General features: G+C 63.8%; 216 protein-coding genes and 1 tRNA gene (2 of these 217 running past the window's edge). 125 read left to right on the forward strand and 92 right to left on the reverse strand.

Features of this window, described 5'->3' with window-relative positions; all coding sequences use genetic code 11:
- The 3 genes from LZC95_19500 to LZC95_19510 all read right to left on the reverse strand — a co-directional run.
- On the reverse strand, nucleotides 1–493 hold the start of the coding sequence (locus LZC95_19500; protein ID WXA98993.1) for a DNA polymerase Y family protein. 1,007 nt of this gene lie to the left of the window's left edge; the window shows 493 of its 1,500 coding nt (coding positions 1–493); its start codon is at nucleotides 491–493; its stop codon lies beyond the left edge, outside the window.
- Nucleotides 494–495: 2 nt separating this feature from the next.
- Nucleotides 496–1,194: a recombinase A gene (locus LZC95_19505; protein ID WXA98994.1), complete on the reverse strand. Its 699-nt coding sequence runs from the start codon at nucleotides 1,192–1,194 to the stop codon at nucleotides 496–498.
- 727 nt (nucleotides 1,195–1,921) lie between these two features.
- Nucleotides 1,922–2,656, reverse strand: coding sequence for an SMI1/KNR4 family protein (locus tag LZC95_19510; GenBank protein ID WXA98995.1), 735 nt, complete (start codon nucleotides 2,654–2,656; stop codon nucleotides 1,922–1,924).
- Nucleotides 2,657–3,933: 1,277 nt separating this feature from the next.
- On the opposite strand from LZC95_19510, the gene LZC95_19515 reads away from it, so the two are divergent.
- Together LZC95_19515 and LZC95_19520 are read left to right on the forward strand one after the other, a co-directional pair.
- Nucleotides 3,934–5,313 (forward strand): hypothetical protein, encoded by a 1,380-nt coding sequence (locus tag LZC95_19515; protein WXA98996.1) that lies wholly within the window; start codon nucleotides 3,934–3,936, stop codon nucleotides 5,311–5,313.
- 200 nt (nucleotides 5,314–5,513) lie between these two features.
- The gene (locus tag LZC95_19520) at nucleotides 5,514–5,909 is read left to right on the forward strand and encodes a hypothetical protein (protein ID WXA98997.1); all 396 of its coding nucleotides are present in this window, start codon (nucleotides 5,514–5,516) and stop codon (nucleotides 5,907–5,909) included.
- Between the two features lie 107 nt (nucleotides 5,910–6,016).
- On the opposite strand, the gene LZC95_19525 is transcribed toward LZC95_19520, so the two are convergent.
- The 3 genes from LZC95_19525 to LZC95_19535 all read right to left on the reverse strand — a co-directional run bounded on the left by LZC95_19525 (nucleotide 6,017) and on the right by LZC95_19535 (nucleotide 8,836).
- On the reverse strand, nucleotides 6,017–6,490 hold the full coding sequence (locus LZC95_19525) for a hypothetical protein (GenBank protein WXA98998.1): 474 nt from the start codon (nucleotides 6,488–6,490) through the stop codon (nucleotides 6,017–6,019).
- 149 nt (nucleotides 6,491–6,639) lie between these two features.
- On the reverse strand, nucleotides 6,640–7,065 hold the full coding sequence (locus LZC95_19530) for a hypothetical protein (protein ID WXA98999.1): 426 nt from the start codon (nucleotides 7,063–7,065) through the stop codon (nucleotides 6,640–6,642).
- A gap of 400 nt (nucleotides 7,066–7,465) precedes the next feature.
- Nucleotides 7,466–8,836, reverse strand: coding sequence for a PIN-like domain-containing protein (locus tag LZC95_19535; protein ID WXA99000.1), 1,371 nt, complete (start codon nucleotides 8,834–8,836; stop codon nucleotides 7,466–7,468).
- 191 nt (nucleotides 8,837–9,027) lie between these two features.
- On the opposite strand from LZC95_19535, the gene LZC95_19540 reads away from it, so the two are divergent.
- Nucleotides 9,028–9,720, forward strand: a complete 693-nt coding sequence (locus LZC95_19540; GenBank protein ID WXA99001.1) for an SOS response-associated peptidase — start codon at nucleotides 9,028–9,030, stop codon at nucleotides 9,718–9,720.
- A gap of 341 nt (nucleotides 9,721–10,061) precedes the next feature.
- Nucleotides 10,062–11,099, forward strand: coding sequence for a hypothetical protein (locus LZC95_19545; protein WXA99002.1), 1,038 nt, complete (start codon nucleotides 10,062–10,064; stop codon nucleotides 11,097–11,099).
- 1,227 nt (nucleotides 11,100–12,326) lie between these two features.
- Here the strand turns inward: LZC95_19545 and LZC95_19550 are convergent.
- From LZC95_19550 to LZC95_19580, 7 genes are all read right to left on the reverse strand, one after another.
- Complete coding sequence (locus LZC95_19550) at nucleotides 12,327–13,103, reverse strand: hypothetical protein (protein ID WXA99003.1); 777 nt, start codon at nucleotides 13,101–13,103, stop codon at nucleotides 12,327–12,329.
- Nucleotides 13,104–13,105: 2 nt separating this feature from the next.
- Entirely contained in the window at nucleotides 13,106–13,588 is a 483-nt protein-coding gene (locus LZC95_19555) for a hypothetical protein (protein WXA99004.1), read from the reverse strand.
- Nucleotides 13,589–13,641: 53 nt separating this feature from the next.
- A complete protein-coding gene (locus tag LZC95_19560) occupies nucleotides 13,642–14,655 on the reverse strand; it encodes a hypothetical protein (protein ID WXA99005.1) in 1,014 nt (337 codons plus the stop codon).
- A gap of 10 nt (nucleotides 14,656–14,665) precedes the next feature.
- Nucleotides 14,666–15,691, reverse strand: coding sequence for a hypothetical protein (locus LZC95_19565; GenBank protein ID WXA99006.1), 1,026 nt, complete (start codon nucleotides 15,689–15,691; stop codon nucleotides 14,666–14,668).
- A gap of 1,743 nt (nucleotides 15,692–17,434) precedes the next feature.
- The gene (locus LZC95_19570; protein WXA99007.1) at nucleotides 17,435–18,763 is read right to left on the reverse strand and encodes a M28 family peptidase; all 1,329 of its coding nucleotides are present in this window, start codon (nucleotides 18,761–18,763) and stop codon (nucleotides 17,435–17,437) included.
- Nucleotides 18,764–19,857: 1,094 nt separating this feature from the next.
- Nucleotides 19,858–20,619 carry a hypothetical protein gene (locus LZC95_19575; protein WXA99008.1) on the reverse strand — a complete coding sequence of 254 codons (762 nt, stop codon included), beginning with the start codon at nucleotides 20,617–20,619 and terminating at the stop codon, nucleotides 19,858–19,860.
- On the reverse strand, nucleotides 20,616–21,197 hold the full coding sequence (locus tag LZC95_19580; protein ID WXA99009.1) for a hypothetical protein: 582 nt from the start codon (nucleotides 21,195–21,197) through the stop codon (nucleotides 20,616–20,618). Before LZC95_19580 ends, LZC95_19575 begins: the two co-directional genes overlap by 4 nt.
- A gap of 451 nt (nucleotides 21,198–21,648) precedes the next feature.
- Here LZC95_19580 and LZC95_19585 point away from each other — a divergent pair, with 451 nt between their 5' ends.
- The gene (locus tag LZC95_19585; protein WXA99010.1) at nucleotides 21,649–22,050 is read left to right on the forward strand and encodes a hypothetical protein; all 402 of its coding nucleotides are present in this window, start codon (nucleotides 21,649–21,651) and stop codon (nucleotides 22,048–22,050) included.
- Nucleotides 22,051–22,251: 201 nt separating this feature from the next.
- Here LZC95_19585 and LZC95_19590 read toward each other — a convergent pair whose 3' ends face one another.
- Entirely contained in the window at nucleotides 22,252–22,830 is a 579-nt protein-coding gene (locus tag LZC95_19590) for a hypothetical protein (protein WXA99011.1), read from the reverse strand.
- A 139-nt stretch (nucleotides 22,831–22,969) separates the two neighbouring features.
- Complete coding sequence (locus LZC95_19595; protein WXA99012.1) at nucleotides 22,970–23,374, reverse strand: hypothetical protein; 405 nt, start codon at nucleotides 23,372–23,374, stop codon at nucleotides 22,970–22,972.
- Between the two features lie 543 nt (nucleotides 23,375–23,917).
- On the opposite strand from LZC95_19595, the gene LZC95_19600 reads away from it, so the two are divergent.
- A complete protein-coding gene (locus tag LZC95_19600) occupies nucleotides 23,918–24,871 on the forward strand; it encodes a hypothetical protein (protein ID WXA99013.1) in 954 nt (317 codons plus the stop codon).
- Nucleotides 24,872–24,893: 22 nt separating this feature from the next.
- Nucleotides 24,894–25,358: a hypothetical protein gene (locus LZC95_19605; GenBank protein ID WXA99014.1), complete on the forward strand. Its 465-nt coding sequence runs from the start codon at nucleotides 24,894–24,896 to the stop codon at nucleotides 25,356–25,358.
- Here LZC95_19605 and LZC95_19610 read toward each other — a convergent pair.
- Complete coding sequence (locus LZC95_19610; protein WXA99015.1) at nucleotides 25,355–26,092, reverse strand: hypothetical protein; 738 nt, start codon at nucleotides 26,090–26,092, stop codon at nucleotides 25,355–25,357. The two genes, LZC95_19605 and LZC95_19610, sit on opposite strands and share 4 nt — an antisense overlap.
- A 125-nt stretch (nucleotides 26,093–26,217) precedes the next feature.
- Between LZC95_19610 and LZC95_19615 the strand changes: the two genes are divergently transcribed.
- The 4 genes from LZC95_19615 to LZC95_19630 all read left to right on the forward strand — a co-directional run bounded on the left by LZC95_19615 (nucleotide 26,218) and on the right by LZC95_19630 (nucleotide 29,813).
- Nucleotides 26,218–26,574, forward strand: coding sequence for a hypothetical protein (locus LZC95_19615; protein ID WXA99016.1), 357 nt, complete (start codon nucleotides 26,218–26,220; stop codon nucleotides 26,572–26,574).
- Nucleotides 26,575–26,932: 358 nt separating this feature from the next.
- Nucleotides 26,933–27,754 carry a phage antirepressor N-terminal domain-containing protein gene (locus tag LZC95_19620; protein ID WXA99017.1) on the forward strand — a complete coding sequence of 274 codons (822 nt, stop codon included), beginning with the start codon at nucleotides 26,933–26,935 and terminating at the stop codon, nucleotides 27,752–27,754.
- An 83-nt stretch (nucleotides 27,755–27,837) separates the two neighbouring features.
- Nucleotides 27,838–28,710, forward strand: a complete 873-nt coding sequence (locus LZC95_19625; GenBank protein ID WXA99018.1) for a DUF6345 domain-containing protein — start codon at nucleotides 27,838–27,840, stop codon at nucleotides 28,708–28,710.
- Nucleotides 28,711–28,712: 2 nt separating this feature from the next.
- Nucleotides 28,713–29,813 (forward strand): hypothetical protein, encoded by a 1,101-nt coding sequence (locus tag LZC95_19630; protein ID WXA99019.1) that lies wholly within the window; start codon nucleotides 28,713–28,715, stop codon nucleotides 29,811–29,813.
- A gap of 21 nt (nucleotides 29,814–29,834) precedes the next feature.
- Here LZC95_19630 and LZC95_19635 read toward each other — a convergent pair whose 3' ends face one another.
- From LZC95_19635 to LZC95_19790, 32 genes are all read right to left on the reverse strand, one after another.
- On the reverse strand, nucleotides 29,835–31,133 hold the full coding sequence (locus tag LZC95_19635) for a hypothetical protein (GenBank protein WXA99020.1): 1,299 nt from the start codon (nucleotides 31,131–31,133) through the stop codon (nucleotides 29,835–29,837).
- On the reverse strand, nucleotides 31,121–31,486 hold the full coding sequence (locus LZC95_19640) for a hypothetical protein (protein ID WXA99021.1): 366 nt from the start codon (nucleotides 31,484–31,486) through the stop codon (nucleotides 31,121–31,123). The genes LZC95_19635 and LZC95_19640 overlap by 13 nt, the downstream gene beginning before the upstream one ends.
- A 288-nt stretch (nucleotides 31,487–31,774) precedes the next feature.
- Nucleotides 31,775–32,125 carry a hypothetical protein gene (locus tag LZC95_19645; GenBank protein WXA99022.1) on the reverse strand — a complete coding sequence of 117 codons (351 nt, stop codon included), beginning with the start codon at nucleotides 32,123–32,125 and terminating at the stop codon, nucleotides 31,775–31,777.
- Nucleotides 32,126–32,203: 78 nt separating this feature from the next.
- On the reverse strand, nucleotides 32,204–32,557 hold the full coding sequence (locus LZC95_19650) for a hypothetical protein (GenBank protein ID WXA99023.1): 354 nt from the start codon (nucleotides 32,555–32,557) through the stop codon (nucleotides 32,204–32,206).
- 223 nt (nucleotides 32,558–32,780) lie between these two features.
- Entirely contained in the window at nucleotides 32,781–32,984 is a 204-nt protein-coding gene (locus LZC95_19655; GenBank protein WXA99024.1) for a hypothetical protein, read from the reverse strand.
- 287 nt (nucleotides 32,985–33,271) lie between these two features.
- On the reverse strand, nucleotides 33,272–33,478 hold the full coding sequence (locus LZC95_19660) for a hypothetical protein (protein WXA99025.1): 207 nt from the start codon (nucleotides 33,476–33,478) through the stop codon (nucleotides 33,272–33,274).
- A 62-nt stretch (nucleotides 33,479–33,540) separates the two neighbouring features.
- Entirely contained in the window at nucleotides 33,541–33,819 is a 279-nt protein-coding gene (locus tag LZC95_19665) for a hypothetical protein (GenBank protein ID WXA99026.1), read from the reverse strand.
- 164 nt (nucleotides 33,820–33,983) lie between these two features.
- On the reverse strand, nucleotides 33,984–34,316 hold the full coding sequence (locus LZC95_19670) for a hypothetical protein (protein ID WXA99027.1): 333 nt from the start codon (nucleotides 34,314–34,316) through the stop codon (nucleotides 33,984–33,986).
- Nucleotides 34,304–34,552: a hypothetical protein gene (locus LZC95_19675; protein ID WXA99028.1), complete on the reverse strand. Its 249-nt coding sequence runs from the start codon at nucleotides 34,550–34,552 to the stop codon at nucleotides 34,304–34,306. Before LZC95_19675 ends, LZC95_19670 begins: the two co-directional genes overlap by 13 nt.
- A 371-nt stretch (nucleotides 34,553–34,923) precedes the next feature.
- Complete coding sequence (locus LZC95_19680) at nucleotides 34,924–35,493, reverse strand: hypothetical protein (GenBank protein ID WXA99029.1); 570 nt, start codon at nucleotides 35,491–35,493, stop codon at nucleotides 34,924–34,926.
- A 66-nt stretch (nucleotides 35,494–35,559) separates the two neighbouring features.
- A complete protein-coding gene (locus LZC95_19685) occupies nucleotides 35,560–36,186 on the reverse strand; it encodes a hypothetical protein (protein WXA99030.1) in 627 nt (208 codons plus the stop codon).
- Between the two features lie 92 nt (nucleotides 36,187–36,278).
- On the reverse strand, nucleotides 36,279–36,821 hold the full coding sequence (locus tag LZC95_19690; GenBank protein ID WXA99031.1) for a hypothetical protein: 543 nt from the start codon (nucleotides 36,819–36,821) through the stop codon (nucleotides 36,279–36,281).
- A 231-nt stretch (nucleotides 36,822–37,052) separates the two neighbouring features.
- Nucleotides 37,053–37,292 carry a hypothetical protein gene (locus tag LZC95_19695; GenBank protein ID WXA99032.1) on the reverse strand — a complete coding sequence of 80 codons (240 nt, stop codon included), beginning with the start codon at nucleotides 37,290–37,292 and terminating at the stop codon, nucleotides 37,053–37,055.
- 13 nt (nucleotides 37,293–37,305) lie between these two features.
- Complete coding sequence (locus LZC95_19700) at nucleotides 37,306–37,560, reverse strand: hypothetical protein (protein ID WXA99033.1); 255 nt, start codon at nucleotides 37,558–37,560, stop codon at nucleotides 37,306–37,308.
- A 289-nt stretch (nucleotides 37,561–37,849) separates the two neighbouring features.
- Nucleotides 37,850–38,137 carry a hypothetical protein gene (locus LZC95_19705; GenBank protein WXA99034.1) on the reverse strand — a complete coding sequence of 96 codons (288 nt, stop codon included), beginning with the start codon at nucleotides 38,135–38,137 and terminating at the stop codon, nucleotides 37,850–37,852.
- Nucleotides 38,138–38,190: 53 nt separating this feature from the next.
- Entirely contained in the window at nucleotides 38,191–38,400 is a 210-nt protein-coding gene (locus tag LZC95_19710; GenBank protein WXA99035.1) for a hypothetical protein, read from the reverse strand.
- Between the two features lie 9 nt (nucleotides 38,401–38,409).
- On the reverse strand, nucleotides 38,410–38,730 hold the full coding sequence (locus LZC95_19715) for a hypothetical protein (protein WXA99036.1): 321 nt from the start codon (nucleotides 38,728–38,730) through the stop codon (nucleotides 38,410–38,412).
- A gap of 53 nt (nucleotides 38,731–38,783) precedes the next feature.
- On the reverse strand, nucleotides 38,784–39,332 hold the full coding sequence (locus tag LZC95_19720) for a hypothetical protein (protein ID WXA99037.1): 549 nt from the start codon (nucleotides 39,330–39,332) through the stop codon (nucleotides 38,784–38,786).
- Between the two features lie 333 nt (nucleotides 39,333–39,665).
- Nucleotides 39,666–40,151 carry a hypothetical protein gene (locus tag LZC95_19725; protein WXA99038.1) on the reverse strand — a complete coding sequence of 162 codons (486 nt, stop codon included), beginning with the start codon at nucleotides 40,149–40,151 and terminating at the stop codon, nucleotides 39,666–39,668.
- Between the two features lie 430 nt (nucleotides 40,152–40,581).
- The gene (locus tag LZC95_19730; GenBank protein WXA99039.1) at nucleotides 40,582–40,884 is read right to left on the reverse strand and encodes a hypothetical protein; all 303 of its coding nucleotides are present in this window, start codon (nucleotides 40,882–40,884) and stop codon (nucleotides 40,582–40,584) included.
- A gap of 325 nt (nucleotides 40,885–41,209) precedes the next feature.
- Nucleotides 41,210–41,536, reverse strand: coding sequence for a hypothetical protein (locus tag LZC95_19735; GenBank protein WXA99040.1), 327 nt, complete (start codon nucleotides 41,534–41,536; stop codon nucleotides 41,210–41,212).
- A 199-nt stretch (nucleotides 41,537–41,735) separates the two neighbouring features.
- Nucleotides 41,736–42,785, reverse strand: coding sequence for a DUF3560 domain-containing protein (locus tag LZC95_19740; protein WXA99041.1), 1,050 nt, complete (start codon nucleotides 42,783–42,785; stop codon nucleotides 41,736–41,738).
- A gap of 273 nt (nucleotides 42,786–43,058) precedes the next feature.
- Entirely contained in the window at nucleotides 43,059–43,793 is a 735-nt protein-coding gene (locus LZC95_19745; GenBank protein ID WXA99042.1) for a hypothetical protein, read from the reverse strand.
- Nucleotides 43,790–44,026 (reverse strand): hypothetical protein, encoded by a 237-nt coding sequence (locus tag LZC95_19750; protein WXA99043.1) that lies wholly within the window; start codon nucleotides 44,024–44,026, stop codon nucleotides 43,790–43,792. Before LZC95_19750 ends, LZC95_19745 begins: the two co-directional genes overlap by 4 nt.
- Before the next feature lie 19 nt (nucleotides 44,027–44,045).
- Nucleotides 44,046–44,453, reverse strand: a complete 408-nt coding sequence (locus LZC95_19755; protein ID WXA99044.1) for a hypothetical protein — start codon at nucleotides 44,451–44,453, stop codon at nucleotides 44,046–44,048.
- A 111-nt stretch (nucleotides 44,454–44,564) separates the two neighbouring features.
- Nucleotides 44,565–45,281, reverse strand: a complete 717-nt coding sequence (locus LZC95_19760; protein WXA99045.1) for a hypothetical protein — start codon at nucleotides 45,279–45,281, stop codon at nucleotides 44,565–44,567.
- 80 nt (nucleotides 45,282–45,361) lie between these two features.
- On the reverse strand, nucleotides 45,362–46,423 hold the full coding sequence (locus tag LZC95_19765; GenBank protein WXA99046.1) for a DUF932 domain-containing protein: 1,062 nt from the start codon (nucleotides 46,421–46,423) through the stop codon (nucleotides 45,362–45,364).
- Nucleotides 46,424–46,809: 386 nt separating this feature from the next.
- The gene (locus tag LZC95_19770; protein ID WXA99047.1) at nucleotides 46,810–47,229 is read right to left on the reverse strand and encodes a DUF488 domain-containing protein; all 420 of its coding nucleotides are present in this window, start codon (nucleotides 47,227–47,229) and stop codon (nucleotides 46,810–46,812) included.
- A gap of 29 nt (nucleotides 47,230–47,258) precedes the next feature.
- Entirely contained in the window at nucleotides 47,259–47,714 is a 456-nt protein-coding gene (locus tag LZC95_19775; protein WXA99048.1) for a hypothetical protein, read from the reverse strand.
- Nucleotides 47,711–48,697 (reverse strand): DNA recombination/repair protein RecA, encoded by a 987-nt coding sequence (locus LZC95_19780; protein ID WXA99049.1) that lies wholly within the window; start codon nucleotides 48,695–48,697, stop codon nucleotides 47,711–47,713. The genes LZC95_19775 and LZC95_19780 overlap by 4 nt, the downstream gene beginning before the upstream one ends.
- Nucleotides 48,694–49,263 carry a hypothetical protein gene (locus tag LZC95_19785; protein WXA99050.1) on the reverse strand — a complete coding sequence of 190 codons (570 nt, stop codon included), beginning with the start codon at nucleotides 49,261–49,263 and terminating at the stop codon, nucleotides 48,694–48,696. Before LZC95_19785 ends, LZC95_19780 begins: the two co-directional genes overlap by 4 nt.
- Nucleotides 49,260–49,682, reverse strand: coding sequence for a hypothetical protein (locus LZC95_19790; protein WXA99051.1), 423 nt, complete (start codon nucleotides 49,680–49,682; stop codon nucleotides 49,260–49,262). Before LZC95_19790 ends, LZC95_19785 begins: the two co-directional genes overlap by 4 nt.
- Before the next feature lie 275 nt (nucleotides 49,683–49,957).
- Between LZC95_19790 and LZC95_19795 the strand changes: the two genes are divergently transcribed.
- The 10 genes from LZC95_19795 to LZC95_19840 all read left to right on the forward strand — a co-directional run bounded on the left by LZC95_19795 (nucleotide 49,958) and on the right by LZC95_19840 (nucleotide 59,608).
- On the forward strand, nucleotides 49,958–51,322 hold the full coding sequence (locus tag LZC95_19795) for a hypothetical protein (GenBank protein ID WXA99052.1): 1,365 nt from the start codon (nucleotides 49,958–49,960) through the stop codon (nucleotides 51,320–51,322).
- Between the two features lie 16 nt (nucleotides 51,323–51,338).
- Nucleotides 51,339–52,013, forward strand: coding sequence for a hypothetical protein (locus LZC95_19800; GenBank protein WXA99053.1), 675 nt, complete (start codon nucleotides 51,339–51,341; stop codon nucleotides 52,011–52,013).
- Complete coding sequence (locus LZC95_19805) at nucleotides 51,970–52,392, forward strand: hypothetical protein (GenBank protein WXA99054.1); 423 nt, start codon at nucleotides 51,970–51,972, stop codon at nucleotides 52,390–52,392. The genes LZC95_19800 and LZC95_19805 overlap by 44 nt, the downstream gene beginning before the upstream one ends.
- Nucleotides 52,382–52,804 carry a hypothetical protein gene (locus LZC95_19810; protein ID WXA99055.1) on the forward strand — a complete coding sequence of 141 codons (423 nt, stop codon included), beginning with the start codon at nucleotides 52,382–52,384 and terminating at the stop codon, nucleotides 52,802–52,804. The genes LZC95_19805 and LZC95_19810 overlap by 11 nt, the downstream gene beginning before the upstream one ends.
- The gene (gene terL / locus LZC95_19815; protein WXA99056.1) at nucleotides 52,737–54,146 is read left to right on the forward strand and encodes a phage terminase large subunit; all 1,410 of its coding nucleotides are present in this window, start codon (nucleotides 52,737–52,739) and stop codon (nucleotides 54,144–54,146) included. Before LZC95_19810 ends, terL begins: the two co-directional genes overlap by 68 nt.
- Before the next feature lie 29 nt (nucleotides 54,147–54,175).
- Nucleotides 54,176–55,693 (forward strand): DUF935 domain-containing protein, encoded by a 1,518-nt coding sequence (locus LZC95_19820; GenBank protein ID WXA99057.1) that lies wholly within the window; start codon nucleotides 54,176–54,178, stop codon nucleotides 55,691–55,693.
- 58 nt (nucleotides 55,694–55,751) lie between these two features.
- Nucleotides 55,752–57,470, forward strand: coding sequence for a hypothetical protein (locus LZC95_19825; protein WXA99058.1), 1,719 nt, complete (start codon nucleotides 55,752–55,754; stop codon nucleotides 57,468–57,470).
- 78 nt (nucleotides 57,471–57,548) lie between these two features.
- On the forward strand, nucleotides 57,549–57,956 hold the full coding sequence (locus LZC95_19830) for a hypothetical protein (protein ID WXA99059.1): 408 nt from the start codon (nucleotides 57,549–57,551) through the stop codon (nucleotides 57,954–57,956).
- A 157-nt stretch (nucleotides 57,957–58,113) separates the two neighbouring features.
- A complete protein-coding gene (locus tag LZC95_19835; protein ID WXA99060.1) occupies nucleotides 58,114–59,322 on the forward strand; it encodes a hypothetical protein in 1,209 nt (402 codons plus the stop codon).
- Between the two features lie 7 nt (nucleotides 59,323–59,329).
- The gene (locus LZC95_19840; protein ID WXA99061.1) at nucleotides 59,330–59,608 is read left to right on the forward strand and encodes a hypothetical protein; all 279 of its coding nucleotides are present in this window, start codon (nucleotides 59,330–59,332) and stop codon (nucleotides 59,606–59,608) included.
- 32 nt (nucleotides 59,609–59,640) lie between these two features.
- Here the strand turns inward: LZC95_19840 and LZC95_19845 are convergent, their stop codons facing one another.
- Entirely contained in the window at nucleotides 59,641–60,789 is a 1,149-nt protein-coding gene (locus LZC95_19845; protein WXA99062.1) for an ATP-binding protein, read from the reverse strand.
- Between the two features lie 335 nt (nucleotides 60,790–61,124).
- Entirely contained in the window at nucleotides 61,125–61,829 is a 705-nt protein-coding gene (locus LZC95_19850; protein WXA99063.1) for a Uma2 family endonuclease, read from the reverse strand.
- A gap of 216 nt (nucleotides 61,830–62,045) precedes the next feature.
- Here LZC95_19850 and LZC95_19855 point away from each other — a divergent pair, with 216 nt between their 5' ends.
- From LZC95_19855 to LZC95_19980, 26 genes are all read left to right on the forward strand, one after another.
- Nucleotides 62,046–62,531 (forward strand): DUF1320 domain-containing protein, encoded by a 486-nt coding sequence (locus LZC95_19855; GenBank protein ID WXA99064.1) that lies wholly within the window; start codon nucleotides 62,046–62,048, stop codon nucleotides 62,529–62,531.
- A gap of 47 nt (nucleotides 62,532–62,578) precedes the next feature.
- Nucleotides 62,579–64,321 (forward strand): hypothetical protein, encoded by a 1,743-nt coding sequence (locus tag LZC95_19860; GenBank protein ID WXA99065.1) that lies wholly within the window; start codon nucleotides 62,579–62,581, stop codon nucleotides 64,319–64,321.
- Between the two features lie 25 nt (nucleotides 64,322–64,346).
- Nucleotides 64,347–64,721, forward strand: coding sequence for a hypothetical protein (locus LZC95_19865; protein ID WXA99066.1), 375 nt, complete (start codon nucleotides 64,347–64,349; stop codon nucleotides 64,719–64,721).
- A gap of 3 nt (nucleotides 64,722–64,724) precedes the next feature.
- Complete coding sequence (locus LZC95_19870) at nucleotides 64,725–65,420, forward strand: hypothetical protein (protein ID WXA99067.1); 696 nt, start codon at nucleotides 64,725–64,727, stop codon at nucleotides 65,418–65,420.
- A gap of 49 nt (nucleotides 65,421–65,469) precedes the next feature.
- Entirely contained in the window at nucleotides 65,470–66,003 is a 534-nt protein-coding gene (locus LZC95_19875; protein WXA99068.1) for a hypothetical protein, read from the forward strand.
- The gene (locus tag LZC95_19880; GenBank protein WXA99069.1) at nucleotides 66,000–67,517 is read left to right on the forward strand and encodes a hypothetical protein; all 1,518 of its coding nucleotides are present in this window, start codon (nucleotides 66,000–66,002) and stop codon (nucleotides 67,515–67,517) included. The genes LZC95_19875 and LZC95_19880 overlap by 4 nt, the downstream gene beginning before the upstream one ends.
- Before the next feature lie 42 nt (nucleotides 67,518–67,559).
- Nucleotides 67,560–67,937, forward strand: a complete 378-nt coding sequence (locus tag LZC95_19885; GenBank protein WXA99070.1) for a hypothetical protein — start codon at nucleotides 67,560–67,562, stop codon at nucleotides 67,935–67,937.
- 3 nt (nucleotides 67,938–67,940) lie between these two features.
- Nucleotides 67,941–68,555, forward strand: coding sequence for a hypothetical protein (locus tag LZC95_19890; protein ID WXA99071.1), 615 nt, complete (start codon nucleotides 67,941–67,943; stop codon nucleotides 68,553–68,555).
- Between the two features lie 22 nt (nucleotides 68,556–68,577).
- Nucleotides 68,578–69,243 carry a hypothetical protein gene (locus LZC95_19895; protein ID WXA99072.1) on the forward strand — a complete coding sequence of 222 codons (666 nt, stop codon included), beginning with the start codon at nucleotides 68,578–68,580 and terminating at the stop codon, nucleotides 69,241–69,243.
- A gap of 6 nt (nucleotides 69,244–69,249) precedes the next feature.
- A complete protein-coding gene (locus LZC95_19900; GenBank protein ID WXA99073.1) occupies nucleotides 69,250–71,382 on the forward strand; it encodes a phage tail tape measure protein in 2,133 nt (710 codons plus the stop codon).
- Nucleotides 71,383–71,433: 51 nt separating this feature from the next.
- Nucleotides 71,434–72,363, forward strand: a complete 930-nt coding sequence (locus LZC95_19905; protein WXA99074.1) for a DNA circularization N-terminal domain-containing protein — start codon at nucleotides 71,434–71,436, stop codon at nucleotides 72,361–72,363.
- Between the two features lie 87 nt (nucleotides 72,364–72,450).
- Nucleotides 72,451–72,885 carry a hypothetical protein gene (locus LZC95_19910; GenBank protein ID WXA99075.1) on the forward strand — a complete coding sequence of 145 codons (435 nt, stop codon included), beginning with the start codon at nucleotides 72,451–72,453 and terminating at the stop codon, nucleotides 72,883–72,885.
- A gap of 9 nt (nucleotides 72,886–72,894) precedes the next feature.
- Nucleotides 72,895–73,077: a hypothetical protein gene (locus LZC95_19915; protein WXA99076.1), complete on the forward strand. Its 183-nt coding sequence runs from the start codon at nucleotides 72,895–72,897 to the stop codon at nucleotides 73,075–73,077.
- Nucleotides 73,078–73,215: 138 nt separating this feature from the next.
- A complete protein-coding gene (locus LZC95_19920; GenBank protein ID WXA99077.1) occupies nucleotides 73,216–74,463 on the forward strand; it encodes a hypothetical protein in 1,248 nt (415 codons plus the stop codon).
- 339 nt (nucleotides 74,464–74,802) lie between these two features.
- Nucleotides 74,803–75,549, forward strand: coding sequence for an E3 ubiquitin ligase family protein (locus LZC95_19925; GenBank protein ID WXA99078.1), 747 nt, complete (start codon nucleotides 74,803–74,805; stop codon nucleotides 75,547–75,549).
- Between the two features lie 369 nt (nucleotides 75,550–75,918).
- Nucleotides 75,919–76,239, forward strand: a complete 321-nt coding sequence (locus tag LZC95_19930) for a hypothetical protein (protein WXA99079.1) — start codon at nucleotides 75,919–75,921, stop codon at nucleotides 76,237–76,239.
- Nucleotides 76,239–76,640, forward strand: coding sequence for a hypothetical protein (locus LZC95_19935; GenBank protein ID WXA99080.1), 402 nt, complete (start codon nucleotides 76,239–76,241; stop codon nucleotides 76,638–76,640). Before LZC95_19930 ends, LZC95_19935 begins: the two co-directional genes overlap by 1 nt.
- The gene (locus tag LZC95_19940; protein WXA99081.1) at nucleotides 76,637–76,957 is read left to right on the forward strand and encodes a hypothetical protein; all 321 of its coding nucleotides are present in this window, start codon (nucleotides 76,637–76,639) and stop codon (nucleotides 76,955–76,957) included. The genes LZC95_19935 and LZC95_19940 overlap by 4 nt, the downstream gene beginning before the upstream one ends.
- An 8-nt stretch (nucleotides 76,958–76,965) precedes the next feature.
- Complete coding sequence (locus LZC95_19945) at nucleotides 76,966–77,418, forward strand: hypothetical protein (protein ID WXA99082.1); 453 nt, start codon at nucleotides 76,966–76,968, stop codon at nucleotides 77,416–77,418.
- A gap of 2 nt (nucleotides 77,419–77,420) precedes the next feature.
- On the forward strand, nucleotides 77,421–78,926 hold the full coding sequence (locus LZC95_19950; protein ID WXA99083.1) for a baseplate J/gp47 family protein: 1,506 nt from the start codon (nucleotides 77,421–77,423) through the stop codon (nucleotides 78,924–78,926).
- Complete coding sequence (locus LZC95_19955; protein WXA99084.1) at nucleotides 78,926–79,417, forward strand: hypothetical protein; 492 nt, start codon at nucleotides 78,926–78,928, stop codon at nucleotides 79,415–79,417. The genes LZC95_19950 and LZC95_19955 overlap by 1 nt, the downstream gene beginning before the upstream one ends.
- Nucleotides 79,418–79,420: 3 nt before the next feature.
- Nucleotides 79,421–80,386 carry a hypothetical protein gene (locus tag LZC95_19960; GenBank protein ID WXA99085.1) on the forward strand — a complete coding sequence of 322 codons (966 nt, stop codon included), beginning with the start codon at nucleotides 79,421–79,423 and terminating at the stop codon, nucleotides 80,384–80,386.
- Nucleotides 80,387–80,434: 48 nt separating this feature from the next.
- On the forward strand, nucleotides 80,435–80,830 hold the full coding sequence (locus LZC95_19965; GenBank protein WXA99086.1) for a hypothetical protein: 396 nt from the start codon (nucleotides 80,435–80,437) through the stop codon (nucleotides 80,828–80,830).
- Nucleotides 80,831–80,901: 71 nt separating this feature from the next.
- Nucleotides 80,902–82,089, forward strand: coding sequence for a hypothetical protein (locus LZC95_19970; protein WXA99087.1), 1,188 nt, complete (start codon nucleotides 80,902–80,904; stop codon nucleotides 82,087–82,089).
- Nucleotides 82,086–82,904 (forward strand): hypothetical protein, encoded by an 819-nt coding sequence (locus LZC95_19975; protein WXA99088.1) that lies wholly within the window; start codon nucleotides 82,086–82,088, stop codon nucleotides 82,902–82,904. The genes LZC95_19970 and LZC95_19975 overlap by 4 nt, the downstream gene beginning before the upstream one ends.
- Nucleotides 82,905–82,909: 5 nt before the next feature.
- Nucleotides 82,910–83,695 carry a hypothetical protein gene (locus tag LZC95_19980; GenBank protein ID WXA99089.1) on the forward strand — a complete coding sequence of 262 codons (786 nt, stop codon included), beginning with the start codon at nucleotides 82,910–82,912 and terminating at the stop codon, nucleotides 83,693–83,695.
- On the opposite strand, the gene LZC95_19985 is transcribed toward LZC95_19980, so the two are convergent.
- Together LZC95_19985 and LZC95_19990 are read right to left on the reverse strand one after the other, a co-directional pair.
- Complete coding sequence (locus LZC95_19985; protein WXA99090.1) at nucleotides 83,667–84,113, reverse strand: hypothetical protein; 447 nt, start codon at nucleotides 84,111–84,113, stop codon at nucleotides 83,667–83,669. The two genes, LZC95_19980 and LZC95_19985, sit on opposite strands and share 29 nt — an antisense overlap.
- Before the next feature lie 168 nt (nucleotides 84,114–84,281).
- A complete protein-coding gene (locus LZC95_19990) occupies nucleotides 84,282–84,506 on the reverse strand; it encodes a hypothetical protein (protein WXA99091.1) in 225 nt (74 codons plus the stop codon).
- A gap of 131 nt (nucleotides 84,507–84,637) precedes the next feature.
- Here LZC95_19990 and LZC95_19995 point away from each other — a divergent pair, with 131 nt between their 5' ends.
- The 8 genes from LZC95_19995 to LZC95_20030 all read left to right on the forward strand — a co-directional run bounded on the left by LZC95_19995 (nucleotide 84,638) and on the right by LZC95_20030 (nucleotide 89,811).
- On the forward strand, nucleotides 84,638–86,152 hold the full coding sequence (locus LZC95_19995; GenBank protein ID WXA99092.1) for a hypothetical protein: 1,515 nt from the start codon (nucleotides 84,638–84,640) through the stop codon (nucleotides 86,150–86,152).
- 120 nt (nucleotides 86,153–86,272) lie between these two features.
- Nucleotides 86,273–86,638 carry a hypothetical protein gene (locus LZC95_20000; protein ID WXA99093.1) on the forward strand — a complete coding sequence of 122 codons (366 nt, stop codon included), beginning with the start codon at nucleotides 86,273–86,275 and terminating at the stop codon, nucleotides 86,636–86,638.
- Entirely contained in the window at nucleotides 86,635–87,081 is a 447-nt protein-coding gene (locus tag LZC95_20005) for a hypothetical protein (protein ID WXA99094.1), read from the forward strand. The genes LZC95_20000 and LZC95_20005 overlap by 4 nt, the downstream gene beginning before the upstream one ends.
- Entirely contained in the window at nucleotides 87,074–87,256 is a 183-nt protein-coding gene (locus tag LZC95_20010) for a hypothetical protein (GenBank protein ID WXA99095.1), read from the forward strand. The genes LZC95_20005 and LZC95_20010 overlap by 8 nt, the downstream gene beginning before the upstream one ends.
- Before the next feature lie 15 nt (nucleotides 87,257–87,271).
- The gene (locus LZC95_20015; GenBank protein WXA99096.1) at nucleotides 87,272–88,051 is read left to right on the forward strand and encodes a hypothetical protein; all 780 of its coding nucleotides are present in this window, start codon (nucleotides 87,272–87,274) and stop codon (nucleotides 88,049–88,051) included.
- Nucleotides 88,052–88,249: 198 nt separating this feature from the next.
- Complete coding sequence (locus LZC95_20020) at nucleotides 88,250–88,771, forward strand: hypothetical protein (GenBank protein WXA99097.1); 522 nt, start codon at nucleotides 88,250–88,252, stop codon at nucleotides 88,769–88,771.
- A gap of 194 nt (nucleotides 88,772–88,965) precedes the next feature.
- Nucleotides 88,966–89,313 (forward strand): hypothetical protein, encoded by a 348-nt coding sequence (locus LZC95_20025; protein WXA99098.1) that lies wholly within the window; start codon nucleotides 88,966–88,968, stop codon nucleotides 89,311–89,313.
- A 96-nt stretch (nucleotides 89,314–89,409) separates the two neighbouring features.
- Entirely contained in the window at nucleotides 89,410–89,811 is a 402-nt protein-coding gene (locus tag LZC95_20030; GenBank protein ID WXA99099.1) for a hypothetical protein, read from the forward strand.
- A 3-nt stretch (nucleotides 89,812–89,814) separates the two neighbouring features.
- Here LZC95_20030 and LZC95_20035 read toward each other — a convergent pair whose 3' ends face one another.
- Nucleotides 89,815–90,882, reverse strand: coding sequence for a tetratricopeptide repeat protein (locus LZC95_20035; protein ID WXA99100.1), 1,068 nt, complete (start codon nucleotides 90,880–90,882; stop codon nucleotides 89,815–89,817).
- 104 nt (nucleotides 90,883–90,986) lie between these two features.
- Between LZC95_20035 and LZC95_20040 the strand changes: the two genes are divergently transcribed.
- On the forward strand, nucleotides 90,987–91,304 hold the full coding sequence (locus LZC95_20040) for a hypothetical protein (protein ID WXA99101.1): 318 nt from the start codon (nucleotides 90,987–90,989) through the stop codon (nucleotides 91,302–91,304).
- Between the two features lie 801 nt (nucleotides 91,305–92,105).
- Here LZC95_20040 and LZC95_20045 read toward each other — a convergent pair.
- Genes LZC95_20045 through LZC95_20055 form a run of 3 tightly spaced genes read right to left on the reverse strand, consistent with a single transcriptional unit; the run spans nucleotide 92,106 to nucleotide 97,218 of the window.
- Complete coding sequence (locus tag LZC95_20045; protein WXA99102.1) at nucleotides 92,106–93,293, reverse strand: FHA domain-containing protein; 1,188 nt, start codon at nucleotides 93,291–93,293, stop codon at nucleotides 92,106–92,108.
- The gene (locus LZC95_20050; protein WXA99103.1) at nucleotides 93,257–95,074 is read right to left on the reverse strand and encodes a protein kinase; all 1,818 of its coding nucleotides are present in this window, start codon (nucleotides 95,072–95,074) and stop codon (nucleotides 93,257–93,259) included. The genes LZC95_20045 and LZC95_20050 overlap by 37 nt, the downstream gene beginning before the upstream one ends.
- Nucleotides 95,071–97,218, reverse strand: coding sequence for a protein kinase (locus tag LZC95_20055; GenBank protein ID WXA99104.1), 2,148 nt, complete (start codon nucleotides 97,216–97,218; stop codon nucleotides 95,071–95,073). The genes LZC95_20050 and LZC95_20055 overlap by 4 nt, the downstream gene beginning before the upstream one ends.
- Nucleotides 97,219–97,611: 393 nt before the next feature.
- On the opposite strand from LZC95_20055, the gene LZC95_20060 reads away from it, so the two are divergent.
- From LZC95_20060 to LZC95_20115, 12 genes are all read left to right on the forward strand, one after another.
- Nucleotides 97,612–98,574 (forward strand): hypothetical protein, encoded by a 963-nt coding sequence (locus LZC95_20060; protein ID WXA99105.1) that lies wholly within the window; start codon nucleotides 97,612–97,614, stop codon nucleotides 98,572–98,574.
- The gene (locus tag LZC95_20065; protein WXA99106.1) at nucleotides 98,571–99,362 is read left to right on the forward strand and encodes a hypothetical protein; all 792 of its coding nucleotides are present in this window, start codon (nucleotides 98,571–98,573) and stop codon (nucleotides 99,360–99,362) included. Before LZC95_20060 ends, LZC95_20065 begins: the two co-directional genes overlap by 4 nt.
- A 149-nt stretch (nucleotides 99,363–99,511) precedes the next feature.
- Entirely contained in the window at nucleotides 99,512–100,714 is a 1,203-nt protein-coding gene (locus tag LZC95_20070; protein WXA99107.1) for a hypothetical protein, read from the forward strand.
- A gap of 48 nt (nucleotides 100,715–100,762) precedes the next feature.
- Nucleotides 100,763–102,394 carry a hypothetical protein gene (locus LZC95_20075; protein WXB00375.1) on the forward strand — a complete coding sequence of 544 codons (1,632 nt, stop codon included), beginning with the start codon at nucleotides 100,763–100,765 and terminating at the stop codon, nucleotides 102,392–102,394.
- Nucleotides 102,395–102,846: 452 nt separating this feature from the next.
- A complete protein-coding gene (locus LZC95_20080) occupies nucleotides 102,847–103,923 on the forward strand; it encodes a hypothetical protein (protein WXB00376.1) in 1,077 nt (358 codons plus the stop codon).
- Between the two features lie 2,067 nt (nucleotides 103,924–105,990).
- Nucleotides 105,991–107,511 carry a right-handed parallel beta-helix repeat-containing protein gene (locus LZC95_20085; protein WXA99108.1) on the forward strand — a complete coding sequence of 507 codons (1,521 nt, stop codon included), beginning with the start codon at nucleotides 105,991–105,993 and terminating at the stop codon, nucleotides 107,509–107,511.
- Nucleotides 107,512–107,930: 419 nt separating this feature from the next.
- On the forward strand, nucleotides 107,931–108,890 hold the full coding sequence (locus LZC95_20090; protein ID WXA99109.1) for a hypothetical protein: 960 nt from the start codon (nucleotides 107,931–107,933) through the stop codon (nucleotides 108,888–108,890).
- A 53-nt stretch (nucleotides 108,891–108,943) separates the two neighbouring features.
- Complete coding sequence (locus LZC95_20095) at nucleotides 108,944–110,494, forward strand: hypothetical protein (protein ID WXA99110.1); 1,551 nt, start codon at nucleotides 108,944–108,946, stop codon at nucleotides 110,492–110,494.
- Between the two features lie 124 nt (nucleotides 110,495–110,618).
- Nucleotides 110,619–112,145 carry a LysM peptidoglycan-binding domain-containing protein gene (locus LZC95_20100; protein WXA99111.1) on the forward strand — a complete coding sequence of 509 codons (1,527 nt, stop codon included), beginning with the start codon at nucleotides 110,619–110,621 and terminating at the stop codon, nucleotides 112,143–112,145.
- Nucleotides 112,142–113,344, forward strand: a complete 1,203-nt coding sequence (locus LZC95_20105) for a hypothetical protein (GenBank protein WXA99112.1) — start codon at nucleotides 112,142–112,144, stop codon at nucleotides 113,342–113,344. Before LZC95_20100 ends, LZC95_20105 begins: the two co-directional genes overlap by 4 nt.
- A 202-nt stretch (nucleotides 113,345–113,546) precedes the next feature.
- Nucleotides 113,547–114,155, forward strand: coding sequence for an SUMF1/EgtB/PvdO family nonheme iron enzyme (locus tag LZC95_20110; GenBank protein ID WXA99113.1), 609 nt, complete (start codon nucleotides 113,547–113,549; stop codon nucleotides 114,153–114,155).
- Nucleotides 114,156–114,430: 275 nt separating this feature from the next.
- Entirely contained in the window at nucleotides 114,431–115,261 is an 831-nt protein-coding gene (locus tag LZC95_20115) for a VCBS repeat-containing protein (GenBank protein WXA99114.1), read from the forward strand.
- A gap of 174 nt (nucleotides 115,262–115,435) precedes the next feature.
- On the opposite strand, the gene LZC95_20120 is transcribed toward LZC95_20115, so the two are convergent.
- Nucleotides 115,436–116,038, reverse strand: a complete 603-nt coding sequence (locus LZC95_20120) for a hypothetical protein (GenBank protein WXA99115.1) — start codon at nucleotides 116,036–116,038, stop codon at nucleotides 115,436–115,438.
- Nucleotides 116,039–116,997: 959 nt separating this feature from the next.
- Here LZC95_20120 and LZC95_20125 point away from each other — a divergent pair.
- Nucleotides 116,998–117,708 carry a hypothetical protein gene (locus LZC95_20125; GenBank protein ID WXA99116.1) on the forward strand — a complete coding sequence of 237 codons (711 nt, stop codon included), beginning with the start codon at nucleotides 116,998–117,000 and terminating at the stop codon, nucleotides 117,706–117,708.
- Nucleotides 117,709–118,604: 896 nt separating this feature from the next.
- Here the strand turns inward: LZC95_20125 and LZC95_20130 are convergent.
- Both LZC95_20130 and LZC95_20135 read right to left on the reverse strand, forming a co-directional pair.
- The gene (locus tag LZC95_20130; GenBank protein WXA99117.1) at nucleotides 118,605–118,928 is read right to left on the reverse strand and encodes a hypothetical protein; all 324 of its coding nucleotides are present in this window, start codon (nucleotides 118,926–118,928) and stop codon (nucleotides 118,605–118,607) included.
- Nucleotides 118,929–121,322: 2,394 nt separating this feature from the next.
- A complete protein-coding gene (locus LZC95_20135; protein WXA99118.1) occupies nucleotides 121,323–123,929 on the reverse strand; it encodes a hypothetical protein in 2,607 nt (868 codons plus the stop codon).
- Nucleotides 123,930–124,399: 470 nt separating this feature from the next.
- On the opposite strand from LZC95_20135, the gene LZC95_20140 reads away from it, so the two are divergent.
- The 4 genes from LZC95_20140 to LZC95_20155 all read left to right on the forward strand — a co-directional run bounded on the left by LZC95_20140 (nucleotide 124,400) and on the right by LZC95_20155 (nucleotide 126,278).
- Nucleotides 124,400–125,023 (forward strand): SMI1/KNR4 family protein, encoded by a 624-nt coding sequence (locus LZC95_20140; protein ID WXA99119.1) that lies wholly within the window; start codon nucleotides 124,400–124,402, stop codon nucleotides 125,021–125,023.
- A gap of 106 nt (nucleotides 125,024–125,129) precedes the next feature.
- Nucleotides 125,130–125,456: a hypothetical protein gene (locus LZC95_20145; protein WXA99120.1), complete on the forward strand. Its 327-nt coding sequence runs from the start codon at nucleotides 125,130–125,132 to the stop codon at nucleotides 125,454–125,456.
- Between the two features lie 29 nt (nucleotides 125,457–125,485).
- Nucleotides 125,486–125,866, forward strand: coding sequence for a hypothetical protein (locus LZC95_20150; protein ID WXA99121.1), 381 nt, complete (start codon nucleotides 125,486–125,488; stop codon nucleotides 125,864–125,866).
- 37 nt (nucleotides 125,867–125,903) lie between these two features.
- Entirely contained in the window at nucleotides 125,904–126,278 is a 375-nt protein-coding gene (locus tag LZC95_20155; GenBank protein WXA99122.1) for a hypothetical protein, read from the forward strand.
- On the opposite strand, the gene LZC95_20160 is transcribed toward LZC95_20155, so the two are convergent.
- The 6 genes from LZC95_20160 to LZC95_20185 all read right to left on the reverse strand — a co-directional run bounded on the left by LZC95_20160 (nucleotide 126,253) and on the right by LZC95_20185 (nucleotide 136,562).
- Nucleotides 126,253–129,549 (reverse strand): DUF6531 domain-containing protein, encoded by a 3,297-nt coding sequence (locus LZC95_20160; GenBank protein ID WXA99123.1) that lies wholly within the window; start codon nucleotides 129,547–129,549, stop codon nucleotides 126,253–126,255. The two genes, LZC95_20155 and LZC95_20160, sit on opposite strands and share 26 nt — an antisense overlap.
- Entirely contained in the window at nucleotides 129,546–131,399 is a 1,854-nt protein-coding gene (locus LZC95_20165) for a PAAR domain-containing protein (GenBank protein WXA99124.1), read from the reverse strand. Before LZC95_20165 ends, LZC95_20160 begins: the two co-directional genes overlap by 4 nt.
- Nucleotides 131,396–132,643, reverse strand: coding sequence for a hypothetical protein (locus tag LZC95_20170; protein ID WXA99125.1), 1,248 nt, complete (start codon nucleotides 132,641–132,643; stop codon nucleotides 131,396–131,398). Before LZC95_20170 ends, LZC95_20165 begins: the two co-directional genes overlap by 4 nt.
- Nucleotide 132,644: 1 nt before the next feature.
- Complete coding sequence (gene vgrG / locus LZC95_20175; GenBank protein WXA99126.1) at nucleotides 132,645–134,903, reverse strand: type VI secretion system tip protein VgrG; 2,259 nt, start codon at nucleotides 134,901–134,903, stop codon at nucleotides 132,645–132,647.
- A gap of 113 nt (nucleotides 134,904–135,016) precedes the next feature.
- Nucleotides 135,017–136,051, reverse strand: coding sequence for a hypothetical protein (locus tag LZC95_20180; GenBank protein ID WXA99127.1), 1,035 nt, complete (start codon nucleotides 136,049–136,051; stop codon nucleotides 135,017–135,019).
- A 142-nt stretch (nucleotides 136,052–136,193) separates the two neighbouring features.
- The gene (locus LZC95_20185) at nucleotides 136,194–136,562 is read right to left on the reverse strand and encodes a hypothetical protein (protein WXA99128.1); all 369 of its coding nucleotides are present in this window, start codon (nucleotides 136,560–136,562) and stop codon (nucleotides 136,194–136,196) included.
- Nucleotides 136,563–139,782: 3,220 nt separating this feature from the next.
- Between LZC95_20185 and LZC95_20190 the strand changes: the two genes are divergently transcribed.
- The 29 genes from LZC95_20190 to LZC95_20330 all read left to right on the forward strand — a co-directional run bounded on the left by LZC95_20190 (nucleotide 139,783) and on the right by LZC95_20330 (nucleotide 173,640).
- Nucleotides 139,783–140,790 carry a hypothetical protein gene (locus LZC95_20190; protein ID WXA99129.1) on the forward strand — a complete coding sequence of 336 codons (1,008 nt, stop codon included), beginning with the start codon at nucleotides 139,783–139,785 and terminating at the stop codon, nucleotides 140,788–140,790.
- Between the two features lie 66 nt (nucleotides 140,791–140,856).
- Complete coding sequence (locus tag LZC95_20195) at nucleotides 140,857–141,261, forward strand: hypothetical protein (GenBank protein WXA99130.1); 405 nt, start codon at nucleotides 140,857–140,859, stop codon at nucleotides 141,259–141,261.
- 86 nt (nucleotides 141,262–141,347) lie between these two features.
- Nucleotides 141,348–142,118: a hypothetical protein gene (locus LZC95_20200; GenBank protein ID WXA99131.1), complete on the forward strand. Its 771-nt coding sequence runs from the start codon at nucleotides 141,348–141,350 to the stop codon at nucleotides 142,116–142,118.
- Between the two features lie 7 nt (nucleotides 142,119–142,125).
- A complete protein-coding gene (locus LZC95_20205; GenBank protein ID WXA99132.1) occupies nucleotides 142,126–144,078 on the forward strand; it encodes an ankyrin repeat domain-containing protein in 1,953 nt (650 codons plus the stop codon).
- Between the two features lie 251 nt (nucleotides 144,079–144,329).
- A complete protein-coding gene (locus LZC95_20210) occupies nucleotides 144,330–145,220 on the forward strand; it encodes an SDR family oxidoreductase (GenBank protein ID WXA99133.1) in 891 nt (296 codons plus the stop codon).
- On the forward strand, nucleotides 145,217–145,729 hold the full coding sequence (locus LZC95_20215; GenBank protein ID WXA99134.1) for a LuxR C-terminal-related transcriptional regulator: 513 nt from the start codon (nucleotides 145,217–145,219) through the stop codon (nucleotides 145,727–145,729). Before LZC95_20210 ends, LZC95_20215 begins: the two co-directional genes overlap by 4 nt.
- Nucleotides 145,730–145,962: 233 nt before the next feature.
- On the forward strand, nucleotides 145,963–146,937 hold the full coding sequence (locus LZC95_20220; protein ID WXA99135.1) for an alpha/beta hydrolase: 975 nt from the start codon (nucleotides 145,963–145,965) through the stop codon (nucleotides 146,935–146,937).
- 11 nt (nucleotides 146,938–146,948) lie between these two features.
- A complete protein-coding gene (locus LZC95_20225) occupies nucleotides 146,949–147,815 on the forward strand; it encodes a lysophospholipase (protein WXA99136.1) in 867 nt (288 codons plus the stop codon).
- Nucleotides 147,794–148,222 carry a hypothetical protein gene (locus LZC95_20230; GenBank protein ID WXA99137.1) on the forward strand — a complete coding sequence of 143 codons (429 nt, stop codon included), beginning with the start codon at nucleotides 147,794–147,796 and terminating at the stop codon, nucleotides 148,220–148,222. Before LZC95_20225 ends, LZC95_20230 begins: the two co-directional genes overlap by 22 nt.
- 157 nt (nucleotides 148,223–148,379) lie before the next feature.
- A complete protein-coding gene (locus LZC95_20235; GenBank protein ID WXA99138.1) occupies nucleotides 148,380–148,910 on the forward strand; it encodes a hypothetical protein in 531 nt (176 codons plus the stop codon).
- Nucleotides 148,907–149,323 (forward strand): hypothetical protein, encoded by a 417-nt coding sequence (locus LZC95_20240; GenBank protein WXA99139.1) that lies wholly within the window; start codon nucleotides 148,907–148,909, stop codon nucleotides 149,321–149,323. Before LZC95_20235 ends, LZC95_20240 begins: the two co-directional genes overlap by 4 nt.
- A gap of 65 nt (nucleotides 149,324–149,388) precedes the next feature.
- Nucleotides 149,389–149,853 carry a hypothetical protein gene (locus LZC95_20245; protein ID WXA99140.1) on the forward strand — a complete coding sequence of 155 codons (465 nt, stop codon included), beginning with the start codon at nucleotides 149,389–149,391 and terminating at the stop codon, nucleotides 149,851–149,853.
- 481 nt (nucleotides 149,854–150,334) lie between these two features.
- The gene (locus LZC95_20250) at nucleotides 150,335–150,706 is read left to right on the forward strand and encodes a hypothetical protein (GenBank protein WXA99141.1); all 372 of its coding nucleotides are present in this window, start codon (nucleotides 150,335–150,337) and stop codon (nucleotides 150,704–150,706) included.
- Nucleotides 150,707–150,903: 197 nt separating this feature from the next.
- A complete protein-coding gene (locus tag LZC95_20255; protein WXA99142.1) occupies nucleotides 150,904–151,830 on the forward strand; it encodes an AraC family transcriptional regulator in 927 nt (308 codons plus the stop codon).
- Nucleotides 151,827–153,089 (forward strand): sigma 54-interacting transcriptional regulator, encoded by a 1,263-nt coding sequence (locus LZC95_20260; GenBank protein ID WXA99143.1) that lies wholly within the window; start codon nucleotides 151,827–151,829, stop codon nucleotides 153,087–153,089. Before LZC95_20255 ends, LZC95_20260 begins: the two co-directional genes overlap by 4 nt.
- A 54-nt stretch (nucleotides 153,090–153,143) precedes the next feature.
- Nucleotides 153,144–155,144 (forward strand): pyrroloquinoline quinone-dependent dehydrogenase, encoded by a 2,001-nt coding sequence (locus LZC95_20265; protein ID WXA99144.1) that lies wholly within the window; start codon nucleotides 153,144–153,146, stop codon nucleotides 155,142–155,144.
- Between the two features lie 14 nt (nucleotides 155,145–155,158).
- Nucleotides 155,159–155,911 carry a hypothetical protein gene (locus tag LZC95_20270; protein WXA99145.1) on the forward strand — a complete coding sequence of 251 codons (753 nt, stop codon included), beginning with the start codon at nucleotides 155,159–155,161 and terminating at the stop codon, nucleotides 155,909–155,911.
- A gap of 71 nt (nucleotides 155,912–155,982) precedes the next feature.
- On the forward strand, nucleotides 155,983–157,146 hold the full coding sequence (locus tag LZC95_20275; protein WXA99146.1) for a DUF418 domain-containing protein: 1,164 nt from the start codon (nucleotides 155,983–155,985) through the stop codon (nucleotides 157,144–157,146).
- A complete protein-coding gene (locus tag LZC95_20280) occupies nucleotides 157,143–158,225 on the forward strand; it encodes a hypothetical protein (protein ID WXA99147.1) in 1,083 nt (360 codons plus the stop codon). The genes LZC95_20275 and LZC95_20280 overlap by 4 nt, the downstream gene beginning before the upstream one ends.
- A 106-nt stretch (nucleotides 158,226–158,331) precedes the next feature.
- Nucleotides 158,332–159,390 (forward strand): sigma 54-interacting transcriptional regulator, encoded by a 1,059-nt coding sequence (locus tag LZC95_20285; protein WXA99148.1) that lies wholly within the window; start codon nucleotides 158,332–158,334, stop codon nucleotides 159,388–159,390.
- 6 nt (nucleotides 159,391–159,396) lie between these two features.
- On the forward strand, nucleotides 159,397–160,611 hold the full coding sequence (locus tag LZC95_20290; GenBank protein ID WXA99149.1) for an HlyD family efflux transporter periplasmic adaptor subunit: 1,215 nt from the start codon (nucleotides 159,397–159,399) through the stop codon (nucleotides 160,609–160,611).
- A complete protein-coding gene (locus tag LZC95_20295) occupies nucleotides 160,608–163,373 on the forward strand; it encodes an ATP-binding cassette domain-containing protein (GenBank protein ID WXA99150.1) in 2,766 nt (921 codons plus the stop codon). The genes LZC95_20290 and LZC95_20295 overlap by 4 nt, the downstream gene beginning before the upstream one ends.
- On the forward strand, nucleotides 163,373–165,496 hold the full coding sequence (locus LZC95_20300) for an ATP-binding cassette domain-containing protein (protein WXA99151.1): 2,124 nt from the start codon (nucleotides 163,373–163,375) through the stop codon (nucleotides 165,494–165,496). The genes LZC95_20295 and LZC95_20300 overlap by 1 nt, the downstream gene beginning before the upstream one ends.
- 270 nt (nucleotides 165,497–165,766) lie before the next feature.
- A complete protein-coding gene (locus LZC95_20305; protein WXA99152.1) occupies nucleotides 165,767–166,717 on the forward strand; it encodes a hypothetical protein in 951 nt (316 codons plus the stop codon).
- 13 nt (nucleotides 166,718–166,730) lie between these two features.
- The gene (locus tag LZC95_20310; GenBank protein WXA99153.1) at nucleotides 166,731–167,444 is read left to right on the forward strand and encodes a hypothetical protein; all 714 of its coding nucleotides are present in this window, start codon (nucleotides 166,731–166,733) and stop codon (nucleotides 167,442–167,444) included.
- Nucleotides 167,445–167,542: 98 nt separating this feature from the next.
- Nucleotides 167,543–168,391: a prolyl oligopeptidase family serine peptidase gene (locus LZC95_20315; GenBank protein WXA99154.1), complete on the forward strand. Its 849-nt coding sequence runs from the start codon at nucleotides 167,543–167,545 to the stop codon at nucleotides 168,389–168,391.
- Nucleotides 168,392–169,613: 1,222 nt separating this feature from the next.
- A complete protein-coding gene (locus tag LZC95_20320) occupies nucleotides 169,614–170,405 on the forward strand; it encodes a 2OG-Fe(II) oxygenase (GenBank protein ID WXA99155.1) in 792 nt (263 codons plus the stop codon).
- Between the two features lie 89 nt (nucleotides 170,406–170,494).
- Nucleotides 170,495–171,316, forward strand: coding sequence for an alpha/beta fold hydrolase (locus LZC95_20325; GenBank protein WXA99156.1), 822 nt, complete (start codon nucleotides 170,495–170,497; stop codon nucleotides 171,314–171,316).
- Between the two features lie 1,439 nt (nucleotides 171,317–172,755).
- The gene (locus tag LZC95_20330) at nucleotides 172,756–173,640 is read left to right on the forward strand and encodes a tetratricopeptide repeat protein (protein WXA99157.1); all 885 of its coding nucleotides are present in this window, start codon (nucleotides 172,756–172,758) and stop codon (nucleotides 173,638–173,640) included.
- A gap of 1,224 nt (nucleotides 173,641–174,864) precedes the next feature.
- Here LZC95_20330 and LZC95_20335 read toward each other — a convergent pair.
- Entirely contained in the window at nucleotides 174,865–175,158 is a 294-nt protein-coding gene (locus tag LZC95_20335) for a hypothetical protein (protein ID WXA99158.1), read from the reverse strand.
- A 1,038-nt stretch (nucleotides 175,159–176,196) separates the two neighbouring features.
- Between LZC95_20335 and LZC95_20340 the strand changes: the two genes are divergently transcribed.
- Complete coding sequence (locus tag LZC95_20340) at nucleotides 176,197–176,514, forward strand: hypothetical protein (GenBank protein ID WXA99159.1); 318 nt, start codon at nucleotides 176,197–176,199, stop codon at nucleotides 176,512–176,514.
- A gap of 210 nt (nucleotides 176,515–176,724) precedes the next feature.
- Complete coding sequence (gene ligD, locus LZC95_20345; protein WXA99160.1) at nucleotides 176,725–177,876, forward strand: non-homologous end-joining DNA ligase; 1,152 nt, start codon at nucleotides 176,725–176,727, stop codon at nucleotides 177,874–177,876.
- Nucleotides 177,877–177,998: 122 nt separating this feature from the next.
- Here the strand turns inward: ligD and LZC95_20350 are convergent, their stop codons facing one another.
- From LZC95_20350 to LZC95_20365, 4 genes are all read right to left on the reverse strand, one after another.
- Nucleotides 177,999–178,775 (reverse strand): hypothetical protein, encoded by a 777-nt coding sequence (locus LZC95_20350; GenBank protein WXA99161.1) that lies wholly within the window; start codon nucleotides 178,773–178,775, stop codon nucleotides 177,999–178,001.
- 125 nt (nucleotides 178,776–178,900) lie between these two features.
- Entirely contained in the window at nucleotides 178,901–180,196 is a 1,296-nt protein-coding gene (locus LZC95_20355) for a hypothetical protein (protein ID WXA99162.1), read from the reverse strand.
- A gap of 15 nt (nucleotides 180,197–180,211) precedes the next feature.
- Nucleotides 180,212–180,844, reverse strand: a complete 633-nt coding sequence (locus LZC95_20360; protein ID WXA99163.1) for a peptidoglycan-binding protein — start codon at nucleotides 180,842–180,844, stop codon at nucleotides 180,212–180,214.
- A gap of 8 nt (nucleotides 180,845–180,852) precedes the next feature.
- Nucleotides 180,853–181,470, reverse strand: coding sequence for a carboxypeptidase-like regulatory domain-containing protein (locus LZC95_20365; GenBank protein WXA99164.1), 618 nt, complete (start codon nucleotides 181,468–181,470; stop codon nucleotides 180,853–180,855).
- Nucleotides 181,471–181,572: 102 nt separating this feature from the next.
- Here LZC95_20365 and vgrG (LZC95_20370) point away from each other — a divergent pair, with 102 nt between their 5' ends.
- From vgrG (LZC95_20370) to LZC95_20395, 6 genes are all read left to right on the forward strand, one after another.
- Nucleotides 181,573–183,819, forward strand: coding sequence for a type VI secretion system tip protein VgrG (gene vgrG / locus LZC95_20370; GenBank protein ID WXA99165.1), 2,247 nt, complete (start codon nucleotides 181,573–181,575; stop codon nucleotides 183,817–183,819).
- A gap of 4 nt (nucleotides 183,820–183,823) precedes the next feature.
- Nucleotides 183,824–185,110, forward strand: coding sequence for a tetratricopeptide repeat protein (locus tag LZC95_20375; protein WXA99166.1), 1,287 nt, complete (start codon nucleotides 183,824–183,826; stop codon nucleotides 185,108–185,110).
- Nucleotides 185,107–186,168, forward strand: coding sequence for a PAAR domain-containing protein (locus LZC95_20380; GenBank protein ID WXA99167.1), 1,062 nt, complete (start codon nucleotides 185,107–185,109; stop codon nucleotides 186,166–186,168). The genes LZC95_20375 and LZC95_20380 overlap by 4 nt, the downstream gene beginning before the upstream one ends.
- Nucleotides 186,147–189,854 (forward strand): DUF6531 domain-containing protein, encoded by a 3,708-nt coding sequence (locus LZC95_20385; protein ID WXA99168.1) that lies wholly within the window; start codon nucleotides 186,147–186,149, stop codon nucleotides 189,852–189,854. The genes LZC95_20380 and LZC95_20385 overlap by 22 nt, the downstream gene beginning before the upstream one ends.
- A 30-nt stretch (nucleotides 189,855–189,884) precedes the next feature.
- Nucleotides 189,885–190,466 carry a hypothetical protein gene (locus LZC95_20390; protein WXA99169.1) on the forward strand — a complete coding sequence of 194 codons (582 nt, stop codon included), beginning with the start codon at nucleotides 189,885–189,887 and terminating at the stop codon, nucleotides 190,464–190,466.
- A gap of 118 nt (nucleotides 190,467–190,584) precedes the next feature.
- The gene (locus tag LZC95_20395) at nucleotides 190,585–191,214 is read left to right on the forward strand and encodes a hypothetical protein (protein WXA99170.1); all 630 of its coding nucleotides are present in this window, start codon (nucleotides 190,585–190,587) and stop codon (nucleotides 191,212–191,214) included.
- Between the two features lie 284 nt (nucleotides 191,215–191,498).
- On the opposite strand, the gene LZC95_20400 is transcribed toward LZC95_20395, so the two are convergent.
- Nucleotides 191,499–193,076 carry a HEAT repeat domain-containing protein gene (locus tag LZC95_20400; GenBank protein ID WXA99171.1) on the reverse strand — a complete coding sequence of 526 codons (1,578 nt, stop codon included), beginning with the start codon at nucleotides 193,074–193,076 and terminating at the stop codon, nucleotides 191,499–191,501.
- Between the two features lie 290 nt (nucleotides 193,077–193,366).
- On the opposite strand from LZC95_20400, the gene LZC95_20405 reads away from it, so the two are divergent.
- The gene (locus LZC95_20405) at nucleotides 193,367–193,924 is read left to right on the forward strand and encodes a peptidoglycan recognition protein family protein (GenBank protein WXA99172.1); all 558 of its coding nucleotides are present in this window, start codon (nucleotides 193,367–193,369) and stop codon (nucleotides 193,922–193,924) included.
- 115 nt (nucleotides 193,925–194,039) lie between these two features.
- Here LZC95_20405 and LZC95_20410 read toward each other — a convergent pair whose 3' ends face one another.
- Together LZC95_20410 and nadE are read right to left on the reverse strand one after the other, a co-directional pair.
- Nucleotides 194,040–195,548 (reverse strand): hypothetical protein, encoded by a 1,509-nt coding sequence (locus tag LZC95_20410; GenBank protein ID WXA99173.1) that lies wholly within the window; start codon nucleotides 195,546–195,548, stop codon nucleotides 194,040–194,042.
- Nucleotides 195,548–197,239 (reverse strand): NAD(+) synthase, encoded by a 1,692-nt coding sequence (gene nadE, locus LZC95_20415; protein WXA99174.1) that lies wholly within the window; start codon nucleotides 197,237–197,239, stop codon nucleotides 195,548–195,550. The genes LZC95_20410 and nadE overlap by 1 nt, the downstream gene beginning before the upstream one ends.
- A gap of 430 nt (nucleotides 197,240–197,669) precedes the next feature.
- On the opposite strand from nadE, the gene LZC95_20420 reads away from it, so the two are divergent.
- Nucleotides 197,670–198,791, forward strand: coding sequence for a serine/threonine protein kinase (locus LZC95_20420; protein ID WXA99175.1), 1,122 nt, complete (start codon nucleotides 197,670–197,672; stop codon nucleotides 198,789–198,791).
- 47 nt (nucleotides 198,792–198,838) lie between these two features.
- Here LZC95_20420 and LZC95_20425 read toward each other — a convergent pair whose 3' ends face one another.
- The 8 genes from LZC95_20425 to LZC95_20460 all read right to left on the reverse strand — a co-directional run bounded on the left by LZC95_20425 (nucleotide 198,839) and on the right by LZC95_20460 (nucleotide 206,770).
- Nucleotides 198,839–199,357: a hypothetical protein gene (locus LZC95_20425; GenBank protein ID WXA99176.1), complete on the reverse strand. Its 519-nt coding sequence runs from the start codon at nucleotides 199,355–199,357 to the stop codon at nucleotides 198,839–198,841.
- Nucleotides 199,358–199,495: 138 nt separating this feature from the next.
- Nucleotides 199,496–201,247: a hypothetical protein gene (locus LZC95_20430; protein WXA99177.1), complete on the reverse strand. Its 1,752-nt coding sequence runs from the start codon at nucleotides 201,245–201,247 to the stop codon at nucleotides 199,496–199,498.
- 622 nt (nucleotides 201,248–201,869) lie between these two features.
- Nucleotides 201,870–203,192, reverse strand: a complete 1,323-nt coding sequence (locus tag LZC95_20435) for a metallophosphoesterase family protein (GenBank protein WXA99178.1) — start codon at nucleotides 203,190–203,192, stop codon at nucleotides 201,870–201,872.
- A complete protein-coding gene (locus tag LZC95_20440; protein WXA99179.1) occupies nucleotides 203,170–204,294 on the reverse strand; it encodes a hypothetical protein in 1,125 nt (374 codons plus the stop codon). Before LZC95_20440 ends, LZC95_20435 begins: the two co-directional genes overlap by 23 nt.
- A gap of 128 nt (nucleotides 204,295–204,422) precedes the next feature.
- Nucleotides 204,423–204,611, reverse strand: a complete 189-nt coding sequence (locus LZC95_20445; GenBank protein WXA99180.1) for a hypothetical protein — start codon at nucleotides 204,609–204,611, stop codon at nucleotides 204,423–204,425.
- 129 nt (nucleotides 204,612–204,740) lie between these two features.
- Complete coding sequence (locus tag LZC95_20450; GenBank protein ID WXA99181.1) at nucleotides 204,741–205,115, reverse strand: hypothetical protein; 375 nt, start codon at nucleotides 205,113–205,115, stop codon at nucleotides 204,741–204,743.
- Nucleotides 205,116–205,347: 232 nt separating this feature from the next.
- Nucleotides 205,348–205,620 carry a hypothetical protein gene (locus tag LZC95_20455; GenBank protein ID WXA99182.1) on the reverse strand — a complete coding sequence of 91 codons (273 nt, stop codon included), beginning with the start codon at nucleotides 205,618–205,620 and terminating at the stop codon, nucleotides 205,348–205,350.
- Between the two features lie 448 nt (nucleotides 205,621–206,068).
- On the reverse strand, nucleotides 206,069–206,770 hold the full coding sequence (locus LZC95_20460; protein WXA99183.1) for a hypothetical protein: 702 nt from the start codon (nucleotides 206,768–206,770) through the stop codon (nucleotides 206,069–206,071).
- A 109-nt stretch (nucleotides 206,771–206,879) separates the two neighbouring features.
- On the opposite strand from LZC95_20460, the gene LZC95_20465 reads away from it, so the two are divergent.
- From LZC95_20465 to LZC95_20490, 6 genes are all read left to right on the forward strand, one after another.
- Nucleotides 206,880–207,167 carry a helix-turn-helix domain-containing protein gene (locus LZC95_20465; protein ID WXA99184.1) on the forward strand — a complete coding sequence of 96 codons (288 nt, stop codon included), beginning with the start codon at nucleotides 206,880–206,882 and terminating at the stop codon, nucleotides 207,165–207,167.
- Between the two features lie 170 nt (nucleotides 207,168–207,337).
- Complete coding sequence (locus tag LZC95_20470) at nucleotides 207,338–207,811, forward strand: hypothetical protein (GenBank protein WXA99185.1); 474 nt, start codon at nucleotides 207,338–207,340, stop codon at nucleotides 207,809–207,811.
- 63 nt (nucleotides 207,812–207,874) lie between these two features.
- Nucleotides 207,875–208,807 (forward strand): hypothetical protein, encoded by a 933-nt coding sequence (locus LZC95_20475; protein WXA99186.1) that lies wholly within the window; start codon nucleotides 207,875–207,877, stop codon nucleotides 208,805–208,807.
- A 521-nt stretch (nucleotides 208,808–209,328) separates the two neighbouring features.
- Complete coding sequence (locus LZC95_20480) at nucleotides 209,329–209,886, forward strand: hypothetical protein (protein ID WXA99187.1); 558 nt, start codon at nucleotides 209,329–209,331, stop codon at nucleotides 209,884–209,886.
- Nucleotides 209,883–210,287 (forward strand): hypothetical protein, encoded by a 405-nt coding sequence (locus tag LZC95_20485; protein WXA99188.1) that lies wholly within the window; start codon nucleotides 209,883–209,885, stop codon nucleotides 210,285–210,287. Before LZC95_20480 ends, LZC95_20485 begins: the two co-directional genes overlap by 4 nt.
- A 109-nt stretch (nucleotides 210,288–210,396) precedes the next feature.
- Nucleotides 210,397–210,756 carry a hypothetical protein gene (locus LZC95_20490; protein ID WXA99189.1) on the forward strand — a complete coding sequence of 120 codons (360 nt, stop codon included), beginning with the start codon at nucleotides 210,397–210,399 and terminating at the stop codon, nucleotides 210,754–210,756.
- Between the two features lie 1,373 nt (nucleotides 210,757–212,129).
- On the opposite strand, the gene LZC95_20495 is transcribed toward LZC95_20490, so the two are convergent.
- Nucleotides 212,130–212,201 (reverse strand) — tRNA-Val (locus LZC95_20495).
- A gap of 68 nt (nucleotides 212,202–212,269) precedes the next feature.
- The gene (locus LZC95_20500; GenBank protein ID WXA99190.1) at nucleotides 212,270–212,494 is read right to left on the reverse strand and encodes a hypothetical protein; all 225 of its coding nucleotides are present in this window, start codon (nucleotides 212,492–212,494) and stop codon (nucleotides 212,270–212,272) included.
- A 402-nt stretch (nucleotides 212,495–212,896) separates the two neighbouring features.
- Between LZC95_20500 and LZC95_20505 the strand changes: the two genes are divergently transcribed.
- Genes LZC95_20505 through LZC95_20520 form a run of 4 tightly spaced genes read left to right on the forward strand, consistent with a single transcriptional unit; the run spans nucleotide 212,897 to nucleotide 215,623 of the window.
- Complete coding sequence (locus LZC95_20505) at nucleotides 212,897–213,379, forward strand: hypothetical protein (protein WXA99191.1); 483 nt, start codon at nucleotides 212,897–212,899, stop codon at nucleotides 213,377–213,379.
- Nucleotides 213,376–214,176 carry a hypothetical protein gene (locus LZC95_20510; protein ID WXA99192.1) on the forward strand — a complete coding sequence of 267 codons (801 nt, stop codon included), beginning with the start codon at nucleotides 213,376–213,378 and terminating at the stop codon, nucleotides 214,174–214,176. The genes LZC95_20505 and LZC95_20510 overlap by 4 nt, the downstream gene beginning before the upstream one ends.
- 2 nt (nucleotides 214,177–214,178) lie before the next feature.
- Nucleotides 214,179–214,391, forward strand: a complete 213-nt coding sequence (locus LZC95_20515; protein ID WXA99193.1) for a DUF4266 domain-containing protein — start codon at nucleotides 214,179–214,181, stop codon at nucleotides 214,389–214,391.
- Nucleotides 214,382–215,623 (forward strand): DUF3570 domain-containing protein, encoded by a 1,242-nt coding sequence (locus LZC95_20520; GenBank protein ID WXA99194.1) that lies wholly within the window; start codon nucleotides 214,382–214,384, stop codon nucleotides 215,621–215,623. The genes LZC95_20515 and LZC95_20520 overlap by 10 nt, the downstream gene beginning before the upstream one ends.
- A gap of 146 nt (nucleotides 215,624–215,769) precedes the next feature.
- On the opposite strand, the gene LZC95_20525 is transcribed toward LZC95_20520, so the two are convergent.
- The 3 genes from LZC95_20525 to LZC95_20535 form a co-directional block, all read right to left on the reverse strand.
- Complete coding sequence (locus LZC95_20525) at nucleotides 215,770–217,107, reverse strand: sigma 54-interacting transcriptional regulator (GenBank protein ID WXA99195.1); 1,338 nt, start codon at nucleotides 217,105–217,107, stop codon at nucleotides 215,770–215,772.
- Nucleotides 217,104–217,517: a hypothetical protein gene (locus LZC95_20530; protein ID WXA99196.1), complete on the reverse strand. Its 414-nt coding sequence runs from the start codon at nucleotides 217,515–217,517 to the stop codon at nucleotides 217,104–217,106. Before LZC95_20530 ends, LZC95_20525 begins: the two co-directional genes overlap by 4 nt.
- A gap of 67 nt (nucleotides 217,518–217,584) precedes the next feature.
- Nucleotides 217,585–218,094, reverse strand: coding sequence for a cytochrome c (locus LZC95_20535; protein ID WXA99197.1), 510 nt, complete (start codon nucleotides 218,092–218,094; stop codon nucleotides 217,585–217,587).
- Between the two features lie 148 nt (nucleotides 218,095–218,242).
- Here LZC95_20535 and panB point away from each other — a divergent pair, with 148 nt between their 5' ends.
- The gene (gene panB, locus LZC95_20540) at nucleotides 218,243–219,184 is read left to right on the forward strand and encodes a 3-methyl-2-oxobutanoate hydroxymethyltransferase (protein ID WXA99198.1); all 942 of its coding nucleotides are present in this window, start codon (nucleotides 218,243–218,245) and stop codon (nucleotides 219,182–219,184) included.
- 199 nt (nucleotides 219,185–219,383) lie between these two features.
- Here panB and preA read toward each other — a convergent pair whose 3' ends face one another.
- Together preA and LZC95_20550 are read right to left on the reverse strand one after the other, a co-directional pair.
- Nucleotides 219,384–220,730: an NAD-dependent dihydropyrimidine dehydrogenase subunit PreA gene (gene preA, locus LZC95_20545; GenBank protein WXA99199.1), complete on the reverse strand. Its 1,347-nt coding sequence runs from the start codon at nucleotides 220,728–220,730 to the stop codon at nucleotides 219,384–219,386.
- A 22-nt stretch (nucleotides 220,731–220,752) separates the two neighbouring features.
- On the reverse strand, nucleotides 220,753–222,039 hold the full coding sequence (locus LZC95_20550) for an NAD(P)-dependent oxidoreductase (protein WXA99200.1): 1,287 nt from the start codon (nucleotides 222,037–222,039) through the stop codon (nucleotides 220,753–220,755).
- Nucleotides 222,040–222,123: 84 nt separating this feature from the next.
- Between LZC95_20550 and hydA the strand changes: the two genes are divergently transcribed.
- Together hydA and LZC95_20560 are read left to right on the forward strand one after the other, a co-directional pair.
- Nucleotides 222,124–223,530: a dihydropyrimidinase gene (gene hydA, locus LZC95_20555; GenBank protein WXA99201.1), complete on the forward strand. Its 1,407-nt coding sequence runs from the start codon at nucleotides 222,124–222,126 to the stop codon at nucleotides 223,528–223,530.
- Between the two features lie 166 nt (nucleotides 223,531–223,696).
- Nucleotides 223,697–224,995, forward strand: coding sequence for a hypothetical protein (locus LZC95_20560; GenBank protein WXA99202.1), 1,299 nt, complete (start codon nucleotides 223,697–223,699; stop codon nucleotides 224,993–224,995).
- Nucleotides 224,996–225,282: 287 nt separating this feature from the next.
- Here the strand turns inward: LZC95_20560 and LZC95_20565 are convergent, their stop codons facing one another.
- The 4 genes from LZC95_20565 to LZC95_20580 form a co-directional block, all read right to left on the reverse strand.
- Nucleotides 225,283–226,146: an acyltransferase gene (locus LZC95_20565; protein ID WXA99203.1), complete on the reverse strand. Its 864-nt coding sequence runs from the start codon at nucleotides 226,144–226,146 to the stop codon at nucleotides 225,283–225,285.
- A gap of 141 nt (nucleotides 226,147–226,287) precedes the next feature.
- On the reverse strand, nucleotides 226,288–228,384 hold the full coding sequence (locus tag LZC95_20570; GenBank protein ID WXA99204.1) for a protein kinase: 2,097 nt from the start codon (nucleotides 228,382–228,384) through the stop codon (nucleotides 226,288–226,290).
- A gap of 13 nt (nucleotides 228,385–228,397) precedes the next feature.
- Nucleotides 228,398–229,861 carry a serine/threonine protein kinase gene (locus tag LZC95_20575; protein ID WXA99205.1) on the reverse strand — a complete coding sequence of 488 codons (1,464 nt, stop codon included), beginning with the start codon at nucleotides 229,859–229,861 and terminating at the stop codon, nucleotides 228,398–228,400.
- Between the two features lie 285 nt (nucleotides 229,862–230,146).
- Nucleotides 230,147–230,686, reverse strand: partial view of a DUF2786 domain-containing protein gene (locus LZC95_20580; GenBank protein ID WXA99206.1) — the 3' portion only. 615 nt of this gene lie beyond the right edge of the window; the window shows 540 of its 1,155 coding nt (coding positions 616–1,155); its start codon lies beyond the right edge, outside the window; its stop codon occupies nucleotides 230,147–230,149.

A 230,686-nucleotide genomic window follows, 5' to 3' on the forward strand; every position in this document is an offset into this window, starting at 1 on the left:
GCGCCACGGCGGCGGCCACGCGGGGGCCGTCGGCGATCGCCACGCGCGCGGCATGGTGCACGTCCCGGACGCGATCGCGCAGGGCGGTGCCAAGGGCGACCTCGCCCCCAAACAAGTGGGCCGCACCCGTCACATCGACGTAAACGACGTCGTACCTCTCGTCGATCGAGGCCGGGCGACCGTACGCCAGCGCCGCCTCGGCCACCGTTTCGAGGACGCTGCGTACCTCGTGCTCCGCCACGACACGCACGAGGAGCGACGCGTTCCGGGCGCGTGCGGAGGCGATTGTGTCACCCGGGCGAATGCCGCACGCTCGAACTTCGCGCGCGACATGATCGAGCCGCGTGTTGCCGAGAAGGGAACTCTCGTCCGTAATCGTCCCGCCGGGTCGTGCGATGACGACAGCGAGGGGGCCGGTGGCCTGCTCGGGAGCGAGGCGCCCGCGAGCGAGCTCGAGCCGCACCTCCGGAAGGTGAATCGCGGCGACGCGCATGGCTAGCCGGCGCTCCGACGCTGTGGCCGCGATCGCAGGGGGATCGTTTTCGCCATTCCGACGCGGCCGCGGGCGTCCTTGCCGACGCGCAGGACCATCGCATCCACCGTCCGCGCGAGCTCGAGCCGGAGGGCGACGGGCCAAGGCTGCGCGCGCGGGGCGGCGGCGTCCGTGAGAAGCAGGGCCGAGGTTCCGGCCTCCGCCGCGGCAAGGGCCAGCTTGCGGATGAACACGACCTCTGGCCACGCACGCTTCTTGGGCGCCGAACGAGCAGGCCCGTTCGCCTCGATAGCGCCAGGAACCGCGTGGTAGTCAACGACGAGGACCTCGAAGGCCTTCGCCGACGCCGTGGTCACGGCCACGCGGGCGAGTTCCGAGCGGGGAGGGCGTACGACCAAAAGGCGCGCCAGGTCGACCCCGGCTTGGACGACGCCGGGCGCGTGAAGGGTGCCTTCGGGGTCGACCCACGCGCACCAGGCGCGCGTATCGCGGGCGTGTGCGGCGCGCACCGCGGCCAAGGCGAGCGCGGTGGTCCCGCCGAGCCCCTGTGGGGCGGTGAGTTCAACGACGCCGTGTGGGAGGCCGCCGTCAGGCAAGAGCGCATCAAGTTCCGGCCAATCGAGGGGCAGGGACGGAACGTCCCGAACGAGGTTCTCGGCCGCCTCCACGCGGGAGCCGAGACGGGCAAGGAGATCAACCACCGCGGCGCGCATGCGTACTGAACGTTCTAGCAGTAACGCGTCGGCGCCGGCGAGGGGCACGCGCGCCCGAGCTCCGTAAGTCATGGACACTCGACATTAAATTCGGCGGACAAGATTACCGGGCCCGGCGGCGGCACGCCCGCGGACGACCGGCTGCTAAGTCTTCCGCGATCCCCATCTCCGCTATATCCGACGTGGCATCTTGCGGCCCCGCGCGACCGTCCTTAAGTCGCACCTTGGAGCTGTTTTCCCCCTTTCGGGGGCAGCCCGAAGGAGGAGGACGCCCACCCAAGGAGTCCAATGTGCGAAAAGATTCTCGTGGGCCTCCAGAACGCGGCCGTGAAGGCCGTAATCACGTTCGCGAACGAACTGGCCAAGGAGCTACCAAAACGAGCCGCTAAGAAATTGGCTTCCGTCTTGATCCCCTCGTAAACGACCTCTTTCGGACCTCTCTTCGAAGAGCGTCTGCTGGAAGGGCGTCGTGCAGTCAAGTCGCTGCAGAATGGGCCGCAGCGCATCGCTCCCTCCCCCCGGTCGAGCGTACGATTTTAAGACGGCAACCCCCCGGAAGGTTCGAGCCGTCGCGGCAGGTGCCGCGTAACCTATGGAGCCCGCGTGGAGTGCACCCACGCGGGCTTTTTTCCGATTTACCTTGCGATGCCCCCAGCGGGACGTTCCCGAACCGAAGCAGGCCTATTGTGAGAAGACGTGCCATCGGGTTTCTCTCTCATGGCCCGCTCGACATCTCCTTTTCGGTGCCGAAGACAAAGCGGAAGGTATCGTCCTGGATCGAGCGAATGAACGCTTCGATGGAACGGCACTGCACGATGGAGTCCTCCCAGCTCACTTCCACGTTGTTCGTCAACGTCACGGAAGTTCGGGGATCGCGCTCGTCGAGCGTGAGGTGCTCGCTAGCCCCGTCTCCACCGATCACGACCATGCCAGGAGGGGCAATCTCTAGGTCCTTCCACACCAGCACGATGTCCGCGCTCTCGGCCGGGGTGTAGAGCCAAACAAAAGCGCCCCCATCGAACGAGCCCCTGGGCAGCCAACCCTTGCAGAACCAGACGGGGCTCTGAATGTACGCGCGCCATGCCGCCGGGAAGCGGCGCCCCATCGCTGCCTCTGCGCGCGCGATCTCATCGTCCTCTACGCGCCCCCGATACTTGGTCTCCTCCATGATGGCCGTCGCGAGGGCGCGGTCGCGCGATAGCGAGTCGATGTCCAGCGCGTCGAGTGCTCGCTCGTCGGGATCTATCTTCAGGTCGAAACGGACGACGTATCCAACGCCGAACTCTTGTCCGTACGCCATCGCCGCGGCCACCGCATCTTCGCGCCGTTTCGTCGCGTGTAGGTTCACCCCCGGGGGCCACGAGCGCCATCCAGCCTTCGCGATGGCGCTGTGGCCGTCACCCGTAACCGCCGTCCATAACGTACACACCCGCTCCGCCTCGTCGCTCATCCGCCCAGGCTACCGCATGGAGAGGGGAGCGCGGTTAGGAGCAGGAGCGAGCAAGGAGGGATCGTTCCTCGGCTACGCTCCCGATGCCAGCATGGTTCGACGATCGGACGGGATCTACGCAGGGTCACATGAGGAGTACCTCTCCTCCGACGTTGAACGTCCGCTGGCTCGCTGGCGGTTGGAACTTCTCGGTTCGCGCCGCCGTCGGTGCAGCGAGCCATCGAGAGGAAAGTCGCCGACGGTGGGATTCGGCCTGGTCGGATTGTGACCAATTGGAAGTCCCTCTTTTTTGCATTTTCGATCGCAATTGGTCACTTTTAAGTCAATTGGACAATCTATTTAGGCACTTTCGGACCAATTAGGACGATCAGTGCCGGCGATCGTCCTAAGGGGGCGACCGTCGTTCGCGCGCCCGCTCTGAAGGCGCGGTTCGCCTCTCCGTCTCTTCGCATGGAGCGATGGCTTGCGTGACCGTGACGGTCGAAGGCGCTATTGCCGGGCGTGCGGCGAGAAGCATCGAGCTGCATGTTGCGGCGATGACGTAGCCGACGAGGTGGTTGGTCGAGCGCGGGCGCGGGATCTGTTTCATGAGGCTTTCACCTATTTGGCGCGGGTTCGCACGGCCGTCATTCGTTTACGGGCCGCATGCAAAGCTTCTCAGCAAGCCAGATGCCATTCAGCAAGTCCGCCGAAAATACCCAAATCGAGCAGTCCCCCGTCTCCGTAAGTGGATCCTAGGGGTACAGCCCTTGAGCCCTGAGGGTACAGGCCCTCGCAAAGTGGTGAAAATCGCTAGATAAATTCGTTTAGCTAAGTGAGTTCCGCGAGGACACTTACGGCGGGCTCCAATGCAGGACCGAAATTGCGAATTGGCATCGCCGTTTCCATGTGGCGGTCAGTAATGGTCACGCCGTTTCCATTGACGCGACGCTCTGCAGAAATACGCCATGGTCCGGCGTTGGCGTGGGTGGAAAGGGCGTTACCAGCCTTGACCTCCGAAAGCTTTGACGCCTCGTCCGCGCGAGGACGTGCACGCGACACCCAGCGGCGCGCCGCGATTGGCTCACGCACGTCATCTGCGGCGTTCTCCTCGGCCCCCGCTCCCTCGCCAAGGCGTGCCGCGCCTGTCCGCCGAACGGCGTGGTCGACTCCATCCACGCGCGCCCTCTCGTGCAGGCGAGAATGAGCGTTGAGTTGGCAAGCGGACGTTTCTTGGTCACGATGCGCCGATGGCAAAGTACTCCGTGGACCTCTCCAAGGTACCCAAAGGTCATAAGGTGCCCGCGTTACTTTCCGAGCTCGGCGCGTGGGTCCGCACGCAGAAGCATGGCTCGGTCGGCTGGTTCGATGGGCTCTTCATCCGGCCGGCCCCCGAAGAATGGAGCAAGGAGGCCGCAAAGCGCCTTCGCCGCGATGCCTTTTGCTTTTTGACCCTGCCGGAGGGCTCGGAAGTCGTGCTGGTGAAAACGGGAGATGCCTCGCCGCCCGCCGTCGGGGTGCTCGGCTCCGAGGGCGGCGCGGGCACCGTCGCAAACAGCTTCGAAGAGTTCCTCGTGCGATGGTCGTGCGGCGATACGGGGATCGAAGAGCTCGATGACGAGGAATGCAAAAAGGGGCGGCGGGCTCTCGCCGCATGGCTGAAGGAGAGGAAGGTCACGGCCCCGAAGGCCGAGGACTTCGACTTCGAGGCGTGGCTTGACTGCGGCGACGGAAAAGCCAAAGCGCTACCCGCCATGTCGGCTTCACCCGTTCGGAAGCCGACGGCGTTGATGAAGAAGCTGGGCCCCAAGGTACGCGCGCTGGCCTCCATCATAGGCATGCGTGCGGACGCCCCCGAGGTCATCGACTACGTCACAAAGGTGCTGGGCAAGAAGCCCATCTTATCGACGAGCGACGCGGACGAATCGGACGGCTTCGACGTGGCCAAGGCGGGCATCGAATTGATGTTCTCCCACCACATTCTCAATGAGGCCTATCCACCGATTCGCAAAAATGTGAGCTCGTTCCTCCCGTATCTTTCGCATGCGTGGGTACGCCCCAAGATCGGGGAAACCGTGCTGGGCATTCCTTGGAAGAAGCCAACCGAGGCCGACGTCGTCAAGGTGCTGGGTGCTCCAGACGGAGCACCGGTGGTTGCGAAGACTCGCACAATTCAGAAGCGAGTCCCATTGTCGAATAAGGTGCTCGACGAGGGCGCAAGCGTCGAGCTCCACGTCTCCTTGGACGAATCGCTCACGATCGTGCTGTCCGTAATGGAAGCGTTGGGGCTGGACGAATACCCCGACGCGGCCACGGGATTGTTCGTCGCCTGGGCCGCCATCCACGGGCTCCTCGATGAATCGCGGTTTGCGGACCATGCCTCCCTTCTGGCCGCCGTAAAAAAACGGAAAGCCAAAGGTACCGAGCTGGTCAAAGCGGCCATGCCGCGCGGCTTGTGGTCCGACCATTTGATCGACGACGATGAGCTCCGAAAGTTCGCCTTCGGGTGGTTCCGAAATATGGGCGGCAAGTGGATCACGGCGGACCTCAAGAAGCTCTTTGGCAAACGCAAGGGCCCCCATGGCCACGACGAACCGAAACTCGACGACGATACGTGGGACGCGGTCGAGAAGGCCGCCCCCATCTTTACCAAGCGGTTCGCACCCTGGCTGAAGTGATTCGACGAACGAGGCTCGGCACGGTGCTCTCGCGACGTCACGACGTGCCTCTCCCTCGTCATCCTGCAACCTCCAGGACGAGAACGCAGGGAACTCCCTTTCGAAACTCGAGACCCTCGGACCGCTACGACGCCGAGGACGAAGGCCTTTGCGACCGCCGCGATTCTCACCGGGGCACGTCCATGCTGAACTTCGCTCCCATGCCGACACGGGACGAAATCTTAGCCAGAAGGAACGAGCTCCTGGATCGGTCCATTGCCAGCGAGATCGCAGCATACGACTTTCTGCGGCCGCCCTGGGTCCTCTATCCCGGCGAGCATCCTTTCAGCATCGCGTGGCGCATGGGGAACGGAGAGCATCAAATCATGTGCTGGACGCGCTGGTTGGAGGGCCGCGACGCCGGCGAGGTCGTTGCGGCACTGCAGCACTTCGGCGCAATCCCCGCCGACTGGGCGTGGTGGGCGGCCGAGGTGCTACGCCTCATGGCGCCCGGTGACGGCTACGTCGAGGACGCCTACGAAGTCCCCTTCCAACAGGTTCGCGAGAAGCTTGCGGCCATGGGCCTTGCCGTCAATGGCGAGCCGTCATCGGAGTAGCGAGAGCTTGCTCGAGCGCAGGGGGCGGCGCGATCACGACGTCCACGCGCCCTCGTCGAATCGTCCTCGGCGCCGGCTTCGGCGCTGCCGCTCGGGCGCGGTCCTCCTCAGGCCGTTCCATTCGACCGTGCATTGATGCGCACGTTCTCCGGCGCACCCGACTCCGGTCTGAGGGTTGCCGGATCAATGCTGAAGCCTTCGCCCTCGGGCTCGAAGTTCACGAGGACAGGGCCCCGACTTGTGGCCACGATGATCTGGGCCACCCCGTCGCGCTGGCGGTCCGCCCATGCGGCCTGCATGTCGTGGACGGCACCGAGCGCGGCGCGCGCTCGAGCGCGATCGACGCCAAACACACGCGTCGTCCCATCCCACCCCATCTCGGTGAGGGGTTCGCGCAGGTCCCCCGACACGGCGCCCATGTCGTAGACCATGACGGCAATGTCGTTGCGCCCCCAGATCCGAACCGCGGCTTCGCCGTTGTTGAGAATCACTTCGGGGATGCGGCCCAAGTCAATGAACGCGTCCATTCCTGCGACGTTGTTTGCATCTTGTCGCGTCGACGAAGCTGTCTTGTTCGCCATGGTACCCCTCCCGTGGAAACGCGCCGGCGCGCGCAGCCAGGTATCGTTGGCACAATCGCGACTCCCGGCAAGCTGGGCCTGTCCATCGCGGGCGGCCGCACTCGACCCGGTCGCGCATGGCCGTGTTCTTCGCGCGAAGGCGCCCCCGGTTACTCCCCCCGCAAAGCGCGCGCCCGCTCAAGCAGGTCCGCCTCATCCGCGGCGTCCCACGAGCACCCCACGGCTCTGGACATCACGGCATCCCATGCGGCTCTCGGCACTCGGTAACCTGCGGTCCAGACGCGATGATCATCGAGCATTTCGGCGGTCGCCTCCGCGAAAATGTCGACCTGGTCCGGGTACTCGCGCACGAGTTGCTGGACCGCCGCAGCGGCCTCCTGATCGGTACCGGGATACAAGTCGCGCCAGCGTATCGGGATCTCAATATGGCCGGCGGAGACCCGAAAATTTGGAGCGAGCCGCCGAAGTAGCAAATCCTCAACACGTGGCTCCGGGGTGCCATCGATCCACTGCCACGCGTTGGGGCCAACTCGAACGAGCGTACCGTTTAGCGCCGTGATGCTGCTCTCCGTCATGATTCACTCCGTCTCCATTTTGAGGTAGCGCGTATGCTACCTCGCGTCGGTTCCGTCGACCATGGTCGAGCCTCGCTCTGCGCTCGGCACGGTGGCCGTCGGCATCGCGAGGCTCACTTGAAATACAACGCCCGCGTTGATCTCGTCTTGACCGGCCGTCCGGGGCGACACAACGCGCTCAAGCGAAATCAAGCCGGGTGTGGGGGCAGCCAGCGATCATCCGCGCGTGCACAGTATCCCTCAAGGTGCAGTATGGTAGTCCCTTCGGTCCAATTCCGCGAGAACAACATCAGCCCGAGGCCGTAGACGAAAATGGCATGCTCCATGGTCACCAATCGGCCGAGCGACGTATATTCGCATTGCGGAGAAGCATCATGGGACGCGCGGTCCTGATCTGATTTCAGGAGCCGCTTCTTTCCAACGGCGCAATTGGAAACGCTTGCTTGAGAATGGGGTGTGATGCCTGATTCAACGCGGTTCGGAGTCCCGCCGGTGTTGATTCAAGCACGACGGCCGACGCGCCGGGGCCAAGGTAGCCTTCCTCAGCGAACTTACTCTCAACCTTACTGGCGGTCCTACTGTCGAGAGCGACAATTACTATCGCTACTTCGGCAAACTGGCCCGAACGAAAAGCTGCCAATGCTCGCTCAATACCCAAGATTACGCTCCGAGAAGAGTACTCGACATCAGGGGCGACGATGATGTCCACGCCGATGCGCTGACTCGGCAGCTCAACGATAATGTCCGGAGTACCAACCTGGGTCGCTACGATAGCAATCGAACCAGCGACTTCCCGCAGTCGTGCAACAATCATCGATTCGACAAGGCGTGCGAGCTCGTTCGGTGGAACGTAATGCTGCGGCGTCAAGATACGTTCAGACGAGAAGAGCCAAGCTTCCGACTCAGTATGCTTGACCTCTTGAATGACGGATTCCTTTGCTCCAAAGTAAGCAAGAAGCCCGGATAACGTTAGGTGGGAGACGATCTTGCCCGACGTCGCGGAGCGGTACTCCTGCATCAACTCATAACGGAGGAATACGGGTTCATTATCCGCTCGATGGAACCAGTCTGCTTTTGTCTCCTCGCTCACAAATATAGTATCGAGTTTGGCGGTGGTGGCTGCTTCAAGGATCGTTAGCCAGATCACAAGATCGCCACCGCCACCATCGTCCTTGGATTTGTCCTTATATCCTGGGGGGATTCTGGTCTCGTATCGGGACCGGCGAATCTCTTCCACGGTCTTCGCGTCGAGAGAAACCTCACGCACTACCGTCGAATCAAAGAGCCGGTTGTATACCTCGAGGACGGGGTCGGAGTGATGCCAGCTAGCAATTTGCTTTGCCAGCGCATCGAGGGCTCGGCGGTGCGATTTCAGTGCCGCATGGATCTTGTCCAGTTCGTCGGCAGCTATCCTGTGCTCGGGCATCCCACGAACGGCGGGAGGAAGCTCATAGCTGCCATTCAACCCGACTGCGCGAGCGTCGCGCACCCGCTTGTACAAGGCGGTGATCAGATTGGGCCGATTCCTTGCGAACTCTCGCGCTGCTTGCGCGGGAACGATTAGTCGTCCATCCGCACGCAATTTACCGTAGATGCGCTCGATCTCATCAAGCGTCGCGGAGCTTGTCTGATACGGGGCCAGGAGAACGTTCGCGTCGAGGACGACGAGGGCGGTTTCTCGGTCCACTCTTCCGATGACGGGGACAAACGCCTCCTCAGCACGCTCGGCAAACGGATGGAATGAGGAAAATGGGTGCCTTGTCTGGCTCACGAGCGAGAAGGTATCAGAGTCCTTCCAGGCCGTCCCTGATCGAGAGAGAGAAAGCCGCTTCCGCCGGAAACGCCGGTTCTGTGCACCGAGGTACCGCGTCGTATCTACAATCCCATGGTGTTGTTGGCAGGCGCGTCGCAGCTTCGTGCGTCGACGTTGCGCTCGAAGGCGTCCGTGTCACAACATCTTCAATGTGCGGACGCGGCGAGGTCGACTACACGGCGGCGAAGATTGTGAATGCCTTTCGGCAAGCCTTCGGCGCGGAGCTCGACGTGCAACTTGATCTTTCGGTGCCGAGGCGCAACGTCGTGCCGTCCGCAAAGGTGCCGGTGCTCCAGCGCGTCGACGGGCGGTTCGTGCTGGCCGATCAGCGCTGGGGCGCGGGCATGTACAATGGAGAGCCGATCGTCCTCACGCGCTCGGAACGCTTGCTGAACGGCCAGTACGAGCGCCTCGCGCGCGGTCTGGTGGCCTTCACGAAATTTTACGAATGGCAGGGTGAAAAGCCGAACAAGATTCCCTACGCGGTGAGGGACAAGGAAGGCGCGGTGCTGATGCTCGCAGCGCTCTGCATGCGCGAGGTGACAGCCAATGGTGAAGTGCGTGAAGGCTGTCGTGTGGTGACGCAGCCCGCGCTCGGCCCCCTCACAGCCATTCACGAGCGTATGCCGGTGCTCGTCTCACCCGACCACCTCGCACGTTGGTTCGATGCGGCGAGCACGCGCTCGGCGATGGCCGCGGTGCTGCCCGACCAATTCCGAATCTCGGCGGCGCTCGAGGTGTACGTCGAGGATCCGCTGGTCGCAGCGGGGCTGAAGGCATCGGCGCCGGCGCGGACCAGGCGCAACCCCAGTACGCCGGGTTCGCAGGGGACCCTATTCTGATGGGGCATGGATGGCCGACGATGTCCATTCCCGTGGCCGGGGTGACGAGGTCTCCTCAGGAGTCGCGTCCATCGCGCTGAACTTTCGAGCGTGGTGTGCGCCGTGGCCGAGGAGTTTGGCCGGCGTCCACGATGGGCTTCCAATCGAGATGAGCCCTTTGGCCATTGTCCACGGCGCGCTGAAGGCGCCGACGGGACCCCTTCGCGTTCTGCAGCATCGCACGCGCTGCATCCAATAGCTCTCGAACCAGAAAGGCCTGTTGGATGGTCATGCTCCTACTTCGAACCAAAGGCCCGAGATGTTGCCCACTTTCGTTCGTTGGCGTCCCGCGGGGACCCGCGATGGTGACCATGTTCCGAAAGAGCAAGAAGACACCTGCTCGAAACTCATGGGTGAATGGTCTGGCGGCGCCGAGCGTCCATCACGACGCTGGAGGTACTTTCTTGAATAACGTGCACGAGAAGGAGCCGCGTCAAAACAACAACAAAGCCGGGAATCCGACGATATCCGCCCTGCAGGGCCCTGACCTCCTTTGCGAGGAGGCGCACGGAGACCTCGAACGACTTCACGATGCCCTGGCACGATGGCAGGACATGCGCGCACAACATCAGGCGAAGCCTTGGACCTGGCTGCCGGCCACGGTCGCCTCGGAGCGCGAACAGAGGACGTTCGTACTGGGCAATGTAGAGCGTGCGAAGGACCTTGTTCGCGCGGCCGGACTCGCGGTCGAGATGGACCTCGATGGCCAGGCCACGCCGATTTTCGACACCCTGTTCGATCCAGGCATAGGACACAAAACACGGCCGTTGGCACTCGCGCAGATCCAGCGTGCCATGGTCGAATTCAAGAGGTCGGAGGTCCGGGCCGAGGGGTTGGAGTCGAAGATACGGCGACCGCGGAAAAGCGCCCCTTCGGCAGCCGAGGACACCGCGCTTGAACAGGTGCTCCGCATGCTTCGGCGCTTTCCTGAAGTGGCTCGTCGGCTTGGCCGCCAGCACCGTACGCGCGACGGGTTCCCGATGAATGACGAATACGACGTGCAGCATCTCCTCCACGGCCTCCTGAGCGTCTTCTTCGACGACGTTCGCCCTGAGGAATGGACGCCGAGCCATGCCGGAGGCTCCGCTCGAATGGACTTTCTACTAAAGCCGCAGCGTATTGTCCTCGAAGCAAAGATGCCGCACGAAGGACAGGCGGACCGCGATGTGGCGAACGGCCTCCTTCTCGACATGGCGAGATATGGAGCGCACCCGGACTGCGGAACGCTCATCTGTTTTGTGTACGACCCTGAGCATCGCATTCGCAACCCGGTGGCACTCGAGCGCGACCTAGCGAGGGCCACTGGTCCCCGCGTGGTGGTTGTCGTCGAGTCAAGATAACGATGGCAAACGATGGCGACCCGCGTGGCGCGGCCAGCGGCGCTCAGGTCGCGAAAGGAAGCCCGACTGCAATTGCGCGACGTTTTCCGTCCGAAGGTAGCATGTTGAGCCGTAAGCCCGCTCCCGAGCCCCAACCCGTGTATGTGTGAAGGTCCACACCGGCCAATCCGAATGCTGCGGGGATAGCGGTGGGGCCGCTCTTCCCGTCCGGACGAAACCCCTTTGCCATCCTGATGGAACTCGGCCTCGTCCTTTCCAAGGCCCCACGTTGCGAGCAACCCATGCGCAGCATGGCTTCATCGGTCCCGATCGAGCGGCCTTTCCCTCTTCGATCGGCTTAGTTTCGGAAAGAGGACCCTCCAACGCCCAAGGCCGAGGGTGAATTAGCGGGTGGCGCGAAAGCCCGACACGTCCTCTGCTGCCACGGTGAAGATGTCTGTACGATACTGCCCAGTCCAAGCGAGAAAGAACACGACCCCCTCGCGCATATCTTGCTCAATCGTGCGGAGCGCATCGTCCTTGTCCCCCCTTCCTATGGGAGAACTCGATAACTCCGTTCCTAATGCGTCCGAGCGTGACGCTAGGGTCCCAGAACGGACATTCCTTCGGAATTGACCTCGCGGGTTCTAAAGCCATGCCGCCAGAATGCTCTGCATCGCGGGGGAACGCCACGGTCATGAGGGGGCCGAGCCGGATAAGGCCAGCCACCGCGTAGGCGCGTTTGACCGTGTGGGGAGCGTCCAGGCCGAGGCGTCCCTGTGCGCCTCATCCGGACAACTACATCGTCAACTCCAAGAAAAACGTCGATGGCGATGTACACCGGACCTATGTGCGGTCGCCAAGGGGCTGCTCGCCGCGTCGTGAACGAGGGGAGAAACCCTCGGGCACAACATGGGTGGTGACTCTGGTGAGTCCGTTCCAGGATCGCCACTGGCCTGATCGCCCCATGGCCTCCAAAGCAAGCTTCCGTCGCGACGAGTTGGATCTGCCTCATTGAGTCCCATGCCCGACAGGAAATCGCCAGGAGCATCCCCGAAGCGTGCAATGGTGGTAGGACGCATCGCGTTCTGCGCGCACTAATAAAGCTCGTACTCCCCCTCGACCGCAGCCGCAAATGACCCGGGAAGCGTGGATTAAGGGCAGTCGTGCACCCACCACGCAATGAGTTCATCGTCGTCTTGATTCGTCGAGACGACGAGCTTGCACGACCTTCACTCCTTGGGCAACTCAATGCACCCCGGGCGCCAACTCGTACCTCCCGTCATCGAGTCGTTCGACCTTCTTTTCCTGAAAGAGCCGCGACAGAAACACGCGAACTTTGGTTTCTGGATCGGGAGAATTCGCCTTCCAGCCAGCTTTCTGGATCGCGATGGCGACCTCCTTCACGGTCAATGGCCCCGAGCGACTCAGGGCCTGGATGATAAAGTCCGTCGGAAAGATGGCTCTCGTTGTCACCGCGGCCTGCGCCATGACCGGCTGCGCTCGAGGAATTTCCTTGCTGTTCGGTGTCACCGGTCGAGCCGGGCGCCGGGCTTGGCGGCGCGCCGACGGGACGAGGAAGTCCCCATCGCGACGAACGCGCTGGGCGAGAACCGCCTCGGCCACTGCGCGGCCAAACAGCGCGACGTCCATGCCGAAATACTTCCGCACTTCGTCGGCGGCCATGCCCGTCGGGAATTTTTCGACGAACGCGCCGATACGGTCCCCGGCCAACTGCGCCTCTCGGGTGGTGCTTCTCGGCGGCTGGCCTCGCATCTTTTCGAAGGTTTTGAGGACGCTGGCCTCCGCCTTCCAGCGACTAAGCTGGTGTGGCGGCCGCTTGGACTTACGCTGGATAGGGACTCTTGCCCCCTCGCGCGACGGCTGCGCGGGCGTGCCATGGACGCCTTCCAATTCCTGGAGTGCTTCTTTGCTTCGTTCGATCTGGAGCTCGAGGCGTGCAAAGAGTTCCTGCCACAATTCGTGGTCTGAGAAGGACTCCAGTGATTTGCCCTTTCGCGGCATGGTCAGCCTACGAGGTGGTAACGCCCGTCATCGTCGAGGGTCACCTTGTTGTCCCTCTTCAAGAGATAGAGCGTTGTGTTCAATAAGGCCCGTGGGTTCTTTGCTCTCGTCGTCCAACCTCGCTTCTCGAGCGCCACGTGCAGCTCCGCGACACGAAGACCATCCGATCCCCGCAATACGTCACAGACCAATTCATTGGTGGTCATTTCGGTCGGCAACGGCTTTGGGCGCTCTTCCTTTCCGCGTGGGGAGACTACGGGTTTGCGCTTAGGTTCGGCCGAGACGGCGGTGGCGCGAACGCTCCCTTGCCCGTTTAGGGCACCTGTCGCTGTGGGACCGTCCGTCTCAGCATCCATCAACCCTTGAAGGACCTCGACCTCCTTCTCCCACTTCGCAATGGCGGCACGTCGCCGAGCGATTAGCTCGTCACGGATCTCGTCGAACGAGAAGTCCTTCAGCGCGGGGTTCAGGTGGACGGGAGCCATAACCCGAGCGTACCGGGGGGCGCTTCGGGCTGCATCCCTTTCCGGAGCGTAGGCTATTTCCGAGAGCGTTCGTCGACGTTGAGGATGGTGGGCGAGTCGGGCATCTCCATGTTCACCGGGATCGGCGGCATCCACCGAAGGTCGAGCCTGCGCGACTCACCGGAGCCGATCCAGAAGTTGTGGTAATGCATCTTCCGAATGTGGGGACGAAGCGTACGCCCCGTCTCTCCGGCCGCATATGTGTCGCGTGCGCGAACCATGGCGGCCCCCAGCCGGAACCCCGTCTCCCACACCTCCGGGATGCCGGGCGGTTGAACCGGCCCTTTCTTATCGCGCTTGATGCCGGGGTGTCCGTGAACGCTTCTTCGGTTGCGCGTGGGGCGGGTTTCGGCATCGCCTACGCACAGATAAAGCAACACGGCGATAAGGGGTTGCACCACCTGGCTTCCGAACGAAATCATTTCCCCCTGCGGAGGAGGCGAGGTGAGGGAGCTCGGAACGTCTGGAAGGAGGTTTTCGCGAACCCGGTTGGCTTCCTCGAAAAAACCTGCAATGGATTCCTCCAACGTCCCACCCAAATGAACCGGTATGGCGGCGAGTCCGGCGTCGGTATCGAGGAGCAATCGGAGCTCCGAGCGACCGTCGTTCGCGTCATGCTCCAAGTGAGCAAAGAAGCCATGAAGATGCCCGACAAGCGAAGGCATATCGAGCTCGATGTAAACGCACCACTCGGGCAGTCGGTGCAAATGCGAGGCTGGAAGGTCGCCAGTGAGCTCCGTCTGGCGCAACGCGGAAAGCATCTCCGGGTGAAATCGATAGATACCTTGCGTGGGCCGCCCTGCAGCCAGAGCGGCCACCCTGGCGATTTCGCCCGACTCACCGAGCCCAACGCGATTGCTCCCTCCGCCCGATACGCAGGCATAGGCCGCCGCCATGGGGCAGTAACACCAGGACGGCCAGTCGCCGAGCTGACGTCGCTGGGCGATGAGCTCCGCATACTGTCGCCAAACACCCGGGTAATCGCGCGACACGGACTCAAGGTGGGTTACGGGTCGAAGAACGGGCATGGCGATCTCCTTATTTGCGAGAGCGTTCGTCCACCTTCAACACGGTGGGCGCATTCGGCAATTCCATGTTCACGGGGATTGGGGGCATCCATCGAAGGTCGAGTCTCCGCGACTCCCCGGATCCCACCCAAAAGCTGTGGTAGTGCATCTTTCGGATGTGCGGCCGCATCGTCCGGAGGGGCGGCCCGTCGTAGTCGGAGCGTGCGCGCTCAAGCGCCGTTCCAAGGCGGAAGCCGGTCTCCCATACTTCGGTTCCGAGAACGGGCTGGTATCGGCCGACACCGTGTTTTCGTTTTTGAAGGCCCGGCTTCGAGTGAACGCGTTTCGCATTCAACGTCGGCCGCGTCTCTTTGTCGCCCGCACAGAGGTAGAGGAGAACGGCCACCGCGGGAGCGAAGACATCCTTCAGCATGCGATGGACGTCTGGCGCGTACTCTTCCTCGCTCATCCCGTCGGGTCGACCGGGCATGGCATACGCCGAAAAGGATTCCTCGAGTGTCCCCCTGAGCGAGAGGCCGACAGGAATCAGTCCCTCGTATCGATGGTCCATGAGCAGACGCAGCTTGGGAGCCTCCTCGCGCGGGTAGTCAAGATGGGCGAAGAAGCCGTGCGTGCGTTCGTCCTCGTTTTCGATGTACACGCACCACTCGGGCAACCGATAGAGGTGTTCGACGGGGATCTGGCCCGACAGGTCGGTGTCTTTGAGGGCGGACAGCAATTCCGGGTGGAAGCGATAGTACCCCTGCGTAGGACGCCACGCGGCCAACGCGGCCAACGCTGCCGCGTGGAGTGATAGCTGCTCGACCGCGGCCGCGTGCCTCGGGTCGTGCGTAACCATGGGTTGCTCCCGCGGCAACTCGTAGCCGCTGGCTTCCTCCACGATCGTGGTCGCGCCCACCCCCATCGGGCAATAGCACCATGAGGGCCAGTCCCCGTGGAGGTGTCGCTGGACGAGGATCTGGTCGAATCGGCGCCAGGCGTTCGGATACGCGCGGATGATGTTCTCGAGGTGGGTCACGGGGCGGAGCGTGGCCATGGCGTCACCTAGCCTACAACCGCTCGATGCCGAGGGCGACGGCCGAGCGGCGCCCACCGCACGGCCGCGTGGACGCTGCGCATCCGGGTGCGCTCGTCCTACCGAGGGAGGCCCAACGGCCGTCTGGGCGACGGGGGCGTGACGGTTCGCGGACTTGGTGGCCCGAGAGCGCTTGCGGGCTTCGTGCGGCGTGCGGGCGCCTCGGCGGGGAGTCGTCGTCCTACCTGCGGCGGCCGGGCCGACGATACCGCGTTGGGACGGAGTCGACTAGCCGTGGGAGTCCACGTGGAGAAGGCTTCGCATGGCCTCGAGGTCGTTCTGCCGCTTGACGATCACCGATTGCCAACGAGTGATCAATTCCTGGCGAAGTTCTTCGAACGAGAAGTCCTTCAGCGAAACCTTTCGCGGTCGAGCGTCAAGGGGACGGCGGGCGGAGCCTCGGGGTGGCTCGCACGACCTACCCCATGAAGATGCCAAAGGGCCGCGCCATCCTGGACCCGCACCGACGAGACCCGTGGTGGCCGAGACGGCCATACGCCGTGGGCAACGCGAGCCAGCGCGAGCCAAGCCTCCGGCGGTGCGGTGGATGGTGCCGTGACCGGACGGACGACCGGCTTGCGGCTCCCGCATGAAGCGCGTCGGAGGCGTTCCCTCACGCCGTCGGCGAGACGCCGAAGCTCCGTAGTGTACGCATCGCCGGTCGCCCCCGCATTCCATCGGGCGAGCCACATCGGCGCGCGCGATGAGCGATGGGCGCATGCGAGACACTCTCGCATGTCGTGGTAGGAAATCACGCGCGGATCTTTGGTCGGATCCATGACAGCTCGTGCCGCATACGCAATGTGCTCGTCATGAATCGCGTCGTCTGCGTCGCGCAGCGCGCGCACGAGCGCCGCGAGTTTCGCCGAATCGTGTCGTGCCGTCGCCAACTGTTGTCGGACAAGGTTCCGCCGCCGTATTCACCTACTGCCTCCCTTCGCCATGTACGCGGCTTTCCCGCGCTCCGACTACTACGAAGGCTCTGCCCCTCCGACGAGACGTCACCGGACTTGGCGGCTTGCCGGGCGTTTCGGTCCCGGCGCTCGGCTGGAGGTTCCCGTGTTCACGAGAGGTCCCCTTGATGCTGTAGGTGTTCAGCTTTTCCCCTGGCAGACCCGGTCGTCGTCGTTTCAGGACAAGACGAACGACGTGTCGACAAAACATCGAACACTCCAGACCAACGGGCAAATGAAGGTCCAGATCTCTCTGCGAATTCCGCCTACGGCGGTTTGCCTTGCGTACAGAGGGTTCCAACGCTGACTTCAACCTGCGTGTCTGGTGTCGAGCACGCGTGTTTCACCATGGCATCTTTGGTAGCCCGTCAACGAGCAGCGCGAGCGTTGTTCGTTACGAGCAGTTTACGCCACTCGGCTTTTGCAGCCCGCCTTTCCAATCTAGGCGAGGTTCGTGGCGCCCTTACCGGCTCGGCCTGACCCGAGTTGGTGATGAATCTTTAGTTCATCGGGACCTCCCGTGCTTTGCACGGCGCACTCGCCCGAAGGCATCGCATCGATTCCGGTAGGGTGCTCAGTGCAGCGCGCCCGAAGGCGATAGAGAAAAGGCCGGAGTCCTGTTCCCAGAAGGGAGGCGAGACCTGGCAACTATCGTGCGGGGGTCATCAGGTGTCGACCAGGGCCGAGCGACCCGCACGCTGGTGCACAGGCACGCGGGCAGCCGATGAACCGTCACGAAGGCGCATTCGCTTTATTTTACGCGGAAGTCTCCCTCGGCGTTGGCGAGCACCCACACAGCCACCGCGAACGCCAGCGTGGCCGTTTCGAGGTCGGCGCGCTCAACGACCTCCAGCACGTCGCCCTCGGTGTGACGCAGCTGGAGGTAGAGACTCGTGTCTTGCAGTACATCCACGATGGGCACGCCGAGTTGCCGAAGCGGTGCGATGTCGTCGGCGCCGCGAGACGTGCCCGAATCAAGGGCAATGCCGAGCGGCGCAATGTTCTCGCAGAGGGCCTTGGTCAAGGCGTGCTCACCCGCGAGCGCCGGGACCCGCAGCGTCAAGGGCACACCGCCTCCTTGATCGGCTTCCAGGGCCACCACATGGCGTGGCGCCTCCGCGGTGTGCGCTGACGCATAGGCCAGGCCTCCGCTGGTGCCCATCTCCTTGTTGGCAAAGAGCACTGTGCGCACGGTGCGTCGCGGGCGATGCGGCAGCGCCGCGATGAGGCGCGCGACCTCGATGGCAATGGCGCAGCCTGCGCCATCGAACGCACCCTGGCCTAGATCCCAGGAATCAAGGTGGGCCCCGAGGAGCACTATCTCCTCGGCGAGGTCGCTGCCTACGACCTCGCCGATCACATTCGCCGACTCGCCCGGGGGCAGGTTGAAGCAGCTCAGTGTGAGCCTGATACGCACGCGCGCGCCTTTACGGAGGAAGTTGTCGAGCGCAGCGAAGCTCTTCACGGCCAGTGCCGCGACCGGGATATGGCGGGCCCGCCCGTACGTGAGCGCACCCGCCTGCGCGGCCGCTGAAAGATTGGCTGAGCGCATGAGCAAGCCCATGGCGTCCTTGTTGGCAGCGCGGGAGGGGCCAGAAATACGCACCTCCGACGACGCAGCGTCGTAGCCAGTGCCGTCGGGTAGATACTGAATAGGGTGATTCAGATAGACGATCTTTCCCTTGACCTCATCGATGGGGGCTGCGTCGAGCGCTTCGAGAGAGCTGAACGCGATCACCTCTTCGAAAATCCCCTCCGCAGGCGTGCCGGCGCTGCCGCCAAGCGCGGCAATCTCCAGGTCCAAAGTGCGTGGTTCCACTATCATGCACCGCTCCTCTTTTTCCCCGCGCGTCCACACGGGGGCAGTCACGGTCTCCGCGTGCACGTTCGCGAGGCCAGCGTCGAGCATGGTCGCCTTTGCCCAGGCGATGGCGGCCACGTCTCCAGGTGTGCATGGCATGCGGGGGCCTTCGTCGGCGCAGAGCTCGCAGAGTTTCTCGAGGTGCTCAAACGCGCGGCACTCTTTGCGCGCCAGATCAATGAGACGGTCGAGGTGCGGAATCGAGGGGACGGTGTCCATGGGCAGCAACTATACGGACCTCGATTCACCCTCGCACAAGGATCGTGGAACACCGGCGCCCCGCGCGGCCGTCAGCTTCTCAGCCGACGGATGTCGTTTGGACCTGGAATCCTATGCTGTCGGCCGTGGCCTCGATGGCGTGACATCGCCGTGCGAACGCCCCGCGCCGAGATCTTAAAGCTCTTCGCCGAGGAAGGAGCTCCGCTTTGCCCTCAAGCCCACAACCGCCTCGACGCGTGCACCGATTCGAAAGTCCTTGAGCGCGGGGACGAACGCGCCCTGGTGGCCGCTCATGCCCGCCCCTCATTCGAGAACTGTTTCGAGGACCGCGAGCAGTCCTCGTTGATCCGTGAGTGCTCGTTCGAGGGCCGCAGCTTCCTCGTCGCACTGAGCAGCCAGATTCCCACTAAGCCGTTCCTTCCGTTCGAACATGCTTTGGCGAAACGAAACCAAGTCCAGGGTCAATCAACGCCGATTTCGAACCACATGCTCTCGCTAGTGCATACAGAGCAGAGCCTCGTCGGGTCCAGCCAGCCTCGATGACGCATCAAAGAGTCTCTCCCTGTCGCCGTTTGCCATCTTATCGTTCAGTCTCTCCGGACCGCCACCAAGGCGTCGAGACCGTTTGGCACGGCGTCTTCGCCGATCCACTCCTCCGTGAGCCGATCCACGTTGATCGTCATAGGTTCCGTCCTTCGCAATGCGATGTCACCCCGCCTTCGACGGCGAGAAGAAAGTGAGTGACCTAGCGTGATTGGGCCCGACGCTTAAATGGTGTACAAGCTCGAAGGGCTGCTATCGAGTGCTGTCAATGGGAGTGTGCGTTCGCCGGAACTCGTCCAAACGCGGCCGACGCCGGTCTCGACGTGTATAGCGCCGGAGCCATTCCGATTGGATGGGATGAACAAGGACGGTCGATACTCTACGACCCACCGATCCGAACGTGAGTGGGATGTCCCCATGGTGACGGCTCATTCCGGCGTCGATCGTGCGATCGAGCATCCCCCCGTCCGCGTACGAGGACGGCTTCTCGAGTTGAAGCGTTTGAAAGGCCGAACGATGGACGGGAGCTTGGTGCGCTCGGCGGCGGCCCTTCACACGCACCGAGGCACGACGGGGCGAAGGTTCGGCGGCGCGCCGCCGCGCACGACGTAATGCCGCACGGCCTCGCGGACATCGACGAGGACCGGGCGCTCGACGCGATAGAGCCAGATCCGCAGGTCCCGGGGTTTCTTTGGCTTCGCCCGCTCCGCGACGCCCGCTTCGATGACGCTTCGGTGCCCCGGCGAGTTGAGCTCGAGGCAGGTCCCGACGAGCAGCCGGTCGAGAAGGGCGAGCATGCGCTCGTCCATGCTCTCGAGCGTGGAGGTCCGCGCGCCGCCCGATACGTCGTCGATGGACTCGCCGAGGCTTGCGAGCCGGCGGAAGGCCGTAGCCCACACCACGCCTTCACCGCTCGACCCAAAGAGTTGGACGTTTCCGTCACGGACGAGCACATGGGCCGTTGTCACCGATGCGGCGGCGCCCCGAGGGTCGCGGGCGAGAAGCATCCCTTCGGGCACCTCGATGGCGAACGCGTGCCATGGTGCGACAAGGCTCTGGAGCTTGGGCCTGGCCGGTGTCGCCATCAAGCGGGCGGCATGAAGATCCGAGAGACGCACGAGAGGAAAGTTCGCCCTGGACCATTCGGTGGCCCATTCGGCGGTCGCCGTGATGGGGTCGATGTCCGCCTGGAGACGATCCGCGGACACGCCGTCCGCGGGGATGCTCGCTCCTCGGGCATTCGGCCCGGTCCCTTGGCGTCGAAGCTGGTCTCCGACCAGCATGAGCGACTCGCGGTAGTGCCAGGTACTCATGGCACTACCTCGGCCCGAGGGGCCCCCTCGCGCCAGCCCGCCCCGGTCGGCCGCGCCGCGAGGAAGCGCTCTGCCGCGTCGCGGGCAGCGCGTTCGTTTTGGCAGACCATCACGTCGTACGCCCGTGGCGGGTCGGGGTCTCGGAACACCAGCACGTAAAGCTCGCCGTCGCCCTGATCTCCCAACTGCACGTGGGCGCGCGCCGCCTTGCCGCCGTGCCTCCAGATCTCGGACGCGGGCCCATCCACGAGGGCCGGCGCGGTGGGGCCGTTCTCCGTCACGCGCGCCAAGAGTTCGTAGCCGCCCTCCACCCTCGCCGATCGCGCCTGGATTGCGAGCATGAACCAGCGTCGCGCCGCAGCGCTCAGGGACTGAGGCGGAGCACCATTGAGCCGAATGCATCGCGCGTTCGTGACGACGCCATCGCTCCAATATGCGAAGGTTCGGCCCTCCACGTGGAGCAAGTGAGCGTCCTCGATCTCCACTGCCAACTTCGGGACGAATCCCAGAGCCTTCGCGCGATAGGCCGCAATCGCCCACGAGTTCGTGATGATGTCGTCGATTCGATATCGTTTCACTGAACATTCTCCTTCCCGTTTCGTCGCCGTGCCCGCAACGGCCATTTATGGCGACCATTCGTTGGTCCGAGGCGAGGTGTCCTCGGCTCGAGGGGCCCTCGGTAGGTCGATGCTGCTCGACCAGCCCATTCCGGCCGCATACCAATCCGCCCAGGGTCTGCGCGCGAGAAAACACCCTCGCGCTTCCGTGCGCAGGATCTTTCTCGCGACGTGGAGAAATTTCGCACGTGTCGTTCGCGTTGCCATGGCTACCTCACCAGGTTTTATTACATGTAGTCGCGAATTGAATATAATCTAACTAGAGAAAGTTTAGCTGCAATATCAAAATAACAACTTCGCGCGCCGTTGATGGGTTGATCGGGCGGACGGCCGCTGGACGATCCAGAAATCCCTGGAACGGGGTCTCAGGACAGTCCAAGCCCACCGCAAGCAATGCTCGACAGATCCAACGATGTTGCGTGCGGCCGCCGTGCTGCCCTACCGTGGAGAGGTGCCGACGACCCATCCGTTTTATACCCTCTACAACGACATCAATCAGCGGCTTGACGAGACCGGTGCAAATGAAGAGGGGCGCGACGTGATCATGCGAAAGCGAGCCTTGCTCGCCAAAGAGATGCGCGAGGAATGGACGAAACTTTGGGGGGAGTTGTGGAAGAGCAACCCCGAGGCGGTACGGGACGATCCGTGCTTGTTGGCGTGCGGCGACTTGCTATGGGTCCTGAGCCTTGTAGGTGGGAATGAAAGACCCAAACGGCTTCTTCAACTGGACATATCCGCGGAACGGCGGTCGGAATACGACGCCGAATGCGCTCGACTCACCGGCCTAGCGCGGGCTGCACTCGACGTCGCATAGGGCGCAAAGGGAGAGCCAAACGAACATTTTCAGAGGGATATGCCCGCGCGTCTGAGGCCAGGGTATCCGTCGGTCGATCGAAGAGGGCACCGAGGGCGGTGTAGCGCGTCGCGGGGCTCTGTACGAGGCACGTGTGATGCGGGCCAAAGTGATCCCCCCGTCGCCGCGACCTTCGATAGCGCTCGATTAGTCCCGTGGCGCTCAGTGGGAGGAAGGCGCCACCTCGCGAAAGACCTCGGCCAGAACCGGCCTCCGAACGCTCACCACGACGCGGTAGAGGTCCGTGGTTCGCCCGTCTGAATCGCACTCGGTGGTGAACCAGTCCGAATCGCCCGTGTTTTCGCTGGTTAGCACCAGAGAAGTGCCCGCGAAGGGGACGACGTCTTCCGCGAAGCCGTAGCCCAATCGCTCCACGGTTTCGAATGCCGGATCGCCTTCCTCACCTTCCTCGAGAAAGGAAAGATCGTCGGCGCGAAGGAGTTGCTTGAGAATGCGGACCGCCATCGGTTTGAGCCGCGTCTCGCCATCGGGGCCCATGGTGTTTCGCGCGACCGAGGAGAGTGCGCGGGCCGCCCGCGGTCCACTGTACTGTAGAACGCCCTTCTGAACCTCGCCCAAGATCGCCGCTGCACCCCAGGGTCCCTCGTCCGCCGCGTAACCGAAACACATCTGGTATGCCTCGGCGTTGGCCTTGGAGACGCCCTCGAGGAACCCGGCCATGGCACGGCGGTAGGGGAGAGGTGTGCCCAATACGATCTGCGCAAGGGACGCAATGTCCATCGGCTCGACGCGGGTTTCGGATTCTGTTTGCGTTGTTTCAGTGAGGTGGGATTGCATAGAGATATCCTAATCCACAGATACCTAATTGCCATTGTCGGTGGCTTTATTTGCCAATTGATATTCTCGTGTCGCTTGGCCACTAATCATCGCGATGGTCGTCCATGAGCTCCTCACGCTTGGCGAGCCACTTCTCGGCCGAGGCGCTTTGGAAGCAGGTACGGCATAGGTAGTCCGGCCGAAGGCCACCGACGCCAAACGCTTCTTGCACGTCGGAGAAAGGCCGCTCGTTCCCGCAGAGCGCGCAATCGAAGCGCGCGTGCCCGAGCTCTGCGCATCGATCGCAGATCGCCCTTCCATCGGCATTGTGCGCGTGGGTTCGAGCCGCCGGCCAGCCCGCGCGTCTGGCCTGGTCCCCAAATGCCGCCTCGCGTACGAGGGGGAGTCTGCACGCCGCGCACCTCGGCACGCAAAGCGCGACGGTGACGATCGCATAGCCTGTGTGCTCGCCCACGGCCTGGGGGACGAAATCGTCGATGTGCTTCATCTCGATGACGATAGGCGCCGGCGCGCCGCGGGCAAGCCGAGTGGGCTCGCGAGGCAATGGCCACCGGCGTCGTGAGGCACGGATCTGCGCTCAATCCACGGCGTGTTGGCGTGGAGGCGGCCTTGCGCATCGAAAGCACTCCGCGCGCGAGATGCCCTGAACTGCCCCGAGCCGCCCTCAGGCGGATTTTCTCGCCTATGGGTGAGAGGGCACGACGAGGCGACGCTCCCCCCTCGTAGCCTCGTCGTGTCCCGCTCACCTTGAGCTCACGGCACGGAAGTACGAACGGCAGCCCCAAAAGGGGGGCTTCTCGTTCTCCTATCGCCACGGCCGTGCGCTGAATCGCGGGCGGCACGGGCTTCCTAGCCCGCCCGCGCGGCGGTGGTTGATGGGTTTACCGCGAGAGGGAGCAGTTGGGGCTCCCCCTTGTTCTTCAAGAACCCGAGTCACGGCAACGCCCGTGTACTAATTGTTTATCGCAACTTCCGTGCGGCTCAGAATCCTCAATGCCACATTGGCCTCGGCGTCGGTGCGCTTCATTCGGTGCGCGTCCTGCGCCGCAACGGGGTCGATGCCCGCGCCTACGGCGTCTGGACCTTCGAACATGTCCGCGAGCGCCTTTGGGAAAACAACGGCGTTACCCACTGCATCATCGAGGCGCCCTGGCTTTCGGCCGCCGAGACGGCGACCCTCTGCCACGAGTTCCCCGACACGCACTTCCTGGTCCGGACGCACTCGAACCTCGGATTTCTCCAGGTCGAGTCGGGTGCGATCACGATCATCAAGGAACTCCTGCTTTTGCAGGAAGGCGTCCTTAACCTCACGGTCAGCGCCAACAGCCAGCGGCTGACGCATTTCATCGAACGAACCTATCAAGGTAAATGCCTCTACCTTCCCAATCTCTACGACACGGAGCGCGTTTCGCGAAAACGCGACTTCCCAAGCCAACATCGCCTGATTCGAATTGGCTCGTGGGGTGCGCAGCGCCTCATGAAGAATCACACGACCGCGGCGGCAGCCGCGATGCTCGTGGCGAAATCCCGCGCGTCGGACCTCGAGTTCTGGGTCTCGACGGATCGCGAGGAATTTGGCCGCGGCATCATGGCGTCCCTACGGGCGATGTTCAAAGGTTTGCACTGGGCGAAGCTCGTCGAGCACCCTTGGGAGGACTGGGCGGCATTCCGAAGGACCGTCGGATACATGGATCTGAATATCCAAGTATCGATGTCCGAAACATTCAATATTGTGAGCGCGGACTCTGTCGCGGAGGGCGTTCCGTGCGTCGTTTCTCCGATGATCGAATGGGCACCTCCGCATTGGATGTGCCACCCCGACGCGGTCGAGGAGATGGCTCGCATCGGGACGGAGCTCTTGGCGAGCGTGGACGGCGCCGCCGATGGCCTCGCGGCCCTTTTGCGGCACGTTCGGCACGCCGTGCGCCGGTGGCTTCGATACCTCGACAGCCAGCCCGACGCCATCCAGTCCGACGACGATTGACGCTCTGCGGGAGGAATTCGCTTTGGAATGGATATTGGTTTTGATGCTTCTCGTGCAGCCGACGGCGCCGTGGGCGAACACCTACGAAGAGACAGCACGCGCCATTGCGCACGTCGTTGCGGAGGAAGAGCCGTTGTTCGATGGGCCCGATGGCCGAGCCCAGACGGCGGCAACTTTGGTGTCACTCGCATTTTTCGAAAGTCGATTTGACCAGCGAGCTCAAGGTGACGCAGGTCATTCTACGGGCTTGTTTCAGTCATGGGGTGGGGGAGCAGCCTTGTTCGATCCGACCCGCGCGACGCGCGCGGCCCTCGCAGCCATGCGCGAATCGCTGCATCGCTGCCGCCATCGGCCCTCGGCCGAGCGCCTGGCGAGCTACGCGTCTGGCTCGTGCGACCGAGGCAGGGCGGCGTCGCGCGTGCGCATGGCGCTTGCGGCGAGGCTGCTCCGCCTTGCCCCACCACCCCCCGAGCCACCCATGCTCTAATCGTGCTGTGCTCCGCGGGGCGTTCCAATGTTGGCCCGCATCGCCGAAACAATTTGGTCCGGCCGAAGGAGCCCGATGTCGAGGACGGCTTCGAGGAGCCCGGCGCGCGCGGTCTTCACCCCGTCCGTGGTGGGAGGGAGCGCGAGCGCCGCCTCGACAAAGGCGACGACCGCCGCACCGAGGTGGCTCGGTGAAAGACCGGCCGCGGGCTGGCCCTTGGCCAACACGAATTCCGCGGCCTTATCCAATTGCGCGATCGCCTTGGCGGGGACCGTCGCCAGAGCCTTTGACGCGCCATTGGACTTCTTGGCCTTCGGAGCGGTGCGGGCGCCCTTCTTCTTCTTCGCGTCCCCACCACGGGTCGCATAGACGGTCTGCAGCGTGAGGGGGATACCTTGGTCCAATGCCGCCTTGACGACGTCCGGTGGCGACGCGTTCGGCATCGTTCGGACGAAGGCCGCCTTGTCTCCTCGTTTGAGACGCCGCTTGCGTGGCGCCGCCTTGGTGGTTTTCGCCTGCGCCGCAGGACTCTTTTCCTTCTTGGGTGCGGCGTTTACGTGCGCTGCCGATTTCCTGGCCTTCGCCCGCGCGCCATAGACGTAGCTCTTCGAGAACGCATAGCCCTCGTCTTTCCCCTTCTGGATAACCTCCGACGCGCCCAACTCGAGGGGCAGGCTTTGGATGAATGCGATCTTCTCTTCCGGAGTCTTTTGCGTCTCGACGTCGGCCATCATAACCCCTCCTCGTGAACGGGCGTGGGCGGTGAGCATACCGGAACGGAATGCGTAAGCGTCAATAGTCGTGCGCGCCGGTTCAATCGCATTCAATCGCCTACACCTCCTTTCCGCGGAGCATTTGCATGGAGTCCTCCAGCACCCATCACTCACCCGCTTGTTCAGAGGGCAAAGCGCGCCGCGCGCGCGCCCTCGAGTTTCGACGCGCGGGCGTCTCGTACGAAGCGATTGCCACGCAGCTCAACTACACGGATCCGCTGGCAGCCCGATGGGACGTTGCGCAGGGCCTCCGCGGCGCCGTGCAGGACGAGCCCGATGACTGCGCTCGGCTCGAGCTCGAGCGCCTCGATGCCATGCTCCTCGGTCTTTGGCAGCGTGCTCGCCAAGGGGATGAAGCGGCCATTGATCGCATCCTACGAATCATGGAGTCGCGCGTTCGGCACCTCGCCGAGCTCCGCGCGATGTCTGGGCAGCGCGTTTGAAGGGCCGCCAAGGAGGTCGCGCCCCGGTTGGGACTCCACCGGATCCCGCACGCGACGCGGTTCAAGCAAAGCCTCGACAATGGGCTGCCGGTTAGAGCATGAGCAACCGGACCGCATAGAGGTCCGGTTGAAGAGGACGCGCTTTTTATGGGCGCCACGCACGTGGTGCATCGCGTTCCCCCGTCGCCGGAAGCTGACAAAGAATGAATCTACCGTGTACGCCGGGAGCAACCGGACCGCATAGAGGTCCGGTTGAAGAGGACGCGCTCGTTCGCGTCGTTCGCCGATGGGGAAATGACGCCTGGAGGCAAGCCATGAGCAACCGGACCGCATAGAGGTCCGGTTGGAGAGGACGCGGATGGATATCGTCAAGTTCAAGTTTCATGGCGATGAGCTCGAAGGGGTGCGCGAAGTGAGCGGCGTCTGGTTCCCACTCCGCCCGATGTGCAGGGCGCTCGGCCTCCAGCCGAACCCCCAGAGCACCAAGCTCAAAAGCCAGCCATGGGCGACCGCACCGCTGCTCCGTGCCGTCGGAGAAGATGGGAAGAAGCGCCAGATGCTCTGTCTGGACCGGCGGACCCTACTCATGTGGCTGGCGACCATCGATGCGAATCGGGTCGCAGAAGCCGTGCGACCGAAGCTCATTGTCTACCAGCTGGAGATCTCCGACGTGATCGAGCGGGTCTTCGGCGGGGGCACGCGCAGCACGCCGGCGCCGAGCCCTGAGAGCTCGCCGGCAACCCTGGCTGTCGCGTTCTCGACAGCGCTCACAGAGGTTCTGCCGGCTCTCTTCGAGCAACTGGATCGCCGGATTCAAGCGGCCATCGAGCGCATGGACCAGCGCATCGAGACGGCGCTCGACGCGCGCGCGCGGAGCCTCACGTTCACCATCGGGCGGCAGCGCGCCCGTACGCAAATCTTGTCGCGTTTGCGTCTCATTTCGGAGCGTCGTGCTGTGGCGTGCCACGAGAGCGTGCGGCGGCACCGCGGGATTGTGGACGCGGAGCTTCGAGCGCATTTGGAATTCTTCGGCTCGGGGCCCGCGTGGGCCAACCTGCCCGAGTCGCGACTCCCGAAAGCCATTCAAGAGCTCGACCGGATGGCCGTCGAATCGGAGCGACTGCTGTGCGCGGTCGACCGTGCGCGCGCCACGCCCCAGCAGCCATTGTTCAAGCATTGACCGGGGATGCGGAGGCACTCCGCCCGGGAGCCCACCAAAGGTGCGGTCCAAATCCAACGCTCTATTCCCGAAAGGCAAACGGCATGTTGAGCAGTGCGACGTGCGCGCAAATTCTCTTTCTGCCGGGACTCCTGGCGATCGGCGCGTGCTGGGCCGGCCCCCCGCCGGATAGCACCCACGAAGACGCCCGAGCGAGCCGCAAAGCCCTCGAGGCACCACGCGCCGCGAGCGCCGTGCAGGTCGGGACCCGATGCCAAGAGGACTATCCCGCCGAATGGGAACCGACGGTTCCCGACACGTGGAGGCAATGCGAGAGCTTCAACAGTGGGATCGCGCCGGCCAGCCCCGTGAAGTTCTATTACAATCTGCACGGCGCCCAGCCCGCTTTCCAGGATGAAGACACCTGCGGTTGGTCGTGCGGCTACGTCGATTCGGTCGACTTATTTTACACCCTAACCCACGGCGGAATCGACAACGGCGACCAACGCCTCGAAGCGCGGTGGGCGATGTGGGACAAACGAACCTACGCCCGGTCGCAATACATGCGCCTTGGCGCCAGCGGTCGCCAAAACATGGTGTTCGTCACGGGCGCCTGCGACACGCACCGCGTGGATGCCTACGTCCTCGAGCGGTGGAAAACCATTTTCGCCGGTGGGCTCATCCTGACGCTCGGGGGCCATCACCTCATTTGGAGTGGGCACCCCGGGCAAGGCGCCGACTTCGCGAACCGCATGCGTAATGGGGAGCCTATTGGCCAGGCGTGGCTCGAGGCGACGTTTTACGCCGACAACGCCAACACGCCGGCCGTTCTGTCCACGGGCGGATGGAACCGTTCACCGGGCGACCCCCTCGAATGCTTCACGCGCCAGGACACCACCGTTCTCGACAACCTGATTACGCGAAGCCCGATTCGCGATGGCGACGTCGGCGCTCTCTGCTGGACCACCTGGAATTGACAATGATGAAACCGCGAGGCTTCGTTGTTCCCGTCGCAATCACGACGTTGTTCGGCGCGATCGCCATGGCGAGTCCCTCGCCGCACTCCGATGCGTTGGCGGCGCGATCACTCACCTCGGGCATGGCCGTCAGCTCGGTGCCCGTCCTTGTACGCGACGGCGGGCCTGGCCCGGACGCTGCCCTTCGGGGGCTGCTCACTCGGCTCGGCGTGTCCGCGAGCACCCAAGCCGCACAACCCGGTCGCACGCGCGCCGCGGGCCAGGGGTGGCACCTCGACGTGTTCGCGGATGGATCGGCGGCGGAGTTCGTCGACGAGGGCGCCACGACCCGCCTACGCGCGCAAGGCACCGACCCTGCGGTGGCCATGGCCCCGCTCGACCTCGAGGCGCGGGCGCGGGCGTTCATCGCGGCGCATTTGGCGGACGTCATCACCCTCGGGTCGGGCGAGAGCCTCCTCGTCGACGCCACGTCCACCCAACAGCAGGGCGGCATGCGCGCTGACGGTACGGCGCTGCCGACGACGATCCTGGCGAACCGGATTGTCTTCCGCCGGGAGATCGACGGCATTCCCGTGGTCGGAGCCGGCTCCAAAGTGATCGTCACGTTCTTGAACGACGGGACCGTGCAGTCATTTCGGTACGACTGGCCCCGCTATGCAAAGACGGGCAGTACGCAAGACGCGGTCCCACCCGGCGACATTCTTCAGCGCGTGCGGCACGTCGTTGGCGCGCGGACGGGCAGCAAGACGCTTGCGCAGGTGGAGGTGCCCTCGGTCGCGACGGGGACGACGACCATGGACCTCGGCAGCGATGTGATGCTCCAGCGCCTCGAATGTGGCTACTACGACCCAGGTGTGCTCGTTCGCGATGCCCGCGCTCCCATTCAGGCCGGCTGCTACTACCGAGCTCTCCACGTCGTCGCACCGCAGGGCGCGCCGATGCGGGCCGGCGTGGCTGGCGCGGTTCCCGCCGGCGCGATCCCGGAGCCCGACCCGAGGTGGCCCGAGGAGGCCCTGCTTCGTGGGGTTCGCTCGAGTGGCCCAGTGCCCGCGCCGACGGCGACAAGGGCATCTGCCGCCTCCCCGGCGTCCCGCTCCAAGTAGCGACGCCGCACGGCACGGCGTTCACGCGGTCGCGGTGGGCTCGTCCTGATCGATCGGGCCATCCTCCAGGGGCTCGGCCTCTGCCCTCGCTTGCGCGACCTTCGCCGCCGTGAAGGTGGCCCACGCCGTGGCATTCTCCTCGACCGTTACGGACCATGAGAACCGCGCGTTGTGACCGTCCGATTCCAAATCGGACGAGTCCCAGTGGTAGCCGTCCACGATGGCGTTGAGCTTGTTGAGCACGAGCAGCGCCTGCGTCGTGTACTTCGTGACGTAGTTCCTTCGGTCGAACGTAAGGTCCGCGTCCCCCTCGCGCACCACGAAGGCCTCGCGCAAGAGCACGTCGAAGGGGAGGTTCGTCGCCGTCACGGTGATGGCCGCGTGGGTCGTGTTCACACGGGCTCGGACAGAGTACCGGGCGCGGGGCAGCTTCCCGGAGGCCACCGCCTCGCCGATCTCCCGACGGATCTCGCGGGCCACCTGGGGGGTATCGAGCCCGATCCCCTTCGTCTGCAGCCGCTCCTCCACCGACCGGCTCCGTGCTGCCTCGCGCACCAGGGCGATGGCGACGGACGCTGCGTCGTATTCGGGCTCGCCGGGGGGCAGGTACGCTCCCAGGGGCAGCTTCGCGCCGTTCTCGCTTTGGACGAGAAGGTCGCGAATTTCTCCGAGCGTGTCCGATGTGAAGGCGGCCCCCACGCGTCGATGGCTTCGGCCGAGGGTGTTGCGGCCGAGCAACCAAGCGACCCATTCGGCGAGCACCGGATCCGCGGGCAGCCCTTCCGCCGCGGCCAGGATCTCCGGGGACGTGCAGAGGCGCTGCTCCTCGTCGGTGCGGACCCCACGCGCCTGGATTTGCTCGGTCCGTGCCTCCATGTTGATGAACGAGATTCGCTGAAGCCGGTCGGCCGCATACCCCCGGACCTCGGGGGGAACGACGGCCACGATGCTCGCCAGGTCGGCTGCCCCGAGCCGTACGACGGTGTCCGTTGCGAGCCCGACCGCCAGCCGGAGAAGCCGAAGGCCTCGTGCCGATTCGGGATGTAGAAACCGCCTACCGTCCTCCAGCCTCGTATTTCCCTCAAGCCGCTCGACATCCCCGACGGCTCCCTCCGGGTGAAGGACAACGAAGCGCGTTGCTTCGAGGATGCTCTCGGTCCCATGCGGCATCTTCGTGCGGTCCCGCCGCTCATGCCGGACCGCGAGGGCATTGGCGAGTGAGCAACGGGCCAAAACGCCCGCGGCTGGAAGATGCGCCTCAGAGGGAAGGGCCATCACGACATTGGCGAGAAACCCTCGGCTGACCATCACGACGCCCATGACACCGCCTCCTCGATGCGGATGCCGAGCCAAGTCCGCTCGTCCTCGTCGGTGAGGGAGACGACCTTCTGCCCGGGGGCCAGGCGCACCAAGAGAAGGGGACCGATGAGCAACGCGTCCTGGAACTCGAGGAACTCCTCGGGGGTATGCCCGTTCCAGTCTCGCCGCTGCCTCACCGCATGGGGATTGCGCCAGATCTCCAGGCCGGACCCAATCCGGCCAAGCCGCTCGAGGTGGCCCCCCATGAGCACCATGAGGCGGAGAAGGTCCGAGCGCTCACGGAGCTCCTCGATGCGCACCGCGCCGTCGACGGGAAGGAGGAGGACCCGAATGCAGATGCCTTGTGCGGCCATTCCTGTTTCTCCTGTCTGCAAGGGCACGGCGCCGCCTCCGTGGTGGCGACCGGCCAGCAGTTCTTATGCGTCCGGCGAGAGGCACGCCGGCGCGCAGCGGGGCTCTACGAAGCCTGGACGGTCATCGAGGCCCGCCGGTTGGCGGGGCGAGAGGTCTTCCTAGTCTCCCAGCGGCCCGGATGGGGGCCTCGGATGGTGCCGCGAAGGAAGGCTCGCGGCGGGGCCTGTTCGATGGCAACGTCGGCAACTACGCGACCGACGCGCTAAAACACTCGGTGCGCGAGTCTCTCAGCGAGCTCGCTGGGCACGCCCTTCACGATGCCGTTCACCCACGAACCAGGCGGTGCGGGTTTCCGCCGCGGCCATTTCGATGGGATCGGGGACATAGCCGCGGCCCAAAACGCGGCACATCGTGAACTCGATGATCCGAATGCCGTTCTCGAAAAGCACGGAGACCTGAGGTGCGTGGGCTCGTTTCGCGGCCTGGCTCAATCCGGCGCCGCGGTCGGGAGCCTGGAACGTAAAACAACCCGATAGAAACTCCGCCAAGCTCATATCCGGGTCGTCATCGAGGGCGAGCTCGATCTCGTACCCGTTGGCGACGTGGTATTGATTGAGCTCATTCACCGTCTTGTTCATAGAGATAACCTAATACGTATACCGGCCCGTGCCATATCAATAGCCCCGCTGAAGCCTTATTTTGCCGCGTCCAGCGCGTCAAACCGAATTGGACGCGACGCCGCTTGATGCGGCATCCTGCCGAATGCCACCCCGCCCGAGCCGAGCGCGAAAGCGCTTTAGGACCTCGCGGGTGACGTCGTAATCGGGGTCTCCTGCGACGACCGAAAGCCGTCGTTCCGGCCCGAGTCTCGAGTGCCAGAGCGAATACACGGCAAAGATGCGGCCCTCGAAGCCCACGGCCACATGACAGGCGCGGGCGTACTTCGTCTCGCACCACGGGCTTGCCGCGACTTGAAACCGCTCTCCGTTCACCGTCTCGAGCGTCTCTTCGCGCAGATGCGCGGCTTCCGCTTGCCGGCGATGAAGCTCAAAGGCGAGGGCAGCGCTCATCTGATCACCAGTCCTTTGCTGATATGGCCGAATACCTATTGCTGATGAGTACGTCAGCGGCGCCTTTCGCATTCATTGCGAATGTTGCGACTTAAAAAAGGGGCGCTCTGAGCAGCTCAAGCCGCCATGGGCTGGGCGATGCCTGCTCGACCGAGCCAATTTCGAACGAAGGGGATGGGGCGTCGACGCCCGATCCGGCCTTCTCTCACGCTTTCCGAACGCGCTAGGCGAAGACGGGGATCTCGTTGTGGGAACGCTGCCAACTGGAGAGCATCACGCGCTCGAGGCGCTCCAACGGTTCCGCAAGAGGCGAAAGACCGAGGCCCCGCCAAACCGCAAGGGCGGCCGCCACCGCGACCATTGTCGGGTTGGTATCCGTGCTGAAACCCGATATCCGACGAACCGTCACGCGAGAGGTGGCACCCACGGCCCCGAGGGCGAACACGATTCCGGCACGGGCACCATTGCGCCAGTCATCGTATCCCGTGGCGGGAACATCCTCGATGTACCCTTGAGGCGAAGGCCTTTGCCAGAGCACTCGAACACGATGTCCTGCCGCGCGTCGGCGGTGTCGACGTCGAGGACCACTTCCGCGAAGTAGCCGATGCAATTCCGGAATCTTCCAACGCTGGCGTCGGCCATACCCAGTGGTACTATGCGCAACGACGGCGGCCCGTGCGCGGGGCGCGCAGGGCGAAACCCGCCGACCCTCGGCTACGGGACCTTCTGAATGGTGACGTGGAACTCGGCGCCTCCGACCTTGATCACAAGTCCCCTTGCTCCTTGGCCCACGCCCATCCAACCGAACGTCTCGACGAGATCGAGGGTTTCCCCACGAGCGGTCTCGGCTTTCCCGAGGGCTTCGGCCATGAACGCTTCAAGGTCCGTTTCGGTCACCGGATCAAGTAGTTCGCTGTGCATATCGATATCCTAATAGCGACACTGGGAAGTGCCATGGCGATAGGTTCAAATCGCGGATTCGGTCAGCCGCTCGTCGCGCGCCGGACGAGCCCGAGATGGCGACGCGCGTCCATGAAGCGCGCACACGCGACGTCAATCGCCGCCCCGCGGCCCTGCACGATCCCATCGGGATTGACGTCGGCGTCTACGCCTTTGTCCTCGAGACGGTCCGCCGTTTCCGAGATGAGTTTGGCGAACTCGCGGAGGTCGCCCACGAGCACCGCGTGCTTCTGTTCGACGTCGTACACGGCGCGCTTGAGAAGGACGTTGGTGGATTCGTTGTTGGTGAGTTCGTTGTTCATGAATAGAACCTGACTTATATACCGGCATATGCTAGTTCAATAACCCCGATAACGCTCAATTGATATTCGTCGGGTTCTCGGCTTTGCGTGGTGACCGCCCCCGCTGGTCCGCGCTCTCGGGGCCTCATGTCCTCATTTCCCTGCATGGGCTGCCCGCGCGAGGGCTATCCCAGACGGGCGCGAAGATGCTCGAGGACGGCCTGGGTGACCGCCCAGTCTGGGACACCGGCGATGAGGGCAAGTTTCCTTCGGGCGCCGTGCCAGTACTCCCAAAGCGTGAAGGCAGCGAAGATGCGGCCGTCGCGTCCCGCGGCCACGAGGCACCCCGATGCGCTGCCCTGGCGCGTCCAGGGCGACATCGCCAGTTGGAACGTGTCGCCCTGGGCGGTGGACAGGGTCCTCTCCCGAAGGTGCTCGCGCTCGCGCATCCGAAGCCGGCGCTCGAATGTGCGGCCACGCGGAGTGGGAGGCGGCGGGCTGGCCGTCAGCGGCGCCATGAAGCTCCCGTTGCGCGCGCAAGGAAGCCGGCGGCTTCCGCCGTGGTTTGATCGAATTCGGCGGCGATGGCGAAGAGCTCCTCGGGGATCGTTCCGTCGTCATCCTCGTAGAGCTCGAGCTTCTCGGCCGCGACCTCGGCCAGCCGCGTGTGATCGATTTCACTCGTCCTGCGGTCGATGCACCGGGCGAGACTGCGCCGCATCACCCTCATGACGGCCTCGCGGTCGATGTCCATTGGAAACCTCCTGCCGCGCGCAGGGCGCGGTCACGTTGACGTATAGGCGTCCAGAACGCCGAGTTCTTCGAACGCGCGGGATCCTCGTTGCCCCCGGCGCTCAGTACCCCGCTCGACGGCGGCCGCTGGCCTGCATCGCTTGCGGGACGCGGATCATCCAGGCCCCATGATGGAAAGCGGAAACAAGCCAAGTGGATCAAACGATCCGGCCATTCGCACGCATTCTATATTGCTGGCCTAGGGCAGGGTGCGGGTGAGGCTGCTTTCTTGAATAAAACCTAACCGATATACCGACCGATACCAGTCAATTAACCTCATATCGGTCAATTGATATTCGTGGCCACCCCTCCCTCAACCTGCGAATGGTGCCCTCAAGAGAGCAGCGCCTTGAGCCAGTCGCTGAAGACCCTCCGTGCCGGGACCGGCTCCGATGCCCGGCGCGGACGCCCGCGCCCACTCTGCGCCGCCCACCACATTTGCGGCCGCGCGCAGACCGGCTCAGACGAATCCCAGATGATCCCGTCGTCGTCCGGCAAATTCTCGAGCTGAAGGTCCACGATGATGGTGTGCTGCCGCCGCGCAAGGTGGCAGGCGCACCGATGGGCCATGCGGAGGTTGGGCAAGGCAAGCTTGCCGCGCCCGGTGCGAACTTCGAAGTCCTTTTGCACTTCCTCCTCCTTTGAATCCACGCGGCTTTCGGGTCGCACGTGCTGCTCGACGCACCCGCCGCCTGCCTTGGGTGTGCCGCGCCACAGGACGCCGTGGTCGCTTTCGTCTCCCTCGCGGCGGCCGGCGAGCAGGTCGACGATCTCCACGCGCTTTTCGCACTCGCGGACGAGCGAGCGGGCGAACGCGAGCGCCTCCGACCAAATTTGAAAGAGGCCTTGCTGGCGCATGACGCCCTGCAGGGTCCGCATGCGGACCTCGAACGGATGAATCATTACTTTCTCCCCTTGGTGATGCCGTGATGCTGGGCGGGCCCGAAGCTCGCCGAAGTTGCCGATAAATTACTGGCGCGCGACCGCTCGCAGGACCGACATCGCGCGCGCGGCCTCGGCGCCATCGCCGCGACGGCGAAGCTCGAGGTAGACCACGGCGCGGCCCTCGCAGAGTTCGCGGGTGAAGACGCGCCAGCCTTCCTGCCTTGGCGTCGCACGCTCGACCTCGAGGGCGACGAGGTGGGCGGCGGCGAGCACCTCGCGGCGCCCCATCTCGTGCGCCGAGAGCAGCAGCTCGGGCTCGAGGACCCCGCTCTCGGAGTGCCCGAGGTTCGCGCAGAGCGCCTTGGAGGGGGCTTTCGGCACGTCCTTGGGGGAAGCCCCGAGGAGCGCATCAAAAATCGCGCACGCCTCCTCGTAATCGTCCGTGTTGCCGAGGTGAATCGTCACCCGCGCGACGTCCGCATGGGGCACGTCGACATCGACCACCCAATCCTTGCCGTCGGGCACCGCCAGCTCGGCCTGGGCCGCGAGGGTTCGCGCCACCGCCGCGATGCTGCGAATGTCGTCCTGGTGCTCACACGCCCCGATGCGAAAGAGCGGCCCCCAGAACCCCTGCCACTTTGCGAAGCGCTCGAAGACGATGAACGTCTGTGCCGCATGGGCCGGGTTGGTGGAGATTATCGCCTTATCCATGAATATATCCTAACCAATGTACCGATCTGGACCATATCAAAGCACCCAAATCCAAATTAATTTGAGGTGCCGCGGCTGCCGCGCCAATCCAATTATTTATCATTCCTCTTATTGGAACGACCCTTCGGCTCTGCGCCTCCGCCGAATGCCTCTTTCGCCGCCGCCTCGCTGACACCCAAGGCCGCGGCAATCGCCGGCCACTCGACGCGGGCTTCACGCAGCTTGTGTACGTGCCCGTCGATCCAGCCTTCGAGCTCCTGAACCGCCGTCGAGAGTGCCACCAGGCCGACGAGGTACTCCGCGTCGGGGATCCCGGCCGGAAACCGACGAACCTCGCCGCGGAGGAGGCTCTGCGCGATGGGCGGGTTCCGGAACGTGGCTTGGCGACGGGCGAGGGGTAGGAGAAGGGGCCGAACGTGCTCGTCGCACCATTCGGCCTGCGCGTCGGACTGGCCTTTGGCGTTCGGAGGGGCCTCCTTCACGCTCTGCCAACCGCAGCTGCAGGAGCCCACGATCGCCGCGAAGCGCTCCGGCACCTCTCCCGGCTGCCCGTTGTACTCCCAATACCGGCCATCGTTGAGCAGGCGGACCTCGCGCCATTCATGCACGGCGCCCGCGTATTGAAGTTGCGTCATAGGTTTTCTTCTCCTTCCTTCGGCGCGAACCCTATTGGCTCCGGCCCTTTGCTGCCGTGCGTCCGTTTGCGGGCGCGCGATGCGCGGGGCGCACGACGTCCGCGTCGAGGGTCTATGGACCAAGGCGAGCGCCCCAGGGCGCCCCGCGGCTCGGTCGGAAAGGTAGGGGCTCGCGGCGACACCGGCCGCGCATGCCGGAGGGCGGTGGACCTCGCGCGCAGCCTCGATGTCTCAGGCTCCAGCCGGCGGATGCGCACGACCGTGGCCGCCGCACGTGGCGCATGCCCATGTCCAGTACCGCTTGGCCGTGACCTTCATCCCCACGCCCGCCAGGCTGCACGTCGTAGGGTCCGCCGCGGCAAACCGCTCCACCACATCGAGCCCCTTCGCGCCGCACTTTGGGCATGGTGCAGCCACCGCAAACCGGCTACCGACGGGACTCTCGTCCATGCCAAGGACCGTCCTCGTCATCAGATCTCCACGTTCACCGTCCATGAGGCCTACGTTCGTCCACCTCGCTGGCACAACGGATGCAGTTGATCTCAGCTCGCGTACCTCGAAGGTGTTGTTCGACGATTGCGCGTGCATGGTCCATGTCGCTGGCGCATACCCAAAGGGTCTGAGGCTCAGATTCGTCCACGGTGAGCAGGCCGGAGAGCACCGGACGTTTCATGAATGCCGCGACGTCGTTCACGTTGGCGAGGTCGATTTCAACTTCGAAGTTCAGCGTCTTGTTCATGAAGAGAACCTAATCCCCATGCCGACCCGTGCCATATCAAAGTACCGATATTCGAATTAAAGCGCGACGCGCTCGCGACCCAAGGTCGGCGCCTGCACGAGGCGCCGCCGCCCGTGCGGTGTTGCTCTCGAGAGGCCAATCCGCGGGACTCGAACCCGCACCTTCTCGTCAGGCGTGCTCCCATTACATCAGAATTGGCTCGGCACCGTTTGAGGCCGAGTTCCGCAGAGGATTCGACCTTCTCGGTGGGTGCCATACCGGCCCCGCGGCCCACGTCCGGCCAAGGGGCTCACGCATCGGGCTGGAGGAAGGCGGGCTTCTCCGGCGCGCCCTGACCCCGGTAGTGGAGGACCACTTGAAAGTGGGCGCGCTCTTTGAGCTGGGCCCGCCGAAGTTCGGCCAGCTGGATGGCCGTGGCCTCATCGGCTTTGGCTTTGCGGATTTCCGCCGTCTTGCCCTCGGCCGCCTCGATGGCCTCGCGGTACGCGAGCGTGTGGGCGAGCTCGAGCTCGATGGCCTGCAGACCGGCTTCCTCGTAGTGCTGAAGCGCTTCGAAAAAGTTGAGCGCAATGAACATGGTTTTCTCCTGGTGGATGATGGCGATGACGGGGCTTCCGTTCGGCCCCAGGGCTAGCGACGCGTCACGATGGTGACCTGACACTCCTGCGAGCCGACGCGGGCCACGCGGCCCTTGTTCAATGTGAGAAGCCCGGCTTGCTCGAAGGTGCGGACACGCGGGCGCTCTCCCTCCTCCGTCTCGCTCTCGGAAAGGGCGAAGCCCACGAATGCCGCAAACTCGGACTCGCTTACGGCTCCGCAGCTCTCGATAGCCTTGTGCATGATTCCCTCCTACGCGTCGATGACGTCGTCTTTGAAGTGGGAGAGCGCCTCGCGGGCCGCGACGAACGTGGCGCACGAAAGGTCGACCGAGACCCCCTGGCCTTGCACTTCGCCCAAGCGGTTCACGACGGCCTCCAGCCCGAACTCTTCCAGGTCCGCAGCAAGCTTCGTCATCTGCCGCGCGAGCGTCCGGACCCGGGCGTAGAGCACTTCGTGGTTGGATTCGACCGCCAGCTTGAGGCGGCGCAGGTGCTTTTGTTCGGGCGTGAGCTGGCTTGCCTTCGCGGACGGATTGGCGAATTGGGATTGAGCGGGAAGTTCATTGTTCATGCGATATAACCTAATCCACATACCGGCCTGGGCCATATCAAAGTACCCATAATTCAAATGAAATTCGAGCGCGGACCCTCCGGTTCGTTTCGGCGGTCCGCCGCGGCATTGTCCTCGCGGCGGGTAGGCTCGAACCTCGCACGCGCTGCTTCCTCGTCCACCTCCAGGGCGGCCGCCACGGTCCGCCACGGCAACCCCGCTTCGAGCAGCTCCTTAATCCGCCCCTCAAGCGTCCGCTCGATGGCGGCGGAGAGGGCCGCGAGCGCGACCGCGTCCACGAAGGCGCGCGCGCCGTCCGCATCGCCGGGGAGCGCGAGCTTCAGCGCCACCGACAAGGCGGCCGGCTCGAGGGCCGCCGCGTGCGCGGCGAACGGCTGGACGAGCGGTCGCAGATGCCCTTCGCACCATTCGGCAAAAACCGACGCGGCGTCGGCGTGCGTCCCCGTGCGCTCCACCGGACTTTGCCAGCCGCACCGGCACGCCGCCGCGAAGGCGACAACGGCGTGCGGCGGCTCGGACGCCGAGTGCCAATACCAACCATTGACCAGCCTGCGCACCGCGCGCGGCTCGTGGTCCGTGCCCGCGCACCGAAGAAAGCTCATTTCGACTCGTTCCTGTTCTCGGAAGAGACCCTGCGCCCCCGAGGACTGCGCCGCGCACCAATGCGCACGCCGACCGAAGTGGGCCCGGCCTCAACGCCGTCTTGCGGCCGAGGCGAGCGCTCTACGCGCCCTGCGTCTCGACCGGGGAGGGGGCAGGGAGATGGGGGACCCGCGGCCCGCGTTCGCCCGTACGCCCCGCATACGCCCTCAGCTCGCGCGTCCGTTCATGCCTTTCGGCCTGCCCTCCGACGGAAGGGATTCGCGGGCAACCGCCTGCGCGCCCTCCATGGGCCGCGCCAGCGCCAAGGCTCATGCGCGCCTCGTGCGCCGCACTCAGGCCTGGCTCGCCTCGAGGTGCGCGACCACCGCCTCGTTCACCACGCTCTCGATGCGCTCCAGGTTCCCGCCGGTAACCCGCACGCGACCGATTTCCGCACCGAATACATCCTGCTCGATGTTCCACGTCTCGCCGGCGGGCCGCGCGCGCTCGAGCACGTCCGCGTACTCCTTCACGGCTTCGGCCATGGTTTGGCCCTTCAGGCCGCCCTTTGCGAAGAAGATGAGCTCGTAGCTCGGGACATCCCCGCTCGGGTACACCCACGGGACAATGACTAAGTTGTGCGCCTCGGCGCTCTCCAGGTACCCCTCGTCCTCGAGGTTCTTCCGGATTTCGTTCAACTGGAATTCCTGCCATTCCCCGCGCTCCGCGGCCTCTTCCTCCGCGCCCTTCTCGGGGGCCGCCCCCGCTTCCTCCTCCAACATGTAATCCCAGGTGCCGGGTGCAAACATGGGGGCCTCTTCACCGAATTCATTCTTCACGGGATTCATCCTCTTGTTGATGAATTGAACCTAATTCACCTACCTACCCAGGCCAGTGAAATAGCCCCATTCGACATTTAATTTGGATTCCCCACGGACCCAGTATCTTCCATTGGGAAGAAGCTCACCGATACTCGACGAGGTAGGGCGCTGCTCGCTCCGCGGCCCCTTCGAAGAGGGGGCAGGGACCGGGCCGCCTCATGACCCGTTGCACGCCGCCTACGGTGGAGAGTTCAATTCGTGGCGAGGCCGCAGCCGCGCGATGCGCGTGATGCACGACTTCCGCGTAGAGGGTCTTTGGACCAAGGCGAGCGCCCCAGGGCGCCCCGCGGCTCGGTCGGACGGAGGTGCCCGCCCCAGGTGGCAAAACGTCCATCGTTGGCTACGCCGCCGATACGGCGATAACGAAATCGGAGCTCCAGCTCGCCCCTCACGCCGCTACGATGCGGGGGCTTTGGCGGTCCGCCAGTGGCCCCTTACGCAGAATGGACACGGTGCCGTCGGGGGCAACCGTCGCGACCGGGGGGCCATAGCCGTTGACATAGACGTAGTCAACTTCGCTGCAGCCGCTCGCCTCGAGTGTCACGGAGTAATCCTCCCGGAGCGACACAAGACCGTTGTAGAAATCGTGTTTGAGCTGAAAACAAACCAATCGGTGCGTGGTCGGCACTTGGTCCGTATCTTCCTGGTTAATGCCATTTACAAGTTTGGTGTCGCTCATGGGCTTATTCATGAATAGAACTTAACCCATATACCCACCTAAACCACAAAATAAGCTCTTCGCCCGCCCAAATAAAATGCGAAAGGTTCGCCCCGCAAACCGCGATATCCCATCACGCACGGCGCGCGATTTCTGTTCCAGGGTTCGAACGTGCCGAAGCTCGAATCTTCATTCCGCCGCACTCGGGCGCTTGGTTCAATAAAGGGCCTTATGGCCCCGATCTCGAGCGGCTTGGGCCACCCCTGGGGCCAGTGGCAGCTGGGAATGCGCGCGCTGTGAGCTCGGCCCCCGCCGGGCTCCTCCCGCTCGCAGCCCGTAGCGGAGCGGAGCCAAGGCACTAGCCCTCGTCGATGAACTCCGCTCGGAAACTTGCGAGCGCGTCAAGAGAGGCCGAAAAGCGGGCGCACGCGAGGTCGATGTCCAGGCCTTGCCCGCGCACGGCGCCGTCGCTGGCGACGCGCCATTGCACACCATGCGTTTGGAGGCTCGCCGCCAGCCGGGAGAGCTGCCGCGCGAGCCCCTCCACGCGGATGAGGAGCGTCTCGTACTCTCGATGGACCTGCTTCTCCAGGTGGCGAAGGTGCCGTTGCTCGGCCGAGAGCGGGCTCGGGCTCGCCAATGGGGGAGCAGCCGCTGCGGTGAGTGCATGAATCTCATTGTTCATGAGATAAAACCTAATCCACCTACCGGCCTAAGCCATGAAATAGCCCTTCGCCTCCGAAATTTAATGCGAAAGGTCCGCCCCTCGAACCGCGGAATCCCCGCGTGAACGGCGCGTAATTTCTATTCCAATGTTGATAACGCTCGGCTGATATCGAGCGAGGTGCGGCGCGCTGTTCATCGGGACAATCTCTAGTTCCGCACTATTCGGATGTACCGCGGTCATCGGCGGAATCGGACGCGGCACCTGCGTCGACGTTCGGATTCGAGGCATCGGTCGATGGGCCGGCGGATGCCCCGTCCACCCGTTGGCAGGCGATGGAATACGGGTCCAGCCCGACGAGGCGCAGGGCCTTGTCCCAGGCGAGCGCGGAGGCATGGCGCTGCCACGCGCCGACCGTGGGCGAGTAGATGAATCCTTCGCGGCGAAGCCGCTTGCGCATGGCCTCGTCGGGTTTTGCGTCGAAGTAGATCCGCACCCGATTGTCGTCTTCCTCGACCTGCGCGCCATCGCCTCTCACCGGCGGACGCGGTCCTCGTTCGGCCTGCGCCTCGAGCTCGGCGATGCGCTTGCGGAGCCTGCGAATATTCGCGCTCGAGTGACTCAAGGAGAATCCCTTGTTCCCCATAGGGTCCGGAGCGATGGCGCGTGCAATCTCGTGGACCGAAAAGCCGAGGGCGCGAAGGTCGGCGACCGGCGAGGTGCTGCATCGGATGATGCGGTTTCCCTTGACCATGAGGGCGTGGGCTCGCTCAAGCTCGAGCACACGTTCCCGGAGTTTGGGTAACGCGTCGGGATCGTCCGAAAAGATCGCCCGATTGTCCTCGGCGCTGTCCGCTCGCCGTCGGAGGTGCTTCGCCTGCTTGTCCAATTCGTAGGCTTTTCGCAGTCCGTTGTCGGCGCGTGCAAGGTCGCGTCGGTGGCGTTTCTCCGAGTGGTGTCCTACAAGAATTGGCTGCCCAGCCGGGATTCCATCGAGGATGGTGTGCGCCCGCGCGTGGGCGACTTGAGCTTCTGCCTCGCGTCGGTCGGCCCGCTGCCGCAGGCGCTCGATGCGGACCGCCCGCTTGCGCTCGTAGGCATTGAGGATGGCCGCCCCCGAGGTCTCGCGGGACACACATTCCGCGACTGTGCTCTCCGCGGGCACGTCGACGCCGACTGCGGGGGAAGTCTCCTCGGCGCTCACACGATCATCGTGTGGGCTGGTCGCCACCGGCGACTGTGTCTCTTGCGGAAGTTCGTTGTTGCTCATGAAGGTACCTCCTCGCGGACGCGCTGTTCAATTTCATGTTGGGGAGCTGGTTGCTATCGAATGAACGCGTCGTGCCCGACTGAAAAAATGCAGAAGGTCCGCCCCTCGATCCCAAAAATCCCCTCGCGAACGGGGGCGGCGACCGAATCGCCCGTTTGACCGTTCTCGGTTCCTGCGAGGGGAAGGGGGTGCTTCGTGCTCGTGTCCGAATCAGACGGAGCTCGGGGCGATCGGGGCGGAACTCGAGGCGCCTCCAACCGTTTCGAGGCCTCTCTAAGCGGGGTTGCTCTCTTCGCTCGAGGCCATGGTCATCGGGGTAGCCTCGAACTCCGGCGGCGCCGGCGTGTGGACCGACTCGCGCGGAGGAAGCAGCGCGCGGAAAGCTTCGACGGCGTCCACGTCGACCTCGCACACGTTGGCGCGGAAGACGTCGAGCAGGAAGTGGGCGAACAAGGCGTCCGCCTCGACGTGCCGCAAAGCCGCGAAGATCGCCTCGGGCGCGGCGTGCGCGGCGGCATCCCACCGCACGCCCCGGATGCGCGCCTTCTGCAAGGCCGCGACGTTGGCCCGGGATAGGGCCGCAAGTCTGTCCATGAGCCCTGGGCTATCGGACGTGGCGGCGCGCGCGATCCACGCGAGTTCGCGCGCGCTGAGGCGGACCTTCGTGCGCTGCATGCGCGCAAACGCCCACCGCAGCATGGAGACCTCGCGCGCGCGCCGCGCGTGCAAGAAGGGGTGGCCGTCGCTCGTCGTGGTCCATTCCTCGACCCCATCCAAAGTGCGGTTGCCCTGCTCTAGCACCAGCGGCCGGCAGCGCCCGACGGCGGCCTCGAGCTCGGCCACCGTGACCGGGAGCGCCTTCCGATCGTTGCGCTCGAAGCGGTAGGCGAAGACGTTGGCCGTGGAGAGCGCAGCGAGTACGTTGAAGGCCCGGTCCCACCGGGCCCTGGGCACGCCAACCACGACATTGGCGAGCTGCATGGCATGGAGGACACGCACGGCGCTCACCGGTTACCCGGCCCCATCCAGGACCAGCCGCCGGGCGCCTCGACGTCGACCTCGAATTCGAGCGTGAGCCCGAAGACATCCTCCGGGATGACGTAGCGCAGGTGGTCCTCGCAGAGGTCGAGCTCGGACGTCGCGTCTTCGGCGAGTTTGGTGTGGTTGATTTCACTGCCCTCGATGCAGCCCGAGACGAGGTGGCGCATCATCTGGCGGGCGGTGTTGCAATCGATCTCCATAACGGTCCTCGTGATTCTCCTAACGGCTGATCGCGTTTGCGCGAGCCAGCAACGCAGAACGGGTGATGGTCCAAAGCTCTGGAGAGTTCCCCACGGTGAAGCCGGCCGCGCGCAAGGCCTCTCGCCCGGTGGCACTCGGCGGGTCGGCGAGGTGAAGGAGAGCCCGACCCCGGCCGCTGCCCGCCAGGCATGCGCAGGCGCGGCCGTCGGCGAAGATCATGAGCAGGGACGCGTCGGGATCCCACGCGGCCGTGATTTCGGAGGCGAGGGACTGCACCTCGGCGGGGTCCACGACGTTGAGAGACCAGGGGCCCCCAAGCGCCCGACCGCTGGCGATGAGTGCATCGAGGGTGAGGTCCCAGTGACAGGCCGTCGCGAGTGTCGTTCGGACAATGTGGAATTGGGGTTCTCGCGTGGTTGAATTCATGATTAGAGCCTAATTCGAAATAACGGCTATGCCATATTGCGATTCCGTTATTTGCCAGTAATTGCCAGTGCGTCGAGGTTTAGCGTGGACGCGTTTCCCTATCCGCGGCGATCACCCAAGCGGCGTAGCATCGGGGTCGGCCCATTCGAGTTGCGTGCGCAGAAGCTCGACGTTGGCCCAAAGCTCGTCTGCCGGGTCGTCGTCCGGATCGCCGAGCGCGCTTGCGAGTCCCTCGAGCAGTTGCCGCGCGTGCGGTACGTGGGGCACGGTGAACTCGATCGCGGCGGAGATCTCGTCTTCGGAAAAGCGGCCGAGCCCCAAGATGCGGGTCGGATGGCGACGCTCTACGCATTCGAAGTTGGCTTTCGAGAGCGTTGCGAGGGCGGGCAGGGCGACCCACCGGCCGTCTTTGTCCACGGCGGCGGCGATGGCAGCGAGGTGCTCGTCGCGGAAGAGCGGCGTGGTCTTCGTGTGCGCCGCGAGGGTCACCCGCAGCGCCTGCAGCTCGCGGCGGTCGGAAACGTCGAGAAAGTCCTTGCCCTCGGCGCGTGTAAAGGTCTCGAGTTCGTCGAGCGCCGCGTAAGCCTCCTCCACGTTCAGCCTCCGAACGGCCCAGGCCTCGGCGTCGATGCGTTGCCAGGTGCACGACGGCGGGGGCTTCGTGGCCTCTACGACCACGGGCCTTTGGCTCGGCGTGAGCAAGGTGAATCCGTAGGCGTAGCCATTGGCGGTCGACGCGCGCTCGAGCACGTGGGCGAGGTTCATGCGGTCGTCGGGCGGCAGGGATGCGAGGAGGTTCGCCAGTGCCTCCAGGGTCACGAGTTTCATGCAAGTCTCCTTCTCGGGCGGCTCACGGCCCGGCGCCTGCCCTCGACCGGTCCGAGGGCAGCGCGTCGGCTCGCGAACCGTCAGTTCGAAGCCGACGGCGCGTTCTTCGCGAACCGCAGCGCAATGCGCACGAGACGCTGGTTGATGCGCGCCCCACGGGCGAACCAGAACGAGTCGAGTCGCCTCTCCTGGTTCTTGCCCATCTCGTAGCCGAGATACTCGTTGGCGCCGTTCACGAGCGCCCACCATGTCCCGCGCACGCCGGGCCGGTCATTGCCGCGCCCCGTCTCAAACAGGCGCCGAATCTGCTCGCCCAACCAATATCGCTTGGCCTCCGCCGAAGGGATGAGGGGCGCGGGCGGTGCGCCGGGGGGAGCATCCCCACCGGGTGCCGCACCACCTTCTCCGCCGAGCCCGCCGCCTTCGTCCGATCCGTCGTCTGGGTCCCCTCCCGCAAAGGCGGCGCGGACGTACTTCAGCAGGTCTTTCTCCCGAACGCCCTTGCTCGCAAGGAACCGATACTGCTCGGCGGAGACCTCGAACGTCTGATCGGCAAGGTTCATGATCTCGGGCATGCGTTTGAGCGCGCCCACGACATCGCCCTTGTGCGGAATGCGCAGAAGGCGACTCGCCTCGGCCGAAAGGGCAGCACCAAGGGTATTGGCGCACACGACCCGAATGGGGACGAATCCCCATTTGACCGAGCGGCCTTGCTGGTGCCCGTGCGCAAGGAGTATGAACTTTCGAACGATGTCATCCGCCTTGGGCACGATCGTGAGCGGATCACCGAGAAGGCGCGCGAGCACCCAGATGAGGCTTCCTCCGCGCAGGCTGCCCGCGGTCTCCAAAACCGCCTTGCCCGTGTCGAGAAAGGGCTGGAACGCCTCGAATGCCTCACGGTTCTGGAGCGGCTTGTATTTCGGCCCTACCTCGCCAAGCTTCGCGCCGTCGCTCGTGCGGTAGATGCCGCGATGCCGCGCCTTTTCACCCGTGTGCGTGATCAGGTGCCTGGCTTCGACCTCCCAATCCAGCCCTGACTTCTTGATAGCCTCCTCGACCGTGGGGGCGGACTCGCATGAGACGCCGAGGCCATGCCAAGGGGTCTCGCCAACGTACATCATGCTTTCGACTTCGTCGGACATGGTTGCTCTCCTTTGTCTTGCTGAAATTGAATGGTTGCTGGTTCAGAACTGCCTATGCGGCGAGTGTCAGTCACACGCGCGAACTTCCCGTCGCGTGGCGGGTGCGAAGCCCGTAGCCGCTCCAATGCTTCGTTCGCCGGTTCTCGATCGTCGCGGACGACCTACACGCCGGAAGTGGTGCGCTCGAAGGCACGCGAAGACCCAGCGTGCTGGCGGCCATGACGGGAGCCTGGCGATTCCCAAGATCCGGTGAAGACCTGAAAACCGTTTGGGCCGTGTTTAGAAGATAAATCTTAGCCGATTACCACGAATAAACCAGTTGATTAGCGCGCTAGTTTGATATTTGCGCCGACGGGCGCTGGGCCGTTGCGGGCTTGGATTCCGAACTAGGTCCGGCGTTGAGGCGCGCTGTCGCCGAATGGCAGCGTGAGCGACTCGCCCACGGCCACGCCCTGGGGCTCGCTCCCGAGCTCCGGCACCTTGACGCCCAGGTGCTTCTCGAACCACTCCGCGACGATGCGACGGTGGCACCAATTCTCGGTGGTGAGGGGCGGCTTTTCCCAGCAGAGGAGAATGGGCTCGTGCGGCGCCACGAGGGCGTGCAGAGCATCCCACGTGGCTTGGGGATCCAGCCGCCCGAGCATGTCGCGGTCGAAGAGCGCACGGTATTCCTGCTCGCTGACCTCGTTGAACCACGGACCCGGGGCAAGGCGGTGAAAGTGGCGGAAGCCCTTCGGCACGCCGCGGGTCGATCGCGCGATGCTGATCCGTCCCGGTCCTTCGTATTTGAAACATGCCGTTTTCATATGCGGTTACCTCTTTCGTCGAAGACGGGTCAACCCTCGAAAGGTTCTAGGGCTGGGCGAGGCGCCCCAACAGGTTCGCGCGCTTTGAAAAAGACGCTTTGCTCGCGCTCGACAGCTCGGAGTAAGGAGGCGGCGGCGAGGTGATGGCCGCGATGGACATCCTCGGCGGATTGCACGCCCGGTGCGTCCTCGGTTGACCGCGGAAGGATGTCCCCGTTGGGCCCGAACACGACGTGGTCGACGGGAAACAATTCCCCGTGCGCGTTCCTGCAGAACACAAGCTTCTCGATGGGCTTCGAACCCGTCGGGGTCGTGATCGACCGCGCGAGGACGAAGATCGACTCCCGAATCCGCTCGACGAAGACCGTGACATTGCCGTTTAGGTTGGCGATCAGTTGCGCGGACCCCACCTCGCGAAGATCGCGCGTGAGCGTCCCGAGGATCCGCGCGTCGTCCCCGGCAAACGGCTGGAGTCGGAGCGTCATAGGCAACCTCCGTGTTCCCGTGCCGCCGTGACGATCGCTTCTCGGATTTCCGCCTCGAGGGTAGGCGAGGCACCGAGGGTTTCGCGCACATGGACGCGGCTGTGCCCCAAGGGGACCTCGCCGAACGAGAGGTGCTTACCGGCGCAACGTAGAACGTCGAGCCGTGCGCCGAGGTCGAAGAGCTCTCCTAGGCGGTCGACACCCTCGCCCCACCGGATCTCGAACTCCGCTGTGGCGAAGGGGGCTGCGTGCTTGTTCTTCACCACGGTGGCGTGCACCTGCGCCCCGAGCAGCTGATCGCCGCGGCGCACGTCGCCGACGCGCCGGAGCCAGACACGCATGGACGTGTAAAACTTGAGGGCATTGACGCCCACGGCCGGCGCGAACGGCGCGCGGGCGGGACGCTCGGGCTGCATGGGGTTCAGAAAGAGCAGCGTGGTGCGGGTCCGGTGGGCCACGGCCGTGAGCTTTCGGAGGGCCTTGGCGAACACGCGGCCGCGAGCACGGTCGTCGTCGCCTCCATCGAGTTCGTCCGTGGATACGAGCCCGCCGACCGAATCCACCACGATGAGTGGGACGCGCCCCGAGCGCGCCAGCAACTCGATGATCTCGAACGCGCTCTCGGCCGTGTCCGGTTGCGCAATGAGCGCTTCACCCGGTGCGACGCCGATGCCGCGCGCGTAATCCAGATTGAGGGTATGGTCTGCGTCGATGAACGCGCATGTACCGCCGCTCCTTTGCACCTCGGCCATGGCGTGCAATGCGAGCGTCGTCTTGCCACTTCCTTCAGGCCCAAAGAGCTCGATGACTCTTCCAACCGGGTAGCCATCGATGCCGGTCGCCAGGTCGAGCGCCAGCGAGCCGGTGCGTAGGGCTTCGGTCGCGAGGGCGGACCCTCGACCCATGGGCCGAATGGTGCCGGGCCCGCAGTGTCCTTCGACGGCGGCCATGATCTGCGTCAGCGTTTGGGATGTGATGTTCACGGTTCGGTTCCTTTCTTGAGATGGGGCACGCGGCCCGCATTCGATCGAATGGCGCGCGCCTCGGCCTGCGCCGTCGGGGACCACGTCACCACAATGCGCGAAACGGACGGGCGCTGAGGGGGATGCACCCATGGCACCGTGATGCCCGATGGCCCCCTGGGGTCGGGCGATGGGGCCGTCTCAAGGGAGGCTGCGGCCGGACGCGGGGCCGGGGTCGAGAGAGCTCCTTGGACCAGCAAGAGCAGATCGCCGGCGCACGCGATCTCGGTCGCGGAGCGCTCGATTTCCGGAAGCCAGCGTTCGGCGAGCTGCCAGTCGGTGAGTGCACAGCCCCACGAGCCTGTTCGTTCGATGGCGTCGGCCAACTGCGTGGCGGCCGCGGCGATCTTGCGCGCGGCATCCGCGAGGGAGCGTTGATTGCGTCGGATGCGCCTTTGAAGCATGCGCACCATCAGGTCGGCGCCCGGCGCATCGAGCGCGAGGGTCCGGCCCGACTTCGAGGTGCCCGGCCGTGTAGTCGCGGGCGCACTGACGCCGCTGCGCACTTCGTATTTGCCGGATTTCATGCTCTCACCGGCGAGGCGTGAACGGCGCCCAGCGGGTGCCGACGGGCAATCCTCGCGAGCCACCGGCCCGCGAGCACGCGACGTCCCTCCTGTTCTTCCGCAACCCTCGCGGGCGTCCAAGGTCGCAGAGCCTCCAGCTTTTGGCGAAGCTCGGATTCGTAGCCGTGAGGCTCGATATCGATGGGGAAGAAGTGGCCTCGTCGGTCGACGAGCACGGTTAGCGTATCCAACTTTCGTCGACCAACCCACACCCCGTGTCGGAACGTGAGGATCGTAAAGACACTCGCCGTAGGCCGTGCGATGACGACCGAGTATCGGGCGGGGAGATCCGTCCATGTTCGTCGTGAGCCGACGTGAAGACCTTGGGTGAGCGTGCGCAGAATGGCCTGCTCTTTGTGCGCGAAGCGACGCGAAGGCATCGTTTCGATTCCTTTCGTGGGTGGCGACGATGGTGTCGCAGATGCCTAGAGGTCTTGCAGCCAATGTGCCTGTACTGGCACGTATCTGGCTCTGAATTGATAAGTACGATGATGCATTTACGCGCCTCGCGCGATTGCGTCGGCGTCGGAGTAGGATCCTACCGTCATGGTTTTGCGCGAGATCGTTGCGTGAATATTCCTAAGTCGATATGTGCATTGTCGAAATAGCTATACCGTTGGGTATGCCATCACCGTCATAGCGATGCAGGATTTGCATGTTGTTCGTCGGCGCCATTCCACGCCCGTTTGCCGAGCAGGCCCTGCGCGTCTTCGATCTCCAGGGATCGACCGAGGTCTTTGTCTGCTGCTCCGGCAGCTTTCGGTTCGAGCAGGGGCTGATGGCGCGAAGCCCCGACGCGGTGGTCCATTCGAACGACGTCAGCCTTCTTTCGTGCGCCATCGGCAGCCTCGCAACGGGCGAGCCCCTTGCGTACCACTTCAAGAATGACCTCGAGTTCCTCGAGGAAGCCGTCTGCGGTGGCAGCCCGCTCGAGCGCCTCGCGGCCCTCAGCTTGGCCGTACGGATGTCGCATTTCCACGGTGCAAGCGACCATGCGCGGCGGCATCGCGAGCATTTCCGCGTCAACGTCGGCTACTACCTCGGGCTCTCGAAGGACCGCGTCGCCAAGTACATGGAGACCATCCGTGTCCGGCACTTCTTTGCGGGGGACTTTCGGGATCACGCCGCCCAGGCGGTGCAGAAGGGGGCAACCCTTTTCGCCTGGCCGCCGACGTACCGCGGCGGCTACGAGCGCCTCTACAAGTTCGTGGACCAGAACACCGAGTGGTCGCCGCCCTCGTACCGGGTCTTCGATCCGAAGGATCTGGAGGGCTGGGTCTCTACCTTGCGCGAGCTCGGCGCGCGCTTCGCAGTGTGCGCCGACCAGCGGCTCGAAGGGCTGCGCCCGGTCGGCATGTATTCCGCCGGCCGGAGCAAGCCCCTCTACCTCTACGCATCGAGCGGGAGAAACCCTTCGTTGCGCAAGCGGCCGGAGACGTCCGACGCCATCCGCTACGAGCCCTGCGATCCGTGCAAGCTGACGGAGACCTCGCGGGTGACGGTCGCCCTGGCCGACAACCGGGTAATGAATGCCCTGAAGGACAAGTACTTGCTCGCGGGGCTCGTGCACGTGACCGGGCAGATGGGTTTCGTCGTCTTTCTCGATGGGGCCCTCGCCGGCGGATACCTCTACTCGGACCTTCGCAGCCTTTCCGGGTTTCGCGACCCACGCCTGCAGCGCAACACGGGCATCTACCTTCTTTCGGACTTCGCCGTTTCCCGGAAGCGCCGTCTCTCCAAGCTCGTGTGCATGCTGGCATCGGGCCAGGAGTCCGTCGACGTCTACGACCGCCGACGCCTGCAGCGCACGGTGGCGCTGGTCACGACGGCGTTCACGGAAAGGCCCGTGAGCATGAAGTACCGCGGCGTGTTCGACCTTTTGACCCGCCGCCCTGGGGTTCTCAACTACATCTCCGAGGTGCGCCGTGCCGACAACCAAGCCATCTACCGCGAGTGGTGGCGACGATACGCTCTCCACCCGGATCGTCCGGCGACCGGTTCGCTCGCTGCGGAAAGCTGAGGTCAACGCGCGGTACATGACCGCGGCCCAGTTCCAGCTGCTCGTCGACAACGTGCGGCGCGATGGTGGGCTCACGAGCCTGCCTCTGGTCCACGGTGACGAGATCCTCAGCGGCAACCACCGCGTGGCCGCGGCGGAGAAGGCGGGACTCGAGGAAATCGACGTCCTGGAGGTGCTCGGCCCGCTCGATGAGGCGCGGCGCACGGCCATTCAGCTGTCGCACAACGCCATCGTGGGGCAGGACGATCTGTCCATCCTGGTCCAGCAGTACAAGTCCCTCGACTTCGACAACAAGCTCTACTCGGGCCTCAACGACGATGTCCTGAAGCAATTCGATGACTTGAAGGTTGCGTCGCTGGCCACAGGGCAGACGGCCTATCAAGACATTGTCCTGACGTTTCTTCCCGAGGACGCCGCGCAGTTTCTCGCCATGCTCGAGCGGCTCGGCAAGCACGCGAAGAAGAACACCGTCCTGGTCAATGCGCTCTCGTCGTTCGACGCGGTGTTCGACGCCGTGGTGCGCGTGAAGAAAGATCTCAACATCGTGAACACGGCCCTCGCCGTCCGCGCGATGGCCGAACTTGCGCTCGAGCGCCTAGGTCAGCTCGAGAAGCAGCATCAGCAAGAGCAACCGGAAGGGGCGGCCCATGAATCCGAGTCTCAAGGTGACGGTGGCCGAGGAAGTCCTTGATGAGTTTGGGGTCATTGGCCACGAGCTCCGACTCGCCATCGCGCGATGGAAGGACGTCTGCCGCGAACTCTGGTCTTGGGCCCCCACAGAGCGACGCACCCGGTTGATCGAGGAGCGCGAGCGGCTCGTTTTCCGAATCAGCAGGATGGTCGAGTGCTACCGCAGGTGCGCCGTCGACATCAGGCGCGATCTCCGCGGCCACATCGCGAACGACGTGTGGAATCGAACCGACGAGGCCTTCGCCGTACCCAACAAGGACTACTTCCTGGCCACGGTCATCCGCATGCGCGGAGACGATACGGGCGAAGGGACGCCGGCGCTGCACGAGTGGCGCATGTTCATGTACGGGCCGGCGCGCCGGGTGGCGGATGGCGGCTAGACGGGGCGGGCCCGAACGCTTTCGCGTCGAGCAGGTCGCGGAGGCACTGCGCATGTCCGCCGGTATCTTCACGGCCGCCGCCAACAAGCTCGGATGCGCCCCCAACACCATCAAGAACTATGTGCAGCGCCACCCGTCCCTGCAGGCCGTGTGCGACGAGGCGCAGTTCAAGACGCTGGACCTCGCCGAGTCGAAGCTGCTCGCCGCGATCGGGGAGGGGAACCTCACAGCGGTGATCTTCTATCTGAAGTGCCGAGGCAAGGCGCGAGGCTACGTTGAGCGTGCGGAGATCTCGGGTCCCGATGGAGGCGCCGTGCCGGTGCTCGATGTGACGCGCCTGACCGATGAGCAGCTCGAGAGACTCGCAGCGGGGGAAGACCCCGCTCGCGTTGTCGGCGGAGGCGGAACTTGAACGACGAAGCCGGGCACGTGCCCAGCTCCCGCTGCTCGAATTCGTCCCCGCACTCACCCCGCGTTGGTCATCGCCCGCGCATCTCGGGCCGATCTGCGAGTTCTTCGAGCGCATCGAGCATGAGCCTGTCCGCGCGCTCTTCAGCGTACCGCCGCAGCACGGAAAGACCGAGGCGCTTCTCCATGGTGCGGCCCGATACCTTCGCCGTCACGGCGCGAACACCGTGGCGTATGCGAGTTACGCGGCAAGGTTCGCGCACTCGAAGAGCCGCCTGGCGCGTGACTACGCGCGCCAGGCCGGCGTGCGGCTTCGGACGGACACGCAGGCCGTCGACGAATGGCGAACCACCGAGGGCGGCGGCTTTCTGGCCGCCGGCATCGACGGGCCGCTCACGGGCTACGGCGCGCAGCTCATCATCGTCGACGATCCGCACAAAAACCGTGCGGAGGCCGAGAGTGAGGTCCTTCGAGACGGCGTTCAGAGCTGGTTCCGATCGACGGCGCTGTCCCGGTTGCATCCCGGCGGCTCCGTCATCATCGTGCACACGCGGTGGGTGGAGGACGACCTTATTGGTCGCCTGTCGGCGGAGGCGCGTGCCGATGGCGGGCCTGCGTGGGAGTACACGAATCTCCCCGCGATCTCCGACGCGGGGGCCCTTTGGCCCAGCCACAGGCCTCTCGACTGGCTCGAGACCCAGCGGCTCTCGCTCGGCGAGTACGACTGGTGGTCGCTCTACCAGGGCTCGCCCCGGCCGCGAGGCCTCGGGCTCTTCCGCGGAAGCTTTCTCTTCGACCCCGCGAGCCGGCCCACCGAGGGCTTTCGGGTCTCGATCGGGGCCGACTTCGCGTACAGCACGAAAAAGCGCTCGGACTACTCCGTGGCGCTGGTGCTCGCGCGGCTTGGGCGTCCACCGCGGGCACGCTACTACGTGCTGGATGTGGTGCGCGTGCAGGTGCCCGCACCCGAGTTCCGCGACATCGTCGCGAAGCTGTGCGCCACCTACGCCGCGCAGGCCTTCGCCTTCATCGCGGGCATCGAGCTCGGTATTGTCGACTTCTTCCGCGTCTCGGACGTCGACATCCAAACCAACACGGCGAACAGCGACAAGTACGTGCGTGCCCAGCCCGTCGCGGCCGCATGGAACGACGGCCGGGTGCTCATTCCGCAAGGAGCCCCATGGGCGAGTGAGCTCGTTCGCGAGCTCATTCAATTTCCCACGGCGCGGCACGATGACCAAGTCGATGCCCTCGCCGCGGCGTTCACCGTGCTCGAAGCGGACGTGGGCTCCGTCCAGTCTCCAGTCGTCCTCACCGATCTCGAAAGCGCTGGAATTTTTGGCTAAGGGCCACCTCTTCGTCGTGCTCATCCCGCATGAATCGCCGTCAGCGCCGGGCATCCGCCCGCGCGCGCAAGGGGGATCCCCCGAGGCCCGAGGAGGCACCGGTTGCACCGTGGCCGCTCGTCGACCGCTTCCCGGCGATTCTCGGCTCGTCGATCAGCCTGCAGACGATCTCGTCCCTGTTCCGGCTGTCGCAGACAGGGCATCGACAAGAATACGTCGATCTGCTCGACGAGCTGCTCGAGCGTGAGCCCCACGGCTATTCGATTGTCGCCCAGCGCGTCCTCAACGTGGCCGGAGGTCGGCTCGAGATCGTTCCCGCGCCGTGCCCTCCGGGCAGCGCCGATCTGGCGCGCGCCAAGGAGATTGCCGAGGAGGTCTCCACCGACGTCAAGGCGATCGGCAACTTGCGCGAGGCGCTCTCGTCGCTCCTTTGGGGAATCTACTACGGCGTCTGCGGTGCCGAGATCGGTTGGTCGCGCGAGGAGCGATGGCGCCCGGCGTGGCTCCACTTCATCCACTCCCGCCGCCTCTCGTATCCCGATCCCGCGACCTGGAAGGTGCACGTCTGGGACCAGGGGATGGTGCGCGCGTGGAGGCACGGGGCACCGTCCGAGTCCGAAGGAAGTTTCGGGCTGTGCGTCGAGGACTGGCCCGGCAAGTTCATCGTCCATGCGCCGCAACTTCGTGCCGATTACCCGACGCGCGAGGGACTCGGCCGGCAGCTCGCGTTCTACATCGCCCTGAAGGCGCTGGGGGCGCGGGGAGGCGCCCAGTACATCGAGCGGTTCGCCAAGCCGTGGACGTTGGCCTACGCAGCGACCCAGGCCGACGGCAAGCCTCGCGCGGCGAACGACGACGACCTCAAACAAGCCGACGCCACGGTCCGCGCGCTCGGGCTGGGGAGTCTCGCCGGCGCGGTCCTCCCGAATTCCATCTCGCTCCAAATGCTCGGCCCCGCGCTCACCGCCGGCCGATCGGGCATTACCCACTTGGAATGGGTGGAGCTCTGCAACAACGAGATGACGAAGTGCGTACGCGGCCAAACCTTCACCACCAGCCCTGGGGCGTACGGCTCGCGCTCGACGGCGACGGTGGGTCAGTCCGGTGAGCTGCGCATCGCGGCGTTTGATGCGGACTGTTTGGCGCAGACGCTGCGGCGCGACCTCATCGCGTGGATGGTTCGTCTGAACCACCCGAACGCCACGCACCTCACGCCCCGCGTGGTGATTCATGTCGAGGAGCAACCCGACGCGAGCGAGCGCCTCGACATCGCCAAGAAAGGGTCCGAGGCCAATCTTCCGATCGACGCCGATTGGCTCGCCGAAGAATTGGGGCTGCGTTTGGTGCCCAAACCCGCGGGAGAGGAGCACAAGCCGCGGCGCATGGTGCCGATCGCCCCGCTCCACCCGGTGGATGTCCAGGCCCTCGCGGATCCCGACGAGCTTCTGCGTCAACAGCAGGAGGAGGGGGAGCGAAGCCGGTCGGAGGCGAGAAACCGTTGGCGCCCCTACGACAACGACAAGGCGCGGGGAAAGCCTGGCCAGTGATGCCCGGGATACCGCGGCGAACCGGCGCGCGAGCCCCATCAGCGAAGGTGAATGATCCATGGCCAACTTGACATCCGCACCCGCGGCCGCGGCGGGGAAAGCGAACCGGCGCGCAGGCCCGGCGCGTCCCACGGCGGATCCGGGCGCACATGCGCGTCCGAAAAAGAAGCGCCTCCACGTCCGCGTGGATCTCGCGGAAGGCGGCGCCCTCCACGTGCGCCACTTGCGCGGCACGGATCCGGAGGTCTTCCTCTGCGGCGGCGTTCCGCTCCCCGCAGGGACGCCGGCGGAAGGCGAGCCGGTTTGGATCGAGATCGCAAAGCCGGGCCGGTTTCTCGGACACCCCGCGGGCCCCTTCGAGCTGGATGACCGGGTCTTTCGCGAGATCATCGCGAATTTCGAGTCGACCGAGAACCGAAGCGTCCCGATCGACTTCGAACACGCCAGCGAGTCGGATCCGACCAGCGGCTCGATCCCGAGCGAGGGTGCTCCGGCGCAAGGTTGGATCCGAGGGCTCAGGATCCAGCACGGCAGCCTCTGGGGGCTCGTCGAATGGCTTGCAAGAGCCCGCGAATACATTCGCTCCGGCCAGTACAAATACTTCTCGCCCGCGATTCGCTTCCGCTCGAAGGATCGCGTGACGGGTAAGCCTGTGGGAGCGCGCCTCACCTCCGGTGCGCTCACCAACGTGCCCTTCCTGGATGGGATGGCGCCCCTCGTGGCGCGCGACCGCGGCGGCGCGGGCGACTCGTCGCGACCGGGCAGCGCGCCATTCGCGTACTCGGCCGACGAATACATGCCGGTGCTCCGAGCGGCGCTCCGGCTTCCCGAGCTGTCCACTGCCCAGGATTGCGGCGAAGCGCTCGAGCGTCTGGCCCTTCTGCACGAGGCGCGCGGAGGACGCGATCTCCATGGTGTTCCGGTGACGGCCTACGTCACCAGTTTGCGCGACGCCGTCCGATGGCCCCTGAGCGGCACCGCCTCCGAGCTGTTCCATGCGGTACGGGCCATGATCTGTGCAGCTGCCGGCGAGGGGGCCGCTGATCTGGGCGACGAAGAGGCCGACGAAGAGCGCGGCCGCGCCGAGGAGGACGACGCCGGCACGGACGACGAGGCCGTGGGGGACGGCAGGGACGACAGCGCCGGTCAGGGCGGCGAGCTCAATGCCGGCGAGCAGGTCGCGAGGGAAGGGGGCGACGAAAGAGAGGAGATCATGACAGCCGAGCGAGTCAAAGAGCTCGAGGGAGAAAACACACGCCTGCAAGCCGACAAGGCGAAGCTCGTGGAGGAGAAGGCCGCCCTCCTGAGCGACAAGCAAACGCTCTCCACGGAAAGCGCCAGCTTGACCTTGCATTTGAAGGAAGCACAGAGCCAGGTGACGAAGCTCGAAGGCGACGTGGCCCGGCTGGAGGGCGAGGTGAAAACGTTGAGCGACGCTCAACGCGAGCGCGAGGAGCGCGACATCCAAGAGCGGGTCAATCTGGCCTACTTTACGTACAAGGACGCGAAGAAGCTGAGCGAGGCCGACCGTGAGGCCATGCACACGGTGTGCACCACGAGCCCGGCAGCGTTCGAAAAGCTCTATCCCCGGATTGAACATCCGCACCTGCTGCGCGAGCTCACGACGCAGCGTGAGCCCGGCGGCCGTGGGGCACCCCCGACTCCGCGCACCGAGACGATTTCGTCGCTCACGCAGAAACTCATGAGCGAGCGCCGGCTCTCGTATCCCGACGCGCAGTGCGAGGCCGAGCGTCTTATCCGCCAGCAAGGCGCCTGAAAGCTCGCGCCCGCGGCAAGGGGCCGGAGGCCGTTCTCCTCGGCGGGCCCGAACTAACCCGAATCCTCGGAGCAACGCATGGCAAATTCGGATTTTGACTGGGGCCGCGTCCCTACTGGACCGGACCTGCCCGTCACCAACACGGGCGACGTCGACATGGTCGCACGACAGATCGTCGTGCTTGATACCGCGCAGACCGCGCCCGGCACGCACGCCGTCAAGCTGCCCACGGCCGATGGCGGTGGTATCGCGATTTTGGTGGAAGACATCCCCCGCGGGCGCACAGGGCGTGCCCAAATCTACGGTATCGCGGTAGGCATCGCCGATGGTGCCGTCGGCAGGGGGGCACGCGTGCGGGGCAGCAACACGCGGCCCGGCGGCGCCAAGGCATGCACGCCCGGCCAAGCTCAATTTGGTTACGCACTGCAGGCTGCCGCGGACGGCGAGCCCGTGCAGATCCTCATCGATCGCGCGAACAACGCATAAGGATTCCATTCCAAGGCGCCTCCTTGAAAAGGAGGGCATCGAGGCGCTTTCCAACAGAAATATCGAAATAACAGCACCGGCTTGACGAAAGCCCCGCGTGTCTTCGGAAGCATGGAGACTCACGAGGCTTTCGCCTGCCCGGCGCACGGAGTCATCCATGCAGGGCAGCATTGTGCAGCTGCGCGACGAGCACGATCGCGCGACGGGCAGGCGCTTGGAACTCGCCACGGGCCGGGTTCTCGACCCCAACGGAAGCGTAGTCGCCGAATACGAGTACCAGAACGACGTTGCGCTCTCCGAATACGCGGCATTCCAATACCACCAGGGGCTCGCGCGTACCGTGCGGCACCCTGTCCGCATGCGGGCCGCCGATGGCAACTCGATGCTCGTCACGATGGACCTCGCGGTCACGGACGTGCACCAAGACGCGCCGCTGCCCAATTACGCGGCGGGCTATCGGCAGGAGGACGGGGTTGCCGACATCGCGTGCCCCGTCGTCTTGGTCCCCAAGCCCTCGGACAAGTATTACACCTGGAACGCCTCGAATGCGTTCGCGCGCGTGATGCCGAACGTGCAGTCCGCTGGCACCGGCATCCCCGAGGTCAGTCCGACGCTCTCTCTGGGATCGTTCACGACGATCGAGTACGCGCTCGCATCGTTCGTGCCGACGGAGCTCGAGGCAGCGGCCGATGCCCCGCTGCGGCCGTTCCAGGCCGCCGTCAATCGCGTGATGGCGGCGATGAAAATCGAGCGCGAGTTCCGGGTGGCGTCGTTGATGTCGAACCCGGCGAACTTCGTGACCCCTAACGTGATCACGCTTGCGCCGGGCGCACAATGGAATGGCGGGCCGAACTCGGATCCCATCGGGAACCTGCAAACCATCATCGAGAACTCGTTTGCCCCCATCACGGGAATCGTGATGTCGCGGCGGTTGCGCAATGCCTTCGCGAGGAACCCGCAAGTACAAAAATACTTCTCCTACAAGGACTCGGCGGCAGCGATTCCGTCGAACCAACAGCTCTCGGCGATCCTGGACTTGCCGCCGATTTACACGGCCGAGATGAAGTACGCCCCGCCAACGGGAAACCCCATCTACGTGTGGGGACCCGACGTGGTGCTCTTCCACCACCCGCCAGCGAACCCGCCGGCGGACGGCCAGGACGTCAGCACGGCGTATACGTTCCGCTGGACCGGGGCCAACGGCGTCATCACCGACGGGCAGTACGTCTCCGGCTGGATGGTGCGGACCTACTGGGATGCACGGCGCGGTGCGCGCGGCGGTAAATCGGTCGTCGTGGTTGTTCAGGATGCGGAAGTCGCGACGTCCAGCCTGGTCGGGGGCGTGATCAAGAACGCATACCAATGAGGTTTCCATGGATTCGAAGAACGAAGGGCAACCCGAGAACAAGGCCGCGTCGGCGACCGACGCGAAGGCCGCCGCCGAACCCAAGGGACAGCCGCGGTCCGGAAAGGCCGAAAATGCGACCGCTGCGGTGAGCGAAGTTCCGACGCCGGCGCACAAGACGTACCGCGTGAAGCATGGGCAGCTTTTCGCAGCCCCCGATCGCATTCACCATGTCGGGCAGGCGGTCGTGATGGCGCCCGAGCAGGCCGAGCTCCTGGTTCGGGCGGGTCTGCTCGAAGAGGTGTAATGGTTGCCACGGGAGCCGTGGATCGTTGCTTCCTAGTCGGAGTCATCGACCTCTATGGTTAAAGACTCCTCATTCACGTAGATCTCGAACTGCAAAGTGACCTCGGTTCGTGTGGAGATGTTGTCACCGAGGACCTGGGCGGTAACGGATAGGTCGCACGGGGAGGTACTCCCCAACCAAAATGGAGCACTCCACGAGGTTGCGTTTGGTTGAATCTTGCCGATATCCGCGGTGACTTCCCACGACTGCAGGGTCTCACGCACGGTGGTAGTCGGGGCGTTTCGTGATCGCGCGAGTACAGAGGATATTTGGTGAATTCCACCGCGCGGCTCCGCTGGAATCTCGTCGACGATGGAGAGGCCAGGGGATTGCGCGAACGCCATGATAATTCGGGCGTCGGAAACTAGGACACGTCCAGCGTTATGTACGCGGAACACCAATCCACTCAGGAGCGCCGTCTTCTTACGATACTCCGCGACTTGTTTTGGGTCCGGCGGCGGCCAGGGATCCCTCCGGGCCGACCGCTCTAGCTTTTCACGACTTGCTCGCAAGACCCTTGCGTGCTGTGGCATGCTGTCGAGCAGCCGTTGCCTGTCGGGATGAACAGCGCGAGACCGAGGGGACGGGATGGTCTGAATTGACGTGACCGTTGACGTGAGCCTCGCGACCTTCCCATGGATCTGTTGCTCCGGATAGCGAGCGAGATCAATTTCGAGGATTGGTTCCTGGGTGGTTGATAAGGCCGCGGCGCCCATCCGGGCGATCTCGTCCGGGGCGGCCGTGGCGGTGCTGCTTCCCCGTCTCAGATAGACAGCGTTGGGTTCCAATCGTCCAAATTTCTTTCTTAGAAAGATTGGCCTTTGCTGAGTCCTCCTAATACGAATGATCGCGATCGATACTCCCTCGAACGTCAGGGCTACGTATTCGAAAGCGACGGGGTGATTGGTTTTCGAGTTGACGAGCTCCTGAATCCTGGCATCGTCGAGATGGCTGGAGACGCCTGTCAGTGTCGCCCGTCCTCCGGGATTCTCCTTTGCCCCAATGACGATATACGCGTCATCCGTTTTCCACGCATTTGCAAATGCAAGAATATCTTTCACCAGCTCGGACTTCTGGTCTTCGGTTGCTCCCGAAAATAGATATTGTGCCGATTTGAAGTCCAAGACGTCGCTCTCGGACATGTTTAGAAGTGTTTCAATCAGCATTGGGTCTATTTGTGTCACGCGTCTGAGTGTAGCCCGAGCAGTTCTTCGTTCGCGGACGAAGGGCCTATGTGTCGCACGTGCCAGCAGAACCGTTTTTGACACGTCCCGCGAGGCCTTCGACGACGATCGGGGTCGCGTGGACACGGACGAAGATTCCGCCGTCGACGATGTTGCTTGAGCGCGCACCGGGCGAGGTGCGGTCGTACCCCTGGAAGGGTTCACGGGACGAGCATGGGCGTCGGCCGGAGTTCGGCGGCTCCTGAAGAACGCCCCGTGCCCGAGCGTCGAGGCGCTAGCGCGTGGGCATCGACTCAGTGCAGAGCGTCTAGGCCGGTCAAGAAGTCGTTTACCGCGGCGCCGCGGGAAAATAGCACCGTTGCCTGGATACGGTCCCCCCGCTCGTACCGGACAACGTCCGTGTAGCGCCGGAATTCAGGGTACCTGTTGGCCCAGGGGCGACGATGGACCTCGATCGCCTCGCCTTGAAGGTCCACGATCCAATACTCGCGAACGCCCGCGGCGGCGTACAGCACCGCCTTGATGTGGCGGTCCTTGTCGAGCGAGGCATCCGCGACCTCGATGAGTGCGAGCGGGTTGTCCTGCTCGATTTGCGGGTCGGGCGGAAGCACGATCTTTATGTCCACGAGCGGCATGGAATCGACGGTAAGCGGCACGTGTCCATAGCTGCACCAGGAGGCGGCCTCCGGGATCGCCGCGTCAAGTCGATCGCAAACGCGCTCGACAACCGTATGGTGCCGCTCGCTGGCATCGCCCATCTCGATAAGGACGCCCGAGAGAAGCTCGACGCGGTAGTCCTCCCCGCGCTCTGCGCGTCCCGGCCTCTCCTTTTGCATCAGCTTCTCGAACTCCTCCCGATACAGCGGGCGCACAACCGAATCCAGGTCCTCGGTAAATCGATGGATGGGCGGCGACTCCCGCAGGGGCGGAGTCGACATGTGCATCCAGCCGTAGAGAAGCTGGATCCCGGGCCGATCCCCCCCCGATCTCGAGCGCATGAAATTCCGCTCGATCGAGGGTGCGAACGCGCTCGGGAGCCACGATGTGCGGAACCTCGATGTACGGATGGGCCATGCCTCGAGCATAGCCTGATTCTAGGGTGGCTGGCTCGTGGCCGCGGATAGGGCCCGAGCCAAGGAGGGTTTCCGCACCGGGGGATGAGCTCAGCGCGCGCGACGTGCTCGTCACGTCGCACGCCGTCTGCGGGTTCGCCCATGGCGCCGTCGGCCTTCTACATCACACCCTCCGACCTCCGGCTCGCGCTGACGCCCGACACGTTCCTCGAGATCTTCGACGACGATAGGGATCGCGTGGTTACGGACGAGGACCCTGCCGTCGAGCAGGTGCTCGAGCGGGCGCAGGGTGACGTCGAGTCGTACCTCTTGAGGATCTACGGGACGCTTCCGCCGCCGGCTGCCGGAGTTCCGCGGCTCTTGAAGAGTGCTGCGCTGGACTACGCGATCGCTTACTCGTTCGAGCGACATCCCGAGTACGTGCGCTCCTTCGGTGAGGAAAAGCGCGCGGAACGATGGCTGCGCGCCGAGCGACGCATGGAGCGCATCGCACAGGCCGTGCAGATCTTGGCCGACCATGCGCCCGAGCCGAAGCCGCGCATCCTGCTGCCGCATATCTACGACAACGCTCGGCGCGTGGTGACCGACGATCCCGATGGCTCGTCGAACGGCGGTGACTTCGGGTGACCCCCGTCTAAACCTTTCACGCGCCGATTGAGCGCCCATTCGCAAGTATGAACACCAACGAAGCGGCCGCGATCCTTCCCGTCGGTCCCAATGTCTCCAATGTACGAAGGTTCGGCGCCATCGGCGATGGCGTCGCCAATGACACGCTTGCTGTCCAAGCGGCGATCGAGGCCGTGCCGCGGGCCGGGGGCGTCGTCTATTTTCCCCCGGGGATGTACCGCCTCACATCGCCGCTGCGCATCGCCCGCGGGAGCATCCGGTTATGTGGGGCCGGGCGACACCTCTCCACGTTGCGGCAGAGCGGGTTCTTTGGCCCATTGATGCTCGGTGGGCCCGTGCTCGAGCCGCTCCCAACGGCACCTTCCTTGGTGAACGGCCCCGGCGCGGCCCTCGATTTCCGTGGATCGAAATTCGATCACTACTTGAATCTTCGGGATTGCCCCTCCCTCGAGGTGGATGGCCTTTCGCAATTCTGCGCCGAGTGCTTTTTCAAGCCTTCCGATGTCAGTACGGTCGGGCAGCTCTTCGGTTCATACGGCCGGCTGTTCTCGACGGCGCCGTTCACCAGCGCCTTCTCGCTCTTCAAGGTGGGAGATCGCATCGTGGCGCACGTCACGGTCAATGGGGTGATGCACTCCCTCCTGTCGCCACCGGGAACCCTGGTGATGGGAAAGGTCTACCACGTTGCTGTGACGTTCGATGGTGAGGGCGCCGATACCACCCTTCGCTTGTACGTGAACGATCCTGGCACGGGCCCGAACGAGCCGATTGCGTCGCTCACGTTGTCCGGAAAGGGCGTCTTGACACAGAGCGACTACGAGAACGTGGTGGTCGGGTTCTCGTTTTTCGGCTGGCCATGCACCGGTGGTGCCTACTTCAACATGTGCGGCGGCGACCTCGATTCGATTCGGATCAGCCATAGGGCCGTATATGAGCGAACCATCAAGGCGCCGGACGCGAAGCTCCCGTTTGTTTCCGGCCAAACGCTCGTTGTGGTCAACGGCGACCGCGTGAACGACTCCTTCGTCGTCCTGGCCACGAGCAGCGGACCGTTCTACTGCGCCCTTCGCCGCATCTCGATGAAGTCGATCATCACGAACGTCGAGGTCTCGGACCTTGGCTTCTCGGGCGGCGGCCTGGACTTCTTTCTCACGCCGGACGGCCGCTATCGAAACTTGTATATCGCCTCAGCGCGGTACGGGATGCGCCTGAAGAATAATTGCTTCTTTTCGGCGGGTCACAACATCGACATGCTCATCACGTCCGGCAAGGGCGGTGAATTCGGTATCGAGAACAGCGATGCGTCGGGCGTGAATCATTGGTCCCAATTGAAGATTCTCGCCAAGCTCGGATTCGTCTCCTATAGCTCTTCTGTCAGTCTGGTGGACGCCAATTTTCAGGTCTGGAAGGACTACGCCGCCGTCTTCTCCGGTGCAGGTGGATCGAACGCGACGATCGATATTCGCAATCCGATCATCAACGATGAAGGTTGCACCACTCCACCGAAGAACGCCATTCTTGCGTTCGACAGCGTTCTAGGGGCGCATATCTCGGGCGGCCTCCTTCAATACATCTGGTCCAAGGCGCCTCTTCTCTCCGTGACCGGCCCGAGCCACGTCGGAATCGTTGGTACCACCCTCTCTCCCGCGCTGGACGCGGAGGAAGTCGTCCACGGCCATCCCGATGGCGCGCCGAAGAATATCTCGCTCCTCGCGGCCAGGATGGTGCAACCGATCAGGCCCGTCCCCGTCACCAAGTCGGGCCAAATGTCCATCAACATGCTTCCCTAGGGCGGCGAGTTCGGGTGATCTCACCATGAACCTTCACGTGCGCATCGAGGGCGTCGAGGAGCTTCAGCGGGATTGGCGGCGCGCGCTCTCGGAGGTCGCCTCGAGCATGGCCACCGCGGTCCAGAAAGGGACCGAGGAGGCGGCGAGGGACGCGCGCGGCCACCATCGTTACAAGGACCGCACGTACAACCTGACCAAATCGGTCGCCGGGCGCCTGACGGACCGAGCCCTTGGCGCGGGCGGCGCGGCCCTCGGAGAGCTGGTCGCCGATGCGCCCTACGCCGGGTACGTCGATGCGTGGTCCGGCTTCATGGGTCTCGCATATCTGCAATGCGAGCGGGTGATGGTGCGTGAAATTGAGCACGGCATCGCCCGGGCACGCGTTATCGTTGAGGAGTAATTCGTGGGAGACCGATACGGGCTCGTCACGGCGCCCGTCGCGCCGGCGGGCGCCGACGAAGCGGCCGGCGATCCCGCGCTGACCCATCTCGCCGAATTTCTGCGAGCGTGGCTCAACGCCAACGCGATGGAGGCGTTCGGTCACCTCATGCCGCGCCTGCCCCCCTGCCGCGAGGCCTTCTGCCATGACCCTGAGGAGGTTTCGTTCAACGAGCGCGACCTCCCCGCGATCTTCGTTTGGCGCGAGGGGGGGAACTCCGAGCGCATTGCGGACGACTACCACGTCGAGACCAGTGAGCTCGCGCTGCTCTGGGTCGTTCCGCCGTCCCCGCAGGCAAAGCAGCGAATTCGCCAGCCCTTCGCCAATGCGATTTGGAAGCTCGTGGACATGGGCATCGAGCGGGGAAGGGCGCCGGGCTTTGTTGTTGCCGGCGACAGCGATCCGCGCGCGGCCTCCGAGGGCTCGCTCATCTATGGCTACCTCGGCGCCTGGTCGATCGACTTGCGGCGGCGGCGGCGGCGCACGTTTGTCGAAGCGATGTCCGATTCCCCAGCGCGTCGCTACCCCGCCGTGGAGATGACCCTCGAGCTCCGCGAGCTTCAAGAGTACGACCTCGGCCGCTACGCGCCGATGCCGATCACGAACCAGACCACCGCGTTCGACCCGAATGGCGAGCCGCTCGTGAAGGTTCGGTACTGACCGCGTCGCCGGAACGGCGCGTGAGTCCATTGCCCGTTTGGAGGCGCGCATGGCGCACCCCGACACGCTCCTCGTGTTTGTAAATCCCTATGCCGCGCCCCTCGATCAAGAAGGTCGGCCGACCGCCGTCTACCCCTGGGACCCGTCGCACAATCCCGGTCGCGGGTGGGTGGGGGCGCGGCTCGAGGCCCGCGGGGATGCCATCGTTCCCGTCTACGACGAAGGGCCCGTCGCCATCCCGTTCCTCATGGCGTCGAACCACTATCGACGCGGCATCGCGCACGGCGATCTCATCGCCGCAGACGCCGAGACGCTGCGCCGGTGCGGGTTTCCCGACGACCAGTTCCAAAACCCCCAAGCCGTCCTCGCTAACGCCCGTGCGCGCGCTCTCGCTGAGTGGAAAGCCCACCATCCCGGTGAGGTTCCCGCCATCGAGTCGGCACAGGCCGTGGCCTCGTCCCCGCCGACGCCGCCGGCGGCGGCGGCAGCCGCGAAGCCGCCGGGTGATGCTCCGCCTGCGGTGCAGGCGAAGCCCGAGGCGCCCGCAGCGGACGCTCCCGCGCCGAAGAAGGCCGCGCCGTGAACGTTGTTATCGCCGGGTTCTCCCCGAACGACCGCGTCCCCGGCGCCTACGGCGAGGTCCTCTATGGCCAGGGCGCCATCTCCGTTGGGTCGATTCCGCTGCTCCTCTTGCTCGTCGGGCAGATGACGGACGATGGAACCGCGCGCACCAACCGCGACGTCAAGACGGTGTTCTCCGCGCAGCAGGCCCGCCAGTACTTCGGTGGAGGTTCGCAGCTCGCCCGCATGTGCCTCGCGGCCCTTTCCGTTTCCGGCGTGAACATTCGGGCCATCGCGGTCGCGCAGCCCGACGGCGCCGTGCCGGCGGCGGCGAAGATCACGATCGGCGGAACGTGGGACACCAACTGGAACTTCGAATACCGCGTTGGCGGTGAGACGTATGCCGGCATCATCTCCTCGACCGATACTCCGGCCACCGCCGCGGCGCGCATCGCAAGCGTGTTCAACTCGGAAGCCGATTGTCCTGTCATCGCCGCGCCAGCAAACGGCGTCGTCACGCTCACGTGCAAGTGCAAGGGCGCAATCGGCAACCGTTTTATTCTGATGGATGCTTCGGTGCTCGCCCCGGGGGCGACTTCGGTCGTGGCGGGGGGCGTCGCAGCCTCCGGTGGCGGCGTCTTCTTTGGCGGCGGGGTGGGCGCGGAGGACGTCACGCAGGTCCTCAGCACCATCGAGCCGATGGCCTTCGATCGAATTGCGATTGGACAGGGCGACGCCACGAATCTCCGCCGCTGGCGTGCGCAGATCAATTCCCAAGCCGACGTGCTCGTCGGCATTCTGCAGCACGCCGTGTGCGCCACGAACGACACGTTCGCGACGGCGGTATCGCTCGCCCAAACCACGCTCAATGCCGAGCGATTTCAGGTTTGCTGGCAATACCTCGGCGAGACGCATCCGTCCGAGCTCGCCGCCAACATGGCGGCGCTGAGGACGCAGAAGGAGCAGGTCGACCCGGCCGCAGCCTACGACGGCGCCATCCTCGCCGGCGTCGCGCCACACAGCCAACCCGGCGACATTCCGTCGCACATGACCCAGGTGGCCGCCTTGAACAGCGGCGTGACGCCCATTTCGACAACGGGCGACGGATACGCCGTGGTCGTGCGCGCGATCACCTCGCACAGCTTGCGCGGGTCGATTCCCGACTACTCCATCCTCGACACCTCCGACGCGGTCGTGCCCGACTACGTGTTGAAGGACCTGAAGCTCACGTGGGTCACGAAGGTTGCCCCCGCCAACCCGCGCATCGGCCCCGATCCGGCTCCCAACGAACGCAACCCGCCGTCCGGCGTGCTCACGCCGAACGTGTGGAACTCGATCGTATACGGACGCTTGAAGGGATTTGAAGCCGGGAAGGACCTGCCGGCGCCGATCTTGATGCGCGTCGACGACAACCTTCCGGTCTCGAGTTTTGACGCGCAAGCCCTGCGGATCATGACGTCGCTCCGGATGATTTCCGCGGCCAATAATCATCAGATTGGCATTTCGGTGCGGCCATCCAGCCTGGCGGCCGCCTAATCGAAGCACGACCACGACCAAGGGGGTGGAAGCAGAAATGCCTTGGCCAACGTTAAGGTCCGCTCGGCCTCGATCTATGTGTCCGGGCGAAAATTCGGCGAGTGTTTCGAGAACACCTACGACGTCGAGTCCGGCGACGAGCCGCAGTTTGGTGACGGCGTGGTGCTCGGATTCTCCGACGGCATCATCCAAACGACGCTGAGCTGCAAGAGCGTCATGCCGGTCGGCGGATCGAGCGTGAACATGCTGGTGCTGATGAAGAACAAGACGGACCTCGATGTCGCGCTCGCGACCATCGATGGGAAGATTCATCAGGTGAGCATGAGGGTCACAAAAGCCAGCGTGCAATCCACCCACAAAAACGGAACCCAAGAGGGAACGTTCACCCTCTCGGGGGGTGAGCCGGACATTATCGGGTGAACATTGAACCTGTCCATCTTGCGCGCGCGCCTTGGAAAGAAGGCGGAGCGCAAAATCACCGTTCCTCTACCCCCACTGTTCCATGAGGGCGACGAAGGTGATGGGGCCGAGGAGCCCCCGTGCATCGTCGTGCCGCTCAGCGCCGCCGAGGACAGCGAGGTGCTCGCCTTCGCGGCGGAGTATGCACGGTCGAACAAGGCCGAGCCCAAGGAGGGCGATCCACTCTACGACCTCGGCATCATGGCGAAGACAATCGCGCTGGCCGTCCGCGACATCGACTCTCCGCCCGAGGCGCGCACGCCGTTCTTCGACGGTGGCACGGACCAGATCTTCGAGCTGTTGCCCCGCGAGACCATCGTCTACCTCTTCGAGCTTTGCCAGATCTGGCAGGACGCGTGCTCGCCATCCGTGCGGCGCCTGTCCGTGGAGCAGCTCGTCGGCCACATCACCGAGCTTGCGGAGGCCGAGGACGACGGCCCTTTCGTGCGATTGTCGCCCGCTACGCGGTCGATTTGCATGCGTATTTTGGCGCGCCTGCAAGTTCTCTCACTCGGGGACAAGTCGCTTCCTACTTCGTTGACCGAGCGGGTTGGGAGCGTTTGGTCACCGAGGAGCTGAAACGGCGCGCCAAGGAAAGCCCGTGAACGCATCGACCGCGCGCGAACAAGCGGCGAAGAGACCTCGCCGGTGCATCGTCCTGTCACCAGCGGCCTTCGCGGACACCTGGTCGGAGCGCCCCAGCGAGGACGTCGCGGTGGGACTACGTCTGCTCGCGGAGCGAGACCTACAAGCGGCGAAGCTCGAGGCGTCGCGTTGGGTCGAGCGGCTCTATTCCCGTGATGATGGGACGCTGCGCGATCCGGAGACGGCCACCGAGGCGTGGAACGACGCGCTCATCCGGTGGGCGTGTGCGCTCGCCATGTGCGATCCGAACGATGTCACTCGGCCGTACTTCCGCGCAGCGGAGGACACGATCGCCATCGCGCTCACTCCGGACGCGATCCGGCGCGTGTGGGACGCGTTGGAGGCCTTCCACGCCGAGGAAAGTCCGGTGGCCCCCGAGGCGACGGACGACGAGATCGAGGAACTCGGCTGGTCGCTCTTGCCTCTCGAGGGCGTGGTTGCACGCGTGCTCGATCGAGCCCGGGCCATGGGTCCCGAGGCGACGGTCGAGAGCATCGCGCGTGCCCTGCAGCAAGAATTGCAAGCCGATGGTCGGCGATCTTTCCCGATGCCCCCCGGGCGAAACGAGCGGCGCGTACGCCGGCTTCTGGCCCGGGTGAAGGAGCTCGCATGCGCGGGCTGACCGCGCATGCCCCGGCAGAACGCGAACATTCGCATCGTCGTTGGCGCGTCGCTCGATCGCGACGCCCAGTCGGTGCTGACGCCACTCGTCGCCTCGGTTCAGAGCGCCCGCGCGAAGATCGAGTCCGAGTTCCGGCGTGCAGGACGGACCCTGCTCGTCGAAAATCGCAAGGCCACGAAGGCCGCGGCCGCGCACTACCAGGAACTCGCCAAAGGCGTTGGCATCCAGGCCTCGGGCATGGCGCGGCCCATGCGCGAAGCGTCCGCGCAGATGGTCAAGGATGCGCGCGAGCACACCGGGGCCATTCGACGCGAGTACTCGAAGCTCACGCATGCCATTCAGGAGGAGCTCGAGCGCGTCCACAAGGCCGAGCAGAAGACGTTCGGGGGCGCGGTCGGAGCGCCCGGTGGCCGCGGCGGGGACGGTGGTGGGTTCTCGCTTGCGAGACGCCGGAACGGGCGAGGCGGTGGAGGCGGCCTTGGGCCGGCGCTCAACCTGGCGGGTGCCGCGTATGCGACGCGCGCAGCGGTGCGGTTTGCGACGCGGACCGCGGCGGACATTGCCGAGGGGGCAGGGGTCGACTTCGGGCTCTCCTCGCACGTTCAAAAGAACGTCGAGCTCCAAAGCCATACGGTCAACCTTTCGAATCAGGCCTACATCGAGGGGGCCGACGGAGCTGCCGGCACCCGCCAAGACCCGCGCGACATCGAGGCTGAGGTACGCAGCGTTGCCGCCGCGACGGCCTCCGACACGACCAAGGCGGTCGAGGGACTCGAAAAGTTCGTCGCGAAGACCGGGGATCTCGAGACGGGGCGCAAGATCTTCCGTGAAATGGCCGTTCTTGCGAAAGCGATGGGGGCCGACCTCTCCGACATGGAGGATGCCGCTGGCGACGTCGCCAACCAATTGGGCAATATCCCCAATAAGGCCGCGATGATCTCGTGGGTCATGAAGGGAGTCGCCGCCCAGGGGAAGATCGGTGCCGTCGAGATGCGCGACCTCGCATCGCAAATGGCAAAGGTCGCGTCGAGTGCGGGCCAAATCGAGGGCGACCCTGCCCGCAACATCAAGACTTTGTCCGCCCTCGCCCAAATCGCACGTGCAGAAGGCGGCGCCGCGAACGCGTGGCAAGCCACAACCAGCGTCCAGGCGTTCGTGAACACGCTCAAAACGCCCGCCCGCGCGAAGGCGTTCCAGGCCGCGACCGGAAAGAGCATCTACAACGAGCAAGGGCTCATTCGAGACCCCGAGGAGATCATCATCGAGGCCTTGCGCGCAAGTGGCAAGAATCCCCTCGCGTTCAAGCAGATCTTTGCGAACGTGCAAGGCGCCAAGCCCGCGGAGGCCCTCGCCACCATCTACCGCCGTGCGGGCGGCGGTGACGAAGGCGAGAGGCAGGTTCGCGAGGCCTTCCGACGTTTTGCGCAGGCCGCTCTGGACGACCGGGAAATCCTCGAGTCGTTCCACCGCGCGATGGGGACGAGCGAGTCGCAAGCGCAGACGTTCAACTTGCAGCTGCAAGCCGTCGTGGCGGAGATGCAGGCCCATCTGCTGCCTGCGCTCGTCGAACTTGGCCCCACCGTCATCGCGGGCACGCGCGCCATCGCGCAGCTGGCGGCGCTCATTTTTGGAATCACGCCGAACGAAACGACGGATCCGGCGTATGCGGGGGCCGACCGAGCCACGCGCGATGTTCGCCTTACGCACAGCCAAAGGGAGCGGGGATTCATCGATCCGCGGCAGCTCACCAAGAACAAGCACGACGAGGACGAGCTGCGCAAAGCCATCGATGTCGAACGGGCTTCGCTCGACGTCGATACACGAGAAGCCATCGCGAAGGGGCAGAATCCGTACCACATTCTCAAGGACTTCGCGATCGGCACCGTAGGCGGGATGATGGAGGGGAGGCTCGATGGGGGAACGCGCTACACGGAGAATAAGGCGCAATCCCTCGTGGACCGAAAGAAATTGCTCGAGGGCGACGAGAAGCGGCTTCAAAACCTGGTCAACGAGAACGCGGAGGTTGCGGACCTTCTGCGCACCGGTGTGATCCGCGTGAAGGTCGTCTCGAGCGATCGCCCTCCGCCGGGCGCGGACCGGAGTGGGACGGCGAAACCCGAAGCCCACGTTGGCCCATGAAGCCAGGAACATGCAGCCCGCGCCCCGCCATTCGGCCCCGAGAACCACCCCGTGTCGGCCTCCGACAAGCTGCCCCCGGCGTCGTTCGCGGGGATCCGCTATCCCCTCGAGAGCCAAAAGATCCGAGGTGGCGTTCGGCACCATGTCCACGAATACCCGCACGCGGCAGGTGGGGCACCGGAGAAGCTTGGGCGATCGCTCTACCGCGTCAGTCAGACGGCGGTCTTTCTGGACACGTTCCGCCGCTACCCAAAACTCTATCCGTATGATCTCGACCGGCTCCGCGTCCTCTTCGAAGCCCAGAAGACGGACGTGCTCGTGGTGCCGGGACTCGGACCGGTCGATGCATTTTGTATCTCGTGGGAGCGGGATCTTTCCGCGCACAATCGCTCGGGTGAGCGTGTCACCTTCGAGTACATCGAGGACCAGAGCGCCGATTTTGTCGTCGAGGCCTTCACCGATCTTTCGCCGCGGAGCATGGACACGCACGCGGCGAAGCTCGCGCGCGAGTTGGCCATGGTGAAGGCAGACCTCGCCGCGCGCGATGCGCGAAACAACACGGGGTTTCTGGCGAAGCTCCAGAACACCCTCAACCGCATCCAGGACACAGTCGGTCGCATCGCAGCGGTCGGCGACCAAGTGGGGATGTACGGCAACCTTCTTGAAGCCGAGCTGGCGCGCCTCACCAACCTTTGCCACACGTTCGACCGCGTCGAGGTGTTGCACGCTCCGATCTATTTTCGTCTGCTCGACGCGCTGCACGACCTCTGGGCCGCATCCATCGGCCGCACCCGTGACCTGCTGAACACCCGCGGGAGACTTCAGACCTGGACGGTTCCTGTGACCATGGCGATCCAGCAGGCGAGCGTCGGCATCTTCGGGGATGCCACCCACACGGGAGACCTGATGACGCTCAACGTAATCTCCGATCCATTCCGCATCGCCGCGGGGACCAAGCTTCGCTACTACCCGGCGACGTAGGCCGCACGAGCCGCTCGTCCTCCGGCCGTTCAACCGTGCTCCGGCTGGACGCCCACAATAAAAAAGAAGGCCCCGATGGGTTATCGAATGCGACGAGAGGACGCTGAAGGGCGGCCCGTGACGGTGACCGTGCGTGTGCACGAACGCGTGCTGCAAGAGTTTCGCACGCTCGGGGCCGAGCTCCGAATGGCGCTGACACGGTGGAAAGAGGTATGCCTCGAGCTTTTCGCCACGGTCCGGCCCAGCCCCGAGCGAGCACGGCTTCTCACCTTGGAGCGGCGACGACTCGAGTACCGGATTGCGATGCTCGAGTGCGCGTCGACAGACCGATCCATCCAGGTGGGCCTCCATTACGATCGGGACACGGAGCACGAAATCTGGAGGCAGGTACGCGAAGCCGAGGGCCTGTCCCTCGACGAACGGGGGTTGGCAACGACCATTCGGATCAACGGGCTCCCGGGCACCGCGGTCAGCCGCAAGGAGCTCTACGACGAGTACGCGAAGGAGCCGCTCCCGCTGTAAAAGCAGCGTGTGCTGCTTTGGAACGACGACCCAGCTGGAGCACGCGCGCGCCTTCCTGCGACGGTCGACGTGGTCCGAGACGACATGGGGTTCTGGCTCGTTGGAACCGCGTACATGCTCGATTGGGTGGTCGCGCGGGGGCACGTGAGGCCGCGCCTCGGGCCTTCCCAGGACTTCGGCAGCACGGTGTAATTCAGTGCCCCACCGCGATGGGAAGGCTCCATGCCCCGGACCAAGGCTGGTGGCGCTTGGGACTCGGGGAGCGAGTCACTGGACGTCGACCGCCGTCGACATAGCAACCGCAACTGACCAAACGAAGACGACGCGCGCATGGGCGATGTCGCCGCCCACGAGCGTGGCGGCCTTGATGATCGTGTACGCCTCGAGCTCGGCGGACAAGAAGTTGTTGTCGCCGAGAGCTACGAGGTTCGCGCGGGCATTCTCTCGCAGCCCGCCGCCTTTGGCGTACGCCTTGGCCACGGTGACGTTGCCGCGAAGCTGTTCAAAAAGTACCCGCCGAAGACGCCCTTTCGGCTGTACATCGGCGATGTTCTCCAGCAATGCGGGGAGACCGACGGGTACCGCGCGGAAAGCTCGGTCGGCGCGACGGAGGTCACCCTCCGTGGCCGCGATTCGCTGGCGCCCCTCTACGACGGCTACGTCGAGCGCGAGCGCAGCTACCTCGATTCGACATTTAGCGAGCTGGTTCGCTCGGCGCTACGCGAGGTCGGGCTCGACCCCGCCAAGCTTCGGACCTCAGGACGCGCCGACCGCAGCATCCGCGCGGGAGTGCCGATTACGGAGCTCGGCCCTCCACGCACGGTCGACGAGATCGCGCTTTCTTCCGGTGGACGAGCTCCGAATCCCTCCGGGGAAACCAACTACGCCGCCAGCATCCAGACCAAACTGGGCGAGCGGTGGTTCGAGTTCCTGCGCCGCTACCTCGACCGTGGGGGCCTATTTCTATGGTCGAGCACCGATGGCGGGTTTGTTCTTTCGCAGCCGAACGCGAATCTCAAACCCACTTACCGCATTGTTCGCCAGCGCGGCAAACATGACAACTCCGTCAACGTTCTCCACGCGGAACTCGTCCATGAAACGACCCATCGTCATTCGGAAGTCGTCATATATGGGCGCGGTGGTGGGCGCAAATTTGGGCGCACCAAATCTCGAGGATCCTTTGTCGACAACGAGATGTGGCAGGGCTTCCGGCAAGGGCCGGAGGCCGCCGGCGGCCCGGACGCCCAGGGCTACCGGCGTCCCCTCGTTCTGCGCGACGCGAACGTCAGCACGCCCGGCCAGGCCGAATTTCTTGCCCTACGCCGTTTGGCCGAGGAGCGCCGCGCCGGATGGTCGCTTGTCTACCGGCTCGCGGGGCATACCACGCCCGCGATCCAAGGCGGCGGTCGGGCGGTCTGGACGTTCGACACGCTGGTCGAGGTCTCGGACGACGAATTCGACCTTCACGAGACATTTTACATTGAGAACGTTGAATACGTTCGCGGTAGCGACGGCACAACGACGACGATCCGATTGATGCGTCTTCGCGACCTTGTGTTTGGCGGGATCGACGAATGAAATTCGGGAAACATGATGATGTGAAACGGACCTCGATCCGAGATTGCCGCACGGGCGATGGCGGCTTTCATGAACGCCGCCACCACCTTTCGACGGCACTTCGCTTCACGCATTGAGGTCCTCTCGTCCGGGGCCACCCGACGGGCGCATATTCGCTTCATCGCGAATTTCCGCGCTGTCCCTCGGACTCCCGTGGGGCCGCACCGCAGTACGAATGCGTGTCCGCGGAGGACGAAAAGGCGGCGTTGCGGCGCTGTCCGTGTTGCGCCCCCTCACTCGCACCCATTCCTCACCCGTGATACGTGACGAGCTCGAGCCGTTTGCGGGAGGTGCACAGTCATGTTGCTCATCGTCGGTGTGGTGGTGCTCATCGCTGGAGTCGTGGCGATCGGAATTGGGGTGTATCAAAAGATCAGGGCGGGACGCGTTGCTGACGCCCCATTGGTACGCACGGGCGATGCTGCACAACGCGGTGCCCAGGTTGCGGCCCCGAACGGTGCCATCAGCGTGCAAGGAAGCGTCTATTGCCAACAGCCCCTGTACTCGCCGGTTACGCGCCAAGCCTGCCTCCACTACAGCGTCAGCACGCAGGTGCGGTGGAAGGATGGGGACCAAGATCGGAGCGAGAGCCTTCCCAATATCGAGCAGACGGCCAGCTTTGCCATCGACGATGGCAGCGGGGCCGTGTGGATTGATGCGACCCGAGGCGGCGACTTCGATACGCAGATTTACAGCGAGATTAAGGAGCCGGGCACGTTCGGATCGAGTCTTGTATTTGGCGATCACCGCGTTTCGACCGGTTCGTATCCAAGCGGAGCCCGAGTCGAGGTCAGCGAGCACGTATTGCCGCTCGTACCGCAACTCTATGCGTGCGGGGCGGCGGCTCCTCAAGCCATTGCATCACCGTCCTGGCGCAGCCTCATCCTTTCCACGAAGTCGCGCGATGAGCTACTCAGCTCCGCGACCCAGATGGCGAAGGTCTGCCTCGTGGCCGGAATCGTTGGGGTGGCGGTGGGAGCAGGCCTGGGTATCGCGGGTGCATTCCGGGACGGCCTCGTGATGCGTGCGATGCGCAAGCCATCGTGATCGAAACGACGGTAGGCGCGCTCGGGCGCGCCAGGGTTGCACCGCGACGCGCCGTTCGTGATGGCCGCATCCGGCGAGGAAACGGCGGTGGGGGTCGTCGGCTGAGCCGACATCGTGCGTCGTCGTGTCGGCTGGCCGGATCCCACCCCTGGTTAGACGAGGCGCGCGCCGAAACCGCCGGTCCGACTTCACCTCGGCGACGTTGTACAGAACATCCCGCGGTGCGGAGAGACGGCTAACCGTCGATCCCAGCACCGTGGCTGCGGCCATTTGTTCATTGTCAAGGTTCGGTTCGACGAACTCGTGCCTTGTGAGATTGACCATTGAATGCACTGCAGTTCGACATCGGTATTGCCGTTCTTTCGGAATATGATCGGGACGGTTTCCTTGGCCTTCAGATCGATGGGTATGGAGAAGGTGAGGCGGGCCTTCATCCGTATGAAGCCCACACGCTTGGTGGATTTCTGTATCGCCCTGACGATCCCGAGCTGGATGCAGCGGGCGAGCCTGTTGCTGGAAAGGGGTGCCAAGTCCTCTATGCGACGGAAGGCGGGCGAGCGCACGCCTTTTGCCTTGCGGATCCTCGAAGCGTGGGCCGCCTGCCACCATTGCGAAAAGGCGGATCCATTCAATTTGGAAATCGAGGGTTCTCGTTCCACGTCATTGACGGTCAGACTGGGTCCCATCTGATGTACATTCCCTATGGATTCGATGGGAAGGGCGAGAATCCGACCAAATCATGTTCCATATCGGTGAACGTCGACAATCCTGAGACCCCTTTCATCTCGATTGTGCTCGGAGATGGCGCCGCGGTGCAGATCCAAGGTGGGGAGGTGACGCTGCGGGGGGCGGGCGGAACGTCGCACGTCACGATAGGCCGCGATGCCACGCAGATCGTCGGCGAGCTTCGCGTGACGGGAGGCGTTTCGCTGGGATCGGAAGCGGCGATGCCGCTCGTTCTCTACGAGGCCTTCGCGGCATGGGCCATGGCGCTGGAGGCCAAGATTTCGGCGAGCGTCGTGGGGCCGCCGGCCGTGCCCTTTGCGAGCCTCTCCGCCTTGATGAAGACGAAGTTCACGAAGGCGGCGTGAGCTGCGCCTTCCCGGACCTCACCTACGAGGTCCTTGCGGTGAGCGTGCCCGTGCCGCGGCGGCCGAAGCTCCCGACGGTCGTCGAGCCTCGACTTCCAGGGTTTCGGGTGAACGCCCCATCGCTGGCGTGCACGGTCGGCCCACCGGCCGTCCCCATACCGATCCCTCCAGCGCTCCGTCGCCTCGGTCAGCCAATGCTTCCGGGTTTTGCGCTGAAGGTACCGCCGTTGGGCACCGGCGTAAGGGTACCGGCGATTCCGTTTCCCCGTGGGCCGAAGATGCCGATGGCTCCCGACATTCCGTGCCCCTTCGACTGAGGTATCCCATGAGAGGACTCGGCGCATTTCCCGCCGGAAAAGGGCCCGCGGGCTCGGCGCCCGTCGCGTCGCCGAGCGAGGCCGTCGTGTACGGCGAGCCTCCATCCGCCGCCTACTTCGACCTGACGCTCCGACGAACACGCCAACTCGAGGACGGATCCCTCGCGGGCATGGATCCAATTGACCAGCGCGCGATCGTTTTGGTCGGCCTCGCCGCCGGGGACATCAAGAGCACGCCCACGCTGGGCCACCCGTTCCGTACCACGCTGCGCAATCCGTTCGATCCGGGCCTTCAGGCAAAGGCCGAGGCGGGCGTGGCGCACGCGCTCTCGGCCCTCACCGGTGAAGGCCACGTGCGCATCCTCGGCGTCGTCGCCCGCGGCGCGCGGGAAGGCCGCGTGGAGGTGGCCGTGAACTACCTGAATCTGCGCACCGGCCGCGCGAAGACGCTCGGGTTCTGACCATGCCGCTCGACGATTTACCTGGGGAGATCGTGACCTTCGGTCGCGACGAGGTCCGCGATCGGTATTTGCGCGACTACCTGCTGCGCAACCCCTCCGCCGATACGGGCCCGGGCTCGCTGCCGTATGCGCGAGCGTCGGTCATGGCCGACACGCTCGCGCCCATCTATGCGAATGCCATCATCATCGGGCGCAACGTCGCGGGCTCGACCAAGACGGGCAGGGCCCTCCTTGAGGAAGCCGCCCGCCTTGGCACCGCGCCGCTGCCGGCAGCGGGGGCGAGCGGCGCGGTTGAGATCACGGCCAGCCAGGGAGGGACGAAGATCTTCGCGGGCGACGAGCTGCGGGTAAGCGGTCGGCGTTACCAAGCGATTGCCACGGGCGTCTACGCCTCGGGGGCGCAGGTGCCCGTCCAGGGGATCGACACCGGTCCATCGACGAACGTCGCGGCGGGCATGGCCCTTTCGTGGACGTGGCCGCGGCCCGGATGCAGCCCGACGGCCATCGTGATTCGGCAGTTCGACGGCAGCGGTCTTTCGGGCGGACGCGACGCGGAGACAGAGAGCGAACTCCAAGACCGCCTTCGGTCGCTGCGCAGCAATCCGCCCGCGGCGGGCAATGAAGCCGACTACATCCAGGCGGTCACGAGGACCCCCGGGTTGTCGGTCGAAGCCGCGTTTGCGTTCCCGGCAATCAAGGGCCCCGGTACCAAGGGCGTGATCTTCACGATGCGCCCGGGGACTGCGGGCGCGAACCGCAGTCCCAATACAGCCCAAATTGCCCGCGTGCTGCAGCACCTTCGGGGCAGGTTTCCCGCCGACGACGGTATCTTCGTCGGGGCCATCGTGCCGAAGCCCGTCACGATCGCGCTGCGGGTCGACTGGAGGTCCCAGGTCCCCGGCTGGGTGGATAGCTACCCGTGGCCGGAGCCTGGTGGCGCGATGGTCAAAGCCGTCACGTCGGCCGTCGACTTCGTCGTCTCGGTTCAAGGGCGGCCGCCGGAAAGGGGCCTGAGCTTTGGGCTCTTCGATCGGACCGCGGCGCAATTTCGTCCAAAGCGAGTCCTGACGGCCGCGCCCATCGCTGCGGGCTCCACCGACTACCGCATCGTGGCCGATACGTCGAATGCGACGAGTGATGTGAACTACACGCCCGAGCCCGGTCAGGCACTCTGTCCGTGGTCGGACTCCCTCGATAGCCTTGTCGCATCCGTCATCGCGCTGTTCGACCGGCTCGGGCCTGGCGAGCAGTGCGCGACGTTTTTCGATCCTGGCTTGCGTCAGCGACGCATTCCCATCGACCCCGAAGCATGGCCGAGCGCGATCACGAACCGCATGCTTTCGACCCGTCGGGATCTTCCAGCGGGAGAGCCCGTCGGCGTGTTTGATGTTCCGACCGTGCGCGATGCGGCCCTCATTTCGCCCCAGGTGCCGTACGGGCCACCACCCGGCGCGCCGGGCATGTTCTCGCACCTGCTCGTTCTCCAGGATCTCGTGGCGTACGCGTAATGGCCGGCCAATCCACGTTTGACGAGGCACCGCCGCGCCGGCCGGGCCTGTCCACGTTCAACGGCGCGGCAAAGGCGGACGACGCGGAGTTTCCCCCCGACCCGAAGACGATGCCGAGCGCCGCGGAATACAACGCTCTCTGCCGCCTGGTGATCGCGTACGGAAAGGTCGTGCCGGTGGCGATCGTGGACGTGGCCTTCACCGGGGGCGCCGCGTCGGTCCAGCGCTTCGTTGCAGCAGGGAGCCACGTGACGACGGCGTCCTTCACTGTGCAACGGACCGGGCCCGGCGACACCGACGTGCTCTGGCCCGAGGATGCTTTTCCGGCGCCCGTCGTCGATGCCGACGCCACGATCACGGAAGACGTCGACGTGGATCGCGTGCGCGTCTTTCCACGCGTTTCACCGCCGGCCGGCACACGCGGCGTCACGGTGCGCACGCGGCTGGGGGCCGCGGGGGTCGATGCACGCTTTCAGCTGCGGATCTACTGACCCATGCCTCGGTTTAGCTGTTTTGCACCGTTCGGCATGCTGGACTTCTCGTCGAGGGCTACGCATACCGAGAGCATCTACCGCTCGATGGTGGCATCCCTGCGCGACGGAATCGACCAGTCTCCGGGATCCCCGGACGAGGCTGAGACCTACGCCGATGCGATGTCCATCGCCCGCGCCCTTTACACGCTGAATCGCGCGGAGAACTCGACCGATCCGCAGCGGGCCACCGAGCTCCTCCCCGAACTCGAGCGCGACTACGACGTCCGCCCGGGCCCCTACGACGACCTCCACGCGCGTCGCACGCGTCTTGCGGCGCTAGGACGCCTGCCGCGTGGCCCGACCTACGTCAACGTCCGCGCGGCACTCGCGGAACTCCTTGGGGACGACTTTCGCGCCTACTTGCTCGTTGCAGACGGCGTGACGGTTCCCGCTCTCGATGAGCTACCCGCGGTCACCCGCTTCCAAAGGGGCGATGCGCCGCCCAAGTTCGCCCAATTGATCGATCCGGTGACCGATCTCGGGATTCCCCTTCGTGTGGCCTACGCGCCGCTCGAGGGGCTCGGCGGCGACACGAACTTCGCCACCGGCGAATCGATCCTGGTCTCCGCCGAGGGTACGAGCCAGGTGGAGCGCGTGACGGTGAGCGAGCCCGCAACTGGGTCCTTCATGGCGACGTTTCGGCGCGCGCACGATCGCGGCTCGCTCCTGACTACCATGGACTTCCCCGCATGGTGCTCCACGCAGCGCACGGCCCTGGTGGTGCTCGCGCCGCGCTCCGCGTACGACCCCGAGCGGCGCCGACAGGTGCACGAGCTCTTGAGACGCATGGTCCGCGGCGTCTCGACGTGGGCGATCGTCGCCCCCTCGTCGGTCACCGAGACGGAGGCCGTGGTCGGGCCCTGGCGCCTTCCGGCGATGCTCGGCGCCACGGTCCTAGGGGTCCGGCAGGTGAGCCTCTTCCCGTAGGCGTGTTCGCCATAACCGTGTCAACGGAAGCAGCTAAAGTCGTGCGTCATGAAGAAGGCGCGCGCGGTGGTCGACCTCAAGAAGCTTCCGACCGAAGTCGAGGAAATGGCCAAGCTCGACGTGGACTTTCCGCGGCTGCCGGAGGACTCGCCGAAGGGGTGCCCTTGGTCGATGGCCGACATCCGGCGCTACCTGCGCGCCGAGTGCTGCGGTGGAACGCACGACTTGTTCTTTGGTCGCACCGCCGTCATCGGAAACGTACGATTCTGGCTTTGGGGCTATGTCGAAGGCGGTCGGACGTACTTCGTCGAGGTTGCCGATAGAGGCGGCGGTGATGCCGTGCTCGGCATGGGAGGGGAGCAAGGCCTCACCCCCGAGCAATACATGGCCCTGTATTACGCTCGCTGGTGCCGCAAACCCCAATGGCGCCCGCGCGTGCTCTGATCTGAGCTGTTTCCCGCGCCCTGAACTCCTGGCGGGACCGCCATCACCGAGATTCCTTCAAGCGCGTCGCCGTGGGCAATTTTCAGCGGACCTTTTCCGATGCCGTGTGGAACGGCGCGGGGTTCATTGTCCCGGCGACCGCGTTCGAGGACTTTGAACGAAAGCTGGCGGCAGGCGTGAGCGGTGAGGGAGGCGCATACGCGCCGACCGCGCCGATCACCATCGCGGGCGCGGGCATGACCGTGCGTCCGGTGGTCGTGCGCGGCGCGCGTGGGCGCGTGCGGGTGGCGAGCAATGGGGCATTCGTGATCGCGAGTGGGCTGCCGGAGCTCGGCCCCGACCACGTTGGGCGGACGCGCATTTGCACCACGCCGTGCCTCCTCGGCTGGACCGACCCGCTGGGCATGGCCTTCTTGCGCCGCGAGATGTGCTCCGTGCAGTTCTTCGCGACGCAATTTCTCAACCCCCAAGGGCGCGTCGTACGCGCGCAAATGTTCGTGCCGCTTCGCGTGTGCGATGGTGGCCTCATCACCAAGGCTGTCCTGACGTTTCGCGTCTCCACGCCCCACGCGACGCCCCCCTCGACCACGGTGTCCGTGCGCATCCTGCGAGCGGATGCCGGCGGGTACACAGTGCCCCTCACGAGCACGCGTGCGGGCGCCGATGCCGACGGCTTCGTGGCGTACGTGCCCGCGCCGTCAAGTGGCTCCGCCTGGTTTGACGGCGGCGCCGTGAAGGAGCTGGTCGCTCCGTGTGATCAGAACCATCGGGTGGATCTCGGGCGCTACCACTACCTGGCCCACATTGTCGACGAGCAGGGATCAGTGGACTCTCCCTTGATGGCCAACCTGTTTGCGCCCGTTGGATCGGTCTCGCGCTTCGGGAACTTCAACACGGGGCCTTACTATTCGAGCGACGTCCCGAAGGGGCAGCGAATCCTGCTAACGGCGCAAACCGATCCGCGCGAGAACGGCGTCTGGTACTTCGTGCCCAAGGAACCACCAACCGGCAACCAAGACGCGTTCTACCAGCCCGCCAACGATGGTGCCGGCGATCCACGTCCGGCGGTGGCGACGGTCGGGGATGTCGATAGCCATCATGGCCTCTACACCCGCTGGTACCTTCCCGCGCCGGGCGTTCCGCAGGAGCCCAAGAGCGCGCCCCAGCGATGGACCTCCGAGCCCGACGCAGCCGGTGGCAACATTTTTCACGCGGTGACGCTCGAGCACACCGACGTCGGCCACTTGGGTTTCACATGACATTTGCACGCGTGCGCCGCGATGAAGCATGGGTGGATGCCGTGCCGATCGCAGGCTCCGAACTCGCCGCACTCGATGGCAACCTCACCGGGGCCATCAACGGCAACGATGGCAGCACGCATGCTCCCACGGCGCCCATCCAAGTCGCAGGGAGTGGAGGCATGGCGGCAGGCCTCTGGGTGCTGAGCGGCGGCGCCAGCGTTCAGCTCGACGAGCTGGGAAGCACGCCCAGCCGCGTCGTCCTTGCCGACGGCGACTTCCCCGTTCTCGGACCACAGCATCCGGGGCGCGCACGCAAGCTCGCGACGCAGCTTGCCCCGGGTTGGTCGAATGGGGACTTCCAGGACGCCGGCTTTGCTGAGTTTCCCGGCGCCCGCGGCACGTTCGGGCCACTCGCCGTGCACGATCAAGCGCGGGTTACCGACATCGTCGTCACCTTCCAGGTCGTCGACTTCCACGCCGCTGTCCCGGACATGCCGCGCTTCCGGCTGTTCTCGATGGACGCTGGGGGGCGCCTCACCCAGCTCCTCGCCAATGCATCGGTGGGCGGCTGGCTGCCCTACAGCCCGAAGCCGACGGACCCGACTCTTTGGGGGCCGGACGGCTACACGCAGGACGCTCTCAAAATGCACTACTTCCGAGGCACGGCGGTCGATGGTGCGGTGATCGATGCGCAACGCTGTTCGTACTGGCTCGAGATCATCGATGAATCGGGGCCCAATGCCAAGTCCGGGTATCCGGCGGTGGCGGGTGGCAACTTCTACATGTTCGCTACGCTGAGCTTCGTCGATATCCTGGACCTTCGCCCGGGCTAATCGTTGTGCGGCACGATCACGTGCGCCCCTACGGGCGGTGGCCCGATTCGTTCGTTCCGACGGCGCGCGACTTGAGGGAGTTCGATGCCCGTGCATCCCGCTCGATCGACCCGGCGCGTGGTGGCGCCTATGCGCCGACCACACCCCTGGTCGTGGGCGGAGCAGGGGGCCTCCTTCTACCGTCGGCCGGAAGCGCGTTGCGTGACGTCGAGACCCGCGCCGGGGGGCGGATCGAATTGGACTCGGGGTACCCGAGGTTTGCAACCCCTCGGACACGCACGGTGCTTTGGCCGCTCGGCGCGCAGCGGTTTTCAAATTTTCGGCCCCTCGTCCCTGCAATTGCATCGGACGGTGCGCTCGGATACTTGGTCCGGACCTACGAGGTCTTCGTGCCGATTCCCAAGCGCTACATGCACGACGGTGCCACGCTCAAGGAAGCTCGCTTCCGATTTCGAACGACCAAGCCGCACCCGATGCTCCCAACCAAGGGACCCGTCTTCATCATCATGTACCAGCGGGGCGACGCCGGTCCGGTGCCCGATCCGCCGTACCTCTTCGGCGTGCTCGGTGGTGGCGAGTTTCCGCTGCCGGCGACGGCCGAAGCGTACGAAAACGACGGCAATCCGCACGAGATCGTGAGCACGACCATCACGGGCACCCACGTCGTCGACACGGATCTCTACTGTTATTCCCTCATCGTCCACGACGAGGAACCGGCCGACCCTTCGCCCGGCACGATGGTGCACTCGCTCACGATGACGTTCAACGCGAGCGAGCTCCGCCCCGCCTGATGCTATTCGAGAAATCGCCATGGGCGGCCACTCGTGAAATGGACTCGATTGGCACCAGCAACTTCGCAACCACGGAGTCCACGTTAGCAACGTCGCGCGAGACTTGTTCGTGCGTCGTTCGCCTGGACGCGCGCATCATGAACACCGTGGATGCGGCAAACAACAAGAGGCAGACAGCGCGTTCCCATTGGTGGTTGATGGCATGGCGGAGGGACGAGACCGACGAAACCATCGCGGATGCGCAGACAATCCACCAGTAAGCATTGGCGATGATCAGGCGCCTGCGTGCATGCCGCAGCGTGCCAAGCAGCTCGAGCCGGACCTCGCGATCGAGTGCCGCGATCCGGAAACGCTTGATGAGTTCTTCGGATGTTGGATCAGGGAGGAGATCTGGTTGGCCGGAAACCATGTCAGCCATCGTAGATGCCTCCGCCCCTCCGCGCAAAATAGTGATCCGAAGCCGCCATCTGAGCCTTGCTCGTGCCTCGCCGTGACGCACGTGCGCGGCCCGCGTAGGCGCGGCATCGTGTAAGCGCCCGCACTGTACGGCCTTACCGGCGCGGACGGCATGCGCGCCGTGTGCTCGTCATTCCCGAAAGCGCGCGGCCAAGAACACGAAGAGGCCCGGCACGAACAGAACGAGCCCAAAGGTCAGCGTCGAGCCTGCGCCGTCGATGTTGTTCGCGCCCTGGATGCAACCGACGATCGCCGCCCCGCCACCGATGAAGATGAGAATCGCTCCGACGACCTTCAAGAAGACCGTGGTGGTGCGGCCGCTGCTCGAGAGAGAGGGCGCCTTCTGCCCGTTCAAGGGGCGACCGCAGCGCGGGCAGCTAGGCGCAAGGTCGGAAACGGTCTTGTTGCAATCGGGGCAGGACGTAAGCGCCACAATGAAATCCAATGTAGCCACCCACGGGTGGAATTGCCATTGCCCAAATCGGCATGCCTGAACCCCCGTACGCGCGCGTGCTCGTGCGCATCAACGGCGGCGCCCCCCAACGCAAAGGCATCACGGCTCCGGGAGGCGCGTCGGTGCAGTGCGTGGCCGAAAGCACGGTCGATTGGCGTGCCTGGCGCTGGGAGCTCACCGACTATCCCGAAGGCTTCGCGGCGCCCGCCGGGTGGGCGCTCGATCCGGACGGCGTGATCTTCTCGTCGGATATTTCGCCCAAGGCCTTTTCGCTGCCCGACGCACAAAACGCCTTTGGCAAGTGGCTCATCCGTTTGACGGTGAACGACGGTGTCGACGAGCGAGGGCTGTTCAATCCCACGCGCTTGGTCGACGAGTCGACCGCGATCGAAACGCTTTCGCCGTTCGGGCTGCACGACCTGGGGGCGGGGGAGAGCGAGCAATTTGGTGGCGCGAGGAAGCTGTGGGTCGCGCACTGGCAAGCGAACCTTCGACGCCTCAATGCCATGCTTGGGCCGGTGGCCACCCCGTCCGGCAACGGGTTTGCCCACATTACCAACGGCGTCTACGACGGCGAGGCGCGGCTGGTCCGCGACGCGGACATCGTCGGCCCCATCGACCCCGCCAAGGTGTCGATGCGCGCGCCCACGGGGACCGGCTTCGCGCATGTGACGAATGGCGCCTACGATGCTGCGGCGAAGCTTGTTCAGGATGCCGACGTGGCGCCGGCCGCACAGATCTCCTCGGGAAAGGTGAACTTTGGCCAAGGGATCCTCTTTCCGAGTGGCGCCGGCATCGGCGCTGTCGGAGGCGGTACGAGGCGCATCCTGATCACTGGCGAGGTGCGCGGCAACGATGTGAACTACGAGCCGCTCAACTTTGGCGGGACCATCAAACCGATCACCGGCGGGACGGTCACGCTGACGCCGGCCGAGTACGCGACCATGAACATCGCGTTCACCGGTGCGCTCACGAGCGCGGCGGAGATCGTCTTTCCCGCGGTTGCCGGCTATTCGAAGCTCATTCTCAACGCAACGACGGGCGCCTTCACGCTCAGCGTGAAGACCCCGTCGGGGCCCAGCATTCCGGTCCCGCGTGGAGGCCTCTGGGTCTTTTGCGACGGCACCAAACTCATGCCGGGCGCGCCTGCGAACGGAATCGTGTCGGTGCAGGCGGCACACACAACCGAAAGCTCGAACTACAACATGACCAACTACGCCGACGTGCCGGGTCTCGCCCTGACGATTCCGTGCTTGGCAGGCGATAAGCTGAAGATCGAGTCGAGCATCCGTCTTCGTCCGAATAGTGGTTACCAGGCCGAGGCAATCGTGGCCGTCGTCGACGGCGCGGCCACGGTAACTCTCCCCGAGACGTATCGCTCCCGCACCCAGGCTGAAGACGAGGTCCACTTGTGTGCGTCCACGATCTACACGGTGGTGACGGGCGGCAACGTGACCGTGAAGGAGCAATACCGCTCAAGCACGATCCAGATGTACGTCGCCATCAACCCCCCTTCGAGCCTCCTCGTCACGCAGATCCGGCCCTGAACTTCGCCGGCCCGGCGTAGGCGCGCTTCCCACGCGCGGCGCCGCGCTCGAGCGCGCCTGCTCTCTCGAAGGCGACCGGAGGTCCGGCCGCCCCGCTTTCCATCAACACCGAGGACGAACATGAATCGCACCATCGACGAGTTGGTCGAACTGTTGCTCGACCACAAATGGGTGCCGTTTGCCGCATTGGCAATCGGCGCCGTCGTACGGGTACTCAAATCGGATACGCCGCTTCCCACGGTGCCCACGGCATGGCGCCCTTGGTTGGCGCTCGGGCTCGGCGCCGTCGCGGGCGTGCTGCAGGCGGTCGTCGGCGGGACCGCGTGGAGCAAGGCTCTGCTCGATGGCCTGACGGCCGCCCTCACGGCCATTGCGGGTCACGATCTCGTCATCGAGTCGCTCCGTGGAGGCAAGGAGCTCGGAACGCGTCCTCCAAGTCCACCGCGACCCCCGGAGCCGCCAATCCTTCGCGAGGTGTCGTCGTGAGCGCGGCTCGAGCTTCGTGGATCATGGCGTTCGGCTGCGCGACGCTCCTCGCGACGTCGCAGGTCGGATGCTTGAAGCGAACGCACGACGCGGAGAGCCCGTCACGTCAAACGGCGCGCGCGACCATCGTGCTCGTCGCGAAAGCGGTTCTCATCGCGGACCAAACGTGCAGCGGAGTAGCGAAGAAGCAGGAGAAGGCTTCCATCGCCGCCACCTGCGAGCAAGCGTACAACGTCGCCCGCAACTCCCTCTTGACGGCCGAATCGGGCGTCGACGCATGGGACAGTGTGGCGCAGAAGGACATCGCGTGCGCCATCATCGAATCGGGGCGCGCGCTCAAGCGAACCGCCGATGCCATTCAATCTGCAGGCGTGGAGCTTCCGGCCATCGTCGTCGATGCCCTGAAGCTCGTGCCGGAGTTCGGGAGCGTGTGCCATGGATAGTGGGCTCGATATCGCACTGGGCATTCTCGAGGGTCTGGTGAAGCTCGTGCCGGAGTTCGGCGACTGGCTCGCGGTCGTCACCCATGGCAAGAGCGACCCCGTCACCCAACGCGTGCGCGACATTCTGCCCGAGGAATCCCTCTCGGCCGCGGCTCGGCGCGAGCTCGAGGACTAAGGCCCGGAGTTCGTCATGGCAGGTCAGTACGTCGTGCCCATGCGAACGCGCGTGGCGCACGAGAAGCTGCGCGCGTGCCTCGAAAAGGCGTGGCGCAACCTACGCGGAGACGAGCCGCCGCCGGATGCGATCGCGATGCTCCTCGGGCAGTCGGCGCTCGAAACCGGTTATTGGGACTCGTGCAAAAATTGGAACTTAGGCGGTGTGAAAGCCCCAACCGCCGAGGGCCTTTTTACATATTACCCAACGCTTGAGGTACTGAGCCGCGAGAAGGCCGAGGCACTAAGGGCCAAATCCACGGCGCAGCGTCCATGCGAATTTGCATTCGACGACGGCGGACCGAAGGTGACCGTGCGGTTCCGACCGTCACATCCTGTCTGCAGATTCCGAGCTTACGCCTCGCTGGATGAGAGTGCGGAAGCGTACCTGTCGTTGCTGATGGCGCCTCACTACGCCGGGGCACTCGACGCTGCAAGGGCAGGGGACGTCGGCGGATTCGTGCGCGTGCTCTCCGCTGGGAGATACTTCACGGCGCCCGAAGAGCAGTATCGATCGAGCGTTGCGTTCCTCTTCGACATGTACCGCTTGCCTTGCCTTGCGGGCGATTCGGAGATCCTTGCCGCACTGGCCTTGCTCGACATCGTGGTGGATCAAGGCTACGAGCGCGCGGTGCGAGAATTCCAATCTCGCGAGCGGTTGTTCGTGGACGGGCGCGTAGGACCGATCACCCGCGGGGCGATCCGCACGGCCCTCTCCAATCGCGCTCCACCCGTTTCGCCGTCTACGGTGACTTGAAACGGCGCTCTTAGAACATCGCAGGGCACAAACCAAAACCCCCCGCCGGGTTCCTCGACTCGAGGACCCGGCGGGGGGTTTTGGCGTTTTGTACTTCGGCTCACCGCGATCGGAGTTCGACGTGAAGCAGTCCGCGATATTCATGCCAGGGTCCCCGCTGAATGATTCGGCGACGTTGATGGGGGCATAGGAGCAAATGTGCGCAACGGCGCAGCATCGATGGACGACCTTCTTGGAGTGGGAGAAGGCATGAAAAGAACGTTTGATTTGGTATTCGGTGACTTGGTCGACTCGTTTGTGCGCGATGTTTTGAGCACGATTCACGGTTCGCTGGTGCGTGAGCTTCTGGGCGAAACAGAAAACCCTCCCGCACGTGTCGCAGGGCCCGCCCTCGTGGCGCGCAAGGCGGTTCCGAGGAAACGCCGCGGGCGCAGGCCGATCGACCCGAGTCCGGTCCAACATGCCGTCCCGGGAACGGCGGTCGAGAGCGTGAGAGTACCGAATGGCGGACATGCCGATGTCCAGCTGTCACGGCGAACCATCGAGCGGAAAGCCATCTCAAATCCCGCAGGCATTCCAACGGCCGATAGCTCGATCGCCGAATTGGACAAAGCGCAACCGACAACCTCCTCATCATGGGTTGCCGGGGCGCGCTCGCCATTGCCGGCGGCGGGTGCCCAATCAACTCCTCGCGTTGCCGTTACGGTGGAGGCATTATGATCGGCTCCAGGCTCCTTCGCATTGGAGGTCCGGTGCTTCTCTGCGTGAACGCGTGCAGCCCGGGGCCGAGCACGCGCCACGCTCGGGACCCAGTGCATCTGGGAGGCTCGTCCGTGCCCCGGGGCGTCGAATCAAGGAATACCGCTGTCATCACGCGAACGTTTACTCCGCCGCTCCCGGCCTCTTCGCTCGCCATGTCCAATGAGACTTGGGGGCGCGAGCGCGTGATTGCTCACATCGGCCGGCTCGACGAGTGTGGGCGCAAAGCCGATCGGCGCCGCGACAGCGCGCGCGAATATATCCTTACCGTTCGATTCAATGAGGATGGTGACGCGGTTCAGGCCCTGCTCTCTCCGAGCACGGACCCGATGTTGGCGGAGTGCGTCGACTGGCAAATGCGTGAGTTCGCGCGACCCGGCGACCGGCCCCCGCAGCGGAAAACGTTTCGGGTGCATGTCCCGCTTTCCTTTAGCCCCATCGGTGGACGGGCGACCCCCGCCCCGGAGCAGCCCTTTGCCGATGAACTCACAACGCGCGATTGAACGGTCAGGCGATGCTCTCATCACGCCGACGCCCTCGGCCCGCAATTGTAGGACCGACCTCGACGTATCGAGATGGTCGTGCGAGGATCGTTCGTCGTGAGTACCGCTCGCGTCGCCCAACTGCTCGAGCAGATTGACCAACTCTCGGATGCCGAACAGCTCGAGTTCGAAGATGCCCTGGAACAGCGACGGCTCGCATCGATGCGGGTCGCCGCCGGGCTTCGCACTGCGGAGGCACATCGCGAGCTTGTCGCGACATGGGGGCGGTTGCAGACCGCGATCCGCGCCCGACAGATCGCTGGTCTCACCTTGGAGCCATCAGGGACGGAGCTCGCCGAGCGCGGCTTGCTCGGCCCCGAGGAGAGCAAACGTTATGTCGCCATCGGACGGCTCGTGCGAGATCCGACGACGACCGAGGCACCCGGTTTTTTTCTCCAGCGGTGCACGAAGGAGCTCGAGTATCTCATCGACGACGTGGAAGCGGGCGCCTACGTCTAGCTTCTAGAAGCGGCCGACGTAGCCAAGGCCGGCGGTGCTGGGTGAAATGAGCGGCATGAATCGACCACCCGGGGTTGCTGTCTGAGGAGTCGCAGGCTCGTTCTTCGTCGTGTTCGGCCACACGAAGAAGAGCGTCGTCGCTAAGGCGGCCAAGCCCGCCCCCGTCGCAAACCCGATGGTCGCCCACATCCGGTCCTTATCGTACGTGTCGCGCAGGGAGTGCAGCTCGTTGCAGTCCGCCGACGACACGCCGTTGCACCCATTATCCCCCAAAGACGAGCGGTTTCTAATGGCGTCGGCATCGTTGGACCGCGCCTCGCCGTGAAGGGTAAGCCCAATTCCCAAGCCCACGCCCACCAGGGCCACTCCGTACAGCGAGACAAGGGTGATCGTACGTGCGCTCGAGTGGCCGGGGCGATCAGGACGCATGGGGGGCGCCTCCTCGCGCCGGTGCGCGTCGGGGTCGACGAAGGTGACTTTCGCCGTCTGGCCTTGCACGAGCCGAACGTTTTCCTTGAGCACGTGCGGCCCGAAATGGGCTTCGACGACGTGGTCGCCCAGGGAAAGGTCGATCGGGTCACTCAGCGGAGCATCGCCGATCTCTTTCCCTTCGACGACGATGCGCGCGCGCGGCGGTGCCGTCACTTCGACGTGGCCCGACCGTGCGAAGGATGTCTCGTACATTCCTTTGAGCTTCGCGAGCATTTCTTCGGTTATATCGCCCTGACCGGAACCGCTTTTCAAAAACTCTCGCAAGTGCGTGGACGCGTCGGCGTAGCGACCCATCTGATACTCGGTCAACCCGAGGTTCTTGAAGCAATTTGCGGTGCGACGCATGGCGCACGCTTGCTGGAACTTCACCAAGGCATCGCCGAATCGTCCTTGGGTAAACAGCGTCCGGCCTTCCAGGAAGCGCCCTTCGGCTTCTTGGATCTCGGCCGTCGTCGGCCCTTGGGCTAATTCGCGCACCTGAGGCGTCGAGGGGGCTTGGGCTGAGGCCGTTTGGGGGAGCAAGGCAACGAACGCCGCTGCAAGAAGGGTCGGAAATCGGAGCGCGGGTCCGAGCTTCATCGAGGAGAGGAGAGCCACGCTCGGAGGATCGCTTAAAGTCCCGACGGCTGTAAGTAGCTTAATGCCCGGTCAGCAGGTCCCTGGCCGCGGGGCGGGTGTGCTCCGTGGGCCTCATTGGCTCGGTATCGAGCCCGTCCTTCGGCGGGGCCTTCGTCGGTTTGACGCGCGGCGGAGCTTTTGCGGTCTCGGCGATAGGCGGCGCCTGCGTTCGCGACGACGCCGACGGCCGACTCGCAATCGAGGTCGCGGCCACGCCCGCCGAGGCCTCCGGCGGTGGATCGGGCGTCCCGGTGCCCGTCGCGCCATCGTCGGTGGACGTCGCCGGTGCCGGGACCGACGATGTCTTTGTGACGGGCGCACTGTTTGCGCCGGCGACATTAGGGATGTTGGGGGGCGCGTTCGTCGAGCGCGCGACAACGTAGGCTCCTGCCACCAGCGCGCCCAGCAGACCGATCGCGATCAGCGTTGAACTAACGGGTCGCGGAAGAACAACGGCCAAAATGGATCCCGTAACCGTACGTGCATGGCGCCTTTCAGGCGCCGATGCGACGTCCGGTCCGGGTGCCGACGGGCCTTGTTCCGTGAGACGCTTGCTCAGTGGCGGGATAATCGGTCGGCTTGGTTCCTCGTTCGTTCGCCGACGCCGCTCCGGCCTTCGTCGCGGTTCCGAAAAGACGACATTTTCGAGCAGCTCGTCGATGGTTTCGGAGGAGCGCCGGGGAACATCCCGCCGGACCGTCGTCGCATCTTCGCTGATGTAGCGCTCCTGCAAGCCGGATTCGTCCGGTACGTAGGCGGACGCGATTGCGCCGAAAGGACCTGATTCTTCGCCGCGGTGACCTTGCGCCGCGTCGTCCGTCGGGGTCCCTGGGGGTTGGTCGACCTCGGGTGACTCCCCACCCTCCGGAGCCACGGCTTGCGCGGTTTCAAGCGGGCGGTTCACCACGTTGAGGAAGTCAACATTGGTCTTTTCAAGGCGTGGGGTCTTGGCGTTTCGGACGGCACCGCCGCCGCCGCCGCCTGCCGCCCGTTCACCCAACCGTGACGGAAAGCTCGCGTCTGTCTCGAATCCGGCTGTCTTCGATCCAGGCGGCCCGCCTTCTCGTTGTTTCATTGTGCTCCCTCAGACGTAGCGCAGTTGTTTCTGCACGCCCACTGGTTGCGGCGCAGGCGTTGGTGTTCGTTCGACGGCCGGCCGCGTACGTGAATTCGCACGTTTGTTGTCATGGCACGGCAAGCGGGGTTCCGTCTTCCTCGAGGCGAGCTTGCAGCATCAGAGGCCTACCCGCGTTGCCGACGCGCGCATGGGCGATGGCGAGCAAATCCTGATACTCCGCGCGCCTTGCCGGCGGAAGAACCGTGTTCGCGAGTACCCCGCGCAACGAATGCAGAAGTCGAGTCTCTGCGTCCTGGTCGCCGTCGACGTCCCGATAGTTGCGTAGGCTGTCGAGCAACACCAAGGCCTCGCTTTGCGAGAGGTCGAGCACCACGCGCCCTGGGAGCGACGTTGTCGCCATCACGTCCCGCACCATGTCGGCGAGGGAGTCTTCGGGCGGGCGAGATCTTCGGTTTGGGCGAAGGGTACGCTCGGCCGCGCTCTTGTATCGTTCGAGCTCGCTGAAGCCGAAGGCGACGGGATCGTAGAGCCCCAGGACGACGGGGCCGACTTGGAGCATGTCCATCCACTCCCAACGCACGCGATCGCCGGGATGGAGCTCCCGGGGCCCAAGCTGGGACGTCTGCGAACTCAACTGGGTTACCCAGACGCTATCGTTCTCGATGTCGACCGCGACGTGTTCGTCGGCGACGCCGTCGCACGGGAGGTGAATGCGGCAAATGCGGTTCGATCCAATGCGGTATGGCTTGCGCGGCTGGAGCGGGCGCAGTTCGATCTGCGCATGCAAGCCGCGGTTGCCTTCATTGAGGACCGCCGGTGCGTCGATCACGAAAAGGGAAAATGGGAGCCGCTCGCGTTCGCGCCGCTCTCGCTCGAGGGCCGCAGCCGCCCACTCATATTCACCGCGCGCCAGTTGGTGCTGCAGGGCGGATCGCCCACGTTGCCGCGCCACGATCTGGACGTCGCCGATGTGGATGACGCACTCGGGAAGCAGAGGGCGCTCTTCACCTGGGGCTAGGGAAAGGCCACCCAGGCGTGTGCCTCGACCGCTTTCGAGATCGCGCACGTAATAGTCGTCGCCTTGTCGCAAGACGTAGGCGTGCTGTGCATCCACGGAGCCGTGCTGGATGCAGATATCGTCATCGCCTAGGAATGGGCCGTTTCCAATGACGCAGGGGGTGGCTCGCTGCACGCGAAACGTCCGTGGTCCCGTGGGCAGCATCGCGGATAGCTCGAGAAAATGGCGCTGGGCCCCCATCACCGCGCCCCCGCGTCCCGCCGCGGGACCTCCCACGAGTTACCCAAAAGATCCACGTTTGCCGCTGGCCCGGGCCCCTCGACCGGACGCGGAGCCGGAGGCGGGGTGCCCGGCGTGGGGGTCGATCCGGAGGAGGCCGTTGTCGGAGCGCTGTCACCCCCGCGACGTACGCGGGGACGCGATGGCGTCATGACGGGAGAGACCGCGCTGGCAGCAGGAGCGGCGGAGGAAGCGAAGGTGCTGGCTGCCCCCGACGAAGGTGGAGCCGCGAGCGCAGCGCCGATGGACGCGGGCGGGGCCGTTGCCGACGTGCTCGATGCCGGCGTCATCGAAGAGGGCGCCGAAGGCGCGTTTACCGCGGCCGCCTGCGGCGGCGAAGTCGGCGGCATAAGCTTGATGTAGACGACGATGCTCGTGACGGCGACGAAGAGGCCAACGCCCAGCACCATCGCTCCAGCTTTGGCGTATCGGAGCCAGGGTCGATGGACTGGGAGCTCAGCGCCGACGCTTTGGGCAATCCCACCGTGCGATGAGATCGACGATGGGTGAATCGGGGCGCCCGTCGGCTGGGGTGTTGGGCCGGTTTGAAATTGGGGGGCTGGCCACGGCCCGGTCGATGAAGCGCGGGGGATCCCGTGCGGTTGCTCAACCGTCGCCGAAGGGCCTGCCGCCGATCTGAGAGACCCTGGATCGCTGATGGAAAGGGGAGGACGCGCGGCACCGCTCGTCGCAGAGGGAGCTGGGGCCGTCGACGCGGCACCAATGCGCGCTCGGGCCAAATCGATCGAAGAGGGAAGATGCGGAGGAGGCGATTCGTCTCCGACTGGTGCGGTCGTCTTTCCGGAGGCGTCGTAGACGTCGCGCACCGCCAGATCGATGGTCGCTCCGGTCAGATTCCAGTTCTTGTCCTTCTCGATGAGCGCACGGATCCGTACGAGCTCCGCCGCCAGCGCCGACGCGCTCGGGGGTCGAAGTTCGGGATCGGGATCGATCGCCCTCATGATGGCATCGCGAAGAGCCGGGTGGATGTCCGGGCGGTGCCGCTCGATGGAAGGAGGATCGGCGAAGGAGTTCGCCCACGCCTGGTATTCGGCCATCGACTTGTGCTGGAACGGCAGCTTGCCGGACAGCATGTAGTACAGGACCAGCCCGATGGAATAAATGTCGGTTTTGGGCCCGATCTCGCGGCAGGCGATCTGCTCCGGACTCGCCCACAGGGGCGTGCCCATGAACCGTCGTTTCGCCTGGGGATCCTGATTTTGGCCATCCTCGATCAGCTTCGCGATCCCGAAATCCAGCAGCTTCACGCGCGTCTCGTTCGGAAGCACGCCCCCCGATGCCGTGCCAAGATCGGCGAGGTGGAGAAAGATGTTCTCTGGCTTAATGTCCCGATGAACGATGCCTCGCTCGTGGGCGCACTCGAGCCCGCGAAGCGCTTGGACAACGAGATCGATCACGGTGAGAACCGGGGGACTCTCTTGTCTCTTGTAGAGATACCCCTGAAGGGTCGAACCGGTGAGCCGGTCCATAATGAAATAAGGCGTACCGCCGGCGGTTACCCCCGCGGTGAAGACGCGGACGATATTTTCGTGAATGAGGTTGGCGAGCGTGCGGGCTTCCTGCCGCATCAGCGCGACGGCGTTCTGGTTCTTGATCAGATTTGGCAGGAGCGTTTTCATCACGTACGGCGCATCCACCGTGATGTCGCGGACCTCCTGAACGGCCCCCATAGCCCCTTTGCCCAGTTCGCGCACCATCCGGTACGAGGTGCCGGGAATCAAGTGGCCGGGAACGAATTCATCCTCCATCGGAATCATCGCTTGAGAAAGGGCTCGAGCAAACGCTCGCAGCGGGTTTCACAGACCTTGTCCTTCTGGTTTTTGCAGATGGTCTCGAGCAATTCGATCTCTTCGCGCGTTGGATGGCTGCCAAACACGCTCGGCTCGAGGATGTGTCTCGCCGACATGGGATCCTTCAACATCACTGCGCGAGCCTGATCCGCCGTACTGAGAGGGGCACGCCCTGATGGCGCCGAGCCGGTGCTCGTCGAGCGCGCCGTCTCGAGTCCGGAACCAGGAAGTCCCTCGGGAGCGCTATCCTTGCGCACCTTCTCACGGCGAGAAGTCTCGGCGGACAGCTTTGCCGCCGTAGCGCTTTCGCGACCGCCAGGTTGCGCGGTAGGCGCGCTCGTCGCCGTTTCCGCCACGGGGAGGGGGGCCGGCGCCTCGGTCGAAGCTGTCGCCGTGGGCGCGCTCGTGGCGAGGGCGCTCTCAGTGGGCGCGAGCTGAGGAGCCACGGAAGCCGACGGAGACGCATTGGTGGCAGCCGGTTGCGAAAGCCGCGGCGCGACGACCTTCGTGACCAAGAGAAGCACCCCGGCCACGAACGTCAGCATGATTCCCAAGACGAGGATGACGAGGGTGGCACGCCGGCTCCACGAACTCGCCCCCTTTGCGCCCGGAGAGAAGGTTCGCGCCATCTCACTGTGCGAAGGATGCGCGGAGACCGCGACCTCCACGTGGCCAGGCGGGTGCGCCATCACCTCGTCGGTCGAGCCATTGGGACGCACAGGTGAAGCCGATGCAAGGGTGGGGGACGCGAGCGTGCCCGTGCCGGGGGCCGCCCGAAGATGTGGCTGGGGCTGGGAACTTACGGAAACGGGGCGAGGCGGGTGAAGCTCCGGCCCGCGTGCATGCGGCAATAGGGCGAAGCCGTTCACCTGCGCGGCGGGAGCCGTCATCGGAACACTGGGCCAGGAAAGAGGAACTGTAGGGCCGCCGGTCATGGCGCCTGCAGGGCCGGTCATGACCGCCGCAGAACCGGAAATGGGGGCGGCACCGCGTGCATTCGGGATGGCTGGAGCGGTTGCGGGCTTGGAAGGGTCGGCAATCGGGGCAATCGGGGCTGGAGCGGGCGCCGCGAAGGCGACGGGGGCCGGTGCGGTTTCGCCGTACGAAAGCGCCTGGAGCGCGTGGTCGTGCACCGTGGGCGACGGCGCCAACGTCTTGCCGGAGGCCAAATAGACGTCGCCGCCCGCGAGATCGTAGGTCGCACCGGTAAGGTTCCAGTCTTTGCTCTCATCGAGAAGTCGACGTGCGCGAAGAAGCTGGGCGATGAACACCGCCGCGTCCCGCGGGCGCTTCTCGGGATCGGGGTGAAGCGCGCTCGTAATCGTATCGCGAAGTGCAGGATGCAGGTCCGGAATCAATTCCTGGACTAGCGGGGGCTGGACGTAGGACTGCAGCCAAGCCACCGCCTCGGAATACGTCCTGTGCTTGAACGGGAAGGAGGCGGAAAGCATGTAGAAGAGCAGCACCCCGACGGAATAGAGATCGCTTCGAGGGCCGATGTTCTTGCCGACAATTTGCTCGGGCGAAGCCCACATGGGGGTACCCATGAAGCGGCGTGTCTCGGGGCCGTCCTCGAGAAGCTTCAGAATCCCGAAATCGAGCAGTTTGACCAGTGGCTCGCGCGGAGGGACGCCGAGCGCCGGTGCACCGAGATCGGGAAGGTGAAGAAAAATGTTCTCCGGTTTGATGTCGCGATGAACGATCCCTCGATCGTGAGCGTGCTCGAGCCCGCGCAGCACCTGGATGACGAGATCGATCGTCGTGATCGGCCTCGGTGCGAATCCCCGCGTGCCGAAATATGCTCGAAGCGTCGCCCCGGTGAGCCGATCCATCACGAAGTAAGGCGTACCGCCGGGGGTCACGCCTGCCGTGAAGACACGTACGATGTTTTCGTGACTGAGGTTGGCGAGCGTGCGCGCTTCGCGGCCCATCAACGTCACCATGTCGCGGTTCTCGAGGAGGCTCGGCAGAAGCGTCTTGATCACGTATGGCGCATCCACCGAGGTGTCGAGCACCTCGTACACCGCGCCCATGGCGCCCTTACCGAGTTGCTTCACGACACGATACGGGGTGCGCGGGACCAAGTGGCCGGCAGCAAATTCATCACCCATTCGTCGGCGGGAGCTTAGCAGCTCCGAATGGTCAGCCCGGCTGCAAAAATCGGGGCTGAGCTTCATCTCGAACGACCACACGTCGTGCTGCACGTCGGAGGTTGTGTGATCGTCATCGAGTCGTTCCTCGCCCGGCTGCTGGTGGGGTCGTTGGTTTCGAGGTCCTACCGCAGGGAAGGGCGCTTCCGGGCTTAGTTCACTCGCTCATCAAAAATCCAGCGCGGCGGTCCCTTTCGTCCGACGAACGGTGTGGGTTAGGATCACGCCGGCCTCTACGCTCTCGGCCCTGAAAATTGATTGATGAGCAAACGACACCCCCCTGGCAGCGCTAGTCCTCCGACGTCAAATCGGACGCAGCTGGGTTTGGGGGATCCGTCTCCGACGATTCGCTCGATGCCCGCAACACCTCGCGGAGCAGATGCGACGGAGGTTGAGCCCCCGAGCACCATCCCGGGAGCTACGCAGATGGGGCTCGGACCGGGAAGCGTGTCGGAAGCGACGGAGCCTGGGCCCGAGAGCTCGGGGAAGACGGATGTCGATGCACCGATTCCACCCGCGGGAGCGTTGGCGAAACGACGTGCGAGCGAGCCACCGTTGGCCGTCCCCATCGACAATCGAACCGAGCCACCGCCCGATCCCGATGATCTCCTACGGGGCTTGGACGATGCGCCAAGTCAACCCACGGTCCGCCGCGATCGCGCGAAGACCTCGGCGCCGCCGCCCCGGGAGGTGACACCGAACCTCACGCCCCCGCCCCCGGACCCCTCCGAGCTCATCGCAGGCATCGGGCGCGAGCCGTCGCGTGCAGCTCAAAAGAGCATGGGGAGGGGCCACGTTGCGGTGGGGCATGCCGTGGCGCGGTACACGCCGCCGCAAGATCAGCCGCTTGTCGTGCTCCATGCGCCGACGGATCCGGGCACGCGCAACCCCACCGTGATCGCGCCGCCCCCGCCTCCTCCCCAGAAGGCACCGTCCAAGGGCCTGCTCATTCTCCTGGGCGCGGGTTTGGCAGGCGTGGCATGGATAGGAATCGTCGTGGTGACGAAGTTTTTTGGCGTCTCGGGCCCTCCGGCGGAAGCCCCGAATGCCGAGGCGGCGAGAATGCCACCGGCTTCGACAACGATCGAGCCGGAGAGGCCGAGCCCTACGGTTTCGACTCCACCGCCACCAACCTCACGGCCGACGGTTGCCGCGACGGGGACGGCCCCCACCGCGGCCCGATCCCCGTCGACTGGGAGTTCCGCGAACCTGTCGCAGGCGCCGGGCGCGTCGCGCGCGAAAGCGCCGAGGCCAAGCCAAGGAACGACGAGGAAGCCCTCTCGTCCGACGGACGAGCTCGAGCGAGGCATCCAGTGAGGATGCGAACGCAGGCTCCAGAGAAGCCGCTTCCGCGTGCCGTCATGCTCGCAGCGGTCGCACTGGCGCTCGAGGGCTGCGCGCCCGCGGCGGTTCGAACTCCCGTGCAGATGGGCCGCGGCCAGGGCGCGCCCGCGGCCGCGCCGATGGGTACCGCGGCGGCCGTACAATGGAGTCGGTGCAGCACGCTGGATAGTTGCACCGTCGCTTGCAAAGCGGAGGACAAGCAGGCTTGCGCCATCGCCGCCGTCCTCGCAGCCCTGCAAGGCGTGGAAGTCAACACGTGCGTCATCACCGACCGGGGCGTCGAGACCTGCGACTACCGGCCGGCGTCCCCTGCACCGCAACGCGTGTCCGAGACCATTCCCAAACTCGATTGCGAGCCCTTTGTTGAGCTCGAGACCGCTCATACGATTCGGCCGGCGGGCCTCGCAACGTCTGGCGGTTTGACGCCCTGCAAGGCACGCTCGCACCCCAAATCATTTGCCGAGAGCGCCATGTGGCTCACACACGAGGACGGCGGCGTGCGGGCCGTGGATCGCTTGATCGAAATCGCCGTGGCCCAGTGCACGGGAGCTTCCGAGGCCCGCGTCGCGTGCATCGGGGCGGTCACTCGTGCGGAAGAAGCGATCCATCTTCTACCGATCCTGTCGGTGCATCAGCTACGGCGCCCCATCGTGAAACACGGGACCCTCCATGATCGCGTATGCGCACGTGTCGGGACCACGTATTTTCCCTCGTGGACCTTCTGCGGGAACCCGCTGATGCTGGAAAAAGAAGTGGACTAGACCACGCACGAAGGATCCGCGGGCTCGAACCCTTTCACCTTGCCGCAACGTCACGAAAGTCTCTAGCAGGCTCGTTTCGACGGGCGGGATCGCGCAGGATGTTGCTCCGACGCTTCCCGGTGGTTGGCCGACGCGCTGGTCGAAAACGGGTGTCCTGGCGTCGGGGGCTCGCGCTCGAGCTCATTCTCGCGTGCCATGGTCAAAATGCGGTAGGCTGCGACTCCTCGGGTCGAGACGGGCTGTCTCCCACCCGCCTTTCTTCCAACCCCACATCGATTGCCATGCGCCCGCTCTACTTCTCTCTCGCCCTCGCAACCGCCACGTTCGCCATGTCGTCTCGCGCGCAAGCGGAGGTGGACTGCGACGCCAATCAGATCAAGGCCGCGAACGCGCGCAACGACGAGGCGTCAAAGCACTACAACGCGAACCCTCCTCGCTATGACGCGGCACTCGTTTCGCTCAATCAGGCCTACGGCGCGTGTCCGAGGGCGAAGCTCCTGCGAAACATCGTCGTGGTCGAGATCAAATTGGGCGCCAACAATCCGAAGTCTATGGTGAGTGCGGCGAGGCACGCCCACCAAATGGCTGCCGAGGACCAGGCGTGGATGGATGGTCCGGGAAACCTGGCGAAGTATCAGGAATGGTTGAAGGCCGCGCGAGAGTCGCTGGGAGGGATCATCGTCCGGGCCCCGCAAGGGGCACGCATCCTTGTCGACGGGCTCCAGCTTCCTGCGGGCTATGGGCCGGATGATCTCGTCGAGGTCGAGCTCGGGCGTCACGTGGTCGCGGTCGACGTTTACGGGAAGCGCACCGAGAAGCCGGTGGACGTGCCGACGAAGACAGTCGCCGTCGAGGTGAATTTCAACGATGCGAGTGACAAGCCGGTGGCGGAGACCGCAAAACCGGAAACTCCTCCGCGCCCGACCGAGCCGATCGCTCCACCGCCGCCGAAACCCGAAAGCGGCGGACTTCCTTGCTTCCACTCGGGGGGCTGCGTCGGCACCACCGTGGCGCTGGGGGTGATCGCGCTCGGCGGGGTCGCCGGCGGCTTCCTCTTCGATCAAAAGGTCAAGAGCGCTGGCGACGACGCACAAGCCATCGTGAACCGGGAGGGAGGCTGCAACGGTCGCACCTCGCAGGGCTGCAACGATATCAAGAAGCATGAAGACGATGCGGATTCCGCAAAGACGCTCCGCAACGTCTTCTACATCGGCGCCGGCGTGAGCGCGGCTGCCGCGGTGGGCGTGCTCTTCCTGTGGCCCAAGCCCAAGTCGGAGAAGGCGGGCAGCGCGCAGATCGTGCCCATCCTTACGCCAAACACCGCCGGCGTCGGCATGAGCGGTCGCTTCTAACTCGCTGTCCTGCAGTCGCTGCCTTCGTTCTTGTTCTTGGAGAGTCTCATGAAACGCTGGTTGGTTGGTTCGGTCGTGGTCTTTGGAGCCGCTGGGCTTGCATTTCTCGCATGCACGAATCCGAGCGAGTGCGCCTTCGGCCATTGCGGTGGTGCACTGGACGGCGGGCAGGACGCCAATCAGGTTGCTTGGCCGGCGGGCTGCGATCCGTCGGCCGATCCGACGAAAAGCCTCGCGTGCGTGGATGACTCGGTGGGTGTCTTCGTCTCTCCCAATGGCAGTGAAAACGGAGCGGGGACGAAGGCGAGTCCCCTGAAGAGCATCAACAAGGCCCAGGAGAAGGGGCCGTTGAAGCCGCGAATCTACGTTTGCGTGGGCGCGCCGTACAAGGAGCACGTAAAGCTGCAAAGAGCCCAGAGCATCTACGGCGGGTTCGATTGCGGAACCTGGCAGGCGGCCACCGGCACGGAGACGACGCGGGTCGAACCGGACGATCCCGGCTACGCCCTGGAAATCCCGGGCGTACCGAACGACGCCACGGTAGGAGGTGATGCCTTCACGATTGCCGACATCGCGTTCACGTCGAAGGATGCCGTAAACGCGGGGGAATCGAGCATTGCGGGCTGGATCACTCAGTCAAAGGGACTGACGTTGAAGCGGGTGTCGTTGACAGCAGGCAAGGGCAAGGACGGAGTTCCGTCAACGGAGCCCACGATAGATCCTTACAATCCGCCCACAGCTCCAAAGGGGGTCGATTCCGACGGGGGCGCGCCGGGCGGCGAGCAAGTGAACGACTGTTCCGGGCTAGAAGGCCCAAATAATCGGAGCGTGGGAGCCGGAGGCGGAGAAAAAGGTGCTCCGACGGACGCTCGCGGCGGGGACGGCGGGACCGGGCAGCGCCAGATGGACACGGGGTCCTCTCCCAACGACGCATACAACGGTGTCGGTGGGCAGGGAGTCACCCCAAGTGGCTTTTGCGGAGGCGCCGGAGACACTGGAGCGCATCTAGGGGCATACGGTGCGGGAGGGACAAAGAGTGAAGTCAGTCCTCCTCTCGGAACGGTAACTGCGACCGGATATCGGCCTCCTAACGGCCAAAAGGGCGGCGATGGCCTAACGGGTCAGGGCGGGGGAGGAGGCGCAGGCAAGAACGGGAGCTCGGGCGGGCCGGGCGGAGGTGGTGGGGCGGGGGGCTGCGGGGGACGCGGCGGGGGTGGCGGACAGGCCGGTGGTTCGTCCATTGCGTTGCTCACGTTTCGCTCAAAGGTGAACGTCGTTGATTCGACGTTGGCGGCGGGCACTGGCGGCAAGGGAGCGCACGGCGGCAAGGGACAGAAGGCACAGGCGGGAGGGGCTTTTGGCACACCTGGGTCTGGCGACGGTTGTCCCGGAGCGCGGGGGGGCCACGGTGGCTCGGGTGCAGGCGGTAATGGGGGAGCCGGCGGATCGTCAATCGCCCTTGCCTTCGCAGGCGATGCACCGAGCATCAATGGCGCGGCCGTCTCGGGCGACGTAGACACTCAACCCGGCTGGATGACAACCCCCTCGACCAATCCCAATCATGGTGTCGCAGGAGCGGGTGGGGATCCGGTTTCGTCTGATGCCAAAGCAGGCGCGCCAGGGAACGATGGTCCCGACGGCATAGTCAAGGCCGTCGCCACGATGCCTGCGGCACCATGAGAGAGCATTGCCGGGCGGTCGACTGGAAAGCGGGTGGGACTACCGCGTAGCAGCGAAAAGCTCATCCCCGACGAGCTGTCTAGGTAGAGGCTACGGCACACCGGGAGCGAACCGGAAAGCGGAAGCCCTGAGATCGCTCCACGTGGCAAGGGCCCGGACAACGTTTTGCCGACCTGGCCGAAGAGGATGTCATGAACGAAGAACGCAAGCGGGCCCTGTGCGAACGTCTTCGCCGTCGTGAACTAACGGGTGCAGCGCGGTGGAGGGGGGAGAATCGCGGCGTGATGGCAGGCGCCCTCTTGCTCTTCGGAACTGCCGCTCTCGCCCTTGCTCCCGCGAGTTGCTCGGAGGACTCCCCGTCTTCTCCGACCGATGGGGGACCGGATGGCCCTCCGATCGTTTGGCCAACCGGCTGCGATCCGGCAAAGGATCCGAAGGATAGCCCGTCCTGCGTGGACGATTCGGTGGCGGTGTTCGTCTCCCCGGCGGGAAGCGACACGGGGGGAGCGGGGACGAAGTCGAACCCCGTGGCGAGCATCACGAGGGCCCAGGAAAAGGGCCCTCTCAAGCCGCGAATCTACGTTTGCGTGGGCGCGCCGTACAAAGAGCACGTAAAGCTGCAAAGAGCCCAAAGCATCTACGGCGGGTTCGATTGCGGAACCTGGCAGGCGGCCACCGGCACGGAGACGACGCGGGTCGAACCGGACGATCCCGGCTACGCCCTGGAAATCCCGGGCATACCGAACGACGTCACTGTCGGAGGTGATGCCTTCACGATTGCCGACATCGCATTCACCGCGAAGGATGCCGCGAACGACGGAGCGTCTAGCATCGCGGGGTCGATCCGGCAGTCCAAAGGAGTGAGGTTGAGGCGTGTGACACTGACGGCCGGCAACGGAAAGGACGCGAAATTGACCGGTGCGCGTGAGCCCTATGCCGATCGCGGTGACAACGGCATCAATGGGCAGGATGGCGGTGCCGCCGTCACCAACGATTGTCCAGTACCACTCGAGTCGAGCACGGGCGGCGCGGGTGGCCAGGGGAGTGCGACGCAAAAGGCAGATGGTGGAGCGGGGCAGCCGATTTTGCCACCGCATCCGAACGCCGGTGCCAACGGAGTCGGTGGTGATTCCAATCAAGATAGTTGCTTGGGCCCAGCACACCCAGGGGCCAACGGTGAGGGCGGGGAGCCGGGCACGGGAGCTCCCGTCCCCGGCCACGTGACAGCTAACGGCTGGACGCCGGAGGTGGGGGCCGTTGGTGGAAATGGGAAGACGGCGCAGGGAGGAGGCGGTGGCGCGGGTTACACCCAGCCCGGTGGCGGTGGTGGATCCGGTGGGTGCGGCGGAATGGGTGGCCTTGGCGGTGCGAGCGGTGGTTCCAGCATTGCGCTTCTTGTGTTCGACACTCCCATAGCGCTGACGGGCTGCACGCTGAAACGCCGGGGATGGGAAGGCCGGTGGCAAAGGGGGCGTGGGCCAAGTCGGCCAACTTGGGTCCAACACAGCGGGAACTGGCTCCGGAAATGAAAGCTGCACGGGCGCGAACGGTGGCAATGGTGGCTCAGGAGGTGGTGGGGGTGGCGGAGCGGGTGGCTGGTCGATAGGCATTGCGTATGGTGGTCAGAACGCTGCGCCCATGATCGACGGTCAAGTGGTTCCTGAAGCCGATCGGGTCGATCGCGTGAGACTCGGGAGTAAGGGAGGGGGCGGAGCGGGTGGCGATTTCGGTCAACCAGCGAAAACAACGAACCCAGCGAGTAACCCGGGCAAGGGCAACGGAACGCCCGGGGCGAACGGAGAAGCGAAGGCCGTCAAAGCGTTTCCTTAGCGAAAGGCCCCCTAATGTCGACGGATCGGATGTATCGCCGACGTCGTCCCCTGATCGCATGACGGTGACGCCGCCAGCAGCGAATGGTGGTGATCCGGGATTGGAGCGTGCCGGCGCCACGCCGAACGGGATCAAAGGGGAACGCGGCAATGAAGGCCCGAAGGGCGTAGTGCAGGCTGTTGCGGCTTTGCCGAGCCAATGAAAGGCGCGGCGCGTGCAAGCACCGCCATCAACCAACATTTCTCCCTGGCTCCTCGTGCGAAGGTGCTGGCCATTCCGTGGAGGTGGCGGGGAAAGCGGCGCGCCCCTTGATCGAAGTCTTCGGATCAATGCAAAGCCGCTGACGAGGCGGAGACGAAGACCGCCTTGGGCGCATTGCACGCGACGCAGATCACCAGCGGCGGTAGGAGCACGACGAGCCAAAACGCTGACGCAGAGTCCACCTTTTGATGTTGCGACGGTCTTTTTTCAAGCACTTCGACGGCAGCGGGGAGCCCGTCGAATTTGGCTCTGAGGCGTCTTCGGGACGATGGATACGTCGGCATGGGCGTGATCGCCGGGGCCCGTCCGGGAGCCGGCGCGGTCTTGCTCGTACCAACCGCCAACGGATTTGCGTTGCATCCACTGGATCGTGCGAGCCCTACCGGGCCATTCGATCGGCCCTTTTCACAGCGGGCGATGACCATGCTCGTCAACGATTGGCCAGAATGGATCGCGCCGGACCGCCCACAGCCCGCGCGCAGGTGCCCACGAGCCCATCCAACAGTTCTTTGGGGTGCCCCGCGGCAGTGGATGCCTCAAGGATCGATCGTGGGACTCGGCTCGACGAACGAACCGGTGGCCACTTCGGCGCCGACGCCATACGTGACCTAATTCACGCATACGGCGCGCGAACGCACGATACTCCGCTCGTCAGGGAGACCTGGCGCCCCCGCGTGCTGGTGACCCAGCGCGATGGATCTTGCCCGAGCACGGGTCCCGACGCTGTGGCGCTCACTACTTCCGCGCGCGACACGCGTCGCGTCTTGATTTTACAAACGAGGTTCCTTCGCCGATTGGCCGCTCGCCGGAAGCAACGGAATAGCTATGGCACACTCGCTCCCATCCAGGGTTCTACCGGATGAAGGACGCCTTCCTCCGGTCCTCTTGATCAACGCGGAGCTCGATGCGCTTAGACACCCCTCGGGATCACCCGCGGGGTGAGGTCTCGGCGCCAGTGTCGTCGGTGGTTCGCGGACATCGCGCTATTTCACACTGGACTGTTTCAGGGGAGTTTAGCCCTCCCCGGACACGTGTCCTGACGTCGGCGCCGTGCGGTTGGAGGAAGGTTTGTTGCACTCGCGCAACAAATCACCACCATCCAGCTGAGCGCGACTTCTCACGCAACGTGGGTGGGTGTGCGACCGATGGAAGGGATGACGACGAACGAACGCGAGATCGACTTCGGCTCTTGGCGCCCGCCGAATGCGGTGTCCCCCCGAACGTTCACACGGCCCCTGTGCCATGCTGTCTGACGGACAACGACGTTCGAATCGAATTCTCGCAACTATCGAAACAAGAAGGCCGAAGAGCTAATGTACCCGGGCGATGACGATCAGCCCGATTCGGTTACACGAATTTGAGTGCACCTTAGATCGTCCAAACCGTTTTCGCACCTGGGAGCGCGGAGTGAGACGTTGATCGCTCCGTGTTTGTTGATGCTGATGAGAAATGCCTTTTGCTCTTTTCCTCTGGCCCGAAGGACTGTTCTGGGAGGCGTTCTTTCGATGGCAGCTTTCGTTGCCATGACTGCATGTGGCGGAGATTCAGGCAACAGCGGTGGTGACCAGCAGGATGGAGGCACCATCAGGCCACCGTTACCCTTCATCTCGTCCGTTAGAGTTGAAGGCCGAGACTTACCGCAGATCAGGCAGGGAATTGGTGGCGAGCCGACCAACTTCGCAACCGAAGTGTACCTCGAAGGCGCCCTCCTTGCAGGGGCTACCCGCGTCACCGTTGGCGACATCGAAGGGACCATTCGGGCGAACACCGAGAATTCGCTTACCTTCAGGATTCTCGTTCCCCACGGCGCGCGCCTCGGTCTCCAGCCGGTCACCGTCACCAACGGCCGTGGAACTGGAACGCTGGCCCAAGGCATCACAATCACTCCCATCACGGCGGCCCCCTCAGGACTTGATGCGACGGGGATGGGGACGGACGAAAAGCCCTATCGGTCGCTCTCCGCCGCCATGTCCGTGGCTGGAGCCGGCGATACCATCCTTTTGAAGAATGGCACCTACGACCAGCAGCATGGCGACGCATTCGCGACGCCTTTCGAGCCCAATGTGCGGGCAGGCGTCACCATAAAGGGCGAAGGCGCGGGCGCCACCAAGCTTATTGGCACGGGTAAGGTCAAGTGCAACGACCCGACCGCGCGGGTCGGGCTCGTCCTGGGGGCCGACACGCGGATTGAATCCGTCGAACTCTCAAACTTCTGCCTCGGCGTTTACGCGACGACTGGGAACGCCACGCTCAGCGCTGTATCCGTGCACGACAATGGATCGGATGGAATCCAAATTAACGGTTCGTCCAACGTTTCACTCGATACCGTCGATGTCCATGGAAACGCGGCAACGGGCGTCTCGATTCGCGACAGCGCTACGGCAAGCGTCAGCGGGGGACGAATCTTTGCCAATGGCGACTTCGGGATTGTTTCGACTGGCAGCATGCTGACGGTGAGCAAAACCGAAATCGACAGCCATTTTCGTGACAATGCTCCATACCCACCAGCCGGTACCGGCATTCGGGTTACCAGTCCGAAGTTCATCCTAACCGGCTCGAACATCCATGGTAATGCAGTCGGAATATCGCTCGAGGGCGGAAGTTCGAGTGCAACCGTCACCGATTGCACGCTTGAGAACAATTACGGCATCTTCATCGTCGGAAAGTGGTCTCTGAAGGTTCGCGGAACCACGTTACGCGGCAACACCCACCTATATCTCAATGAGCTCGACGGAACAACTGCTGTCGACCTGGGCACCGGGATCGATCCAGGCAAGAACACGTTTGATATCCCAATCGCAGGTACCGCGATTGATAACCGCCGTCGGGACTCCCTAGGTACCAAGTTGCTCGCCCCCGTCTACATTGCCGGAAACACGTGGATCGGAACACCGGCGCCGCCTGCGGGTTGCTCGACAGCCGCATACAATCCACCTTACAATGGAGGCGATCCAAACGCCCGTTACAACTGGTATATTCAGACTCCTGGTATTTGCTCGTCAACAGGCAACGTCATTATCAACTAGGATCGTCTCTCCTGCGCCGATGTTATCCACCGAAGGCTTCGTCCGCGAGACAGGCATTTCAGCGCGCGGCGGGTGCGCTGCGCGCGGGCCATCCAAGGCTCGACCCCTAGGCGATGCCTTCGTCCGTGCAACGCGCGCCCCGTCCCGGGTTCGCATTGCCTCCCACGCGGCAGCAAGATTCAAGCAACGTCGGATGCTGTAGGCCCGATATAGGGGCACGAGGCGGACGAAGGTCGACATTGTGGAGCTCCACAGCCATGGTGGTTGCTCAAGAACCTCGGAAGGGAGATGGTAGTTTGCGAAACGTGCGATGCATCTTGGTCGGCCTGGTGGTCCTGGCTGGCTCCCGAGCGGCCGTTGCTCAGTCAACGCCATCCAAGGCCGATATCCAAACGGCGCGGACCCTCTTCTCCGACGCGATGGCTGATGAAGACGCGCAACGATGGCGGGAGGCACTTGGAAAGCTGGAACGCGCTGGCGGGATCAAGCTGACCTCGGGAATCCTCACCCACATCGCGGTGTGCAAAGACAACCTTGGCCGCCTCCTCGAAGCCCTAAGCGACTACGAGAAAGCGGGGCAGATGGCCCAGGCCGAGCGCAACAAGGAAGTCCTCAACACGGTGAAGGAGCGGCTGCCGAGGCTGCGCGCTCGAATCCCCTCGATCAAGGTGACGACACCCGAGCGCGAGGGGCTCGAGGTGGAAGTTGAACGCGTCTTGCAGAACAGCGGGGGCGAAATGTATCTCACCCTGGGCACCCTTCCTCGATCGGCGGAGGGAGATTTTCGCCTCCAAGTCGATCCCGGGCAGTACGTGGTGATCATCCGGGCTCCGCACACGGAGCCATATCGCACGAAACAACAGGCCTCCGAGGGTCAAGTTGTCAGCATCGAAGCCGCTCTCGAGCCCGAGCGGGTCGCGCAGCCCGCTCCCGTGACGAAGCCCCTTTCGCCAGCTCCGCCCGTTGAACACGAGCGTGAGCACTTTTGGACGACCCGAAACACGGTGGCGATCGCGCTGGTCGGTGCAGGCGTGATCGGCATCGCGGGAGGCGTCGGCTTCGGGCTGGCCGGGCAATCGGACAAGAATGAGGTGGAGCGCCTGCGCGCTCAGCTTCCTCCATCGGCAACACCGTCGCAATGCTTTCAGCCAACCGGCCCTGTGAGTGACACCTGCGCGCAGCTCGCGGACGCGATCAGCTCTCAGAACACAAAAGCCGATATGTCCCTCGGATTCTACATCGGAGGAGGCGCGCTCTTGGCGGCAGGTGCCGCGACGTGGCTCCTTTGGCCAAAAGCGAAATCCACCACGCAAACGGGTTACCTCGCGCCCGTTGTTGATTTTCATAGCCGGTCTCTCGGTGTGCAAGGAGCGTTTTAATGGTTTCGGTCCGCACAACATCGATCGCGTCGCTGGCTGCCATTTTCGCTGCGATGGGGGTGTTACCGCTGGCGTGCGTTGGGAAAGCGGATCCCTTGCCGGACGAGCCCCCTGCAACGGGGCAGCCTCCCGGCCCACAGGGATGCCCCACGGCGTTCCCTGTCGACGACGCGACGGGGATTGCGGACGGCTGTGGGGTGTTCGTATCCGCATCCAGGGGGCAAGACGCCGGAGATGGCTCGCAATCGCGACCCCTCAAGAGCCTTCAAAAGGGCATCGATGTGGCGAAGGTGAGCGGTAAGCGTGTCTACGCGTGCGCCGAGACCTATCCCGAGCAGATCGTGCTGGCCGCAAATCTCTCCATGTTCGGCTACTTCGATTGTGGCTCGCCTTCTTGGAAGACGGGTGGTTTGAAAGCGAAGATCGCGCCTTCTGCGAGTCCAGTGATTAAAGCGACGGGGATTCGCAATGCCCGCGTGGAAGGATTCGAGGTCGTGGCTCCGGACGCGGCGGACGGAAGCTCGGTTGGCATCACGGCCGCATCATCGGAGATCCACATGGCCAGTTCCACCATTCGTGCCGGCAAGGGCGGCAAGGGCGCGGACGGCGCCGACGGCGCGCAGCTCACGCTGGCCGATGGTTCCCAAGGAGAAGCCGGGCTCGCGGGCGAGGAGTGCTGCGCCTACCGCGACCCAAGTACGAACAATTGCGACAGCCGGTGGCACGATGCGAAGGTTGCCAACCATCGCCGGCCTAGGAACGGCGGTGCCGGGCAATGCGTCGGCCCAAATTCCACGTCGAGGGCCTCGTCGCCCGGCGGTCCTGGAGGCCGAGGCGGACTTTATTACAACAACGGCGACAACTGGGTAATCCTCGCGGGTGACGACCCCGCGCCAGGTGAAGCCGCCAACGCGTCGCACGCGCAGGGCGGAGCGGTCGAGAGCAACGCCAGCCTCGCGCCTGGAAGTGAGGGCGCGTCGGGCAAGACCGGCACGAGCGGTAGTGAAATCGGTGGACTATCGGCCGATGGTACCTACCTCCCGAGCGACGGAACGCCCGGAACGGATGGTGCGCCGGGAATCGGTGGAGGCGGTGGCGGTGGTCGCGGTCCCCAGGGGACCCCCGCGCTGCAACAAAAGCACTGCAGCGCAGTGGGGGCTGGTGGGGGAGCTGGCGGATGCCCTGGGCTGGCCGGCGCCCCCGGACGAGGGGGCGGAGCAAGCATCGGCATCATCTCGACGGATAGCTCCATCGATTTGACCGATTGCATCGTGGCGGCAGCCGACGGCGGCGCCGGCGGAAAGGGAACGAACGGAAGTCGCCGCACCAATGGTGGCGCTGGTGGTGTCGCTGGGAGCACCGGGGGCCAGTTTCCCGGCCTGGCGGGTGCGCAGGGTGGCCCGGGGGGGCTGGCTGGCGCGAGTGGTAGTGGTGGCGGCGGCCCCTCCATCGGAATTGCCTTCCGTGGAACCGCGCCGATTCTGTTGCGTTCGTCGGTGACGGTCGGTGCCGGCGGCCCAGGCGTACCAGAGGTCGCTGCCGACGGGCGTCTAAGCATACCGCCATCGAAGAAGGGACTCTCCGTGGAGATGCGGTCTTTCTGACCCAACTCGGCTGAATCCGGAGAGAGCAACCGTCACGGCACACGCGCGGCGTGGCGGTTGGCCAACGTTGGCGCTATGCACGCTCCTCAAGGGCGTGTCGGTGACGGGATGACGGGGAAGAGAAATGTTCTTTTCGCGAGTAGGCTTCTTGGACGGACCTTGGGAGTTCTACAGGCTACCTGGAGGCGAGGACTATCGCATCACGCCCGCATCGATCAGTGCGTCGTTTAGCCCCGAATCCAGCCCCTTCGAGGGCGAGCGTCGGATGGCGGCAATCACGTTCTGGTGCTTCAACGAAAGTGTCGCGCCCGATCCGTCGGTGGTGGACGGCCTACTCGAAATTCATCAATGGGTAAAGCCAAACGCTCGGCGCGTGCGAGCGCGGGACGTCCTGCGTGAGTGGCGGCATCGCGACTACCTTCACGAGGTGGCCCGCGATCTTCGTTGCGCGGTGAAGACGGGGCTCCTACGGGTGGAGCTCATCCCCCGATACGGGATTGCGTTCTCGAGGGACAAGACGCCGTCCGAGCGCCCACCCGAACAAGCGAAAGGCGAGGCCAGCGACTGGGTCGCATTCCGCCTTGTCGACCAGGATGGTGAGCCCGTCGCGCGCCGGCGATTCGTGCTGACCGGAGCCGACAAGGACGAGCGCCAAGGGGTGCTGACGTCGGCGGGCCGCGAGCGATTCGAGCGAATGGCCCCCGGGGAATGCAAGCTTGTCTTCGGCGACTTTGACGTGAGTGATTTCAGCGAGCCGCGCGCTCTCGCGGGCAAGCAAGCCGAGGATACCGAGCTGGTCAAGAGCGAAGGCGCGGCCGAGATTCATGTGGTGAAGTCCGAGGACACGCCCTGGAGCATTTCCGGGAAGTACGGCTTCGAGAATTTCGAGACGATTTGGAATGCGGCGGAGAACAAAGGGCTTCGCGAGAGGCGCGCGAACGCACAGGGGCTGGCTGCGGGCGACGAACTCGCCATCCCGGAAAAGAAGCCGAAGACGCTCACGCTGGCCACGGCCAAGGAAACGTCCTTTACCGTGTATCTGGCGAAGCGGCAGGTGCGCCTCTGGCTGCTGGATCATGAGGGCCAGCGCGTTCCTGTGGGTACGCCGTACCGATTCACCGCGGGCACGGTCGTCCGCGACGGGAAGACGGTGGATGCGCCGGACGGGAAGGGCGGGAGCATCCTCATCGAAGAACGGGTTCCCGCCCATCTCGAGCGGGCGTTCGTCGAGTGGGGGACGAGGCAACCGAGCGAGAAGTCTTCCGCCGCCGATCCCAAGGACCAGTGGCTCAAGCGCGGCATCGAAGCGCTCGCCGCGGATTCGCCGTCGCCCTTCATTCTTGGGTCCACGGACTCCAAGTCCGCGACTGGCTTCCCATACGCAGGATACGTCAACCTGCAAATTCTTGACGGTAGCGTTGTATTGGACGCTGCCGTGGAGGGCCGTCTGCGAAACCGCGCGCTTTTTCTCGGCGATACGCGCATCAGCTTGGCCCTATTCGCACGGGAATATGGAATAGCGTCTGGCACCGAGGAAGAGGAATTGCGAAAAACGCTCCGGAACGTTCACCGTGATGGAGAGCCGAGCAGAATCGACACTTCCGGGTACGGCGACTGGGTTCCACCCGATTCCGAAGAGATGCCGGCATGAGCGATGACGCAAAAAGCAACGCGGTAACCGCCACGGTTGGCCCGCAATACCCCGATTGGCTAACCGAGACCAAGGAGATGGGCGAGAAACCATTTCGCAAGGAAACCGTGAAGCTCTATGGCTTCAACTTCCTCGGACGTCCTTTCGCTTCCGGCGTGAATGACGAACTTCTCCAACGGCTCCTGGTCGTCCAAAAGAAGATGTACGATCTGGCAAAGGTCGAGCTCGAAAAGCCAGATAAGGATCTGACGCAAGAGGAATTCACAGCGTGGGTGTGGCTCGGCCAAAATCCGGTCTGGCTCGACAAAGGCGCCATCGAAGCGCACGTCGGATTCCGGAACGGTGATGGATTCCACGCAAGTGGGTCCGCGGTCGACATCAATCTGTTGTTCAACCCATATATTGCTCTTCGAAAAGGCGATCAGTATGGCGGCGAAGGCCATACGATCCCCGACTCGCTGAAGTTTCGCAAGATGCGTGAACTCGACCAAAAGAAGGAGCTTCCCGCGGACGACAACGACCTTCGTGCGTTGCTCGTCGCCAAGAAACAGGTGGCCAAAGCGCTGGAAGCGCAGGCATCCCGCGATATCCTAACGCGGCTGGTTTGGAAGCCCGGCGTGGATGTTTATGACCGCGCGTATTCCCTCTACTACGGCACACCTGCCGATGTGAAGGACGACCCTAAGGGGACGGCCATCGAAGACACCGTGAAGCGCTTTCAACGCGTACATTTCGCGTTGATGCTCTACTTCGGATACGTCTTCCAGCGCACCAAGCAGCGCACGTTCGACGAATTCTCCGCCCTCTTCTTAGCAAGCTACGATGGCAACAACGGTATTCATCCGGAAGCTTCCGGCCCCGGGGGGAAAGGATTGCTGTCCGAGGCGATGGCCGGCGACCAGGATGGCACTCTCCACGCGATGTACGACCAGATTGTCCGCGATCGCGACAACATCCGCCTCGTGACGGTCGTAGGAAAGGTTACGATCACCGACGACGGCAAAGACGGAATCGCCACGCTGCCGGGTGGGACGCAGCGGGATCCGACCCGCGGCATCATGAACCTGCGCGGGGAGCTCATCGTCGAGCTCGTACAAACCGCCAAACTTCGCTGGGGGGGCGTGATGTTCGGAGCCGTTGGCACCTACGGAAGCGGCGACATGATGCATTTTGATCTAGGCACTCATCTTGGAAAGTGACGTCATGAACCCGACTCGTTGGACCGCATTACTGTTTCCTTTCGCATTGTCGTGCCGTTCCGGGGGCCAGACCGATACCCCGTCGCAACCCGCTCCCATCGCCGTGCCCGTGCCCGCTGCGGCTTCCCGTAGTTCCGAAGCGGTATCGAATGGCGCCGACGCAGGGCGTTCCGAGTCGAGCGCGAGCGCCTGCCCACCCGACATGGCTACCGTTGAGGTGGGAGGAGGAAGTTCGGCAGCAGGGCGCCCCGAGAAAGCATTCTGTATCGACCGGACCGCCGTCTCAGCGAAGCAATACAGGGAATGCCTCGAAAAGGGCAGTTGCACTCGCCTCGGCAAAGCGACGGTCCCCGCATCCGGACCATCGTCCGACTTTTGTGTCTACGGGCACTACGAATACGATCCGGCGCCCATTAACTGCGTAACATGGGCCCAAGCGAAGACGTTCTGCGAGGCGCGCGGCAAGCGCCTCCCCACGGAAAAGGAGTGGCGGTGGGCTTCGAGCCGCGACGCAGATGCGAGGCGCAGCGGAAAAGCAAGCGCGATTTGCTGGAACCGCTTCGACTTGGGCGGGCCATGCCCGTTCAACGAAGACGACAAGGAGCGGCAGGACCAAGTCGGTCTATGGCGCGCCGCTGAGACCCTTCGTGAATGGTCTGCGGACGCGCGTTCGGGGACCGCTCGAGAGCGAAGGATCGTCGGCGAGACACCGGACCCCACACCCGGTGAACAACATCAATCGAAGTACGATTGGGAAGGACTTCCGGAATCGGCGGCCTCGGTGAACGTCGGGTTTCGGTGCGCGAAATAGAGGGACCGACGCGTCAAACTGAGATGAGGTCATGGTACTCGAGATCTCCTTTCGTCATTTCGGCGATTGGGCTTTTCAGCGCGGCCACGGTCGCGTGTTCTTCGCCGCCGGCGGCATCGCCTGCCGAGGCCACCGCTCCTGCGCCGAGCTCCCAAGGCCCCGCAGGCGCGAGCGGTATCGGGTCGGGGCCTCGGGGCGATGCGGCTTGTGGTGTGTCTAAGGAAGAGAGCAAGGCTACGGTCTTGCATGCACGCCTGGGCGCAGGGGAGTCCCGGTTGGTGGAGCAATTTGGCGGCTGCTGGTCGGATAAATCCGGCGCGTGGTCGTTCGTCCTGGAGCGATTGTGCCGGGCACCCTCTGACGTGAGCGAGGCGACATCGGTCGCGTGGCTTGGTCGATGGGTCCTTAACTACGAGTCCGGCTCGAAGCCCGCCCTCCGCTATGCCCCGAATGCCGCAGCTGCAAGCAGTCTGTCAAATACCTGCATCGGCTCGACGGAGCATCCTGGAGATATTGCGGTAAAAGATCTTAGCGAGCTGCGGATCACGGCACCGAAGGTGTTCGACTACGACGGGGATGGGCGCGCCGAGTTTCTGCTGCGCGCCACCTCGAGCACGCTTGAGGATCGGCGAGACGGCATCGAATCCGAGGAGTACCGCATCGAGGAACTGCTCTCGGCGGGAAGCGGAAAAATCGAGCCCTACGCGCCGGCGGTCAAGATCCTCGGAACGTCACGTTTGATCGATATTCGCGATGTCGATAACGACGGCCGCCCGGACCTGCTCTTCACGTACAAGGCACTCCCGAGCGGTCTACCGCCTCACCGCGTCGCTCACAGCCTGCCGGACGGCACATTCGCCTTGGACGCTGCGGCGGTGATCGCCGAGCGAGACCAATGTGCGAACGTGGCCCGTCTACTTCCGGTACTGAAATCCGACGGAAAGGTAGACCATAGCGAAACAGAAACAGCCTTTGCGTGCGCAATCGTCGCCGGGGAGAAGCCTGCGGACGTACACAAGCGCCTCAAGCAAGGATGCGCAAAGAACGATTGTGGCGCAGCGGTGAGCACGTTGCAGGAGATCGTCGCTCGGCAGGGTTTGAAGTAAGCGATGGCATGGCGACTCGGCAGCCCACGGCAAACACGCTCGACACGGCAATCGGCAGAACGCGCCTTATCCAGCCACCACGAGGACGGCGAACGACGGGCCGCAGGGAACGGAGGCGCAGGGACCGGGTCATCGTTGCCATCTCCTTCGGATTAACGCGCAACGAGGTTGCGTCTATTCGACCCGCGGAGCGGTGCTGACCGAAGCATCGGAGTCCCGCTTTTCCGAGAGAACGACGGTGACCGTCTCGCCCACTCGAACGTTCACGGCGCGCTCGATGCGCTGCGCTGCTGTTTCTGCCACGACGACGTGACCACCTAGGTCCAGCTCGACAGACTCGTTGATGGCGTAGCCGACTGGAAACGGCTTGCCGTCGATGAACAGCCGCGCGCCCTGCGGTGCTTGAATCTTCACGAGCCCGAGTACCTTCCGGGCGTTCTCGAGTTTTCCACGGGCTTCCGTCTTCCGTTCGGGCGTAGCGGCGGGGTCCGCCGATGCGAGGTAGACGTGGATGTTGCGGGTGGCCTCGAGCGTCCTTCCCACTTTCAGCTGCGTTTGAAAGAGATTCCAGAGGATCTTCGCGCTCGGGTAAATCGCGTACGCTTGGGTGAACGAGCTGAGTGCGCCGTCCATGTCGCCGGCGTTGTATCGCCTGATACCCTCTTCCTGACGCTTCTGCGCATCGATGCGCGGATCGGCGGCGCCGCAGGGGACGGCCGACGCCGTGAGCGCACAGGCGAGAAATACCGTGGTGAGCGAGATGCGGATTCGTTTCATCGCCGCGGGGAGTCTATCGCACTTGACGATAAGCGCGGCACGATGGGGAGCGCCTTTCCTATTGCCTCGATGTCGATGTAACACCCGCCCTGGGCGCGAGCGTAGCCTCGACGTCACACGGCGCGAAAACAGCATCTTCCGGCCAGGCCGAATCCTTCATTGCGTGACCGCGCTTAGGCGTTCGCGACCTTGGAGGACGGAGTCAAGTCAGCAGCGGCGACGCGGGAGCTTGCCAGATTCGACGACGCTTTCGCGGGTCGTCGGGGGCGGCTCGCGGCGCAAGGGTGGTCGATTTTCCTGAACGGAAATGGAGCCGTGGTCGAAGGAAGTGCAAGATGCTCGCGATGAAGACGTATGACCTTTCCTTGCCCCAGCGCGCTCGCCCTGGCCGGGCCCTCGCTCTTGCACTCGCCGCGGCGTCCGGCTTTACGGGAATGGGGCTCGCGTGCGGAGGCTCCGATTCCACGCCCGCAGCGGATGCTGGCACCGACCGCGGTATCATCCAGCCTCCACCGCCGCAGGGCGACGCCAGTGCGGAACCCTCGATTCGCTTGTCTGTGGGGCGGGCGACCATTTGCGCGACCCGGAACGATACCGTGAAGTGTTGGGGCACAAATCGCGCCGCGCTGCTTGGGCAAGGCTCCGAGGATGATCTGCCGCACCCTCCACCGGGGAATCCGCTGCCTGGAACGTGGAGGACGATGCCAAGCATCGACGGCCATGCGTGCGCCGTTACCGCCGCGGGGGAGGTATCGTGCTGGGGCGACAATGCGCACAGTGAGACCGGTGCCCAAAACGCTCCTGACGGGGGAACGGTGACCCGGACACCGTCCGTCGTTAGCGGCACCCAAGGCGCGTTGCTGGTATCGACAGGGGGAGGCTTCAGTTGTGCCGCCTTTGAGACAAAGGTTTCATGTTGGGGGGACGCTAACGACGGCCGGATCGGACCGTCTCCTGGTGTGCAAACGACGCCGACGCCGAACCTCGTGCCGGGACTCGAGGGGGTCGCAACCTTGGAGTCGGGGGCCGCGTTTTCCTGCGCGCGCAAGCACGATGGGACGATCTGGTGCTGGGGGTCCGCAGGCCAGGCCCAAATCGGCATTCCGGAAGGGAGCTCGGACGCCGGCGGAGACAACGAGCGTCATCCGATCCCGCGGCAGGTCGCCTGGCTCAGGGATCCGCGGTCACTTGCCGTCGGATCCTCCCATGCGTGCGCAGTGCTTGCCGATAGGACGGTCGCCTGCTGGGGCGATAATTCGTCCGGCCAGCTTGGGCACGATCCTCAGCTCGATCCATCGTGCGGCAGCGGTCACGAATGCAACGGCAAGCCGACGGTGGTGCCGGGCTTGGCGTCAGTTCGAGAAGTCGCGCTCGGCGGCATTAATTCATGTGCCGTCCGCGACGATGATACGGTTTGGTGCTGGGGGACGAACACCAACGGCGTTCTTGGGCACGATCCCGCGCTCGATGGCCCCGGTTCCATGGCGTTTACGCCTACGAAGGTGGCGGGGCTGTCGAACATCGCCCATATCGCGGTTTCTGGAAACTTCGCCTGCGCGGTCGGGCGGGACGACACGGTTTGGTGCTGGGGCGCCAATTCGTATGGCGTCCTCGGCCTTGCCGATGGGAGCACGTCGACGCATACGCCAGTGCAACTCTCTGGCCTTTGAGCTGGAGTGGACGACGCCTTCGCACCACGAGAGAGAAACCTCCGCCGTCGCGAGTATCCGGCCTTGATGCCCCTTCGCGAGCACGCGACGTCTTCAAGTCCGGCCGCTCTGCGATTATACGACGGGTAGCATGGCACCGCCGCCAACGCCTCAGCTGTTGCGCGATGTCCAGCTCGCAGAGATTTTTGGCTGGTCCACCGAGCGCGTGCGCGAACGGTTGGCTTCCGCTCGGGCTGCCAAGCGCCGGCATCTTTACGATTGGTGGTCCGTACGAGAGCTCGTCTCCCCGGGGCTCTTGGCATCGAGCAAGACGCGCTGTCTCGCCATTCGGACGTCCGATGAATGGTTGGCGGGTTACCCGGAGTTGGTGGAGCAGTGGCACGCCGAAAAGAACGGCGGGATCCTTCCTTTCGAGCTGCGCTATCGCTCGAACCGGCGATGCTGGTGGCGCTGTGCCCTTGGGCACGAATGGCAGGCCCTTGTAAGTGAACGAACACGCGGCTCAGACTGCCCTACGTGCTCGAATGACCGCCGTAAGGAGCGCAAACCCTCCTCGGGCGATTCTCTGCAAGAACGGCATCCGGGGATCGCTGTCGAGTGGCACCCGACCAGCAACGGCTCCGTGACTCCTCTCGATGTCCGCGCGCAATCCCATCGTCGGGTGTGGTGGAAGTGCCCGACCTGCAACAGCGATTGGCGAGGGACCGTTGCCAGCCGAGCCCTCAAGAAGATGGGCTGCCCGGCGTGCGCCGCGAAGGAAAGAGGCGCGCAACGAGCGCGCGCGAAGCCCGAGAACTCGCTGGCAACATGTGCACCGAACGTTACAGCCGAGTGGGATCAGGCCGCCAACGGCTCGCTCACCCCCGACGATGTCAATGTCGGCACACGGCGCAAGGTCACATGGACTTGCGCAACGTGCGCCCGATCATGGGTCGCGTCGGTTGCGGCCCGCGCAAGGGTAGGGCAGGGCTGCCCGTGGTGCGCTCGAGAGCGCCGAACAGGCCCACGTCCGCCCCGACCTGAAAGCTCGCTCGCCGCGTGTGCCCCACGTGTGGCGCGGGAATGGGATCACGAAAAGAACGGAGATCTCCGCCCAGAAGATGTATCGCGGGGCTCGAAGCTTGTCGTGTGGTGGCGGTGTTGGAAGGCGCACGCGTGGCGAGCGGCCATCGACCATCGAACCGTTCAGGGAAGCGGATGTCCCCTTTGCCCTCGCGCACGGCCGGGGAGGACCACGCCCGCTTTTGACGAGTCGCTGGCGGCGCGGGCCCCCGAGATCGCCGCCGAGTGGGATCACGAAAGGAACGGAGGGCTCTCGCCGGCGACCGTGTTCGCGAATTCCAAGCGTCATGTCTGGTGGCGTTGCAACTGCGGGCACTCCTGGCAAGAAGCAATCAATAAACGTGCGCGGAGCGGCTGCGCAGCGTGCGCCATGCCGAAACGAGACGTGCGGCGGGAGGAATCTCCTGCGGTGCTCGCGCCTAGCGGTGCGCAGCTCCCCGAAGATTCCTTGGGAACCTTCGCTCCCGAGATCGCGAGCGAGTGGCATCCCGAAAGGAACGGTGCGCTACGGCCTTCGGACGTATCACGAGCTTCCAGACGTGTCGTGTGGTGGCGCTGCTCGCGCGGGCACGAATGGCAGGTGGCGGTATCCCAGCGGACGGCCCACCGAACGAGATGTCCGGCTTGCCCACGCATGCCGGCCCCCAAGCAGTCGCTGGCCCAGCGCGCACCCGACATCGCAGCCCAATGGGACCACGACCAGAACGCTGGTCTCTCACCGGAAGCGGTCTTCGGGGGCTCCAAGCAGCGCGTTTGGTGGCGATGTGCGCAAGGGCATTCCTGGCAAGCCGCGGTGCGCGAGCGCGTGGGCCGCGGAAGGGGGTGTCCCCGCTGTCGCACTGGCCCATCGGCGGAGAAATCGCTGGCGATGCAAGCACCGGAGATTGCGAACGAATGGGACGCTCGGAGGAATGGCACGCTAACGCCCCTCAACGTGTTCAAGGATTCCAAGCAGCGCGTTTGGTGGCAGTGCGCGCGTGGGCACTCGTGGCAGGCCGAGGTCCATTCCCGCACGCGCACGAACGCAACCGGTTGCCCTCGCTGCAATCCTGGCAACCGCGCTCCGGCGGACTCCCCGTCCCGGTTCTAGAATGCCTTGGACCGGTTCGTCCCCTAGGTCGCAAGCGAATGGCTTCCCGAAATGAATGGTGACAGGTCGCTGCAGACAAAGCATCCAAGGGTCGCGGCCGAATGGCATCCCACCGCCAATGGCCAACTGACACCGCGGGATGTACCCCCGCACTCGCATCATCGTGCCTGGTGGAGGTGCCCGGCCTGCGAGCATGAGTGGCAAACAGCAGTCGGCAACCGCATCTCGCGCGGCAGCGGGTGCCCGGCATGCGCCACCAAACAAAGGGCCGCGCGACGTGGCAGCGCAAGCCCAGAAAATTCGCTGGCCATGCGGGCCCCAGCGATCGCAGCAGAGTGGGACCAGGCCGCCAACGGGACGCTCACGCCGGCCGATGTAAACGTCGGCGCGCAACGCAAGGTTTCGTGGAAATGCGCCAAGTGCGCCCGTACTTGGGTAGCGGCAATCCACCAACGCACGGTCAAGGGTAGCGGGTGTCCGGGATGCGCGAGGGAGCGCCAAACCGGCCCGCTTCGTCCACGCGCCGCGAACTCTCTCGCCACCTTCGCACCGGACCTTGCGCGTGAGTGGCACCGCGAACGAAACGGCGCTCTCTGTCCAGAGAGCGTATCCCGTGGCTCGAAGGTCGTCGTGTGGTGGTGCTGTTCGCACGGCCACGAGTGGAAGGCCGCGATCTACAGCCGTACGGGCCAAGGAACGGGGTGCCCGGAGTGCGCGCGCGCACGTCTTGGAAAGCGTCCTAGCGATCAGCGTTCGTTGGCGGAGCAGGCGCCCGGCATCGCCGCGGAATGGGACCATGAGAAGAACGGCAGCCTCTCACCGGCAACCGTTTTGGCGGGGTCGACCCGACGCATTTGGTGGCGCTGCGTTCAGGGGCACGCCTGGCGAAGCGGAGTGATCGACCGTGTGGCCCGCGGAAAGACGTGTCCACACTGCCGGCACACGCCCCCACCCGAGAGAGCACTGGCGCGGCAATTCCCCGAGGTGGCGAGAGAGTGGGATGCGAGGAAAAACGGAGATCTCGCGCCTCTCGACGCCTTCGTTGGATCGGATCAACGCGTCTGGTGGCGATGCACCGCGGGACACTCGTGGCAGGCCCGAATCAAGAACCGCACTGTCAACGGGAGCGGTTGTCCACGCTGCAAGCGGGGCAATCTCACCCAAACGACCAGCGGCACGTCCGGCCATACTGCCGAGATGCCGGGAGGGCGAGGGCGTACGGGGCCACGCTAGCGCCGCTCTACCGTGCAGGGTGGCCATCGCCGTTTCGACCGGAAAGACCTCGACAAGCGAGGTCTCATCGTGACCGATGTTGCCCTGCCTGCGGGCGGGGCTTCGGCCAGCCGTTCTCACCGGTTGAGAGGAAAAAGTGATAAGCCCCTCGGTTCCCTGCGCCCATGCCATCCAGCACGGGCGCTCGGGTCAATGGGTGCGGGGAGACTTTCCTTTTCTCGGACTCCGTCTACTGCTTTTGCGGATCGTTCGGGTCAGCGTCCGTGTCGTCGGGGGCGATGTCGCCATCGACGTTGCGTACCGGAGGAGTGAACCCGGCAACCGGATTGTTCGCCGGCGGCGGCTTCACGTAGACCTTGGGCGGTTGACCCGCTAGCCCCTGCGAGATGAAGGAAATCGCCATGTTCTGAAGCTGCAAGTACTGCGCGCCCAGGACAATTTGATAACCTTTCTCACCCGCCGGAGCGAGCGGGAAGGGCTGTACATCGTTGAACCTGGCGTACGGCGCGGCGTACAAACGGAGGGTTCCCGCCGACTCCAGGTCGGAACCGTGCTGCGATGGGGAGACTTGTAGGAGAACAGCGGTGGTCCCGTTGACCGGCGTGTTCTGGATGTACCCGTCGGCGTCGGGCGATACTTCCGCGAGCAACTTCGGGTCCCGGCCAGCGAGCGTCTTCACGTCCGTGACCCCCGCGTTCGAGCCGACGTTGGGCGTGCCCAATCGCCAGCCTCCCGCGCGGGCGAGCGCCTCGTTCGCTTCGTTCGGGACGAGCTCGTCGTAGATGACCTCGATCTGGAGAATGTTCCGCGGAGTGACCTGCACGCCTCCCACCTTTCGGGGAGCTGAGACGAGGAGGTCCGCGTAGGCCAGCGGATCGCCCGGCTCCGCCACGGTCTGCAGCAGCGTCACCAGCGGGTGGAACTCACTCAGTTTGTCACCGGTCATTCCAAAGTTTGCACCCGCGGCGGCCACAAGGCTCGCCGAAATGCGGGGGGAATGCGTCGCGAGCTCCGTGATAAGTCCACCGCCCGCGACGTTGAGAACCCATTCACGGATGTTCGGCTCGATGGCGGCCGCCGTCGCGCCTTGAATGCCACCAAGCGAATTGCCAATGTAGGCGATCTTGCTTGAGTCAAGTTTCGGCGGCGAGGCGGCCGGCGGAACTTGAAGCGGCCCGAGGACGCGGTTTGATTCTTTTCGAAGCACCCGCACAAGCTGAGTTGTATCGAGTGCCGCCTGGCGCATCTGATCGCGCAGTGCTCCGATGTTGATCAAGCTGCCAAACAAATCCGTCGCGCCGTTGCGTGTATCGGCGATGCCGTCGCCCTTGCCGTACGTCGAGTCGTTGTTCTTCGCAGGATCGGTGTTCTTTGCGTTGATGTAGTCGGTCGTGCCGTCGGTCTTGCCGGATGCCGCGCGGGCGCCGAAGGTGACGCTGTCGATGGCTGCGGTCACGTAGCCGGCGGCGGCCAACGTATTGGCCAGCGCGAAGATGTAATCGCGTGACCCTCCGAGGCCGTGCTGTAGAATGACCACCGGATACCCGGCGTCGGACGCCGGTGCCCGCGTCGGAACGGTGAATGTCACCCAAATCTTTTCCGTCGTGCGCTGTGCGACGTCGAGGTCGTTCTTGCCATCGGTTGTGCGACCAAAGGTCGCATGATCGATGGTGCGATAGCCTCCCTTACTGCGCAGAAAGCTTGTGGACTCGAACACGGCCGTTCCGATCGACGCAATGCGGTCATGGGCTCGGATTGGAAAATGCGTGGACGGATTGTCCATCGCTGCCGGTCCCGTCCCCACCTTCGGCCTTGGCGTCTCCGTCTCTGGCTTCACATAACCCAAGTAGGCATCGATGGTGTCCGTGAACCCAGTGGGAATCGGATTTCCGGCAGCGCCCGCGAACTTCGCGTTCGTCATGGGCTTGACGCTCTCCTCGTCCCACTTCAAGTCTGGGGCGGTTGCGTCATCGGTGCCAAGGGCCTCCCGGAGCGTGAACAGTTCATCGCTCATCTTGTTCGTCGTGAAGGGGGTAAGCGCGACGATTTCCGTCCCGCTCAGCGCGGAGCCCAGGGCCGACGTAGCCTTGTCGATCGCCTGGCCATACAGTGCCGCCAGTGCACCGCCACGATCGCCTTTGCGGATGCGATCGAAATCAGGGCTTGCGGCGAGGGCCTGACCGGACGCGAGCTTCACCCGATTCGTCAGAACGGCCGCGTACTTGTGCCCTTCCTTGAGCACGATACCACGTGCCGGACCGACGGCGAGCGCGGAGCGGGAACCGGTCCGGGTATTGGTGTGGAACTGCGCGCGACAGCCGATCCGTGCCTGGGCAGCGTCCGTCGCCTCGAGATCGACCAGGAACACCGCACTTGCGTCGGCCTTGCAAGCGTCTTCCGTCGCTGGGAGGCTTGCCTTGTCGACGTCGGCAGCGGCGGGTTCGCCATCTTGCAGTTTAGTAGGATCATCGACGTAGAAAATGGACATCGCGATGCGCGAGAAGCCGTTCATCACAGCCAGATCGTGCGAGAGGGCTTGCGCCCCCGCCGGAGCCGGGATGTATGCCTCGATTCCCGGGAGCGGGTCGACGATGCGCCCGTTTGTCCCTAGATAGGCGTCGCTCGGGAACGGAACGTCGAAAAGGTTGGGCGGCGTGGTGGCCCCAGCGGCCAGACGAAATCGGGCCGCGGCCGCACCAGGAGTTGCACCGTCTCCGGCGTCGGGGTTGACCGAGACGTGGTCGACCTTGTCGACCCAGTCGCAACCCGCGGAGCTCGCGAGAACAGGGACAAGCAAAATGGCGAGCGGAAAGAGTACGCGCTTGGTGGAAAACATGGAGGATACCTTGGCTTATCGTAGGGACGAGGCAGACGCTAGCGGCAACGCATCCTGGGAAGGGCGGGAGCTCCCTATGGCAGCATGCCCGGAGCGCCGATCCGGTTCGCGCCAGGGCGGCCGGCCCTGTGCGGGTCGGCCCCTGGTCTCATGCGCGTTGCGGCAACAGCCACCGGCGTAGCTCCCCATTTTTGCGAGCAACGCCTCGGAGCTGTCGACGGATGGGGGGCATCCAGCGGAGTAGCGGCGCGTGCCGCGCCTGCCAATCCCGCGAATAGCCAAACCCGGTTTGGTGCGTCGATTTACGTGAACGGGACATCGGGCGCGGCCGAACGAACATGCGATGCTCAAGGCGAACATGACGAACGGTTCCTCGCCCGTGCCCGGGCGGTCGACCCGCGAGCCAGCCCCTCGGCTGGGCGGGGCCCACCGCCTCTCTGGCATGGCTCTGACGCTCGGAGGGCGCCCTCGTGTCACCCGGCGAGCTTGACGCGTTCCTGGAGAGCGTGCGCTTGGGCGTTTCGGCCCTCGCGCAACTCGACAGCAAGCACACGCTTTTTGCCGCCAGTGCCCACCGATACTCGTTTGACACGGTCATATCAGAAGCCGAACTTGATGCCATCGAGCGACGGCTTGGCTTTGCCCTGCCCGACGACTACCGGGCGTTCATCACGCGAATTGGCAACGGCGGCGCGGGTCCTGGGTATGGCGTCATGGGGTTTCAAGGGGGCGATCCGGAGGACCGAACAAGCTATGAGAAACTGGCGGCGCCTTGGGCGTACACCGAGAGCTACAATCCGACGGATCTGCTCTATGCAGATGAGGACAGCGCCGGTGAGGACGAGTTGTCGTCGGAACGCTATTGGGACGCCTTCAAGAGCGACGGTAGCCTTTGCCTCTGCACCCATGGATGCGGTTCATACACGCTGCTCGTTGTGGCCGGCCCATGTCGTGGGCAGGTATGGTATGACGGTGTAGCGGACGACCATGGATATTATCCCGCGACGGATGCCTCGGGGCAGCGCCACACATTTCGGTCGTGGTACCTCGAATGGCTCGCGGAATCGAAGGCGAAGCTGGGCGGGATGGGATAGCGCACTGCTACCGCGCTCATAAAGTGGTTGCGGGCACTGGTAACCGTGGTCGCACGTTTCGCCAAGCACCCTCGCCGTCTGACAGATTTTCTGCAACTCTGGACCCATGAACGTAAGTGCAGATGAGATGCCGACCGACGATGTGAACGCGGTCGAAGCGCGGTTTACAAGCATGCTCGCGCAGATATTTGCCGACGGAATCATTACCGACGAGGAGCGCGTTACGCTGTGGACGGCGGTGACGGCCGGTGGGCTCGACGCCGCGCGCGTCGATGTCCTTTTGCTGGACTTTCTGAGAGCGCAGTTCACCGAATTCGCCGCCGATGGTTTCATCTCCGCTGACGAGCGCAGCCGGCTCACGCTTATGGTCAATGTGCTCGGGATTTCGGATATGCATTTGCCCCCGGAGATCCGACGGGCGCTCAAGGACTAAGTTGTCTCAGGGATGCAATAGGAGGACGTATGACGACCAAAAGTCTGTCGGATCTGATGCGCGAACTTGAGACACTGCGCCAGAACATGCGCCCGGAAGGCTACCAGCAGTTCAAGGAACAATTCGGAAAGCTGATGCTGGAGGTGGTGCCGGAATGCATTGAGGAATGGCTCGTCCAGGCGAACCAGCGAATCGCGGATCTCAAGGCGCTTGCTGAAAGAAGTCCGAGGGTTCGGGACAAGGCTGTCAGTGCCATTCAAATGTTGGAGGAAGCCAATCTGCAGCTCGGTACGGTGAACGCGGCAACGTCCCTTCCCGAACTTGCGAATACCGTCATGATGCACCTAAGTGCCCAATCGGCTGCCGCAAGTGTATTCGCCATCAGCGAGCTCTTGTCGAAAGTAAACTAAACCCAATTTCAACTGTGACAAGCAGGAGGAGACTGAAATGAGTGGAACGAAACTGGGGGGCTTGATAACGGAGATCGCAACGTTGAAGAATGACGTTCGCCCCGAGACCTACGTGCAGACGGAGGCGCAGATTCGCAATCTCATGAGGGGGGTTCCCGCGTGCGTTCGCGACGACCTAGCTCTCAGTGCACAGCGGCTCGCGGATCTAAGCGCGCTTGCGCAGCGGAACCCAAAAATTCGCCACAAGGCACAAGCCGCAATTCGCACTCTGCAGGAAGCGCAGCAGCCCTTTGCAGCGCTGAACGAGACGACGGGTCTTATGGATCTCATGGACGGATGCGGAAATCTGGACAGCGCGTTGTCCGATGCGAACACCCTGTTCTTGCTCAGCGAATTGCCGGAGTACCGCTGAACCGTAGTAAGTCTGCGAGGAAAGCCTGCCCCGGATGCGGATCAAGAACCTTCGGTCGAAGGGGGGAAATTTCTGCAAGCTCGGCGGCTCCGCGCTCGATGATTGGGAGCACGCGCGTGAGAGTAGAAAGCGTCTGGGCCGCGGGCTGTCCGCGTCGCCATGTCAGGTCATAAGACGTCTCAACATCCCAACATCGATGGATGCCGATGGCGACGCGTGCCTCCGAGTCCAAAAAGGTGCTTTCTACCGGGTGTCGAACCGAAGGGCTGACCCCGATGGCCACTCGCGGCACCTCCGAACTAGGTTCTACAGAAGAGCCGGGGTTTGTGCTTCCGAGTAGCTCTTCGAGCTCGCGGAGGCGACTTGGCCGGACGTCGACGGCGCCGTTCGAGAATCGTTGCAGCAGGAGTTCACCGGTGCCCGGATGGTGAACTCGCGTCTCTACGGCCTCGCCTTCGACGAGCACGTGCAGGATGCGTTCGTCGTCCCAAATAAGCTCGGTGCGTGTACCTGTGCTTGATCGTCTGTCGATAAGTCGGCCAAGGGCGTCGTATCGATAGGCGTAAGAGAGTCCCAGCGGGGTCTGGACGTGCCGAAGGAGGTCCCAACCGTCGTATTCGTAGCGCCACACATCCTCTTCGTCGCCAAAATGGACGACCTTTTCGGTGGCTCGACCGAAGTCATCCCAGCGATATCGGATGGTCACCGGTCCAGTGCGGAGTGTGTCTAATCGACCTCCGGGAAGCGCAGTCGCATAGGCGGTTTCGTCTGCGTAGTGGGAAAGGATTATCGGTGCACGGTCCCAGCCCGCCGACTCTAGCCGGGGTAAGAGCTCGCGGCCCCGAAGGCTACTCGCGTGCAGCGTCCAGTTACCGGCGCCGTCGTAGACGAAGAATCGACTCATTGAACCTTCACCTTGCGACACGATGGCACGGACACGGCCGCGCCCGTCCGAGCGAATGAGGGCGGATTGTTCTCCGTGGGCAGTCACCACGCTGAGGTGGGATGGAAACGGCCGACGCGAACCGTAGCTCGCCTGGATTCGGGCGGGAGGCTGACCGTCAATGTCGTAGAGCCACTCGGTCTCCCGCCCGTCGCGGTCCCGTTTCATGAGGAGCCGCATGCCGGATGCGCGTCGCTCCGTTTCCGCGCCGCTTTCGCTCCGCTTGTAGTCCACCCGAACGCCGTCGACATCCACGCACAAGGCCCGTCCGTTCTCGTCCCATTCCATCATCACCGTTGGTGCCCCTCCGCAGACGAACTGGGTCGTGCGACCCAGCGAGTCCACCGTCCCATCGATGTGCAACATGATGCGCTCGGGGGCGCCGGGCGCCGCCCGGGAGTACACCCCTTCATCCGTGCGCCAGCCGTCCTCGTTGTAAGTTCGAGTGACAACGATCTCCTCGGTTTCGAATCGAACGACCTGACCGCGGAGATCGTATTCGAAGCGGCGCACCTGGTCCCCGCTTGTTGCTCGGACGAGCCGGCCCTGTCCATCGTATTCGAAGGAAGCTCGCCGTGATGCAGCGAACTCGGTCGACCCACTCGTGGGATTGTGCGTCGTCGCCGACGACGCCCCGAACTCGTCGTATTCCAGAACGATCAAGCGGCCGTCGCGGGTGCGTACTTGGACGATCCGCTGCTCGGCGTCATACAGAACGGTCTCCTCATGTCCGGCGCCGTCGATCATGCTTAGGATCTGGCTCGGCTCCGACCCCCAGCGAAGTTGGCAGACCAACCCCTCGCTGTCCCGATGCTCCAGCGTTCGCCCGTATGCGTCGCGACGAAATGAGCTTTTCGCTCCAGTCGCGTCGACGACGATGCTGTTCTCACCATCGTGATGCGAGCGGGAGAGAGTTCCCGACAGCGTGGACGTGGTCACCCGATCAAGCTCGTCGTAGGTGCGCTCCTCTACGCCCCCCGTCGGACCAGTGGTCTTCGTGCAACGGCCGAAATCGTCGTATTCAAAGTGCGTGTAGTTGCCGAGAAAGTCGCCTTCGGCGACGCGGTTACCGCACTGATCGTAGAGGATTGACCGTGTGCCCCCTTTAGGATTGGTGATCGAGACCCTCTCGCCCAAAGTGTTGTAGGCGAAGGTCCAAAGGGCCCCAGGTCGCCCGACAGCCATAAGATCGTGCTCGTCGCTATACCGTGCAACGAGTACGCCATAGGGATCCACTTTCTCGGTGATTCGGTGCCATGAGTCGTACTCCCAGTAGGTCGTAGCGTTTGCGTCTCGTTGCCCATAGAGGCGACCATGCTCGTCGTAAAAATAGGTGCTCACGTGGCCATGCACGTGCACCCGCTGCTGCAAGAGGCCGCCCCTGTCGAATACGAAACATTCTTCTCCACCCAGCGGTGAGACCGTCCGCGAGAGATTGTCGTTGACGTCGAATTCGTAGAGCCAGGATTCTCCCGTGCTATCGGACATTCGGGTGTAGCGTGCTGGGGGGTCATAACTGAAGTGGCGAGTTTGATAGCCGCTCTGCCCACCAATGCGACTGCAGCGCCCTTCCCGGTCATAGGAGAGAACGAATATGCCACCCTGATGCTTGTCCTCGCGGATCAGACGGCCGTCGTTGTCGTAGGCGTAGGCAACTGCACACCCGGAGCGGTCGTGCACCTCAAGTAGGAGTCCGCTCGGGTGATACTTGTAGCCGAGAACAAAGTGGCGTCCGCCTTGCTCGGTGTGAAGGTCGACGCATGCGACTTTCCCGCCCAAGTAGCTGACAACGAGTGCGCATCGTGCGCGGGAATGCTCGAGACGGAGGACGCGCCCCGTCTCGTCGCGTATGACGACGATGCGATTTCCAGAACGATATTCGATCGCTTGCAGATCCCATTTCGCCCCATTCGCTGTGGAGGCGAACACATGGCTTACGTGGGCTCTCCCGCGAGCATATTCGACGAGCCGCACATGGTTGCCATCGATTCCCTCGAGCTCAATGCGGTGGCCAATGTGCTGCACGCGACCATCTAGGCCCGAGCGAAGCTCGATCTCGTGACCATCGGGTCGACAGTAGAGAAAACCGTGAAGCGTTCGGCGCAGCGAATGGTCCCAGCTGCTGCGCCAGCCGGTGCCGAACGCGCTTGACGTCTCCATCTCGGCGGCTCGGCGATATGGTGGCTCACGATGGGCCTGCGAAGAATAGAAGCGTTCGAGGCACAGCGGCAGTAGCCCATCTCGCCGAAAGTCCGTGGCGAGCTGGGTGACTTCCCCGGTTCGGATGTCGACGCTCGGGGCCGTAGGGGTGCCTTTCCAGAGGGTCACTTCGGAACCGCTTTGGCGCCTTGAGATGCGGCATCCTTAGCCTTCTGCGCGCTCTCGGCCGCTTCGCGGGCCCGTTGCGCGTCCTTGATCTTAACGGCACTCCCTTCAATCCTCTTTTGCTTGGGCCATGTCGTCATCTGCTTTGGCGGACCCCCATCTTCTCGATTTCTGCGCCCTCTCGACTCCCTAATCCGATCCGTGGCGTGTTTTTCTCGAATCTCACGATCTTTAAACCCCTGCTCGGTCGTGAGCTCTCGTTCATTCGACCTGCGCTCGGCCTCACGCGTGATGGCTGCCGCCTCCTCTTTGGTTTTCGGCTCGCCTCTCTCTCGAATGATTTCGGCCTTCTCGGCGTGAAAAAGCTCGTGCTTCCGTCGCCGGGCGTCTTTCAGACGCTGTGCGTCCATGTTCTCCTTCATCGCTGCGGCGAAGGCATTCGGGTTCCCCTCTTTCTTGGGCGCCAACGCTTCCTTCTTGATCTCCTCTTTCTTCACCTCGTCCTTCGTGGCTTGCTTGGCGGGTTCGGGAGGGCTTCGTTTGGAAGGCTTCTTCGGTTCGAGCTTTTTCTCCTTCTGGGCATCGTCTTTCTTCGGCGGTCGAAGCTTCTTTAGCCCCTCCCGAAAAACCGACGACTCGGGTACGGGAAAGCCCGCAATCCATACGCGAGGCGCGCCGTTCAAGAGCATCCCGTAAGGCGGCGGCACACCCGGATCTTTTCCAAGAAGGTTTTCGAGTACCTTACGAAGCATGCCCATCGCGTTGGATGCGAGCGCCGCCGCGGTCAGTTCTGCATCGGCGAGCGCGATGGCCGTCGCGTCCTCGGCGGCGGATTCGGCGGCGGCCGCCTCGGCCTGCGCCTGTGCGTCGTCGGGGGCTTCGGTCGCCGCAGCGCGCTTTTCTTCGGCCTTGTCCTGCGCGGCTCTCCACGTATCGTACTTGGCCTTGAGCTCTTTCCCTTTCTCGAGGGCCTTCTTCGAGTTCTCCTTGATGCCGGCCTTGTAAATCTCTTCGATCTTGTCGTCGCGCTTCTTTTTGAGATCCTCCTTGAGCGTCTCCTTCAGGGTATCAAGCGATTGCTTGGCTGTTGCGCCGGCTGTCGGCGCTGCCGGGGCCTTCTCGCCTTCGGGAACCTTGGGGCCGGGTTGGCAGTACTTGACGACATCGCCCATGCGAGCCGCGCGCTTGCCGCCGATCGAGACCTTGTGGGAACCGGTGAAGACCTTGAAGTACGGGGAGAGGCTGCAGCAGCCAATCGCCATCCCCAACTCTCCAGCCGTCGCAGCCGGGAGACCGCCGATGAGAACGGTGGGGTTGCCAGTCAGGATCGGGCCCGCGGCCATGACGGGAATCGGCACGGGATTCGGGGGGGTGAGGCTCGGCGGGTGCTGGTGCGTGTGCGGGAATCCAAGAAAGCACGACCCCACGGTGGCCGCGGGGGCAATCATCGAGAGGGGCAGGGGGAGGTTCCCGCGAAAAAGACCGTCAACCGCGCGCCCGAAGACCTGCTCGGCGAAGTCGACAATGAGCTCGTCCATCTTGTCGGTTTCGTCGGTAAGCTTCTTGATCTCTTTGATGTAGTTCCAAGCCTCGACGTACCGCTTGTCCTCAGCACGGATCTGCTGAATGCGCTCGTAGCCGTGCTTCTCGGGACCGAGATCCGGCTCGACATAGAAGTCCTTCAACTTGCCGACGTCGGGGGCCATGCTCTCGGCCTTGTTGAAGATGTTCGTCCACTCGTTCTGCTCTTCGTACTTGTCGAGCGCGCTGGCCTGCTCCTTGAGGCTCTCGCTGATTCGCTTGTTCACGGGAGCAAGCGGGTTCTCGATGGACATCGTGAGCGGATTCTTCATGCCGATTCCCCGGTGGCTCGAATGCGTTGAATCTCAGCTGCATATTGCCTCGCGGTGTCCGGATAGCCGGCACGGGCCGCATAGTCCTGCAGGCGACCGAGGAGCTGCAGAAGCATCGCCTGACCTGCATGGTCCCGTGCGAAGGTCGCGCCGTCCGTCCACGACGTGATGGCACCGGCCCAATTACCAAAGCCGGCGCGCGCATCGCCGAGACGCAGGAAAAAGTCCGCGTGCAAGTCGTGCATCTTCAGCGCTGCTGCGGCGCCCATGCCGACGCTGCTCGCCGATTCGACTTCCAGGTGGGCCGCTTGCGCCGCAGCAATCGGGACCAAGGCGTGCGTGCTGGTGGCCATCATTCCGAGATCGCCGTTCTTCGTCGCTAGATCGAGGGCGCCAAGCAAGCAATTGCGTGCGAGGCCAAGCGAATTCGCTCGCCGAAACGCCTCGGCTACCTGGAGGAGCACGAGCCCCTGCATTTGGTGAATCCCGTGGGCCGCGTAGTGCTCATAGAGCGGTGCAAATTTCGCCATGGCCTGCGGTAGACGGCCGAGGCTGACCTCCACCATCGCGCACTGTAGAAGCGCGTTCAATCGCTGCCCGAGCTCGAGATCGTTGTTGTTCGCGTCCTGAAGCAGGGACTCGACGTGATCGGCTGCCGTGAGGCGTGTGTCCAAGTAGACGACGCCGGGGAGGCGCGCCCTGCACGCGGTATCCACGACGAAGGAACTGGCCTTGTCGTCGCGCACGATGAATCGCGTCCGCGCGAGCCAGGGTTCGAAGCCGGCTTGCGGCAGGAGCCACCCGACGACGTGAGCGTGTACCTGACGGTCGACGATGGTATCCGGGAGCAAGGCGACAACGAAGTGACGGTTGTCGTCGGGTAGCCATGAGGTCGCGAGGTGCCCGAAGGCCGTGCGGAGCCGCACCATGGGCTCGACCATGCGATTGAAGCACACGTCCGGAAAAGGCGGCAGCGGAGGCTCACCGTCTTCCTGCAGTTCGACCTGGACCTCTTCGGCGGCCTTCACGAGGGAGGTGAGCACGGCCTCTACGTACGCCAGAAGATTGCTGCCAAGCGGCGTTACGTCGACGAAAAGGACGTGCGGAATTCCGGCGTCGAGTTCCCGCAGGCAGTGGGCCACCGGGGCGAGTTCCTCGTCGCGCGACCTGAGCACCATCACGGTGGCTTCATCCTGGTCGATGAACTCGGACAGCGCTTCGTGCAAATCCTCGAGGTTTCGCATCTTAGTTTATCTTTACGAAGGCACCGGAGACGTTGCAGACCCCTTTTGCCGAGATGGTTGCCGTATTGCCCTCGATCTTGCTCGCCTTGGTGTCGAGCGTCAGCTTCGAGTTCTGGCACGTCATCCCGATCATCTTGGTCCCGTTGATCGAGACGGTGCCATCGGCCTTGAGCGACAGCGATGCGTTTCCGCATTGCAGGACGAGTTCCTCGGTCGCGATGACCGAGATCTTCTTGTCCTTCAAGTTGATCTGTTGGGATTCGTTCTGCACCGTAATCCCTTTGGGCCCGCTGGCGGCAATGGTGCCCGATTCCATCTTGACCGCGCCCTGTCCGGTATTTTCCGTGATCGAAATGGCCCGCACCGCGTCGAGCTTGTAGTCCTCGTCGCAGGCGATCTCCATGTCCTTGGTCACGAACCGCGTGAGGTATTGCACCACGGTGATCTGATGTCCGTTGCGGACGCCAATCTGCCGCGTGCCATTCATCACCGTCAACTCATCATGGCCCGTCGAGATCGTGTGCTCACGGCCCATGCCGATGGTGACCGTTTCCTTTTGGCCCACGGTCTCCGTTCGATTGAGCCCGATGTTGGTGTGCTCGTCGCCCCCAACGGTCTTCGTGCGCAGCGCGCCGACCGTGATCGTCTGCATGGCGCCGACGGTGCTCGTCTGCGTGGCGCCAATCGTCTCGGAATGGCTGGCCAAGACCGTCTCGCGAAGGTCGCGCTGGGCGTGAAGGTAGATTTCCTCGCCACCCGATGAATCCTCGAACGTCAGCTCGTTGTGGCCCTTGCCACCCGGAATGCTCCGCGTCCGAATCGTGCTCTTGGTAACCGTTTGGGCGGGGAGATACGTATGGCCGTTTTCGCCGTTGTACATGGCGCCGGCCACAAATGGACGGTCGATGTCCCCGTTGAAGAAGTTCACCACGACCTCGTCACCGACGCGCGGAGCGAACCAAATCCCGCGATCCCCTCCAGCCGCGGGCGTCATCACGCGCAACCAGCACGAGCTGTTCTCGTCCTGCTTGTCGTAACGATCCCAAAAGAAGTGAACCTTGACGCGACCAAACTCATCGACGAATGGCGTGCCAGGTTCGGGGCCAACGACCAAGGCGGATTCGGGGGCGGCCGTGGGCTTTGGCTTTCGGGTGGGCCGTAGCCGGATGTCACTGGGAGCCGCCACGAAGGTTGCCACGAATGCGGGCCCGCCGGCGCCCCCCGTCTCGGCGATGCCGGCGCGCTGGCCGCGAAGGCCCATCTCCGTGAGGAGAAGCGAGCGATTGAACAAGTCGTCGTCGTGCCCGCTGAGGGTGAAGGTCCGTCCAACTTGGAGACGCACGCACGAACTCTTCCCCGAGAAGACAAACGCGTCGCTGCGCGCGAGCTCGAGGCGCCGCTGCGTCATTCCCGCGCCGTCGGGATCGACCTTGTCGTAGTCGCCGGGGTAGAGGTAGGTCTCGCGGGCCGGCCGATTGCCGGAGTGGTGCGGCTCGCGCACCTCGGCACGCGCCGTGAGATCGAGGCGCGGGCGAGCGAAGTTGTAGTCCCGGAGCGCGACGGACCCGGGACGGAGCATCTGCTTGCGGTCGATGTGGCCCACGTGGTCGACCGTCACCGCTCCGCCGGTGGCGCTGAACGGCAGGTTGGCGTCACCGTCGATCGCCACGTAACCGCGAGGTGCGTCGACAAATACGATTTTCGTCTTTTCCTCGTCGTGGGCGAAGAAGTAGTGAATGCCCTCTTCCGCAAGAATACGAGCGAAGAATTCAAAGTCTGTCTCGTTTCTCTGAACGCAGTAGATCCGCTCGGCCGGACGTCGTTCGAGACGCCAATCGAGTTCGATGTTGTGCGTCTGGACAAGTTCCATGACGATTTGCTGCACGCTCTTGCCCTGGAAGATGCGCGAGTTCGTCATGAGGTCGAGCTCGAGAAGCTTCGGCATCAAGGTCAAGGTGACCTGGTGCTGGCGCCCCTTCGAGGTCGTGCCTTGGGATGCGACTTGGGCGATGAGGCCTCGGACGATCCTCACCGGTTCGTCGTGCCGAAGGATACGAAATTCCGCCGGTTGACCCTGCAAGTCCTCAAGGGTCTGGATCTCGTCGCCATCGACGATGACATCGATGTCCCACGAAAAAAGTTGGGACAACCCCTCGCGGCCGTCGAACCGAGCCACCACGAGCTGCTGCTCGTCGCGCTCTCCCGCCCGCAGGGTGTAGGAGAGTTCATCGACCGCGTTTTCGAACATCGACATGACCATGCGGAATTCCCTTATGGCGATTCTTGGGTCGAGTTAAGACGACGCTTTCTACTTCGACCTAACCAGGCAACCGGTTGCTTGGATTTGCGAATTGGAGACTTCGATTCATCGTACTAGAACGTGCCCTGCAGGCTTACCGACCGGCTTGGGATGTCGATGGCAGGGGTGACACGAATGCCGAGCGATTTGGTTTTGGATTTCGGCTCTGGCCATAGAAACCAAACGGCTACGCTCGTCGCCACAAGCCCAGCGGCCGCGATGTAAAAGCCGCGCTGGAGATTGTATTGGGTTCGGTGCGTGTCGATGGTGTCATTGAGCTGCTGGCAGGTACTCGCCACTTGAGGATTGGCTGGTTGTGCGCATGCCTCCGAAGGCGTGCCAAGCTGCGCCCGTAGCCGGTCCGCTTCGTCGCCGTTGCTAATACCTTTGAGCGCGAAGTACGCACCGCCGCCTGCGGCGAGCAGACCGGCGCCGAAGAGGGAGATGGCGATGGTGTGGCCCGGAGTCCAGAATGGCTTTGCCGCAGGAGCGGACGGAGCTGCGGGCGGCGGTGTCGCGGGGCTCGGAGTTGCAGCTGCGCGCGCGGCCTTGGGTGCCCATTCGAATTTGACCTCGATCGTTGCTGCCTCGCGCTCGGCCAACGTTCGGCTGGCGCGGTAGGGGAGGGTGCCCGTCGCTTGGACGAGGACGTCGTGCGTGCCGGGGTTCACCCATGTTGCGTAGCCGCCATCGGACGGCGCAAGCGGCTGGGCGTCGACCAGGACCTCGACATCGCGCGCGTCGGGAACGAGGATCCGAAGGGAGGGAACCCGCGGACGAAGCGCGGCAATCGCGTCACTGGACGACTGATTGACCTCGCGATTGTTCTCGAGACGCGCCTGCTCCTGCGCCTCGGTGTAATCTGCCAGGGCTTCGACAAGGCGACCGAGGTGCTCCTCGCAATAGGCGATGTGGAACTTGATCCCCGGTGTCATCTTGATCGTTCCTGCGCGAAGGAAACGTTCGAGGGCGGTGGCCCAGTCTTGTGCATCCTCACGGGCCGCGCCTTCGGCAAACAAGGTTCGCGCGTTTTGGAGCTGCGCCTTCGAGGGCTGCGGTTGTGCGAGTGCCGCGCCCGGGACGACGAGGCCCTGGACGACGCCGGCCACGACCAACGAGCGAAGCAGGATCGCGGTTCGGGAGGGCCTGTGGGCGCGGGAGAGACGTCTACTTCGATGAATCGGATCCATTCGTTGTCGGTGGGGTGTTTTGTTTCGTTGGGGGAGCGGGTTCTTGGAAGTGCGGTGGGATTCAGATAGTCGATCGGGATCGGTCCCGAAAGGCGCGCTGCATGTTCTCACGGAGCCACTCGAGCTCGATGGCGGCAATGACATCCGCCTTCATCGCGTCGCGGAGGGCGACGCGCACCATCGCCTGCAGATGGCGGATCGTCTGTTCGCGCGCGTCGGCGTAGGTCGCGCACGATAGGACCTCGGCCGGTGCTCCGTCGGGCACCATCAGCCGGCGTGCCACGCGTTGTGCAATCTTCTCGAGCTCACGGGCGCGATCGGCTGCGTCGCTCTTTTTGGCCGCATCTTCCTCCATCCAGAGCCAAACGAGAAAGTCGTACATCGCGCGCACGAATGCTTTGCGGGCCTCGGCCTCGCGGTCCACCACCATACCCCAAAGTTCGGCCTACGGTGGCGGGTGTTGTGTGTGATGTATGCCTAGGAAGGCTTTTTCGTGCGGGTGGACACCTTTAGTCCCACCTCCGCTTCGTATTACAGAGACAGACGACTCGTGCCCCCTCCGCCTCAACCCTTGCGCGATGTTCAACTCGCACACATCCTCGAATGGCCCGTGGAGAGTGTGCGGGCGCGTTTCAGTTCCGCTCGTATCACCCATCGCCGACACGTCTACGACTGGTGGGCAGTTCGAAGGCTCGTCACGCCACGCCTGCTCGTCTCGTGCATGCCCCGGATCATCGCGACGCGGACCGCAACCAAGGAGTATCTCTCCGGCTACCCGCGCGTCGCGCGCGAGTGGCACCCCGAAAAGAACGGCGAGGCTACGCCGCTGGAAATCAGGCATCGATCCTCGCTCCGGTATTGGTGGCGGTGCGCCGAAGGGCATGAGTGGCAGGCAACGGTCGGAGCCCGAACGATAGGGAAGAAGTGTCCACACTGCCGACGCCTTCCACCACTGACTCGTTCGCTCGCGAAGCGCTACCCGAAGGTGGCCAGCGAGTGGCACCGATCCGCGAACGCCCCGCTCACACCGCGCGACGTTGCGACGGGATCGCTGCTCGCGGTTTGGTGGAGCTGTTCAACTTGTCGTCACGAGTGGCGCGCAACCATTAAGAACCGAACCGGAAGAAGCAGCGGTTGTCCTGTGTGCGCCACCAAGCGGGGAGCGGCAAAGCAGGCTCGGGCCACCTCGGCCAACTCGCTCGCGAAGCTCGCGCCGGCGGTCGCCACAGAATGGGACCATGCGGCCAACGGAGATCTGAAGCCTGGGGACGTCAAGGTCGGCTCCTCTCGTCGCGTGGGATGGCGGTGCTCTCGTTGTGCCCGGACATGGAACGCACGCGTGGCCGACCGAACGAGCAAACGCAGCGGCTGTCCGTGGTGCGCTGCTGCACGCAAAACGGCGCCACTCGCTCCACGTCTTGGACAGTCGTTGGCTCGCTTCGCGCCGGAGGTGGCGGGTGAATGGAACCAGGGGAGGAACGATGGTCTCCACCCCGAGGTCATTTCCCGCGGTTCGAAGCGGATCGTGTGGTGGCGATGCGGGCGTGGCCATGAATGGCAGGCGAGCATCGTGAGTCGAACACGGCAACGTGCCGGGTGCCCCGACTGCCGCCGTGCAGGCGCGGGGAGGCCGGCGTTCGAGCGGTCCCTTGCAGGTCGCGCCCCACGGATCGCCGCCGAATGGGATGCGGAGCGCAACGCGGATCTGACCCCAGAGGAAGTCTTTGCTGGATCGCCGCGACGGGCCTGGTGGCGCTGCGCAAAGGGGCATTCTTGGCAGAGCGGGATAAAGGTCCGTGTGACGGGTCTCGGTGGTTGCCCACGGTGTCGACAGGAGCGCCCTCCGAAGGACCGATCGCTTGCGTATCGCGTCCCGGAAGTTGCGCGCGAATGGGACGCCGAGAAGAACGCCGACCGCACCCCCCTCGATGTGTTTGCGGGCTCCGAGCAGAGGGCGTGGTGGAAATGTTCGGAGGGCCATAGCTGGGAGGCCGCCATTGTCATGCGCACAGGCGTGAATGCCACGGGGTGCCCGCGATGCAGGTACGAGCGGCGGCGCCGCGATTCGACAACAGGTCGGTTCGCCCCGAAGAAGAAGCCCGCCGAGAAGAGGGCTCGCGGCAGCGCAAAGGCGGAGCTCAGGCCATAGCCTCCTCCGACGCGGAAAACAAAGTCCGCGCCGCGAGGCCACTTCCGGCCGGCCATGGACGCCATCGATGCCGGACACGCGTTGGTTCTCCACCGATGACGCCCTTCGCGTTCCTCGCTAGCGCAAAGTACGCTGCGGACCACGGACCGTCCGCGGGAAGAAGCGTAGCACCTGCATGTGGTCCCCATCCTGGACGAGGGTTGGACCATGAACATTGTCGTCCGTGTGGAGGGCGGCCCCACAGCTTATCCAACGAATCGCCGTTATCACGATTACAAATGAAACCAAGTTACCTCCAGCAATGAGCCAAAATCGCGACACAAACGCACGGCCCCGCGGGGAGCCGAAGAAACATACTCCCCTCCAACAAGCGTTCAGGCATCGCTCGTCGGGCTCTCCTCTAGTAGGAACCGAGAGTTCGGATAAACGGATATCGTGACCTGACGGAGAGCTGCTCGAAACGACCCGCCGGGCCGATGCGTCCCCGCGAAGCGGCCTTGGACGACACTGCTCACCCAGAATTCAAATAATTCTTCTCGATCGCCCACACATCGCCCCTCAAGGTGCACATCTAGCTCCGATGGGTGGAATTAGAATCCAGTGCACACAAATGTAAGCAACACGCGGTCGAGCGGGGACGACTTTCTCTTCGTGGAGAGGAAGGGTGACATGAGGTGGTGGTGTCCGGGCCCTCTGGGGGCGAAGCTCGCGGTCTCACGTATCAGGCAGGGGGGGGCAGCTCGACGGCGGACGAATGGCCACCGTTCCGTCCAAGGGAAAGGTCGCGCCAGAGCTTACGGTGTCGGCTCCTGCCGGTTCCATGGGCAGCCCGGTCCGCGCCTCCGTCGTCCCCCCCGGGCGCGGCCACGGTGACATCAGCTGACCGGAAGAGGTGCGCGGGCCTCCCCTAAAGCGCGGCGCCGCCGCCGAGGCTCGCGAGTTCGCAGCCGGGGTCCGCCAGAGAGACCCGTCGGGGGCAACCCAGGCGTGAGGCCGCGAAGGAGTACAGAGTCCCTGCGGATGTGATCTCGAGCTGTCTTCAAACCCGCGCGTCCGCGCCGTGCGTCGCGAGCAATTTCGAACTTGGCAAGCGCGCTGCACGTCGTTGTAGAAGCGAATGGATCGCCAACGAGAGCGTCCTATGCGCTCGAACCCATCCGCCGTCCGACGAGTGTTCCAGCGATTGCGGCCTGACTCTGCCTCTGCGCAGCGTGAGAACCTTGAACGTTCGAACTCCCGCGCGGCGATTCCCGCTCCCGCGGCAAGCCTACGCTCACCATTTGCACCGAAGATCCGCGGCGGCGCCCTGTTGCGTTAAATACACTATTGAACTCAATATTAATTAACATAACAGCCTACCATTAATCGCTTGACGACAGATATTGCCACATCTAGTTAAGCTGACTATCAAATACCGCGCAGGAGACGAGGATAATGCCTACCCAGCGTCCAGCCGCAAATCGAAAGCAGAGCAACGTTATCCTTATGGATCACCACGAGGATGGATTCGATCTCGATGCGTGGCGATCATTGGAAGTTCGCCGAACAAGGAAACCATCGCCGCCGTCCTCACCGGCTGGCGGCCGGTTCGGATCCTACTGGGCCTTCGCCTCGATGTACCTTCTTCTTCGCTAATTCACTTCCAAAATACATTGAGGCGCAAATGTCTCAAACGATGAAACCCGTGGGTATGCCGTCCGCAAACGGCCGCGCCACCCACTTCGATGGACGAGGGAAAGACATGCTGCCCGGCTGGCGACAAGAAACCATTCTCAACGGCGGACGCGTCGAGGCTATATTTTATTTCGATCCGGACCTGGAAAACAACGAACGAACCGAAATCGCCTCTCGGCGAATTCGCGCGTCGGCCGACGGGGTCCTTATCACCATAGGCGCACTTCAGCTTGGGTCCTTTTTGCAGGTCGGCAGTTTCGAATACATGCTGTGGCACGCCTACTCGAGCGCCAGCAAGATCCGTGGAAGCGAAAACGTCGATGACACCCCGACGGGGGAGGGCGAAATATTCGTTAAGGCCTCCGGAAGCGGGATCGCGTTGGTGGCCGACGCCGTGCGCGTAAAGTCTGCCTTGGATGTTCTTCAGGTCCTGCGCCCCGTGTGGTCGGCGTGGCGTGAGGTCGAGGAGATCCGCGGGCGAGCAGATGTCGAGCGCCGATTCGCATCCGCGGGCATGATGCTGGAGCAAATTGCCGTGGTTGGAGCGCGTGAGACCCGTCGCTGGGCCGCGGACACGAAGGACAGCTCCCTCGCCGTCGAATGCTGGGCCGCCGGCGTTCGGACAGCCGCAGAAGTCCTGCTCCGCCTGCCGGGAATCGCCGGAACGGAGCGCGGCCGGCTGGCACTGCAGAAACTCGAGCGGTCGAACCATGGCTTCGCGTCGAAGCAAGAGGGCCGCGCCGAGAGCACGCAGATCCTAACGCAGCTTAATACCTATATACAGGACGCCGTCCTGTTTGGATCGATTGGCCTTGGTTCCCCAATGGGCTGGTGAGCGCACGAGCCGCGGAGCGCGAGCGCGCGCCCGCACGGCGTGAAATCTATCGAAGGAAGGGGAAACATGCTTTCCAATTGGGTGCGTGAAGAGAGGATGTTCTCGGTCCTCTATTCGCACGGAACGTTCGATGTCGTGGCGATGCACGATCGAATCCTCCTCCGTTGTGCGGGGCTGATTCTCCGAACGGAAGAACAGCAGTTTCGTTTCTTTAGCATGCTCGCCGCCGCGGAAGAGGACGCGCGGATGGTGACGGCGTCGAGCCGTATGCGGTGGTCACTTCCTTCGATCGGTGGATCGACGTTCGAGAGCACTGTCATCGCTGAACCCGATGGGGTGCGGTTTGTCGAACCAGAGATTTGTCTCCGGCCCCCGGGGCAATGGAGCGCCCTGATGATCGCATTTCGAAGGTGCTGGTGGGAAACCGATGTTTTTGATGGCCATGCGAAAAAAAGGAGCTATCCGCGTTGAATTCTCCGGACGAGCATTACTTGTTGGCGCAATTCTATCGATGGTTTCAGTTCTACGAGCGTCCGATAACCGAGGATCGAGTGACGATGCAGACAGAACTGCTCGACCCACTCGTGGAAATCGTCACCAGCGCATGGGTGGGGAAAGGACACCGAGCGTACGTCGCGGCGGCGCGGCGCCTGCCTCGCGGCGATCGTCGAGCACATCATGTGTTGCACACCAACGTCATCCCCATCTCCAACGATACGAGTCGCATCGAAGCCAACGTTCTCTTTCAGTCTTCGGAATCGACTGGGACCGGACGCGCCCTCGAGCTCCGCTACGACGTGCGATTGCGCCCACCGCGCGACCAAGGCGTATGGCCGGTCATTGAGTGCCTGCACGCTTCGCCCGGCGACGATGAGAAGGACGCACCGGGTGAGCCGCCTTCATCGACGGTCCGCGCCTTTCGAGATGCCTACCCAGCCAACCGTGCCCGGAGCTTTCTGCACGCCTGGCTCGCGAGCGTAAGCGCCTACGCCGGGACGCTCGAACCAGTGACCGCGCTTCTGGAGCCAGGCTTCGCGCTCGACTTTGGCAGTCCGGGCGGGCGAATACGTTCCGTCCAGGAGCTCGACACGTGGCTCCGGACCACCCGTGAGCAAACGCCGCGTGGAACTTATCGCGTGGGACGAACCGCCGTCACGGTGCTACGCGACGACACGTACACCCTGGACGCGGACGTCATGTGGGTGGACGCCGCGACCGACGGCGGCCCGCGAAGCACGACGACACGCCATCAGTGGACTCTGCGCGAAACAGGGGAACGCTTCGTGCGAATGGCCGAGGCGCGGTCTCGGATCGTTACCGCCTCTTGACAGCGCCATGAGCAAACATCGCACTTTGTTCGTCGAGCTCGAGGAAGCGGTAGGGCGGTCCGACCTTGTCACGGTGCGCAGGCTGTTGGGCGAGGGCGCGTCTCCGATGCGGCCCATTTCCTCGCGGGGCGGTGGGCCTCCACTGCTCTACCTCGCGCTGGACGGGCCGACGGAAATCGTCGCCGAGCTACTCCGCGCTGGAGCCAATCCCTTGGAGCGCCTTCCGATGTCGGAAACGGTGCTCTACAACACGCTGCGTACAACGCATCGCGACCGTCCAAAGTTGGCTGAGTTCGAAATGATGCGCCGGCACCTCGGAAAGAGCTTCGACGCGCTACGAGCGGATCCCGTGTTGTTGACCCTTGCGGCCGGCGCGGGCCACATCGCCTTGGTCCGAGAGCTCGTATCGGATGGTCGGAATCCGGATGTCGCTCTGGCCTCGGCCGCCGTGCACGGACGGCAGGACGTCGTGGCATTCCTTTTGGACCGCGGCGCGGAAATTGACCGCCATGGATCCGATCGCGTGACACCGGTCATGGCCGCCGCAATGCGGGGCCATGCAAGCCTCACGCATCTTCTTCTGGCGCGTGGTGCGAATCACGCTCTGGGTCATCTCGACGATTCGAAATGGACGCTCCTTCACGCCGCCGCTTCCGGCGGCCTAGCCAGCGTCATCGCCGAGTGCCTCGACCGCGGCGACCAGGTCGACGCGCTCACGAAGGATGACGAGACCCCGATCCGGATCGCCATTCGCGGAGGGCACACCGAGGCCGTGCGCACGTTGCTCGAGCGAGGTGCTGCCGTAAACCCTTCGGCCGGCAAACGCTCGACCCTCATCGGCCTCGCGTACATGGCGAAGCGCGAGTCGCTCATCCCGATCTTACGCGAATACGGCGCACGAGCCCCACGGCGACGCGCCCCCGGCGACAAGACCGCCTGGGGGATCTCCTCCGCCTTGCGAGACCCGGCGACCACGACCGCGCTGGTCGTGGACCGCATCCCTGACGATTTCCCGTTCGAGCGGATGCCTCGGTTGAAGAGGGTGAAGGGAAGGGTTTCGCGCTGGAATCCGAGCCTTGGGCGACTCCCCCTGCTCGAGAAACTTCACCTGCCAGGCGGAGGAATCGAAGCCATCGGCCCGGAGATCGGAGAATTCGGCCGGCTCCGGGAACTGCTCCTCCAAGGCAACAAACTCGTCGACCTACCCGAGGACTTGGGAAATTGCACGGCGCTCCGCGTGCTGTCTCTTCATACGAACCTCTTGACGGCACTCCCCGAGTCGTTGCGCCGATTGGTGAACGTCACGGCACTACATCTCTCCGAGAACCGCTTGAAGCGATTTCCGGAATCGGTCACCGGGCTCGGGAAGCTCACGCACCTCTGCGTGAGCCGCAACTTGTTTCGCTCGCTGCCCGAATCCATTGGAGCGCTACGAGCGCTGCGCGAGCTCCTCCTGAGCTCCCTCCGCCTACGCGAGATCCCTGCATCCATCTCTGACCTTCGGAGGCTCGAGGTGTTGGACCTGTCCTACAACGAACTCGGCGAGTTTCCACGGCCCCTTCTCGACAACCCGCCTCCAGCGCTGACGAAACTGGACCTATCCGGAAACCCCGTTCGGGTCGTCCCGTCGCTCGAATCGATGACGAAGCTCACCAAGCTTGTTCTCGACCGAACGTTGATCTCGGCGCTGCCCGATCTCTCGGGGTGCACCGAACTCACGCACCTGAACCTCGCGGGTTCCGGTCTGCGCGCCATCCCCGCGTCTATTGGAAGCCTATCGAAGCTCTGTCGGCTGGACGTGAGCGATACGCCCATCGACAGGCTTCCGGAATCGATCCACGGACTGGCGTCGCTCAAGTACGTAAATTTGAACGAGACCAGAGTGCCAAAATCGCATGTGGATGCGTTGCAGGAGAGTGCGCCGTGGGTGGAGATCGTTTGGCATGCTGAAGACGAATGAAGACAGCGCCCTGGCTTTCAGTCCGTCGCTAGAGACGACCGAGGTTTCTCGATCGTTATTTGGCTGAACGAACTATTTTCTTAATTTCATTTGAAGCCTTGACCATGCAGTTCGAGAACATTAGTTAACGACGACTGTATTCGTTATTTGATGCGGCGCTTCGAGCTGCGGCCAGGGCTCACGGTAACGGCAATACGCCCACGAACTATGAAACGAGCCTATGGGCTCCTCTTACGAAAGAGCAGAAGGCTATGAAAAATTCCTATGTTGTGTTGGTTTCCGGGGCAAGCACGGGGTTTGGCCGACTACTTGTCGAAACGCTCGCGCGACGCGGCCACACTGTATTTGCGTCGATGCGGGGAATCGACGGTAGAAATGCAGCGGCCGCGTCGGAGCTCTCCGCACTTGCCTCAACGGAGCGCCTCGCCATTCGCCCCATCGAGATGGATGTGACCGACGACGCCTCGGTAAACGCCGCCATCGAGCAGGTCATGACCGAAGCGGGCCGGCTCGACGTCGTGGTGAACAACGCCGGGGGCATCGCATTCGGACTCCTCGAGACATTCAGTGAGGAACGAGTGCGCGGGATACTCGAGCTAAACCTTTTTGGTTCGATGCGGGTCAATCGAGCGGCACTTCCCATCCTGCGCGCTCAAGGATCAGGGTTGCTTGTGCAGGTCACGAGTGCCGGCGGGCGATACGTCGTGCCATTCTTTGGACCGTACACGATCGCGAAGTTCGCGGCCGAGGCCATGGCCGAAACGTATCGCTATGAATTGGCCCGGGAGGGCATCGACTCCGTCGTCGTCGAGCCGGGCGGCTATGGAACTTCCCTCGCGAAGAATGCGGTCCGCGCCGACGACGACGCACGCGTGCAGAGCTATGGGCGCGGAAAGGAGCTTCTCGACCTTGCCGCACGCGCCATGACGGCCGTGGCATCCACCGGCAACCCCCAGGAGGTCGCCGACGCGATCACTGCGCTTATTGAAGCACCCGCCGGCACGCGTCGCTTGCGAACCGTCGTGGGCGAATTGGCAAAGCCTTTGCTCGAGCCGTTTAACGCGTCGGCGGAGCGCATTCAGGCAGACCGCTTGCTCGCGCTCGGCTTGACGGAGATGTTGTCGCTACGACTCGTCCCATGATTCGGCGCGGACGTCCGCGCGCAGCCGAGAGTGCGCTTACCCGACGTGAAAGGGAGGTTCTGGATTGCCTCCCGTGCGGCACAACAAACCGGGAAATCGCGGGGCTTCTCGGCGTGTCGACGAAAACGGTCGCGAATACCCTTCAACAAGTCTATCGAAAGCTCGGCGTTCCGACGCGAACCGGGGCCAGCGTCGTCGCGATTCTCGTGGCGATTCTCGTACAGAGAGTTCAGGTGCCCCCAATCGTATTTGAGGAAGCTCTCACTTCACGTGAGAAGGACATCCTCAAGGAGGCCGCGGGCGACCATACGAATAAGCAAATTGCGGCGTCGCTCGACATGCCCGTTAAGACGGTCAAAGCAACCCTTCAGCGGGTCTATCGAAAGCTCGTCGTGTCGACACGAACGCGGGCTTGCGTCGTCGCCATTCTCCACGGGTTGATTGAACCTCCCGAGCACCTTTCAGCTCAAGCACGCGAAATCGTTCGACAGGGACCAAACGACCTATAGAAAAGACCTCGGAAAGCACCTATGACGGTAAAAACCTGCACCGACCCGCCGCAAAGCGCGAGGTCAAAGCCCCCCTTGTCTGGAGATGTTGGTCCGCCGCGCGGTTGACCAGCATCTCCCACTCGATTGGATTGCAGTCGGACAGTGCAGCCGGCGAATTGTAGCTCCTTCTAATGCATACCATCGCGCCGAAACGCGCGATAGCGCGAGACGAAATGCGAAATTGCAATTCCTTGTTACTGGTTATTTGGGGACTGACCGCGTGCACGCAGCAAGATGCGTTCACGGAGACGGGTACTGCGCACGTTACGACATCATCCGAGGATGCGGCGGTGGCGACGCTCTCGGGCCTCGGTAAAGCCGAAATTCAACACCAGAGCATCCGCGTGGGGTCGAATACCTTCGACACCTACGTCGCGGGACCCGACGGCGGCGAGTTGGTCGTCCTTCTTCATGGCTTTCCCTCGTCGGTCAGCGAGTGGGCCCATCAGTTCGTCTCCCTATCGCTCGCGGGATACCGCGTCGCCGCCTGGCACCAGCGAGGCTATTCTCCCGGTGCGCGCCCCGCGAACGTCGCGGAGTATGCGGAGAGCGCGCTCGCGCAGGACGTGCTCGACATCACCCGCGTTCTGGGGGGCGACCGGTTTCATCTTGTGGGACACGATTGGGGGGCGGCGGTTGCTTGGAGGACCGCCGCCATCGCCCCCGAGCGAGTCGCAACGCTCACGGCGATTTCGATGCCTCACCCCGATGCCTACCGCGCCGCGCTGGGTGATCCGACGTCGTGCCAGGCCGCCGCGGGTTCGTATATCGGTCGGTTCATTTTGCCGGGATACGAGTATGTGTTGCTCGCCAACAACGCGCATGAGCTGCGAGGGCTCTACGATCCGCTGCCGCCGTGGCAGATCGATGCTCACTTGCGCGTCGTCGGAACAGCGGCAGCCCTCGGTGCGGCGCTCAACTGGTATCGGGCGGCCGTTCTCCACCCGTCGCCCGCCGTTGGGCCCGTGCGAACCCCCGCCACTGCGATCTGGGGACGCGCGGATCGCTATGTCTGCGGCGACGGGTGGGGGCGTACACCGCCGCTGGTCACGGGGGAATACGAGTTTCGTGTCCTACCGGACGCGGGCCACTGGCTACCCGAAACGCATGCGGCCGACGTCACCTCGGCGATCGTGGCCCGCCTTCACACAGTACACACCCGGTAGGTAACATCGCGATGGATCCGTCCAAAGGCTATCAGAGCGGCTACATTCAGGGGGAGGACAGCGCGAAGCTATTTTGGCAGCGATGGTGCCCACCCGAGCAGATGAAGGGCACGGTCATCATCGTCCACGACCTGAAGGACCACGGAGCGCGTTACGCCGAACTTGCCTTGGGTCTTCTCGTTCCCGCGAAGTACGGCGTCTACGCGCTGGACCTGCGTGGCCATGGCCAATCGGACGGCGAGCGCGGATATGTGGACGATTTCGACAGATATGTTCGAGATCTCGATGCATTCGTGCGGCACGTCAAGAAGGAGGAATGGGCAACGGCGGCCGCGAGCACCCCGTTTGTGCTGGGCCACGGGACGGGCGGCACCATCGCCGCGCACTATGCGACCACGAGCCCCCCGATTCGCGGCGTCGCCATCAGCGGCGCGTGGCTGCGGCAGAACATCTCGGCGTTGGTCCTGCAAGGCCTTCGGATGGCGGACACCCCGTCTCGGGAGCCGGCCAAGGCCACCTTCTACGGTCTCGATCTGAACGATTACTCATCCGACCCAGCCGTCGTCGAACAGCTCCGCAAAGACCCTCTTGTTCAGAACGGGCGACTGCCCGCCCGGACGGCCCTTCAAATGACCAAGGCGATTAACCGTCTTCGGGAAAAGGCAAAGAACATCTCGTTGCCGCTGCTCGTTCTCCACGGGGAAGGCGACCGGATTGCCCCCATTCAAGGCGCTAAGGACGTTTTCGACACCGCCGGCTCCCAAAGCAAGCTGCTACGAACCTATCCCGGTTGCGCGCACGATCTGTGGCACGAGCCCGAACCAAACCGAGCACGGATCCGGAGGGACCTTGTCGCATGGCTGAATGCAACCGCGTAGCCATGGTACCGGCGATCGTGTACCTGCCGTCGATGCCGCTCGCCCGGGCGCATGCCCTCTCGGCGCATGGCCCCATCTATGCGCTGACGGTCATTGGCCTTGTGCGCGGGACGCCGTCCCTCTGCCACACAGGGTATTCGCTCGAGACTACCGTTGATGCGAGCCAGGACGACTACGAGCGCATGGTGACCCTTCGCCAATCGCTTGCTCATCACAAGCTCGAAGTCATGGGATTCTTGGGTGAGGTCTCGATCCGGCTCGTTCCGAGTGCTCGAGGCTTGCGGCTCTGCGCCGATGCGCGTGCTTGGAGCGACCTTTTGCGACGACGCGCGGCCGTCCGCGTGGAATGGTATGCACTGTCCGAAATCGAAGCAGCGGTACGTCTGTGGTTGAACAATCTAAATTAATAATCGTCTAACCTTCAAGGCAGCAGCGAATCGCAAGCCTCGACGGTGGACGCGAAATATCTGAGGGTGGGAAGTGACGTCATTTCTGAAGAAGCTGTGTGAGCAGGGATCGTCCGCTACGGGGACTGTGCGGCCCGATGCGTTGCGATTGCGCAGGATGTTTGGGGATAGCGCGGCCGAAGCACTCGCGTGGATTCTCTCGGCCAAGAATGGGTTTTACGCATTTTCGAACGCCCTGCATGTGCACTCGGACACGGATACCGACGAGGGCGTGAGCGTTTACGAATGGAACGATCCAGATGGCTGGCAACGTTCCTATGGGTCTCTGGCCCCGGCCGGCGTCTGTTTCGCCGAAGATGTGTTTGGCAATCAGTTCGTCTGGCATGACAACGGTATCCTCACGTTCGATGCGGAATCGGGAAGGCAGGAGGCCTTCGCATTCACGTTGGAGCAGTGGGCCGAGCGGCTTTGCCAAGATCCAAACCGGTGGACCGGCCGGAGTGTGGCGATGGCGTGGCAAGAGGAGCGCGGAGCTCTCCCGCGAGGCTACCGTCTTGTCCCGAAGGTTCCCTTCGTGCGCGGCCGAGAAATACCGACCGCTCACCTGGACATCGTCCCGGCAGCCGAAGCCATGAAGACTCGTGGCGCTCGAGCGCTTGCACTCTACGCGCGGGGGCCTCGCCGATGAGTATCGGTTCTTGGGAACGGCGCGTGGATGCGCGGGGCGTCACGTATTTGCACAGCGCAATGGATGGACAGCGCGTCCACCGACATTGCCTGGTCGCACGCGCGTCGGGGCTCTGGGTGGCGCTCGACGAGTTCGCGCTCCGAACGCGCGCGGACCTGAACGTGTTCCGCGGCCTGTTGGTCGACGCGTGGTACGAGGCGGCGGATCTCTCCTGGTACGAGGCCATGGAGCTCGCGCCGCCGCCGGTTGGGACGAACGAAGGGGACCAAGAGACTCGGCGCCAGCTGACGATCGTGCCCGTCGGCTATGGCCTGGTCCTGCATACGCAAGGAACGGAGTTCCGTACACCCGTGGAGATGCGTCAAACGGTAGCGGAACTGCGCAGACGGGGGCAGGCATGCTGGCCGGCCTAAGACATCTCTGGGCCGCCAATTTTGGTCACGCGTTGGCCCGACGCTTCTTGAACGAGTGGGCGAGCGTGCACGTACGTTTGCTCTGCGAAAAGGGGGCGAGCGAGCTGGCGGCGGCGTTGTTGTCGGTCGTCAATGATCTGCCGAAGACGAGGTTCGGGGGCAGCTTCACAAACGGATTCGTCGACGCCATTCATCGCACCGCACTGGTCGCGCAGGCCGAGGCAGCGCGCGCTCGATCCCGCGGGGAGGATGCGCGAGCCGCGGAGTACATCAGGATTGGGCTCGTGCTCCGCCAATGCCGATTCATTCCTTGGTGGGCGCGGTGGATGCGTGAGGCCGTTCGAGCGCGCCTGCGTGCCTATTGCGCGGACCTTGTCCGTGGCGACGTCAACGCCGACACCGGCAGCGAGGCGCCTATCGCCGAACGCTTCCGAGGGAATGTCGCAGAGGCTCGCGCAGGGCCGCCGTCTGCCCCATCAACAACGGGTTACAGCCGCACCGTCCGCGCCTCCGCGAGCGAGCATTCGTGACGGCCACTTTCACGCCCAAGGGCGGAGATGCAGAGAACCTGGCGAAGCAAGAAGATCCAACTCATGTACGGCACGATCCGGATCCCCGCTGCCGTCTATTCGAACCCTGTCGCACGCATCGAGCGACGAACCCAATTGGCCATATGGCGTCTTGTCGTCATCTCCGCCGAAATACAAGTGCATTGCCGCGGCTTTGTCGTCAAAACGCAAGAGGAACTGTATGCATTTTTGAACGCACTCGCACGAGCCTCGGCTCGCGCGACGGAATTGGGAATGTTGAGTGGGACACGACCGAACGCTCCACCCGTCGAGGCGTTGAAATACGCTGATTGGATCGAGTCGCGGCACGACGGCGTGCATTTCCTTCGAAGCAGAATGACTCTTCGCCCGCCGTCGGAGGCGAGCGCGCTTATCAGACTCGTGCTGGAACGGTGGTGGGCCTCGGGGGCTTACCGAACCAGATAGGAACGACATTTTTCCGGTGATGAGCATGAAGACATCGAGCAATAAGGACGACAGTACCTCGGCTGCCGAACCAGAGTCCGCTGCGGCACGGATGCAGTCATGGTTTGAGAGGACGGCTGCGCGGGAGGAAGGTCAGGGCCGATGGGATATCGCAGAACGGTTGCGCGGCATCGGGCAGACGTTTGCCGAATCCGCCGGTCGATTGCCGTCGAATGGCGTCGCCGCCGCGAGTGATAGACTTTTTCGGGGAGTCTTCGACGAGCTCCGGCAAGTGGCCTACGCCGCTTATGGCAGCGGGACCGATTCCGAGGAGATCGTGTCGCGTCATTGGAAGCTGCTCGCGGCGGACTTCCACCGCGAGTTTCTCTCGCAATGGAGCCCGCGATGAAGGCTCGCGACATGGGCGGTGCAAGCCTTGCGCTTAGGCCCATCGGAGCGCTCGGTGGGTCGGTGCCTTGTTCAACCGATGTTGAACGGTGCTCGAGCCACGCGTTGGGTGGTCGAGAATGCAGCCGGAAGCCGGGGATGGCGCTTCGATACCGACGCATTCCCCGGCTTCTCCTTGCCCCACTCCGCCAAACGTCGATGGACATCGCCTCGGCCGGCCGTCGCGTCGGCCTCGATCTCGGGTTGCGACGTCCTGTGCCGGAGGAGCAAATCGATCGGTGGCTCGCTTACATGGCCCCTTCGCTGCCGTCGGAGTTTGGCCTGCTCTTGGGCGCGAAGGTGCGGGCCGAATCCCTTGGGCTCGTCGGCCTCGCGGCGAGATTCTCCAGGAGTCTGGGGGCCGCGCTGGCGGTGCTTGCGGGGCATACCATGCTGGAAGACGAGATTCAAGTGCTCCCCGACCAGCAGGACACCCTGCTTCTTATTCGAAGCCGCGGCGACGTCCCATACGCGCGCAAGAAGGCCGACTGCGTCGCCGCGTCCATCCTAGCGATTGCGAACCAAATCACGGGTGAGCGGCTCGTGCCCAAAAGCGTCGCATTTGCGTTTCCCCCGCCGGAAACGGTCCGGTACCACCGGCAGTATAAGGATACATTCGGTTGTCCGATCCAGTTTGACCGCGGGGACACGTGCCTCGTCCTTGCGAGTCGGGACCTGAGAAGGTCGATTCCGGGTTCCAGCCGAAAGCTCGCCACGATGTTTCATCGCCACGCCGCAGAATCGCGCCTCGCGATGTCCGGAGTTTACGATCTCAGGTGGCGGGCGCGCGCCATTCTGCGCGCCCACCTCTTCGAGGAATGCCCGACAATTCCGGAACTTGCACTTCTGATGGGCGTGTCGGAAAGGCTATTGCGTAGGCGTCTGGACGATACGTCGCCGCGCTTTCTGGCAATCGTCGACGAGGTCCGAAAGGAGCGCGCGGTGCTCCTGCTGCGCCGCTGGCCGAAGTACACGAACGCGGAGCTCGCGAGCATGGTCGGGCTGGACGAGGCTAGATTCTCCGCACTGTTTCGGCGGTGGACAGGCATGACGCCAGGCCAAGCGCGGCAAGAGGCTTCACGATGACATCGGTTCTCGTGGCCATGGACGGCGACCCCGGAGATCGCGTGGTCCACGTCGTCGAATCGCTCGGATCGCCATTTCGAGTCACTCGAATCGCTCCAACCCGCGCCCTACCCGTGCTGTTTCGCACCAGCCTTGTCGTCGTCGACAGCACCATGGCGACCGAACGCCGTGAGACCCTGGCCCGTGTTTATGCCGCTCCAGTTCTCGTGATCGGGCAGGACATCGATAGGTCATTTCACGTTGCCGGACTGCAGCGGTTAATCAGCGAGTGCGTATCGCCGCAAGAGCACAAGTCGGACAGTGAGCTCGTGGCCATCGATCCTCCGCTGCGAACCGCCCTGCGCGTGATTGCGCAGGTGGCGAGAAGTGTCAGTAGTGTGGTCATCACCGGCCCCACCGGCGTAGGAAAGGAGCTGCTCGCTCGCCGGCTGCACGAAAGGTCGGGGCGGTCAGGACCGTTCGTGCCGATCAATTGCGCCGCCATCGCAACCGGGCTCGCGGAGGCGATGCTCTTCGGACATGTCCGTGGTGCGTTCACGGGAGCCATCTCAAACGCAAAGGGCGCGTTTGTCGAAGCCGCGGGCGGCACACTCTTCCTCGATGAAATCGGCGAGCTTGCCCCTCTCGTCCAGGCGAAGCTGCTCCGGGCCATCGATCAGCGCGCGATCCGTGCGGTGGGCGCGCACAGGGACACGGCTGTCGACGTTCGTGTCGTGGCAGCGACTAACCGGAACCTCGAGGAAGAAGTGGCATCCGGGCGATTCCGCGCCGACCTGTACTATCGACTCGACACGTTTCGCATCGCAGTGCCGGCGCTGCGTCAACGGCCCCGCGATCTGGTCACCCTCGTCGATCGGTTTCACCGCGGCCACGTTCGCAGCTCGGTCGTCTCGCTGTCCAAGGGAGCACGTCAGTTGCTCGAGCTTTACCCGTGGCCAGGGAATGTTCGCGAACTCCGCAACGTGCTCGAGCGCGTCATGTCCCTCGCTTCCCCTGGAGCGGTTTCTCCTGCGGCGCTGATCGCCCTCGCCCCCGAACTTGGTAGTCGTGCATCGGCCCCCCCTGACGTGACCGGGAAGGGCGACGCGAAGCAGTCACTGGCCCAGGTTCACGCGGAGACGGAAGAACACACGATTCGTTCGTATCTCGCGTCAGGGTCGGGAAGTCGGCAACAGCTTGCTGAGGAGCTCGGCATTCATCGATCGACGTTGTGGCGAAAGATGAAGCGCATCACGGGGCTGCTACGGCCCATTCGTTGAATATCGCATTCCATCAAACGTATCCCTTTTTGCCACTATGATTGGAGAAACATTATGAGATGGCGCCGTTTGCGTGCGCTTGCATTTGCAGGTGCGCTTCCTGCAGTGGCGGGATGGAGTTGCCGCAGCTCCGACGACGTCGGGAGTCGTACTGGACTCGCCGATGGCCTCGCGAGCGCGGTTCCAGAAGACGACTGGCCCGCCTACGGGCGCGACCTGGGTGGCGCGCGGTTCTCGCCGCTCTCGCAAGTCAATCGCCATAACGTTGCACAATTGGAAGCGGCGTGGACGTATCAGACGGGGGATGTCGCCAATGGCACGACCCCGCCGAACACCACGACGTTCCAATCGACACCGATTTATGTATTCGGCACCCTCTACCTGAGTACGGGTTTCGATCGCGTCATCGCCTTGGACCCGGACACAGGCAGAGAGAAATGGTCGTTCAACCCTCAGCTGGACGTCAACGTACATTATGTCCCAAGCATGACGTCCCGTGGTGTCGCATCGTGGGAGGATGCAGCAGCCTCCAACGAGACCGCGTGCCGCCGCCGCATCTTCGTCGCAACGCTCGATGCACGGTTGATCGCTCTGGATGCGTTGAGCGGCCTCCCATGCGCGAGCTTTGGCCAGGCCGGCACCCTTGACCTGAAGCAAGGAATCTCGGACGTTGTGCCGGGACAATACGGCATGACGTCCCCGCCGACGGTCGTGAACGGCGTCGTGGTGGTGGGGTCGATGGTCCAAGACGGCATCGGAACCCGCGTCCCCGAGGGGGTCGTTCGCGGCTTCGACGCACGCACTGGTGCACGGAGGTGGAGCTGGGATCCCATTCCTCGGCGGCGTTCGGACGAGGGGAACGATGCATGGTCGCCGGAGGATGCCCAACGCGCGCGCGCCGCCAACGTGTGGAGCATCATTACCGCCGACCCCGAGCGCGATCTGGTGTTTCTGCCAACAAGCTCGCCCGCGCCGGATTATTATGGCGGCCTTCGCAAAGGCCCCGGGCCGCACGCGAACTCCGTCGTCGCGCTGCGAGCTTCGACGGGCCAATTCGTGTGGGCGTTTCAAGTGGTCCACCACGATATCTGGGATTACGACATCGCCGCGGCGCCTGCACTCCTCGACGTCCCTCGCGACGGCCGAAAGGTTGCTGCCGTAGCCGTGGGAACCAAGAATGGGCACCTCTTCGTCCTGGACCGGGACTTGGGAAAGCCAGTGTTTCCTGTCGAGGAACGCCTGGTGCCGCCGAGCGACGTTCCAGGGGAGGAGGCAAGCCGAACGCAGCCCTTCCCTGTGGCGACGCCAAATCTTACCGGCGAGACGCGGGTCACCCCTGCGGATGCATTTGGCCTGACCCCGGTCGACTTGGCGGCCTGCCAGGCGACGATCGCCACCTCGCGCGCCGAGGGGATGTTCACGCCGCCGAGCATTCAAGGGACGCTGATGTTTCCCGGTCCCCTTGGTGGGGTGAACTGGGGAGGCCTAGCAACCGATGCGCAGAATGGGCTCCTGATCACCAGCGTGAACCGGTTTCCGTACGTGGTACGGCTCATTCCGCGCGACAAGCCCTACGTGCGACTGCCGGGTGAAGAGATCGCGGAGCAAGCGGGCACGCCGTATCGCCTTGGACGCCGCGCACTGCTTGGCCCCGTGTTCCCACTGCCATGCACCAAGCCACCGTGGGGCAAACTGGTGGCCATTGATGTCAGGACGGGCGCGATCCGGTGGGACGTGCCGATTGGACGCATCCCTGGGACGGAGCTCATTCCCGGATCGGATCATTGGGGGTCCATGCTCCTCGGAGGGCCGATCGTGACCGCTGGCGGGTTGGTGTTCATCGCGGGCACCATGGACAACGTGCTTCGCGCCGTCGACAGCGCGAGTGGGCAGGAGCTCTGGCACGCGGCACTTCCCACCGGAGGACAAGCGACCCCGATGACGTATCGATCGCCCAAAGGGAGGCAGTTTGTCGTGATTGCTGCGGGTGGAAGCGTCTTTCTCGCCAGCAAGCCCGGCGACACCCTGACGGCGTTTGCTCTGCCCGAACCATGATGTGCACCCCGACCATGAACGCTTCCGGCGGCATGATGGCGTTGAGCGCCGGCGCGGCACCGCTCGAGGTCGCGCGCGAGGCGATTCTCGGAAGTGGTACGGTCCCGTTGACCACAGGTGGAGAGCCATGGGGGGTACCGCTCTCCGTCTGCGTCGTGTGTGGGCTTCTAACTCTCGCAGTGCTCGCCTATGTCACGGTGAAGGCTATTCGCAATCTGTTGCCACATCGAAGGCTCAAAGAACTCGTCGCCTTTGCCAATGCGAATGGCTTCATCAAAGTATCGTCCTTACCGCAGTACCCGGAGTTTCACGGTACCGTTCATGGCGTCAACATCGTCATTCGCACCTTGGTTCCCACCCGCCATGCGTCCATGGTATGCGCCGAGGTTCTTGCGGATGCGGCACCATGGCCGCACCGGGTCGCTGCGTACCATCCATACATCGTCGATGACGACTACCATTTGGCTGCGGATCTGCCGGAGCGCCCGACGGGGGAGCCCCGCATCGATTGCCGCTTTCTCGTGCGCTCCAGTTCAGAGCGGGCTTCCGTGCTTCTCATTCCATGGGTTCGGCAGGCGCTCTTGCATCCGGGAGTGATGGCGTTCATTGACGATGGGGCGAACGTGCGCGTCCTGATTGCGTGGAGGTCGATGCACATCCCCGTTGCTGCAATTGAAACCATGTGCAGATTGCTGGCCGCGCTGGGGAATCTATCCGAGCGCGGTGGGTGCCAGACCAGCCCCCTTTTCCGAGGAAGCCCGCCGTGATTTGTCCGGACGAGTTCCCTGGCAAAGGAGGTCGCCCCGCGCCCACGAGCTCGCGTATTGAGGAGCTGGACGTGATCCGAGGGGTCGCCTTGTTGGGCGTGCTCCTCATGAACATCGTGGACGGGTTTCGTCTCGTACCCACCTACGCACCGGGCGTTGCCGCCGAAGAAGCGCTCTCGCCCGCGGAGCGCTTGGTGGACGACATCCTCTATATCTTCGTTGCCGATAAAGCCATGACGATGTTCTCCATGCTCTTCGGCGTCGGCCTGGCCATTCTCCTTGAACGCGCCGACCGTCAAGGGCAGGGGGTCCAGCTGCTGTTGCGGCGTCTCCTCATTCTTTTTGCGTTCGGTCTCGTTCACGCCGTGTTCCTTTGGGAGGGCGACATTCTCATGCCCTACGCGGTTGCGGGGCTTGGTGCTCTCTTCGTCATTCGCCTATCCCCTCGACTCCTTCTCGCTCTGGCCCTTGTGCTTCCCGCCGTATATCCGCTCCTCCTGTGGCGCTGGCCGCACCTTTTTCCGCAAGGCGGGCCGAGCGCCAGCGCACATCATCGACAGGCACTCGCGGTCTACGCGCATGGCACCTATCTTGAGGTCGTCGCCTTCCGCGTGCCCAATGTCTTCGGCGTGCACGCGCAGTTTGTATTGCTTCGCGGGTTCGCCCAAATCCTTGGCAATTTCCTTCTCGGCATTTTCCTGTGGCGGAACGGGGTCTTGCGCCGCCTCGAAAGCTTGGGCACGTGGCACGTGGGCCTCGCGGTCGGTGGCATGGTCATCGGTGCGGGATACGCCATTTTCCGCGTGGTGCTGCAGCCCGCTCGCCCGCCGAGTTCCATGCCGATCGCGCTCGTGCGTCTCGGCTGGAACATGACGCTGCAGCTCTATGCTGCGGGATACGGCGCTGCGCTGCTCAGGGCCTTGCAGAGACCTCGTGCGCGCGCATGGCTCATTCGGACCTTTGCGCCCGTCGGCCGAATGGCCTTTTCCAATTACCTGGCCCAGTCCCTCCTCTTCACCACGGCGTTCTACGGTTACGGTGCGGGGCTCCTTGGACGAGTCGGCATCGTCGGTGCCGTGGTCCTGGGCATCGCGACCTATGTCGTGCAAGTCGCCGCCAGCTGCCTTTGGCTTCGCCGGTTTCAATATGGTCCATGCGAATGGCTGTGGCGGGCGCTGACGTATGGGTGGCGGCCGATGGTCACGGCAATCCGTGCACCCGGGAGAGCGTCGTGAAGGAGCGTTCGTTGTTCTCCCGCACGATTAGCCGGTACCTCGAGGCGGTGTACGACGACCCAGGCAATGATGAGGCCCGCATGCGTTACGCCGTGTGGGCGTGCGGAAGGGGGCTTGCCCACGGTGCGCTCGTGGACCTTCAGATGGCCGCTACGACGCGGCCACTCACACCCGCGGAAAGGGCGACCGAGTCCGCACTGCTTGCGGACCATGGTCGCATCTGGCTTGGCCCACTCGCCCCGGTCGTTCGGAGCGTGCGCTTCCAGCGCGGATTTCCCGCCCACCTGACCATCTCCGCGAGCAGGGAGGCCGACCTGCGGGCCATCGAGGGCCACCCCGCATACGCGACCGTCGAATCGATTGAATTCGAGCACGTTCAAGGAGGCTTATGCCGACGTACGGGCTCCGTGCAGATCGGCCTTGGACATGCTGCCTTTCGCGGGTTGCGCTCCATATCGGGCGTCTATGGGGCCACGCTTCTCGAGGCGAGCCGCGTGCACCGCCGTCTTGAGGCCCTCGCGTGGTTCGTTCCACCGGAAGCAACAGGATCGATGCCGCCGGCACCGCCCCCAGTCGTGGTCGCTCAGGCGATTGCAGAATTCTCCGGGCTTCAGCACTTGCGTATTGGGAACGACGCCGTGACCACGTCGGACGACGTCGATGACGAGATCGCAGCCACGTTGCTGAGCGGCCAGCGGCGGCCCGCGCGGGTGAGCATCCGGTCCGATCACCGACGAATCCGCGGGTGGATTCGTCGCATGAAGAAGTTTCCCGTTGGCGAGCTGGAACTTCGGTCGGACGGCTGCGGGACCATGCAGCACGCCGGCATGGCTCTCACCCTGCATATCGTCGATCACAACGTTCAGCCGCGGGCCAGGGCCGTGTTTGACACCGAGACCCTTCAACCGGAACGTTACGAACTGCGCACGTTTGTCGCGGCGCTGCCGATCCTCGCGCGCGAGGGAGTCGAGGTCGTCGAGGTGATGCTTCCTGACCCCACACGCGATGGGGCTCTCCTCCTGCGGGCGATGTCGAATGCGCGCCATACCGTTCCGAATGTTGATATCCGCCAGACATAAACAATACGCAATGCACCCTTTAAACAGCCGAACATGACATATAGCAACAATGTCAGTCTCATTGAGTCGGCCAATTCTATAAAGTTCAGCGGGAAAGATAACCAACATGAGCGCGAGCGATCACTGTGAACCCGGCGGACAATCTTTGCCCATTTTGATGGCGCCCGAAATGCGCAACCTTCTACATCGCGCCGATCTCTTTGCGGCCTCCAGTTTGACAATACTGATATTGGGCGAAACTGGCGTCGGGAAAGAGCTCATTGCGGAACGGGTCCATCGGCGTTCGCCGCGCCGTTGTGGCAATATGCTCAAAGTCAATTGCGCTTCTTTGGCCGAAAGCCTTGTGGAGAGCGAGCTTTTTGGGCATGAGCGAGGAGCTTTTACGGGAGCACTTGCACAACGAGAAGGCCTATTCGAAGCGGCTGACGGCGGGACGCTTTTCCTGGACGAGGTAGGGGAGCTGTCACCCGTTGTTCAGGCCAAGCTCCTTCGTGTTTTGGAATGTGGAGAGATCGTAAGAGTCGGCGCGACCAAACCGGTTCGCGTCGATGTCCGTATTGTCGCGGCCACGCATCGCGACCTTGCCCAACTCGTGAGGATTGGACGTTTTCGTGAGGATCTCTACTTTCGGCTCACCGGCGCAGAGCTCCACGTCCCCCCGCTCCGAAAGCGTCAGCTCGACATCGAACCTCTCGCGATCCACTTCGCAGATCGAATGGCGCGTAGCCTCGGGAGACCTGTCCCGCAAATTAGCAGCAAGGCAATTCATATACTCTTGTTGCATCCGTGGCCTGGCAACGTACGTGAGCTGAAGCTGGTCATCGAGCGTGCCGTCGTCGTCTGCCAGGGAGACACGCTGGGAGCGGAGTGCTTGGAATTTCCCCGTCGGGATGTGCGGGTAGAGGAGACGAAAGACGGTCACGACGAGTTTGACGAGCGATCTCGAATCATCAAGGCGCTTCAGAAGACGAATGGGAATCAGACGAGGGCCGCGGAGTTGCTCGGGATGACACGGCGTTCGCTTGTGAACAAGCTCGACCGGTATGAGATCGCTCGCCCCCGAAAGCGTGCGCTGGACGAGCGGAGCGCTACGCGCATCGCAGGGGGTGGCGTTCTCGTCGACGCAAGCCTCACGCGCGGCGTCGCGCGCAACGAGTCGACATAGCGGGCCATGGCTACGTCGTTTTCTCGGACCTTGCGGTCCCTCGAACGGGATGCTGGACGGAAACGCTGGCCGACGGCGCTGCTGGCCATCCTGATCTTTGGAGGGTGGGGGACATGGCTGACGCTCGCCCGGGTAGCCGTCTATGCGGTGACGTCGAATGGTCGGCTTGAGGTCGCCGAAATCGCTCACCCCGTGGCGGCAGCCGACACCGGCCGAGTTACCGAGATGTACGTCGCGCTCGATCGTGAAGTCCAGAAGGGGGACATCCTCCTGGTGCTCGACACGACGCTCGAGCGGAAGAAGCTCGACGAGGCGACAGCGCGCCTTTCATCCCTACAGCCCCGTATGGCCGCCGTACAAGAACAGCTCGCTGCAGAGTCGAGCGTGCGAAACCTGCAATCGAAGAGCAGTTTGGCAAACGTCGAACGGGCGCGGATCGAGCAAAGGCGCGCGGAGGCTCTCGCTTCGAATCAGGAGCACATCCTGAAGATCAAGGGGCGGCTTCGCGCCGAGGAACTTACGACGGCTGTGGACGCCCTTAATGCGGAGCGGGAGGCCGCCGAGAGCCGACATAATGCGCAAAGCGCGAAGGTAGACGTGGACCGCCTTCGGGTGATGGGGCGATACGACGATGAGCGGGCCCACTCGCGCGTCGCCGAGCTTCGTCGCGAGCTTGCCGACATCGAGGGGGAGCAGGTGACCACGCAAGCCCTTGTCGAGACAACCCGTGCGACCATCGAGCTGAAAACGGTACGGTCTCCAGCGTCGGGGCGCCTCGGAAACATCACAGCGCTTCAAATTGGAGCTGTCGTTCGCGCGGGAGACGTGGTCGCCACCGTGGTGCCGCATCAGAGGGTTCACGTCGTGGCGAACTTTGCTCCGGCCGAGGCCGTCGGACGCATCGTGCCCGGACAGCGCGCGCGCGTAAGGATGACGGGCTTTGCCTGGACGCAGTACGGTCTGTTGAGCGCGACCGTGGGGCGGGTGGCGAACGAGCCACGCGACGGGACGATTCGCGTGGAACTGGGGCTCGACGCCGTCTCGGCGGCGCAAGGCATTCCAATTCAGCACGGATTGCCAGGGGCCGTGGAGGTCGAAGTCGAGCGCGTCGCCCCCTGGCGATTGCTCTTCCGCGCGATCGGCTATGCCGTTGTGGACGGTGCCGCGGTGCGGCCGGCGGATAGCTCCTCGACGCCAGGACCTGGGGAGGCTCGCCGATGAATCAACGCGCGGGGCGTTCCCTTTTCGTTCCCGAGGTGATTCAGACTTCGTTGACCGATTGCGGTCCTGCCGCGCTGAAGGCGGTGCTGCACGGTTTCGGCGTCGACGTAAACTACGAGTGGCTTCGGTCACGGTGCCAGACCGACGTCGACGGTACGTCCATGGACGCACTCGCGGCGCTCGGTCGCGAGCTAGGCCTCGTCACCTCCGAGATTCTTATCTCCCGCGACAGCCTTCTGTTGCCCGAGGCGGACTGCCTGCCGGCGATCGTCCCAACGCGCAGCGCGGGCGGTGCAACGCATTTTCTCGTTCTCTGGCGCACACTGGGCCCGTACGTGCAGGTCATGGATCCCGCCGGGGGAAGGCGCTGGATGAGAGCAGCCACGTTGCTCGAGAGCATCTCGCTCTATCGCTTTCCGATGTCGACGGAGAAATGGAAGCGTTGGGTCCGAACCCCCGACGCGACACGCCCCCTGGAAGCGCGAATGTCGCGCATCGGCCTCAAGCGTTCCCGACGCCGGCATCTACTCGAACCCGTGTTTGCCTTGCCTCGATGGGGAGCGTTTGCTCGATTGGACGCTGCGGTCCGGATGGTGACCGCGCTGGTCCAGGGAGGAGCGATTCGCCCCGGACCTGAGGCCGCGGCAATGGTGGAGTTGCTCGTCGCCCAATCGCGCCAGGGCCGCGCATACGAGGCTATTCCAAAGGACTTCTGGTGGGCGAGCCCTGGGAATGCCCCGGATCAACTTGAGCTGCACGGTGTCGTCTTCGTGCACTTTGATCTCCCGCGCCGGAGGTCGGCTCTCATCGCGCGCTCCTGGCCGCCGAGCACGCCGGAGGTATCGGTTGAAGGGTCGGGCAATCATCGGGCGTGGGCCCCAATGAGGCCGCGGCGGAAACACGACGACGATCCCACACGCAGGGCTCTTCCGAGCAGCATTGACGACGAGCTTGGGCAAGCGAAGGTCTTCCCCCTGCAGCTCCTCGTGCGCGCCGTCCGTTTTGATGCGCCATGGGCGATGGCGCTCCTCGCCATCGCCGGTGTGCTCGCGAGCGCAGTGGCCCTTGTCGACGTTGCGCTCTTGCGGGGCATCTTGGATATCGCGACCTACTTGTCGCTGTCCTACCAGCGCGTAGCGGGAGTCGTCATGCTCCTCGCTTTCACGCTAGGAGCGATGGCCCTGGAGTACTACGTGGGCACGTTGCTGGCGCGCGTTGGCCGCGGTCTCGAAGCGAGACTGCGCGTCGCCATTCTTGAAAAGCTGCCACGGTTCGAGGATGCCTACCTCCGAAGCCGGCCGACGTCGGACATGGCATCGAGAGCACACGCATTGCACATGATCCGCCAAGGCCCCCCGCTCGCGTCACGTATTGTCACCGTCGTTGCGTCGTACCTTGCAACGTTGACGACGTTCGTATGGCTCGAGCCATCATCGCTCGGCCTCGCCGTTGCCGCGGTCCTTGTCGGCGTCGGGCTGCCGTATGTCATGCGCAAGCCGCTCTCGGAGAAGGTCGCGCGTCTGTGGACCCACACCTCGGCGCTGGACCGCTTCTATCTCGATGCGCTGAAGGGTGCCGTTCCGCTCCGCGCGCATACCGCAGAGGCTGGGCTGCGGCGCGAGCACGAGTCGCTCCTCGTGGAATGGGCGCGCACCGCCAGAGGGGTTCTCGAGCAGAGCACGTGGACACGCGGTGCGCAGGCGCTGGCCGGAACGTCCATTGTTGTGGCTCTCGTGACCGCCTACGTGGCGTCGGGGGGAACTCCGGCCCGGCTTCTTCTGATCACGTTTTTTGCGCTGCGCCTTCCGTCGTTGGGAGAGGAGCTCTCCGGGCAGCTGCTCGGGTCACACGAGACGCTGAACGCGGCGCACCGCATGTTCGCGCCACTCGCAGGCAAGGAGGCGGAATCGTCGGAGCAAGCGCGCCCCAGGCAATCACCGGACTCGAACTCGGGCGTTGCCCTTGCGATGCACAACGTCACGGTCTGTGCCACGGGGCACGACCTGCTTCGTCGCATCAACTTGACCATCCGCCCTGGGGAGCACGTCGCCATCGTCGGAGCGTCCGGGGCGGGCAAGTCGTCACTCATTGCCGTTCTTCTTGGATGGCTGAGTGCAAAGGAGGGCGCCGTACTCGTCGATGGGGACTCCCTTCAACCGTCCACGCTGCGGCGAAGTACCGTGTGGGTCGACCCGCAAGTCGCGCTGTGGAATCGTTCGCTCCTCGATAACATCACCTACGGGGCGCCCGCGGACGCTTTGGGCGGAGCTGGGAAAGCGATTGGCGCCGCCGAGTTGCGCGACGTGCTTGAGCGCCTTCCAGACGGTTTGCAGACCCGGTTAGGGGAAGGGGGATCGCGGCTGTCTGGCGGCGAAGGGCAGCGCGTTCGGATCGGACGTGCCCTCGTACGCGAAAACGTGCGGCTGGTGCTGCTCGACGAAGCATTCCGCGGGCTTGAGCGACCTCGGCGACGTGCCCTCGTCCAACGCGCCCGCGCAGCGTGGCCGCACGCAACGATGCTCGTTGTGAGCCATGACGTTAGCGATACCCTCGACTTCGACCGTGTGATCCTGATGGACAGCGGTGCGATCGCAGAAGAGGGTTGCCCGGCCGAACTCCTGTCGGCCCCCACGCGCTACCGAGCTCTCGCGCTCGCGGACCGCACTGCAAGGGCCAACCTCCTTTCGGGAACCGTGTGGAAACGACTGCGTCTCGAAGGCGGGCGGCTTCGCGCTGCGGCAGAGGAATCGGTGGAGCGGTGATGCACCGGTGGCTTGACATCGCATGGGCGGAAGAGCGGGTGGAGGAGGTCCTTACCTTGCTCGCGCGCGAGGCGGGGATCCCGACTCGCACGTCCACCGGACGCGAAGGCGCGGCCCTGACCAGACTCCCCGCGGGCGCCGACCGGATCGGACTCGCTGCCGACACCCTCGGCCTCGAGGCGGAATCCGTATCCTGTACGTACAGCGAGGTCTTAGGGACCTTACGGCGGATAGGTCCGGGGCTCATTCGGGTTTCCGACCGCGAAAGCCCGCGCCTGCTCGCCGTCATTCGGTGCGATGCCGACGCGGCCGTCATTCTCACCCCAGCGGGATCGAGAGTCCGGGTGCCGTACGGGCCTCTCGTCGCCCGACTCACTGCGCCGTTGGAAGGGGGGCCTGGAAAACGCGTGGACCAATGGCTTGCCCGAATGCAACTCTCCCCGAGACGGGCCGTCCGCGCACGCGACCATCTGCTCCGTCACGTCATCGGCGGCCGCCGGCTCGAGGGGCTGTGGATACTCCGAGGCCACGCGTCGACGAGCTTTCTTCGCGAGCTTCACCACCATGGGGCATCGCGAAGAGTCCTGTTCTTTTCCGGGGCGGCCATCGTCCAGATCCTGCTTAGCGTTGGCGGCTGGATCCTCCTCGGACGCGGCGCGCTCGACGGAGTTGTGCAAACGGGCTGGCTGGTGGCCTGGGTGCTCGTGGTTCTCAGCGGCGTCGGAGCCCAACTCGTGAGCTCGTGGAGCGCCGGGCAACTCGCGATCGATATCGGAGTCCAACTCAAGAGGCGCCTTCTCACGGGCGCGCTCTGCATCGAGGCCGATGAGATCGTGCACCGAGGCTCCGGCGCCCTGCTCGCGACCGTGGCCGAGTCCGCGACCGTGGAGAGGTCTGGATTCTCGGGCGTGGTCGGCACGCTGACGTCAGCCATTCAGCTGATTGCCGCAGCGCTCGTCCTATCCGTCGGCGCGGGGGGCAGACCGCACGCGCTGCTCTTGGTCGCGTTTGTCGCAGCGATCATCGCGGGTAACCTCTACACAGCACGACGCAGGGCTCGTTGGAGCGCGCAGCGCTTCGCAATGACGAACGACTTCGTCGAGAAGGTGATCGGCAATCGAACGCGCGTGGTCCAGCAAGCCCCAGAGGATTGGCATATCGAGGAGGACCGAGCACTGGAAAGCTACATGGCAGCGTCCGAACACCTCGACCACGCACAGCACTTACTCGCGCGACTACCTTCGCGTGCATGGTTTGGGATCGGGATGCTTGGAATCCTGCCAGCTTTGCTGTGGGGACAAGACGATCGCGCTGCCATCGCCATTTCCGTCGTTGGTATTCTCCAAGCGCAGGGTGGACTCGTTTCGCTCTCCGGGGCGCTGTCCGATCTCATGGCCGCACTCGTCGCTTGGCGCGGCATAAGCCCCTTGTTTGAAGCGGCGACCCTCGCCGATCCCGCCGCCTCGCCCGCCGCCGTGGCTCTGACGCGGAGCGCGCCCGTGAACGCGCAGGTGCCGATCCTCGAGGCGCAAGGGCTGACCTTTTCGTACCCCACCCTTGGCAATGCGACGATCACCGAATGTGACCTCGTTTTGCGAGACGGTGACCGCATCCTCCTCGAGGGGGCATCCGGTAGCGGCAAGTCGACGTTGGTGTCCCTTCTCTCGGGACTCGAGCTACCAACCAGCGGACTGCTGTTGCTACGAGGCTTCGACCGATCCACCTTGGGCGGACTTGGCTGGAAACGGTCCGTATCGAGCGCTCCGCAATTTCACAAGAATCACGTGTTTGCCAACACGCTCGCCTTCAACCTCCTCATGGGGCGCTCCTGGCCCCCGGCCGAAGGGGATCTGAAGAAAGCGGAAACGATTTGCCGAGAGCTCGGGCTCGGCCCACTTCTCGATCGAATGCCTTCGCGGTTGGATCAGGTCGTTGGAGAGACGGGGTGGCAGCTCTCGCATGGTGAGAGAAGCCGGATCTTTCTCGCGCGCGCGCTCCTGCAGGATGCAGAGGTCGTCTTTTTGGACGAAACCTTCGGTGCACTGGACCCGCTGACGATGCAGACGTGCATGGATTGCGCAAAACGGCATGCACGAACGCTCGTCATTGTGGGCCACCACTGACGCGACCTCGCGTCTTCACAAATTGAGAAAAGTCTTCTCAACTCCCGATCTTCGATCCTCGGCGAAAGCCTTCAACGACGCGGCACCTGAATTGCACGGCCGCGAGCTACACCGGAAGGCTGGAGCCTTCCGTGAAAGAGCAGAGGCAACCCCTTGAACCTGTCCGAGTTCTCCGACGTTTTTCACCGACTTGATTTCCCCAGGCCACCCGATCGAACACCCCCACCACGTGAGCATGTGCGGTCCGTCCAGTCTCTCCTGGAAAACGCGTTGCAAAGCGACGAGTTCCTCCTCGACTGTCTCAAACGCGACATCACGCGACTGGAGAAACACGACGTTCGGCCCGGACTGCCGCCCTTCTTCATCGTCCCCGACTTCGGCATACGCATGGCGCTCGGATATTGGGCGCCCGACCAAGACGCCCGGCCGCACGAACACAACGCGTGGACCGTTACGGCCGTCTGCCACAACGAGCTCGAGGTCTTCACCTACGACCGGGAGGAGGCCCTTGCAGGCCGCTTTCCCGTGAAGAACCGATACCCCGCGCCGACCGGGAAAGCGGGGTACATCTACGACCCCTGCGTCCACAATCCCCACAATCCGACGGGGTCTTGGTCGCTGTCCGTTCACCTCATCAGCCCCTTTGACGGTACTCCCGATGCGAACGGGACACTCCCCATCGGTCTACTACCGCCGTCGAATGCACCCGCCGAGCCCAGCGCTCTCGCGGCGTGCGCTCGTGCGCGACGAAGGCAGTCCATGTATCGACTCGCTCTCGAGGTACTGGGTCGAATGCGGGAAGGGGAGACCTTTCCTTTGGTGGAGCGGATCTTCGCCAACGGAAATGTCGGGACCAAACGGCTTGCTCGGGAGATGGCTTCCCTGCGTCACGGCGACCGTCTTCGCAGGTCAGATCTCCTCCGTCAGGACACCGAAATCTCCGGCCAGTCTCGGGCTCGATGGGGGCAGCAGGGCTTGCGGCGGCTTGTGCGCTCTCGAGATGGCCGTGCCGAGTTGGTCGTGACCGAATCGTGGGGCGAGCGCGTCATCCTTCGGGTCAGCAGCTGGGCAAGACCCGCGCTCGAGGTGCTCGCGCGCGAAGAGGAGCTTCTCGTTCGCGACTTGCCGGGCCCGATCACGGACCATGAGCGCATCAGCATTGCGGCAGCGCTCGAGGAACACGGATTCATCACCGTCAACGATCCCCTAACTCTAGCCTAGGGCGAGGAAAACAATGCTTACCGCTCATCCTGTTCCGACTGAAGTCACCCCGCTCCAATCGCGCACGTTCAGAGAAGACGAGCTGACACGAATCTATTCGTTCGAGGCGCCCTACCTGATCGACAAACTCATCAAGGAGCACATTTTCGAACACGCCGACGACGCGCGGCTCCACTTTCGAGAGTTGAAGCGCTGGCTCGTCGCGTGCCAGATGGACCGATCCCGAGCCTGGGATATGTACTCTCGAATGATCGATGAGGTATGGCACCAATTTGCGCTCTTCACTCGGCAATATGTCGATTTTAGTATCGAATGCTTTGGTCACTACATTCACCACGCGCCGGGCAACTCACCCGACATGAAGGAATTTCGCGAACACCGGCAACCCGCAACCATCGAGGACTTCGCACAGTACTACGCCAACCTGTTCGATGAACCGCTGCCCGATGCGTGGTACAACGATCGATTTGTCAAGATAAACACACGACTAATCAACAACCGCGCCGGTCAAATGAATGTCCGCCTGGCAGAAGACCGCGCTGAGCTTGTCGGTGCGAGGGGTGCTATCTTGGTCCAGGTGAATCCTTGGGCAAAGGAAACCCTCGACTTCCTCGCAAAGAACGAGATCTTTTTCGTGCGCGAAATGCCGGGAAAGCTCCGAAATGACGATCGCGTCGCGCTTGCCGCCGTCCTCATGCAACAGGATGTGCTGCGGTTGGCGCCCTAATGACAACACGCGCTGGATCTCCGACCCCTCCCGCGGGGAGCGATTCTCCCCGTGCTCCGCGTCGGTTCGTCGGGCGCATCGCTCTGGCGAGTACCGCCTTGGCCCTGGGCGCAGGGGCGGTTCTCGCCTCTCGGGGAAACGCGGTACCGCAGCTCGAAGCCACCCCGCAGTTCGTACCTAATGTCGCGGATCGAACCAGCGACGCAGCTGCGGCCCTGGTTCCAATCACCTACCGAAACGGCGAATACACCCTGCGGGGGAATGTGTTCAAACCTGAAGGACGTGGCCCGTTTCCGACGCTAATTTACAATCACGGCAGCGAGCGGGACCCGTCCCTGGAGTTCGCGGGCGATCTTGGAAAGTGGTTTCAAAGTCGCGGGTTCGTCGTCTTCTTTCCCTATCGCCGCGGATCGGCGGGGTCGGAGGGGCCGTATTGGGAAGACGAGTTAAGCCGTCGTCCAGAGAGCGAAGTGGAGCGCGCGCGCGTCGAACTGATGGACGCAGAGAACGCCGACGTCGTTGCCGCAGTATCCTGGGTCCGACAGCAGAGATATGTGGATTCCGATCGCCTATTCATGGCCGGATGTTCTTATGGCGGAATCCAGACCGTCCTGAGTGCCGAGAAGGACATCGGGATCCGCGCGGCGGTCGACTTTGCAGGCGCTTCGATCACGTGGCAGCAGTCCGTGGTTCTTCAGGACCGCCTGAAGGCCGCTGTACGACGTTCAACCGTCCCTGTATTCTTCTTGCAAGCGGCGAACGATTTTGACACCACCCCCAGCCGCGTCCTCGACGAAGAGATGGAGCTTGCGGGGAAGCCCCACCAGATCCACATCTTTCCACGCTTCGGAAAGAGCAAGATGGAGGGGCACGCGCGGTTCTGCAATCACGGCATGGATGTGTGGGGGCAGGAAGTGCTTGCGTTCTTGAAAGGTTCACCGAAATAGAGAATCGCAGCCATCGGAGCCCTTAAATCGAACGAGCCTCCCGTCGCATGTGACGGGAGGCTCGTTTCATTTGGGGCGCTACCAGGCGCGGGTGGGAACCGCTTGCGAGGCCTTCATCGAGCCGGGTAGTCAAAGCAATCGAGATTGCAGTGGGATTGACACGTCACACAAATATGGCCGCGAGTGCCGCATGGGCTAAAGCAAGGAGGGAGCCCCCCTTTGATCGCGGTCGGCACGTCGATGGTGAGTCGGGGTCGGTCGTCATCGGCGGGAGGTTGAAGGCATTGTTCAGGGCTGCTGAAATCCTTCCGCAAGTTATCCATGTCAAGCATTTCTTATTACGCAGTGGTCAAATCATCCCGAACGGGGGGCGCTTATCTCGCGGCCACTGTCGGGGTCATTGTTTACTGATGCTATTCTCGCCCACACGCGACACGTCGCGTATGCGCGACTCCCGGCTTCTGGAACTCGAAAGGAGCTTTACCGCAAGGGACTGGAACACACGCGGCAGTTGGTAGTGCAATTGCCTGGCGTCGTGCAGGGGGCGCAGTTTCCTTGGCACCGCGACTGGCACGCGCCGCACGGAGACCAACAAGGAGGAAGGCCTCCCTTGATCAACGTTGGAACCTCGATGGTCAGTCGAGGTCGGGGTGGATCGTGTTCGAAGTCACTGGCTTGTAGCACGGGATTGGGAGAGCTGCTTTCTTGCGAGATATCCATGTCAATGATTCCCTTCTAAGGTTCGTGGAACCAACGGTCACGGACCGTTGCGTTTGTAGCTCGCCACTCGCACCCAAGGCTTGCGGGTGGCGGTGTTTGGTCGTTGGCCTTACGCGCGGCGCCTTCTGCACGAGTTGCGCCATCGACTACCGCCCCTGGATTCTCGTGAAGGTCGCCCTGCGCCGTTCCCTCATGAGAAGAGATTTCCCAACGAGCGGAGGCAAATTGAGAATGCATTTCTCAGTACCTCCCACCCGACGATGCACGGAGCCGCGCCACGCAGTCGCCGGCGTTGCGGCTCGCTTCTTGCGTAATGCCGGAGCCGATGAATCTCGTATATCAGGACGCCCGCGTTGCTATTTATGACAACTTCCTGCCGCGGAACGAGTATGACGACTTGTTTGAGGCGACTCGGCACTCGCCATTGGAGAGCGTACACGCTCGACGCCGTCATGCCGTGTGGAGGATTCACGACGGTATCCCCCTGCGAGGCGAGGGGCTCGTGCTCGATGATGCCGCGGCTGCGCCGGTTGCCACGCAGCGATCACCGCTACGCGATTTTCTCGACCGCACCGTAGCTACCGCGACCGAACGCCCCGACTTGCTGGGTCAACGTGGCAGCGCGTGGCGATTCGCATCGGTCACGCCGTGGGTGTATCCAGCCGGGACGGGGCTCTCGTTGCATTACGACGGCGGGAACTACACGGGTGCGTTTACGTATTTTCTCCACCGAACGTGGAATGTGCAATGGGGGGGACTCTTGCTCGTGTTGGACGCTGAGCGGCGGCCCAGCAAAGGTCCCGGAGAGGAGAGGCCGGTCGCTTGGTTGGATGACGACGTGGAATCGAACGAGATTCTCGAGCGTGGCCTGGCCCAGTGCATCCTACCGAAACCAAATCGCATTGTGTTTCTCGCCGGAGGCACACCGCACATGGTCACACGGGTTGACCCGAATGCGGGACAGATCGTACGCGTATCACTCGCGGGCTTCTTCGGCACCGAGATGACGGTGAAGGTAACACCGACGAGTTGTCTTGGGCGTGTCAGCGAGGTGCACCGCGGGCCTTTCGCGGCGAGCATCGAGGGAGGGCGAGCCGTCCTGAAGGCGGGGGAGGGCGACGCCGCGGAAATTCTTATCCGTACGGATCCGTGGGGGTTGTCGGCGCTCCAGTATATCGCAGAGCGCGAACACTTCGCGGTGAACGAGATTCCCGGCAGCCTTAACGATGAGGAGCGCCTCGCAATGGCGAGCGCGCTACTGCGGGTAAAGGCCTACAAGGTCGAGGTTCGATAGGGAGTTTCATCGGCGGCAGTACGGGCTGCATGTCCGCAGGGGTGACGAGCCCCGGACGGGTGAAAGGGAACATGAGCACGTTAGGACGGATGGCCGTGGCGGCGACACGCCACGTTAATGCACGGCGTGCCGGGCTCAAGCCCGGCACGGTGAGGGTGAACGAAAGGCAGGTAGCCTACTTCTCAGGGGGAAGGGGCGAGCCGGTCGTGCTGCTCCACGGGCTTGGTGACGATCGGCACTCATTTGTCGAGAGCGTCTCGGAGCTGACTCGGCACACCCGGGTCATTCTTCCGGACCTTCCTGGGCACGGCGACAGCGAAGGGAGCGCCGAGGACGCCGGAAGCATCCGCGCTCTCGTGCAGTGGCTCGCGGCCTTTCTCGATGCGTTGGCCCTCGGAAGCGTGAGCCTCGGCGGCAATTCCATGGGTGGACACGTGGCCCTGGCATTTGCACTCTCCTACGGTGCCCACGTGAATCGTCTTGTGCTCGTGAACCCCGCCGGCGTGGGAATGCCGATGGAGAAGATCTACACGGGCTTTGGTGCTCCGCTCGGTGGGCGAGAGGACCTCGAGCGAGTATTCCGCCGAGTCTTTTACAAGCCGCACCGGGTACCGTCGTTTATCGCAGCCCACCTTATCAAGCAGATAAATAGCGCCATGCCGAGGTACAACGAGATGGCCCGGCGTCTGCGGGATGAACCTGGGATTGGCCTGGACCACCAGCTTGCCTCTATCCGCGTCCCGACGCTCGTCCTCTGGGGGGTACACGATGTCGTCCTTCTTCCGTCGGTGCGCGAGGCTTTACGAAGGATTCCCGACCATCGTGTCGTGGAGCTTCCGGCGGGCCATTCACCCCAGTTGGAATTGCCGGGAGCCGTAGCCACGGAGCTGATCGCGTTTCTCCATCCTTAGGACGTGTGGAGCTATGCAGGGCGACTTGCGAATCGCTGGCGTCCCGCACGGCAGATAGCGAACGGCGAAATCGCCTGGGCCAAAGACGAGGCCTGCGCGCGGAAACAGCGTAGCCTTCCAGGACGCGGTTGGCGCCGCGGGCGGTCCTCGCTGTACGCCCGCCCTCTTCGCGATAAACGACGAGCCTCCCCGCGATGCCGAGGGGAGGCTCGTCACTATTCATGCCGTGGGGGCCGCAGGCACGTGTCTTTCAGCTGTGACAAACGGCAGGACACGACGAATAGCAAGTTTGACTACAAGGCGACCAGCAAGGTGGAAGGCCGCCTCGGATCTGGGTTGGAATCTCGATCGTCAGTCGATTGCCTTCAGGTTTCTTTGCTTCTGAATCCGTCTCGGTCGATGGAGTGAAGCTCGGCGATTCGTTCGTTTGCATGAGATTCCTCGAGGCAGTTATGCCCTATTGTGCAATGGCGTTTTCCGGAGAGACGTTTGACCACCATCGCTGCCATGAGATGCTATTAATTCGTTGTGATATCAACTCAAAAGACAGCCAATGAACGTGGGCCGGCGGAAGGTCGAAAATGCTGCCGGCCACGCCCTCGGCTCTTCATGCATGTTCTTTGCCAGGTATTGGTTGTTTGCCCGTTCAGAACGAAGGCCATCGGGTGCACAACGGGGTTCGACGAGTGCCGGGCGCACATGGAGTCAGGCTCGCCTCGAGCAAGGTTGCGGGTGCGTTCGAAACGTAATCCTTGAGCAATTTTTGCTCTAATAGGCATCTCTATTAGAGAACTCAGTTCCCAATCGAGTGCATTGTCATTTTTGATGACACGCAGCGGGCCGGCGGAAGGTTTGGCGGTTGCACAAGCATGAGCCGTTTGCACGCGTCGGGTATGCGGTTTGCACTCGGGCAAGATCCGAAGCCCGAACGGTCTAAAAGCACGGGGGCTACAGGAGAGAGCCATGACAGAGATTGCTACACATGAGAAGAAGCCGGTCCTTGCCACGGACAGCGAAAAGGATGCGCAATGTGAGCGGCTTACAATCGATGTTCCTGCTGACATAAGAGGAGGTATTCCGCCGTGCATCAGCCCTTGCGTACCGACATGCAGATCCCGTTGCCACGGCCCGTCCTGCTATGACCCGTGCCACCGACCTTGTACTTAGAAATGAAGAGCCCCGGTACGAGGTCCGCGCCATCAAAGAATTGCGCCTGGCCTCGCGTGCGCCAACAGCAATAGAGTGCTCTGTAGGATCGTGGCCGACGTCGGCAGGGATTCGCCGCGTGTCGCTCCATACCCTTCGGGTGTAGACGACGCGTCACGCGTCGCGGCGGCATCTCGCCCCAAAGCAATTGCTGACCCATTGGGTCCCTCGCTCGCCGGAAGCGTGCTACCCTCGCCGAGCTACATCTAGACGGCACGGCGAGGGTTCGGAAGATGAACGAGCAAGCAAAGCTCTCTCTCGAGAGAGCACGGACGGCGGCGGGGGCGGGCGCGGTCGATGAGGCTCGGGCGGCGTACGCAAACGCCGCCGTAGTCGACCCCGAGGACCCATCATTGTGGAGCGAGCAAGGCATCTTCTTGCTCGATGTCGCGCGTGACCCCGAGGCCGCGATTGTCGCCTTCCGGCAATCTTTAGCCATCAGGCGAACGTATGCCGACCATTATAACCTCGGTAACGCGCTCCTCGCCGTCGGACGCATGGAGGCCGCGCTCGAAGAATACGATGCCAGCATCGAGTGCAAGCAAGATTACGCCGAAGCCTGGACCAATCGCGGCATCGTGCTTTTCAACCTCACGCGGCACGAACAGTCGCGCGACTCGTTCGAGCGAGCACTCGAGGTGAACCCGCGCCTTGCCAATGCGTGGCGTTGCCTCCGCATCCTGCTCGAGGAACTCGACGAGAACGAAGCCGCCGTCGAGGCCTCCCGACATTTCGCGGAGATTGTCGAGAACGATGGCGAGGCTTGGCTCAAGTACGCTGCAGGGGCAGGGAAACTGCTCGACGAGCAGGTTGTTCGGCATGAGGTCGAAGGCCCCGAGGAGCGGATCCTCGCAGCCGTGGAGCGCGCCTTGGACTTGCCATTGGCGCCGGAGTCGCGGCGGTGGGCGCTCGTCGAGCGCATCCGGCGACTGCAGCGCCTTGCCCATGGGCGTCAATCGATGGCGCGCGCGCTCAACGTGCCAGGGCTGGAAGTTTTACGCACCGTGCAGCGCTATCGAGAGGCTGCAGAGCAGGCCGCCCGCGAAGTTCCCGACGACCCGTGGTTGGCCGAGCAGCTTGAGGATGCGCGGGAGCTGGCGGGAGTGCGATCGGAGTAGTGCTGGCGGCGCTTCGGCCGGAGGCCAAGAGCGAGGGCTGCACGGCAGGCTGAAGGAGACCCTCGCGAACGCGCGCACGGTGCCGCGGAGACTGGCACGCCCATCCGGGTCCCTTTGCAAGTCTCGGCGGTGAAGACATCCCGAGCGGATGCGGTGTAGGGCCCGAGCGATCCAGAAGGCCTACGCCGCACCGAAGCGCACCTTGCGTGGGATGGCGGTCACGCCACTACCCCATTACGGCGCCGATGGCGTCGGGACGTCAATCGTCTTCTGGGAAGGCCGTTTTGTGTGCAGCCATGCACAGCGCGCATGTGCGCGCTCAGTCATGATGACGAGTCCTCCCGATCGTTCCTTTCCAATTGACGGGCGAACGGCCCTTGGACCTAAGCTGTTATGCCAATAATCAACCTACGCGGCGAGTCTGGGTATATCGAATGCTTAGGCCATCGCCAGACGTCTGTCGAATCGCGATGATGGCAGCGGCGATTCACCCCTCCACGTGCGAACGGGAATCGCACGTCCTCATCGAGAAGGGGGCAACGTCTTGCTGATGATCAGAGGCCTGGCCCTTTTTTGGGCGCGGTTACAACTGACTCAGATGAGCTCTGGCCCCGTGGGCATTCAAAGAAGTCGAACGAGGTGAATCATGTCCCGTCGAAATCGAACGAGTTGCTTGGTCGTTGTAATTCCAAGTACGAGATCCCTGCGCGCTTCGTCCCACCGCTCGTATCGCATCAGAGCTTTGGCTCTCGATGGTACAGTGCAGGGTGTCGCGTTCGCGGTTCACTCGACGAGGGGGGAGGGGTGGCTATTGCCGCAGCAATGACCCCCTCGAGCGGACTGGTCTCTCGGCCGCTCGCGCGGATGTGCAGCGCGGCGACATCTTCGAGCGCGTCGATGGCCTTTCGCCGGCGGATGTTCGAACTGCGCTCGACCACAAGCGCGCGGAACGTATCTCGATATCGTCAAAAGCTTGCCGAAATCAAGCCGCGCGCGCACTCCAAAGGAGGGTGGTTGGCGATGAGTATGAACACCATCGAACCGTCTAGGAACCGTTGTCGCCGGCCACACGCGCCGGCGGAGCATCTGCCAAGGCCCAATGGCAGCGCACCGCGAGCCATGGATGGGGCCCAAGCCTCGAGCGCAAGGACGCTCGAGGCTCAGCAAACAAATGGGGTTCTCATGCCAACCGACACGTTCATGCGTGTGAGGGCGAGTGGACTTTCACTCCAAGAAGTTGCAGGCGAGTACGCTCAATGGGCGCTCGGCCTGCAGTCCCAAGCGACTCGGAGCCGCCGCATCACCGAGGGTATTCGGGAGCGTTGGACCGCGGACGATGTGCTTTCGCAAGGGACGCTCGTGGGGGACGCCGGCTTTCGGATCGACATGCGCCTCACGCGGGACCAGATGGTCTTCCGCCTGGTTCATCGCGATGCCTCGAACGGCGCCGTCTTTTGGCATGCCGTCGCGCGTGCGCAGCGTGGGTCGAAGGAGCGCGACGTACTCGTTCTTGAGCATGCCGTTGCACGGGATGCTCCACGAGACTACGCACTCCCCCCGGTCGCGTCGCCATCTCGCGTCGTCCTCAGCCTCATCGAACGCGATGGCATTGACGTCGTACCGCGGGACCTGCTTCTACCGCCGATGAACGTGCATTCGGGCGAGACGGAACGATTCGTCGATCACGTCCTGCTGCGAGGCGACCGAACGCTGCCCCTGCTGGTTGTCTCTTGTGACCGCGCGAGCGGTTTGCCACTCGTGGATCCACGCATCCTGGCAAAGCGTCTGCGCGGTACTTTCGCGGTTGCGACGCTGTACGAGGCTTGCCCGTACGAGCTCTCGGACATCCTTAACGCTCGCGGATTTGGGAGGGAGTTCCGTTGCTACGGAGGCGCGATCCACACCTACGGAGCCCCGAGCAACCTGCCCTTCGACCATCGCCTCTGGCTCGGCGAACGCCTGCAGGCTGTCGCATCGTCACCAGTCGAGCGCGCCGAATTTGTCGCCGGCGTGTTGGCCGCGAGGCACGCGGTCCGTGAGATGCCTCGCGGATTTTTGTCACTCGTCGAGGACATTGATCGAGACGAGCGAAACGCAATTGCGCGGAGGCTCACCCAACAGGAGCCGGTGCCGGCAGAAAGGTCAAAGGAGGTCTCGGCAGGCTATGTCGCGGAGCTCGAGACCCGAAATCGGGAGCTTGTCGCAACCCTCCGACGAGCGGTTGCCGACGAAGACGCTTTGCTCGCCGCATGTGTCAAGGCCGATGACGAGAAGCGAGCCGCAGAGAGCGAGCGCGAGAAACTCGAGGCACAGCTCGATAGCGAGCGGGCCCAATCCTCGGAGCTTCGCCACCAGCTCCAGCGCTCAAAGCATGACCATCGCGGCGGTCATGACGCCGTGCTGCTCGCGCCACTGCGCGAGCTGCTTGCGAGAAGGTTGACGCCGGAAACGATCCTCCGCGTCCTCGAAATGGCGTATTCCGAACGAATCGTCGTCCTCGATAGCGCGCTCCAATCGGCGGCGAGGTCCAGCGACTTTCGCCACTGCGAAAAGCTCATGGACCTGCTCCGGATTCTGGCAACGGACTACTGGAGTGCCCTCGCCGGCGGTCATGGCGATACAGTCGCCTTCCGCGTCTTTTCTCCCAATACCTTCTCGCCAAATGAATCGGAAACTACGCGCACCAACGCACGGGCCATTCGAGAGCGTACGTTCACCTACGGCGATCGTACCCTGGTTATGTGGCGCCACCTCAAAATCGGCTCTGCCGAAACGACGGCAGAGACCATTCGCGTCCACTTCGATTGGGTTCCAGACGAAAAGCGCATCGTTATCGGCTGGTGTGGCGAGCATCGCTACCGGCGGGAACGCTAGCGGCGAAGGGCCATTCAGTCTGGGAATGCGCCACCGAATTGCAGCATGCCACTGTACCGTTCGACGGAGCCACGATGCTGGCTAGGTGACGCTTGTGCGCCGATGCGCTGTAGCAGAGCTGACGTGAGGTCAACGCAGCACACGCCAGTGCCACGCTCCGCCCGAACCGCCCACCGACAGCGCCGGAGTCCCCCGTGCATCGAAGCACGCATGCCCCGCGCTCCGAAGCCCGCCGCCCGACGCCCCGCATCGCGGTTGACGCGCGGCGATGCGGCGCCTCTACCTTCGGACGGCGCCGCGATCGTGGCCGCGCTCTACAAGGCCATCCCGCCTCCGCCGCAGGCGCCCGTCCTGGTGGACAAGTTGGCCGACGTGTATGGCAAGGCCTCCGACTGGCAAGTGCAAACGAAGTGGGACGGTTATAGGTGCCTGGCCTATTGCGACGGGGACTACGTGGAGCTCCGCTCGCGAAACGACACCAACCTGACGAGCGACTACCCCGATGTCGTGCGCGAGCTTCAGGCCCTTCGCCTGAAGGCTACGGTCCTCGACGGCGAGGTTTGTGCATTCGATGATCGCGGACTCACCTCCTTCGCGCTCCTGCGCAGCCAACGCTCGCACCCGGTGCCCATTGCCTACGCGGTCTTCGACGTGCTCGGGCTCGATGGCTCCGATCTGCGGAAGCTCCCCATCGAGCATCGGCAGCAGGCCTTGCTGAAGCGCTTGGGCCCTCGCCGCGAGGGGGCGAGCGTGTTCGTGTCCACCGGCGGCATCGTCACCGATCTGTCCGTCGCCGCGGACGTCGCGCGTGAGAACGGGTTGGAGGGGCTGGTGTTCAAGCGCCTCGGCTCGACCTATCGCGCGGGCAAGTCGCGCGACTGGCTCAAAATCAAGTTTCGCCTTGAGCAGGAGTTCTCGATTGTCGGCTACACTCCACGAAAAGGTAGCTCCGTAGTGGGCGCGCTCCTGCTCGCCGTCGCCACGCCCGATGGATACGCGTATGCGGGGAAAGTTGGCACTGGGCTCAATGCCGAACAGGAATCTGCGCTCGCCCGCGAGCTCAATCGCGATGCGAGCCCGGTCCCCACGGCCGCGGGCGCTCCGACGTCGATCCTAAAAAGGGCGCGCTGGGCCTTTCCGCGGTTGGTGGCGCAGGTCGCCTACCTCGAGCGCGACGGCTCGGATCTTCGGCATAGTTCGTTCATCCGATTGCGTGACGACAAGCTGCCCGAGCAATGCGTTTGGGAGGTCGCCGGAAACGAAGCCGAAGACGCTAGTCCTCGGGAAAGGCGGGGGACTTCCAAGGCGCGCTGCAACTCGTCTGCTAAACGCTCATCGGGGCCTCGCCAGCGGCGGTCATAGGCGCAGAGGAGGCGATTCTCGGCGGCTGGTGACCGTCAGGGCGGCCCGCATCATGCCGCCGGAGAGTCGGCCGTCTTGACCTGGCTTCTCGCCCACCCAGGTGCGGAAGATGTCCAGGCCCGTCACGGCCCGCCGCTCGGCCGCGAATTCCGATACCGATTCCACGCTACGCCGTCGAACCAATGCATCGGGTCGAGCGCAATAAGCTTCCCGTCCGTCGGCGAAATTTGCTTGAAGCCCATGAAATAGACATCGCCGTTGGTAATGCCCCCGTCCACGCGATCTGCCCAGGACCACATGCCGAGCGCATCCTTCTCGGGGGCCGTCGTGAAATGCGCGCCCTCGTCGAGGGCGCGGTAGCGAAAGACCCACGTATACGTAACGTCTTGGCGGTTCGAACCAAGGTGCGTGCCGTGGAGCCGCAAAACTCTCTCCGCCAGCCAGGAGATGGCCTCCAGGCGCCGCTCCGCGGGAAGTGTGAGCAGGTCGATGCCTGGTCGATGCACATCCACCCGCATTGCATCGATCGTTTCGCGGATCGTCACCGTGAGTGCTACCGGCGGCGCGTTCGCCTCGTCCGGGACGGACACCGCGAACTCGTGCCGTAACACGTCCGGCGACCCGTCGGGGAGCTCGCCCACCGCACGATGAACGCTTCGGCGCACGTCGATATCGCGTCGATAGGGATTCAACGGGGCCGTAAGGAACCGGCTGGACCATTGCTGTGATTCGGCAAGGACCCGCGCGCCGTCGGGTAGGGCCGTGAAGTCCGTAAGGGACTGGTAGCCTTGCGTGTCGGCATCGGAGAACCCGCGATCGAACGAGCGCACCGCTTTTAGGCTCACGTCCTCGACCCCAGGCTCCCATGGCTTCATGATCCGCGTGCCTTGTTCCGTCATCGTCTCGTTCCTTCCGCGGCAGCCGCCGCCGCGACCTGATTCCGAGCTATGCCCGCATCCCAATGTCGCGACCAGCGCGCCGAGCAAGAGGGAAGTTCGTCCGCGGGCGCGTTGCCGATCCGCCGTCATTTGTAGCGGGTCACGATCTGTTGAACGCGGTACTTGCCGCGCTCACGGGTGATCCAACAGAGGCCCCAGAAGCATCTCCGCAATACGGAGTCCTTATCGTCGTAGGTGCCCGCGCCTCCACCGTAGTACTTGGTTTCCTTCTTCCCGGAGGGTCCTGGCGCAGTCACCTTGAGGCACGCTTCGAAATTGTTCGGTCCTACCTCACCGTAATCGTAGACCTTCCCAACCTCGACGGGGTTATCCACCAACACCGCGTACCAGACGTCGCCGTCCACTCGCTTCCACTTGCTTTCGAGCCCGGCCGGAGCATCGTCGGTCCAGTCGTCCTCGAGAGCCTTGGTTCCGTTCTCTTTCCCGGGATCGGCGTAGACGACGACGATTTCGAACTTTCCCGGGCATCCGACTTGGTAGAGGAGAGCCCGGACGAATCGGCAGATCGCCTGGCACTCGGCGCCCTCGCCAATGTGATCTGCCAGCGGCCAGACGCCGCCGACGTTGTTGAGGTAATTGGGGTGTTTGAACTCCGCCAGAGCGGGGTTCGGGGTGAGCATGTAGCCGTCGAAGAGCTTCATCAGCCCACGGACGAGTTGGAATACCTCGTTCACGCCGCGGGCCGCCACAAGCTCCACGGCCTTCTCCATGCGCTTGAGGGTAAAGCCGGCCTCCCGCCCGCCTGCATCCCTCGGCTCGTCAAAGGTGACGAAGACGGTGTGCCCCCAGGACGCTCCCGCGTTCCAGGTGCTGCCCCCGGGGGTGGACGCCCCGCCGGAAGAGTCGGAAACCTGCCACTTGATATCGCCGCTCAGTTTCGCGACCGAGTCGGGAGCGGGCAGCGTCAACTTGACTGTCTCCGCGGTAATCTCTTTCTCTCCGCCCGAGAAGCGTTGGTAGGCATCGAACGTCAGCCCTAGTCCCGTTCCTTGTGCGTGGTGGAGCGCGGCAAAGGGCGGACTTGCATTCTTCGGTTCCACCTCGAACACGGCTTCCACCTCGACGGCCTCGCCCTTCGAGATGGAGACTACTGCGCTCGGGTGGCCAAACGTCCAATGTGGCTTGGGCGACTTTTCCCCGCCCTTCTTCCAATCCGCCGTGTAATTGGTGACAACGTGATGGTCTCCCTTGAAGGTCAACTTCAGGATTTTGACGGCAATAATCGCGACGTCGGGAAAAAGTCCGAGTAGGGCCGTATTCGTGTGGGCCAAACCCGCGGCGGTCCGTGCCACCCGCAACGGTCCTTGCGTCTCGGCACGCGGGGGATTCGGCAATTCGCTTTCGGACTCGTCGTCACCCATGGCTCGGCGCTCCCATCAGCATCCGTATTGATCGCGAAGCACCCCTCGCGTCTTTTCATCGCACGCGCCGCTCACCTCGAGCGGCGGGTTGTCGGTCTGAAACGCACGGAGCGCGGCACGGGTCTTCGGCCCGAGCACACCATCGACCGCGCCGCAGTCGTAGCCGAGATTGAGGAGCCTCGCTTGGACGCCGGTCGGGCTTTCGATCGGATCGAGCGCCCCGAGTTCGATCGCCTTCGTCACACCGTAGTCGTCGAAGGCTAGTTCGGCCGCCGTGGCGTCCGCCGGAATCTCTTCATCCACGAGCCCGTCTGGCTTGGTCTTTCCCTTTCGCTCGACACTCCCCGCGCGAAGCGTGTAGGCGATCCCGGCGAGGGGCTTTCCGTCGGTACCGTGCAAACGGAGGCGAAGTCGGACCACGGGGAGCCGCACGACGAAACGATGCGTCTTGCCGGTCGCGACCTTCACCGTCTTCGGCGTCTTCTCCGGCACGAACAGGACATCCCCGGGCTGGATCACATTCGGGTTCGGCCGCTTTTGGCGAAAGTCGGCATTCTGCGGGGCGTCGTATATTTTTCGCCAGTCGCTAAACCCGAATCGACGGGCGATCGTAGAGAGGCAGTCCCCCTGGACAACGGTGTATTGCATCGCGTTTCCTACCCGGCCGACCAGGCGCCGCCTTCGAGCTCGGGAAGGGTCAGGTCGAACGTTCCCGGCTCCACACCTTCCACCCGCACCTCGCCGGCCTTGTTGGTGGTGCCCGAATGAACTTGCCCGTCGGGGCCCGTCAGGTCAACGCGCACTCCGGCGACAGGCTCGCCCTTTGGGTCGACCAATTGGACCACCACGAACGTGGTCTCCTCGCGCGGAGCCTGCTGCTGCGGCCGCGCCTCGGGCCTTTCGTCCTTCTCGGGAAACGGCCACGGAACCTGATACCGCTCAAACTGGAGAACGCCTTGTTCGAGGGCTGCATAGAGGACACGGCTGAGCTCAGGCAGGAACCCGCGCAGACGACGGCGCCGATCGCTCGTGGGGATCGGCAGCTCGTCGGCCCAGCAGGAACCGGTCAACGCGTCATATATGGAGAGCAGATCGCGTGCTGCCTCATCGTCGCGTGCACCCCACTCGTCAAAGGCCTGTGGCAAGAGGTGAAACAGGGGTTCCCGCGGCAAGTCCCAGCGCGAAATCCGTTTGACGCTGGCGCGCTCGCCCACCGCGACGATGTGGAAACGCCACTCCTGACAAAACGTGTCGGCGATCAGCCACTGGTTCAAACCCCACCGCACGCGCGTGAAGCTATCGATTCCCCCCACCGGGGCCAAGATCGTGTCCTGCTTTTTTGCACTCCGGCTCAACCCCGGTGATGCTCCCGCCCTATGGCCAGCCCTGGCGACCTCGCGAGCATCTTCGGCGCAATTCACGAAGACATCACGTACACCCTCAGTGTCACAGACGTGGACGCCTCTCTCTTGCGTGTGGCCTCCTTTCGTTCCGTCGAGGAGCTCAGCACGCCGTTCAAGTACACGATCGCCGTGGCCACCGACCCCGAGTCCACGGCGACGCTCGAAGAAGCTCTCGGGCGCGACGCCAGTTTCACGATCGAGCGTGACGGCAAACTCGTACGCGAAGTGCGCGGTATCATCACGAACGTTGCGCCCGATGGGACCTTCATCGGCAAGACACAGGCCCGGGTGGTCTTCGTCCTCGAATCCTGCCTCGCGAATCTCCGATATAGCGGGGGATTCCGGATTTTTCAAGACCTCGCCATTCATGAAATCGTCAATCAGCTCTGTGCACCCGAGCAGATCGACTGTTTTTGGTCGGTGCACCCGACACCGCAAAAGCGCGAGTACTGCACGCAGCTCGATGAGAGCGACCTCGCCTTCATCACCCGCATCGCGAGCGAAGAGGGCATGCACTACTTTTTCAAACACGCCGACGGCAAGACGACACTCGTATTCTCCAACGAACCGAAAGGATACGAGGAGATCGAGCCCGACCTATCCATCGCGTTCCACGATGACCAAGGCGCCATCACGGACGAACACGTGCGAAGCATTCAACGGGGTAGCGGGATTCGTGTGGGTGCGTTTGAGCATCGGGATTACAACTTTCTCGAACCGGGCAAGGTGTTGGTCGCGCGAGCGGAAACGCCCGGCAAGGAGACCACCGGCAATTCCCACAAACGCGAGTGGCGCGACTATCCGGGTCGGTACATCGCTAAGGACGGCGTCGGCAAGGCGCTCGCAACGCAACGCCTCGATGAGGCTCGCTCGGACGCCATCACCCTCACAGGAACCGGCTACTCGCTGCGCTTCTCGGCTGGCCGAACCTTCACCCTTTCAGGCCACCGAGACGAGAGGTTCAACCGCCCTCTGTTGTTGACGCGCGTCGAAATGGCCGGTGCTGTGCAGGGCGCAAGCCGCGAGGCAGGCGGATTTCGGGGAAGCATGGAGCTCACCTCGTTCGTGGCGGTTCCCGCGGACGTCGTCATCCATCCCCGGAGAATCGCCAAACCGCCGAGCCGCGTTCAGAGTGCGCGGGTTGTGGGGCCAAAGGATGGCGATCCGTTCGTCGATGACCGCGGCCGGGTGAAGGTGCAGTTCTTCTGGGACCGCGACGGCAAGTTCGATGAGAAAAGCTCGTGCTGGGTTCGCATGATGACGCCGGTTGCCCACGAGGACGAGGGCTTCTGGCAAGCGCACAAGGTCGGCTCCGAGGTCATCGTCGGCTTCATCGACGATGACATTGATCGGCCCCTGATCTTCGGCGCCGTCTACAACGCCGTCCAGCCCCAACCGCACCCATTGCCGTCCGAGGTGGCCAAGAGCACCTGGAAGACGAAAAGCATTCCGGGGAACAAGGGGTTCAACGAAATCACATTCGACAATACCGCGGGAAAGGAAGACCTCTTCACACACGCGCAGCGGAATCGCACGACGAAGGTGCTCCAGAATCACTCCGAGACCGTCGGAGCGAACCAATCCTCGACGGTCGGCGCGAATCAATCGATTACGGTAGGCGCCAACCGCACGAAGACCATCGCCGCGAACGAGACGACCAACGTGGGGGGCGTTCGCACGGAAACGGTAACCAAGACGGAAGGGGTAACGGTCCACAAGGGGCGCGTGCACAACGTGCTCGAAGGCGACGACGTGTTGAACCTTCCGCAGGGGAGTCACACGGTCAACGTCTCCAACGGGAGTCTCACGCACAACGTCAAATACGTGGACAAGACCGAAGCCGACTTTGTACAGCACCACGCGAGGTTCGAAGCCAACGCCGTCGGTGACCAGAAAGTCTACCTCGAGCAGAAGGGCGCGACCTACTCGATGGAGAACGAGACCATCGTGATCAAGTGCCCATCTGGCACCGTCAGCGTGAAGGAGAACACCGTCACGGTGGATGCCATGGCTGAAATCGTTCTTCAATGCGGCCAATCGTCCATTTCGCTGAAGAGCGATGGGACCATCACGATCACCGGGAAGAAAGAGGTTTGCGTTTCCTCGGGGGGCAGTTCCTTGAGCACCACACCGCAAAAGGCGGCGTTGAATGGCCCCAACACCGACGTGACCAGCAAGGCCATCACGACCGTCGGCGGCGCGTTGGTAAAAATAGGCTGAGCTGATGCGCAAATTGCTCGACGAGCTGACGGAGCGACTGCGGTCGTTCATCACCCAGGAGAAGGACAAGGTGCTTTTGGTCATCGAGCTCCTCGATGCGTCAAACGGCCTTGTGGTCAAGACAGTCGACACACTCGACGACGAGGTGGGCGACATGCTTTGGCTCTTCGTCGATGGCTTCACCAGCAGCGCCGACTATGCGGATCGGATCGCCTGGCGCGTTTATGAGAAGCGCGAACGAGCATCCAAACTGCTCGAAAAGGCGAAGGAGCCCCTTTGGCCTTCGCTTCCACGGGAAGCCTTCGAGCGCTCGCTTTCGCCCGTGGCTCGTGTGCGGAGCTTGATGCTTTACGTGAGGGCCCTTTCTCCCGATCTCGATGCCGTTCGGGTCGTGTGGGGGATGTTTCCCGGGCACATCGCCGACTCGGCTGGGTACCGCGCGTTCGTCTTCGAGCTGATGGCGCACGAGTTTCCGAATCCGTGGTGTCATCACATTCGGGTGCTCATTCGGGATGATGCAGTTCGGCCCGCGCTCGGGGATGCACAGACCCAGCTACGCGGTACGCTACTCTACACGCCACGCCTCGGACCCGAAGATTTCGAACGAGCCGTGGAGGACCACGCTGCCGACCCCAACGTGGCTCTCGAAGAGCGCATGCCGGCCCTCTTGACCTTGGCAGGGCTCGACTATGCACATAAGCGCTTTCCGCAAGCGATCGACAAGTACCAGCTCGCCGCCCGCTACTACGGCGGGACGGGGCGACTTGCGCTGCACGCGCTGGCACTCAACGGCGTCGGCGAGGTGCACGCGCGCGCCGAGCGACCGAATGAAGCGCTCGCGTACTTCGAATCCGCACTCACGCCTGCGTTTCAGCGCCTCGAGCAGGCCAACGATCCCGGGAAGGTGGATGCTATTCCGGTTCTCCTAAACATCACCCTGAACCTGGGGAACCTTTACCTCTCGCAGAGGCGGTGGACCGAGGCGGGCGGATACTACCAGGCAGCAAAGGACATCGCGCACGCGATGGCCAACACGCAGGTCGAGGTACAATGCGCCGAGAACATTGGCGTCTGCTACTTCGAGCTTGGCCAGCACGTCGAGGCGCTCCAGGCGTGGGAACAAGGAAGCGCTGTCGCGCGAACGTTCGAAGCCTACGAACACTTGCACCGTCTCCTCGTGCGTCAACGCGACGCATGCGGCGCCCTGCGCGCCGCCGAACGGTACGAAGCCGTGAGCGCTGAGTTGCACCAACTTGATGCCCATCTCGCGAAGGCGCGGAGGGCATCATGAGCTGGCAGTCCTTCACCGAATCGGCGATGCCCGCGCTCACCCAAAACGTGGAAAGCGCGATCGCACCGTTCAAGTTGGCCAGTCCGTCGCCGGCGGCAGGCGGAGCTGCCGGCGCGGGTGGTGGTGGTGCTGGCGGTGGCGGAGGAGGGGCTGGTAGTGGCGCAGGGGGAGGGGGTGGTGCCGGCTCCGGAGGCGGCGAGCAGACGCCGCCGCGACCCCCGAATGCACTGCGCAAGGCGCAGGATGTGGCGGGGGCAGCCATGGGGCTTCTGAGCCTCCCCATCGAAATGATCAACACGGGCGTGGCGATGGCCACGGCCCAAGTGGCGGCTCTTTTCCCTCATCTCCCCGCAGCCACTATGGGCTCGATGTACGTCGCGCCTCCTCACGGCCATACGCACCCACCGAGCTTTACACCGCCGGCGACGCCGGCGCCGGTGCCTCTCCCCAGCTTTGGGGTCGTCCTCTTGGGATGCACGATCAAGGTGCTCATCAACTACATCCCGGCGGCCCGGGCAGGGGACATTGGCCTTGCTCTGACGTGCGTGGGGCTCCTACCCATGTTCGAAATAAAGACCGGCTCCTCGCAAGTCTTCATCGGAGGTATGCGCGCGGCGCGCATGCTGGATTTCGCGCAGGCGTGTTTCCCATCGGAGGGCGGCCCGGTACGCGCGGCGTTGAAGGGTATGCTCAGCGTCGGTACCGCCGTGGGGGTCCTCGGCATCGCCGCCGATATCGCGGACGCCAAGGAAGAACCCGATCCCGAGATGCAGAAGGCCGACGCGATCGCGGCTGCCATTGACGCTGCTGCAATGGCCGTCGATACCGCAGCCATGGCGATCAGCGCATCGATGGGCAGCGACATGGCAGTGCCGCCGACGCGCGGCGTCCTACTCACGGGTGCTCCGAACGTGCTTATCGGCGGATTCCCCATGCCCAACATCCCCGACCCTATGCAGAAATTGATTCGAAAGATTAAGGGCAAGTTCAAAAAGAAGACAGGCGAGGAGGGCGGGGGAGCCGACATGCCGGGTGGATGCCGCTGCAGGGCTGGATGACGATGACCTGTCGCTTTCGCGAGGACGCGCTTCGCTACGTCGGCGATCCGGTCGACGTCATTACCGGTGCTCTCATCGACGCCACTTACGATTTTCGGCTCGAGGTGCCGTTCCCGTTCGAGTTCGTCCGGCACTACAACAGCAACAATTGCGAGGAGAACCGGGGCCTCGGCTGGGGACATCGACACGACTTCGACCACGAGCTCCAATTCACCTACGACAACACCGTCGGGTACGTCGGCCCCGACGGTACGCGCATCTCGTTTCGTTTCCCACAGGAGGACGGAGCCCGAACGACGCACGCTGGCTATCAACTCGAACGTGTCCGGCTGAACGCCTACAACGTACACCTTCCGGACGAACGCATTCTCGAGTTCGAAATGTGGCGCGCGGACTGCCCCGCGCGCCTGGTAGCGATGGCGAATTCGGCCGGCAAGACGCACATCTACTACGACGGGACGACGGCACTGATTTCGTCGTTCTCGGACTCTCTCGGACGAACGATCCGAGTTGATTGGGTCCAGGTGCCGGACCCATTTCGCCCGGGTGTGACGCGCGCACAGATGGCTGCGTTCGTTCTGTTGCACACTTCACAGCCATCGGGGCCCAGCGAAGAAGTACTCCTCTGGTACAAGTACGACCCCAATGGGCACCTCGTTGGGGGAGCCGACCGATATCGTGGGTCGTTTGCCTTCGAGTACGACGCCACGGGGCGAATGTCGAAACTCGTCGACCGTCGCGGCTACGCATTCCATTACGCGTACGACAATCGAGGACGGTGCATCTACTCCGGCGCGGAGGACCAGGTTGAAGAGGTCCGGCTCCAGTACCTGGATGGCGCCACGGTCGTCTTTCTCGCCGACGGTGGTCAGTGGCTATACGAGCACCACGATGGCTATCTGGCCCGAATGGTGGATCCATACGGCGGCGAATATCGCCGTGAACTCGATGACGCTGGCAAACTTGCAGCGGAGACCGACGCGTCCGGCCGACGCTTCGAAATAGTCCGGGATGCAACAGGGAAAGCGATTGGTCGCGCCGATTCCGCCGGACACATCTGGCCGCTCGACAGCTGGCCAGGGCCCCCCGCGCACTACGTCGCGGCGACCGCTAGAGAATGGGAATACGGTTCGCTCCTGTCTGGCAACCACGGACTTCCCATCCGGCGACATCTCGAGCTTGATCTCTTGCCGGCGTTCATTATCGACGCCCTCACTCCCCCCGCGACCGGCAAATTCTCGGTGGACTTTGCCGAAAGGTGGCAAGAAACGACGGTCCACGATCCGCAAGGCCTTCGCCTCCGCGTCGAGAGAAGCAATGGCGAGCGCCGATCTTGGTCGTACGATGCATCGGCGAACCGAACGCGATTCACAGATTTCGATGGTTCCTCGTGGCGATGGACCTACGAGTCATGGAATCGTATCAAACAGATCATCAACCCATTGGGAGCAATCGTCGATGTAACGCACTCCCGACGATTGATGCCCCTCCGTGTCATCGACCCGAGTGGCTTCACGACAGAATACCGCTACGATTTGCGAAATCGCTTGTCAGGAGTGTTTCGCGACGGCGTTGTGCACGAGACGTACAGCTACGACGCCGCTGATGAGCTCGCGGAAAAGAGAGATCGCCACGGGCGGATCCTGTTGCGGTTCGAGCGGGAGGACGACGGACGACGCGTTACCATCGCTTTCGGTGATGGTGGCCGACACGAACTTGTCTACACCGCAGGACGACAGATTGCCTCCGCTTCGGCAACGCAGGCTGGGACGAGTGATACGTATGCATTCGAGTATAGCATTTGGGGTCAACGTGTGCGGGACGAGCGGAACTCTCGCGGCGTGCTCCGCGGATTCGATGGGGGAGAGCTCACCGAGATTCGCGTTCTCGATCGGTTCATTACCCGATACGAAAGAAAACATCGCAATAGGATTGACATCACGGACCCTACTGGGGCGACCCACTCGATTCAAACCTGTCAAGGAGGTGTGGTGCGTCGCCGCATGTCGAATGGAGTGACCGAGGTCACCCAATTTCATCCTGGTGGGGACTGCCTTGCGAAGTTTGTCTATACAAGTGCGCCACACACTTGGACGAGACTCTTTGAGCGCTCAGGCGAGGGTGATGTGCGTGCCATTCATGATAGCGCCCGCGGCACTCATCGTTATTCGTATGATGCGGCGCATAGGCTCATTGGAGAGACGCTGCCGAGTGGCGAGACCCGTACGTTCCGGTACTCGCTCAGCGATACGCTGATCGAAGCGCCCGGCCTAAAGGGGGCCACGGTCGGCCGCCAACGCCTCTCCGATGCGAATGGGAGCCGGTTCGAGTACGACCATCGCGACAACTTATCCGTTCGCCATACCTCTGCGGGGACCTTTCGCCTTACGCACAACGCGCGCGACCAACTCGTTTCCATCGAGGGCCCGGCCTTTAGGTGGTCTGCCCGGTACGACGTACTAGGGCGTCGAATTGAGACGGACTTCAATGGGACAATTACGACGTTCTACTGGGACGTTGACCGCCTTGCCGCGGAGGTGGAGTCGACAGGCCGCGTGCGTGTGTACGTGTATGCCGATGATTTGGCAATGGCGCCGGTTGCCTTCATCGACTACGAGCATATTGACGCCGATCCTCGGAGCGGCAGGCGATACTTCGTATTTGGGAATCACCTCGGCGCTCCCGAGATAGTTCACGACGACGCTGGCAATGTGGTCTGGCGGGCCCGGTACGAGGCGTATGGCGCGGCGCATGTGGAGATTGGTCAGAATTTTCATCAGCCGCTCCGATGGCCGGGTCACTATTTCGATATACCGACCGGACTTCATTACGTCCGGTTTCGCTACTATAGCCCGGAGCTTGGACATTTTCTGGAAACAGATCCGCAGGGACTTCGCGGCGGATTTAACCTTTACGGTTACGGTTCGGCGAATCCCGTGCGGCACGTCGACGTGCGTGGGCTATCAAACGCCTGCCCAGAGACATCCAAGCCGCAGGATCAAACAGAGGGCGGCCCCGATAAGCAAAGCGAGCACTTGCCGCGTCCTCTTGACGAACACGAGAAGGCGCTAAGCGAGCGCCTGAAGAAGATGTCCGACGGCGAGCTCCGGGACTATGTTAAGGAGCGCTCGAAGGCTCTGCGAGATGCCTATGATAAAGCTCATCCGAAGAAGGGAGAACAGTCGGACGACCCGCTGCAAGAAAAACGAATCTGCTTCTCGGTCGGTGTTACGGAAGATGCGCATGGAAATCGTCGCGTTATCGTCACCTCGAGCTCGAACCATCAGCAGGTCCCCAATAGCGTGAAGGACGCGATGCATCCCGGCGAGCGGGTGCGGGAAGCCCCTCCCAGGCTCGTAGAGGAGGGGCGCGGGCCAAATCCAAATCATCGGAAGGGTGGACCCAAGAGTCGACTGACGAATCCGGAGTCCAAACAGAAACTCGGAGAGTACGACAAAAATGGGAATCGTGAGGGAGACTATTCCAAGAAACTGCCGAACGACCCGAAAGGCGAAACAAGGCATCACGCCGAGCAGAGGATGGAGAACGGGGCGGACGAGAACAACGAGACGGTTCTAACTCAGCAGCCAACATTACCCTGTTGTAAGGGGACGGGATCCTGTACGGAAGCACTCGGAAACGCGGGGAAACTGGATAAGATTCCGGAACCAGTGAATAAGCTGTAAGTTCGGCTGAACAGCGAGGAGATGGCAAAAGTGGATATCATCGATTCGATGGTGGAGAGACTGAAGAGAGCGCGTCATCCCGTCCGGGTTGCCTTAGCAGCGGCGGTAGGGGACCGTGTCCTGCCGGTATTTGAGGAGTACTGGCGCGAGCCTCCCGCTGACGAGATCCCTCGAACGCTTGAGCTCGTATGGGCTCACGCTTGCGGAGAGGCGGTCGACAAGGGCGAGTTTGCGGCATGCGTCCAAGAGGTCGAGGAGACTGTCGAGTTTCTTGAGGGAGAACAGGTAACAGTTGCCACTGAAGCCGCCGTCGTCATCCAGCGCGCGGCGGAGGCGACGAACTCGGACGAAGGGGAGGCAGTGCTCGCCGTTGCGCGAGCCCTCGTAATGGCACTCGATGCGGCGGAGTTTGCCGAGGGTATGGCCAATCGCCAAACACCAAACGCGAGAACCGAAGCCGCACTGGCAGAGGAGAAGGCTTGGCAGGATGCCGCGCTGGTACTCATCGTTGGATGGCGGGGCGTTCCCAACCGAAGAATGTTCGATTCGATCGGAAGCAGGCCGCCGAAGTGGTTGAAGGACTGGAGCGCGCGAATCGCCCACCTCACCTAAGGTGCTACCGGAAGCAGCCCGTGCGCGACCGACGTCGGTGCTCAGGCGCCGAGCCACGGCGATGGCGCCTAGTAGGCGCCGACCCTCATAGTCCCAGTGCGGTATTCCGGGCAGAGTCTTGGGGACGGACGCAAATCCTCCAGCGGCCAACACTATGTTCACCCTACAATCGTTGCCACTACAGTTAAAGAAGATCGAACGGCTAAATCGCATCGCCCTCGCCGCAGAGGAAGGCGCGCGGGTCTATCCTGTCTACGAAGAGTATTGGGTGGGCGATTTCTACAAGGACGTCGCTCGCGGCATCGAGCTCGGTTGGGCTTATGCGTGCGGAGAAGAAGTCGCGGCCGAGGAGGTGAAGGAGTGTCAAGCAACGCTCGAAGATCTGAACGATTACTATTCCGAAAAGGAAATTAGCATTTTGCAGCAAGCGGTATCGGCGGTCCTCTTCCTACTGCGCTCCCTCACAACGGATGAAGAATCTTCGATTCAGGCCATCGAAGGCGCGATCTGGGTCGGGCAAGGCGTAGCGCAGGCAGCAGAAGATATGGCCAACGAGTTCGAACATTCGCCACCTCCCGAGGTCGCGGTTGACGAGGAAAAGGCGTGGCAGCAGCGCGCTCTGAATCTGGCCGAGACGTGGGAGGGTCCTCCCCACCGTCGAATGTTCGAGCCCCTGAGCCCCAAGCCTCCCACGTGGCTATCGGATTGGCTAACTCGAACGGCGGATAGTCGCGGGACGATCGAGTAGTAAATCGCGCGCAACGCGCCCGCGTCGGCCGGAGCCGAAAGCCGATGGCGTTGACGTGCCGCCGATGAAATTCGGCCTGAAGCACAACGCTGGCAGCGAGCTCTAAGGAGCAGGCGTTCCAACACCGTGGTCACCGGCTCCTTGCGGGGCGACGACGGTGGATGGGGCCAGCGAGCTTGGGCTCCCCGGCAAGATCTGACGAGTGCAACAGGCGACGCCGATCATAACGAAAGATCATGCCGCCGTGACCCCGTGATTACCCGGAAAAAGTTGCAACACTCCGATCACCAGGGGCGAAATTGTTGTCGGAATCTCCAGGCCGGCATTGTCATCGCCTCCCGCGCGGCGTTTGCAATATCGGGGTAGGGGAGCTGACCGATGTGCGAAAGAATCGGCTGCACCTCAGGCCACCTGGCGTGCTCGCACAGTCCGTAGATGATGGGCCAAAGATCGTCCTCTCCGCGCGCCTGCGCGAGACACTGCCCATAGTAGGCGGCCGCCTCTTTCGGCTGCATGAGGGCTCCCATGGATCCGAGAGCTCTACGCCGCACTTTGGGTGACGGATCATGTTGGGCCATGTATTGGACGACCGGCAGCAGCTGCGGCGTGTCGCTCATGTCGGCAAATTCTTCGGCGAGCGCATCGCGCACCGATTCCTCAGGATCCTGTGCGAGACGCTGGACGATGGCAGCCGTGCGCTGTACGGCATCTGCCGGAATGTAGCTAACGCCGTAGGCAATTTCCTTCCGGACCAACGGGTGCGGATTCTGCAGGTGCTTCTCGTAAACGGCGAGTGAAAAGTCCAGCAGGCCGTGGTGACTTCCGAGGTGCAGGGCCTTGATGCCGGCGGCTTGGACCTCGGGTTCCGGGTCCGACTCGGCGCGCTGTACGAGCCATTGTGCGAGCCCCTGTTCGTCCACGAACTGCGACAAGCCGCGAACCGCCTCCGCCCGCACGGCCGGACTGGCGTCTTGTGATAGCTGGAGAAGGAGTTCGCGTTTGCCCGGAAACTTCTCCGCGGCCCGTGAATACAGGTTCCAGGCGACGCGCTCGCGGACCTCCGGATCCGGGTGGACCGCAAGCTGCTGCACCAGGGGAAGGGCGCCTTCCTCGGCGAACTTCGCGGCGGCGACGATGACCTCGGTGAACATGTCTTCATCGAGGCCAGGAGAGTTGGCCAACGAGTAGAGCACGTGAAGATGCTGCGGCTGCACGCGGTTGTCGACCAGGTGGGCCCATGCCTGGAGCGCCAGATGGCGCACTCGCGGAGTGCCGTTCATCATGTGGTAGCCAATGAGCTGTTCGCCCTCCATCAGCTGTGGCCCGTCGTTGAAGCAAGCGTTGTAGAAGCCACGAAGGGCTTCACAAAGGCGCTCTTCGTCGGGGCTGTGCAGGTCAGGAAAAAGCTGGACGATCTCCTGCAGGGTCAGCGGCCGCGCTTCGTGCTCGCTCGCCTCCACGATGGTGACTTGCACGTTGGCCTCGGGGTCCACGACGCCGGGGATGTCAGCCGTGGCCATGACCTGGTAGCTCGTTCTTTCAAGGCGTGCGCTCGGCTCGAGATCGTCCGGCACCCTGAGACGAAATGTGAAAGGGACTTTGGCGCCCGCAGCGAGCTGGATGCCGGCGGCCACGCGTTGAGACTCGAGCACCTCGATGTCAACCCTGGGCTCGCTCTCACCCTCGACTGTGTACATCTCGACACTGCACAGCTTTACGATGAGCTCAGTCAGCTGCCTCGGCTTCGCTCCGCCACTGAGCACAATACGCCCCCCAATGATGGATCCGAGGGATGCAACCTGGTTGTCAACATTGAGCAGGAGCTCCGTCCCGCCACCGAAGATCGAATGAAGTAGTCCCATGCGTTCGCCTCAAGCTCCACGTTAGGCAACGTTCCGCGAAAAGGGAAAGAGCGTGACGAGTTCCTCGCGGCGTCGCGAAAGGTCGCCGCGGCAGCTCAGCATTTCGCGAGAAGCTTTGGCGATACGAGAGAGAGGGGCACCGCGCCGCATTCACGCTTTAGACGCTGACGCATCAATCGTCCCGTGCGCCGGCTCGTGAGCGGCGGCATCTTTGCTCGACCCTCTACCCAGCTCCCCATCGAGGCGTCGGTTTCTAGCCTTCGGGCGCGGCGATCGGTACCGTCGCTAAAGTGCGCCGCCGATCGTTCGCCCTCTGCCTCGTGTCCTTGGCCTTGCTGCCGACGCTCGCCAGCGCCAAGCAGCGGGTCGCGCCGCGAAAGTGGCGATATATCGTCGTGCATCACAGCGGAACGCAGGGAGGCAGTGTTCGAGCCTTCGAGGCCTACCATCGCGGCATTCGGGGCATGCCGCGCGGAATGGCGTATCACTTCGTCATTGGCAATGGTCACGGCCTCGCGGACGGTGCCATCGAGGAAGGGCCGCGCTGGGCAAAGCAGCAGCCGGGGGCCCATGTCGCGTCCGCGCTCCGCGACCCCCAGACCGGCGCGGTGCTGGACGAAATCGCGATCGGCGTTTGCCTAATTGGCAACCTCGATACGACTCCGCCGAGCCCGAAACAAAAGCAGGCCCTGTCCGGTCTCCTCGCCCGACTGCAACGGGAGTTCGCCATTCCTAGGGAGCACGTCCTCGGCCACTCCGAGGTCCGCGGGGCTCACACGGCCTGCCCCGGCAGAAACCTCGCGGTCGCCGATTTCGCCCATGGCGCGACCGCGCAGGGTGTCCGATGATTCGTGTCTCCTCCACATCGGAGGAGCCCTCTCCGAGCTCCAAGGTGTGAGCTCCCCTGGCGAGCGATCGGGCCGGCGAACTCCAGCGTGAGCGGCAGTCATTCGCCCATGGGCGTCATTCGTGAGGTGGCAACGAACCAGCGAAGCGCTGCAGGTTCCGTGAGTGCCAGGTGCACACGCGCTCTAGAGGAAGGCTGTCGCCAAATTGCGCAAAACTCGCACGCGTTGGTGCGGGTAAATCGCGCACGCGGAGTCCCGTTCGCGCAAACGTGCACGCGTTCAGCTCCCATATCTCCGTCGAGAGTTTGTGGGACGCAGGGATGCTGGCGCGCACAGCCGGGTCGACATACGGCAGCGCGTAAGGTGCTCGCCCGATGCCGCCTCCCGGTAGCGCGATGACCAGCCCCCCGTGATCCGCCCCAAGGAGGAAGTCCCGCGCATCGACGACGTCTTCGTTGGCCCGCTGCCGTATCGCGAGGTGCGTGTCGTCGACGATGACGTGGGACGGCAGCAAGGCTCTTGCGGCTTTGAGGGTGCTTCCCGTGACGCTGTCGTCGTCGCGTAGGGCATAGCGGCCGGGGGCAATGCATGCGATCTGCTCCGTCAGGGGCGGAGCTCCAGGACGGCGGACATGGCCAAGTAGCTCGTAGCCTCCAAGGGAAAAGAGCCGACTTATCGCGAGCTGGTAGGTCGATGGCACCATTGCGTCGAGGCTGATGGTGGGCAGCGTGGAAACCGGAACGGACGCAGGTACCATCCGCTCCGTGCGTACGTTCACGTAGGGGGCCAGGAGACTAACGAGCTGCCGTTGGAATGCGGCGAATCGTGCACGGTCGAACCCGAGGGAGCGCACCGCGTGCTCGTCCTCGCAACGTAGGACAAGGTCCCGCTTCGGCGGCGCGCTCCAAACAGCGGCGCGAAGGTCGCGTGACGACCTGGCGTGAGTCCCATCCGTCCAGAGGACGCGAGGATGCTTGCCGAGGCGCGCACGCCAATGTGCATATTCTGCGCTGGCGCCGGGGCGCGCGACGACGATGCACCCGCCGCGTTCCGTAAACGCCTGAGCGAATCGCGCGTTGTCGCCGCCACACACGTAAAGGACCTCGATGCGCGGGTCGACGTGGGTACGCAGATAGGCGCGAAGGCGGGCGGCCACGTCGGTGAAGTTCACCGACACGCGGCGATGCATGGATTCCCACGGGTCGACCGAGAGCCAGTCGCTGGTGCGCACCGCCTCGGCACAAAGGCGAAGGCGCTCGTGCGCGGGCATTGCCGCGGCCCCGCACTTCTTCTGCAAGTACGCATCGTGGCCGGGCGAGAAATAGCCTCCAATGACGTTCCAGCCCGCCCGTTCCGCGGCCAGCTTGGCGCGTTCCATCATTGCGAGATGGCCCTTGTGGATCGGACAGAACCCGCCCGTGGAGAGGAGCACCGCGGGGCTCGGGCCGCAGACTTCTCGTTTGGGGCGTGGGGTACAGAGCCAATCAACGTCGTCGAGCGGCGCGTCCTCGTCGTCATCATCAAAGAAGAAGCCCGCCGCCCAGACCGCGGCTTCGCCGTGCCGCGCCCAGAGAGCCGCAAGGTAGGGATCACGCTGAATCTTCCAGTGCATGGCGTCTGGCATCACGTGCTCCGACCATCGGGGACGGCTTCGTAGACCACGTCGGCGCGGATGACGATGCGCGCGTCCGGCCCTTCCCATTGTTGAACGTCGTGGCAGAGGCGATGGTCGAAGACCAGCGCGTCCCCGAGAAGAGGCGCCACGGCCACAACGATCTCGTCGTCGCGAGCCTCGCGAGTCCAATCGTCGAAGTTCCGTTCGTCGGTAGGGAGTCCCTCCTGACCATCGCGCAGAAAGCGCGTCGCGCCGCTGCCCGCCGCTCCTCGCAGGTAGAAGACGACCGAGAGCAGCGTTCGCCGGCCATCGCCGTAGTCGAACGCGGCGTCGTAGTGGCCAAAGTGCCGCCCGCCGCGCTCGTAGCGCATGAATCGGAGCAGGGGAGAGAGCCCGACGACCCGCCACGTGCGGTGGCTTGCTCGCTTGGTTGTAGCGAAGCCGTCGGTCGGCGTTGTCGCACCGAGGAAGCGCACGCTCGGTACGGCCGGCGCGAGCCTCGCCCATAAGGCACGCGCAAGCTCCGGTGACCATGCGGTCGCACGCGTCGAGCCGACGCCTTCGGCGTGGCGTGCGGAGGGGATCCCGGTGACGTCGACGGGCTCAGCGATACCGGATTGAGCCATGGCGTCGCACAGGGCCGTGCAATCGGCAGGCGTAAGCACTTCGGGCACGCGCAGCGCGAACCCCTCCACGCCGGCCAGCGGCTCTCCAAACGATAGCCTCGCCAGGGGCGAGGGCTCCAAATCGATCGGCGGTGGATCCCATGCTCCGGGGATCGTGCTTTGTGCGGGACGCCTCTCGGTGCGAGGGGCGAGAGGCTCGTCCGACCAGCCGCCTGGCACGCCACGTGGCATGACGTCCAGATGGACTGCGGGGTTTCCGACGCGGTACTTGTGGGCGTTTAGGGCGTGCTGTCGCGCGATCGCGCCGTGTGGGTCGGCGACGGTCGCGTCGCGCCCGAGTTCGAGCAGGCGGAGGTAAAGCTCGACCGCGTCGTAGGAGACGCCAAGCATCTCTTCGTCGGAGCGGCCGTCGTGCACGTCGCCGGTGGGCACCGCGGCGACCACGTCCTTGGGAACGTGGAAGTGGGCTGCGAGCGCGCGGACCTCCGATTTGTGCAAATCCGAAATGGGTTGGAGATCGACCATGCCGTCGGAGGCTTTGCCGAAGAACCCGAGGTAGGCGCCCTCATCACGGTTGGTGGTGCCGCACACGATCGAACGATATCCGTGGGTCTGAAGAAGTGCCGCCGCTCCGTAGAGGGCCGGTGTTCGCGCAACGCTGAGCGCCTGCCCGTCCGACCACGCATCGAACGAAAGCCCGGAGGCCGCGGCCAGCGCATCGAGGGTCGCGGCGTGGGCGCGCGTGAGGGGCGCTTCCCATGCCTCGGCCCCGAGCGCCTCCGCGACGCGGCGACCTCGCGCGGTCGCTTCCTCTTGTCGGGTCGCGCCCAGGGCGTGGATGGGCAAAAGAAGGGCGACGACGCGCCGTAGGATGCCGCGCTCCTCGAGTGCACGAAGAAGTGCGAGAACGAGCGCGGAGTCGATACCACCGCTGACCCCCACCACCGCAGCGTCGATCGCCTCCGAGGAGAACCATTGAGCGAGCCGACCGAGCTTTGCCTCAGCGACCTCGCGAATCTGAAACCCTCGCGACGCTCGGACGAGTGCGAGGAGGCTTTGCAAATCCGGCGACATGGTTGATTGCATGTGTAGTGTTGGTGCCTCTGAAAGGACACACTCTCGGTTATCGAACATGTGATTGCAGCAAGGGGGGGTTCGGGCGATCGAGCCCCCACGTTCCCATCCCCGCATCGCGCAATAGAGACAACCGGTGTCACTTGGTGGGCGACCTCTGGTCACGAGCGACATATTCGGCTTTGGTTTCGTCACCGAAGAACGAGAGTCCTCGTTCCAAGCGCGGATGCCGAGCCAGGAGATGGAGTAGAGACGGGCGCATTCAATATCGCCCCGTGCGCTGCCACGGGAAGGTGCGGCGTTTCTGCTGGCCTTCCCGCTTAGCGTCGTAGTCCGAGCCCCGTTTCTGGGCGTCCGACGGCCGCCTTTTCTTGCACAGCAGGTGTGCGGGTCTCGGCTCATGCATTGCAAGGGGCTTGACTGCGACCCCGTGCACGCCGAATACGCGCCAAACGATCCGTTCGTTACAGGGGAGACCCCCTATACAATCACGAGGATCCTTTCGTCCGGTCCGGCAGGCGGCGTCTATGAAGTGCACCACCGCAGGCTGGGGAAGCCTTTCGTCGCGAAGGTCCTGAGTCGCTCGGTGGCTGACGATCGCGAGATCCGCGAGCGCTTTATGCGCGGCGCGCGGGCGCTCGCCCACCTCGATGGCCATCCGGGCATTGTCACCATCGTCGACCTCGGAACCATCGGTAACTGGCCACCGGTTCCGTATTGCATCATGGAAAAACTGGAAGGGGAGACCCTTCGAGCGTATCTCACACGCAAGAAGGGACAACTTCCACCGCGAGACGCGCTCCGGATCGCAATCGAGATCTTGCGGGCGTTGGGCTACGCACACGAACGGAACGTCGTTCACCGTGACTGCAAGTGCGAGAACACGTTCCTCCACCACCAGGTCGACCACGGCCGCGTGACAAAGGTGATTGATTGGTTTGATATCAAGATCATCACGGACCTTGACCCAATGACAACGGCAACGTTCGTCGGGACGCGAACCAACGCGTCACCGGAGCAGATCGAGGGTGGTCGCATTACGCCTGCGACCGATCTCTGGTCGGTGGCAATCGTCCTCTTCGAGATGCTCACGGGTCGTCATCCAGTCACGGAGGGGTGTCGCACCCAAGGACAAGTTAACGCGGCTATCGTGAAGCGTACTCCCGATCGCCTATCCCATTTCATGCCTGATGTTCCGGACTTCCTCGATGAGGAGGTTTTCACCGCGCTCTCACGGGACCCGACGCTCCGGCCGCGTGACGCCTTCGCCTTCGCCCGCGTCCTTGAATCGGCGCGTCAATACTATCGGCTACGCGCTCCAGGGCGGAACGAGGCGACGATCGAGCAGGCAGCGCCCGCGGACCGAGGTCCGCTCGACAGCTCCGGGATGGCCAGCCGCGAGTGGCCTATTGCTGCTGGCCGCGGAGAAGGGGAAATGCGTCCGTTGACCAAGAGTTCCCCGGACGATACGCAACCGATCGATGCGGCTGGCCCGGACGAGCTTCCCACGCTTCCACCTCTCGCGCGCCGCAAAAGCGAAAGCACGGGATGAAGAGACGACTCGAATTCAGGCGAACGAGGCTCGTCGTTAGGATGGAACTACCACTTCGGCCCCGAAGCGAACTTCGGGCTACGGAGTCGAGCGCGGCGTTCCATTCCCCGAGCGAGGAGTCGCATGAACTCCCGATGCCGAGGATCGCCATCGAGGAGCCGTTCGAGATGCCGCGTAACCTTGGCATCCAGTTCGATCTGAACCTGATTGTGGACGCTGGAAAACGGAAGGTTTGACCACGGGTGGGAATAGCTCTGGTGCGCTGCGAGCCACAGGCTCGAGGTCTTCGGCGCGAGCCACACGGGCGCGGCCCCGACCTGCGTCACCAAGTGGCCATAGCCCACGAGCCCCGTTTTTTGGAGCGCATACGCAAGAGTAGGAACCTCAGGATCCTCGGCGGGCTCGCCAGTGGCAACGTAGTGCACTCCTAGCTCGTCAGGAGGCGCCTCATCCCGTAGCTCCGAGATCCGAACGATCCCGCCACCACGGGGGCCATGGCGTTCGAGCGTTGCAGGCAAGGTGACCAAGGCATCAAATTCGAGCTCGAATGAGTAGACTCCCGACATCGTCGCTCCAGGCTGAACCACCACCCGTCGTGACCGTTGATGTACCTGCGACTCACTCGCCGGCAACCGGCTTTCGCCAATTTTTTTGACATACATTGGAAACGCTCGAACGAGAATCGCTAGAGGTCCAAGTGTAGGTCAAGCTGCGTTTTGTTGCTCTGACACCGAAACGCGACCATTCGCGACGTCGAGACGAACGTCCGCCAGTTCTTGGATTTCCGGATTGTGGGAGACGAACAACACCTGCCGCGCGCCCGCGAGGTCGGCAGCGCGGCGGAGCATCTGGATGTAGCGACGCGCGTTTTCGGGATCGAGCGCGGCACCGCTCTCGTCGCGCACGATCGTGCATTCCTGCCAGCCGCGACGCCGGCAGTCGAGGACCACGAGAGACAGGGAGATGGCCTCACCCACGATGACCTTTTCTCCGCCGCACAACGACTCGGGCGTCGCCTCTCGTCCTGATTCGGTGTCGAGTACTCGAAGCACGCAGTCACCTGCCGCGTCGAAGATGGTCGTCCACTGGGGTCCCACGCAAGTGTGGAGGAGGTGGTTGCAGATCGCGGTGAGCTCGGGTCCCACCGCATCGATCTCGAGAGATTGAAGACCGTGACGGCCGAGGTCTTCGCCGAGCCGCGTCCAATCGCTCACGTCGGCCTCGACACGGGCACGTTCCGCACGGAGCGCCGCGGTCCGCTCGCGGGCCTCGGTCGAGTGCGCAAGGCCGGCCTCGGCGACGGCCAATTCGCGCTCGGCGCCGCGCACCCGGCTCTCAAGGGTGTCAAGCGCCGCTGACAGGGACGCGAGGTTCGAGGTTGGCGCGGCAACTACCATTTCGGCGAGGCTTGCCTCGACACGTACGAGCTCCTTGCCTCGGTCTTCAAGCTGTGGCTCGAGTTCGGCCAAGCGAGTTTCGGCGTTGGTCAGCGGTCCTACCTTGGCGAGTGTGCCCTCGAGGGCCGCGCGCTCTCGCCTAAGCGTCGACAGGGCTTCCGAGGTGCTGCGGCGACGTTCCTCGTCGAGGCGCAGGCTTTTTTCGGCGAGGGCGACGGCCACGCGCTCTGCGTCGAGCTGATCCTGAAGTGCCTTGATCTCGCTCTGCGCTTCTGCCGCGTCACCTTCGGCCGCCGCGACTTCCGGACCGCGCCGAACGAGGATGGCGAGTTCGGCTTCGCTCGCAGCGAGGGCCAAGGCCTCCGCCTTTGCCGCTTGCGCCTGCGCCGTCAGCTGGGCTTCCCGTTCAGGGCTCGAACGTGCCCGTTCGACAAGCTCCCGATCGCGGTCGAGAGCCCCCCGAGCCTCGGCTTGCGGCTCGGGAATCCCCGATGCTACGGCGAGCAGGCTCGCCTCCATGCCATCGATACGACGCTCGGCGACCCCGAAACGCTCCTCGCGCACGCGCTCCATCGCGGCCAAAAGCTCATCGCGCCGCAGAGTCGCCGCCTGCAGTGCTTGCTGGACGGCCGGAAGACTGACGGCTGCCCCGGCAACAGCGTCTCGGTCGGGCGCCCGCCTGAGCGCGCGGTCGCGTCTCGCTGCGGCACGCCCCATCTGAGCGTGCAGCGACACAATTTGCCGTTCGTGGCTTTGGAGGACCACGCGATCCGCGGTGACCGCCTGCGTTGCTGCGTCGTGTGCGCTTACGAGCTCCGCCAGATTCGCGTCCAAGCTGCGAGCTTGATGGGCGGCCCGTCGGATGGTGTCGGCTTCGGCGAGCACCGCCCGATTACTCTCCACGCGCTGCGTGAGTCCGGCGACTTGGTCTTGCAGGAATTGGTGCCGGTGCCGGAGCTCATCCTGGCGCGAGGATGCGACCCGGTATTCCTGCCATGCGTTGCGCGCGTCCTCAACCGCGGCGCGGGCCTCGGTGATCCGAGGCAGCGCGTCGGCCAATACGTTCCGTTCGTGGGCGATGCGCTGTTCCCATGTGGCAGGATCACCCGCTCGCCCTTCTTCATCGCGGAGCCGCGCCACCACGATTTTGAGGGCAGACTCGGCCTTCGCGGCGCGTTCGCGTGCAAGCTTGGCCAGTGCCTCGAGATGCTGGATCCCCAAGATGCGGAGGAGAACGGCGCGTCTCTTTGCGTGCTCCATGCCGAGGAACCCATCCGCCCCCTGGGCGGCGAACGCGGACGCGAAGACCACATCACGAGGTGGCACCGTACGGCGCGCCCATTCGTCAAATTCCGTCACATTTGACGTCTGTAGGACCGTCCGGCCTCGCTCATCGAGAACCACGGACGTTCCAGTGCCCCGATCGACGTTCTGGCGGATGGTCCAGCGGCGGTCGGTCTTTAGTCCCACCTCCAGGTACGCGTGCGAATCGATGGCGAGGTCGTTGATGCGTCCTCGGGTGGGCGTGCGGCGATACAATGCACCACCGACAAGAAGCTCGAGGAAGATCGACTTACCCTGCCCATTGCGACCTGTGACCGCGATCAGCCTCCCGGGGAGCTCCGATAGATTGACGGTTATCTCCTCGCGATAGGGCGGAAAACCCTTCATGGTAATCGATTCAAACAACATGGTTTCCAGTCCCTTCCTGCGTCTCGGTGTTCGTGCGCTCTGCGAGGGGCGCGGCGAGCGCCCGAGCCATGCCACCGCCGCGTACGATGGGCATCTCCGGGATCGAGTCCCGGTGCTCTTGGTCGAGCTCCGCGTAACGCGCCAATAGGCGCGCGGCTCGCGGCTCGCTGACGGGCCTCTTCTGAGTCTCCCAGAGGAGGCGCAACTTATCGTTCATGGTCAGACCAACGAGCGGCTCGGTCACTCGAGGTGTCAGCCTCGGTTCGACCTGGCGCTCCACCTTGATGGTGGCCGCCCCTGCCTCGAGCAAGCGCTCGCAGACGGCCACAGCACCGTGCCACGCGGCGGCTTGCTCCTCCAGGGAGACGACGTATCGGAAACGAACATCGGCCCGTGCAGGTACTGCGTCCAAGCCAGGGAGGCCGCCCTTCCATAAGCCGGCCTCCCATTCGCCGACGAGGAGCACCATAGGTCGAGCAGGACTGGGAATCCGATCCCACCGAACGACGCCGCGATTCGGGCATGTTGGGCACGAGCCGCGGGGATAGGCCTCGACGCAGCCGCATACGTTGCTCGCGGCATCGAAGTCGATCCGGAGCAAACTCTTGTCCTCGGCCTCCCCGAAATCACGGCGGTAGGGCGACCCGGTGTAGACGATCGCGCGCCCGGCATGCTCGAAATGCTGTGGCATGTGAACGTGCCCGGCGATCGTGATGTCCGCGCGAGCTAGGGCAAGATCCTCCGGGCCGACGACCATTTGGGAGCCGATGAGGGGCTGCCCCGTGCCGGCCGTCGATCCGCGAATCATGGCGTGCGTGACGAGGAGACGTGGGCCGGAGTGCTGCTCGAGGTGTTCGCCGAGTCCCCGTAGCACGTCCTGATAGCAGGCTCGCGTGACGTTGTCGGTGGTACCACTTGGCAATCGCCGGTCGACCATCGAAGCGATACTCGCTCGATTCGGCCAGGCGACCGCAGCAATCGCTGCGCCGGCGATCACGTAAATCCCGCACCGCTCTTCCACGAAGATGGGGTTGCGTGCCCGCAGCTGGCTGAGAATGGCGAGGTCCAATCGGCGATCGTGGTTTCCCTTTGCGATGAGCACGGGGCACGTCTCGGCCACGCGCGTGAGCCAATCGGCAACCGCGGCGCGTTCGCATGGCGTGGAGGCCCGCTCATAGATGTCGCCGCACGAAACGAAGAGGCTCGGCGCTTGACGGGCCACCTCCTCGGCCATCCATGCGTGAATGCGAAGGCATTCCTCCCAGCGCTGGGTCTCCGCGAAATGATGATCAGCGGACGCGATGATTCGCATAGGAACCTCCGGCAGCTGGGTGGTGGTCTTCGCGGCTGGGCGTCGTCGCTTGCGCGCCGACCATCGGTGCGCCGCGTTGTCTAAGCTCTTCGTTTGCCGCCCTGAGGTCGTCTTCGTTCCGAGCGCGATACCGCGTTTTGGCCGGATTCTCGATCTGACGTCGCAGCGCTTGCGCGTACCACGTCAGATCGATTGTTTTCGCTTCCGAGAACGGTGTGCCCTGAGCGTCGCCGAACTTGATGATCGGCTCGAACTTCGAGGGCGCCGCCGTTCGTCCTTTCGGAACGGGTGCCGAGGGCGGGGCTGCTGGTACGGACGCCGTCTCCCGCGTCCTGGCGGGGTGATGAAGTCCCGGGGAAGGGGAAAGCGGCGGCACCGGCAACGGGGACGTCGATACAAAGGGAGGCGGCGGGCCGTCGCCATAGAGTACGTGCGAGCCACGCAGCATGAGTTCCATCTGGCGAAGCGCGAAGATGCGGCGCAGTTCGGGATCGTTGGTAACGCCCGTCCAGCGAAGCCGGGCGACGATGAACGGCAGCCGCAGCTCCGTCTCGGAGTATCCCGAGCGAAGGCCGAGTGTTCGGATCGCGCGGAGCATCGCTTTCGTCTCGCAGTCCGAATGGCTATGGATCCGTGCATCTCGAAGCTGCTCCTCTCCGGTGCCCTCCGTGTTCGAGTCTAGGATCAGGCGAGTCAGCTCGGAGCCGTCACGGAGGTCGACTTCTTTTGAGCCGTAGAGGGGGATCTCTTTGCCATCAAAAAGCTTCACCTTCCCAAATGCGCTGAAGCTGCAGTAGTGCGGTTGGCTCGCATCGTCGGTGCGCCGCGTGAACCTAGGGTCCCAGTCGATGCCGGCGGCGTTACCAATACGCTGCAAAGCTGTACGTTTAAGCCCGTAGGAATTCTCCGCTTCCTTGTGCGGGAAAGCGTCGTATTCCAACTGCACATGCACCGCCGAAAAGACGACGCTGCATCCATCCGGGATGACGCTCGGGCTCGTCTCGACTGGGGAAACGAGATGAAATTGGCGCCGCGCGGCGTCGAGTCGCTCGTTGATGCTGGCGGCGTCGGCGAAGTCTCCCGTGATCTGCGCAAGCGACATCGTCGGCCCCTCTTCCTCGGGCACTGGGCTCGAAACGGCGCCGGCATGGGTGCCGTCGTTCGCGGGGCTCGTCGGGATTGAGCGCGTTCGCTCAGAACGGCCATATCTCTTCGTGGCTGATGCTTCCGTCATGTGCTTCTTCCTTTCTCCGAAAGATTTGCGGGTTGACTGGTGACCACCTTGACGTGGACGATCTGGACGCGGTGATCCGCTGCGATCGCGTCGTTCGCGCGGTCCGCGAGCGCGTTCGTGACGCCCTCGATGTCGTCGGTCGAGAGCCACACGTCGAAATCGATGAGGAGCTTCACGCGTTGCATGGGGACCACCTCCATTGGGTTCGCCGCGCACTTCAGCGCGACGCCCCATGGCGCTGGGTATCTTCACGGACCACGTCGAGCGTTCGATCAGCGTGGAGCGCACAGGCGCAGGTGACGTTCTTCGCGGGATCAGTATGCGCTCGGGCAGACCACGTCGTCTTCGCTCGGGATGCGCGAGAGTTGTGCGCCAACCTGACGCCACCAGGCACTCTCTCCCGCACCAAGCGCGTCCCGGGCAAACCCACCTGCCTCGCCCTTGGCAGCAAGGGTGTTGCCTTTGGCGCGCTCAAGGAGCCAGCCAGCTCCAGCCGGTGGTGTGAGCATCGGCAATCCTCCCAGGCCACCATGGCGTCGCGCGGTATGCCAGGAAGCAATGAAGGCCCGCCCGAGCGAAGGAAGGACTGCCTGCGCGTGCGGACCTATCGAACTACTCGTCAGCTCGATAAACACCAACCCGTAATCGGGAAGGCGCATCACCTCGAGTCGAAGATTCTCATCACGCACGATGGAATGCTCCCAAGCCTGCGACGCCTGGCGTGTACGCCCTGACGTTCGCCGTGCCACCCACAGCGCATGCAGGCATAAACGTCCTGCCAGTCCTTGGCGTAGACGCGCGAGCGTCGCCGGAGGGAACGTTTGCACGCTCGGCAAATGACCGGCAACGTGCAATGCACGATACGCACGCCGGAGTACGGCCCCGGCACCGAACGAGAAGCCGCACGTCGGCCTACCGCGTTCACGATGTCACCGGGTCGCTGTCCGGATCGCGCCCGAGCGCGCGCTCGCTCGCGTCGAAATACTGCTCCAGCGTTTCGTGCACCACCGAGCTCGCCAAGGCGACCATCGCCTCGGCGTCCATCCGGTCAAGGGGCTGCCCAACCGGCGCCTCGTGCTCGACCTTCTCGAGGGCCCCTCGCGCGAGTACCTCGGCGGCGCGCGCATCGAGGACCGCTTGGCGCTGCGCGAGGAGATGGGCAGCGCCGTGGGCCTTGGACCCCGTGCCGGTCACTGGTAGACCACCGTCGCTGGTGGTTGCGAAGCGGCCTCGGAGCGCCTCGCCATCAAGCGCGCGCGTAAGGCCATGGCCTTGCAGTAGTGACTCTTCGCGGCTGCTAGCCTCGACTCACGCATCGCGATTCGGTCGGCCAATTTCCAACCGCGCGAATTCTGCGCCAGAGCGTCCCACGATGCGGCCTGGCTGGTTGCCGAATGCAGCAATCGAAACTCGACCGCAATCTCCCGTTCGATGCCGTCGCATTCTTCGCAACGTGCCTTGCCGGGCGCGGTCGTGGAATTTCTGCACACGCCACACGTACCGATGGTTCCCGTCGTCATGCTTCAAACCTCCGTGACGGTTATAATCCAAACTATATAGTTTAAACTATAATTGTCAATTGGAAATCGAGGCGACGCAGTCAAAGAACAATATCCGACCCTCTCCGAACTTGTGACGGCCGTTACTCGGGCTTGCGCTCCCGGTCGGCGAGGTTCGCGACCGGGGCAATGGGGGACGGAGGCTCCGGCATCCGCAAGCGGGTGGGGAGAGGTTCGATAGAGGCTATGACCGTCTCGGTCGGCGGTTCCAGCCTTTCCGCCAACTTGAGCTGATAGAGCGTGATCTCCGCCAATAGCTCCCGCCACTGGTCCATCGTTAGGTCGTTCTTGATCGGGAGACCACGTGCGATGGCGACCGCACCCGGGGAGTACGCGCCCGGGTTCTGAGCCACAAGGCGCTCCAAATTCGGAAATCGCGAATCCTCGGGCGGGAGGACACGGCCGATAACTGTGTCGAACGAGACTTTCGCGTAATCCGCAATATTAAGGATGGACGTCAGCCCAATGGCCTTGCCCTTCAGAATTAACGCAATCATTGGCTGCGATAGGCCGAACGGCTGAAGCACTTTTTGCGCTTCTACCGTCCCGTAGCGCCCCTGGAAGTCGCGCTTCAGAAGCCATTCGAGGTAGCGAACGACGAAGTGGATGATCGCTGGGGATGCCGACCTGTTGGACATGCATGAAACATAACTCGCCTTGTAATATCGCCCAACTAATAGCGAGCCCGAGCCGATAAGAGGCTTCCCAAGCACCACGTCGATTTCACGCAACGGCGCAGGGGCCACGGTCGATTCGTCGCCTCCCACGTCGAGGGCGCTCAACATTAGAGTGATATCCAGAGCACGCATATTACCTCGGTGATACGCGATGCTTGGACGCGCGAATGCGCGCTTTCCCCTTGCGCACCAAAACAACATAGTTAGAAATATGTTCATGCGACCGCACGAATTTCTGCGCCATTGGCGCCGGGCGCACGGCATCACGCAGATGGCCGCCGCTCGAGCGGCGGACGTGAGTCAGGCCGCGTGGAGCGGCTGGGAGCGCAATCTCACCGTTCCCCAGGCGAACAAGCTCTTTCTTCTCGAGCGAATGACCGAGGGACAACTTCCCGCGAGCGCTTGGTCGACGCTGGGGCCGACCGATTACGAGCGTGTCGACGAGTTCCTCCGCCGCCTGGCAGGTCGCCCCGACGTCGAGGAGGATTCATGCATGACAACGTAACGCCCATTGAGGCTGCCAAGCGCAAGAGGGGCCGGCCGAAGAAATCGGCCGTAGCGAAGTCCGATCCCACCACGAGCTCACCGTCACGCCCCAGCCGCTGGACGGAATCACTCGCCGTGCGGTTGACGGAAGAAGAGAGGACGGAGAAGTCTACGCGGCTCGCCCAGACCGTGAGCCGCATTGAAGACCTCGAGCTCGAGCGCAGGGAGTGGATGGCATCCCAACGGACGGTCATTCGGGAGGCGCGGAGCGATCTACGTGCGCTCGCGCGCGCTGTGCGCCTGGGCGAGGAGACCCGGGACGTCGAGGTGGCGGAGCGCCCGGAGTTCAGCGCCAACGTGGTGCGGATCGTGCGCGTCGACACCGGTGAGTGCATTCGGACGAGGCCGATGGATCCCGGCGAGCGGCAGGTGCAGCTTGCTCTCGGAGCTCCCGTTCGGACGCCACTGGAGACGCCGCACGACGCCGAAGGCGACCGGGAAGGCACCACGGAGCCTGCCGAGCGATCCGACATCGCATCGACACTGATCCGCTTCGACTTGTCCTCGGCTTCGCCAAAAGACAAGGGCGACGTGAGCGCGGAAATCGAGGATCCCCAGGCCGTTCTCGATGCGGCCGATCAGGGATTGAAGCCGGAGATCTGATCCAACGAATGGTCCACACCGATGAAGCTCGCGGCGCGGGCTTGGGAAGCACGGGAGTCACCGATGAGTCGTAGTACAAAGAGCAAAGTCGCCCCTCTCGCCGACTACCACCTCGTCAAGGACGCGGTGGGAAACGTCACCCTGCAGCCGCCGACGGACGAACAACAGCGCGCGGCCGCGTTCCGGCGCGAGCTCGAGACGTGGATCGAGCTCGCCAAGGACGCGCCGGACCCGATCCGTGAATGGTTCAACGTCGGCCCCATCGAGGCGCAGGTCCTCTTGTCGTTCTCGAAAGGGAATCGCAAAGAACCGAGGTCGGTCGTCGCCATGTATGGGCGGGACAGCCTCGCGGCTTGGCGACAAACGCACCAAGGCATGGCGTTCGCGCGATCCGGGTGGCTGGGGGATGGGCATCATCGATGCTACGGCCTCATCGAAAGCGGGGCAGTGATTCGTGTCGCTATCGACTTCGGCGTGGACGATGCGGCCTTCGATGCGGTGGACATGGGGCGGAGCCGCACGCTCGCGGACCAGCTTTCGCTCGTGCACGGCATCAAGTGCACGTCGAAGTTCGTGGCCGCCGTGCGGATGTGCATGGCGCTCGCCGAAGAGAAGCTCTTCGTTCCGAAGTGGTCACTCCCCGAGGTGCGCGCAGGATACGAGCGCCACAAGTCATCCATCGAAGCTCTCAAGGGACTCTCCCGCGCCAAGTACCCGGCCGCCTTCTGGGGCGCCATGGTGTTCGCTCATCCGAGGGCTACGCACAAGATCGAGAGCATGACCCATTTGATCCTCCGGGGCGAAGGGCTGGTTGGTCCCGCGTACACCTTGCGCGAGTACGTGGCGCACGCCGACGGCCGAAGGCGGCCGTTCGAAGTGGCCGTCCGGACGCTCTACGCCGCGCGAGCCTTCATCGAGGAAAGACCGCTGGCGAGGTTCAGTCCTCGTGATGAGCACGCCATCATCCGTTGGTTTCTTTCGGAGAAGGCGGCATGATCGACCTCTATGCGCTGCCGTTGCATCCGGCCGCAAGCATCTTCCCAATGCTCTTTGGAAAGGAGCTCGAGGAACTCGCGCACGACATCCAAGCCAACGGATTGCGAGATCCCGTCGTCGTGCAAGAGCAGGCCGGAAAGAGAAGCATCCTCGACGGGCGTAGCCGCCTCGCGGCGTGCAAGAAGGCCGGAGTCGAACCGAGGTTTATCATCGTTACGAGTAGCGACCCGATCGGGTACGCGACGTCCGCGAATCTCCATCGAAGGCATCTGAACGAAACCCAGCGGAGCTTCCTGGCCCTCGAGATTGAGAGGCTCTATGGGTTGGAGGAAAGGCGACGCGGACGACCAAAGAAGGCCGCGAGGAAAAATCCCCACGCGCGAGGGGAAATTCCGTCCGAGCAGGGTCAGGCGGGCGACTTGCAAAATCCCCTCACGCGAGGGGAAATCTCTTCGCGGGATCGTCACGCGAGAGAATCCAGTGCGAGGGCGGGCGCACACGTTGGAGTCTCGCGCGCGCTGGTGGAGCGTGCGAAGAAGGTCCAGGCCGGGGCCGCGCCGGCGGTCGTCGCGGCTGCACGCGCGGGCAGAATCACCGTCAACGACGCCCTCCGGGCGCTGCACTATCCAGAAGAACGCCAAGTCGAGGCAGTCGCTCGGGTTGAAGGGGGTGAAGTTCGAACGCTGAAGGAGGCGTTCTGCGCGACCGACGGAGGCTCGTTCGTCCATTCGGGGCCCCCCGCGTCGAACGGGGCCGTAGCGAAAACGCGTGAGCACTTTCCGCCTCAAGATCACGAGCGTGACGCGGTACCCGTGGGGCCGGCTCTCGCGCGAGTTCCCACTCGCTATCTGCCCTCGCCGCCGGCGGACGACGTCAGGGAAGACCGGCAGCTTCTTGAAGAGATTTGGAAACGCGCGAACCGCCTCTCTCGCGTGGCCAAGATCATGTTGCACCGCGATCTCGGCCGGCACCTGGCCGACCTCGAGGCGAGCAACACCCCGACGACCTCCCCACGGCCCCTCGCGGGATCCCGCGCGCCGGGCGGGGCTACTCCCGCAACCTTGGAGAGAACCGCATGACGCGCCGGCCTCGCGTGTACGTCGCCGCGCCGTACGAGGACGCGGCTCTGGTCAGGGAGGTGCACGAGCGCCTCCGACTTCACCGCGCCCATGCCACGTCCGAGTGGGCGCGTAACGCGCGCGGCGCAGACGATCTGGCGAGCCTGCCGCGCGAGCGCCGCCGCGCCCTCGCGTTGGCGAATGACTTCGCGGTGAGTACCAGTGACGCGGTCATGGTGCTGGCGCGTCCGGGGGCGGGAGGGGAAATGTTTTGCGAGGCGCGCCTCGCGATCGCGTGCCACGTGCCCGTCTTCTGGGTCGGGCGCGAGATCCTGAGTACGTCACGTGAAGGCGTGTCGGTCTGCGAGGACGTTAACGACGCGCTCCTGCGGGTCGGACAGCTGCGAACGGAGTCGAGGTAGTCATGCAGGACTTAGGAAATTCAGTCTCTGGGGCCCCGACCACGGGGGTCGACATCAAGGAGCAAGAACGCTCATTCGAACAATGGTGCCAAAGCCACAAATGGATGCTGTGATGAGCGCGTTGATGCCGGACCATGTCGTCGAGAACCTGCTGAGGAAATTGGCGGAGCTGCTGATTCCGCACATACGTTCGGCGGGCGCCACGGTGGTGTATTCCACCTCGAAGCGTGGCCCCCATTGCCCTGGGAAGTCGCGTTCCTGGATGCTCCGTCATATCAAGACAATTCCGGGCGCGCGCCAGATCGGGCGTGACTGGGTGATCGACGCTGCGGACTTCGACCAATGGGCGCGCGCGAACGACGCTCGTCGATTTCGCAAAGCGGCTCCCGTTGCTGGTGACGCTCAATCTCTTGCAACTCAATTCCTGAGGGCGGCGGGCTTTCGGCCGACGAAGGGACCGGATCGATGAACTTGAACTACCGATCGGCAATTCGGATGGGGCTTGTGCTCCAGGCTTTGCAGCGAATCCCGCCGTCCTCGACGGCTCGAGAGCAGGCGAGTGTAGCGGAGGTGTCCTAATGCGAGAACGCAAGGGGACAGTGGAGTGGTTTGATGGTGACGCAATGTGGAAGGCGCGCATCTCCATGCCGGATGGCACGCGTCCTTGGATCGACATGCCGGGCATTCCACAGCAAGACCGGCCACAAGCGGAAATAGTCGCCAAGGTTATGGCGAATGACGCCTTCAAGACCGGGCTTGTCCCGATCGCGCGAGGCGAGACCGTTAGCGAGTACAACGAACGGTGGTCCGATTGGAGGGAGGATGAAGGGCTTCCCGTCGCCGGCGAAAGCCGACGAGGGATCCGCTATCACTTCTGCGGGGGCTACAAGCACGGTCACCTTCCCATCCAGGTCGTGGAAAAATTGGTCCTCGAACGATTCGTCCGCTACCTGGATGATCTCGTCGGAGATGACGAGATCTCCTGGAAGACCGCGGCCAACAACTGGTCCCACGTCAGCGCGCTATTCCGCGACGCCACTCACGCGAAGAACCCAGCGCTTCGCATCCTGAGCGTTAACCCGGCCCAAGGCGTTGCACCACCGGACAAGGGCATCGCGATCCAAAAGCAGTTTCTCTACCCGAACGAATTCCTGCAGCTCGTTTCGTGCCCCGACGTGCCGTTGGAGCGGGCCGAGCTCTATTCGTTCAGCGTCTATGAGATCCCGCGGGCCGGGGAGCTAGTCCCCCTGGCCTGGCCGGACATCGACTTGATTCACGGCATCGTCAATTTCTACAAAGCGATCGATCGCGTCCGGAATCCTACCGTCATCAAAGGGCCAAAAAACAACATCACGCGCCGCATGCCCATCGAACGAAACGTTTTGCCGATGCTCGAGGCAATGAAGAAGCGAGCAGAAGGTCGGAGGACCGTCTTCGATTGGGCCGTGTTGCCACGCGCGGATGGCGAATACGGGCTATCGGCTGTCTTGAAGAGGGACTTACTTGCCGCCGGCGTCCGGCGCCAAGAGCTTCACGTCAAAACCCCTCATAGCCGCCCCATTCGGTTTCACGATCTGCGTGCGACCGGAATTACGTGGGAGGCGATTCGTGGTGACGATCCGGCGAAGATCCACGCACGCGCCGGCCACGAAAACTACCAAACGACCCTCATCTACACTCGCTTGGCCGAGACACTTGGCCAAGGGGACTTTGGTCGCGTGTTTCCAGAACTACCGAAACGGCTAACTGGGAGAGAGGTGAACGCTATGGCTCAGGTGCCAGTCAATTGTCCGGCAATTGTCCAAACGTCTGTGAAATACCCCGTTTTCTCCGGGAAATTCGTGGGCGCAACAGGATTTGAACCTGTGACTTCGTCCGTGTGAAGGACGCACTCTACCGCTGAGTTATGCGCCCCAGCGAAGCAACGTTTCGTGGGAAAGCTCAGTAGCCTAGCTGTTCGAGACCTGCAAGAAAATGTGTCGCTAAACGTTCGGAGCGTCGCCCGAGGTCGCAACGGACGGAGACGCGGGCGAACCAGATGCTTGGGGAGCCGCATTCAGCGCGGTGCTGTGACGGCCCAGGGAGAGGGTGCCGAAGAAGATGCCCAGGGTAAGAGCAAGAACTGCGAAATGGCCGAGAAACGCGCCGGAGCAGCCGGCAACGGCGATGGGGGCAAGAGCAGCGAGGCACCAGGGGGTAACTTTCATTTCGGTCTTTCTTCTCCGGGGGAGCATCGCGGCGCCTTCACCTGAAAGCGGACCGCGCGACATGCCTGGGCGTAGGCGTAATGGCCGTGGTGGTTGGAACTTGGTACGTGAAATGCCTGTTACGGTCGCCCTACATGTAAGATAAGATACGACGCCCTTGCGAAGCAGGCCAACTTCTACCGAGCTCGGTCCCGCTTCATCAAGTGAAAGCGACACGGCCCGCTCCATCGCACCTTTTATTCCGTGAGCCGCTTCTAGAAAAGTTGGCTCATTTCAATAGGTTGCCGGTGCGCACTTTTTTTCACCGTGGGCGTGGGGCCAACAGCCTGTGTGCGTGGGAACACAAAAGCCCTGACGGGCGCGAGACGTGCGGGCTATGGTGCGGGAGGCTTGGTCCCTCTCGTGCGAGCGATCCCTCTGGCGGTGACAGCGGTCACGACGCTCACGTGGATGCTGTGCCTCGGCTGCCGTGCGGTCGATCCGGGGCCCAACTTCGTCGTGGCCGAGGAGCACTTCAACGAGGACTACTTCTACTGCCACATCGAGCCGTCGCTCATCTTCAATAAGCGGTGCGGCCCCGGTGATCCGGCGGCGGGCGATCCGGGCAACGGTTGCCACTTCAATGCCTCGGCGGTCAGCGGCATGGTGCTCGTCGAGCATGAGCCCATCGACTGCGCCGGGGGCGATCATCCCGTCGACCGCACGCGGGTCGGGGCAGGGAGCCCGGCGCAGGGGAACCTGCAATCCGTCTCGCTCGAGATGAGCCGGGACTACCTGACCGCCCCGCTTCTCGTGCGCCCCACGGGGGCGAACCATCCGCGGATCATCTTCCAACGGGACGACGCGGTGGTCGACGCCATCCGCGCTTGGGCAGACCTGCCATGAGCGGACTTCGGGGGCTTTTCGCTGCGGCGCTCCTCGCCGGCTCGCTCTTCATGGTGACGCCGGCCCGCGCGGCCGCGGACGACGTGGAGGCTTTCGCGCGTGTCATCGTGGACTCCGCCGAGTTGCGCAGCGGCCCCGGCATTTCCTATCGGGTCGTCACCAGCGCGCACCGAGGCGAGACCTTCGCCATCGATGGCCGCCCCACGAGCGGCTTTTGGCTGCGCGTCTTTTTGCCCGACGGCCGCGCGGCCTACGTGCTGGGCGACCAGGTGCAGCCTTTCGCGGTGAGCCCGGACGCCCCCGAAGGCCGCCCATCGCGTCCCGGGTTGCTCGCGCCTCCTCCTCTAGAGGGGGCACGCGGCGGACTCGCCATCGTGGGCGGCGTCTTCTCGGGCCCGGTGGACGACGGCTCGCGCGCGTCCTTCGGCTACATGGAGATTCGCCCGCAGCTGGTGCTGCACAAGACCATCAGCCTGGACGGCTTCTTGGGCGATGCGCTCACCGCCGATGGGCAACAGCTCCTCTACGGCGCCGGCGCCACGGTTCATTTTTTCCCGAGCTGGCCGATTTGCCCATTCGGCACCTTGGGTGGCGGCGGGCTGAGTTCCTTTCCGACGTCCGACTCGTTCGTGCTCAAACGCCACGATTCCTTCGTGGGGCGCGTCGGCGGGGGATTGCTCCTGGCCCTGCGCAACCGCATTCTCGTTCGGCTCGAGGTGACCAACCTCACGCTGTTCACCGCCGACACGTACAAGAACGCCCAGACGTATGCGGGTGGCTTGGGGGTCTACTTTTGATCATGCGCGCGCTTCTTCTTTCGCTTCTCTCGCTTCTCTTGCTTCTCGCAGGCTGCGCCACCGTCAAGCCGCAAGACCGCGCGCTCCTGGCCGATCCCATCATGCAGTTCGACGGCGATCCGCTGGCCAACCCGCGGGTGCAGCACGCCATCGACAACCGTGAAGGATCGCACGGTGGCACGGGCGTGTCGGGCGGAGGCTGCGGGTGCAATTAGCCACCTCCGCCTCCGTGTTTTTCGCGATTTTCGCGGCCACCACCGCAGCGCGGGCCGATGGCGTGCTGCAGTTCGACACGTCGCACACGCTTTACCACGAGGCACCGACCCGCTCGAACATGACGGTGTACACTCCGTCGGTCGATCTGCGGGCGAGCCCATTCTCCTTTCTGGACGTGCGTGGCGGCTGGGAGGCGGACGTCGTGTCCGGCGCCAGCGTCGCCGTCAAAGCGGGGCCCACGTACCAAGCGACGCACGCGGGCGCGGACGTCATCAGCTCCGCCAGCGTGAACGACGTGCGCAATGTCGCCAAGGGTGGATTCACCATCAAGCACGACGCCGTATCGCTCTCGCCGGGCTACACGTATTCGACGGAGAAGGACTACAAGTCCCACGCGATCGACATTGCTGCGAAGACGGAGCTGTTCGAGCACAACACGCAGCTCGAATTCTCGTACGCGCACGACTTCGACCGCGTATGCGATCGCGTGCAGGGTCGTAACGACGCCCCCTCGCGCTACCGCGCCTTGGAGAACTCGAACGGCTGCTTCGGCTCGGACCCGCTCCGCACCACGCACGACATCGACCGCGACGGATTTCAGGCCAGCTGGTCGCAGGCCTGGACGCGGACCTTCGCCACGCAGCTGGTGTACTCGGCCGAGATCCTCCACGGCTTTTTGAGCAATCCGTACCGCAGCGTCATTCTGGGCGAGGGCCTCAAGGCGCAGGAGCACCACCCCGAAAACCGCGGCCGCGAAGCGCTGACCCTCCGCGCGAACGTCTACCTCAAGCCGCTGCGCAGCGCCCTGCGCCTGAAGACGCGTGGCTATTGGGATACGTGGGACGTCAAAAGCCTCACGGTGGAGGCCGAGTTCGAGCGCTATTTCGGAGAGGCCCTTCGCGTCGAACTCCGCGGCCGCTACTACCGCCAAAGCGCCGCGTTGTTCTTCAGCGACGACTACACCGGAGGCGACTCGCCCCTCGGCCCCAAAGGCCAATACTTCACCGGCGATCGGGAGCTGTCTCCCTTCAGCAGCATGCTGCTCGGACTGCGTGCAACCTACACCTTTCTCTCGAGCCGAGGCCGCGTGCTCGGCTTCATGCAAAGCCTCAAACTCGGCCTCGGCGGCAACGTCATGCAATTCGACTACGACGGCTACACCCTCGGTGGCTCCGCCATCGGAAATGCGCGCGCCTACATCGCGAACTTCTCGGCGTCGGCCGTGTTCTAAGAGAGAGAATTCACATGAAGGCGGGAAGGCGGGAAGGACTTACGGCCCAGAGGGCGTGGGGCGGTTTTCGAGGTTTTCAGTTCGCTCACTGGGCGAATTGAACCCCAAAAAATCTTCCCGCCTTCCCGCCTTCATGTGATTCTTCTCTACCCGTCGCTTTCGCCGCGCAGGCCGTGCTTTTTGGCCATATCGTGCAGGTGTTTGCGATCCATGCGCGCTTCGCGGGCGGCGGCGCTGACGTTGCCGTGGTGCCGGCCCAAAAGCCATTTCACGTAGCGGCGTTCGAAGTCGGCATCGTACTTGGCGCGCGTTTCGCGGTAGCTCTTCGACGGCTCGAATTGGAAGGGACTCCCGCCCTCCGGCACGGACATCGACAGCGGGAAGGTGATCGCCGATAGCTCCGTGCCGCCGGTGGGCTTCACCATGTAGATGGCGCGTTCGAGCACGTTGCGCAGCTCGCGCACGTTGCCGGGCCAATCGTGGGCCAGAAGCGACTCCAGCGACTCTTTGGGCAGCACGAGATCCGACGCGCCCGCGCTATTCAAAATGTGCGAGATGAGCGGCGTGATGTCGTCGCGGCGCAATCGCAGGGGCGGAATCGTGATGGGCACCACGGCGAGCCGGAAATAGAGGTCCTCGCGGAATTTGCCGGCGGCCACCTCGCGCTCCAAATTGCGCTTCGTCGCCGCGATGACGCGCACGTCGGCCGCGAACGTCTTGTTGCCGCCCACGCGGCGGAACTCGCGCGTCTCCAGCACGCGCAGCAGCTTCGGTTGCACGTCGAGCGGCAGCTCGCCAATCTCGTCGAGGAACACGGTGCCGCCGTCGGCCAGCTCGAAGGCACCCTGGCGCGCCGACACCGCGCCCGTGAAGGCTCCGCGCTCATGCCCGAAAAGCTCGCTCTCGATGAGCGAATAGCTCACCGCCCCGCAGTCCACCACCATGAAGGGCTTGTTCGACCGCGGGCTCTCTTTGCAAATCGCGCGCGCCAGCACGTCTTTGCCCGTGCCCGTCTCGCCCTCGAGCAGCACCGTGGCATCCGTCTTGGCGATGCGCTCCAGGATGGCGAAGATCGTCCTCATCGCCACGCTATGGCCAATGGCCCCGCCGAACGATTGCGACTCGCTCGGCAGCACGTCCATGCGCTGCGGTGCGGGCCGCAGACCGATTTCCACCTCGCCGACGCGCAGGATCGTACCCGGCGGAAAGATGCCTTCCTGCACGCGCGCCCCGGAGACCACGATGCCGTTCGTCGACTCGAGATCGCGCACGAGCACACCGGCCACCGTGCGTGAAAGCTCGCAGTGGTGGCGCGACACCGTGTCGTCGGTGAGAACGAGATCGTTGTCCGGTGCCTTGCCCACGCGCACCTTGCCCTTGAGCGGCAATGTCGCGCCCTTGCTGGCGCCGGAGAGGACGGTGACGACGACTTCGACGGCAAAAGGCGAAGGTCCGCCGAACGCGCGCGTGTCGGGCGATTTCATCGCGCTACCTCGTTGATGGCTGCCACCACGTCGATGGATGTGGAGCGCCCCTCCTCGAGGTGCACCTGGCGTGAGACGGTGTTGTTTCCAGCGTCGGTCGAGACGGCGATTTCCACGACGTAGTCGCCGTCGGCGAGGCGCGGCGCATGGTCGACGATCCGAGGGGCGATCACCCCTTGGCCGTAGCGGAATGTGGCCTCGCGCGCAAAATATCCGCCGGGTTCTTCGTCCGGCAGCGGACCGTAGTAGCGGACCTGAAGCTGGCTCACTCGGCCGGCCCCGCTTCCAAGGACGATGTGCACGGTTTGATCGTGCGGCAATTTGGGAGCGAGGACGATGCCCACCACGACCAGGATGAGCCCGAAAAGAATGATCAGTCCGGAGCGACGGCCGAGGCGAAGGCCCGCCACGGGCCCCGCATGGGGCGCCCCATTGGAATGTGAGTCGGGTTCCGGAAGGTCCGGAGGATGAGGAGAGCTACTTTCCACGTACGGCGCGAACCCGGGCAACGAGACCGGCTACGACTTTGTCCGAGAGATCGAATCGCGGCATCTGATTTTTGCCATTGCGAATCACGTTGGCGATGTCCGCGTCGCTCACCTTGGCTTGCCATTCGGCGCGGGTGAGATCCGGCGCCTTCAACATCGGGCCGTTGGGGCCGTCCCCGCGCCCGCCAATGCCGTGGCACGATGCGCACTGATTGTGCCACGTGAGGGCAACCACGGAGTCCTCTCCAGCCGGCGCAGCGGCTCCGGCTTGTGCCGCGGCGCTGCCGCCCGCTTTGGCGGGGGGAGCGGCTTGGGCGCCGGACTGCAGCCGGCCCCGTTCCTCGACGCGGTCGTGGTCGGCGGGGGTCCACTCGCGGGCATCCGAGGCGGAGGGGGCGCGATCGCAACCGGTGGTCAACGCAACCGTGGCGGCGCCCAGCGATACCGCGACCAGGCTGATAGATAAGCTGCGGAAATTATTGCCGAAATAAGCTCTCAACGATGCTCTCACGTCGGGTCTTTCGCCTCGCCGTCGCGGACGTTAGCACGTGTGCCCCTCGACACGCTGAGGGAGCGACGCTACACCTGAACTAGGCGTGGACCGATTCCCGAGTAGGGGTACATAGCCGGCCGCGACCAGGAGGAACATGTACTCGAATGCAGGGGCCCCCGGTAAGGCGGCTGGAAAAAAGATCACCGTCCCCGATCTGCGCGGACGCAAGGTTGCCCAGGGCGGCGACGCCATCGCGATGGTGACGGCGTACGACTACACCATGGCGCGTCTCGTCGATGAGGCGGGGGTGGATGCCATCCTGGTGGGCGACTCGCTGGGCATGGTGGTGCAGGGTCTTTCGAACACCATCCCGGTCACCTTGGAAGAGATCGCGTACCACGGCCGTGCCGTTCAGCGCGCAGGGGTGCGGGCGCACGTCGTCGGGGATCTGCCGTTCATGAGCTACCAAGTTTCCGTGGCGCAGGCCGTGGAGAGCGCCGGGCGCCTCATGAAGGAGGGGCTTTTCGAGAGCGTGAAGCTCGAAGGCGGGCTCGAATTCGCCGAGCAGGTCTACCGGCTCGTGCGCTCGGGCATTCCCGTGATGGGCCACATCGGGCTGCTCCCGCAAACGGTGCACGCGCTGGGTGGCTTCAAGGTGCAGGGCAGGGGAGACGAAGCGGAGCAGAAGCTCATTGCCGATGCCCGCGCCATCGAGCAGGCTGGCGCGTTCGCCATCGTGCTCGAGGCCATCCCGCCGGACGTCGCCGCCCGCGTGACCGCGGAAATCGGGATCCCGACGATTGGCATCGGCGCGGGCGCGGCCTGTGACGGGCAGGTTCTCGTCTGTACCGACTTGCTCGGGCTCACCTCGGGCAAGGCTCCCAAGTTCGCCAAGCGCTTCGCCGACCTGGGCGAGCAAGCCGTGCGTGCGGTCGCCGAATACGTCTCCGAGGTTCGCGACGGCACATTCCCCTCGGCCCAACACAGCTACAAGCCAAACCGCCCCGCCGGCGATCACTCGGTCATCGCATCCAGCGACAGCCAAGAGCGCCTCCACGCCATCGACGAGCCCCTAGCCATCGATTTCTGGAACTGATCTCTCCCGGAGGATTGAACAGGGAGGGGGGGAGGCGGGGAGGGATACGGCACAAATCCCACCGCGCACCGAAGTTTTTTTGTTTTCACTGTGCTCAGTGGGCCAACTGAAAACCCCAAACATAAGCCTCGGTGCGCGGTGGGATTCGCGTGTTTCCCTCCCCGCCTCCCCCCCTCCCTGTAAAATCTTTGGCCGTTTCCTATTCGTGAATGCCGCCAGGGACTTTGTCGCGGCCCTCTTGCACGCGACGGTTCCAGGTGTCGCCGGTTTCGTTCGAGGTTTCGACCATCGTGATGCAACCGGGGACGGGGCATACGAGGGCGCATAGGTTGCAACCCACGCACTCGGGCTCGTCGACCCAGGGGACGCGGTCGCCGGCCTGGGTGCCCAGGATTTGCGGGCGCGGGGCCTTGGCGGTGCCGGGGTAGTGCGCGTGCGGGGGGCGCTGTTGGTCGTTGGGGCCCGTGAAGATGCATTGGTGGGCGCCGTCCTGGCAGGCGGCCACGCAGAGTTGGCAGCCGATGCACTTGTTGGCGTCGATCTTGGCCACGATTTGGTAGCCCAGATCGAGATCGCCCCATTCGCGGAAGCCGGGGATGGCCCGTCCCACGAGCTGGCGCACGCTCGTCATGCCGTGCTCGTCGAGGTAATTGCTCAATCCGTCGATCATGTCCTCGACGATGCGGAATCCGTAGTGCATCACCGCCGTGCAAACCTGCACGCTGGTGGACCCGAGGGCGATGAACTCGGCGGCGTCGCGCCAATTCGAAATACCGCCTATGCCGCTAATCGGAATGGTCACTTCCGGATCGCGCGCGAGGGAGGCCACCATGTGCATCGCGATGGGCTTCACCGCAGGTCCGCAGTAGCCGCCATTGGTCGAGGCATTGCCCACCCGCGGCTCCGGCACCATGCGGTCCAAATCGACACCGATGATGCTCTTGATCGTGTTGATCAGCGAAAGCCCGTCCGCGCCGCCCTTCACCGCGGCAATGCCCGGATCCAAAATGTCACCGATGTTCGGCGTGAGCTTCACCAGCACCGGCGTTTTGGCAAACTCCTTCGTCCACGCCGTGATCTCTTGAAGGAGCTTTGGCTCCTGGCCCACCGACGAACCCATGCCGCGCTCGCACATGCCGTGCGGGCAACCGAAGTTGAGCTCGAGGCCGTCGACACCTGCGTCCTCGCAGCGGCGGATGAGGACCTTCCAGTCCTCCTTCGTCTCCGTCATCAACGAGGCGATGACCGCGTGCTTCGGGTAGCGCTTTTTCACCTCGCGGATCTCGCGGAGGTTCACCTCCAGGCCGCGATCGGTGATGAGCTCGATGTTGTTGAAGCCCATCACCTTCTGCCCGGCGTAGTCCACCGCGCCGAAGCGGCTCGACACGTTCACGATGGGATCGCCCAGCGTCTTCCACACTGCGCCGCCCCATCCCGCGTCGAAGGCGCGCATGACTTGCTCGCCGCTGTTCGCCGGCGGTGCCGACGCCAGCCAGAACGGGTTGGGACTCCGGATGCCCGCAAAATCGATGCTCAAATCCGCCATGACTTCCCCATGTCCCTCGCGCCTATTTCCAGGACTGCTCCAAATACCGCGCGGTGTTTCGACCATCCGCCACGGCGTTCACCACTTCTTTGCCACCGTTGATGCAATCGCCACCGCTGAACACCTTGGCGTTGCCCGTTGCTCCGTTCGTGGGGTCCGCCACGATGCATCCTCGGGCATCGAGCTCCACACCGGGGAACTCCGCCGCAATGGCGTGCATCTTCGACTGCCCGATCGCCAGGGCGACCATGTCGCAGGGGAGCACCTGTTCGGTGCCGTCCACCGCAACCTTGAGCCCCGTCAATTTTCCCTGCGCATCGCGCTCGAACGCCACCGGGGTCGCCCGCGTCACCAGGCGCACTCCCTCTTTGCGGGCGCCCTCCATCTCGTGGTGATACCCACTCATCGACGCGGCGTCGCGCCGGTACACCATGGTGACCTCGGTTGCACCGAGCAGTGCGCACTCACGCGCCACGTCGATGGCCGTGTTGCCGCCCCCGACGACCAGCACGCGCCCGAGTTTCCGTCCCGCCGTCGGCGTGAGCTTCATCGCCTCGATCCACGCCGTCGCGCCGTAGATGCCGTCGCCCTCTTCTCCGGGGATGCGCAGCTTCGTGTCCTCGCCGAGGCCGACGCCCAGGTACACGGCATCGTAATCGCGAAGTAAGTCCTTACCGAATATGTCTTTGCCGAGCTCCATGCCCGTCTTCACCTCCACACCGAGGGACTGCACCCATTCCACCTCGTGCAGCGAATCCTCCGCGTGAAGCTTGTACGGCGCGATGCCCGTCGTATTGAGCCCGCCCGCATAAGGACGCTTTTCGAAGATGACGGCCGCGTGTCCCTGGAGTGCCAAATAGCCGGCACATGCAAGCGACGCCGGGCCCGCACCGATGAGCGCCACCTTCTTCCCACTGGGCGGTGCCGACGTGAACAGCGGCGGCTTACCCGGTTGGGTGGCCTTCTCCGTCGCGTAGCGCTGAAGTCGCCCTATCTGGATGGGCTCGCGATGCCATGCGTTGTACACGCACGCCCCGACGCAAAGCACTTCCACAGGACAGACGCGCGCGCACGAATAGCCAAGCAGGTTTTGCTCGAAGATCGTTTTGGCACTGCCCCGCACGTTGTCGGTCGCGATCTTCTTGATGAAGGTCGGAATGTCGATCTCCGTGGGACAGGCTTTGATGCACGGCGCATCTTGGCAATACAAACAGCGGTCGGCCTCGGCCTTCGCTTCGGCCGCCGAATAGAGCGGCTTCTTGTCCTTGAGTTCCAGCTCGTCGCGTTGTTGCGGAAGTACGGATTTCACGGTGAAGAAGGCACTTTTGCATTCAGGCAAGAACGGGTCAAGCTTCGCAGACGAGCTCGGTGCCGACGTTGTATGATGGGCACCATGGGACGAACACTCATTCAAGGCGGTATTGTCGTCACGGCGGTCGATACCTACGAAGCGGATCTTGCTGTTGTCGACGGAAAGATAGCAGCTATTTTCGGCCCTGGCGCAGCGCCGGCCATCCAGTTCGATCGCACCCTGGACGCGAAAGGCAAATACGTCTTTCCGGGCGGCATCGATGCGCACACGCACTTGGACATGCCCTTTGGCGGCACGACCTCGAGCGACGACTTCGAGACCGGCACGCTCGCCGCGGCCCATGGAGGTACGACGAGCATCGTCGACTTTGCCATCCAGACGAAGGGTGACGCGCTCCGCAAGGGCCTCGATGCGTGGCACGCCAAGGCCGAGGGCAAGACCGCCATCGACTACGCGTTCCACATGATCATGACCGATGTGAATGAGTCCACCGCGGCCGAGATGGGCACCCTGGTCAATGAAGGTATCACCTCGTTCAAGCTCTTCATGGCCTACCCGGGTGTGCTCTACGCCGATGACGGGATGATCTTCCGCGCCATGCAGCGCGCGGGTGAGATCGGCGCGCTCATCTGCATGCATGCGGAAAACGGAATACCGATCGATATCCTCATTTCCCAGGCCCTCGCCAAAGGGCATACCGCGCCCAAGTACCACACGATCACCCGCCCGCAGATCGCCGAAGCGGAGGGCACGCACCGGGCGATCTGCCTGGCCGAGATGGCCGGCTCGCCTGTATACATCGTGCACCTATCGGCCGAAAGGGCTCTTAAGCAAGTGGTCGAGGCGCGCGATCGAGGTCTGCCGGCGTACGCGGAAACCTGCCCGCAATACCTTTTCTGCTCCGATGACGATCTCGCACGGACGGAGGGTGAATATGGAGCGTTCGAGGGGGCCAAGTTCGTTTGCACACCGCCGCTGCGCCCCAAGGCCATGCAGGAAGACCTCTGGAGGGGCCTGCGCACCAACGATTTGCAAGTGGTTTCAACCGACCACTGTCCATTTTGCATGAAGGGCCAGAAGGAGCTCGGCCGCGACTCGTTCGCCAAAGTACCGAACGGCATGCCCGGTATCGAGACACGCCTTTACCTCTTGTGGGATGGCGGCGTACGCACCGGCCGCATTTCGATGAACCGCTTCGTCGAGATCACCAGCACCGCCCCGGCGAAAATTTTTGGCCTTTACCCGAGGAAAGGTACCATCGCGGTTGGGGCAGACGCCGACCTCGTGGTGTGGGATCCCGAAAAGAAGCATGTACTCAGCCAGAAGACCCTGCACATGCGCGTCGACTACTCGCCCTTCGAAGGTCAGGAAGTCACAGGCGGTCCTGCATATGTTCTTTCCCGCGGCAACGTGATAGTTGAGGACGGAAAGTACGTCGGAAAGAGGGGGGACGGACGATTCATTAAGCGATCAACCTTCGGATTGTGATACCCGCCCGGCGGCTTCCTTGATTTTGGTGAGGCCCCGCAAACAGGTAGGCGGGGTCTCGCCGGAGAAGTCCACCGGTCAACTGCAGCCCCAAAGCAGGGCCTAAGGCGACCAGCGCAGTTTTCCAGTTCAACAACCGGATCCAATCTTCCAGAAGGGCACACCCATGGCACGCTCGATTCTTTGGAAAGCCTCGTCGTTGTCGATTCTCGTTTGCGGTCTCGCAGCCCCCGCCCTCATGAACTGTGGCGGCAAAGCTCCGGGCGGAGCCCCGGGCGGGTTGACCAGCGGCATCCCGGGCGCGGGAGGCGGCTGCCCGGATTTGGGCAGCGCGGAAGCGGTGGGTAAGGTCGACTTCGTCGATCAGTTCAAGGTGAGCGCCGAGAATGCAGCCAAGCTCAAGGCGGGTCTGCAGGCGTCGGCCGAGATCCAGGCCTTCAGCGCGAAGCTCGATGCGGATCTCAAGGCCGCGTGCGGCGGTCTCGCGAAGGATCTCGGCGTGACCGGCGACTTCAAGTCCGGTGAGGATTCGTGCAAAGCCGCCGCCGAAGCGATGAAGGGCGCGCGGGCGAAGTTCGGCGCGAAGGCCAAGCTGCAGATCGATACGACGCCGCCGCGCTGCGAAGCCTCGATGAACATGGTGGCCGACTGCGCCGCCAAGTGCGATGCGAGCGTGACACCCGGCAGCGCCAAGGTGGAGTGCGAGCCCGGCAAGCTCTCGGGCCAGTGCTCGGCCGAGTGCTCCGGCTCGTGCGAGATGAAGGGCGCCGCCAAGTGCGACGGCACCTGCTCGGGCAGCTGCGAGGCGAGCTTCAAGGGCGCCTGCGGCGGCACCTGCGACGGCAAGTGCGACGGCAAGACCTCGAAGGGCGCCACCTGCAACGGCACCTGCGAGGGCACCTGCTCGGCGAACGCCAAGGGCAGCTGCGGCGGCAAGTGCAACGGCTCGTGCGAGCTCAAGGCGAAGGCCAAGTGCGAAGGCACCTGCACCGGCAGCTGCACGGCCGAGTTCAAGGAGCCGAAGTGCACGGGCGAGGTGACGCCGCCCAAGATGAGCGCCGAGTGCAAGGCGCACTGCGACGCCGAGATCAGCGGCAAGCTGGAGTGCAAGCCGGCCCAGGTCATCGTGCGCGTCGAGGGTTCGGCGGATGCATCGGCCGCGGCGCAGTACAAGGCCGCGCTCGAGAAGGCCCTCCCGGCCATTCTCGTTATCGCCGAGGGCCAGGCCAAGCAAGCCAGCAAGACGGCCGCCAACGTCAGCGTCGTCATCGAAGGCCTGCAGGGCAGCATCCAGGGCATGGCCAGCGGCGGCGTTGCAGCCGGCGCCAAGCTCGCCGGTTGCGTGGCGGCTCCCTTCAAGGGCGCCCTCGACGCCGCCGCCAGCGTGAAGGCCGACGTCAAGGTCTCCGTCGACGTCAAGGCCAGCGCCTCCGCCAGCGGCAGCGCCTCCGGCAAAACCGGCTGATTCGCCGTAACGTAAATTGAAACGAGCCGAGGGCATGACGCTCTCGGCTCGTTTTGCTTTGTGAAGACCCGCAGAAGAAGGAAACCGCCAAGACGCCAAGGCCGCCAGGATCGCCAGATGAATCGGCAATAAACCCCAAATGAGGGTTTATTGTTGGTTCAGCTGGCGATCCTGGCGGCTCTTTTGGCGTCTTGGCGGTCACCTTCTTCTGCGGTTCGAATGACGAACGCCAGGGGCCAGATTCGTTTCAATCTGGCGATCCTGGCGGTTTCCTTCTTCTGCGGTTTCTAAATCTTGGTCATGTCGCCGTACGTTTCGGGGCGGCGGTCGCGGTAGAATTGCCAGGTCTTGCGGACTTCCTCGATTTGGTCGAGATCCGTCACCGCGGTGATGAGCTCGTCCTTGTCCTCGGAGGCCGTCGCGAGGAAGTTCCCGCGCGGGTCGACGATGTAGCTGGTGCCGTAGAAGCGGCCGATGTTCCAAGGGCCTTCGGTGCCGACGCGGTTCGAGGCCGCGACGAAGTAGCCGTTGGCGACGGCGTGCGCAGGCTGCTCGAGCTTCCACAGGTACTGCGAAAGGCCGGCGACCGTGGCCGACGGATTGAACACGATTTCCGCGCCGTTGAGGCCCAGCAGGCGCGCGCCCTCCGGGAAGTGGCGGTCGTAGCAGATGTACACGCCGACCTTGCCGAAGCGCGTGTTGAACACCGGGTAGCCCAGATTGCCCGGCTTGAAGAAGTACTTCTCCCAGAAGCCGTTGGTGTGCGGAATGTGGTTCTTCCGGTACTTGCCCAGGTACGTACCGTCCGCGTCGATGACCGCGGCGGTGTTGTAATAGACGCCGGGCAGATCGCGCTCGTAGATGGGCACCACGATCGCCATGCCGTACTTCTTCGCGTAGCCGGCGAGCAGCTCCGTCGTCGGTCCCGGACACCCCTCAGCCGCGTCGTACCACTTCGGATCCTGGCTCGGGCAGAAGTACGGGCCGTTGAAGATCTCCTGCAGCCCGAGGATCTGCACGCCGCTCTTGCCCGCCTCGTCGATGAGGGGGAGGTGACGCTCCAGCGCGTCCTTCTTGATGCGCGCGATGTCCCACGCCGGATCGAACGGCGTCGCCATTTGAATCAAACCGACTTTGACGTTTCTCGGCATGTCTTCTCCTACTGTTACCCGTCCACGTACACGTTCCCGTTCCCGATCTTTCTCGCGATTTTCGAGAGCGTGTACGGGAACGGGAACGGGAACGTGTACGGGAAAAATTCTTTGAACTGAACGGTACTGCTTCGAGAATGACTACTTCTTCTTGCTTCGGAAGGCTGCGAGCAGCGAGAGCCACATCCATCGCAGCCGATTGCCGAATCGATCGAGGGAGCGCAAAAGTGCACCACGCCCGCCGCTGGCCCGCGCCATGCGCGCCAAGTTCTGCGGCCTGGCCATCGGGTGCACGCCGAAGACGGTGTAAAGATCGATGAGCTCCTGCACCAAGTCGCTGATGCCGCGCGTGTCCAGATCGTGCGCCTGGCAGTAGCTATCGGGCTTGTTGCGGATCATGCACTTGGCGATGATGCGCATCACGTTGTTCTCGATGAGCTCTCCGTTGCCATCGAGGTAATGCTTGTACGAAAAGAACCGGTCCGCCGGCGCCACGTCCGTGCCTTCGCCGGATTTGGGCGCGCGCATCGAATTGATGACCGAGTATTCGTGCGCCAGGTACGCCTCGATGGTGTTGTTCTCGTCGGGGCGCTCGTATTCGATGAACTTGTGAAAATTGTCGTAAAGCGTTTTCGGATTCGCGTAAGCGCCAGATATCAAATAATAGAACAACGCACCGAGCGAATAGATGTCCGCCGGCCGGCCAACGCTCTTTTGAATCTTGGCTCGTACGTTCGACTCGCTGGGCTCCCGCCAGGGGCGCGCCAGGAGGATCTTCTTCTTCGCGCGGTCGGCATACAAAATGGGATATTGCTCGGCGCGGTTGAAGAGCGAAAATGTGTCGTTTTTCGCAATTTGAATATAGAAGTCTTCGAAGTATTCCACTTCGGGAGAGCCAGTGGTGACATTCACCAACAGCTCGATCACGTTGGTTTCCTGCTCGGGGCTCTGGAAGAAGAGGGTGCCGGGCACGCTCTTCATGCGGGTCATCCCGATGTTCAGCTCTTCGTCCTGCACCTTGGCCACGTTGAAGTCGGCCAGGCGTACCTCGAGTGTCGACCCGCGCAAATTCGGATCGGGCAGACCGATGAGGATGTTCGCCGGCTTGATGTCCCGGTGGCTGATGTTCTTCACCAGGTGCGCGAATTCCACGGCGCTGGCGATGGGAATCATGTAATCGAGCACGCGGAAGACGCGCTCGTTCATGCTGCAGGCGAGAAGATCGTCCTGCTCGCCCTTGGAGCGTGAGCCTTTGAGGCGCTCCTCGAGCGACATTTGCAACTTCTCGAGGATGACGAATTCGCTCTCCACCTTGTCGCGGATGCTCGCCGGGAGAAACTCGGGATCTTCGCCCTCGCCGGACGCGAAAAGCTCGACGATGGACGGGTGGCCCTGCACGCGCTCGAGCAGTTCTTTCTCGAGCTGGAAGCGCATCAAATCCTCGTCACTGACGCCCTTTTGCAGAACCTTGATGACGACCTGGCGACGAAAATCCGTTTTCGAATCGAGCCAGCGTTCCTCGCCCAAGTACACTTTGCCGAAGCGGCCCGACCCAATTTCGATGGGGTTGCCATTGGCATCGAGCACGAAGGCATACGCGCGCCCGCGAACGACGTGAGCATGGGCGGCGCGGAATTGTTGCGGAGCATGCGCATGCACGCCGATGCCCGCGGCCGGCGCGGGGATCGGTGCTGGGGGTGCGGCGTAGGCGACGCCTCCGGGCCCTTGCTGTTGCATGAACGGCGAGGGGCCTTGCTCGGGCGCACCCCACTCGGGCTTCACGCCGCTTTCACGGGGATTGCCCCACCCAGGCGTGACAGGCGTGACAGGCGTGACAGGCGCGGCAGGCGCATACGCTGCAGAGGCCTGCGGCGCGGCGGGCGGGGAGGGGGCGTTCGGTGATGCGGGCGGCATGGGCGTGGTGATGTAAGCCCCCGATGACGAGGGAGTGACAGTCTGTTGGACCGGACGCGGAGCCTCGGCGGGCATGCCGGCGGCCGGACGCGGGCCCGGGGCCACCGGCGCGTTCTGCGCGATCGCGCCAGTCATCAACGCTTGATGCAACGGGTTCTGCGGAGAGAACGGAGTCGTGGGTGTGTTCGGCCTTTGGAAGCCCGCACGTCGCGGCGGTACCGGAGCGGCCGCTTCGGGCTCCGCGCCCACGCCTTGCTTGGACTCCGAAGGCGCGGGATTCGCGGGTTTCTGCGGCGGCACGGGCGGCGCGTTCCTTTGGCTCACGAACGAGGATCTCCTAATTCTTTCGGCACAGGATGATCGCATCCCGCTCGGAGCCCAAGAACAAGGCCACCGATTGGGTCGCTTGGGAAGAGGCTATCATCATCTCGCCTCCGTCTAGACGAAAGACTCGTCCTCCTTCGGGTCCTGACGCCGCTTGGCCAAATGTCCAAGCCACGGTCCCGAGCTCCTCCCACGCGGTCGAAACGAAGTGCGCCGCCCCATCGGAATCCGTGGCGATAGCCGGGGTAGGCCGCCCCGTCGGGGCGCGAATGAAGCAGTTTAACCCTTTGATATTTATACGAAAATTGCCCTGCGACGGGAGGAATGACACCCGAAAGCGAACGTCGGTGCCCTTGGGGCTGGGGAACGTCAAATCGAGTTTCTCGTCCACGTCCACGAGGCGCGCGCGGGCAGGCCCGGCCGCGACTTTGCGCTCGGGGGGCGGAACATTGGCCACCTCCTGCATGGCAGGCACCGCGAACTCGACGGACATCGTGATGTCCGCGCGCGGCTTTTTCCAGGGAAATGCTGCGGGCGGGCGTGCAGGGCGAGCGCCGATGAGCGTCCGGCGCAGGGCATCGAAGAAGGTGAGCGAGCTCCGGTAACGCTTTTCCGGGAAGGCGCTCAGCGCCTTCAGCAGTGCCTTGCGGGTGGCGTCGGAGAACTCCATTTGCCCCAGCAAGCGGGTCACCAGATCGTCACCACGGATGCGATCGGCGAACGTCCCGCGGACATCATTGCCCTCGAAAATGGGACGTCCTGCGAGCATGTACACGGCGACGAGACCCAGGGCGTAAATATCCGTCTCGGGTCCCTGCGGCGAGCCGGCGAGCTGCTCGGGCGAGGCCCAGCGCGGGGAAAACAATGTGACCGCGCTCACTTGGTCGTTCGTCTCGTCCTCGAAGCCGCCGGGCACCAGATCTTGCCCGCCATTGTCCGCGGTGCGTCCGAGCTTGGCCCGTTTCACCACGTTCGAGTGGGCAATGCCGAAGTCGGCGAGTTTCGGCATGAGGTAGTCGCCGACGCGCGCAAAGAGAATGTTCGAGGGCTTGATATCGCGGTGGATGATCTTGTGCTGGTGCGCCTCGCCCACGGCCCCGCAAATGCGCTCGAGGATCGCCGCGGTTTCCTCGGAGTCGCACGCACCGCGCGAGCGCACGTGCTGCTCGAGATTTCCGCCGTCGAGAAACTCGCTGATTTGAAAGGGCCGGCCGCTTTGCGCGAGGTATCCAAAGTCGTAGATGCGCAGCGTGTTCGGGTGCATCAGGCGCGAGAGGGTCAGCGCCTCCTGCAGGAAGTGCGAATACGTCGCCTGATAGACGCTGCGGCCACTGGTGCTTCCGGAGCCTTCCAGCTCGATGCGCAGCAGTTTGACGCAGACGACGCGATCGAGACGTTCATCCATCGCGCGATAGATGGACGCCATACCGCCACTGCCGATGCGATCGATGATGGTGTATCGATCGAGTAAGCGCATCCCTTCCGGGAGCTCGGTTGAGTCGACTTGCGGTGCCAAGTGTTCCAGTAGCCTACCTCCACAGCGCCTTCACCGCGAGCCTCGTAAAAATCAAACGGCGCTGCCCGCGCAGGATTCCATCTCGCTACATCGCCGCTCATCTAGCTTTCGTCCCGAAAAGCCCTTTCTCTTCCCGTACACGTACACGTTCCCGTTCCCGTCCCCGAATGCCTCGGGAAAAGAAGGGTCGTGTACGGGAACGGGAACGGGAACGTGTATGGGAAGAGGACGCTCCGGGATGAGAACTCATCTAGCTTTCGGCGGAAGTAGCCCCACTGCGCGGCCCGAGAGCTTCGACGAGGAGGACGACGGAGCGGCCTCCACGCCGCGCCGCAACACGATGCGTCGTCCGGCTTCGCGGCCGTGGGTGAACGACTCGTTCTTTCGGGTGCCGGTGTAGCGCACGTTGCGCACGTACGGATGGCGTCGCCGGAAGTAGCCGTGGAGATCACCGTCCTTGACCCAGACGAGGCCTTCTTCTTTGTGGGCCGTCGACTCGCGGGCGAGCTTGTCGGCGAAGCCGGCCATGACGCCCGAGAGGAAGGTGCGCCGGTCGCGGTTGCTGCGGATGGCGTAGTTGCGGCGGTGCTCCTCCCAGAGTCGCTCGGAGGTGTGCGTGAGAAAGGCATGCACGTACTCGGCGATGGCGAGGTTCGACGGCGTGCCGCAAATCTCGAGAACGCTGCCGCGCTTTCCCTCGGCGGGGCGATAAACGGGAACCCAGATCACCTCGACGAAGAAGAATCGGCCGAGCAGCATGGCGAGAATGCGATCGCTCTCGCCGAC

The organism is Sorangiineae bacterium MSr12523, assembly GCA_037157775.1.
In the GTDB taxonomy this organism is placed as follows: Bacteria; Myxococcota_A; Polyangia; order Polyangiales; family Polyangiaceae; genus Pendulispora; species Pendulispora brunnea.

Excerpts from the sequence above, each read along its gene's own strand:
- LZC95_20375 (WXA99166.1), top strand. The coding sequence starts at position 183,824 with ATGCGCAAATTGCTCGACGAGCTGACGGAGCGACTGCGGTCGTTCATC.
- LZC95_19795 (WXA99052.1), top strand. The coding sequence starts at position 49,958 with ATGTTGTTCGTCGGCGCCATTCCACGCCCGTTTGCCGAGCAGGCCCTG.
- LZC95_20515 (WXA99193.1), top strand. The coding sequence starts at position 214,179 with ATGCGCGCGCTTCTTCTTTCGCTTCTCTCGCTTCTCTTGCTTCTCGCA.
- LZC95_19755 (WXA99044.1), bottom strand. The coding sequence starts at position 44,453 with ATGAATTCAACCACGCGAGAACCCCAATTCCACATTGTCCGAACGACA.
- preA (WXA99199.1), bottom strand. The coding sequence starts at position 220,730 with ATGGCGGATTTGAGCATCGATTTTGCGGGCATCCGGAGTCCCAACCCG.
- LZC95_19845 (WXA99062.1), bottom strand. The coding sequence starts at position 60,789 with ATGTCCGAGAGCGACGTCTTGGACTTCAAATCGGCACAATATCTATTT.
- LZC95_20575 (WXA99205.1), bottom strand. The coding sequence starts at position 229,861 with ATGCGCTTACTCGATCGATACACCATCATCGATCGCATCGGCAGTGGC.
- LZC95_20025 (WXA99098.1), top strand. The coding sequence starts at position 88,966 with ATGTCCAATGAGACTTGGGGGCGCGAGCGCGTGATTGCTCACATCGGC.
- LZC95_20290 (WXA99149.1), top strand. The coding sequence starts at position 159,397 with ATGGCTACGTCGTTTTCTCGGACCTTGCGGTCCCTCGAACGGGATGCT.
- LZC95_19555 (WXA99004.1), bottom strand. The coding sequence starts at position 13,588 with ATGGCTCCCGTCCACCTGAACCCCGCGCTGAAGGACTTCTCGTTCGAC.
- LZC95_20095 (WXA99110.1), top strand. The coding sequence starts at position 108,944 with ATGGGGGTGTTACCGCTGGCGTGCGTTGGGAAAGCGGATCCCTTGCCG.
- LZC95_19525 (WXA98998.1), bottom strand. The coding sequence starts at position 6,490 with ATGGCGAACAAGACAGCTTCGTCGACGCGACAAGATGCAAACAACGTC.
- LZC95_20075 (WXB00375.1), top strand. The coding sequence starts at position 100,763 with ATGAAACGCTGGTTGGTTGGTTCGGTCGTGGTCTTTGGAGCCGCTGGG.
- LZC95_19650 (WXA99023.1), bottom strand. The coding sequence starts at position 32,557 with ATGAGCGCTGCCCTCGCCTTTGAGCTTCATCGCCGGCAAGCGGAAGCC.
- LZC95_19730 (WXA99039.1), bottom strand. The coding sequence starts at position 40,884 with ATGAATAAGCCCATGAGCGACACCAAACTTGTAAATGGCATTAACCAG.
- LZC95_19545 (WXA99002.1), top strand. The coding sequence starts at position 10,062 with ATGGTGACCATGTTCCGAAAGAGCAAGAAGACACCTGCTCGAAACTCA.
- LZC95_19740 (WXA99041.1), bottom strand. The coding sequence starts at position 42,785 with ATGAGCAACAACGAACTTCCGCAAGAGACACAGTCGCCGGTGGCGACC.
- LZC95_20215 (WXA99134.1), top strand. The coding sequence starts at position 145,217 with ATGATTCGGCGCGGACGTCCGCGCGCAGCCGAGAGTGCGCTTACCCGA.
- LZC95_20165 (WXA99124.1), bottom strand. The coding sequence starts at position 131,399 with ATGAAGAATCCGCTCACGATGTCCATCGAGAACCCGCTTGCTCCCGTG.
- LZC95_19710 (WXA99035.1), bottom strand. The coding sequence starts at position 38,400 with ATGCACAAGGCTATCGAGAGCTGCGGAGCCGTAAGCGAGTCCGAGTTT.
- LZC95_19565 (WXA99006.1), bottom strand. The coding sequence starts at position 15,691 with ATGGCCACGCTCCGCCCCGTGACCCACCTCGAGAACATCATCCGCGCG.
- LZC95_19685 (WXA99030.1), bottom strand. The coding sequence starts at position 36,186 with ATGGATAAGGCGATAATCTCCACCAACCCGGCCCATGCGGCACAGACG.
- LZC95_19930 (WXA99079.1), top strand. The coding sequence starts at position 75,919 with ATGATCGGGACGGTTTCCTTGGCCTTCAGATCGATGGGTATGGAGAAG.
- LZC95_20150 (WXA99121.1), top strand. The coding sequence starts at position 125,486 with ATGACGACCAAAAGTCTGTCGGATCTGATGCGCGAACTTGAGACACTG.
- LZC95_19750 (WXA99043.1), bottom strand. The coding sequence starts at position 44,026 with ATGGAGATCGATTGCAACACCGCCCGCCAGATGATGCGCCACCTCGTC.
- LZC95_19800 (WXA99053.1), top strand. The coding sequence starts at position 51,339 with ATGACCGCGGCCCAGTTCCAGCTGCTCGTCGACAACGTGCGGCGCGAT.
- LZC95_19965 (WXA99086.1), top strand. The coding sequence starts at position 80,435 with ATGAAGAAGGCGCGCGCGGTGGTCGACCTCAAGAAGCTTCCGACCGAA.
- LZC95_20100 (WXA99111.1), top strand. The coding sequence starts at position 110,619 with ATGTTCTTTTCGCGAGTAGGCTTCTTGGACGGACCTTGGGAGTTCTAC.
- LZC95_19680 (WXA99029.1), bottom strand. The coding sequence starts at position 35,493 with ATGATTCATCCGTTCGAGGTCCGCATGCGGACCCTGCAGGGCGTCATG.
- LZC95_20400 (WXA99171.1), bottom strand. The coding sequence starts at position 193,076 with ATGGGACTACTTCATTCGATCTTCGGTGGCGGGACGGAGCTCCTGCTC.
- LZC95_19665 (WXA99026.1), bottom strand. The coding sequence starts at position 33,819 with ATGAACAACGAACTCACCAACAACGAATCCACCAACGTCCTTCTCAAG.
- LZC95_19835 (WXA99060.1), top strand. The coding sequence starts at position 58,114 with ATGCAGGGCAGCATTGTGCAGCTGCGCGACGAGCACGATCGCGCGACG.
- LZC95_20565 (WXA99203.1), bottom strand. The coding sequence starts at position 226,146 with ATGCCGAGAAACGTCAAAGTCGGTTTGATTCAAATGGCGACGCCGTTC.
- LZC95_19760 (WXA99045.1), bottom strand. The coding sequence starts at position 45,281 with ATGAAACTCGTGACCCTGGAGGCACTGGCGAACCTCCTCGCATCCCTG.
- LZC95_19900 (WXA99073.1), top strand. The coding sequence starts at position 69,250 with ATGCCCCGGCAGAACGCGAACATTCGCATCGTCGTTGGCGCGTCGCTC.
- LZC95_20015 (WXA99096.1), top strand. The coding sequence starts at position 87,272 with ATGGCAGGTCAGTACGTCGTGCCCATGCGAACGCGCGTGGCGCACGAG.
- LZC95_19610 (WXA99015.1), bottom strand. The coding sequence starts at position 26,092 with ATGATGGCCGACGTCGAGACGCAAAAGACTCCGGAAGAGAAGATCGCA.
- LZC95_19675 (WXA99028.1), bottom strand. The coding sequence starts at position 34,552 with ATGGACATCGACCGCGAGGCCGTCATGAGGGTGATGCGGCGCAGTCTC.
- LZC95_20435 (WXA99178.1), bottom strand. The coding sequence starts at position 203,192 with ATGCGAATCATCGCGTCCGCTGATCATCATTTCGCGGAGACCCAGCGC.
- LZC95_20270 (WXA99145.1), top strand. The coding sequence starts at position 155,159 with ATGAACGCTTCCGGCGGCATGATGGCGTTGAGCGCCGGCGCGGCACCG.
- LZC95_20500 (WXA99190.1), bottom strand. The coding sequence starts at position 212,494 with ATGAAAGTTACCCCCTGGTGCCTCGCTGCTCTTGCCCCCATCGCCGTT.
- LZC95_19575 (WXA99008.1), bottom strand. The coding sequence starts at position 20,619 with ATGAGTACCTGGCACTACCGCGAGTCGCTCATGCTGGTCGGAGACCAG.
- LZC95_20360 (WXA99163.1), bottom strand. The coding sequence starts at position 180,844 with ATGCAATACACCGTTGTCCAGGGGGACTGCCTCTCTACGATCGCCCGT.
- LZC95_19945 (WXA99082.1), top strand. The coding sequence starts at position 76,966 with ATGAGAGGACTCGGCGCATTTCCCGCCGGAAAAGGGCCCGCGGGCTCG.
- LZC95_20035 (WXA99100.1), bottom strand. The coding sequence starts at position 90,882 with ATGAAGCTCGGACCCGCGCTCCGATTTCCGACCCTTCTTGCAGCGGCG.
- LZC95_20085 (WXA99108.1), top strand. The coding sequence starts at position 105,991 with ATGGCAGCTTTCGTTGCCATGACTGCATGTGGCGGAGATTCAGGCAAC.
- LZC95_19560 (WXA99005.1), bottom strand. The coding sequence starts at position 14,655 with ATGCCCGTTCTTCGACCCGTAACCCACCTTGAGTCCGTGTCGCGCGAT.
- vgrG (WXA99126.1), bottom strand. The coding sequence starts at position 134,903 with ATGGTCATGTCGATGTTCGAAAACGCGGTCGATGAACTCTCCTACACC.
- LZC95_19995 (WXA99092.1), top strand. The coding sequence starts at position 84,638 with ATGCCTGAACCCCCGTACGCGCGCGTGCTCGTGCGCATCAACGGCGGC.
- ligD (WXA99160.1), top strand. The coding sequence starts at position 176,725 with ATGCCCCGCGCTCCGAAGCCCGCCGCCCGACGCCCCGCATCGCGGTTG.
- LZC95_20425 (WXA99176.1), bottom strand. The coding sequence starts at position 199,357 with ATGTCGGGAGTCTACTCATTCGAGCTCGAATTTGATGCCTTGGTCACC.
- LZC95_20145 (WXA99120.1), top strand. The coding sequence starts at position 125,130 with ATGAACGTAAGTGCAGATGAGATGCCGACCGACGATGTGAACGCGGTC.
- LZC95_20525 (WXA99195.1), bottom strand. The coding sequence starts at position 217,107 with ATGAAATCGCCCGACACGCGCGCGTTCGGCGGACCTTCGCCTTTTGCC.
- LZC95_19955 (WXA99084.1), top strand. The coding sequence starts at position 78,926 with ATGGCCGGCCAATCCACGTTTGACGAGGCACCGCCGCGCCGGCCGGGC.
- LZC95_19820 (WXA99057.1), top strand. The coding sequence starts at position 54,176 with ATGAATCGCCGTCAGCGCCGGGCATCCGCCCGCGCGCGCAAGGGGGAT.
- LZC95_19975 (WXA99088.1), top strand. The coding sequence starts at position 82,086 with ATGACATTTGCACGCGTGCGCCGCGATGAAGCATGGGTGGATGCCGTG.
- LZC95_19540 (WXA99001.1), top strand. The coding sequence starts at position 9,028 with ATGTGCGGACGCGGCGAGGTCGACTACACGGCGGCGAAGATTGTGAAT.
- LZC95_19720 (WXA99037.1), bottom strand. The coding sequence starts at position 39,332 with ATGAGCTTTCTTCGGTGCGCGGGCACGGACCACGAGCCGCGCGCGGTG.
- LZC95_19785 (WXA99050.1), bottom strand. The coding sequence starts at position 49,263 with ATGAAATCCGGCAAATACGAAGTGCGCAGCGGCGTCAGTGCGCCCGCG.
- LZC95_20380 (WXA99167.1), top strand. The coding sequence starts at position 185,107 with ATGAGCTGGCAGTCCTTCACCGAATCGGCGATGCCCGCGCTCACCCAA.
- LZC95_19630 (WXA99019.1), top strand. The coding sequence starts at position 28,713 with ATGATGAAACCGCGAGGCTTCGTTGTTCCCGTCGCAATCACGACGTTG.
- LZC95_19595 (WXA99012.1), bottom strand. The coding sequence starts at position 23,374 with ATGAAGCACATCGACGATTTCGTCCCCCAGGCCGTGGGCGAGCACACA.
- LZC95_20560 (WXA99202.1), top strand. The coding sequence starts at position 223,697 with ATGGCACGCTCGATTCTTTGGAAAGCCTCGTCGTTGTCGATTCTCGTT.
- LZC95_19635 (WXA99020.1), bottom strand. The coding sequence starts at position 31,133 with ATGGGCGTCGTGATGGTCAGCCGAGGGTTTCTCGCCAATGTCGTGATG.
- LZC95_19920 (WXA99077.1), top strand. The coding sequence starts at position 73,216 with ATGGGCGATGTCGCCGCCCACGAGCGTGGCGGCCTTGATGATCGTGTA.
- LZC95_20445 (WXA99180.1), bottom strand. The coding sequence starts at position 204,611 with ATGCAACGCGTGAAGCTCCTCATCGATTTCGACGTGTGGCTCTCGACC.
- LZC95_20235 (WXA99138.1), top strand. The coding sequence starts at position 148,380 with ATGTTTGGGGATAGCGCGGCCGAAGCACTCGCGTGGATTCTCTCGGCC.
- LZC95_20010 (WXA99095.1), top strand. The coding sequence starts at position 87,074 with ATGGATAGTGGGCTCGATATCGCACTGGGCATTCTCGAGGGTCTGGTG.
- LZC95_20240 (WXA99139.1), top strand. The coding sequence starts at position 148,907 with ATGAGTATCGGTTCTTGGGAACGGCGCGTGGATGCGCGGGGCGTCACG.
- LZC95_20295 (WXA99150.1), top strand. The coding sequence starts at position 160,608 with ATGAATCAACGCGCGGGGCGTTCCCTTTTCGTTCCCGAGGTGATTCAG.
- LZC95_20350 (WXA99161.1), bottom strand. The coding sequence starts at position 178,775 with ATGACGGAACAAGGCACGCGGATCATGAAGCCATGGGAGCCTGGGGTC.
- LZC95_20385 (WXA99168.1), top strand. The coding sequence starts at position 186,147 with ATGCCGCTGCAGGGCTGGATGACGATGACCTGTCGCTTTCGCGAGGAC.
- hydA (WXA99201.1), top strand. The coding sequence starts at position 222,124 with ATGGGACGAACACTCATTCAAGGCGGTATTGTCGTCACGGCGGTCGAT.
- LZC95_19790 (WXA99051.1), bottom strand. The coding sequence starts at position 49,682 with ATGCCTTCGCGTCGCTTCGCGCACAAAGAGCAGGCCATTCTGCGCACG.
- LZC95_20090 (WXA99109.1), top strand. The coding sequence starts at position 107,931 with ATGGCTGATGAAGACGCGCAACGATGGCGGGAGGCACTTGGAAAGCTG.
- LZC95_20355 (WXA99162.1), bottom strand. The coding sequence starts at position 180,196 with ATGGGTGACGACGAGTCCGAAAGCGAATTGCCGAATCCCCCGCGTGCC.
- LZC95_19660 (WXA99025.1), bottom strand. The coding sequence starts at position 33,478 with ATGCACAGCGAACTACTTGATCCGGTGACCGAAACGGACCTTGAAGCG.
- LZC95_19950 (WXA99083.1), top strand. The coding sequence starts at position 77,421 with ATGCCGCTCGACGATTTACCTGGGGAGATCGTGACCTTCGGTCGCGAC.
- LZC95_20335 (WXA99158.1), bottom strand. The coding sequence starts at position 175,158 with ATGCTCAAGAACGAGTACGTCGCGCTCCTTCGACCCACGCTGCGCACG.
- LZC95_20205 (WXA99132.1), top strand. The coding sequence starts at position 142,126 with ATGAGCAAACATCGCACTTTGTTCGTCGAGCTCGAGGAAGCGGTAGGG.
- LZC95_20135 (WXA99118.1), bottom strand. The coding sequence starts at position 123,929 with ATGTTTTCCACCAAGCGCGTACTCTTTCCGCTCGCCATTTTGCTTGTC.
- LZC95_19670 (WXA99027.1), bottom strand. The coding sequence starts at position 34,316 with ATGGCGCCGCTGACGGCCAGCCCGCCGCCTCCCACTCCGCGTGGCCGC.
- LZC95_19925 (WXA99078.1), top strand. The coding sequence starts at position 74,803 with ATGTTGCTCATCGTCGGTGTGGTGGTGCTCATCGCTGGAGTCGTGGCG.
- LZC95_19830 (WXA99059.1), top strand. The coding sequence starts at position 57,549 with ATGGCAAATTCGGATTTTGACTGGGGCCGCGTCCCTACTGGACCGGAC.
- LZC95_20265 (WXA99144.1), top strand. The coding sequence starts at position 153,144 with ATGAGATGGCGCCGTTTGCGTGCGCTTGCATTTGCAGGTGCGCTTCCT.
- LZC95_19875 (WXA99068.1), top strand. The coding sequence starts at position 65,470 with ATGGCGCACCCCGACACGCTCCTCGTGTTTGTAAATCCCTATGCCGCG.
- LZC95_19645 (WXA99022.1), bottom strand. The coding sequence starts at position 32,125 with ATGAACAAGACGGTGAATGAGCTCAATCAATACCACGTCGCCAACGGG.
- LZC95_19865 (WXA99066.1), top strand. The coding sequence starts at position 64,347 with ATGAACCTTCACGTGCGCATCGAGGGCGTCGAGGAGCTTCAGCGGGAT.
- LZC95_20110 (WXA99113.1), top strand. The coding sequence starts at position 113,547 with ATGGCTACCGTTGAGGTGGGAGGAGGAAGTTCGGCAGCAGGGCGCCCC.
- LZC95_20510 (WXA99192.1), top strand. The coding sequence starts at position 213,376 with ATGAGCGGACTTCGGGGGCTTTTCGCTGCGGCGCTCCTCGCCGGCTCG.
- LZC95_19850 (WXA99063.1), bottom strand. The coding sequence starts at position 61,829 with ATGCGCTCGAGATCGGGGGGGGATCGGCCCGGGATCCAGCTTCTCTAC.
- LZC95_20210 (WXA99133.1), top strand. The coding sequence starts at position 144,330 with ATGAAAAATTCCTATGTTGTGTTGGTTTCCGGGGCAAGCACGGGGTTT.
- LZC95_19960 (WXA99085.1), top strand. The coding sequence starts at position 79,421 with ATGCCTCGGTTTAGCTGTTTTGCACCGTTCGGCATGCTGGACTTCTCG.
- LZC95_20255 (WXA99142.1), top strand. The coding sequence starts at position 150,904 with ATGGACATCGCCTCGGCCGGCCGTCGCGTCGGCCTCGATCTCGGGTTG.
- LZC95_20340 (WXA99159.1), top strand. The coding sequence starts at position 176,197 with ATGGACCTGCTCCGGATTCTGGCAACGGACTACTGGAGTGCCCTCGCC.
- LZC95_19620 (WXA99017.1), top strand. The coding sequence starts at position 26,933 with ATGGATATCGTCAAGTTCAAGTTTCATGGCGATGAGCTCGAAGGGGTG.
- LZC95_19715 (WXA99036.1), bottom strand. The coding sequence starts at position 38,730 with ATGAACAATGAACTTCCCGCTCAATCCCAATTCGCCAATCCGTCCGCG.
- LZC95_20260 (WXA99143.1), top strand. The coding sequence starts at position 151,827 with ATGACATCGGTTCTCGTGGCCATGGACGGCGACCCCGGAGATCGCGTG.
- LZC95_20485 (WXA99188.1), top strand. The coding sequence starts at position 209,883 with ATGACGCGCCGGCCTCGCGTGTACGTCGCCGCGCCGTACGAGGACGCG.
- LZC95_19570 (WXA99007.1), bottom strand. The coding sequence starts at position 18,763 with ATGGACACCGTCCCCTCGATTCCGCACCTCGACCGTCTCATTGATCTG.
- LZC95_20050 (WXA99103.1), bottom strand. The coding sequence starts at position 95,074 with ATGATTCCGATGGAGGATGAATTCGTTCCCGGCCACTTGATTCCCGGC.
- LZC95_19695 (WXA99032.1), bottom strand. The coding sequence starts at position 37,292 with ATGACGAGGACGGTCCTTGGCATGGACGAGAGTCCCGTCGGTAGCCGG.
- LZC95_19735 (WXA99040.1), bottom strand. The coding sequence starts at position 41,536 with ATGAACAATGAGATTCATGCACTCACCGCAGCGGCTGCTCCCCCATTG.
- LZC95_19810 (WXA99055.1), top strand. The coding sequence starts at position 52,382 with ATGGCGGCTAGACGGGGCGGGCCCGAACGCTTTCGCGTCGAGCAGGTC.
- LZC95_19910 (WXA99075.1), top strand. The coding sequence starts at position 72,451 with ATGCGACGAGAGGACGCTGAAGGGCGGCCCGTGACGGTGACCGTGCGT.
- LZC95_19530 (WXA98999.1), bottom strand. The coding sequence starts at position 7,065 with ATGACGGAGAGCAGCATCACGGCGCTAAACGGTACGCTCGTTCGAGTT.
- LZC95_20055 (WXA99104.1), bottom strand. The coding sequence starts at position 97,218 with ATGGGTGATGAATTTGCTGCCGGCCACTTGGTCCCGCGCACCCCGTAT.
- LZC95_19860 (WXA99065.1), top strand. The coding sequence starts at position 62,579 with ATGAACACCAACGAAGCGGCCGCGATCCTTCCCGTCGGTCCCAATGTC.
- LZC95_20230 (WXA99137.1), top strand. The coding sequence starts at position 147,794 with ATGGCTGAATGCAACCGCGTAGCCATGGTACCGGCGATCGTGTACCTG.
- LZC95_20190 (WXA99129.1), top strand. The coding sequence starts at position 139,783 with ATGGATTCGATCTCGATGCGTGGCGATCATTGGAAGTTCGCCGAACAA.
- LZC95_19985 (WXA99090.1), bottom strand. The coding sequence starts at position 84,113 with ATGGCTGACATGGTTTCCGGCCAACCAGATCTCCTCCCTGATCCAACA.
- LZC95_20000 (WXA99093.1), top strand. The coding sequence starts at position 86,273 with ATGAATCGCACCATCGACGAGTTGGTCGAACTGTTGCTCGACCACAAA.
- LZC95_20060 (WXA99105.1), top strand. The coding sequence starts at position 97,612 with ATGCCCGCAACACCTCGCGGAGCAGATGCGACGGAGGTTGAGCCCCCG.
- LZC95_19510 (WXA98995.1), bottom strand. The coding sequence starts at position 2,656 with ATGAGCGACGAGGCGGAGCGGGTGTGTACGTTATGGACGGCGGTTACG.
- LZC95_19625 (WXA99018.1), top strand. The coding sequence starts at position 27,838 with ATGTTGAGCAGTGCGACGTGCGCGCAAATTCTCTTTCTGCCGGGACTC.
- LZC95_20325 (WXA99156.1), top strand. The coding sequence starts at position 170,495 with ATGGCCGTGGCGGCGACACGCCACGTTAATGCACGGCGTGCCGGGCTC.
- LZC95_20120 (WXA99115.1), bottom strand. The coding sequence starts at position 116,038 with ATGAAACGAATCCGCATCTCGCTCACCACGGTATTTCTCGCCTGTGCG.
- LZC95_20310 (WXA99153.1), top strand. The coding sequence starts at position 166,731 with ATGCTTACCGCTCATCCTGTTCCGACTGAAGTCACCCCGCTCCAATCG.
- LZC95_20465 (WXA99184.1), top strand. The coding sequence starts at position 206,880 with ATGCGACCGCACGAATTTCTGCGCCATTGGCGCCGGGCGCACGGCATC.
- LZC95_19520 (WXA98997.1), top strand. The coding sequence starts at position 5,514 with ATGCCGACACGGGACGAAATCTTAGCCAGAAGGAACGAGCTCCTGGAT.
- LZC95_20475 (WXA99186.1), top strand. The coding sequence starts at position 207,875 with ATGAGTCGTAGTACAAAGAGCAAAGTCGCCCCTCTCGCCGACTACCAC.
- LZC95_19935 (WXA99080.1), top strand. The coding sequence starts at position 76,239 with ATGTACATTCCCTATGGATTCGATGGGAAGGGCGAGAATCCGACCAAA.
- LZC95_19640 (WXA99021.1), bottom strand. The coding sequence starts at position 31,486 with ATGGCCGCACAAGGCATCTGCATTCGGGTCCTCCTCCTTCCCGTCGAC.
- LZC95_20105 (WXA99112.1), top strand. The coding sequence starts at position 112,142 with ATGAGCGATGACGCAAAAAGCAACGCGGTAACCGCCACGGTTGGCCCG.
- LZC95_20170 (WXA99125.1), bottom strand. The coding sequence starts at position 132,643 with ATGCGAAACCTCGAGGATTTGCACGAAGCGCTGTCCGAGTTCATCGAC.
- LZC95_19590 (WXA99011.1), bottom strand. The coding sequence starts at position 22,830 with ATGGACATTGCGTCCCTTGCGCAGATCGTATTGGGCACACCTCTCCCC.
- vgrG (WXA99165.1), top strand. The coding sequence starts at position 181,573 with ATGGCCAGCCCTGGCGACCTCGCGAGCATCTTCGGCGCAATTCACGAA.
- LZC95_20195 (WXA99130.1), top strand. The coding sequence starts at position 140,857 with ATGCTTTCCAATTGGGTGCGTGAAGAGAGGATGTTCTCGGTCCTCTAT.
- LZC95_20460 (WXA99183.1), bottom strand. The coding sequence starts at position 206,770 with ATGTTGAGCGCCCTCGACGTGGGAGGCGACGAATCGACCGTGGCCCCT.
- LZC95_19770 (WXA99047.1), bottom strand. The coding sequence starts at position 47,229 with ATGAAAACGGCATGTTTCAAATACGAAGGACCGGGACGGATCAGCATC.
- LZC95_19825 (WXA99058.1), top strand. The coding sequence starts at position 55,752 with ATGGCCAACTTGACATCCGCACCCGCGGCCGCGGCGGGGAAAGCGAAC.
- LZC95_19690 (WXA99031.1), bottom strand. The coding sequence starts at position 36,821 with ATGACGCAACTTCAATACGCGGGCGCCGTGCATGAATGGCGCGAGGTC.
- panB (WXA99198.1), top strand. The coding sequence starts at position 218,243 with ATGTACTCGAATGCAGGGGCCCCCGGTAAGGCGGCTGGAAAAAAGATC.
- LZC95_20185 (WXA99128.1), bottom strand. The coding sequence starts at position 136,562 with ATGGTGGTGGACCGCGAGGCCGAGGCCCGCAAAGCATTCGTGCGCGCG.
- LZC95_19765 (WXA99046.1), bottom strand. The coding sequence starts at position 46,423 with ATGTCCGACGAAGTCGAAAGCATGATGTACGTTGGCGAGACCCCTTGG.
- LZC95_20440 (WXA99179.1), bottom strand. The coding sequence starts at position 204,294 with ATGTCGCTTGCGCAGATCACGGGAGACTTCGCCGACGCCGCCAGCATC.
- LZC95_19805 (WXA99054.1), top strand. The coding sequence starts at position 51,970 with ATGAATCCGAGTCTCAAGGTGACGGTGGCCGAGGAAGTCCTTGATGAG.
- LZC95_19840 (WXA99061.1), top strand. The coding sequence starts at position 59,330 with ATGGATTCGAAGAACGAAGGGCAACCCGAGAACAAGGCCGCGTCGGCG.
- LZC95_19700 (WXA99033.1), bottom strand. The coding sequence starts at position 37,560 with ATGAACAAGACGCTGAACTTCGAAGTTGAAATCGACCTCGCCAACGTG.
- LZC95_20410 (WXA99173.1), bottom strand. The coding sequence starts at position 195,548 with ATGCCAGACGCCATGCACTGGAAGATTCAGCGTGATCCCTACCTTGCG.
- LZC95_19705 (WXA99034.1), bottom strand. The coding sequence starts at position 38,137 with ATGTTCATTGCGCTCAACTTTTTCGAAGCGCTTCAGCACTACGAGGAA.
- LZC95_19615 (WXA99016.1), top strand. The coding sequence starts at position 26,218 with ATGGAGTCCTCCAGCACCCATCACTCACCCGCTTGTTCAGAGGGCAAA.
- LZC95_20330 (WXA99157.1), top strand. The coding sequence starts at position 172,756 with ATGAACGAGCAAGCAAAGCTCTCTCTCGAGAGAGCACGGACGGCGGCG.
- LZC95_19775 (WXA99048.1), bottom strand. The coding sequence starts at position 47,714 with ATGACGCTCCGACTCCAGCCGTTTGCCGGGGACGACGCGCGGATCCTC.
- LZC95_20155 (WXA99122.1), top strand. The coding sequence starts at position 125,904 with ATGAGTGGAACGAAACTGGGGGGCTTGATAACGGAGATCGCAACGTTG.
- LZC95_20225 (WXA99136.1), top strand. The coding sequence starts at position 146,949 with ATGGATCCGTCCAAAGGCTATCAGAGCGGCTACATTCAGGGGGAGGAC.
- nadE (WXA99174.1), bottom strand. The coding sequence starts at position 197,239 with ATGTCGCCGGATTTGCAAAGCCTCCTCGCACTCGTCCGAGCGTCGCGA.
- LZC95_19855 (WXA99064.1), top strand. The coding sequence starts at position 62,046 with ATGGCGCCGTCGGCCTTCTACATCACACCCTCCGACCTCCGGCTCGCG.
- LZC95_20200 (WXA99131.1), top strand. The coding sequence starts at position 141,348 with ATGCAGACAGAACTGCTCGACCCACTCGTGGAAATCGTCACCAGCGCA.
- LZC95_20300 (WXA99151.1), top strand. The coding sequence starts at position 163,373 with ATGCACCGGTGGCTTGACATCGCATGGGCGGAAGAGCGGGTGGAGGAG.
- LZC95_20285 (WXA99148.1), top strand. The coding sequence starts at position 158,332 with ATGAGCGCGAGCGATCACTGTGAACCCGGCGGACAATCTTTGCCCATT.
- terL (WXA99056.1), top strand. The coding sequence starts at position 52,737 with ATGAGCAGCTCGAGAGACTCGCAGCGGGGGAAGACCCCGCTCGCGTTG.
- LZC95_19585 (WXA99010.1), top strand. The coding sequence starts at position 21,649 with ATGTTGCGTGCGGCCGCCGTGCTGCCCTACCGTGGAGAGGTGCCGACG.
- LZC95_19550 (WXA99003.1), bottom strand. The coding sequence starts at position 13,103 with ATGCCGCGAAAGGGCAAATCACTGGAGTCCTTCTCAGACCACGAATTG.